This window comes from Streptacidiphilus sp. MAP5-3 (assembly GCF_041262505.1).
In the GTDB taxonomy this organism is placed as follows: Bacteria; Actinomycetota; Actinomycetes; order Streptomycetales; family Streptomycetaceae; genus Streptacidiphilus.
The window spans coordinates 346029-575751 of the sequence record NZ_JBGCCL010000001.1 but is presented as its reverse complement, the minus strand read 5'-3'; the positions used below and the strand labels follow the sequence as shown (position 1 = coordinate 575751).

At 71.1% G+C, this 229723-nt stretch carries 203 protein-coding genes, 3 tRNA genes, 2 pseudogenes and 1 riboswitch (2 of these 209 only partly in view); of the genes and pseudogenes, 112 read left to right on the top strand and 96 right to left on the bottom strand.

Annotation, left to right across the window (positions count from 1 at the left end; translation table 11 throughout):
- The 4 genes from ABH928_RS02555 to ABH928_RS02540 form a co-directional block, all read left to right on the top strand.
- A protein-coding gene (locus ABH928_RS02555; protein WP_370061423.1) for a hypothetical protein crosses the window boundary here: on the top strand, positions 1-109 show its final stretch. Its footprint begins 851 nt before the window's first position; only the last 109 of its 960 coding nucleotides appear in the window; its start codon lies off the left edge, out of view; it ends in the stop codon at positions 107-109.
- 112 nt (positions 110-221) lie between these two features.
- Positions 222-950 (top strand): SurA N-terminal domain-containing protein, encoded by a 729-nt coding sequence (locus ABH928_RS02550; protein ID WP_370061421.1) that lies wholly within the window; start codon positions 222-224, stop codon positions 948-950.
- A gap of 108 nt (positions 951-1058) precedes the next feature.
- On the top strand, positions 1059-2102 hold the full coding sequence (locus ABH928_RS02545) for a MazG family protein (protein WP_370061419.1): 1044 nt from the start codon (positions 1059-1061) through the stop codon (positions 2100-2102).
- Positions 2103-2160: 58 nt separating this feature from the next.
- A complete protein-coding gene (locus ABH928_RS02540) occupies positions 2161-2874 on the top strand; it encodes an endonuclease V (RefSeq protein WP_370061417.1) in 714 nt (237 codons plus the stop codon).
- Here ABH928_RS02540 and ABH928_RS02535 read toward each other — a convergent pair.
- Together ABH928_RS02535 and ABH928_RS02530 are read right to left on the bottom strand one after the other, a co-directional pair.
- Positions 2861-3532, bottom strand: a complete 672-nt coding sequence (locus ABH928_RS02535) for a hypothetical protein (RefSeq protein WP_370061415.1) — start codon at positions 3530-3532, stop codon at positions 2861-2863. The genes ABH928_RS02540 and ABH928_RS02535 overlap by 14 nt on opposite strands.
- A 107-nt stretch (positions 3533-3639) precedes the next feature.
- On the bottom strand, positions 3640-4470 hold the full coding sequence (locus ABH928_RS02530; protein WP_370061413.1) for a hypothetical protein: 831 nt from the start codon (positions 4468-4470) through the stop codon (positions 3640-3642).
- Positions 4471-4516: 46 nt separating this feature from the next.
- Between ABH928_RS02530 and ABH928_RS02525 the strand changes: the two genes are divergently transcribed.
- Entirely contained in the window at positions 4517-5518 is a 1002-nt protein-coding gene (locus ABH928_RS02525) for an LLM class F420-dependent oxidoreductase (RefSeq protein WP_370061411.1), read from the top strand.
- A gap of 179 nt (positions 5519-5697) precedes the next feature.
- Here ABH928_RS02525 and ABH928_RS02520 read toward each other — a convergent pair whose 3' ends face one another.
- Positions 5698-6492, bottom strand: coding sequence for an SDR family oxidoreductase (locus ABH928_RS02520; RefSeq protein ID WP_370061409.1), 795 nt, complete (start codon positions 6490-6492; stop codon positions 5698-5700).
- Between the two features lie 134 nt (positions 6493-6626).
- Between ABH928_RS02520 and ABH928_RS02515 the strand changes: the two genes are divergently transcribed.
- On the top strand, positions 6627-7886 hold the full coding sequence (locus ABH928_RS02515) for a cytochrome P450 (protein ID WP_370061407.1): 1260 nt from the start codon (positions 6627-6629) through the stop codon (positions 7884-7886).
- A 33-nt stretch (positions 7887-7919) separates the two neighbouring features.
- Here ABH928_RS02515 and ABH928_RS02510 read toward each other — a convergent pair whose 3' ends face one another.
- Positions 7920-8135 (bottom strand): hypothetical protein, encoded by a 216-nt coding sequence (locus ABH928_RS02510; RefSeq protein ID WP_370061405.1) that lies wholly within the window; start codon positions 8133-8135, stop codon positions 7920-7922.
- A gap of 137 nt (positions 8136-8272) precedes the next feature.
- On the opposite strand from ABH928_RS02510, the gene ABH928_RS02505 reads away from it, so the two are divergent.
- The 7 genes from ABH928_RS02505 to ABH928_RS02475 all read left to right on the top strand — a co-directional run bounded on the left by ABH928_RS02505 (position 8273) and on the right by ABH928_RS02475 (position 15727).
- A complete protein-coding gene (locus tag ABH928_RS02505; protein ID WP_370061403.1) occupies positions 8273-9196 on the top strand; it encodes a GntR family transcriptional regulator in 924 nt (307 codons plus the stop codon).
- A gap of 289 nt (positions 9197-9485) precedes the next feature.
- A riboswitch (cyclic di-AMP (ydaO/yuaA leader) is annotated at positions 9486-9643 on the top strand.
- A gap of 3 nt (positions 9644-9646) precedes the next feature.
- The gene (locus ABH928_RS02500) at positions 9647-10375 is read left to right on the top strand and encodes a transglycosylase family protein (RefSeq protein ID WP_370061401.1); all 729 of its coding nucleotides are present in this window, start codon (positions 9647-9649) and stop codon (positions 10373-10375) included.
- Positions 10376-10569: 194 nt separating this feature from the next.
- Positions 10570-11850 (top strand): phosphopyruvate hydratase, encoded by a 1281-nt coding sequence (eno, locus tag ABH928_RS02495; protein WP_370061399.1) that lies wholly within the window; start codon positions 10570-10572, stop codon positions 11848-11850.
- Between the two features lie 101 nt (positions 11851-11951).
- Positions 11952-12398 (top strand): septum formation initiator family protein, encoded by a 447-nt coding sequence (locus tag ABH928_RS02490; RefSeq protein ID WP_370061397.1) that lies wholly within the window; start codon positions 11952-11954, stop codon positions 12396-12398.
- A 73-nt stretch (positions 12399-12471) separates the two neighbouring features.
- Entirely contained in the window at positions 12472-13074 is a 603-nt protein-coding gene (locus ABH928_RS02485) for a DUF501 domain-containing protein (RefSeq protein ID WP_370061877.1), read from the top strand.
- Between the two features lie 2 nt (positions 13075-13076).
- Positions 13077-13976: an exopolyphosphatase gene (locus tag ABH928_RS02480; protein WP_370061875.1), complete on the top strand. Its 900-nt coding sequence runs from the start codon at positions 13077-13079 to the stop codon at positions 13974-13976.
- Between the two features lie 383 nt (positions 13977-14359).
- Complete coding sequence (locus ABH928_RS02475) at positions 14360-15727, top strand: NAD(P)/FAD-dependent oxidoreductase (protein ID WP_370061395.1); 1368 nt, start codon at positions 14360-14362, stop codon at positions 15725-15727.
- Between the two features lie 175 nt (positions 15728-15902).
- Here ABH928_RS02475 and ABH928_RS02470 read toward each other — a convergent pair whose 3' ends face one another.
- Both ABH928_RS02470 and ABH928_RS02465 read right to left on the bottom strand, forming a co-directional pair.
- On the bottom strand, positions 15903-18455 hold the full coding sequence (locus ABH928_RS02470) for an ABC transporter permease (protein WP_370061393.1): 2553 nt from the start codon (positions 18453-18455) through the stop codon (positions 15903-15905).
- Between the two features lie 35 nt (positions 18456-18490).
- Positions 18491-19249: an ABC transporter ATP-binding protein gene (locus ABH928_RS02465; protein WP_370061391.1), complete on the bottom strand. Its 759-nt coding sequence runs from the start codon at positions 19247-19249 to the stop codon at positions 18491-18493.
- Positions 19250-19581: 332 nt separating this feature from the next.
- Here ABH928_RS02465 and ABH928_RS02460 point away from each other — a divergent pair.
- A tRNA-Leu gene (locus tag ABH928_RS02460) sits at positions 19582-19663 on the top strand.
- A 65-nt stretch (positions 19664-19728) separates the two neighbouring features.
- Here the strand turns inward: ABH928_RS02460 and ABH928_RS02455 are convergent.
- Positions 19729-19953, bottom strand: a complete 225-nt coding sequence (locus ABH928_RS02455) for a DUF4287 domain-containing protein (protein WP_370061873.1) — start codon at positions 19951-19953, stop codon at positions 19729-19731.
- A 257-nt stretch (positions 19954-20210) separates the two neighbouring features.
- Between ABH928_RS02455 and ABH928_RS02450 the strand changes: the two genes are divergently transcribed.
- Positions 20211-20390, top strand: a complete 180-nt coding sequence (locus tag ABH928_RS02450; RefSeq protein ID WP_370061389.1) for a hypothetical protein — start codon at positions 20211-20213, stop codon at positions 20388-20390.
- Positions 20391-20555: 165 nt separating this feature from the next.
- On the opposite strand, the gene ABH928_RS02445 is transcribed toward ABH928_RS02450, so the two are convergent.
- From ABH928_RS02445 to ABH928_RS02435, 3 genes are all read right to left on the bottom strand, one after another.
- Positions 20556-21272 (bottom strand): hypothetical protein, encoded by a 717-nt coding sequence (locus ABH928_RS02445; RefSeq protein ID WP_370061387.1) that lies wholly within the window; start codon positions 21270-21272, stop codon positions 20556-20558.
- 360 nt (positions 21273-21632) lie between these two features.
- The gene (locus ABH928_RS02440) at positions 21633-22853 is read right to left on the bottom strand and encodes an acetyl-CoA C-acetyltransferase (RefSeq protein WP_370061385.1); all 1221 of its coding nucleotides are present in this window, start codon (positions 22851-22853) and stop codon (positions 21633-21635) included.
- Positions 22854-22930: 77 nt separating this feature from the next.
- Entirely contained in the window at positions 22931-23986 is a 1056-nt protein-coding gene (locus ABH928_RS02435; RefSeq protein WP_370061383.1) for an SGNH/GDSL hydrolase family protein, read from the bottom strand.
- Positions 23987-24299: 313 nt separating this feature from the next.
- On the opposite strand from ABH928_RS02435, the gene ABH928_RS02430 reads away from it, so the two are divergent.
- Positions 24300-25691, top strand: a complete 1392-nt coding sequence (locus ABH928_RS02430; protein WP_370061381.1) for a cystathionine beta-synthase — start codon at positions 24300-24302, stop codon at positions 25689-25691.
- A 418-nt stretch (positions 25692-26109) separates the two neighbouring features.
- On the opposite strand, the gene ABH928_RS02425 is transcribed toward ABH928_RS02430, so the two are convergent.
- A complete protein-coding gene (locus ABH928_RS02425) occupies positions 26110-26355 on the bottom strand; it encodes a hypothetical protein (RefSeq protein ID WP_370061379.1) in 246 nt (81 codons plus the stop codon).
- Positions 26356-26469: 114 nt separating this feature from the next.
- Between ABH928_RS02425 and ABH928_RS02420 the strand changes: the two genes are divergently transcribed.
- Both ABH928_RS02420 and ABH928_RS02415 read left to right on the top strand, forming a co-directional pair.
- Positions 26470-26814, top strand: coding sequence for a hypothetical protein (locus ABH928_RS02420; protein ID WP_370061377.1), 345 nt, complete (start codon positions 26470-26472; stop codon positions 26812-26814).
- A 251-nt stretch (positions 26815-27065) separates the two neighbouring features.
- Positions 27066-28271 (top strand): Ig-like domain-containing protein, encoded by a 1206-nt coding sequence (locus tag ABH928_RS02415; RefSeq protein ID WP_370061376.1) that lies wholly within the window; start codon positions 27066-27068, stop codon positions 28269-28271.
- 91 nt (positions 28272-28362) lie between these two features.
- On the opposite strand, the gene ABH928_RS02410 is transcribed toward ABH928_RS02415, so the two are convergent.
- Both ABH928_RS02410 and ABH928_RS02405 read right to left on the bottom strand, forming a co-directional pair.
- The gene (locus tag ABH928_RS02410; protein ID WP_370061374.1) at positions 28363-29388 is read right to left on the bottom strand and encodes a septum formation family protein; all 1026 of its coding nucleotides are present in this window, start codon (positions 29386-29388) and stop codon (positions 28363-28365) included.
- Between the two features lie 9 nt (positions 29389-29397).
- Positions 29398-29688 carry a hypothetical protein gene (locus ABH928_RS02405; RefSeq protein ID WP_370061372.1) on the bottom strand — a complete coding sequence of 97 codons (291 nt, stop codon included), beginning with the start codon at positions 29686-29688 and terminating at the stop codon, positions 29398-29400.
- A gap of 116 nt (positions 29689-29804) precedes the next feature.
- Between ABH928_RS02405 and ABH928_RS02400 the strand changes: the two genes are divergently transcribed.
- Together ABH928_RS02400 and ABH928_RS02395 are read left to right on the top strand one after the other, a co-directional pair.
- Positions 29805-30548, top strand: a complete 744-nt coding sequence (locus ABH928_RS02400; RefSeq protein WP_370061370.1) for a phosphotransferase — start codon at positions 29805-29807, stop codon at positions 30546-30548.
- A 66-nt stretch (positions 30549-30614) separates the two neighbouring features.
- Complete coding sequence (locus tag ABH928_RS02395) at positions 30615-31778, top strand: cystathionine gamma-synthase (RefSeq protein ID WP_370061368.1); 1164 nt, start codon at positions 30615-30617, stop codon at positions 31776-31778.
- Between the two features lie 58 nt (positions 31779-31836).
- On the opposite strand, the gene ABH928_RS02390 is transcribed toward ABH928_RS02395, so the two are convergent.
- Positions 31837-32337: a MarR family winged helix-turn-helix transcriptional regulator gene (locus ABH928_RS02390; RefSeq protein WP_370061366.1), complete on the bottom strand. Its 501-nt coding sequence runs from the start codon at positions 32335-32337 to the stop codon at positions 31837-31839.
- Positions 32338-32419: 82 nt separating this feature from the next.
- On the opposite strand from ABH928_RS02390, the gene ilvA reads away from it, so the two are divergent.
- The 3 genes from ilvA to ABH928_RS02375 all read left to right on the top strand — a co-directional run bounded on the left by ilvA (position 32420) and on the right by ABH928_RS02375 (position 35735).
- A complete protein-coding gene (gene ilvA / locus ABH928_RS02385; protein ID WP_370061364.1) occupies positions 32420-33637 on the top strand; it encodes a threonine ammonia-lyase in 1218 nt (405 codons plus the stop codon).
- A 158-nt stretch (positions 33638-33795) separates the two neighbouring features.
- Positions 33796-34872 (top strand): ATP-binding cassette domain-containing protein, encoded by a 1077-nt coding sequence (locus ABH928_RS02380; protein ID WP_370061362.1) that lies wholly within the window; start codon positions 33796-33798, stop codon positions 34870-34872.
- Positions 34869-35735, top strand: a complete 867-nt coding sequence (locus ABH928_RS02375; protein ID WP_370061359.1) for an ABC transporter permease — start codon at positions 34869-34871, stop codon at positions 35733-35735. Before ABH928_RS02380 ends, ABH928_RS02375 begins: the two co-directional genes overlap by 4 nt.
- Before the next feature lie 70 nt (positions 35736-35805).
- Here ABH928_RS02375 and greA read toward each other — a convergent pair whose 3' ends face one another.
- Together greA and ABH928_RS02365 are read right to left on the bottom strand one after the other, a co-directional pair.
- Positions 35806-36303 carry a transcription elongation factor GreA gene (gene greA, locus ABH928_RS02370; RefSeq protein WP_370061357.1) on the bottom strand — a complete coding sequence of 166 codons (498 nt, stop codon included), beginning with the start codon at positions 36301-36303 and terminating at the stop codon, positions 35806-35808.
- A 119-nt stretch (positions 36304-36422) separates the two neighbouring features.
- A complete protein-coding gene (locus ABH928_RS02365) occupies positions 36423-36908 on the bottom strand; it encodes a DUF4307 domain-containing protein (RefSeq protein WP_370061355.1) in 486 nt (161 codons plus the stop codon).
- A 107-nt stretch (positions 36909-37015) separates the two neighbouring features.
- Between ABH928_RS02365 and mca the strand changes: the two genes are divergently transcribed.
- From mca to ABH928_RS02350, 3 genes are all read left to right on the top strand, one after another.
- The gene (gene mca / locus ABH928_RS02360; RefSeq protein ID WP_370061353.1) at positions 37016-37903 is read left to right on the top strand and encodes a mycothiol conjugate amidase Mca; all 888 of its coding nucleotides are present in this window, start codon (positions 37016-37018) and stop codon (positions 37901-37903) included.
- Positions 37904-37915: 12 nt separating this feature from the next.
- Complete coding sequence (locus ABH928_RS02355; protein ID WP_370061351.1) at positions 37916-38131, top strand: hypothetical protein; 216 nt, start codon at positions 37916-37918, stop codon at positions 38129-38131.
- Between the two features lie 133 nt (positions 38132-38264).
- Positions 38265-39371, top strand: coding sequence for a HoxN/HupN/NixA family nickel/cobalt transporter (locus tag ABH928_RS02350; protein ID WP_370061349.1), 1107 nt, complete (start codon positions 38265-38267; stop codon positions 39369-39371).
- A 7-nt stretch (positions 39372-39378) separates the two neighbouring features.
- Here ABH928_RS02350 and ABH928_RS02345 read toward each other — a convergent pair whose 3' ends face one another.
- The gene (locus ABH928_RS02345) at positions 39379-40785 is read right to left on the bottom strand and encodes a glutamate decarboxylase (RefSeq protein WP_370061347.1); all 1407 of its coding nucleotides are present in this window, start codon (positions 40783-40785) and stop codon (positions 39379-39381) included.
- A 246-nt stretch (positions 40786-41031) separates the two neighbouring features.
- Between ABH928_RS02345 and ABH928_RS02340 the strand changes: the two genes are divergently transcribed.
- The 5 genes from ABH928_RS02340 to ABH928_RS02320 all read left to right on the top strand — a co-directional run bounded on the left by ABH928_RS02340 (position 41032) and on the right by ABH928_RS02320 (position 49406).
- Entirely contained in the window at positions 41032-42660 is a 1629-nt protein-coding gene (locus ABH928_RS02340; protein WP_370061345.1) for a peptidoglycan-binding protein, read from the top strand.
- An 87-nt stretch (positions 42661-42747) separates the two neighbouring features.
- Positions 42748-43764: an aldo/keto reductase gene (locus ABH928_RS02335; RefSeq protein WP_370061343.1), complete on the top strand. Its 1017-nt coding sequence runs from the start codon at positions 42748-42750 to the stop codon at positions 43762-43764.
- 180 nt (positions 43765-43944) lie between these two features.
- The gene (locus ABH928_RS02330; protein ID WP_370061341.1) at positions 43945-45498 is read left to right on the top strand and encodes a flavin-containing monooxygenase; all 1554 of its coding nucleotides are present in this window, start codon (positions 43945-43947) and stop codon (positions 45496-45498) included.
- 226 nt (positions 45499-45724) lie between these two features.
- Positions 45725-47356 (top strand): hypothetical protein, encoded by a 1632-nt coding sequence (locus ABH928_RS02325; protein ID WP_370061339.1) that lies wholly within the window; start codon positions 45725-45727, stop codon positions 47354-47356.
- A 46-nt stretch (positions 47357-47402) separates the two neighbouring features.
- Positions 47403-49406, top strand: coding sequence for a thioredoxin domain-containing protein (locus ABH928_RS02320; protein ID WP_370061336.1), 2004 nt, complete (start codon positions 47403-47405; stop codon positions 49404-49406).
- Positions 49407-49591: 185 nt separating this feature from the next.
- Here ABH928_RS02320 and ABH928_RS02315 read toward each other — a convergent pair whose 3' ends face one another.
- From ABH928_RS02315 to ABH928_RS02305, 3 genes are all read right to left on the bottom strand, one after another.
- Positions 49592-50227, bottom strand: coding sequence for a TetR family transcriptional regulator (locus ABH928_RS02315; RefSeq protein ID WP_370061334.1), 636 nt, complete (start codon positions 50225-50227; stop codon positions 49592-49594).
- Entirely contained in the window at positions 50224-51858 is a 1635-nt protein-coding gene (locus ABH928_RS02310) for an MFS transporter (RefSeq protein ID WP_370061332.1), read from the bottom strand. The genes ABH928_RS02315 and ABH928_RS02310 overlap by 4 nt, the downstream gene beginning before the upstream one ends.
- A gap of 89 nt (positions 51859-51947) precedes the next feature.
- A complete protein-coding gene (locus ABH928_RS02305) occupies positions 51948-52610 on the bottom strand; it encodes a hemolysin III family protein (RefSeq protein WP_370061330.1) in 663 nt (220 codons plus the stop codon).
- A gap of 200 nt (positions 52611-52810) precedes the next feature.
- Between ABH928_RS02305 and ABH928_RS02300 the strand changes: the two genes are divergently transcribed.
- On the top strand, positions 52811-54628 hold the full coding sequence (locus ABH928_RS02300; RefSeq protein ID WP_370061328.1) for a phosphoenolpyruvate carboxykinase (GTP): 1818 nt from the start codon (positions 52811-52813) through the stop codon (positions 54626-54628).
- A gap of 91 nt (positions 54629-54719) precedes the next feature.
- Here ABH928_RS02300 and ABH928_RS02295 read toward each other — a convergent pair whose 3' ends face one another.
- From ABH928_RS02295 to ABH928_RS02285, 3 genes are all read right to left on the bottom strand, one after another.
- Entirely contained in the window at positions 54720-55067 is a 348-nt protein-coding gene (locus tag ABH928_RS02295) for a hypothetical protein (protein WP_370061326.1), read from the bottom strand.
- Between the two features lie 159 nt (positions 55068-55226).
- The gene (locus tag ABH928_RS02290; protein WP_370061871.1) at positions 55227-56444 is read right to left on the bottom strand and encodes a pyridoxal phosphate-dependent aminotransferase; all 1218 of its coding nucleotides are present in this window, start codon (positions 56442-56444) and stop codon (positions 55227-55229) included.
- 25 nt (positions 56445-56469) lie between these two features.
- Positions 56470-57108, bottom strand: coding sequence for a hypothetical protein (locus ABH928_RS02285; RefSeq protein ID WP_370061324.1), 639 nt, complete (start codon positions 57106-57108; stop codon positions 56470-56472).
- Positions 57109-57244: 136 nt separating this feature from the next.
- Here ABH928_RS02285 and ABH928_RS02280 point away from each other — a divergent pair, with 136 nt between their 5' ends.
- Positions 57245-58645 (top strand): cellulase family glycosylhydrolase, encoded by a 1401-nt coding sequence (locus tag ABH928_RS02280; RefSeq protein ID WP_370061322.1) that lies wholly within the window; start codon positions 57245-57247, stop codon positions 58643-58645.
- 3 nt (positions 58646-58648) lie between these two features.
- On the opposite strand, the gene ABH928_RS02275 is transcribed toward ABH928_RS02280, so the two are convergent.
- Positions 58649-60283: an amidohydrolase family protein gene (locus ABH928_RS02275; protein ID WP_370061320.1), complete on the bottom strand. Its 1635-nt coding sequence runs from the start codon at positions 60281-60283 to the stop codon at positions 58649-58651.
- 17 nt (positions 60284-60300) lie between these two features.
- Positions 60301-61566, bottom strand: coding sequence for an alanine racemase (locus ABH928_RS02270; protein ID WP_370061869.1), 1266 nt, complete (start codon positions 61564-61566; stop codon positions 60301-60303).
- Positions 61567-61683: 117 nt separating this feature from the next.
- On the opposite strand from ABH928_RS02270, the gene ABH928_RS02265 reads away from it, so the two are divergent.
- On the top strand, positions 61684-62082 hold the full coding sequence (locus ABH928_RS02265; protein WP_370061318.1) for a RidA family protein: 399 nt from the start codon (positions 61684-61686) through the stop codon (positions 62080-62082).
- A gap of 75 nt (positions 62083-62157) precedes the next feature.
- Here ABH928_RS02265 and ABH928_RS02260 read toward each other — a convergent pair whose 3' ends face one another.
- Both ABH928_RS02260 and mgrA read right to left on the bottom strand, forming a co-directional pair.
- Positions 62158-63711, bottom strand: a complete 1554-nt coding sequence (locus tag ABH928_RS02260; RefSeq protein WP_370061316.1) for a chitinase — start codon at positions 63709-63711, stop codon at positions 62158-62160.
- Positions 63712-63970: 259 nt separating this feature from the next.
- Entirely contained in the window at positions 63971-65011 is a 1041-nt protein-coding gene (gene mgrA, locus ABH928_RS02255) for an L-glyceraldehyde 3-phosphate reductase (protein WP_370061314.1), read from the bottom strand.
- A gap of 92 nt (positions 65012-65103) precedes the next feature.
- Between mgrA and ABH928_RS02250 the strand changes: the two genes are divergently transcribed.
- The 4 genes from ABH928_RS02250 to ABH928_RS02235 all read left to right on the top strand — a co-directional run bounded on the left by ABH928_RS02250 (position 65104) and on the right by ABH928_RS02235 (position 70374).
- A complete protein-coding gene (locus ABH928_RS02250) occupies positions 65104-65895 on the top strand; it encodes an isoprenyl transferase (RefSeq protein WP_370061312.1) in 792 nt (263 codons plus the stop codon).
- Between the two features lie 221 nt (positions 65896-66116).
- Positions 66117-67439 carry a PhoH family protein gene (locus tag ABH928_RS02245; protein WP_370061310.1) on the top strand — a complete coding sequence of 441 codons (1323 nt, stop codon included), beginning with the start codon at positions 66117-66119 and terminating at the stop codon, positions 67437-67439.
- A gap of 492 nt (positions 67440-67931) precedes the next feature.
- Complete coding sequence (locus ABH928_RS02240; protein ID WP_370061308.1) at positions 67932-68588, top strand: lytic transglycosylase domain-containing protein; 657 nt, start codon at positions 67932-67934, stop codon at positions 68586-68588.
- Positions 68589-68931: 343 nt separating this feature from the next.
- On the top strand, positions 68932-70374 hold the full coding sequence (locus tag ABH928_RS02235) for an AI-2E family transporter (protein ID WP_370061306.1): 1443 nt from the start codon (positions 68932-68934) through the stop codon (positions 70372-70374).
- A 159-nt stretch (positions 70375-70533) separates the two neighbouring features.
- Here the strand turns inward: ABH928_RS02235 and ABH928_RS02230 are convergent, their stop codons facing one another.
- Positions 70534-71064, bottom strand: coding sequence for an alkyl hydroperoxide reductase (locus ABH928_RS02230; RefSeq protein WP_370061304.1), 531 nt, complete (start codon positions 71062-71064; stop codon positions 70534-70536).
- Between the two features lie 11 nt (positions 71065-71075).
- Positions 71076-71630 (bottom strand): peroxiredoxin, encoded by a 555-nt coding sequence (locus ABH928_RS02225; RefSeq protein ID WP_370061302.1) that lies wholly within the window; start codon positions 71628-71630, stop codon positions 71076-71078.
- A gap of 122 nt (positions 71631-71752) precedes the next feature.
- Here ABH928_RS02225 and ABH928_RS02220 point away from each other — a divergent pair, with 122 nt between their 5' ends.
- Complete coding sequence (locus tag ABH928_RS02220) at positions 71753-72655, top strand: LysR substrate-binding domain-containing protein (RefSeq protein ID WP_370061300.1); 903 nt, start codon at positions 71753-71755, stop codon at positions 72653-72655.
- 65 nt (positions 72656-72720) lie between these two features.
- Positions 72721-73689: a pirin family protein gene (locus ABH928_RS02215; RefSeq protein ID WP_370061298.1), complete on the top strand. Its 969-nt coding sequence runs from the start codon at positions 72721-72723 to the stop codon at positions 73687-73689.
- Positions 73690-73702: 13 nt separating this feature from the next.
- Here ABH928_RS02215 and ABH928_RS02210 read toward each other — a convergent pair whose 3' ends face one another.
- The gene (locus tag ABH928_RS02210; protein ID WP_370061296.1) at positions 73703-74947 is read right to left on the bottom strand and encodes an MFS transporter; all 1245 of its coding nucleotides are present in this window, start codon (positions 74945-74947) and stop codon (positions 73703-73705) included.
- A 138-nt stretch (positions 74948-75085) separates the two neighbouring features.
- On the opposite strand from ABH928_RS02210, the gene ABH928_RS02205 reads away from it, so the two are divergent.
- Positions 75086-76042 carry a LysR family transcriptional regulator gene (locus tag ABH928_RS02205; protein WP_370061294.1) on the top strand — a complete coding sequence of 319 codons (957 nt, stop codon included), beginning with the start codon at positions 75086-75088 and terminating at the stop codon, positions 76040-76042.
- 73 nt (positions 76043-76115) lie between these two features.
- On the opposite strand, the gene ABH928_RS02200 is transcribed toward ABH928_RS02205, so the two are convergent.
- The 3 genes from ABH928_RS02200 to ABH928_RS02190 form a co-directional block, all read right to left on the bottom strand.
- Positions 76116-77624, bottom strand: a complete 1509-nt coding sequence (locus ABH928_RS02200; protein ID WP_370061292.1) for a cytosine permease — start codon at positions 77622-77624, stop codon at positions 76116-76118.
- Positions 77625-77843: 219 nt separating this feature from the next.
- Positions 77844-79283, bottom strand: coding sequence for a hypothetical protein (locus ABH928_RS02195; protein WP_370061290.1), 1440 nt, complete (start codon positions 79281-79283; stop codon positions 77844-77846).
- Positions 79284-79626: 343 nt separating this feature from the next.
- Positions 79627-80658: an isopenicillin N synthase family dioxygenase gene (locus ABH928_RS02190; protein WP_370061288.1), complete on the bottom strand. Its 1032-nt coding sequence runs from the start codon at positions 80656-80658 to the stop codon at positions 79627-79629.
- Between the two features lie 257 nt (positions 80659-80915).
- Here ABH928_RS02190 and ABH928_RS02185 point away from each other — a divergent pair, with 257 nt between their 5' ends.
- Positions 80916-81254, top strand: a complete 339-nt coding sequence (locus ABH928_RS02185; RefSeq protein ID WP_370061286.1) for a tetratricopeptide repeat protein — start codon at positions 80916-80918, stop codon at positions 81252-81254.
- A 151-nt stretch (positions 81255-81405) separates the two neighbouring features.
- Entirely contained in the window at positions 81406-83424 is a 2019-nt protein-coding gene (locus tag ABH928_RS02180) for a glycosyl hydrolase family 18 protein (RefSeq protein WP_370061284.1), read from the top strand.
- 12 nt (positions 83425-83436) lie between these two features.
- Here the strand turns inward: ABH928_RS02180 and ABH928_RS02175 are convergent, their stop codons facing one another.
- The 4 genes from ABH928_RS02175 to ABH928_RS02160 all read right to left on the bottom strand — a co-directional run bounded on the left by ABH928_RS02175 (position 83437) and on the right by ABH928_RS02160 (position 87404).
- Entirely contained in the window at positions 83437-84822 is a 1386-nt protein-coding gene (locus tag ABH928_RS02175) for a class II fumarate hydratase (RefSeq protein WP_370061282.1), read from the bottom strand.
- Between the two features lie 57 nt (positions 84823-84879).
- Entirely contained in the window at positions 84880-85470 is a 591-nt protein-coding gene (locus ABH928_RS02170) for a Uma2 family endonuclease (RefSeq protein WP_370061280.1), read from the bottom strand.
- Between the two features lie 98 nt (positions 85471-85568).
- Complete coding sequence (locus tag ABH928_RS02165) at positions 85569-85700, bottom strand: hypothetical protein (RefSeq protein WP_370061278.1); 132 nt, start codon at positions 85698-85700, stop codon at positions 85569-85571.
- Between the two features lie 48 nt (positions 85701-85748).
- Positions 85749-87404, bottom strand: a complete 1656-nt coding sequence (locus ABH928_RS02160) for a fumarate hydratase (RefSeq protein WP_370061276.1) — start codon at positions 87402-87404, stop codon at positions 85749-85751.
- A 159-nt stretch (positions 87405-87563) separates the two neighbouring features.
- Here ABH928_RS02160 and ABH928_RS02155 point away from each other — a divergent pair, with 159 nt between their 5' ends.
- The 3 genes from ABH928_RS02155 (at position 87564) to ABH928_RS02145 (ending at position 90264) form a co-directional block, all read left to right on the top strand.
- Positions 87564-88319 carry a DUF1707 domain-containing protein gene (locus ABH928_RS02155; protein WP_370061274.1) on the top strand — a complete coding sequence of 252 codons (756 nt, stop codon included), beginning with the start codon at positions 87564-87566 and terminating at the stop codon, positions 88317-88319.
- Positions 88320-88459: 140 nt separating this feature from the next.
- Entirely contained in the window at positions 88460-89695 is a 1236-nt protein-coding gene (locus ABH928_RS02150; RefSeq protein WP_370061272.1) for a serine hydrolase domain-containing protein, read from the top strand.
- 215 nt (positions 89696-89910) lie between these two features.
- On the top strand, positions 89911-90264 hold the full coding sequence (locus ABH928_RS02145) for a WhiB family transcriptional regulator (protein WP_370061269.1): 354 nt from the start codon (positions 89911-89913) through the stop codon (positions 90262-90264).
- Between the two features lie 187 nt (positions 90265-90451).
- On the opposite strand, the gene glpX is transcribed toward ABH928_RS02145, so the two are convergent.
- Positions 90452-91492, bottom strand: coding sequence for a class II fructose-bisphosphatase (gene glpX / locus ABH928_RS02140; RefSeq protein WP_370061267.1), 1041 nt, complete (start codon positions 91490-91492; stop codon positions 90452-90454).
- A 207-nt stretch (positions 91493-91699) separates the two neighbouring features.
- Here glpX and ABH928_RS02135 point away from each other — a divergent pair, with 207 nt between their 5' ends.
- Positions 91700-92248 carry a DUF4245 domain-containing protein gene (locus ABH928_RS02135; protein WP_370061265.1) on the top strand — a complete coding sequence of 183 codons (549 nt, stop codon included), beginning with the start codon at positions 91700-91702 and terminating at the stop codon, positions 92246-92248.
- Positions 92249-92357: 109 nt separating this feature from the next.
- Here the strand turns inward: ABH928_RS02135 and ABH928_RS02130 are convergent, their stop codons facing one another.
- From ABH928_RS02130 to ABH928_RS02115, 4 genes are all read right to left on the bottom strand, one after another.
- A complete protein-coding gene (locus tag ABH928_RS02130) occupies positions 92358-92960 on the bottom strand; it encodes a malonic semialdehyde reductase (RefSeq protein WP_370061263.1) in 603 nt (200 codons plus the stop codon).
- A gap of 144 nt (positions 92961-93104) precedes the next feature.
- Positions 93105-93386: an exodeoxyribonuclease VII small subunit gene (locus ABH928_RS02125; RefSeq protein WP_370061261.1), complete on the bottom strand. Its 282-nt coding sequence runs from the start codon at positions 93384-93386 to the stop codon at positions 93105-93107.
- Between the two features lie 75 nt (positions 93387-93461).
- Complete coding sequence (gene xseA / locus ABH928_RS02120; protein WP_370061258.1) at positions 93462-94682, bottom strand: exodeoxyribonuclease VII large subunit; 1221 nt, start codon at positions 94680-94682, stop codon at positions 93462-93464.
- Positions 94683-94736: 54 nt separating this feature from the next.
- A complete protein-coding gene (locus ABH928_RS02115; protein ID WP_370061255.1) occupies positions 94737-96128 on the bottom strand; it encodes an APC family permease in 1392 nt (463 codons plus the stop codon).
- Positions 96129-96276: 148 nt separating this feature from the next.
- Here ABH928_RS02115 and ABH928_RS02110 point away from each other — a divergent pair, with 148 nt between their 5' ends.
- Positions 96277-97254 (top strand): 4-hydroxy-3-methylbut-2-enyl diphosphate reductase, encoded by a 978-nt coding sequence (locus tag ABH928_RS02110; protein WP_370061253.1) that lies wholly within the window; start codon positions 96277-96279, stop codon positions 97252-97254.
- A 37-nt stretch (positions 97255-97291) separates the two neighbouring features.
- Positions 97292-98038 (top strand): polyphosphate--glucose phosphotransferase, encoded by a 747-nt coding sequence (gene ppgK, locus ABH928_RS02105; RefSeq protein ID WP_370061251.1) that lies wholly within the window; start codon positions 97292-97294, stop codon positions 98036-98038.
- 26 nt (positions 98039-98064) lie between these two features.
- On the opposite strand, the gene ABH928_RS02100 is transcribed toward ppgK, so the two are convergent.
- The gene (locus ABH928_RS02100; protein WP_370061249.1) at positions 98065-98574 is read right to left on the bottom strand and encodes a DUF6542 domain-containing protein; all 510 of its coding nucleotides are present in this window, start codon (positions 98572-98574) and stop codon (positions 98065-98067) included.
- A gap of 153 nt (positions 98575-98727) precedes the next feature.
- On the opposite strand from ABH928_RS02100, the gene ychF reads away from it, so the two are divergent.
- The gene (gene ychF, locus ABH928_RS02095; protein WP_370061246.1) at positions 98728-99801 is read left to right on the top strand and encodes a redox-regulated ATPase YchF; all 1074 of its coding nucleotides are present in this window, start codon (positions 98728-98730) and stop codon (positions 99799-99801) included.
- 169 nt (positions 99802-99970) lie between these two features.
- On the opposite strand, the gene ABH928_RS02090 is transcribed toward ychF, so the two are convergent.
- Together ABH928_RS02090 and ABH928_RS02085 are read right to left on the bottom strand one after the other, a co-directional pair.
- Positions 99971-105067, bottom strand: a complete 5097-nt coding sequence (locus ABH928_RS02090; protein WP_370061244.1) for a tetratricopeptide repeat protein — start codon at positions 105065-105067, stop codon at positions 99971-99973.
- A 140-nt stretch (positions 105068-105207) separates the two neighbouring features.
- The gene (locus ABH928_RS02085; RefSeq protein ID WP_370061242.1) at positions 105208-105975 is read right to left on the bottom strand and encodes a hypothetical protein; all 768 of its coding nucleotides are present in this window, start codon (positions 105973-105975) and stop codon (positions 105208-105210) included.
- A 293-nt stretch (positions 105976-106268) separates the two neighbouring features.
- Here ABH928_RS02085 and ABH928_RS02080 point away from each other — a divergent pair, with 293 nt between their 5' ends.
- From ABH928_RS02080 to ABH928_RS02070, 3 genes are all read left to right on the top strand, one after another.
- Complete coding sequence (locus tag ABH928_RS02080) at positions 106269-106811, top strand: Pycsar system effector family protein (protein ID WP_370061240.1); 543 nt, start codon at positions 106269-106271, stop codon at positions 106809-106811.
- Between the two features lie 172 nt (positions 106812-106983).
- Positions 106984-107244: a type II toxin-antitoxin system Phd/YefM family antitoxin gene (locus tag ABH928_RS02075; protein ID WP_370061237.1), complete on the top strand. Its 261-nt coding sequence runs from the start codon at positions 106984-106986 to the stop codon at positions 107242-107244.
- Positions 107241-107510, top strand: a complete 270-nt coding sequence (locus tag ABH928_RS02070) for a Txe/YoeB family addiction module toxin (RefSeq protein ID WP_370061235.1) — start codon at positions 107241-107243, stop codon at positions 107508-107510. The genes ABH928_RS02075 and ABH928_RS02070 overlap by 4 nt, the downstream gene beginning before the upstream one ends.
- Positions 107511-107745: 235 nt before the next feature.
- Here ABH928_RS02070 and ABH928_RS02065 read toward each other — a convergent pair whose 3' ends face one another.
- A complete protein-coding gene (locus ABH928_RS02065) occupies positions 107746-108105 on the bottom strand; it encodes a hypothetical protein (protein ID WP_370061232.1) in 360 nt (119 codons plus the stop codon).
- Positions 108106-108463: 358 nt separating this feature from the next.
- On the opposite strand from ABH928_RS02065, the gene ABH928_RS02060 reads away from it, so the two are divergent.
- The 7 genes and pseudogenes from ABH928_RS02060 to ABH928_RS02030 all read left to right on the top strand — a co-directional run bounded on the left by ABH928_RS02060 (position 108464) and on the right by ABH928_RS02030 (position 118659).
- The gene (locus tag ABH928_RS02060) at positions 108464-109465 is read left to right on the top strand and encodes a LamG domain-containing protein (RefSeq protein ID WP_370061230.1); all 1002 of its coding nucleotides are present in this window, start codon (positions 108464-108466) and stop codon (positions 109463-109465) included.
- 138 nt (positions 109466-109603) lie between these two features.
- Positions 109604-110035 (top strand): annotated as a pseudogene (locus ABH928_RS02055) (RpiB/LacA/LacB family sugar-phosphate isomerase); the annotation flags it as partial.
- Between the two features lie 326 nt (positions 110036-110361).
- Complete coding sequence (locus ABH928_RS02050; RefSeq protein ID WP_370061227.1) at positions 110362-111000, top strand: RNA polymerase sigma factor; 639 nt, start codon at positions 110362-110364, stop codon at positions 110998-111000.
- Positions 111001-111790: 790 nt separating this feature from the next.
- Positions 111791-112366, top strand: a complete 576-nt coding sequence (locus ABH928_RS02045; protein WP_370061225.1) for a winged helix-turn-helix domain-containing protein — start codon at positions 111791-111793, stop codon at positions 112364-112366.
- Between the two features lie 28 nt (positions 112367-112394).
- Positions 112395-112868: a (deoxy)nucleoside triphosphate pyrophosphohydrolase gene (locus ABH928_RS02040; RefSeq protein ID WP_370061223.1), complete on the top strand. Its 474-nt coding sequence runs from the start codon at positions 112395-112397 to the stop codon at positions 112866-112868.
- Positions 112869-113123: 255 nt separating this feature from the next.
- Entirely contained in the window at positions 113124-115826 is a 2703-nt protein-coding gene (locus ABH928_RS02035; RefSeq protein WP_370061221.1) for a SpoIIE family protein phosphatase, read from the top strand.
- A 364-nt stretch (positions 115827-116190) separates the two neighbouring features.
- The gene (locus ABH928_RS02030; protein WP_370061867.1) at positions 116191-118659 is read left to right on the top strand and encodes a SpoIIE family protein phosphatase; all 2469 of its coding nucleotides are present in this window, start codon (positions 116191-116193) and stop codon (positions 118657-118659) included.
- A 115-nt stretch (positions 118660-118774) separates the two neighbouring features.
- Here the strand turns inward: ABH928_RS02030 and ABH928_RS02025 are convergent, their stop codons facing one another.
- The 4 genes from ABH928_RS02025 to ABH928_RS02010 form a co-directional block, all read right to left on the bottom strand.
- Positions 118775-119539, bottom strand: coding sequence for a succinate dehydrogenase/fumarate reductase iron-sulfur subunit (locus tag ABH928_RS02025; protein WP_370061218.1), 765 nt, complete (start codon positions 119537-119539; stop codon positions 118775-118777).
- On the bottom strand, positions 119536-121509 hold the full coding sequence (locus ABH928_RS02020) for a fumarate reductase/succinate dehydrogenase flavoprotein subunit (RefSeq protein WP_370061216.1): 1974 nt from the start codon (positions 121507-121509) through the stop codon (positions 119536-119538). The genes ABH928_RS02025 and ABH928_RS02020 overlap by 4 nt, the downstream gene beginning before the upstream one ends.
- A gap of 49 nt (positions 121510-121558) precedes the next feature.
- Positions 121559-122395, bottom strand: a complete 837-nt coding sequence (locus ABH928_RS02015) for a hypothetical protein (RefSeq protein ID WP_370061214.1) — start codon at positions 122393-122395, stop codon at positions 121559-121561.
- A 98-nt stretch (positions 122396-122493) separates the two neighbouring features.
- Positions 122494-122778, bottom strand: coding sequence for a hypothetical protein (locus tag ABH928_RS02010; RefSeq protein ID WP_370061212.1), 285 nt, complete (start codon positions 122776-122778; stop codon positions 122494-122496).
- Between the two features lie 237 nt (positions 122779-123015).
- Between ABH928_RS02010 and ABH928_RS02005 the strand changes: the two genes are divergently transcribed.
- The 7 genes from ABH928_RS02005 (at position 123016) to ABH928_RS01975 (ending at position 133326) form a co-directional block, all read left to right on the top strand.
- On the top strand, positions 123016-124758 hold the full coding sequence (locus ABH928_RS02005) for an ABC transporter family substrate-binding protein (RefSeq protein ID WP_370061210.1): 1743 nt from the start codon (positions 123016-123018) through the stop codon (positions 124756-124758).
- Positions 124759-125116: 358 nt separating this feature from the next.
- Positions 125117-127021, top strand: coding sequence for a translational GTPase TypA (gene typA, locus ABH928_RS02000; RefSeq protein WP_370061208.1), 1905 nt, complete (start codon positions 125117-125119; stop codon positions 127019-127021).
- Positions 127022-127464: 443 nt separating this feature from the next.
- Positions 127465-129111 carry an ABC transporter substrate-binding protein gene (locus ABH928_RS01995; protein ID WP_370061206.1) on the top strand — a complete coding sequence of 549 codons (1647 nt, stop codon included), beginning with the start codon at positions 127465-127467 and terminating at the stop codon, positions 129109-129111.
- Positions 129112-129207: 96 nt separating this feature from the next.
- A complete protein-coding gene (locus ABH928_RS01990) occupies positions 129208-130131 on the top strand; it encodes an ABC transporter permease (RefSeq protein WP_370061204.1) in 924 nt (307 codons plus the stop codon).
- On the top strand, positions 130124-131152 hold the full coding sequence (locus ABH928_RS01985; protein ID WP_370061202.1) for an ABC transporter permease: 1029 nt from the start codon (positions 130124-130126) through the stop codon (positions 131150-131152). Before ABH928_RS01990 ends, ABH928_RS01985 begins: the two co-directional genes overlap by 8 nt.
- A 19-nt stretch (positions 131153-131171) precedes the next feature.
- Complete coding sequence (locus tag ABH928_RS01980) at positions 131172-132230, top strand: ABC transporter ATP-binding protein (RefSeq protein WP_370061865.1); 1059 nt, start codon at positions 131172-131174, stop codon at positions 132228-132230.
- Entirely contained in the window at positions 132223-133326 is a 1104-nt protein-coding gene (locus ABH928_RS01975; RefSeq protein WP_370061199.1) for an ABC transporter ATP-binding protein, read from the top strand. Before ABH928_RS01980 ends, ABH928_RS01975 begins: the two co-directional genes overlap by 8 nt.
- A gap of 237 nt (positions 133327-133563) precedes the next feature.
- Here ABH928_RS01975 and ABH928_RS01970 read toward each other — a convergent pair whose 3' ends face one another.
- The 8 genes from ABH928_RS01970 to ABH928_RS01935 all read right to left on the bottom strand — a co-directional run bounded on the left by ABH928_RS01970 (position 133564) and on the right by ABH928_RS01935 (position 144754).
- The gene (locus ABH928_RS01970) at positions 133564-136068 is read right to left on the bottom strand and encodes a dipeptide ABC transporter ATP-binding protein (RefSeq protein ID WP_370061863.1); all 2505 of its coding nucleotides are present in this window, start codon (positions 136066-136068) and stop codon (positions 133564-133566) included.
- Positions 136037-136957, bottom strand: a complete 921-nt coding sequence (locus ABH928_RS01965; RefSeq protein ID WP_370061197.1) for an ABC transporter permease — start codon at positions 136955-136957, stop codon at positions 136037-136039. Before ABH928_RS01965 ends, ABH928_RS01970 begins: the two co-directional genes overlap by 32 nt.
- A 3-nt stretch (positions 136958-136960) precedes the next feature.
- Positions 136961-137908, bottom strand: a complete 948-nt coding sequence (locus tag ABH928_RS01960; RefSeq protein WP_370061195.1) for an ABC transporter permease — start codon at positions 137906-137908, stop codon at positions 136961-136963.
- A gap of 165 nt (positions 137909-138073) precedes the next feature.
- On the bottom strand, positions 138074-139954 hold the full coding sequence (locus tag ABH928_RS01955) for an ABC transporter substrate-binding protein (RefSeq protein ID WP_370061192.1): 1881 nt from the start codon (positions 139952-139954) through the stop codon (positions 138074-138076).
- 515 nt (positions 139955-140469) lie between these two features.
- A complete protein-coding gene (locus ABH928_RS01950; RefSeq protein WP_370061190.1) occupies positions 140470-142887 on the bottom strand; it encodes a hypothetical protein in 2418 nt (805 codons plus the stop codon).
- Between the two features lie 147 nt (positions 142888-143034).
- Complete coding sequence (locus ABH928_RS01945; protein ID WP_370061188.1) at positions 143035-143574, bottom strand: DUF6113 family protein; 540 nt, start codon at positions 143572-143574, stop codon at positions 143035-143037.
- The gene (gene mshB, locus ABH928_RS01940; protein ID WP_370061186.1) at positions 143571-144485 is read right to left on the bottom strand and encodes an N-acetyl-1-D-myo-inositol-2-amino-2-deoxy-alpha-D-glucopyranoside deacetylase; all 915 of its coding nucleotides are present in this window, start codon (positions 144483-144485) and stop codon (positions 143571-143573) included. The genes ABH928_RS01945 and mshB overlap by 4 nt, the downstream gene beginning before the upstream one ends.
- Positions 144486-144559: 74 nt before the next feature.
- Positions 144560-144754, bottom strand: coding sequence for a hypothetical protein (locus ABH928_RS01935; protein ID WP_196192814.1), 195 nt, complete (start codon positions 144752-144754; stop codon positions 144560-144562).
- A 522-nt stretch (positions 144755-145276) separates the two neighbouring features.
- Between ABH928_RS01935 and ABH928_RS01930 the strand changes: the two genes are divergently transcribed.
- The 4 genes from ABH928_RS01930 to ABH928_RS01915 all read left to right on the top strand — a co-directional run bounded on the left by ABH928_RS01930 (position 145277) and on the right by ABH928_RS01915 (position 148929).
- Complete coding sequence (locus ABH928_RS01930) at positions 145277-146263, top strand: ABC transporter ATP-binding protein (RefSeq protein ID WP_370061183.1); 987 nt, start codon at positions 145277-145279, stop codon at positions 146261-146263.
- Between the two features lie 2 nt (positions 146264-146265).
- Positions 146266-146982 (top strand): ABC transporter permease, encoded by a 717-nt coding sequence (locus tag ABH928_RS01925; protein ID WP_370061181.1) that lies wholly within the window; start codon positions 146266-146268, stop codon positions 146980-146982.
- Positions 146983-147091: 109 nt separating this feature from the next.
- Complete coding sequence (locus ABH928_RS01920; protein ID WP_370061178.1) at positions 147092-148327, top strand: sensor histidine kinase; 1236 nt, start codon at positions 147092-147094, stop codon at positions 148325-148327.
- On the top strand, positions 148324-148929 hold the full coding sequence (locus tag ABH928_RS01915) for a response regulator (protein WP_370061176.1): 606 nt from the start codon (positions 148324-148326) through the stop codon (positions 148927-148929). Before ABH928_RS01920 ends, ABH928_RS01915 begins: the two co-directional genes overlap by 4 nt.
- Before the next feature lie 15 nt (positions 148930-148944).
- Here the strand turns inward: ABH928_RS01915 and ABH928_RS01910 are convergent, their stop codons facing one another.
- From ABH928_RS01910 to ABH928_RS01895, 4 genes are all read right to left on the bottom strand, one after another.
- Complete coding sequence (locus tag ABH928_RS01910; protein WP_370061174.1) at positions 148945-149625, bottom strand: VC0807 family protein; 681 nt, start codon at positions 149623-149625, stop codon at positions 148945-148947.
- Positions 149622-150269, bottom strand: coding sequence for a TetR/AcrR family transcriptional regulator (locus ABH928_RS01905; RefSeq protein ID WP_370061172.1), 648 nt, complete (start codon positions 150267-150269; stop codon positions 149622-149624). The genes ABH928_RS01910 and ABH928_RS01905 overlap by 4 nt, the downstream gene beginning before the upstream one ends.
- 66 nt (positions 150270-150335) lie before the next feature.
- On the bottom strand, positions 150336-151184 hold the full coding sequence (locus ABH928_RS01900) for a transglutaminase family protein (protein WP_370061170.1): 849 nt from the start codon (positions 151182-151184) through the stop codon (positions 150336-150338).
- An 86-nt stretch (positions 151185-151270) separates the two neighbouring features.
- On the bottom strand, positions 151271-152161 hold the full coding sequence (locus ABH928_RS01895) for a GNAT family N-acetyltransferase (RefSeq protein ID WP_370061168.1): 891 nt from the start codon (positions 152159-152161) through the stop codon (positions 151271-151273).
- 244 nt (positions 152162-152405) lie between these two features.
- Here ABH928_RS01895 and fdxA point away from each other — a divergent pair, with 244 nt between their 5' ends.
- The gene (gene fdxA, locus ABH928_RS01890) at positions 152406-152732 is read left to right on the top strand and encodes a ferredoxin (protein WP_196192807.1); all 327 of its coding nucleotides are present in this window, start codon (positions 152406-152408) and stop codon (positions 152730-152732) included.
- Between the two features lie 27 nt (positions 152733-152759).
- On the top strand, positions 152760-153908 hold the full coding sequence (gene dapC, locus ABH928_RS01885; RefSeq protein ID WP_370061165.1) for a succinyldiaminopimelate transaminase: 1149 nt from the start codon (positions 152760-152762) through the stop codon (positions 153906-153908).
- A gap of 239 nt (positions 153909-154147) precedes the next feature.
- Here the strand turns inward: dapC and ABH928_RS01880 are convergent, their stop codons facing one another.
- Together ABH928_RS01880 and ABH928_RS01875 are read right to left on the bottom strand one after the other, a co-directional pair.
- Positions 154148-154837, bottom strand: coding sequence for an ATP-binding protein (locus ABH928_RS01880; RefSeq protein WP_370061163.1), 690 nt, complete (start codon positions 154835-154837; stop codon positions 154148-154150).
- A 334-nt stretch (positions 154838-155171) separates the two neighbouring features.
- Entirely contained in the window at positions 155172-156194 is a 1023-nt protein-coding gene (locus tag ABH928_RS01875; protein ID WP_370061161.1) for a heavy metal transporter, read from the bottom strand.
- Between the two features lie 237 nt (positions 156195-156431).
- Here ABH928_RS01875 and dapE point away from each other — a divergent pair, with 237 nt between their 5' ends.
- Complete coding sequence (gene dapE / locus ABH928_RS01870) at positions 156432-157532, top strand: succinyl-diaminopimelate desuccinylase (protein ID WP_370061159.1); 1101 nt, start codon at positions 156432-156434, stop codon at positions 157530-157532.
- A gap of 90 nt (positions 157533-157622) precedes the next feature.
- Positions 157623-158447, top strand: a complete 825-nt coding sequence (locus ABH928_RS01865) for a TIGR00730 family Rossman fold protein (RefSeq protein WP_370061157.1) — start codon at positions 157623-157625, stop codon at positions 158445-158447.
- Between the two features lie 28 nt (positions 158448-158475).
- On the opposite strand, the gene folP is transcribed toward ABH928_RS01865, so the two are convergent.
- Complete coding sequence (gene folP / locus ABH928_RS01860; protein WP_370061155.1) at positions 158476-159351, bottom strand: dihydropteroate synthase; 876 nt, start codon at positions 159349-159351, stop codon at positions 158476-158478.
- Between the two features lie 86 nt (positions 159352-159437).
- Between folP and ABH928_RS01855 the strand changes: the two genes are divergently transcribed.
- Positions 159438-159929 carry a DivIVA domain-containing protein gene (locus ABH928_RS01855; RefSeq protein ID WP_370061153.1) on the top strand — a complete coding sequence of 164 codons (492 nt, stop codon included), beginning with the start codon at positions 159438-159440 and terminating at the stop codon, positions 159927-159929.
- On the top strand, positions 159926-160495 hold the full coding sequence (locus ABH928_RS01850; RefSeq protein ID WP_370061151.1) for a DNA-3-methyladenine glycosylase I: 570 nt from the start codon (positions 159926-159928) through the stop codon (positions 160493-160495). Before ABH928_RS01855 ends, ABH928_RS01850 begins: the two co-directional genes overlap by 4 nt.
- A gap of 30 nt (positions 160496-160525) precedes the next feature.
- Here ABH928_RS01850 and ABH928_RS01845 read toward each other — a convergent pair whose 3' ends face one another.
- A complete protein-coding gene (locus tag ABH928_RS01845; RefSeq protein ID WP_370061149.1) occupies positions 160526-161326 on the bottom strand; it encodes an enoyl-CoA hydratase-related protein in 801 nt (266 codons plus the stop codon).
- Between the two features lie 356 nt (positions 161327-161682).
- On the opposite strand from ABH928_RS01845, the gene ABH928_RS01840 reads away from it, so the two are divergent.
- The gene (locus tag ABH928_RS01840) at positions 161683-161850 is read left to right on the top strand and encodes a DUF3117 domain-containing protein (RefSeq protein WP_370061147.1); all 168 of its coding nucleotides are present in this window, start codon (positions 161683-161685) and stop codon (positions 161848-161850) included.
- A gap of 129 nt (positions 161851-161979) precedes the next feature.
- Here the strand turns inward: ABH928_RS01840 and ABH928_RS01835 are convergent, their stop codons facing one another.
- The gene (locus ABH928_RS01835; RefSeq protein WP_370061861.1) at positions 161980-162582 is read right to left on the bottom strand and encodes an O-methyltransferase; all 603 of its coding nucleotides are present in this window, start codon (positions 162580-162582) and stop codon (positions 161980-161982) included.
- A 348-nt stretch (positions 162583-162930) separates the two neighbouring features.
- Here ABH928_RS01835 and sigE point away from each other — a divergent pair, with 348 nt between their 5' ends.
- The 5 genes from sigE (at position 162931) to ABH928_RS01810 (ending at position 167714) form a co-directional block, all read left to right on the top strand.
- Positions 162931-163653 carry an RNA polymerase sigma factor SigE gene (gene sigE / locus ABH928_RS01830; protein ID WP_370061145.1) on the top strand — a complete coding sequence of 241 codons (723 nt, stop codon included), beginning with the start codon at positions 162931-162933 and terminating at the stop codon, positions 163651-163653.
- Positions 163650-164642: an anti-sigma factor gene (locus ABH928_RS01825; protein WP_370061142.1), complete on the top strand. Its 993-nt coding sequence runs from the start codon at positions 163650-163652 to the stop codon at positions 164640-164642. Before sigE ends, ABH928_RS01825 begins: the two co-directional genes overlap by 4 nt.
- A gap of 244 nt (positions 164643-164886) precedes the next feature.
- Positions 164887-166263 (top strand): S1C family serine protease, encoded by a 1377-nt coding sequence (locus ABH928_RS01820; protein ID WP_370061140.1) that lies wholly within the window; start codon positions 164887-164889, stop codon positions 166261-166263.
- Positions 166264-166404: 141 nt separating this feature from the next.
- Positions 166405-166869 carry a sec-independent translocase gene (locus ABH928_RS01815; protein ID WP_370061138.1) on the top strand — a complete coding sequence of 155 codons (465 nt, stop codon included), beginning with the start codon at positions 166405-166407 and terminating at the stop codon, positions 166867-166869.
- A 155-nt stretch (positions 166870-167024) separates the two neighbouring features.
- Positions 167025-167714: a hypothetical protein gene (locus ABH928_RS01810; RefSeq protein WP_370061136.1), complete on the top strand. Its 690-nt coding sequence runs from the start codon at positions 167025-167027 to the stop codon at positions 167712-167714.
- 131 nt (positions 167715-167845) lie between these two features.
- Here the strand turns inward: ABH928_RS01810 and ABH928_RS01805 are convergent, their stop codons facing one another.
- From ABH928_RS01805 to ABH928_RS01790, 4 genes are all read right to left on the bottom strand, one after another.
- Positions 167846-169000 (bottom strand): Mrp/NBP35 family ATP-binding protein, encoded by a 1155-nt coding sequence (locus tag ABH928_RS01805; RefSeq protein ID WP_370061134.1) that lies wholly within the window; start codon positions 168998-169000, stop codon positions 167846-167848.
- Between the two features lie 115 nt (positions 169001-169115).
- Positions 169116-169637 carry a DUF1003 domain-containing protein gene (locus ABH928_RS01800; protein ID WP_370061132.1) on the bottom strand — a complete coding sequence of 174 codons (522 nt, stop codon included), beginning with the start codon at positions 169635-169637 and terminating at the stop codon, positions 169116-169118.
- Entirely contained in the window at positions 169621-171012 is a 1392-nt protein-coding gene (locus ABH928_RS01795; protein WP_370061130.1) for a magnesium transporter MgtE N-terminal domain-containing protein, read from the bottom strand. Before ABH928_RS01795 ends, ABH928_RS01800 begins: the two co-directional genes overlap by 17 nt.
- A 158-nt stretch (positions 171013-171170) precedes the next feature.
- The gene (locus tag ABH928_RS01790) at positions 171171-171698 is read right to left on the bottom strand and encodes a hypothetical protein (RefSeq protein WP_370061128.1); all 528 of its coding nucleotides are present in this window, start codon (positions 171696-171698) and stop codon (positions 171171-171173) included.
- A gap of 132 nt (positions 171699-171830) precedes the next feature.
- Between ABH928_RS01790 and ABH928_RS01785 the strand changes: the two genes are divergently transcribed.
- Entirely contained in the window at positions 171831-172781 is a 951-nt protein-coding gene (locus ABH928_RS01785; RefSeq protein ID WP_370061126.1) for a DMT family transporter, read from the top strand.
- Positions 172782-172854: 73 nt separating this feature from the next.
- On the top strand, positions 172855-173469 hold the full coding sequence (locus ABH928_RS01780; protein WP_370061124.1) for a suppressor of fused domain protein: 615 nt from the start codon (positions 172855-172857) through the stop codon (positions 173467-173469).
- A gap of 56 nt (positions 173470-173525) precedes the next feature.
- Here ABH928_RS01780 and ABH928_RS01775 read toward each other — a convergent pair whose 3' ends face one another.
- The 6 genes from ABH928_RS01775 to ABH928_RS01750 all read right to left on the bottom strand — a co-directional run bounded on the left by ABH928_RS01775 (position 173526) and on the right by ABH928_RS01750 (position 180255).
- Complete coding sequence (locus ABH928_RS01775; protein ID WP_370061122.1) at positions 173526-174002, bottom strand: hypothetical protein; 477 nt, start codon at positions 174000-174002, stop codon at positions 173526-173528.
- A 108-nt stretch (positions 174003-174110) separates the two neighbouring features.
- Positions 174111-174968: a PHP domain-containing protein gene (locus ABH928_RS01770; protein WP_370061120.1), complete on the bottom strand. Its 858-nt coding sequence runs from the start codon at positions 174966-174968 to the stop codon at positions 174111-174113.
- Between the two features lie 96 nt (positions 174969-175064).
- Positions 175065-175703, bottom strand: a complete 639-nt coding sequence (locus ABH928_RS01765; RefSeq protein WP_370061118.1) for a DUF6758 family protein — start codon at positions 175701-175703, stop codon at positions 175065-175067.
- 84 nt (positions 175704-175787) lie between these two features.
- Entirely contained in the window at positions 175788-175976 is a 189-nt protein-coding gene (locus tag ABH928_RS01760; protein ID WP_370061116.1) for a hypothetical protein, read from the bottom strand.
- A 187-nt stretch (positions 175977-176163) separates the two neighbouring features.
- The gene (locus tag ABH928_RS01755) at positions 176164-177048 is read right to left on the bottom strand and encodes an alpha/beta fold hydrolase (protein ID WP_370061114.1); all 885 of its coding nucleotides are present in this window, start codon (positions 177046-177048) and stop codon (positions 176164-176166) included.
- 246 nt (positions 177049-177294) lie between these two features.
- The gene (locus ABH928_RS01750) at positions 177295-180255 is read right to left on the bottom strand and encodes a DEAD/DEAH box helicase (protein ID WP_370061112.1); all 2961 of its coding nucleotides are present in this window, start codon (positions 180253-180255) and stop codon (positions 177295-177297) included.
- 522 nt (positions 180256-180777) lie between these two features.
- Between ABH928_RS01750 and ABH928_RS01745 the strand changes: the two genes are divergently transcribed.
- Positions 180778-181548, top strand: a complete 771-nt coding sequence (locus ABH928_RS01745) for a ferritin-like fold-containing protein (protein ID WP_370061110.1) — start codon at positions 180778-180780, stop codon at positions 181546-181548.
- A 175-nt stretch (positions 181549-181723) separates the two neighbouring features.
- On the opposite strand, the gene ABH928_RS01740 is transcribed toward ABH928_RS01745, so the two are convergent.
- From ABH928_RS01740 to ABH928_RS01725, 4 genes are all read right to left on the bottom strand, one after another.
- The gene (locus ABH928_RS01740; RefSeq protein WP_370061108.1) at positions 181724-181996 is read right to left on the bottom strand and encodes a hypothetical protein; all 273 of its coding nucleotides are present in this window, start codon (positions 181994-181996) and stop codon (positions 181724-181726) included.
- A 161-nt stretch (positions 181997-182157) separates the two neighbouring features.
- Entirely contained in the window at positions 182158-182385 is a 228-nt protein-coding gene (locus ABH928_RS01735; RefSeq protein WP_370061106.1) for a DUF3107 domain-containing protein, read from the bottom strand.
- 152 nt (positions 182386-182537) lie between these two features.
- Positions 182538-183179 (bottom strand): TetR/AcrR family transcriptional regulator, encoded by a 642-nt coding sequence (locus tag ABH928_RS01730; protein ID WP_370061104.1) that lies wholly within the window; start codon positions 183177-183179, stop codon positions 182538-182540.
- Positions 183180-183333: 154 nt separating this feature from the next.
- Positions 183334-183546: a hypothetical protein gene (locus tag ABH928_RS01725; RefSeq protein ID WP_370061101.1), complete on the bottom strand. Its 213-nt coding sequence runs from the start codon at positions 183544-183546 to the stop codon at positions 183334-183336.
- Between the two features lie 122 nt (positions 183547-183668).
- Between ABH928_RS01725 and ABH928_RS01720 the strand changes: the two genes are divergently transcribed.
- The 5 genes from ABH928_RS01720 to moeZ all read left to right on the top strand — a co-directional run bounded on the left by ABH928_RS01720 (position 183669) and on the right by moeZ (position 190106).
- On the top strand, positions 183669-184592 hold the full coding sequence (locus ABH928_RS01720) for an alpha/beta fold hydrolase (protein WP_370061859.1): 924 nt from the start codon (positions 183669-183671) through the stop codon (positions 184590-184592).
- Positions 184593-184890: 298 nt separating this feature from the next.
- Positions 184891-186390, top strand: coding sequence for a glycosyltransferase (locus tag ABH928_RS01715; protein WP_370061099.1), 1500 nt, complete (start codon positions 184891-184893; stop codon positions 186388-186390).
- A 233-nt stretch (positions 186391-186623) separates the two neighbouring features.
- Positions 186624-187745: a hypothetical protein gene (locus tag ABH928_RS01710; RefSeq protein ID WP_370061097.1), complete on the top strand. Its 1122-nt coding sequence runs from the start codon at positions 186624-186626 to the stop codon at positions 187743-187745.
- Positions 187746-187894: 149 nt separating this feature from the next.
- Complete coding sequence (locus ABH928_RS01705) at positions 187895-188806, top strand: NAD-dependent epimerase/dehydratase family protein (RefSeq protein ID WP_370061095.1); 912 nt, start codon at positions 187895-187897, stop codon at positions 188804-188806.
- Between the two features lie 121 nt (positions 188807-188927).
- A complete protein-coding gene (gene moeZ / locus ABH928_RS01700; protein WP_370061093.1) occupies positions 188928-190106 on the top strand; it encodes an adenylyltransferase/sulfurtransferase MoeZ in 1179 nt (392 codons plus the stop codon).
- Between the two features lie 141 nt (positions 190107-190247).
- On the opposite strand, the gene ABH928_RS01695 is transcribed toward moeZ, so the two are convergent.
- Positions 190248-193037, bottom strand: a complete 2790-nt coding sequence (locus ABH928_RS01695) for a flippase-like domain-containing protein (RefSeq protein WP_370061091.1) — start codon at positions 193035-193037, stop codon at positions 190248-190250.
- Between the two features lie 269 nt (positions 193038-193306).
- Between ABH928_RS01695 and ABH928_RS01690 the strand changes: the two genes are divergently transcribed.
- From ABH928_RS01690 to ABH928_RS01675, 4 genes are all read left to right on the top strand, one after another.
- The gene (locus ABH928_RS01690) at positions 193307-193645 is read left to right on the top strand and encodes an MGMT family protein (protein WP_370061089.1); all 339 of its coding nucleotides are present in this window, start codon (positions 193307-193309) and stop codon (positions 193643-193645) included.
- Positions 193646-193872: 227 nt separating this feature from the next.
- Entirely contained in the window at positions 193873-197283 is a 3411-nt protein-coding gene (locus tag ABH928_RS01685; protein ID WP_370061087.1) for an ATP-dependent helicase, read from the top strand.
- A gap of 147 nt (positions 197284-197430) precedes the next feature.
- A complete protein-coding gene (locus ABH928_RS01680) occupies positions 197431-200814 on the top strand; it encodes an ATP-dependent helicase (RefSeq protein WP_370061085.1) in 3384 nt (1127 codons plus the stop codon).
- Positions 200815-200977: 163 nt separating this feature from the next.
- The gene (locus ABH928_RS01675; protein ID WP_370061083.1) at positions 200978-202165 is read left to right on the top strand and encodes a PP2C family protein-serine/threonine phosphatase; all 1188 of its coding nucleotides are present in this window, start codon (positions 200978-200980) and stop codon (positions 202163-202165) included.
- A 42-nt stretch (positions 202166-202207) separates the two neighbouring features.
- On the opposite strand, the gene ABH928_RS01670 is transcribed toward ABH928_RS01675, so the two are convergent.
- Entirely contained in the window at positions 202208-203164 is a 957-nt protein-coding gene (locus ABH928_RS01670; RefSeq protein WP_370061080.1) for an endonuclease/exonuclease/phosphatase family protein, read from the bottom strand.
- A gap of 194 nt (positions 203165-203358) precedes the next feature.
- On the opposite strand from ABH928_RS01670, the gene ABH928_RS01665 reads away from it, so the two are divergent.
- Together ABH928_RS01665 and nudC are read left to right on the top strand one after the other, a co-directional pair.
- Positions 203359-204783 carry a dipeptidase gene (locus ABH928_RS01665; protein WP_370061078.1) on the top strand — a complete coding sequence of 475 codons (1425 nt, stop codon included), beginning with the start codon at positions 203359-203361 and terminating at the stop codon, positions 204781-204783.
- Between the two features lie 15 nt (positions 204784-204798).
- Positions 204799-205773, top strand: a complete 975-nt coding sequence (nudC, locus tag ABH928_RS01660; RefSeq protein ID WP_370061076.1) for an NAD(+) diphosphatase — start codon at positions 204799-204801, stop codon at positions 205771-205773.
- Positions 205774-205878: 105 nt separating this feature from the next.
- Here nudC and ABH928_RS01655 read toward each other — a convergent pair whose 3' ends face one another.
- Positions 205879-206340, bottom strand: a complete 462-nt coding sequence (locus tag ABH928_RS01655; RefSeq protein ID WP_370061074.1) for an ATP-binding protein — start codon at positions 206338-206340, stop codon at positions 205879-205881.
- On the opposite strand from ABH928_RS01655, the pseudogene ABH928_RS01650 reads away from it, so the two are divergent.
- Positions 206261-206677 (top strand): annotated as a pseudogene (locus ABH928_RS01650) (GntR family transcriptional regulator); the annotation flags it as partial. The gene ABH928_RS01655 and the pseudogene ABH928_RS01650 sit on opposite strands and share 80 nt — an antisense overlap.
- A gap of 162 nt (positions 206678-206839) precedes the next feature.
- Positions 206840-207319, top strand: coding sequence for a UTRA domain-containing protein (locus ABH928_RS01645; protein WP_370061857.1), 480 nt, complete (start codon positions 206840-206842; stop codon positions 207317-207319).
- Between the two features lie 67 nt (positions 207320-207386).
- On the opposite strand, the gene ABH928_RS01640 is transcribed toward ABH928_RS01645, so the two are convergent.
- Positions 207387-207638: a mycoredoxin gene (locus tag ABH928_RS01640; protein ID WP_370061072.1), complete on the bottom strand. Its 252-nt coding sequence runs from the start codon at positions 207636-207638 to the stop codon at positions 207387-207389.
- Between the two features lie 155 nt (positions 207639-207793).
- Between ABH928_RS01640 and ABH928_RS01635 the strand changes: the two genes are divergently transcribed.
- From ABH928_RS01635 to ABH928_RS01620, 4 genes are all read left to right on the top strand, one after another.
- Positions 207794-210085, top strand: a complete 2292-nt coding sequence (locus ABH928_RS01635) for an ATP-dependent DNA helicase UvrD2 (RefSeq protein WP_370061070.1) — start codon at positions 207794-207796, stop codon at positions 210083-210085.
- A 210-nt stretch (positions 210086-210295) separates the two neighbouring features.
- Positions 210296-210754: a hypothetical protein gene (locus tag ABH928_RS01630; protein ID WP_370061068.1), complete on the top strand. Its 459-nt coding sequence runs from the start codon at positions 210296-210298 to the stop codon at positions 210752-210754.
- A 148-nt stretch (positions 210755-210902) separates the two neighbouring features.
- Positions 210903-211253, top strand: a complete 351-nt coding sequence (locus tag ABH928_RS01625) for a WhiB family transcriptional regulator (protein ID WP_370061066.1) — start codon at positions 210903-210905, stop codon at positions 211251-211253.
- A complete protein-coding gene (locus ABH928_RS01620) occupies positions 211250-211582 on the top strand; it encodes a hypothetical protein (protein ID WP_370061064.1) in 333 nt (110 codons plus the stop codon). The genes ABH928_RS01625 and ABH928_RS01620 overlap by 4 nt, the downstream gene beginning before the upstream one ends.
- 118 nt (positions 211583-211700) lie before the next feature.
- Here the strand turns inward: ABH928_RS01620 and ABH928_RS01615 are convergent, their stop codons facing one another.
- Positions 211701-213056, bottom strand: a complete 1356-nt coding sequence (locus ABH928_RS01615; RefSeq protein ID WP_370061062.1) for an ABC1 kinase family protein — start codon at positions 213054-213056, stop codon at positions 211701-211703.
- 61 nt (positions 213057-213117) lie between these two features.
- Entirely contained in the window at positions 213118-214179 is a 1062-nt protein-coding gene (locus tag ABH928_RS01610) for a ThiF family adenylyltransferase (protein WP_370061060.1), read from the bottom strand.
- A 304-nt stretch (positions 214180-214483) separates the two neighbouring features.
- On the opposite strand from ABH928_RS01610, the gene ABH928_RS01605 reads away from it, so the two are divergent.
- Positions 214484-215050, top strand: a complete 567-nt coding sequence (locus tag ABH928_RS01605; RefSeq protein WP_370061057.1) for a M48 family metallopeptidase — start codon at positions 214484-214486, stop codon at positions 215048-215050.
- Between the two features lie 14 nt (positions 215051-215064).
- Here the strand turns inward: ABH928_RS01605 and ABH928_RS01600 are convergent, their stop codons facing one another.
- Together ABH928_RS01600 and ABH928_RS01595 are read right to left on the bottom strand one after the other, a co-directional pair.
- A complete protein-coding gene (locus ABH928_RS01600) occupies positions 215065-215598 on the bottom strand; it encodes an NUDIX hydrolase (protein WP_370061055.1) in 534 nt (177 codons plus the stop codon).
- 50 nt (positions 215599-215648) lie between these two features.
- Positions 215649-217232 (bottom strand): zinc-dependent metalloprotease, encoded by a 1584-nt coding sequence (locus ABH928_RS01595; RefSeq protein WP_370061053.1) that lies wholly within the window; start codon positions 217230-217232, stop codon positions 215649-215651.
- Positions 217233-217366: 134 nt separating this feature from the next.
- On the opposite strand from ABH928_RS01595, the gene ABH928_RS01590 reads away from it, so the two are divergent.
- From ABH928_RS01590 to ABH928_RS01575, 4 genes are all read left to right on the top strand, one after another.
- Positions 217367-218722, top strand: coding sequence for an NAD-dependent epimerase/dehydratase family protein (locus tag ABH928_RS01590; protein ID WP_370061051.1), 1356 nt, complete (start codon positions 217367-217369; stop codon positions 218720-218722).
- A gap of 77 nt (positions 218723-218799) precedes the next feature.
- Positions 218800-219243, top strand: a complete 444-nt coding sequence (locus ABH928_RS01585; RefSeq protein ID WP_370061049.1) for a molybdenum cofactor biosynthesis protein MoaE — start codon at positions 218800-218802, stop codon at positions 219241-219243.
- 149 nt (positions 219244-219392) lie between these two features.
- The gene (locus ABH928_RS01580; protein WP_370061046.1) at positions 219393-219578 is read left to right on the top strand and encodes a hypothetical protein; all 186 of its coding nucleotides are present in this window, start codon (positions 219393-219395) and stop codon (positions 219576-219578) included.
- Positions 219579-219620: 42 nt separating this feature from the next.
- Entirely contained in the window at positions 219621-220712 is a 1092-nt protein-coding gene (locus ABH928_RS01575) for a PDZ domain-containing protein (RefSeq protein WP_370061044.1), read from the top strand.
- A gap of 259 nt (positions 220713-220971) precedes the next feature.
- On the opposite strand, the gene ABH928_RS01570 is transcribed toward ABH928_RS01575, so the two are convergent.
- Entirely contained in the window at positions 220972-221511 is a 540-nt protein-coding gene (locus ABH928_RS01570; RefSeq protein ID WP_370061042.1) for a PPA1309 family protein, read from the bottom strand.
- 141 nt (positions 221512-221652) lie between these two features.
- On the opposite strand from ABH928_RS01570, the gene ABH928_RS01565 reads away from it, so the two are divergent.
- The 4 genes from ABH928_RS01565 to ABH928_RS01550 all read left to right on the top strand — a co-directional run bounded on the left by ABH928_RS01565 (position 221653) and on the right by ABH928_RS01550 (position 225346).
- A complete protein-coding gene (locus ABH928_RS01565) occupies positions 221653-222516 on the top strand; it encodes a UPF0182 family protein (protein ID WP_370061040.1) in 864 nt (287 codons plus the stop codon).
- A 72-nt stretch (positions 222517-222588) separates the two neighbouring features.
- A tRNA-Met gene (locus tag ABH928_RS01560) sits at positions 222589-222665 on the top strand.
- 196 nt (positions 222666-222861) lie between these two features.
- Positions 222862-222935: transfer RNA gene (locus ABH928_RS01555), tRNA-Met, on the top strand.
- Between the two features lie 407 nt (positions 222936-223342).
- Positions 223343-225346 (top strand): tetratricopeptide repeat protein, encoded by a 2004-nt coding sequence (locus ABH928_RS01550; protein ID WP_370061037.1) that lies wholly within the window; start codon positions 223343-223345, stop codon positions 225344-225346.
- 22 nt (positions 225347-225368) lie between these two features.
- Here ABH928_RS01550 and ABH928_RS01545 read toward each other — a convergent pair whose 3' ends face one another.
- From ABH928_RS01545 to aroA, 6 genes are all read right to left on the bottom strand, one after another.
- Positions 225369-225788 carry a Fur family transcriptional regulator gene (locus ABH928_RS01545; protein WP_370061035.1) on the bottom strand — a complete coding sequence of 140 codons (420 nt, stop codon included), beginning with the start codon at positions 225786-225788 and terminating at the stop codon, positions 225369-225371.
- Between the two features lie 100 nt (positions 225789-225888).
- A complete protein-coding gene (locus tag ABH928_RS01540; protein WP_370061033.1) occupies positions 225889-226551 on the bottom strand; it encodes a DedA family protein in 663 nt (220 codons plus the stop codon).
- A gap of 106 nt (positions 226552-226657) precedes the next feature.
- Positions 226658-227452 carry a histidinol-phosphatase gene (hisN, locus tag ABH928_RS01535; protein ID WP_370061031.1) on the bottom strand — a complete coding sequence of 265 codons (795 nt, stop codon included), beginning with the start codon at positions 227450-227452 and terminating at the stop codon, positions 226658-226660.
- A 77-nt stretch (positions 227453-227529) separates the two neighbouring features.
- Positions 227530-227853, bottom strand: a complete 324-nt coding sequence (locus ABH928_RS01530; protein ID WP_370061029.1) for a multidrug efflux SMR transporter — start codon at positions 227851-227853, stop codon at positions 227530-227532.
- Between the two features lie 125 nt (positions 227854-227978).
- Entirely contained in the window at positions 227979-229010 is a 1032-nt protein-coding gene (gene rsgA, locus ABH928_RS01525; RefSeq protein WP_370061027.1) for a ribosome small subunit-dependent GTPase A, read from the bottom strand.
- Between the two features lie 10 nt (positions 229011-229020).
- On the bottom strand, positions 229021-229723 hold the 3' portion of the coding sequence (gene aroA, locus ABH928_RS01520) for a 3-phosphoshikimate 1-carboxyvinyltransferase (protein ID WP_370061025.1). 617 nt of this gene lie beyond the right edge of the window; only the last 703 of its 1320 coding nucleotides appear in the window; its start codon lies off the right edge, out of view; it ends in the stop codon at positions 229021-229023.

Genomic DNA, 229723 nt, shown 5'->3' with positions numbered 1-229723 from the left:
AGAGGCGCCCCTCGACGGCCGGACCAGCCCGACCAGCCCCTCCGTCGCCCCGGACAGCCACGGCCCGGTCGGCGCAACCCGCGCCCGGGTGGAGCACCAGCACCACTGAGGCGAGCGACGCGCGCGAGGCATCCGGTCGACGCTCTGGTGCGCGGGGCGTGCGCGTGGCACGGTGATCTCCGGCACGTGCATCGGACGGATCGTCAGTCGCAGGAGGCCCTGTGAACCTCGTGAGCAACGCCGTGAGCACCGCAGAGCGCGTGAATTCTGCGGTTGCGCCGCCCCGGGCGCGCCCTCGGCGCGCGAGTCGCGCGGCGGTCGCTGCTCTGCTCGCGGTCACCGCGATGGCCGGGCTCTCCGCGTGTTCCGGCGGATCGGCGGACGGTGGGACCGCTCACACCGGTTCGGCGGCAGTCGTCGGGGGCCAGCGGATCAGCGTGGCCACGGTCCAGGACCAGGTGAACGCGTTCCGCGCGGCGGCGCCCGCGCAGGGGCAGCCGGCGACGGCGGGGCAGGGGCAGGTGTACGGGCAGGACTCGCCCGGTGTGCCGACCGCCGTGCTGCAGTTCCTGATCCAGTCGCAGGTGGTCCAGTCGGCGCTGAACGCGAAGGGGCTCTCGGTCTCGGCCAGTGAGGTGACCGCCGTGGAGTCGCAGAACGCCGCCCAGCTCGGCGGGTCGGCCCAGCTGTCGTCCGCGTTCGTCGCCGGGACCGGGCTGCCGCCGAGCGACCTCGACGCGTACTTCCGGACGGTGGTCGGCGAGACGAAGCTGGTCCAGGCGACCGGCGTGAGCCAGGCGACCAAGCAGGAGTACGACGCCGACGTGGCCAAGGCGCTCGACGCGCAGGTGGCGAAGATCGGTTTGGACGTGAACCCCCGCTACGGCAGTTGGGATGCCGCGACGGGCGGTCTGGGCGCGGTCGCGCGCCCGTGGCTCAAGGCCACCTGAGGACACGAGGAGTTGCCCGAGAAGTTGCCCGGGAAGTTCTCCGAGAAGTTGTCCACAGGCGAGGAAGCGGGTAGCCGAGCTGTCGGTCCGGCGAGGTAGGTTCGGGGCGTGGCACAGAACGAGACCCATGCCCCTGACGTCCCCGCCCCTGACCTCCCCGCCGCGCCGGGCCGGTTGATCCTGCTCGGCAGCACCCACCGGGTCGCTCCCGGCCTGCTGTCCTGGCCCGCCTGGCAGGCGCTGCACGCGGCCGACCGGGTCCTGGTCGGCGACGCGGCGCATCCACAGCTCGCGCCGCTGGCGCAGGCCGGTGTCACGGCGGAGGTGCTCGACGTCCCCTCGTACGCGCTGGCCCGCACGCTGGCCGTGGCGGCGGCTGGGGCCGTGGTGGTCTGGGTGGTCGGGCCGGACGGCGATCCCGGGCTGACCGACTCGCTCGCGCGGCTGGCCGTCGAGGGCGCGCAGACGCCCGGCGTGGTCGTTCCGGAGCTGGAGCTGTTGCCCGGCTCCTACGACTTGCCCGGCGCGCGGCTGCTCGATCTGGCCTGGGTGATGGACCGGCTCCGCTCGCCCGGCGGCTGTCCCTGGGACGCCGAGCAGACGCACGAGTCGCTGGTGAAGTACCTGGTCGAGGAGGCCTACGAGCTGGTCGAGGCGATCGAGGAGGACGACCGCACGATGCTCCGCGAGGAGCTCGGCGACGTGCTGCTCCAGGTCTTTTTCCACGCCCGGATCGCGCAGGAGCACGAGACGGAGCCGTTCTCGATCGACGACGTGGCCGGCGGCATCGTCGAGAAGCTGATGTACCGTCACCCGCACGTCTTCGGCGATGCCGACGCCACCACGTCCGAGCAGGTCGAGGCCAACTGGGAGGAGCTCAAGGCCGCCGAGAAGCAGCGCGATTCGGCGGTGGACGGTGTCCCGCTGGCCCAGCCCGCGCTGGCCCTGGCCGCCAAGCTGCACTCCCGCGCCACCAAGGCGGGCGTCTCCGCTGCTCTGCTGGACCAGGGAGCGGGCGCCGGCGACTTCGGTGCCCGGCTGCTCCGGCTCGCCGTCGAGGCGCAGGAGGCCGGGGTCGACCCGGAGGCCGCGCTGCGCGCCGCCGCGCGCGTCTACCGGGACGCGATCCGCGCGGCCGAGTCCGACGCCTGATCCTGCCCGAAGCCCGCCCTTGACCGAAGCCCGCGAACTCGCGGATCACGGAGGACAGATGGAGATCCGGCCGCTGCACGCCTGGCCGACGACGCAGGACGCGGCGCTGGCGGTCCAGGCCGAGCTGCGCCCGCTGGTGCGTGCCGTCCCGCTCGGCCCGCGTCCGCGCACGCTCGCCGGGCTGGATGTCGCATACGCGGGTGCGCACGGCGGCGCGGACGACGAGGTGGCCGCGGCCGTCGTAGTCCTGGACGCGGAGACGCTGGAACCGGTCGAGCAGGCCACGGCGGTCGGGCGGGCCGGATTCCCGTACCTGCCCGGCCTGTTCGCCTTCCGCGAGCTGCCGGTGCTGCTCCGGGCACTGGAGCAGTTGACCGTCACCCCGGACGTCTTCCTCTGCGACGGCCAGGGTCTGGCCCACCCACGCCGCTTCGGCCTCGCCTGCCACCTCGGCGTGCTGACCGGCCGCCCGACGCTCGGCGTCGCCAAGACGCCGCTGCTGGGGGAGTGGTCGGAGCCGGCCGCCGAGCGCGGGTCCACGTCGGAGGTCACGGACGGCGGGGAGGTCGTCGCCCGCGTCGTGCGCACCCAGACCGGCGTCAAGCCGGTGACGGTCTCGATCGGCCACCTGATCGACCTCGACGGCGCGACCGACCTGGTGCTGCAGGCCGCGCCGCGCTACCGCCTGCCCGAGACGACGCGCCTCGCCGACCGGCTCTGCCGCGTCGCCCTGCAGGAGTCCGGAGCCGGCACAGGCGTCAGTAGCGAATGAAGAGTTTGGCGACGAAGCCGACCACGCCGGCGATGAGGCTGAGCGGAAGCGTGACGATCACCAGCACGAAGCCGATGGCGCCGATCTGCCACCAGGGCGATGGGCTCTGCGACTTCGGCTTCTCGTCGGTGCCGGGGGCGCGATGGTTGCCGTGGGGGGCGGTCCTGTTCTTCCCGGCGCCGACGCCGACACCGACGGAGCTCGGCCACCCACCGATCACCGCCAGGGCGCAGCCCAGGCAGACCAGGATCAGCAGGCACAGCGCCACGTCCATCGCCGCGTTGTCGAGGCCGGGTTGGGCGTAGTCGGTGCCGTCGGCCTCACGTCGGACAGTGAGGGAGTGGCCCACGGATGCCCGGGTGTCCTCCAGCTGGAGATCCCGCACCACGACCGAGCCGTCGGTCGAGGTGAAGGTGCCGTCGCAGAAGTTGTGCGAGCTCTTCCCGCCGCCGGTGGTCCAGCACTTGGTGGCGGTGAAGCTGCCCGGGGTCCCGGCGTGGCCGACGTCGTAGGGCAGGTTCGCCAACGGGCCGACCAGCATCACCCACCCCGCGAACGCCACGGCGACCGCTGCTGCCAGCAGGCCGAACGCCGTGGTCGTCAAGGAGGGCGCGGGGCGCGCATCGGTCGTGAGCTGGCTGGGCTGGGTGTTCGTCATCTGCTTCCCCCGTGTGCGATTTGCCCCACCATGCTGCCATCGCCGCTGATCCGCGCCGTCACCCGCCCCTCCCGCGCGGCCCGGGGACTGTGTCGCGTGGCAGGAGGTCAGTTGCCACTGACGACCTCGGCGATCACGCCGACCGCGCCCACCAGGAGGGCGAAGGGCAACGACAACGCGATCAGCCACAGGCCGGCATTGGCGATCTGCCGCCACGGTGTCGGGCGCGTCGAGGCCAGGGAGCGCTTCTCGGGCTTCTGCCCGGGCACCTGGTCCTTGCCCAGGATCACGTTCCTCACAGCTGCTTGATCGATCGGCTGCTTACGTCTCTCCAGCCGCCGCTGCTGCCGCAGTTGCTGTTGACGTCGCCGCTCTGCGGCGTTGACGTACCGGCGTCCGACGCCGATCCGGAACAGCACGAGGCCCAGAACGGTCAGGGCCGCGAGGCCCACGGCGATGTCGATCGTGGCGTTGGCGAAGCCGGGTTGGGCGTATTCGGCGCCGTCCGTCTCGCGTCGGAGGGTGACGGGGTGGCCGACGGAGGCACGGGTGTTCTTCAGCTGGAGATCACGCACCACCACGGAGCCGTCGGTCGAGGTGAAGGTGCCCTGACAGTAGATGCTGTAACTCCTGGCGGAGCCGACCTTCTGACAACTGGTCGCCGTGTAGGTGCCAGGCGTCCCGGCCAGCCCGGCGTCGTAGGCGAAGTTGCTCCCGGCGCCGGTCACCAGGAAGAACACGGTGAACGCGGCGGCCAGCAGTGCCACCACCACGGCGAGCACGGGATGCTGCCGTGCGGACGTCGGCTCGGGCGCCCGCGGCCAACCGGGCGGGGGATACGCGCCGGGCGGCGGAGGCGGGTAGGCACCCTGCGGTGGCGGGCCCCACCCCGGTCGGGCCTGGCCCTGCTCGAAATCGTCCGACTGGGTGCCCTTCATGATTCCCCCTCTTGTCCGCCGCCCAGGGACATGGTGGCATCGCCCCATGACAGTGACGCCACCCTCCCCCTCGCGCTGGGGCCTCACCTTCCCGCTGGACGGGATCCCCCTGGGCGCGCAGCGCGCGCTCGTCGAATCGCTGCCGGATCTCGGGTTCACCGACCTCTGGTCGATGGAGACCGCCGGAGCCGACGCTTTCACGCCCCTGGCGCTGGCGTCCGTCTGGGCCCCGACGCTCAACCTCGGCACGGCGATCGTCCCCGTGCACACGCGCGGTCCGGCGCTGCTGGCGATGCAGGCCGCGGCACTGGCGGAGGCGGCGCCGGGACGGTTCGCGCTCGGTCTCGGGTCGTCGTCGCCGGTGATCGTGCAGGACTGGAACGCGGTGCCCTTCGAGCAGCCGTTCCAGCGCAGCCGCGACGTACTGCGGTTCCTGCGTGCGGCGTTCACCGGTCAGCCGGTGACGGAGGAGTACGAGACCTTCGCCGTCCGGCGCTTCCGGCTGGACCGCGTGCCCGCGCAGGTGCCGCCGGTGCTGCTGGCCGCGCTGCGCTCCGGCATGCTGCGGCTCGCGGGCCGCGAGGCGGACGGCGTGATCCTCAACTGGCTCTCCCCGGACGACGTTCGTACCGCACGCGCGGAGTTCGACGCCGCGGCGGGCCCGGACCACGGCAAGGACGTCGTCGCGCGGGTCTTCGTCTGTCCGACCGAGGACGCGGAGTACGCCCGCGCCCTGGGCCGCCGTCTGATCGCGGCGTACCTGACGGTCCCGGCCTACGCCGAGTTCCACCGCTGGCTCGGCCGCGGGGACGCTCTCAAGCCGCTGTGGGAGAACTGGGCCGCGGGCGAGCGCAAGGCCGCGGCCGCGTCGGTTCCGGACGAGGTGGTCGACGACCTGATCGTCCACGGCCCCGCCGAGCGGGTCCGCGAGCGACTCCACGAGTACGTCGCCAACGGTGTTACCGTCCCGGTCCCGGCGCTGCTGCCCGTGCCCGAGCAGGGCGCGAACGCCTTGGCGGCGGCCATCAAGGCCGTCAGCCCGGCCTGAGCCCTTCTGCAGACGGGATGTTGCACCTACCTGGGGGCGCGGGCAACTGCGCGAACAACCACTGACGAGCGGATGGCCCTGCTCGTTCGGCCTGCCACGTGTGTGGGTGGCTCATCGCGCAGTTCCCCGCGCCCCCGGAGGTTGCAACGACCTCATCGGCAGAACGGCGAACGGCGTCCCTACGCGCCCAACTGCGGGAGCGAGGCGACCGCCTTGCGCATACCGGAGAGCCAGCCGTCCCGGTCGGAGACGCGCTGCTGTTCGTAGGTGGCGACCTCCTCGTGGGGGAGGATCAGGAACCGCTCCTCCGCCAGGCCGCGGACGACCGACTCCGCCACGTCCTCCGGCTCCAGCAGCGGGCCGAACGCCGTCAGGACCGCGCGGACGTCCTCGCGCGCGGTCATCGCCGTGCGGACGCCCTGCGGGCACAGCGCGCTGACGCGGATGCCCTGCGCGCCGTAGGTGACGGAGAGCCATTCCGCGAAGGCGACCGCCGCGTGCTTGGTCGCCGTGTACGCCGCGTCGCCGGGCATCTGCAGCAGGCCCGCCGCGCTCGCGGTGTTGAGCAGGTAGCCGTGGCCGCGCTTCAGCATCCCGGGCAGGACCGCACGCGCCGCGTAGACGTGGGACATGACGTTGATGTCCCAGTTGGCCTGCCACAGCTCGTTGGACGCGTCGATGCCCGCGCCGCTGCCGATACCCGCGTTGCTGCAGAACAGGTCGACCGGGCCGAGGTGCTTCTCGGCCGTGTCGACCAGCGCCCGCACGTCGCTCTCGCGGCTGACGTCGCTGGCCACGCCGACGGTGTGGCAGCCGTGGCGGTCCAGCTCCTGGGCGAGGTCCTCGACCTTCGACCCGTCCAGGTCGGCCAACAGCAGGCCCCGCGCGCCCTCTGCGGCGAACCGCCGCGCCAGTGCCGTGCCGATGCCCCCGGCCGCGCCCGTGACGACGACTACCGCGCCTTCCAGCTCCATGCCCGAACCCCTTTGTCCGCACTCGACGGATCGGACCCCCGCACGGCCCGATCGCTGCGGGCGATCGTAAGCTCACTACCCGTTGGTACGACAGTGTGTCTCTGCCCACCTTTCCGAACCGTTAACGTCGAGACGTGCCCGATCTCGTCCAGCCCCCGCTCTTCTCGCCCGCGTTCGCAGCCGATCCCTACCCGGCGTACGCCTGGCTGCGCGACCATGCGCCGGTCCACTGGACCACCCTGCCGAGCGGGGTCGACGCGTGGTTGGTGACCCGGTACGCCGACGCGCGCCAGGCGCTGGCGGACGCCAGGCTGAGCAAGAACCCCGCCCGCCACAGCGGGCAGGCGCACCGCAGCGGCCGGGTCGGCATCCCGGGCGAGCGCAACGCGGACCTGATGACGCACCTGCTCAACATCGACCCGCCGGACCACACCAGGCTGCGCAGTCTGGTGTCGAAGGCGTTCACCCCGCGCCGGGTCGCGGCCTTCGAGCCGCGTGTGCGCGAGATCACGGACCGGCTGATCGACGCCTTCGCGGAGCGCGGGCACGCGGACCTGATCCACGAGTTCGCCTTCCCGCTGCCCATCTACGCGATCTGCGACCTGCTCGGCGTCCCGCCGGAGGACCAGGACGACTTCCGCGACTGGGCGGGGATGATGATCCACATGGGCCAGGCGCCGCGCGGCGGCGTCGGGCGGGCGGTGAAGAAGATGCGCGGCTATCTGGCCGAGCTGATCCACCGCAAGCGCGCCGACCTCGGCGACGACCTGATCTCCGGCCTGATCCGCGCCAGTGACCACGGTGAGCACCTGACCGAGAACGAGGCCGCGGCGATGGCCTTCATCCTGCTCTTCGCCGGCTTCGAGACCACGGTCAACCTGATCGGCAACGGCATGTACGCGCTGCTGACCCACCCCGAGCAGCGGGCGCTGCTCCAGGCCTCGCTCGACCGGGGTGAGACCGCGCTGCTGGAGTCCGCCGTCGAGGAACTGCTGCGCTACGACGGGCCGGTGGAGATCGCCACCTGGCGGTTCGCGACCGAGCCGCTGACCGTCGGCGGCCAGGAGATCGCCCCGGGCGACCCGGTCCTCGTCGTGCTCGCCGCCGCCGACCGCGACCCCTCCCGCTTCGCGGACCCGGACCTGCTCGACCTGGCCCGGCGGGACAACCCGCACATCGCCTTCGGTCTCGGCGTCCACTACTGCATCGGCGCGCCGCTGGCCCGCCTCGAAGCCCAGTACGCGATCGGCGAGCTGCTGCGCAGGCTCCCTGACATCACGTTGGCCGCCGACCCAGCGGAACTGCGCTGGCGCGGCGGCCTCATCATGCGGGGGTTGCGGCAACTGCCGGTGGAGTTCGAGCCTGTCGGTGGCGCTTCGGGGGTGCAGGCGTAGGGGGAAAGGGCCCGGCCCGGCCGGTGTTGCGGCTCAGGCCGCGCGCTCGCCCGGCAGGGTGATCCGGAGCACCAGGTGGCCTCCGAAGAACATCACCATGCCGATGGCCAGGATCACGCTGCTGACCGAGCGCCGGTCGCGCGGGACGAGCAGCGCGACGAGCGCGACCAGGACCAACGACGTCTGCACGCCGACGTTCTGGAAGAGCAGGCCTGTCAGCCACTCGAACAGCCTGTCTCGTATCTCCATCTATCCACCTCCTGTGTATGTACAAGATGATTTCCAGGTAATGGAGGATGGGAACCTGTAAAACTGACGGGTAGACAAGTTCCGTCCGCAGCACGGGAGTACGCTGCGGGTCGGTCGGCGGAGGGGGTGGTGCTCCGATGGTCTCGAAGCGCGTGCAGGAGCAGTTGGAGCAGCGGATCGCCGAGGGCACGTGGCAGCCCGGCGAGTCCCTGCCCTCGGCGCAGCAGCTCGCCGAGGACCTCAAGGTGTCCCGGCTCACGGTGCAGAAGGCGCTGACCGCGCTCGCGCGCGACGGCCTGATCGTCACCCGGGCCGGCAAGCCCGCCGTCCTCACCGGCGCCCGCCCGCGCCGACCCGCAGCCGACGCGGACGCCGGCACGGAGGAGGAGACGAACGGGCCCGCGGACGGATACGCGGGCGGACCCTCCGACGGCGCGGTCGATGTGGTCGATGTCCTGGAGCGTCGGCTCGGTCGTGCGCTGCGCAGCCGCAGGCTCCGGGTGGACGTGCTCTCCGCGACCTCCGAGTCCTTCGTCGCGGCCCTCCAGCAGCAGTTGCTCGGGCTGCGTGCCCGTCGCGGGCCGGTGCTGGAGGAGTTCCGGGTACGTCTGCTCTTCTGCGACTTCAGCGGGCTGCCGACCTTCCCCCGAGTGCTGGGTGATCCGGACGACCACCGGCCGATCGCCCGGCTGCGGCGGATCGGACAGGACCAGGTGACCATGCTGCGCTCCGCCGCGAACTCGCTGCAGACCTTCCGACTGGTCGAGAACGAGCCGCTGATCGAGGCGCGGACGCTGCCGTTCCCGCCGATGGCCCAGCTCTACCTGGTCAACGACGACGAGGTGCTGGAGGGTTGGTACGAACTGCGGGAGCGTCAGGTGGAGGTCGGCGGTCACCGGCGCAGGCTGGCCGACCTGACCGGGTTGAGCACTCCGCTCTTCGTCAGGACCCGCCACTCGCTGCCCAATCACGTCGACTCCGCGTATGTCGACGCCGCCCAGGTCTTCTTCGACTCGTGGTGGTCCCAGGGCGAGCCGTACGGCGTTTCCCTGCATCGCTGACCCGTGTCAGTCCGTACCGACGCGCTGACCTGCGACGTCGTCAGGTCTGTCGGAAAGTCAAATAACAGCGGGGTAACGGACCTCACACGGGCTCCCCATCCGGCCCGATTCGACGTCACGGCGGCCGTGAAGCGGCTGGTCAGCGTCGAGCGAGCCGCCGTAGGAACGGGTGGTTCGCCAACATACGTCCCGGTGTCGGAGGTTGAGATTCGTATGAAGATCTGCCTAGCCTCCCTGTCGTCCGCGTAAGCGGACACCGCCGCGCGGGACGCCGAGTCCTGTCCACCGCGAGGCGGCAACGTCGAGTTGACGACCGGACAGGAGCGGGGGACCCAGGTAAGTCGCCGTGAACTCGGTTCACGGCTAGGGGTGAAGGCGCGAGAGCGCCCGGGCTACCTCACGGCCCGAACCCGACAGCTCACCTCGCAGGCGTCGGAGAGGAACATTTGCATGGGGTTCTCCGGCACCGGCCGTCATCGCCGCATCCGTGTCAACAAGGCCAAGGCCATCGTCGCCACCACCGGCGTGGCAGGCGCGGCCGTCGCGCTCCCGATCCTCGGCGCTTCGAGCGCCCACGCCGCCTCGGTCTCCATCTGGGACAAGGTCGCCCAGTGCGAGAGCGGCGGCGACTGGTCCATCAACACCGGCAACGGCTACTACGGCGGCCTGCAGTTCTCCGCGAGCACCTGGCGTGCCTACGGCGGTGGGGCCTATGCGTCGACCGCCGACCAGGCGAGCGAGGGCGCGCAGATATCCGTCGCCGAGAAGGTGCTGGCCAGTCAGGGGCCTGGCGCCTGGCCTGTCTGCGGCCCGCAGGCCGGTCTGAGCCAGGGCGGCCCGGCCCCCGCGACCAACACCTCCTCGTCCTCGTCGTCGCACTCTTCGAGCTCGGACTCGTCCTACACGTCGTCCTCGTCCTCGTCCTCGGGCGGCACGTCGAGCACCCACCACACGACGCACCACCGCAGTGCGCCGACGAGCGATACGCCGCAGTACGCCCCGAGCCACACGTCCGGTGGCGGCACGGGCGACTACACCGTCAAGCCGGGCGACACCCTCTCCGGCATCGCCGCGTCCCATGACATCCAGGGCGGCTGGCACGCGCTCTACGCGAAGAACCGCGCCACGGTCGGCGGCAATCCGAACCTGATCCTCGTCGGCGAGAGGCTCTCGTTCTGAAGCACCTTGTTCTGAGGCGCCACTTGAGCGGTGGACGGAGCTCCTACCGGCGGGTAGGGGCTCCGTCCGTATTGCCCGCCCGTTTTGTCCTTGGTGTTCGTCAGTCAAGACGGTGCAAAGGTCCTGAGTGGTTCGCACGGACAATGCGGCTAGGCTCAGTGCGTAACAACCCGCATCCCCCTGAGGAGACAGTTGTGCCCTCCATCGACGTCGTCGTAGCCCGGGAGATCCTCGACTCACGAGGCAACCCCACGGTCGAGGTCGAGGTCGGCCTCGACGACGGCAGCACCGGTCGTGCGGCCGTGCCGTCCGGCGCCTCCACCGGCGCGTTCGAGGCTCTGGAACTGCGTGACGGTGACAAGTCCCGTTACGGCGGCAAGGGTGTGGAGAAGGCGGTGCTCGCCGTCATCGAGCAGATCGGCCCGGAGCTGGTCGGCTACGACGCCACCGAGCAGCGGCTGATCGACCAGGCGATGCTGGACCTGGACGCCACCGCCGACAAGTCCTCGCTCGGCGCCAACGCGATCCTGGGCGTCTCCCTGGCCGTCGCGCACGCCGCCTCCGAGGCCAGCGACCTGCCGCTCTTCCGCTACCTGGGCGGCCCGAACGCCCACGTGCTGCCGGTCCCGATGATGAACATCCTCAACGGCGGTTCGCACGCGGACTCCAACGTCGACATCCAGGAGTTCATGATCGCTCCGATCGGCGCGGAGTCCTTCTCCGAGGCGCTGCGCTGGGGCGTCGAGGTCTACCACACGCTCAAGGCCGTGCTGAAGGCCCGTGGCCTTTCCACCGGTCTGGGCGACGAGGGCGGCTTCGCGCCGAACCTCGACTCCAACCGTGAGGCCCTGGACCTGATCCTCGAGGCGATCAAGGAGGCCGGCTACACCCCCGGCCGCGACATCGCCCTGGCCCTGGACTGCGCCGCGTCCGAGTTCTACAAGGACGGCGCCTACGAGTTCGAGGGCAAGTCCCGCACCGCCGCCGAGATGACGGCCTACTACGCCGAGCTCGTCGCCGCGTACCCGCTGGTCTCCATCGAGGACCCGCTGTTCGAGGACGACTGGGAGGGCTGGAAGACCATCACCGCCGAGCTGGGCGACAAGGTCCAGCTGGTCGGTGACGACCTGTTCGTCACCAACCCGGAGCGTCTGGCCCGCGGCATCAAGGAGGGCGCCGCCAACGCCCTGCTGGTGAAGGTCAACCAGATCGGCTCGCTGACCGAGACCCTGGACGCCGTCGAGATGGCCCAGCGCAACGGCTTCCGCTGCATGATGTCGCACCGCTCCGGCGAGACCGAGGACGTCACCATCGCCGACCTGGCCGTCGCCACCAACTGCGGCCAGATCAAGACCGGTGCCCCGGCCCGCTCCGAGCGCGTCGCCAAGTACAACCAGCTGCTGCGCATCGAGGAGATCCTCGACGACGCCGCCGAGTACGCCGGCCGCGGCGCCTTCCCGCGCTTCAACGGCTGACCGAAGCTCACCCGGTTCCTCCGACGCCCCGCTGTCTTCACCCTCTAGGGTGGGGGCGGTGGGGCGTCTGAGCGCCCGACAGCCAGGGAGGGACGACGAGGGTGGCGGTGGCCAAGCAGCGGCAGGCCGAGCACAAGCAGGACGGGCAGAAGCAGGCACGGCGGCGGCCGAAGCTGACCGGCCGTGCGGCGGTGCTCGCGCTCGTGGTCTGCGCCCTGGTCGCGGCGTTGGCGTATCCGATGCGGCAGTTCATCGCCCAGCGCTCGCAGATCGACCAGCAGCGCGCCGCCCAGCAGCAGGCGCAGCAGCAGGTCGACGAGCTGCGCCGGGAGCGGGCCCGCTGGGAGGACCCGGCGTATGTCGAGGCCCAGGCGCGGCAGCGGCTGCACTACGGCTTCCCCGGCGACACCCCGTTCAGCTCCGTGCTGCCCACCCCGACCGCGACCGCCTCGCCCTCGGCGCAGCAGCAGGCGGCGGCGCAGCCCTGGTACCAGAGCCTGCTCGGCTCGCTCGACTCCGCCGACCGGACCACGCAGCCGGGACGCTGAGGAACCCCGACAAACATTGAAGAATAGAGACATGTCGCACGACCCTCAGAGTCCCGCCCAGTCCACCTCCGCAATGCCGGCCGAGCCCGTCGCACCCGTGTCGGAGGCCGACCGCGCCGCCGTCGAGGCCCAGCTCGGCCGAGTGCCGCGCGGCCTCCGCGCCGTCGCCCACCGCTGCCCCTGCGGCCTGCCGGACGTCGTCGAGACGGCCCCACGGCTGGAGGACGGCACGCCGTTCCCGACGCTCTACTACCTGACCTGCCCCCGGGCCGCCTCGCTGATCGGCACCCTGGAGGCGGACGGGATGATGAAGGAGCAGACCGCCCGGCTCGCCGAGGACCCGGAGCTCGCCGACGGCTACCGCAGGGCCCACGAGGACTACATCGCCCGCCGCGACGCCATCGAGGTGCTGGAGGGCTTCCCGAGCGCCGGCGGCATGCCGGACCGGGTCAAGTGCCTGCACGTGCTGGTCGGCCACTCGCTGGCGGCCGGTCCGGGCGTGAACCCGCTGGGCGACGAGGCGTTGGCCGCGCTGCCGGAGTGGTGGCGCAAGGGCCCGTGCGTCTGCGTGGACGGGGCCGAGAACGGGGCCGAGAACGTGGACGGGGCCGAGAACGTGGGCGGGGCCCAGGACACCGAGAACGCTGAGACCGAGGAAGCGGGGGAGACCGCGTGAGCCTGACCCGAGTCGCCGGCGTCGACTGCGGCACCAACTCTATCCGTCTGCTCGTCGCGGACCTCGACCCGGCCACGGGCGAGCTGCACGAGCTGGACCGGCGGATGACCATCGTCCGGCTCGGCCAGGGCGTCGACCGCACCGGCCGCCTGGCCCCGGAGGCGCTGGAGCGCACCTTCGCCGCCTGCCGCGACTACGCGACGGTGATCCGCGAGCTGGGCGCCGCCCGGCTCCGCTTCGTCGCCACCAGCGCCTCCCGGGACGCGGAGAACCGGGACGAGTTCACCGCCGGGGTCCGCGAGATCCTCGGCGTGGACCCGGAGGTCATCAGCGGCGACGAGGAGGCCCAGCTCTCCTTCACCGGCGCGACCAAGGAGCTGAGCGGGGAGCACGGCCCCTACCTGGTCTTCGACCTGGGCGGCGGCTCGACCGAGTTCGTGCTGGGCACCGACCGGGTCGAGGCGGCCCGCTCGGTCGACATCGGCTGCGTGCGGATGACCGAGCGGCACGGCGACGACTTCGTGTCGATGCGCGCCGACATCAAGAAGGCGCTGGACCAGGCGGCCGAGGTCGTCCCGCTCGACACAGGAGCGACTCTGGTCGGCCTGGCCGGAACGGTCACCACGGTGGCGGCCATCGCGCTGGGCCTGCCCGCCTACGACCGTGAGGCGGTGCACCACTCCCGGATCCCGCTGGCCGACGTCCGGGCCGTCACCGAGCGGCTGTTGGGGTCCACTCACGAGCAGCGGGCGGCGATCCCGGTGATGCACCCGGGGCGCGTCGACGTGATCACGGCGGGGGCGCTGGTGCTGCTCGCGATCATGGAGCGGACCGGCGCGGCAGAGGTGGTCGTCAGCGAGCACGACATCCTCGACGGCATCGCTTGGAGCACGGTGCTCTGAGGGGCTCTGACGGTTCGGCAGGCCCACATCAGGGCTACATCAGGGCCTGTCGGACCGGTCGGGTTCGTGTCGCGCGGAAATGTTCGTGAATTTCTTCACATGGAGTTCCCGTCCCAGGGATGACCTCTCGGGGCACTTCGTCCGAATTGTGGGACTGAAGGCGCTCCGGCGGGCTGACCAGCCCGATCCCAGGTCGCGCGTCCCAGTCGCACACACAATCGCAATGTGGCCGTCGAGCTGCGGATTCTCACGGTTGCCGGGTGGGGTGCGTGAGGAGGGGCATCGGCCGCGCACGTGGGGGCGCGAAGTGTAGCAGGTGCTGTCCAGACCCCTGTGAGTAGGCCGACAAATGCCAGGCAAGGAGGGGGTGGATACTTTCGGATATGAGCACCACGGAGCGTCCTCGCATCCTGATTGTCGGCGGTGGCTACGTCGGCCTGTATGCCGCGATGCGCATCCTCAAGAAGATGCGCTACGGAGAGGCGACCGTCACGGTCGTCGACCCGCGGTCGTACATGACGTACCTGCCCTTCCTCCCCGAGGCGGCCGGCGGCAACGTCGCGCCCCGCAACCTCGTCGCCCCGCTGCGCCGCGTCCTGAAGAAGGCCGAGGTCCTCACGGGTCACGTCACCACGGTCGACCAGGACCGCAAGGTGGCCACCGTGCAGCCCGCAGCCGGCGACTCCTACGAGATCCCCTTCGACTACCTCGTCGTCGCGATGGGCTCGGTGTCCCGCACCTTCCCGATCCCGGGTCTGGCGGAGCACGGCATCGGCATGAAGTCGGTCGAGGAGGCCATCAGCCTCCGGAACCACGTCGTGGCCCAGCTCGACATGGCCGAGTCCACCACGGACGAGGCCGTGCGCAAGCAGGCGCTGACCTTCGTGGTCATCGGTGGCGGCTTCGCCGGTATCGAGACCATCGCCGAGGTCGAGGACATGGCCCGCGACTCGGCGAAGATCTACCACAACGTGAAGCGCGAGGACATGCGCTTCATCGTGGTCGAGGCAGCCAACCGCATCCTCCCCGAGATGGGCCCGGACCTCGGTCTGTGGACCAAGGAGAAGCTCGAGGAGCGCGGGATCGAGATCTACATCGAGACCTCGATGGAGTCCTGCGTCGACAAGCACGTCGTCCTGAAGAACGGTGTCGAGGTCGACGCCTCCACCATCGTGTGGACGGCGGGCGTCAAGCCGAACCCGGCGCTGGCCAACTTCGGCCTCCCGCTGGGCCCGCGCGGCCACGTCGACACCGCGCCGACCCTGCAGGTCCAGGGCTTCGACAACGTCTGGTCCGCGGGCGACAACGCCCAGGTGCCGGACCTCGCCGTCGGTGAGGGCGCCTGGTGCCCGCCGAACGCGCAGCACGCCGTGCGTCAGGCCCTCGTGCTGGGTGACAACGTCATCTCCGGCATGCGGGGCTTCCCGCAGAAGGAGTACAAGCACAAGAACCTGGGTGCGGTCGCCGGTCTCGGCCTGCACAAGGGTGTGGCGATCCTCTTCGGCAAGTACAAGCTGAAGGGCCGCCCCGCCTGGTGGTTCCACCGCCTGTACCACGGCAGCCGCGTGCCCACCATGAACCGCAAGGTGCGCGTGTTCGCCGACTGGACGCTGGCCATGTTCCTCAAGCGTGAGACCGTCTCCCTGGTGGAGATGGAGAAGCCGCGCGAGGTGTTCGTCGAGGCGGCTGGTCCCGCGAAGACGCTCCCCGCGGCGCCGGCTGCGCCCGCCAAGGAAACCGTCTCCGCCTGACGCCGGCCGACCCCTCACGGGTCAGCTGCTCCCCAAGCCCGGCAGCGTCGCCGGACCACAGCCCGTGGTGCTCATAACCGGCACCGCTGCCGTAAAAAGAAGTGCCCCTGCCCGTCATCGACGGGCAGGGGCACTGGCATTTTCACTTCCAGGGGCGAGGCATCCGCAACGTCCCTCAGTCGGTCTTGATCGCCCCGAGGATGTCGAGCCTCGCCGCCCGACGCGCGGGCCAGAGCGCGGCCAGCAGGCCGACGCTCGCGCCGATGCCGATGAAGAGGACGAACTGGCCCCACGGCAGGACCGTGGTGAGCCCGGACAGGTCCGCCGCGAGGAGACGGTTCGCCGCCCACGCGAGGAACGTGCCGATGGCGACGCCCATCGCCGCGCCGAAGACGGCGATCACCACCGACTCCAGCCGGACCATCCGCTTGACGCCGCGGCGGTCCAAGCCGATGGCCCGCAGCATGCCCAGCTCGCGCTTGCGCTCGAAGACCGACATCGCCAGCGTGTTGACCACGCCGAGGACGGCGATCAGGACCGCCATGCCCAGCAGCGCGTAGAGGATGGTGAGCATCATCGAGATGGTCGAGCTGAACTGGTCGATCATCTGCTGCTGCGACTCGACCTTGACCAGCGGGTTGCGGCCGGTCGCGTCCCGCAGGGCCTGCTCGTTGGCGGTGGTGGCGCCGCCGTCGGACTTCACCAGGACGGCGTTGTAGAGCGGCGCCGTGGTGTGCGGGGCGAGTGCCTGCTCGCCGAGGATCGCCGGGCCGAGCAGACCGCTCTTCTGGTAGACGCCGCCGACGGTGACCGTGCCGCTGGTGCCGTTCGGGTACTGCACCTGCATCGTGCTGCCGACGCCGAGGTGACGCGTGCTCGCCTCGTCGGCGGAGAGCAGTATCTGACCCTGACTCAGCGAGGTCGCGGAGCCCGTGGTCATCACCGGTGCGACCAGCTGGTCGAACGTGGTCTCGTCGAAGCCGTTGACGGAGAGCGCTCCACCGGCGGTCTGCAGGTACTGGCTGTCCATCACGCTGCTGGCCGTGACGCCGTGGGCGCTCCGGAGCTCGTCGGCCAGCGTGGGGGAGACCGGGAAGCCCATCTGCATCTCGACCGCGTAGTCCGCCTTCATGTTGGCGGTGACCTGGCCCGCCACGGCCGAGTTGACCGAGGAGCCGATGACGGTCAGCGCCGAGATCAGCGTGACGCCGATGGTCAGCGCGGACGCGGTCGCCGCCGTGCGACGCGGGTTGCGGATCGCGTTCTGCTTGGCCAGCTTGCCGCTGACGCCGAACAGGCCGCGGAAGACCGGGCCGGTGGCCGCGATGATCGGGCGGGAGAGCAGCGGCGTCAGCACGAAGACGCCGAGCACCAGCAGCGCCGCGCCGAGTCCGACCGGCAGCCGGCCGTTGCTGCCGCCCTGGTTCACGCCCATCAGCACCGCGGCGATGCCGAGACCGGCGAGCACGCCGCCGAGGCTGTTCCGGATCACCAGGCTGCGCTGCGAGGACGGCTGTTCGTTGCTGCTCATCGCCGCGACCGGGGCGACCCGGGAGGCGCGCAGCGCGGGGAAGAGCGCCGCCAGCGAGGTGACCACCGTGCCGACCAGCAGCGTGGTCACGACGGTGGAGGCGCTGACCGTCAGGCCGCCGCCCGGCAGGTTGCCGCTGGTCCCGGCCCAGGCCTTGAGCGCCGCGCCGATCCCGACCCCGGCGCCGAGGCCGACCACAGAGGCGGTGAACCCGACCAGCAGTGCCTCGATCAGCACCGAGCGCCGCACCTGACGCCGGCTCGCCCCGAGCGCGCGCAACAGTGCCAGCTCACGGGTGCGTTGGGCGATCAGCATGGTGAAGGTGTTGGAGATCAGGAACACGCCGACGAAGAGCGCGATCCCGGCGAAGAACAGCAGCGCCGTCTTCATGGTGGACGTGCCGTTCTCGACCATCGTCTTGGCGTCGGCGGTCAGCTGCGCGCCGGTGTGCACGGTGATGTTGGCGCTGCGCGGGACCACCTGCTCGATCTCGCTCGCCAGCGCGTCCTGGCTGGTGCCGGGCCTGGCGGTGGCGTCGATGGTGCCGAACTGCCCGGCCTTGGCGTAGAGCTGCTGCGCCAGCGGGGTGTCGAAGAGCACCAGCGAGCCGCCCGAGGTGACCTGCGGGTCGGTGGTGGTGAAGATGCCGGTGACCGTCAGCCGCATGACCGGGCCGTTGACGGCGATCCGGATCGTGTCACCGACCTTGTCGCCGTTCTTGGCGGCGGTCTTCTGGTCGACGGCGACCTGGCCCGCGGTGGCCGGGCCGGTGCCCTGGACCATCGGGTAGCGCGGGTCGCTACCGCCGCTGCCCGGGCTCCAGTTGGCGCCGTTGGTGCTGCCAGCGTCGCCGACCAGGTTGCCGTTCGCGTCGGCGATCCCGGCGAAGCCGCTGACCGTGCCCACGGCCGAGGCCGTGCCGGGCAGAGCCTGTATCCGGTGCAGCGTCTGCGCGGTGAGCGGATCGGCGGCGCTGTTGTTGTTCTTCTCGCTCCGCTCGATACCGGTGGCCTGGTTGTCCACCCGGACGGAGACGTTGTCGTAGTCGTGGGAAAGGCTGTTCTTCAGCGCGGTGCTGACCGAGTCGGAGAAGACCAGGGTCCCGGCCACGAAGGCGGTCCCCAGGACGACGGCGAGCATCGTCATCAGCAGGCGTCCCTTGTGGGACAGCACGTTGCGCAGTGCGGTCTTGAACATGGGTGATGGGCTCTCGTCTCGCGGCGTCTCGCGCCTCAGCTGGTCCGGCCCTTGGCGTCGAACCGGCGCATCCGGTCCAGCACGCCGTCGGCGGTGGGGCCGTGCAGCTCGTCGACGATGCGGCCGTCGGCGAGGAAGACCACCCGGTCCGCGTACGAGGCGGCGACCGGGTCGTGGGTGACCATCACGATGGTCTGGCCGAGGTCGCGCACGGACGAGCGCAGGAAGCCCAGGATCTCCGCGCCGGAGCGGGAGTCGAGGTTGCCGGTGGGCTCGTCGGCGAAGATGATCTCCGGCTTGGAGGCCAGGGCGCGGGCGCAGGCCACACGCTGCTGCTGGCCGCCGGAGAGTTGGCTGGGCCGGTGACCGAGGCGGTCGGCCAGGCCGACGGCCGCGATGACCTGCTGCATCCACGCCTGGTCGGGCTTGCGACCGGCGATGTCCATCGGCAGCGTGATGTTCTCCAGCGCCGTCAGCGTCGGCAACAGGTTGAACGCCTGGAAGACGAAGCCGATCTGATCCCGGCGCAGCTTGGTCAGCTGCTTGTCCTTCAGCCCGCCCAACTCGACCTCGCCGATCCGGGCCGAGCCGGAACTGACCGAGTCGAGGCCGGCCAGGCAGTGCATCAGGGTGGACTTGCCGGAGCCCGAGGGGCCCATGATGGCGGTGAACTCGCCTCGGTAGAACTCCACCGAGACGTGGTCCAGTGCGGTGACGCGGGTGTCGCCCGTGCCGTAGACCTTCGACAGGTCCGTGGCCCGGGCTGCGGCGGTGCGCAGAGCGGTGGTCGTCACGGTGGAATCTCCGAGGTTCGGGACAACAGAGGGAAGGCGGCTTCTCACCGCTTCTTCATCCTCGTGGTCCCGACCGCCCCGGAAGTCGCTCCGAGGACCTGACCGATGCTCCTTCTCCGGGATGACCCCGACTCCGTCTCCTCGGGGATCCCCTCAGGGCCGGACGCCGGCGTGGGTCAGGGTGTGGGTCAGCGTCGAACGCGCTGACCCGCACCGCTCCAGACCCTCGTTCAGGCCTGACGATTTGTCAGAGTCCAGCAAATCAAGTCAACTTCCACCCATGCGGGAGCAAGGTCAGGCTTGCTCCGGATAGGCTCTCCCCGTGGGGTTGCGCCCGGATGGTGGAACGCAGACACGGCGAGCTTAAACCTCGCTGGCCGCCAGGCCGTGCCGGTTCGAATCCGGCTCCGGGCACGTGTGCACACCATGGCCTGACATGGTCAGGCCATGGTGCTGCGCGGCCGGCTGGCGGAGCAGGCTCAGTGCGTCATCCGCGCGGCGGCCCGGCGCAGGTCGAACTCGTGGATGATCGCCTTGGCGTAGCCGTACGAGAGCTCGTACTCGCGGCGGAGCCATTCGATCTTTTCCTCACAGCGGATGAGGGAGGGGCCGTCGGCGACGACGTGGAGCCAGTCGTCCATGGTGCGGCCGGTCACGCCGGGGATGCGGGAGATCAGGTTCTGGTGGGTCTCTGCGGAGTACATGAGGGTCACAAGGCGCCTCCGATGGAGCGGTCCGTTTCACGACTGTGCCGCAGGGTGGGGGCGATGGCAACAGTCTGCGTCGAGGCTTGCGTACCCAGGGGCGCGTGGCTCCATCCCTGATGCGCGGATACGCTCGCTCCATGCTCGATCCGACTCCACTTGTCGCTGCCGCTGAGCGTTTGGCGGACCGTTTCCGCTCGCTCCCCCAGAGTAGGCTCGCGCGCACCGCGCCCGCCGGGCTCGCGCTGGCCCGCGCGATGGCTTCGGCAGCCGGCGCGCCGACGGAGGTGCCGGACGCGGGGGCGTTCGTGGTGGGGGATCAGATCGCGGCGACGGCCCACGATCTGGCGCTCGCGCTGGCCGCGGGCGCGGTGCCGGACGCGGAGCGGGTGCTGGCCGACACGTTGGCTGAGATAGCCGAGGTCGCCGCACTGTAGGCAGTTCGGTGCGTTGCAGCACCTCAGGGGCGCGGGGAACTGCGCGAACAACCATCGATGAGCGGATGGCCCTGTTCGTTCGGGGCCCTACCTGACCGGGTGGCTTGTCGCGCAGTTCCCCGCGCCCCTGGATAGTGCACCTTCCCCTGTGCTGGAGAACTCCTGCTACAGGCTCGCGACGACGCGGTCCGCCAGGACGTAGACCGTCTCCGTGTCCGAGAGGGCGAAGGTCAGGGCGTGCGCGCCGGGGAGGCGCGAGGTGCCGAGGAGGCGGACGTCGGTGCCGTCGGCGACGGCCTCGCGGATGCGACGGCCTGTCGCCTGATCACCAGGCGCGATACAGAGCGTGGTCTCGTCCTCGAAGACGTACACGTCGAGCGTGCCCATCGGACCGGGGCGGACGTCCTTCAGCGTGGTGCCGACCTCGACCAGCTCCAGCAGGCGCAGGTCGGTCCACTCGGGGGTGGGGGTGGGCTGCGGGACGAAGCCGGGCTGCGCGGGGTGGGCGGGGAGCGGGGCGCGGTCGCCCTCGGAGATCATCTCCTCCAGCGCGGAGCGCAGTGCGTCGGCGAACTCCGGGTCCATTTCACCGGTCTCGTCGACGAATCCGCGCGGGGCGGGCAGGAACATGGTGTTCTCCGCCATCAGCGTGTCCACGGACACCGGGTCCATGTCCACGGAATCCTCCGCGGCGCGGGCCTCCTGCTCGGCCCAGAACGTGCGGGCCTCGGCTATTTCCCTTTCCCGGTCCTCGGCGAGCGCGATGCCGACCGCGCGACGGACGGTCGACTCCAGGCGCCGGGACATGGCGCGCGCAGAAAGCAGCGCGGCAGCGGCGAGGGCGGCAACCAGCGCGAGCAGAACGAGAAGGGCGACGATCACGGGAGGCACCCCTTGCGAGGAGTCGTACGAGCGGTCACGACAACAGTGCCCCACCGAGGCCAATCCTGGCAGTGCGTAATGTCCTTTTAATTTGTGACGTCCGACATTGCAGGAATTGCCCGGAACGCAGAAGTCGACGGAATGCAGTCGCTCGGTTGCACTCTGTCGATCGGTTGTGAGCGTTGTATAAAGAAAACGGGTTGGGCCGCGTCGGAACGTGACCCAACCCTTACCCACGTGCTATTGGCCCAAACGGGTCATTATGAGAGAAATCTGAGAAGCCTCGGACGCTGCGCTGCGCCTCAGCTCAGTCGCTCGATGCTGGTGCGCGCTTCCGCTTCGGCTCCGCTGCGCTACGCCTCAGCTCAGTCGCTCGATGACCATCGCCATGCCCTGCCCGCCACCCACGCACATGGTCTCCAGGCCGAACTGCTTGTCGTGCCACTGCAGGGAGTTGATCAGCGTCGTGGTGATGCGGGCGCCGGTCATGCCGAAGGGGTGGCCGACCGCGATCGCGCCGCCGTTGACGTTCAGGCGGTCCAGGTCGATGCCGAGGTCGCGGTAGGAGGGGATCACCTGGGCCGCGAAGGCCTCGTTGATCTCGACCAGGTCGATGTCCGAGATCGACAGACCGGCGCGCTTGAGGGCCTGCTTGGAGGCCTCGACCGGGCCGAGGCCCATGATCTCGGGGGAGAGGCCGGAGACACCGGTGGAGACGATCCGGGCCAGCGGGGTCAGGCCGAGCTGCTTCGCCTTGGTGTCGGACATGATCACCAGCGCCGCCGCACCGTCGTTCAGCGGGCAGCAGTTGCCCGCGGTCACCAGGCCGTCGGGGCGGAAGACCGGCTTGAGGCCCTCGACGCCCTCCAGGGTGACGCCCGCACGCGGGCCGTCGTCCTTGCTGACGACCGTGCCGTCCGGCGTCGTCACCGGGGTGATCTCGCGGGCCCAGAAGCCGTCGGCGATGGCCTTTTCGGCCAGGTTCTGGCTGCGGACGCCGAACTCGTCCATGTCGCGGCGGGTGACGCCCTTGACCTGGGCGAGGTTCTCCGCGGTCTGGCCCATGGCGATGTAGACGTCAGGCAGCTCGCCGTCCTCGCGCGGGTCGCGCCAGATCGGCGCGCCGGCCCCGGCGCGGGTCACGGTCCGCTCCTCGGCGGAGGCGAAGAGCGGGTTCTTGGTGTCCGGCAGGCCGTCCGAGCTGCCCTTGACGTAGCGCGAGACGGTCTCGACACCGGCCGAGATGAAAACGTCGCCCTCGCCCGCCTTGATCGCGTGCAGCGCCATCCGGCTCGTCTGCAGCGAGGAGGAGCAGTAGCGGGTGATGGTGCAGCCGGGCAGGTGGTCCATGCCCAGCTGCACCGCGACCACGCGGCCCAGGTTGTGTCCGGCCTCGCCGCCGGGCAGGCCGCAGCCCAGCATCAGGTCGTCGATGTCACGCGGGTCGAGCTGCGGCACCTTGGCGAGTGCGGCGGCGACGATCTGCGCGGTCAGGTCGTCCGGGCGAATGTCCTTCAGGGAGCCCTTTCCCGCCCGGCCGATCGGCGAACGGGCGGCGCTGACGATTACGGCTTCGGGCATCGTTGCTCCTGAGCTGCTGGGGGAGTGAACGTGTGGGTGGAGCCGCCGGGCAGGCAGACCACCTGAGAAAGCTACTCTCAGGTAGCCGCCGCGTCAGCGCTGCCCACGTGTGAGGTGTCTGACGTAGACACGCCCGGCGCGGGAGCGGTCCCCTCCACGTGGGCCCCGTTGGCGCCGGTCGCGTTCAGCGGACGTCGGGCCCGGCGCAGCAGCTGCGCCCAGTGGCCGGCGGGGGCGACCTCCGTGCCGCCGTGACCTGCGGCGACGGCCGCCGCCTTGGCGAGTGTGTGCAGGCCCTCGGTCCGGGCCTTGACCGGGAGCTCGGGCCAGATCCCCAGCGCCGCGCAGAGCGTGGGCAGCATGGCCATCGCCGCCGTCGCGTAGCCGCGCGCGGAGGGGTGGTAGCGGTCGGAGGCGAACATCTCGTGCCGCCCGCGGAACTCCCGACCCAGCAGGTCACCGAGGGAGACACTGCGCGCGCCCGCCTCGACCACCGTGATCGACTGGGCCGCCGCCAGCTGACGGCTGGCCCGCCGCGCCAGCCAGCGCAGCGGCGGGCGTACCGGCTCGATGGTGCCGAGATCCGGGCAGGTGCCCACCACCACCTCGGTGCCGTTGGCCCGCAGCCGCTTGAGCGCGTCGCCGAGCAACCGGACCGAGGCGGCGGGCTTCACCATCTGGGTCACGTCGTTGGCGCCGATCATGATCAGCGCGACCTCCGGACCGTCCGGGCCGAAGGCTTCGAGGACCGTGTCGACCTGGCGGGCCAGGTCCTGCGAGGTCACCCCGTTGGCGGCGGTGACCATCAGGTCCACCGGCCGCTCGGCGACCGAGGCGATCGCCTGGGCCAGCAGGGCGCCCGGCGTCTCGCGGCCCCGGTCGACGCCGAAGCCGGCCGCCGTGGAGTCGCCGAGCACCGCGAAGCGCAGCGGTTCGGCGTCCTGCGCCGCGAAGGCGGTGCCGTACCGGCCGTCGGCATGCGGCGGCTCACCCTTGAGGGAGTCCAGTGTGTGTTCGGCGATCTTCGCCTCGGCCAGCAGCAGCCCGACGAATCCCACGCCGAGCAGGCCGATACCTCCTCCGCCGTAGGCCGCCGCTGCGGCGATCCGTCGGGCGACTCGTTCACGAGACATGACCACCCCCATGTGGGTCGGTCCGGATCGTTCGGCCGCGGGTGGTGCCGGTCCCGCACGGCCGGGCGACCCGGTATCAGTGCATCACTGCGTCAATACCCGGTAACGTGCACGGACTCGCTCGGGTTTCGGCCCGGACGTACCGGTGTCCGTCCGGTGCCGTTCGTTCAGTGTCGTTCGTCCGGTGCCGTTCGTCCGATGTCCAGGCCCTTGCTCCTCCGCCTGACCGAGTCTCCCCCACTACGCTGGCTCTCGCGGGGTCGACAAACCGACTGGTCCCGCGTATTTCCGTCATGCATCCGCGGAGGACCCCGTGCGGTACCACGACTCGATCATCGACCTGGTCGGGAACACCCCCCTGGTCAAGCTGAACAAGGTGGCCGAAGGCATTTCCGCCACGGTCCTGGCCAAGGTGGAGTACTTCAACCCCGGCGGCTCCGTGAAGGACCGCATCGCCATGAAGATGATCGAGGCCGCCGAGGCCTCGGGCGCGCTCAAGCCGGGCGGCACCATCGTCGAGCCGACCAGCGGCAACACCGGTGTCGGCCTGGCCATCGTGGCCCAGCAGAAGGGCTACAAGTGCATCTTCGTCTGCCCGGACAAGGTGTCCACTGACAAGATCAACGTCCTGCGCGCCTACGGCGCCGAGGTCGTGGTCTGCCCGACCGCGGTCGCGCCGGAGCACCCGGACTCCTACTACAACGTCTCCGACCGCCTGGTCCGGGAGACGCCGGGTGCCTGGAAGCCGGACCAGTACTCCAACCCGAACAACCCGGCCTCGCACTACGAGTCCACCGGCCCCGAGCTGTGGGAGCAGACCGACGGCCGGATCACGCACTTCGTCGCGGGCGTCGGCACCGGCGGCACCATCTCCGGCACCGGCCGGTACCTGAAGGACATCTCCGACGGCAAGGTCACGGTCGTCGGCGCGGACCCGGAGGGCTCCGTCTACTCCGGCGGCACCGGCCGTCCGTACCTGGTCGAGGGCGTCGGCGAGGACTTCTGGCCGACCGCCTACGACCGCACGGTCGCGGACGAGATCGTGGCGGTCTCCGACAAGGACTCCTTCCAGATGACCCGCCGCCTGGCCAAGGAGGAGGGCCTGCTGGTCGGCGGCTCCTGCGGCATGGCCGTCGTGGCCGCGCTGGAGGTGGCCAAGCGCCTCGGTCCGGACGACGTCGTCGTGGTGCTGCTGCCGGACTCCGGGCGCGGCTACCTGAGCAAGATCTTCAACGACGACTGGATGCAGGACTACGGCTTCCTGGAGGAGGGCGGCGACGAGGCCGTCGCCGGCGACGTGCTGGTCCGCAAGGACGCGCTGGAGCACGGCGGCATCCCGCAGTTCGTCCACGTCCACCCGAACGAGACGGTCGGCGAGGCGGTTCAGATCCTGCGCGAGTACGGCGTCTCGCAGATGCCGGTCGTCTCCCAGGGCGCCGGTCACCCGGACGTCATGGCGGGCGAGGTCATCGGCTCCATCGTGGAGCGCGACCTGCTGGAGGGTCTGTTCGCCAAGTCCTTCGGTCTGGACGACCCGCTGGGCGCCCACATGTCCGCGCCTCTGCCGGTGGTCGGCTCCGGAGAGTCCGTCACCAGCCTGATGGCGGTGCTGGGTCATGCGGACGCCGCGGTGGTCCTGGTCGAGGGCAAGCCGCAGGGCATCGTGACCCGCCAGGACCTGTTGACGTTCATGTCGGAGAAGTGAGCTCGGCAAAGTGAGCTCGGAGACCTGAGCCCGCCGACGTGAGCCGGACGCAGGATCGAGAAATAAGTTCAAACGGTACGTAGGCGTCATGTTCCGGCAGCACGTGGTTAACAAGGCTCCGGCATTGTTCTTCTCGACGGCAAGAAAGCCGAGCGTGGTGGCGGCGAAGGTCCGGAGCGGCTCCCGGATCCCGCGGCCACCAGGACGCGTCGGACGGCCCTGACCCGGCCGGCCGCGTCCGCCCGCGGGGAACGCCGTCGTCCCGCCCCTGTCGGTTACGCCGACGGGGTGCGGCGGCCCCGCGGCACCAGCTCCGCATTCCCGGGTGGGGGATGGACGGAGACAGCAGGGCCGGCCCATCGGGCCGGCCCTGCTGGTGCTTTCTGCAGCTGGTGCTGTTCGAACGCCCGACGCCGCGTCAGGTGTTGCGGCGGACCAGGATCAGGCCCGCACCGGCCAGCAGGAAGCCCGCCGCTCCGCCGATGTAGGGGACGGCGTCCGGCGCCCGGGTCGCCCCTTGGACGGCCGCTGCCGTCGTCACGGCCTGTACGTGGGTGGGGTTGTCGCCCTGCGCGGCGGCGGAGGCGAAGGGGATGAGCGCCACCGAGGCGGCGATGCCGATTCCCGCGGCTACCGCGGTGGTGGTGAGGTGACGGCCGCCCACGGGCGCTCCCGTTCCTTGAGGTGCGTCGTACGTCGCTGTGCTCCTGCACTGACCATGCCAGTACCGACGCGAACGATGCTAATCAGCGTCGTCGGGTTTGGATAGGCTCGGGCCATGACTACTGAGAGCAGCGCGGCCGGTCTGCCGGACGAGGGCGGACCGCGGTACATCCGCCTCCAGATCGAGCTGATCGTGGAGATCGTGGATGAGAAGGCGCTGCAGGCAGCGGCGCTTGAGCAGGTCGAGAAGGACGGGTACCTCGAGGACGACGAGCGCGCGGAGGCGGTCGAGGCGATCAACGTCGACCCCAGCGGCGCGATCGCCCACTTCATCGACCCGGTGGCGATGTTGGAGGCCATCCCCGGCGTCGAGCTCGCCGAGGCGGGCTGGGAGACCCAGCCGGTCGACTACGACGAGGAGAACGAGGACTGGGAGCTGCTCGGCGAGGACGACGAGTAAGCCGCGAGTAGGGCTCGATCAGGGCCCGAGCAGGGCCAGGAGGAGGGCCTTGAGTGGGCCCTCCTCCTGGCTGTTGGCGGGCGGGTGGTTGGTGACGCTCCGTCGAATCATCCGTTCGCCTGTTGCCGCTTGCTGCCGGATCCGTTGTGCTTGGCCTGGAAAGTCCGGATTGGGCTTCTTTCAATTGTCCGTTTTAGGGTGATGTGCCGAGAGGCGAAAGAAGCGACGGTCGAGGGCAGGAGTGAGGCGGCATGACGACGGCGGCACAGTGGACCCGGCGTTCGGTGGTGGCCGGGATGGTGGGGACTCCGGTGCTGCTGCTCGCGGCATGCACCGGCGGAGGTTCCGGCTCCGGATCGGGGTCCGGCGGCAGTTCACCCAAGGCCTCCCAGGCCTCGGTGACCATCACCCCGAAGGACGGCACGACCGGTGCGGACATGACCGTCCCGGTCACCGTGAGGGTTGCTCAGGGCACCCTGGAGTCGGTCACACTGACCGGCCCCGACGGCAGGCGGATACCCGGTCAGCTCAACGCCGAACGGACCGCGTGGACGAGCCACGCCCCGCTGTCGTCGCTGACCTCGTACAAGGTCTCCGCCCTTGCCAAGGACAGCTCCGGGACCAGCGGCACGACGGCCGCCGGTTTCACCACCGGCAAGCCGGCCAAGACCTTCGTCGGCACCTACACGCCGGACGACAAGGCCACGGTGGGCGTGGGGATGCCGGTCTCGATCCGCTTCGACAACCCCATATCCGACCGCAAGGCGGTGCAGCGGGCCATCACGGTCACCTCGCAGCCGCCCGTCGAGATCGTCGGCCACTGGTTCGGCGACAACCGTATCGACTTCCGCCCGCAGGAGTTCTGGAAGCCCGGCACCAGGGTCACCGTGAAGATCGCGCTCAAGGACGTCCAGGGCGCACCGGACCGCTTCGGCACCCAGACCCGCACGGCCACCTTCACGATCGGCCGCAGCCAGACCAGCGTCGCCGACCTGTCCAGCCATCAGCTCACGGTCACCCGCGACGGCAAGGTCACCCAGACCTTCCCGATATCCGGCGGCAGTCCCCAGCACACCACCTGGGCGGGCACGATGGTGATATCCGAGAAGCTGCTGCAGACCCGGATGGACTCACGCACCGTCAACCTCGGCGGCGAGTACGACATCCCCGACGTCCCCCACGCCCAGCGGCTGACCAATTCGGGCACGTTCATCCACGGCAACTACTGGTCCTCCGGGATCTTCGGCGTCGTCAACACCAGCCACGGCTGCGTCGGCCTCCACGACGTCCGGGGCGCGGGCGACCCGGAGACGGCCGCGGCGCAGTTCTACAACAGCTCGATGGTGGGCGACGTGGTCGTGGTCCGTAACTCCGGCGACCGCACGGTCGACCCGTCCAACGGCCTCAACGGCTGGAACGTGGACTGGGCCAGCTGGAAGGCCGGCAGCGCGGTCTAGCTGCACGGGCGGGGGAGTCGCAACCGTGCGGGGCGCGGGCCCCGACGGTTGCAACTCCCCTCTCGGCAAAGGGTTGCTCAGTCCGGATTGCTCAGTCCGGGTCGCTGAGCCCGAGGCCGGTGCGCAGATCCGCGTATGCGTTCTCCGCGGCCTGGTCCGTCGCGGTGCGGGCGTTCGAGATCCGCTGCCACGCCGCCGCGCTCGTCGTCGCCGTCGCGTTCGCGCTCGCGTGCCCGGCTTCGGTCGACTCAGCCTCGGCCAGCGCGGCGAGGAGCGACGGAAGGCCGTCCGCGTTCGCGCCGCCAGGGGACTGGGCCGCGAGGCCCTGCAGCGCCGGCGCTTCGCTGCGGTCGACCGCAGCCAGGCGGGACTCCAGGGCTGCGGCGATCTGCCAGTGCGCGCTGGGGAGGTAGTCGAGCTTCATCCGCAGCAGCACCGACTCCGCGGTGAGCGCCAGCACCTGCTTCTGCTGCGCCGTCAGCCTGCTTCCGTCGCGCGCGTCGCCGGTCAGCGCGCTGCCGTCGGCGTTGCTGAGCACGCAGGTGGCCGAGCGGATGCCGGAGTCCCAAGCCGCCTGCGACGGCGGGAAGTAGACGTTGAGCCGGGCCGCGGTGCCGAACCCGCCGGGGTCGGCGACGACCTGGGCCGCGGTCCGGACGCAGCCGAGTGCGGACTGCACCTCGGACGCCGAGGCGCCGGGGAAGCTGCCGCCCAGGCCGTAGACGCCCACGATCTCGCCGTCGTGGGGCTTGCCGCAGGCGTCGACGTCGACCCCGGAGTTGGCGTCGACGCCGTCGCTGTAGCTGAAGCAGGTGCCGGTCGAGAAGGTCTCCACCGGTCCGGACTGCGACCCGACGTAGGCCGCCGTGCCGATGATCCCGATCATGGCCAGCGCGGTCCACGCCGCGCTGAACGACAGTGCGACGACCGCGAGCCGCTTGCCGCGCAGTCCCCGGCGCTGGGTCCGGAAGAGCGCGACGATCCCCAGCACGACAGCCACCGGGACCAGGGCCAGGACCCCGGCGATCAGGGCGATGACGGCGGCGGCGCTGGTCCTGGGGCGTTCGACCGGAACGGTCGGCTGCCCGGCGGCCGGCGGAGCGGGAGTCAGGGTCACCGCGTGAGACTAGCCGATGGCTCGGCGTCGCATCGAACACTCGGCGCACGTCGCCCGGGCGGTGCCCGGCCGAGCGGTGCTCGCCCCGAAGGGGATCAGCTGCTCCAGGCGGCCTCCGGCCTCGCCGCCGAAGTTGCGGCGCAGGGTCTCGCCGTTGGGGGAGCCGCCCAGGGCGGTGGAGATGCGGTCCCAGGACCAGTCCGCAGCGCGGGCCTCGCGGACGGCCAGGGCGATCGCCGTCTGGGCGACGCGACGGGTGTCGACCGCGTTCTGCATGGGTTCTTCGATCGATGTGGCCATACCTCATAGCGGGGCACATTCTGTGGCACGAGTCGAGGGGTCGGCGCCCGCCGGATCCTGGGGTGGCGGCGGAAATACGGTGGCTTGCCGACGGGCCGTGCGGGCACGATGCGCAGATGACCGTCTCCTCGGGACTGCCCGTCACCCCCGTCGCCGTCCCCGCGCCCGTCGCGGCGCTCGCCGGGGACCTGCCGGTCACGCCGGTCTGGGTCAACCTGGCCGGGGGAGTGGCCTTCCAACTGGGCGAGGGGGAGGCGCGGACCTTCGTGAAGTGGGCACCGACCGGCTCCGGCCTGAGCCTCGACGCGGAGGCCGTGCGCCTGCGCTGGGCCGCCCGGTACGTGACCGTGCCGAAGGTGCTCGATGCGGGCGCGAACGCCGACGGCGCGTGGCTCGTCACCGCCGGACTGCCGGGGGAGAGCGCGGTCGCGCCGCGCTGGACGGCCGACCCGGCCACCGCCGTCCGCGCCATCGGAGTCGGGCTGCGCGCGCTGCACGACCGGCTGCCGGTGGACGACTGCCCGTTCTCCTGGTCCGTCGCGGACCGCCTGGCCGACGCGGGCGTCGACCCGGCCGCCCACCCGGAGCTTGCCGACCCGCCGCCGGTCGACGGGCTGGTGGTCTGCCACGGTGACCCGTGTTCGCCCAACACCCTCATCCACCCCGACGGCAGCTTCTCCGCACACGTCGACCTGGACCGGTTGGGTGTCGCCAACCGCTGGGCCGATCTGGCCGTGGCGACCTGGAGCCTGGAGTGGAACTACGGCCCCGGGTGGGACGCGCTGCTGCTCGACGCCTACGGCGTCGACCCCGATCCGGTGCGCACGGCGTTCTACCGCCGGGTCTGGGAGTTGACCTAGGCCGAAGTTTGTGGAGTCGCCCCAGATCAGGCGTCACGCGACCAACCCGGACTACGCTCAGGCCTCATGAGCGAGCACAGCGAGCACCAGCAGCACTACGCCTTCGAGACCCTGGCCATCCATGCCGGTCAGGAGGCGGACCCGCAGACCGGGGCGGTGGTCACCCCCATCTACCAGGTCTCCACCTACAAGCAGGACGGCGTCGGCGGACTTCGCGGCGGCTACGAGTACAGCCGCTCCGCCAACCCCACCCGCACCGCGCTGGAGGAGAACCTCGCCGCGCTGGACGGCGGCCGGAGAGGCCTCGCCTTCGCGTCCGGACTGGCGGCCGAGGACACCCTGCTCCGCACGGTCACCAAGCCCGGCGACCACATCGTCATCCCCAACGACGCCTACGGCGGCACCTTCCGGCTCTTCGCCAAGGTGCTGAGCCGCTGGGGCGTCGAGTGGTCCGTCGCCAACACCCACGACCCGGCCAGCGTGCGCGCCGCGATCCGTCCGAACACCAAGGTGATCTGGACCGAGACGCCCAGCAACCCGCTGCTCGGCATCGCCGACATCGCCGCGCTCGCCCACATCGCGCACGAGACCGGCGCGCTGCTGGTGGTCGACAACACCTTCGCGAGCCCCTACCTGCAGCAGCCGCTGGCGCTCGGCGCGGACGTGGTCGTCTACTCGACCACCAAGTACATGGGCGGCCACTCCGACGTGGTCGGCGGCGCCCTGGTCACCGACGACGCCGCGCTCGGCGAGGAGCTGACCTACCACCAGAACGCGATGGGCGCCGTCGCCGGGCCGTTCGACGCCTGGCTGGTGATGCGCGGCATCAAGACGCTGGGCGTCCGGATGGACCGTCACAGCGCCAACGCCGCCCGCGTCGCGGAGTTCCTGACCGGCCACCCGAAGGTCGCCCAGGTGCTCTACCCGGGTCTGCCGGAGCACCCCGGCCACGAGATCGCCGCCAAGCAGATGCGCGCCTTCGGCGGCATGGTGTCGTTCCGGCACCGGGACGGCGAGGAGGCGGCGGTCGAGGTCTGCAACCGTGCCCAGCTCTTCACCCTCGGCGAGTCGCTGGGCGGCGTCGAGTCGCTGATCGAGCACCCGGGTCGGATGACGCACGCCTCCGCCGCGGGCTCGGCGCTGGAGGTCCCCGCCGACCTGGTCCGTCTCTCCGTCGGCATCGAGTCGGTCGACGACCTGCTGGGCGACCTGCAGCGCGCGTTGGGCTGACGCGCGCCTTCGTACGACATCCGGCGTGCCGCCGGACGTCAGGGCTGGTCAGGGCTGGTCAGGACGTCCGGTGATGCGCCTTGATCGCGAGGTTGAACCGCGTCAGCAGGGTGCAGAAGGCCTGCTGGTCCTCCTCGGACCAGTCGTCCGTCAGCATCCGCATCAGCTCCCGGCGCGAGGCCCGGACCTCCTCCAGCCGGGCGCGGCCCTGCTCGGAGAGCTCCAGCAGCACCGCGCGGCCGTCGTCCGGGTTGGGGACGCGCTCCACCAGGCCGCAGTCGACGAGCGGCGCAACCTGCCGGGTGACCGTCGACGAGTCGATGCCCATCGCCTGCGCCAGCGCCTTGACGCCCACCGGGCCGCTCCAGTTGAGCCGGTTGAGCAGCAGGAACGCCGCCCGGTCCATCGAGTTGCGCTGCTCGCCCAGGCCGCCGATGCGTGCCTGCTCGACCCGGCGGGCGAAGATGGCCACCTGGTACTGCAACTGGTCGTGCAGATCCGCAGGGGTGCCGGGATCGGCGGGCCCCTCCGCGGGGTCGAGGCGGTCGTTCTCGGGCATCGGCGTTGGCATCGGAGAATCGCGATCTCTCGTTCGACTGAGCTTTCCGAGCCTAGCCCCGCCAGGCCCTAGGCTGAACCCTATGAGCGTCTGGCCCATCACCCTTGACGACGTCCGCGGCGCACACAAGATGCTCGCCGGGGTCGCTCGGGTCACTCCGATGGAGAGCAGCCGCCATCTCTCCGAGTTGATCGGGTCGCCCGTTCAGCTGAAGTGCGAGAACCTCCAGCGCACCGGCTCGTTCAAGCTGCGTGGCGCGTACGTCCGGATCGCCGGGCTGTCGCCGGTCGAGCGGGCGGCGGGCGTGGTCGCGGCCAGCGCGGGCAACCACGCGCAGGGCGTGGCGCTGGCGGCGAGCACCCTGGGCGTCCGCTCGACGGTCTTCATGCCGGTCGTCGCACCGCTCCCGAAGGTCGCCGCGACCCGCGACTACGGCGCGGACGTCCGGTTGGTCGGCGAGAACTTCGACGCGACGCTGGCCGCCGCGCTGGAGTACGCGGAGACGACCGGCGCGGTCTTCATCCACCCCTTCGACCACCCGGACATCATCGCCGGGCAGGGCACGGTCGGCCTGGAGATCCTGGAGCAGTGCCCCGAGGTGCGGACCATCCTGGTCGGCACCGGAGGAGGCGGCCTGCTGGCCGGGATCGCTGCGGCGGTCAAGTCCGTGCGGCCGGACGTGCGGGTGATCGGCGTCCAGGCGGAGGGCGCGGCGGCCTACCCGCCGTCGCTGCGCGCCGGACGGCCGGTGACGCTGGACCGGTTCGCGACCATGGCCGACGGCATCCAGGTCGGCCGCCCGGGCGACGTGCCCTTCGAGATCATCAACCAGCTCGCCGACGGGGTGCTGACGGTCAGTGAGGACGCGCTGGCACGGGCGCTGCTGCTCTGCCTGGAGCGGGCCAAACTGGTGGTCGAACCGGCGGGCGCGAGCACGGTCGCGGCACTGCTGGAGCACGGCGACGAGATCGAGGGCCCGGTCGTCGCGGTGCTCTCCGGCGGCAACATCGACCCGCTGCTGATGCAGCGGGTGCTGCGCCACGGCATGGCTGCGGCGGGCCGCTACATGTCGCTGCGGCTGCGGATCAACGACCGCCCCGGCGTCCTGGCCGGGCTGCTGGAGGTGCTCTCCCGCACCGACGCCAACGTGGTCGACGTGGCGCACGTGCGCACCGACCCGAAGCTCGGCCTCGGCGAGGCGGACGTCGACCTGCGGCTGGAGACCAAGGGCCCGGAGCACTGCGCGGCGGTCGTCGCTGAGCTGCGCGCCGAGGGCTATCGGGTGCTGAGCCAGGCGTAGTGCCGCACCTGCGGAAAAGCCCGCCGGATTGTCAGTGCTGTGCCGTAGGTTGTGAGCAGCCTGTCCGGGAGTGATCCACACACCGTCCGAGGTGCCAAAGGATCGCAAACGGGTGAGGCTGGGAGAACCTGTGACGATCCCGGCGGGAGGCGAGGCCGATGACAGGGGCGATCACGGCCGAGGGTCTGGTGAAGACCTTCGGTGACGTCCGAGCGCTCGACGGCGTGGACCTGGACGTGCCGGAGGGCACCGTGCTCGGGCTGCTGGGCCCGAACGGCGCGGGAAAGACCACCACCGTCCGCGTGTTGACGACGTTGCTCAAGCCCGACGCGGGGCGGGCCACGGTCGCCGGCGTCGACGTGCTGAAACATCCGAACGAGGTACGCAGCCTGATGGGCCTCTCCGGCCAGTACGCCGCCGTGGACGAGTACCTGACCGGCCAGGAGAACCTCCAGATGGTCGGCGAGCTCTACCAGATGTCCGCGCGCGACGCGAAGGCCCGCGCCAAGGAGCTGCTGGAGTGGTTCAACCTCACCGACGCGGCCGGGCGCATCGCCAAGACGTACTCCGGCGGCATGCGCCGCCGCCTCGACCTGGCAGCCGCGCTGGTGGTGCGGCCCCCGGTGATGTTCATGGACGAGCCCACCACCGGCCTCGACCCGCGCAACCGGATGGCGCTGTGGGAGGTCATCGAGACGCTGGTCGCCGAGGGCACCACGCTGCTGCTGACGACGCAGTACCTGGAGGAGGCCGACCGTCTCGCCCACGACATCGCCGTGGTCGACCACGGCAAGGTGATCGCGCGTGGCACGGCCGACCAGCTCAAGGCGCAGATCGGCGGTGAGCGCGTCGAGGTCGTGGTGAACGATCCGGCGGTGCTGACGGTGGCGATGGACGCGCTGGCGCCGTTCGCCATCGGCGAGGCGACGCTGGAGCCGCACACCCGGCGGATCACCGTCCCGGTCAGCGGCGGCGCGCGGGTGCTGGCCGACGTGATCCGGGAGCTGGACGCGCGGGACATCGTCATCCACGACATCGGCCTGCGCCGCCCGACGCTGGACGACGTCTTCCTCTCGCTGACCGGTCACGCCACCTTCAGCGAGGACGACGACTCCGGCACGGGCTCCGGGGCGGGCGCAGGCGACGGCTCCGGCGACCGCTCCGCCGACGGCGAGCGCCCGTCCGGGGACGGGGACGAGGGCGCCGACGCGCGCAGGAAGAAGGCCCGGGTATGACCGTGACCACCTCCGCCCTCGCCACGGGCGCGCTGCCGCGTCCCGCCAAGGGCGGCCTCGGGCAGATGGCGCACGACTCCTGGGTCGTGGCCAAGCGCAACCTGCGGCGGATGACCCGGATCCCCGAGATCGTGGTCTTCGGGCTGATGCAGCCGGTCATGTTCGTGCTGCTCTTCACCTACGTGATGGGCGGCGCGATCGCGGTGCCCGGCATGAGCGGGGCGGCCGGGGCCGACGCCTACAAGCAGTACCTGATGGCGGGCATCTTCGCGCAGACGGTCACCTTCGCGGTGGCCGGGGCCTCGGCCGGGCTCGCGGAGGACATGACCAAGGGCCTGGTCGACCGGTTCCGCTCGCTGCCGATGACCCGCTCGTCGGTGCTGGTCGGCCGTACCTGGGCGGACCTGGTGCAGACCGGGTTCACCGTGCTGGTGCTGGCCGTGGTCGCGTTCATCGTCGGCTGGCGGATCAACAACGGCGTCCCCAAGGCCCTGGCCGCGTTCGGGCTGCTCCTGTTGCTCGGCTACGCCTTCTCCTGGATCGGCGCGCTGATCGGGCTCTCGGTGCGCAGCCCCGAGGCGGCCACCTCGGCCGGGCTGATCTGGCTTTTCCCGCTGACCTTCGTCTCCAACGCCTTCGTGCCGGTCGCGGGCATGCCGGGCTGGCTCCAGGCGATCGCCTACTGGAACCCGTTCAGCGCCACCGTGCAGGCCTGCCGTGAGCTCTTCGGCAACCCGACGGGAGCCCCGGCCAAGGTCTGGCCGATGGAGCACGCGGTCTGGGTGTCCATAGGCTGGTCGCTGCTGATCATGGCCGTCTTCTCGTGGCTGGCCGTACGCAGGTACCGCTCCGCCACCGGCTGACTTCGGGTGGTCTGCCGGGGGTCGGCGTGGGGTGCGGAGCGGTACCTGGAACGATGCGGCGAGGCGGACGTCAGCCGGTGTAGGGCTTGGCCTCGATGATGGTGACGTTCGCCTTGCGGCCGTTCGGCAGCTCGTAGGTCACGTCGTCGCCGACCTTGCGGCCGTCGATGGCGCGGCCCAGGGGCGACTGCGGGGAGTAGGTCTCCAGGTCGCCTGAGGCCGCCTCGCGCGAGCCGAGCAGGAAGTTCATGGTGTCGTCCTTGTCGCCGTCGAAGGCGACGGTGACGACCATGCCGGGGCCGACCACGCCGTTGTCCGCAGGGGCCTCGCCGACCTTGGCGCGCTCGAGCAGCTGGGTCAGCTGGCGGATACGCAGCTCCATCTTGCCCTGCTCTTCGCGGGCGGCGTGGTAGCCGGCGTTCTCCTTGAGGTCGCCTTCCTCGCGGGCCTGCTCGATCTTCTGGGCGATCTCGGTGCGTGCGGGACCCGACAGGTGCTCCAGCTCGGCACGGAGCTGGTCGTACGCCTCCTGGGTGAGCCAGGTGACGTTGTCGCTGGTCTGGGTCACTGGTGCTCCTCGTAGGTACTGGGGATACAAATCATCGCCCGTCCGGTGGGAACGGGCGAAACCCCAACCCTAACAATTCCGACGCCAGGAGTCAGGAGTCCGACCCCTCGGGCGTGGACTCAGGAGCAGCCGACGAGCTCGCCGGTGGTGCCGCGGGAGGTGGTCTTCAGCAGCACTGTGGCGAGCTGCTCGCCGCCGCTCGCTGGGATGGCGACGGTGACCCGGCCGACCTCGCTGCCGTTCTCGTCGCGGGAGCGGACGGTGCAGCTGGCGGCCTGGCCGCTGGGCTTGCTCACATCCAGGGTGATCCGCACCTCGTGGGCGGAGACCACCTGGAAGGTCTGCACCTCGCCGCTGACGGAGGAGCCGGAGATGTACTTGTAGGCGATGGCGGCAACCAGCGCGAGCGCCAGGCTGACGGTCAGGTAGTAGATGCGCTTGCCGCGGCGACGCGCCTTCGCCACGTCCCGGGTGCCGTAGCGGCCGGCCGGGGGGCGCAGCGGGGTGCCGGGCCGGCCGGCGGACTGCTCGGCGGGCTGCCCGTCGGCAGGTCGGTCGTCGGCAGGCTGCTCGGCGGGGCGTACGCCCTGGGTTGTATCCGCCATCGGACTTTGGCCTCCTTCAGGGGCAACGGGGGCTCCTCGCGGAATCAACCGCACACCCTCGTCCGTCACTATAGGAGTCGGTACCGAAGACGAAGGGCACAGGGGCAGTGACTGAGCAGTTGCGACTGATGGCAGTGCACGCGCATCCGGACGACGAGTCCAGCAAGGGTGCGGCGACCATGGCGATGTACGTGTCGCGTGGCGTCGACGTGCTGGTCGCCACCTGTACGGGGGGCGAGCGGGGGTCGGTGCTGAACCCGAAGCTCCAGGGCGACGCATGGATCGAGGAGAACATCCACGAGGTCCGCGCCAAGGAGATGGACGCCGCGCGGGAGATCCTCGGCGTCAAGCAGGCCTGGCTGGGGTTCGTCGACTCGGGGCTGCCGGAGGGCGACCCGCTGCCGCCGCTCCCCGAGGGCTGCTTCGCGCTGAAGACGGTCGAGGAGGCCGCGGAGCCGCTGGTCCGGCTGATCCGCGAGTTCCGTCCGCACGTGATCACCACGTACGACGAGAACGGCGGGTACCCGCACCCGGACCACATCATGACCCACAAGATCAGCATGGCCGCCTTCGACGCCGCCGGTGATCCGGACGCGTACCCGGAGTCCGGCGAGCCGTGGCAGCCGCTCAAGCTCTACTACAACCAGGGCATCTCGCTGGCGCGGATCAAGGCCCTGGACGCGGCGATGAACGAGCGCGGCATGGAGTCCCCCTACAAGGAGTGGATCGCCCGCTGGGAGGAGTCCGACCGCACCCCGCGCGAGATCACCACCCACGTTCCCTGCGGTGACTTCTTCGAGATCAGGGACAAGGCGCTGCTCGCCCACGCCACCCAGATCGACCCGGACGGCCCGTGGTTCCGGGTGCCGCTGGAGCTCCAGCGCGAGGTCTGGCCGACCGAGGACTACGAGCTGGCGCGCTCCCTGGTCGACTCCTCGCTGCCCGAGGACGACCTCTTCGAGGGGATCGCCGCCAAGATCCCGAACGCCTCCTGAGACGATGGACGAGTGAACACTGCGATGCACCCCGCTGCCACGGTTCTGCTGGCCCTCGACGAGAACAAGGTCACCCCGGGCATCCTCGGCTTCCTGATCTTCGCCGCGCTCGGCGCGGGCACCTGGTGGATCTTGAAGGCGATGAACCGCTCCCTGGGCAAGGTCGACTTCGCCGAGGAGCCGGAGGCCGGTGAGGCGGCAGTAGCGAGCGTCTCGGCGGAGAAGTAACCCCTCCGCCGAAGCGAGGCCGATCCTTCTGCGGCAAGGTTCCTGCCTTTCACTCGTTATTGCGAACGACTTGCAACTAAATATGACCAGCCCCTACCTTGGATCGGCAGTACGGATCCAGGAGGGGTGTCGCATGGGGACGATCGCGCGTATCAGGGGAGCTCTGACCCGAGGCGAGTGGGCCCGGCTCGGTGGCATGGCGGCGTTTGTGGCCGCCCTGCACATCGTCGGCTGGGGGGTGCTCCTCCTGATCGTCGCCCCGCGCCACTACAACGTGAACGGGCAGTTCTTCGGCCTCGGCATGGGACTGACCGCGTACACGCTGGGGATGCGCCATGCCTTCGACGCCGACCACATCGCGGCGATCGACAACACCACGCGCAAGTTGATGAGCCAGAAGCAGCGACCGCTTTCGGTCGGCTTCTGGTTCTCGCTCGGCCACTCGTCCGTGGTCTTCGGTCTCTGCCTGCTGCTCTCCTTCGGCGTCCGCGCGCTGGCAGGCCAGGTGCAGAACGGCAGCTCCACGCTGCAGACCGTCGCCGGCACCGTCGGGACCACCGTCTCCGGGGTCTTCCTGATGCTGATCGCCGTGATCAACGCGGTGGTGCTGGTCGGCATCGTCAAGGTGTTCCGGAGGATGAAGTCCGGCAGCTACAGCGAGGCGGAGCTCGAGGAGCACCTCAGCAAGCGCGGCTTCATGAACCGCATTCTCGGCCGGGTCACCAAGGCCGTGGACAAGCCGTGGCACATGTACCCGGTGGGCTTCCTCTTCGGCCTCGGCTTCGACACCGCGACGGAGGTCTCGCTGCTGGTCCTGGCGGGCGGCGCGTCGGCCTTCTCGCTGCCCTGGTACGCGATCCTGACGCTGCCGATCCTCTTCGCGGCGGGCATGTCGCTGCTGGACACCATCGACGGCTCGTTCATGAACTTCGCCTACGAGTGGGCCTTTTCGCGGCCGGTCCGCAAGGTCTACTACAACATCACCATCACCGGCCTGTCGGTCGCGGTGGCCGTGCTCATCGGCGGCATCGAGCTGGTGGGCCTGCTGGCACAGAAGTTGAACATCACGGGCGGCGTGATCGGCTGGATCGCCGGGCTCAACCTCAACAACGTCGGCTTCGTGATCGTCGGCCTGTTCGTGGTCACCTGGGCCGTCTCACTGCTGATCTGGCGCTTCGCCCGTGTCGAGGAGAAGTGGACGCCCTCGACCGCGACGGTGCCCGTCGCGGTCGAGGACTAGTCACAACTCAGTGGTGGAAGCCGGTCCGCGGCTGGATGCCGATGTTGCTGGCCGGGGCCGGTTGGGACTGGAGCTCCGGGAGGAGCCTGCAGAGGTCCTCCAGGAGGAGGTTGGCGAGGTCCAGGGAGAAGCCGTTGCGGCAGACGATGCGCAGCACCGCCAGATCGGTCCGGTTCTCCGGGAAGGTGTACGCCGGGACGAGCCAACCGCGTTCCCGCAGGCGGCGGGAGACGTCGAAGACGTCGAAGTTCGTCACGTCGTCCTTGAGGGTGAACGCGAAGACCGGCAGTTCGTCGCCGCGCGTCAGCAGCCGGAACGGGCCGATCTCCTCGATGCCGTCGGCGAGCCGACGGGCCACGTCACGCGTCGCCTGCTGCACAGCGGTGTAGCCGGCGCGGCCGAGCCGCAGGAACGCGTAGTACTGGGCGATGACCTGCGCGCCGGGGCGTGAGAAGTTGAGCGCGAAGGTCGGCATGTCGCCGCCCAGGTAGTTGACCCGGAAGACCAGCTCCTCCGGCAGCGCCTCCGCGTCCCGCCACAGCGCCCAGCCGACGCCCGGGTAGACCAGGCCGTACTTGTGGCCGGAGGTGTTGATCGAGGCGACGCGCGGGAGCCGGAAGTCCCAGACCAGGTCGGGGTCGAGGAACGGGGCGATCATGCCGCCGGACGCACCGTCCACGTGCACGGGGATGTCGAGTCCGGTCCGCTGCTGCAGGTCGTCCAGCGCCGAGCAGATCTCCGCGACCGGCTCGTAGCTGCCGTCGAAGGTCGAGCCGAGGACGCCGACCACGCCGATGGTGTTCTCGTCGACCAGGGCCAGCGCCGACTCGGCGTCCAGGTGGTAGCGGTCGCCCTCCATCGGGGCGAGTCGGCACTCGACCTCCCAGAAGTTGCAGAACTTCTCCCAACAGACCTGGACGTTGGCGCCCATCACCAGGTTGGGCTTCGCGCCCGCCGCGTAGCGGTCCTTGTTGCGGATCATCCAGCGGCGCTTGAGGGCGAGCCCGGCGAGCATGCAGGCCTCGCTGGAGCCGGTGGTGGAGCAGCCGACGGCCTTGGACACATCGGGCGCGTGCCACAGGTCGGCCAGGATCGACACGCAGCGGCGCTCGACCTCGGCCGTCTGCGGGTACTCGTCCTTGTCGATCATGTTCTTGTCGAGGCACTCCGCGATCAACTCCTGGGCCTGCGGCTCCATCCAGGTGGTCACGAAGGTGGCGAGGTTGAGCCGGGCGTTGCCGTCGAGCATCAGCTCGTCGCGGATCAGGCGCTGGGCGACCGTGGGCGGCAGCGGCATCTCGCCGAGGTGGCCCTTGGGGACGAGCTGCTCCATCGCGCCCAGTATGTCGGGATCGCCGACGAGCGGCGGAAGGTGCAGCTTGTGGTGTCCGTTGCGTCCCTGATGCAGTGGCATGCCGGTTCTCCTTGCGGGCCGTTGATAGCCGGTGACGGGCCGTTGATGGCTGGTGGCGGGCCGGTGGCGGTCGATGGGGCCGTTGACTGTCCGCCAAGACCCTACGGGTCCGGCCCTTGCCGCCGTGCACCGGACACGTGAGTCCATGTGACAAGTGCGGGACATCCACGCAGGCTGTGCATGAAGTGCCACCGAACGTGGTAAAGAAGCTTTACTTGCTTGTGGGTGCTTGACAGGATCCGCCTTGTGAACATCCGTCACCGGCGCCGCGCCAGGCGCCTCACCCTCGTCTCCGCAGCCGCCGCGCTCGCGGCGGGCGGCATCGCACTCGCGGTCTCCGACGCCGAGGCCGGCACCTCGGTCGAGCCTCAGGCGTCCACGGCAGGTGCCGCCGCAAGCACGGCGACCGGCGCGGCGAGCACGGCCGCCGGAGCCACGGCGACCGGCGCCACGACCGCCTGGCTGAGCTACAGCGGCGGCAAGCTCGCGTACGGGCACGACGCACAGGGCAACCGGGTTCCCGACTACTCCCACGCCGGCTACGAGGGCGGCGGTGTCCCGCTGCCGACCGCGGCCGTCCGTGACCGCGTCGCCAAGCCCAGCGGCGGCGACGACACCACGCAGATCCAGGCCGCTATCGACGCGGTGTCCAAGCTGCCGGCCAACTCCCAGGGCCTGCGCGGCGCGGTGCTGCTCGGCCCGGGCTCGTACCGGATGGCCGGATCGCTGCACATCGACGCCTCCGGCGTGGTGCTGCGCGGCAGCGGCAGCGGTACGAACGGCACCCGGCTGGTCGCCGAGGGCGCCACGGCCCGGACCGTCCTGACCATCGGCGGCAGCTCCTCCTACCGCGCGCTGACCACGCCCACCAAGGTGACGGACCGTTATGTCCCGGTCGGCGGCACCACGGTGGATGTCGCCTCCACGTCCGGGCTGGGCGTCGGTTCGTCCGTGGTGGTGCAGCGTCCGACCACGCAGGCGTGGCTCGACGCCATCGGAATGCAGAGCCTGTGGAAGCCCAACTGGAGCCTCTACTCCGAGCGAACCGTCACAGCGATCCACGGCAGGCAGCTCACCCTGGACGCGCCGCTGACCACCGCGTTGGAGGCGCAGTACACGCAGGCCACGGTCTTCAGGGACAGCTTCCCGCGGATCGACCACGTCGGCATCGAGTCGCTGAGCACGGACGGCCAGGCCATGGCGGCCGACCCGAAGTACGCCTCCGACTTCTACAACTCGACGTTCTCCTCGTTCGACGCCGTGCAGGACTCCTGGGTCCGTGACGTGGTCTCGTACGACTACGGCCAGGACGGCGTCACCCGCCTCGGCGGGCAGAGCCGCCGGATCACCGTGCTGCACACCGCCACGCTGGACATGATCACCAACACCGCCACCTCCGCCCGCTCCGACGGCTACACGCTGATGGGGCAGGAGAACCTGATCCAGGACTGCAAGGTGACAGCGGACAAGATCCACGCCTTCACCACCGAGGCCCGCCAGTCCGGCCCGAACGTCTACTCCGACTGCAGCGCCGTGCTGTTGCAGACCCCGTACGACTCGGGTGGTCACCAGCGGTGGGGCAGCGGCACGTTGTACGACAACGTGTCCGTCGACGGCACGCTGCTGATGGTGAACAACGGCAGTCGCGGCACCGGCCACGGTTGGTCCGACGCCAACAGCACCGCGTGGAACTGCGTGACCACCGGCGGCTACGAGGTGCAGAACCCGCCGACCGCGCACAACTGGGCGTTCGGCTGTACCGGCAAGCTGCTGAGCGGCTCCGACGGCGAGGTCACCGGCTCGGGCAAGCCGCAGCTGCCGCAGAGCCTCTACGCCGAGCAACTGCGCGAGCGCGGCTTCACGCCGCTGAGCTGACGGCCGGGTGTTGACAGCATCAGGACCTGTGGTCCGGTGCGCTCGGGGCTTGCTTGAAGTGCACTCCAGGCGCGTTGGATGAACGCCATGGAGTACACGCAGCTCGGACGCACCGGACTCAAGGTCAGTCGCCTGGTCCTCGGCACGATGAACTTCGGCGGGCTGGCCGACGAGGCCACCAGCCACGCCCTCATGGACTCCGCGCTCGACGCGGGCGTCAACTTCTTCGACACGGCGAACGTCTACGGCCGCGACGCACACAAGGGCCTGACCGAGGAGGTCATCGGCCGCTGGTTCGCGCAGGGCGGCGACCGGCGCGACAAGGTGGTGCTGGCCACCAAGGTCTATGCCAACGCCACCAACGACGGCCGCTCCCTCTTCGAGTCCTCCTGGCCGAACCACGACCGGCTCTCCGCGGTGAACATCCGCCGCGCCGTCGACGCCAGCCTGCGGCGACTGCAGACGGACCACATCGACGTCTACCAGTTCCACCACGTCGACCGGGCAACGCCGTTCGACGAGATCTGGCAGGCGATGGACGTGCTGATCCAGCAGGGCAAGGTCCTCTACGTCGGCTCGTCCAACTTCCCCGGCTACAAGATCGCCCAGGCCAACGAGACTGCGACGCGCGGCGGACGCGTCGGGCTCGGGCTGGTCAGCGAGCAGTGCCTCTACAACCTGTTCGAGCGCCGGGCCGAGATGGAGGTGATGCCGGCGGCGCAGGAGTACGGGCTCGGCGTCATCCCGTGGTCGCCGCTGCACCAGGGCCTGCTCGGCGGCGCGCTGCGCAAGGAGGCGGAGGGCTCGGGTGCGCGCACGAAGATGGGCCGCTCGGCGACAGGGCTGGCCGACCCGGAGATACGTGCCAAGGTGCAGGCATACGAGGACCTGCTGGAGAAGCACGGGCTGGAGCCCGGCGAGGTCGCCCTGGGCTGGCTGCTGACGCGGCCCGGCGTCACCGGCCCGATCGTCGGCCCCCGCACCCAGGAGCAGCTCGACTCCGCGCTTCGGGCGCTGGACCTGACGCTCTCGGCCGAGCTGCTGGCCTCCCTCGACGAGATCTTCCCCGGCCCGGGTCCGGCGCCGGAGGCGTTCGCCTGGTGAGGGAAGCCTGATCGTCCGGGTGGGACGTTGCGCCAGACTGTCTGCGTTCCCGCCGAGCTCGGCGACGGTGGCGCGGAAGCCGCGCAGTGCCGCGGAACGGATCACCGGCATGTCGCCCAGGGGCACATACCTGTCGTCCAGAGTCAAGGCGTATCGGACGCCTGCCCGCACACTGGAGCAATGACGCAGCAGGAACAGGCAGCCGCAGGGGACCACGGCCGGACCGAGCACCTCGACGTGATCGTGGTCGGCGCCGGCCTGTCCGGCATCGACGCGGGCTACCGGCTGCAGACCGAGTGCCCCGGCCGCTCCTACGCGATCCTGGAAGCCAGGGACGCGCTCGGCGGCACCTGGGACCTCTTCCGCTACCCCGGCATCCGCTCGGACTCCGACATGTTCACCCTCGGCTTCCCGTTCCGGCCCTGGGACGGCGAGAAGTCGATCGCGGACGGCTCCTCGATCCTGCGCTACCTGCAGCGGACGGCGGCCGAGTACGGCATCGACCGCAAGATCCGCTACGGCACCAGGGTGGTCGCCGCCGACTGGTCCTCCGCCGAGGCGCGGTGGACCCTGACCGTCCGCCGCGGCGACCAACTCTCCACGCTGACCTGCGACTTCCTCTACACCTGCGCGGGCTACTACGACTACGACCAGGGCCACGCCCCGGACTTCCCCGGCGTCGAGTCGTTCACGGAGAACGGCGGCCGGATGGTGCATCCGCAGTTCTGGCCCGAGGGCCTGGACTGGACCGGCAAGCGCGTCGTGGTCATCGGCAGCGGCGCCACGGCGGTGACCCTGGTCCCCTCGATGGCGGACCGCGCCGCGCACGTCACCATGCTCCAGCGCACGCCGAGCTGGATCGGCGCGGTGCCCGGCCGGGACAAGGTCGCGGACGTGCTCCGCTCGGTGCTGCCCGCTCGGACCGCGTACAAACTGGCGCGGACCAAGAACATCCTCTTCGCGGTCGGCTTCTACCAGTTCTGCCGCCGACGCCCGGAGGCCGCGCGCAAGCTGCTGACCGGCCTCAGCACCCGGATCCTCGGCGACGCGGACGCGGTGCGCGAGCATCTGACGCCCAGTTACAACCCTTGGGACCAGCGGCTCTGCGCGGTGCCGGACGCGGACCTGTTCAAGACGATGCGGTCCGGCCGGGCGTCGATCGTCACCGACCACATCGACACCTTCGTGCCGGAGGGCGTCCGGCTGAAGTCCGGCAAGCTGGTGGAAGCGGACATCGTCGTAAGCGCCACCGGCCTGCGACTGCTCGCCTTCGGCGGCATCCACCCGTCCGTGGACGGCGAAGCGGTGGACCTGACCCGGCAGTTCGTCTGGAACGGCGCGATGCTGACCGGGCTGCCCAACTTCGCGATCTGCATCGGCTACACCAACGCCTCCTGGACGCTGCGCGCGGATCTGACGTCCCGTCTGGTCTGCAAGGTGCTCAACCACATGGAGAGGCGCGACTACGCGGCGGTCGTTCCGCGCCCGGACGGCCCGCTCGGCGAGCATCCGCTGTTGGACCTGGCGGCCGGCTACGTCCAGCGGTCCATCTCGGCCTTCCCGAAGCAAGGTGACCGGCGTCCCTGGCAGGTCCGGCAGAACTACATCCTCGACGCGGCCACCACCATGCGCACCCGGCTCGACCGCACCCTCGCCCCGACCCCGCGCAGCGCACTCCGCCGGGCGAGGGCGGCGGACACGGCCGAGTCGGGGGAGGCGCGCGCGACCGCCTGACGGACGCCCTCCAACGCCCCTGGCGGCATGGGGTGTTAAGAGCGCGTTGCCCCCTTAGCGAAACATTGATCCCTTTCCCCGAGGGAATGCCTTGCCCCCGGTGGAGCGCGAAAGGAGGATCGGGGCATCGGCCGCGAAGGGCGCGCGGCGCGTCGTCTTGGAGGGCAGCGTGCGCGGGCGTCTGGAACGGGACGAACCCTTACGTCGTGGGGGCAGCGCGTCGGCCGTGCGCAGGAGCACCACACCGACGCGCCGGTTGAGCGGCGGTGGCGGCCTGTCGGCAGCCGACGTCATCTCCATGCAGCGGACGGCGGGGAACACCGCCGTGACGGCCGCACTCCGGTCGGCACCCGGCAGCGCCGGCGCGGGTGCCGGCGCGGACGTTGACGCCGACGCCCATGCCGGCGTCCATGCCGACGTCAGCGTTCAGCGGGAGACCGAGGACGGCGAGACCACGACCGGCAGGCTGAAGGACACCCTCGACAACGCCGCACAGAACGTGGCGGCCGGGACCGCGCCGACGGTGGGAGCACAGTACGTCGACCCCAGCGTCAGCACGCCCGCCTCCTATGCGGGCGGCATGGTGGGTCCGTTCAGCTCCGTCCTTACCGCCGGGGCCGGGATCGTCACCGGGGCGATGGCGATGCACCATGCGGAGCACGAGCTGTCCGAGCACGCGGAGGGCAGCGCACCGCACCGGGAGGCCGCCCGCGAGCAGAGCAGTGCCCGCGCGGAGGTCGGCCAGGGCGTCTCCGGGCTGGCCGGCAACGTGATCAGCGGGGCCGGCGGCGTGATGAACTACCTCGGCTATCCGACCCCGGTCTACAACGCCATGTTCTCCGCCGGCGGTGCGGTCGCGCTCCCTGCGACCCTGGTGCAGACGGCCCGCTACGCACGCAAGGCGGCCAAGGCGCAGACCCGCGTCGAGGCGCTGCGCGCGCTGATGAGCACCGAGGACGATCAGCCGAAGCAGGCGCTGGAAGCCGCCGCGGGCGAGGTCGCCGCCTGCCGTGAACTGGCCGCCGCGCTCACCGAGTTGGTCGCGTCCAAGAGCGCGACGTACCAGGCACACCTCGCGGAGATGGGCCGCTCGCCCCTCGACCGCCCGCTCGGAACCGACCTCGGGAGCCTGAAGGAGGCCCGGCTGGAGGTCCACGAATGGTCGCGCCGGCTCGACGCGGCCCAGGAGGGACTGACGCAGGCCCTGGCGAGGCAGCAGCAACGTGAGGACGTGCGGCGGGCCATGGACCACGCGCTCGCGGAGGCCGCCGAGGAGGTCAACCAGCACACGTCAGGTGCGCCCCGGCAGATCTCGCTGCGGATGATCCAGGCCTACGCGGTGCGCAAGAACCAGCGTGGCCGGATCAAGAAGATCATCGCCGCGACAGGCGGGGCGCTGGGGGCGAGCGGCAGCGTCGCCGCCCTCGTCACCTCGATCGCGGTCGCGGCGGGAACGGCCGCCGGTGCAGGCCTCTTCGTCGCCTCCCCGATCGGCTGGGCGCTCGCCGGAGCCGCCGCCCTCGTCGGGTTGGGCCTCGCCTCGTACAAGGCCTGGAAGTTCTTCGCCAAGCGCTGGGACCAGACCGCCGAACCCGACGCCGAGGGCAAACCCACCCGGGCCGTCCGCGACCGGCTCGGCAGCACGCTCGCCTTCTGGAAGCGGACCGGACCGAGCAAGCGTCAGGAGTACGCCGCCGCCCTGTACGGGATGGCCCAGAACAGCCCCGACGCCGACCCCGTCAGGACGAGGGAGGCCCGCGACACCATCGCCGCCCTCGGCCTGGACTGGGACGAGTTGGCGATGAGCGACGAACCCGAGAGCGCGAAGAAGCTGATCGCCGCGAAGCTCGCGTCCTAGGCCCTGTCGTCCCGCTTCCGTCGGGCGGATGCGCAAGGATGGGACCATGGCGAACCGACTCGCGCAGGCCACCTCCCCGTACCTGCTCCAGCACGCCGACAACCCGGTCGACTGGTGGCCCTGGTCGCCGGAGGCCTTCGAGGAGGCGCGGCGACGGGATGTCCCCGTCCTGCTGTCCGTCGGGTACGCGGCGTGTCACTGGTGCCACGTGATGGCGCACGAGAGCTTCGAGGACGAGGAGACGGCGCGCGTCGTCAACGAGAACTTCGTGGCGATCAAGGTCGACCGCGAGGAGCGGCCCGACGTGGACGCCGTCTACATGGAGGCGGTGCAGGCCGCGACCGGCCAGGGCGGTTGGCCGATGACGGTGTTCCTGACCCCGGAGCGGGATCCGTTCTACTTCGGCACCTACTTCCCGCCCGAGCCGCGGCACGGCATGCCGTCGTTCCGGCAGGTGCTGGGCGGCGTGGCCGACGCCTGGAGCGGGCGGCGTGACGAGGTCGCCGAGGTCGCGGGGCGGATCGTGGCCGAGCTGACCCAACGCGGCGGTGTCTACGCCGGGCTGGCCGGTGCCGAGACGCCCGGACCGGACGCGCTGCGCCACGCGGTGGCCGCGCTGGCCCGCGAGTACGACGGCAGCCGTGGTGGGTTCGGCGGCGCGCCCAAGTTCCCGCCCTCGATGGTGCTGGAGTTCCTGCTCCGCCACCACGCCGCGACCGGCAGCGACCCGGCGCTGGAGATGGCCGTCCACGCCTGCGAGGCGATGGCCCGCGGCGGCATCTACGACCAACTCGGTGGCGGCTTCGCCCGCTACTCGGTCGACGCGGCGTGGGTCGTGCCGCACTTCGAGAAGATGCTCTACGACAACGCGCTGCTGCTCCGCGTCTACACCCACCTGTGGCGGGCCACCGGCAGTGCGCTCGCCCGCCGGGTGGCGGTGGAGACCGGCGAGTTCCTGCTGCGTGAACTGCGCACCGCCGAGGGCGGGTTCGCCTCCGCGCTGGACGCGGACAGCGCCGACGCGGAGGGCCACAGCCGCGAGGGCGCGTTCTACGTCTGGACGCCGGAACAGCTTGTCGACGCGCTCGGCGCTGAGGACGGTGCGCGGGCGGCCGGGCTGTTCGGCGTGACGGCGGAGGGCACCTTCGAGGAGGGCGCCTCCGTCCTGCAACTCCCCGGCGACGAGCCGGAACCGGAGCTGCGGGCGCGGCTGTTCGCGACCCGCGAGCTGCGGCCGCGTCCGGCACGGGACGACAAGGTCGTCGCCGCGTGGAACGGCCTCGCCGTCGCGGCGCTGTCCGAGGCCGGGGCTCTGCTGGACCGTCCGGATTTCCTGGACGCGGCGGTGGTCGCCGCGGCGCTGCTGCTCGACGTCCACCGGGACGCGTCCGGCCGCCTGCTGCGCACCTCACGCGACGAGCGTCCGGGCACGAACGTGGGGGTGCTGGAGGACTACGGCGACGTCGCCGAGGGCCTGTTGACGCTGCACAACGTGACCGGCGACCGACGCTGGCTGGACGCCGCCGGCGAGTTGCTGGAGGTCGTGCTGACACAGTTCACCGACGAGACGTCCGGCGCGCTCTTCGACACGGCGGCCGACGCGGAGCAACTGATCCGCCGCCCCCAGGACCCGACCGACAACGCGGCGCCCTCCGGGTGGTCGGCGGCGGCCGGTGCGCTGCTGTCGTATGCGGCGCTCACCGAGTCCGAACGCCACCGCGAGGCCGCGGAGCGGGCGTTGACGGTGGTCACCCCGCTCGCGAGCCGCGCGCCCCGGTTCATCGGCTGGGGCCTGACGGTGGCCCAGGCCCTCTTGGACGGCCCCCGCCGCGTGGCCCTGGCGGGCGAGCCGGACGCGCCGGAGACGCTCGCCCTGCGGGCGGCGGCGCTGGGCGCTACCGCGCCGGGGCTGGTGATCACCCCGGACGAGGAGAAGCCCACGGTGGACGGTAGGCCCACCGCGTACGTCTGCCGCCGCTTCACCTGCGACGCCCCGGTCACCGACCCGGAGTGGCTCCGCGAGGGCCTGAACGCCAGGCCGGGGGAGTAGCTCTCTCTCTTTCCGCAGACGGCGTAGTTGCACTATCAAGGGGCGCGGGGAACTGCGCGACAAGCCACCCAAGCAGGTAGCAGGCCGAACGTTCAGGGCCATCCGCATGGGGTGGTATCTCGCGCAGTTCCCCGCGCCCCCTGGGTAGTGCAACGTCCCCTTTGCGGAGAGCGCTCGCCCTCAAGTCATGGGCCGATGACCACGTCCAGCGCCTGGTCGAGGAGTTCCGTCATGTCGTCCACCCCGCCGCGTTCCGACCAGTAGAGGACCGCCTCGCCCGCGGCGGCGACGATCGTGGTGACCAGGACACGGAGGTGCAGGCCGGCCGGGTCCTCGCCGGTGCGTTCGGCGATCAGTCGACAGAGGCGGGCGGAGGTCTGCTGCTGTTCCGTCATGGCCCGCGCGCGGATCGCCGGGACCTGCCGGTACAGCTCCATCCGGAGCAGCATCTCGTCGCGTTCTGCGGCGAGCACCTGGCGGAGGGGGCCGACCATGGCCGTCCGCAGGGCCTGCCGTAGCGGCTCGTCCTTCGGGCGGGCCCGGAACGCGGCCTCCAGCAGCGGGTCGTAGTCGTCGCTGATGACCAGGTCTTCCTTGGTCGGGAAGTAGCGGAAGAAGGTGCTCGGGGAGACCTCCGCCACCGCCGCGATCTGGTCGACGGTGGTCGCCTCGTAGCCCTGGTCGGCGAAAAGGCTGAAGGCCGCCGAGCGGATGGCCCGGCGGGTCTTCAGCTTCTTGCGTTCCCGCAGGCCGAGCGGAGCCTCCAGCATGTGTTCCAGCTCGGTGCTTGCAGGACGGGGAGGAGGGGCGGCGGCACTCATGTCAGGAATTGTCCCGCACCGCCCGTCCCGGCTGCCCCGGCCACCTCCTCCGTACCCGCCGTGTCCGTACCCGCCGTGTCCGTACCCACCTCCTCCTCCGTCCTCGCCGCAGGTCGCACGCCCGGCATCCGCAGGGCCAGCAGCGCGGCGGAGAGCGCCGAGCCGATGCCGCAGGCCAGCAGCACCAGGTCCATGCCGTGGACGAACGCCGCGTGCGCGCTCGCGGCCAGCGCGGTGTCGTGGAGCTGGGTGGCGACGGCCTGGGCCGCCGAGACGGAGCCCTGGGCGGTCTTCGCGAGCGCCGCCGGGAGGTGGCCCGTGTCCAGCCGGGCGGTGTACGCGCCGGCCAGCAGGCTGCCGAGCAGGGCGACGCCGATGGCGCTGGCGGACTGACGCAGCGTCTGGAGCAGACCGGAGCCGACGCCGGCCCGGTCGTCCGGCAGCGCGGCCATCGCCGCGCCCATCGCGGGGACCATGGTGAAGCCCATGCCGAAGCCGAGCAGCGAGAGCCACGTCGCGGTGAGCCCGTAGCCGTCGCTGACGCCCGTGGTCGCGCCGAGCAGCAGCGCGCCCGCCACGATCAGCATCCCGACCGAGACCACCCACCGCACCGACAGCTTCTCCACCAGCTTCTCGGCGGCCCGCGCCGCCACCAGCAGGCCGCCCATCAGCGGCATCAGCCGGATCCCGGTGCCCAACGCGTCGTTGCCGAGGACCGACTGGAGGTACTGCGGCAGCACGAACAGCGCGCCCATCAGCGAGAACGAGACGAGCACGGAGGCGATCGTGCTCCACCGGTAGACCCGGTCGGCCAGCAAGGCGAAGTCGACCATCGGGTGCGGCTGGCTGCGCTCACGCCAGACCAGACCGCCGAGCAGCAGGACCGCGGCGACCAGCGAGCCGCCCACGGTCGCCGAGCCCCAACCGTCCGTCGGGCCCTGGATGATGCCGAAGGTCAGCGCGGCCAGACCGACGACGCCGATCGCCGCGCTCAGCATGTCGACCCTCGGGACGGAGGGGTCGCGGGACTCGGGGACCAGCCAGAGGCAGGCGACGATGCCCACGACGATCAGCGGCACGTTGATCAGGAAGATCGAGCCCCACCAGAAGTGGTTGAGCAGCAGTCCGCCCAGCATCGGGCCGAGCGGCATGCCGACGGCCATGCCCGCCGTCATCACGGCGACCGCGCGCGGCCGTTCGGCCGGGGCGAAGAGGCTCGGCAGGATCGCGATGCCCAGCGGCATGATGAACGCCCCGCCGAGACCCATCACGGCGCGGACCGCGATCAGCGTGTCCGCGGAGTGCACCAGCGTGCCGACCAGGGACGCCGCGCCGAACAGGACCAGGCCGCCGACCAGCAGCCTCCGGCGGCCGAAGCGGTCGCCGAGCAGCCCGGCGGGGAGCATCGCGGCGGCGAAGACGACCAGGTAGGCGTCGACGATCCACTGCAACTGGTCGGTGGTCGCGTGCAGTTGGACGGCCAGGTCGGGCAGCGCCACGTTGAGGATGGTGCCGTCGAAGCCGAGCACCAGCACGCTCAGGCAGATGGCAGCCAGTGCCCACCAGCGGCGGCGGTCGACGGGCGGGGAGTCGGGTGGTGCGGTGGTGCTCACGGTCGCGTGCGTGCTCATGGCAGCCCCCTAAGAGTTACTGTCTTCTGACAGTAACTCTCAAAATCTAGGAGCTGTCAATCGCTATCAGCTGCCGGAAGGCGGCTGTGTCACATGGCGACCAGGGACACCCCCACGAACTGGACCGTGAACGCCGCCAGCGTGCAGGCGTGGAAGACCTCGTGGAAGCCGAACCAGCGCGGTGAGGGGTTGGGCCGCTTCAGGCCGTAGATCACGCCGCCGACGCTGTAGAGCAGGCCGCCGACGATGATCAGCACAGTCACCGCGACGCCGCCGGTCCGGAAGAAGTCGGGGAGGAAGAAGACGGCGGCCCACCCGAGGGCGAGGTAGCAGGGGGTGTAGAGCCAGCGCGGCGCGCCGACCCAGAAGACCCGGAAGGCGATCCCGGCCAAAGCGCCTGCCCAGACCAGCCAGAGCAGCACCTGCTGCTGGCCGCCGCGCAACAGCAGGATGGTGACGGGGGTGTAAGTCCCGGCGATGATCAGGAAGATGTTGCTGTGGTCGAGCCGGCGCAGCACCGCCTCGCCGCGCGGACCCCAGGAGAAGCGGTGGTAGAGCGCGCTGATGCCGAACAGCATCCAAGCGCTTGCGGCGTAGATCGCGCACGCGACCCGCGCCGCTGTGGTCGTGGCCAGGCAAATCAGCACGATTCCTGCGGCAACCGTCGCCGGGAACATGCCCGCGTGCAACCAACCGCGCATAGCCGGTTTTTGCAGGGAATTGCGCTCCGTCATTTCCACCCCAGCTGTCATGCTCCGAAGTGTAGCTACGGACCCGTAGGTTACCTACTGGTAGGTCGGTCGAGCTTCTCGTCACTGTGACGCTGACCTGCAGTGTTGTCGGTCTCACAAGGGGGGCGGTATGTCACTTCTCCGACATGCGAGATACCCTGCGAAGACCCTCAACCCCTCACCATCCGTTCAAGGACGATCGGATGTGAAACGGAGCGATCGTGCCGTACGAGAACTCTGCCCAGGTCAACGCTGCCCCGACCCGGCACAAGAAGCTGCTGGCGTGGGTTCAGGAGATCGCAGAGCTCACCCAGCCGGATCGGATCGAGTGGTGCGACGGCTCTGAAGCCGAGTACCAGCGTCTGTGTGACCTGCTTGTCGAGAAGGGCACCTTCCGCAAGCTCAACCCGGAGAAGCGGCCCAACTCCTACTACGCTGCCTCCGACCCGCGCGATGTCGCGCGGGTCGAGGACCGTACGTTCATCTGCTCCGAGGAGGAGAAGGACGCCGGTCCGACGAACCACTGGAAGGCGCCTGCAGAGATGCGGGCGATCTTCGGCGACATCTTCAAGGGCTCCATGAAGGGTCGCACCATGTACGTGGTGCCGTTCTCCATGGGTCCCGTGGGCTCGCCGCTGGCTGCCTACGGTGTCGAGATCACCGACTCCGCCTACGTCGCCGTGTCGATGCGCACCATGACCCGCATGGGGCAGGCCGTGCTCGACTTCCTAGGTGAGGACGGCGAGTTCGTCAAGGCCGTGCACACCCTCGGCGCCCCGCTCGCCGAGGGCGAGGCCGACGTGTCGTGGCCGTGCAACGAGACCAAGTACATCTCGCACTTCCCGGAGTCCAAGGAGATCTGGTCGTACGGCTCCGGCTACGGCGGCAACGCGTTGCTCGGCAAGAAGTGCTACGCGCTGCGCATCGCCTCGACCATGGCCCGTGACGAGGGTTGGCTGGCCGAGCACATGCTCGTCCTCAAGCTCACCCCGCCGTCGGGCGAGGCCAAGTACGTCGCCGCCGCGTTCCCCAGCGCGTGCGGCAAGACCAACCTGGCCATGCTCCAGCCGACCATCCCGGGCTGGAAGGTCGAGACGATCGGCGACGACATCGCCTGGATGCGGTTCGGTGCGGACGGCCGCCTCTACGCGATCAACCCGGAGGCCGGCTTCTTCGGCGTCGCCCCCGGCACCGGTCGCGACACCAACGCCAACGCCATCGACTCGATGTACGCCAACACGGTCTTCACCAACGTGGCGCTCACCGACGACGGTGACGTCTGGTGGGAGGGCATGACCGACGAGAAGCCCGCCCACCTGATCGACTGGAAGGGCAACGACTGGACCCCCGAGTCGGAGACCCCGGCGGCGCACCCCAACGCCCGGTTCACCGTCCCGGCCGCCCAGTGCCCGACCATCGCCCCGGAGTGGGAGGACCAGGCGGGTGTGCCGATCTCGGCCATCCTCTTCGGCGGTCGCCGCGCCAGCGCGGTTCCGCTGGTGACCGAGTCCTTCGACTGGCAGCACGGCGTCTTCCTGGGCGCCAACGTCGCCTCGGAGCAGACGGCCGCCGCCGAGGGCACCGTCGGCAAGCTGCGTCGCGACCCGTTCGCGATGCTGCCCTTCTGCGGCTACAACATGGGTGACTACTTCGGCCACTGGCTGGAGGTCGGCGAGAACGCCGACGCCGCCAAGCTGCCGAAGATCTACTACGTCAACTGGTTCCGCAAGAACGCCGACGGCAAGTTCGTCTGGCCGGGCTTCGGCGAGAACAGCCGCGTGCTGAAGTGGATCGTCGAGCGCCTTGCGGGCACCGCCGAGGGTGTCGAGTCGCCGATCGGCGTCCTGCCCACCCAGGACGCGCTGGACCTGGACGGTCTGACCATCGACCAGGCCGACCTGGACCTGCTGCTCACCGTCGACCGCGACATCTGGAAGCAGGAGGCCGCGCTCATCCCCGAGCACCTGGAGCTGTTCGGCGAGCACACGCCGAAGGCGCTGTGGGACGAGTACAACAAGCTCACCGAGCGACTGAGCTGAGGCGAAGCGCAGCGGAGCCGAAGCGGAAGTCGCGCAACAGCGCCGAGCGACTGAGCTGAGCTTGTTGCTGAGCTGCTGAGCCCCTATGGGGCTACGAGGCAACCGACTCCCGTGCCGCCGTGTGGACATCCATGCGGCGGCACGCGAGTACTGCCGTCCGGGTGTCCTGCTGGGCGGCGGCGACCACCAGCACCCGGCCCGCCAGGTCGAAGGCCTGGGCGTGCAGGGTGGCGAGGTCGTCCGGGTACGCGGTGGCGGCGCGCTGAGGCAGGCCCGCGCCGATCTCCGCTATCCGCGCCGTGAGTGCGGCGACGGCGCTCTCCAGCGCCGAGTCGCCGGTCCGGCGGTGCAGTTCGCTGGTGACGTCGAGCAGCGCCGACAGATGACCGGCCAGCTGTCCGGCCCGTCCGCTCTGCGGGCGCACGGGAGCGTTCGACATCTGGCTCACGCGGACGCGGCGCGGCGCAGGATGAGTCCTCGGCTGCTCGTACATGGAGAACAGCCTAACTTGGACTCTGTCTAAAACAAGCGCCTGTCTCGCGTGTCGGTCGGCGCCCTGCTCGGGCTACGGCTGGACTGCGGCTGGACCACGGCCGCACTACGGCTGGCTGTAGTCGCTCAGGAAGACGCCGATCCGCTCGATGGCCTCGGTCAGATCCTCCGCGTGCGGCAGGGTGACCAGGCGGAAGTGGTCCGGGTCGGGCCAGTTGAAGCCGGTGCCCTGGACCACGTAGATGTGCTGCTGCTTGAGCAGGTCCAGCACCATCTGGGCGTCGTCCTTGATCTTGAAGACCTTCGGGTCGAGCCGCGGGAAGGCGTAGAGCGCGCCCTTCGGCTTCACGCAGGAGACGCCCGGGATGTCGTTGAGCATCTTCCAGGCGATGTCCCGCTGTTCGCGCAGTCGTCCGCCCGGAAGGATCAGGTCCTTGATCGACTGACGTCCGCCGAGCGCCGCCGCGATCGCGTGCTGCGAGGGCATGTTGGCGCACAGACGCATCGTGGCCAGCGTGGTCAGGCCCTCGATGTAGCTGCGGGCGTCCTCCTTGGGGCCGGAGATGGTCATCCAGCCGGAGCGGAAGCCGGCCACCCGGTAGGCCTTGGACATGCCGTTGAAGGTCAGGCAGAGCAGGTCCGGGGCGAGCGACGCGGTGGAGGTGTGGACGGCGTCGTCGTAGAGGATCTTGTCGTAGATCTCGTCCGAGTAGATGATCAGGCCGTGCCGGCGGGCGATCTCGACCATGCCCTCCAGCAACTCCACCGGGTAGACCGCGCCGGTCGGGTTGTTCGGGTTGATGATCACGATGCCGCGGGTGCGGTCGGTGATCTTCGCCTCGATGTCGGCCAGGTCCGGGAACCACTCGGCCTGCTCGTCGCAGCGGTAGTGCACCGCGGTGCCGCCGGACAGGCTGATCGAGGCCGTCCACAGCGGGTAGTCGGGGGCAGGGACGAGCACCTCGTCGCCGTTGTCGAGCAGCGCCTGCATCGCCATCTGGATCAGCTCGGAGACGCCGTTGCCGATGTAGACGTCGTCCACGCTCAGGCCGGGCAGCCCGCGCTCCTCGTAGTGCATGACCACCGCGCGGCGGGCGGAGAGCAGGCCCTTGGAGTCGCCGTAGCCGTGGGCGCCGGCGAGGTTGCGCACGATGTCCTGGAGGATCTCCGGCGGTGCGTCGAAACCGAAGGGTGCCGGGTTGCCGGTGTTCAGCTTCAGGATCCGGTGGCCCTCATCCTCGAGGCGCATCGCCTCGTCGAGGATCGGGCCGCGGATGTCGTAACAGACGTTGGCGAGCTTGGAGGACTGAAGCACCGGCTGCATACTCATGCACCTTAGTGCCTGGCGATCAGGGACGCCGGGTGATTTCCGCCATCCTGACCCCCGCCCGTCTGCCGCCCACACCGCCCAGGCGCACCACCCCGCGCGCGATCCGGCGCAGCGTCGCGCCGCGCGAGACCGCCGCGACGGTCACGCCGACGGTCCAGCCCAGCGCGACACCCCAGAGTGCTCCGGCGACCGCCCCGGTGACCGGGTACCCGGTCCAGCCGATCGGGCCGTCGCCCGTCATCCGCGCCTCGACCAGCCCCCGGAAGAGGCCCGCCACCGCGCCGCCGAGCACCACCGCTCCCCAGCCGGTGATCAGCCGGTGCAGCCGGGACGCGTACGGGTGCCGCAGCACGTGCCGCCGCAGCACCAGCGCGACCGCGCCGACCAACAGCAGCGCCGCGAAGTCCTCGCACCACAGGTAGGCCCAGGTGGTGTCGCCGCGCGGGTCCGGGCGCAGGCCGGGCAGGAAGAGCGGCAGCCCGAGCGCGGCGGGCCGAAGCAGTCGCCCGCCGTACGCATCGGTCAGCGCCAGCCAGACGGTGTCCGTGCCCAGCGCGAGCACCAGCAGCAGGGCGGTCGCGACGCCTGCGGTCAGCACCAGGCGAGGGCGGTCCAGTTGTGGATGCGGGGAGCGCGTGGTGTGCGGCAACGCGGACATGGCCGGACTGTAGCGCGGGTGTTCATGCGTGCGGGCGACAAGGCGATGTTGATACCCGATCAGTACCCCTCTCCCTGTGGGCGCCCAGGAACGCGATCTAGGATCACTGCAGTTGCCTGGTCCGGGGGGAGGCGTCATGCGGAGGCGGAGACGTGGTCGGCTGCTCCGACTGCTGGTGACGCTGGTCGTGATCGCGTGCGCGGCCGGGTTGCTGGTGCACGTCGGTACGCCCGCGGCGCAGGGAGTGTCCATAGCGCCGCCATTTCTGACGGATAGTCAGGGGCGTGCGCTGATCCTCGACGGCCTGGACGCCGACGGCGGCAGCGCGGTGAGCTCCGGGCAGGCCGCGGCGGCCGAGTACAACGCGCTCGGCGACGACTACGCCCGCATCATGCTGAGTTGGAGCAGGGTCGAGCCCCGGCCCGGCCGGTACGACGACGCCTACCTGGCCGGGATCGTCCAGCGCATCGGCTGGTACGCGGCCCAGGGCGACCACGTCGTGCTGGCCATGGAGCAGGACGCCTACGGCCTGCCACCGGGCACGCCCGTCGCGCCCGCGACCGTCGACGCCGCGTCCACGCAGGCGGCCGACGAGTTCTGGGGCACCCGCGGCGACCGGCCCGACCTGCAGCAGCGCTACGCCGCCGCCTGGGTGCACATCGCCGACTACCTCGACCAGCGCGGGATGAAGGGCGTCGACCCGATCCTCGGCTTCGACCTGATCGACCGTCCCTGGGGCGGCTCCGTCCAGGGCGCGGCGTTCGAGTCCGGACCGCTGGCGCACTTCTACCAGCGCGTCATCGACGACATCCGTGCGGTCGACTCCGAGCGCTGGCTCTTCGTCGAGCCCGAGGCGGTCGCCACGGACTGGGGCCTGCCGAGCGCGCTGCCCGCGCTCACCGACCCCCGGTCGGGGGGCGCGCGGATCGGCTACGCGCCGCAGTTCTACCCGGCTCCGCTGGACCCGTCCGGCTCGTACAGCGGCACCAGCGCCTTCATGACGGACCGGGCGGCGGCGTCCTGGCAGATCCAGGTGGCCAGGACCGCGGCCCGGCTGGACGCGCCGGTGCTGGTCGGCGGCTGGACGGTGAACAGCAACGCCGTCGGCGCGCACCTCTACGTCGACCACACGCAGGCGCTGTTCGACCAGATGATGGTCGGCTCCGCGTACTGGAGCGCCGCGCCCGGCCCGTGGTCGCCCTGGGCCGCGCCCGGCAGGCAGGCGGACCTGGCGGGTGTGCTGCAGACCGCCTATCCCCGTGCGGTGGCCGGGGTGCCGGTGGAGTTCGACTACGACAAGGGCACGCTGGTCTTCACCCTCCAGTTCCGCGACGCGGCCGGGGTGACCGGCTCCACCGACGTCTACCTGCCGCCGTCGGACTTCCCGAACGGGCCGCAGATCGAGTTCGACGCCGCGTGCAGCTACACCTGGGACCCGGTGCGGCACATCCTGTCGCTCACCGAGAAGAAGCCCGTCCCCGGCACCCTGCACACGCTCCAACTGACCCCGTCGACGCCGACGCAGAACGTGGGTTGAGGTCTACCGCATGACGGACCGCCGCACCGAGCGGCCCGGCAGGGCGGCGGTGCGCCGCCCGTCGTCCAGCACCGCGACGCCGTCGACGAAGACGTACGGGATGCCGCGCGGCAGCCGCCGGGGCTGGTCGTAGGTGGCCTCGTCCGCGACCTCCGTCGGGTCGAAGAGGACCAGGTCGGCCCGCCACCCCTCGCGGACCTGCCCGCGGTCGTGCAGGCCCAGCCGCCGCGCCGGGGTCGCGGCCAGGTGCCGGACGCACTCCGCCAGCCCGAGCACGCCCAACTCGCCTACGTAGTGGCCGAGATAGCGTGGGAACGTGCCGTGGGCGCGGGGATGCGGCCGGTCGCCGACCAGCAGGCCGTCGCTGCCGCCGCAGTGCACCGGATGCCGCATGATCGCGCGCACGTTCGCCTCGTCGCCGACATGCTGGAGGATCGTCGTACCGAGGCCGTCCTCGACCAGCAGGCGCGTGAACGCCGCGAACGGCTCGACGCCGTCCCGCGCCGCAAGTTGACTGACCGTCAGGGAGACGCAGGAGCGCAGCGAGGCCGTGCGGACGCCGCTGACCTGCACGGTGTCCCAGTCGGCGACGACGCCGTGGCAGCCGTCCGAACCGTGCACCTCCAGGTCGGCGCGGATCCGGGTCAGTGCCGCCGGATCGCCGAGCCGGCGCAGGGTCTGCTCCGGTCCGCCCGCGGTCGCCCAACCGGGCAACAGCGCGGCCAGGGTGGTGGACCCCGGGAGGTAGGGGTAGCTGTCGAGAGTCAGGTCCACGCCGTTCGCGAGCGCCGCGTCGACCAGCGTCAGCAGCTCGCCCGCGCGGCCCCGGTTGACCTCGAAGTTCATGGTGGCGTGGGCCAGGTGCAGCGCGCAGCCGGAGGCGCCGGCCACCGCGACCATCTCCGCGTAGGCGTCGAGCGCGCCCGCGCCGTAGGAGCGGTGGTGCGGGCAGTAGTAGCCGCCGTACGCGGCCACCACCTCGCAGAGCGTGGTGAGTTCGGCGGTGTCGGCGTACATCCCCGGGGTGTAGGTCAGCCCGGACGACATGCCGACCGCGCCCTCGGTCAGCCCCTGCGCGAGCAGCCCGCGCATCCGCTGCAGCTCGGCGGCCGTCGCGGGGCGGTCCTCCCAGCCCAGGACGAGGGCGCGGAGCGTGCCCTGCGGGACGAGGTAGGCGGCGTTGACGGCGATGCCCTGGTCGAGCCGGTCCAGGTACTCGCCGACGGTGCGCCAGTTCCAGTCCAGATCGGCGGGGTCCGGATCGCCGTTCCAGCCGGCCAGCTGGCGGCGCAGCCCGGCCAGCGTCGTGTCGTCCACGGGTGCGTAGGAGAGGCCGTCCTGGCCCAGCACCTCCAGCGTCACGCCCTGGGCGACCTTGGCCTCGTGCCCGGGATCGGTGAGCAGTGCCAGATCGGAGTGCGCGTGCATGTCGACGAAGCCGGGCGCGAGCGCGAGTCCGTCCGCGTCGATCACCCGACCGTTGCCCGGTGCCGCGCCCGGCCGGGGACCGGGCGCGCCCTCGCGGTGCAGCCGGGCGATCTGGCCGCCCTCGGGGCCGTCGTCGAGGACGGCGTCGGCGCGGTAGGGCGCGCCGCCGCTGCCGTCGACGACGAGCGCGCCGCGCAGGACCGTTCGCATGGGGTGGGTGGCCGGGCTCAGAAGAAGGTGCGGATGTAGTCGACGACCGTCTGTCCGTCGGCGGAGACCTCGGGGATCAACTGCCACTTCTCGAAGGCCGTGCAGGGGTGGGACAACCCGAGAGCGAGCCAGTCGCCGACCTCCAGCGGGGCCGCGTCCGGGGCGAGTTCGACGAAGGCGTGCTGGTCGGACAGCTTGGTCACGGTCAGGCCGTCGGCCTTGCGCAGCAGCCCTGTCGGCGTGCGGATCTGCAGCGGGACCGGGAGGCCGAGGTCGTACGGCACGTCCCGCTTGCCCGCGTTCACCAGTGCGAGCCCCGGCTCGGGGCGGGAGACGACCTGCGCCCAGAGCTTCAGGGCGGGGAGGAAGTGCTCCGACTCGTCGGTGAGCGGGGTGATCCGGGCGTAGTGGAGGTGGTCGTGCGTGACGTACGCGCCGGAGCGCAACAGGCGCAGCACCGGACGGGAGAGTGTCAGCGCTTCCTCGGTCAGCGCGGCGGCGACCAGGTCGAAGTGCTCGCTGCCGCCCGCACTGACGACGATCTCGTCGGCGTCGGCGAAGTGCCTTGCCGCGTCGAAGCGGTGGGCCGTCGCCACCAGGTTCGCCATCCAGGCGGCCACGACCGTCCGGGCCGCGTCCACGTCGGGCAGCGTGCCCTCGTAGCCCGCGACGCCGACCAGCCGCAGCCGGCGCGAGGCGCGGACCGCCTGCGCCACCTCGTCCGCCTCCGCCGCCGTCCGCACGCCGGTGCGCGAGCCGGTCGCGCCCAGCTCGACCACCACGTCCATGCGGTGGCTGAGCGCCGCGTCCATCAGCTCGACGCCGCGCACCGAGTCGACGTAGCAGACGAACCGGAACTCCGGGTCCGCCGCCAGCTCGTCGCTCAGCCAGCGCAGCGCGGGCGCGTCGACCAGCTCGTTGCCGAGGAAGATCCGCTGGACGCCGAAGTGCCGGTACATCCGGACGTGCGAGGGCGTGGCCGCGGTGATGCCCCAGGCGCCGAGCTCCAGCTGACGCTGCATCAGCTGCGGGGCCAGCGGCGTCTTGCCGTGCGGAGCGTGGGCCAGGCCGTGGCGTGCTGCCCAGGAGGCCATCAGCTCCAGGTTGTGGGCCAGCGCCGTCGACTCAAGCGTGAGCAGGGGAGTGACGAAACCGTCCTCGAAGAGGTTCAGCTTGGCGTCCCGCATCCGGTCGACGGTCGTCGTCGACGTGCCCAGCGGCATGCCCTTGAAGCGCCAGTCGACAGCGGTCTCGCCCAGCGTGTCGAGCGCGGCCTGGTCCATGCCCATGAAGCGACTCCCTCGGATGCCGATGTGGTTGCACCGTGTGCAACATCCGTTGCATATCCTGCCTGACAGCAGTCCGTCGGAGTACCCCCAGAGCGCCGAGGAGCAAGCCGCATGAGCAGCAAGCGAGTGATCCGGACCGAGCACGCCCCGACCCCGGTCGCCAGTTTCTCGCAGGGCGTGGCCAAGGGCGGTCTGTTGCAGGTCGCCGGGCAGGTCGGCGCCGATCCCGCCACCGGCGCCCCCGTCGGCCCCGGCCTCACCGAGCAGGTCGAGCAGACGCTGCGCAACATCGGAGCCGTGCTCAGCGAGGGCGGCGCGAGCTGGGGCGACCTGGTGATGATGCGCGTCTACCTCACCGACACCGCGCACTTCGCCGAGCTCAACGCCGTGTACGACGCGTGGTTCGCCAAGGAGCTGCCGGACGGCGACGTCCCGGCCCGCACCACGGTCTACGTGGGCCTCCCGGCCGGTCTGCTGGTCGAGATCGACGCCCTGGCCGTGACCGACTGAGCGCGCGACTGCCCGCCGCGCTTCGTGAAGCACGGCGGGCAGGCTACGGCGGGCAGTCCTCCGTCCTGTGCCGCGTTACGGCATCGCGTGGACGAACGCGCCCTCGTTGGTGGCGAACTGGTTGCCGTTGCTGGCGTCCCAGGCGGTCGACCAGGTCATCACGCCGCCGATGGTCGGCCACGTGGTGCTGGGCTTGAAGGTGCCGCAGCCGGTGCCCTTGGCCAGGCAGTTCAGGGCGTTCTCGACCACGCTCGGCGCGACGTAACCGCTGCCCGCCGCGCTGCTCGACGCGGGGACGCCGATGCCGACCTGGTTCGGGCTCAGGCCCGCCTGGATCGCGGTGCAGGCGAGCGAGGTGATGAAGTCGACGCTGCCCTCGGAGTAGACGCCGCCGTCACAGCCGTTCATGGAACCCGAGTTGTAGTACTGGGTGTTCATGATCGTCAGGATGTCCTTCACCTGCAGCGCGGTGGCCAGGTAGTCGGACGAGGAGTTCAGCACGTCGATCGTCTGCGGGGCCATGGTCAGGATGAAGCCCGACCCCACCTTTGCTGCCAGCTGGTGCAGTGCCGAGGACATGTAGGTCGGGTTGAGCCCGTTCTCCAGGTCGATGTCCACGCCGTTGAAGCCGTACTGCTGGATGATCGAGTACGCGCTGTCCGCGAAGGCGGTGGCCTGCGCGGCGCTGGTGATAGAGATGGTGCCGTTCTGGCCGCCCACCGAGAGGATCACCTTGTCGCCGGCCGCCTGCTTGGCGGCGATGTCCGCCTTGAACTGCGCGTCGGTGTAGCCGCCGAGCTTGCTCTGCAGCGTCGGGTCGAGCGCGAAGGTGATGCCGCCGTCCCCGGCCGAGTCCGCGTTGGCGAAGGCCACCGCGATCAGGTTGTACTCCGGGTTGACGTCGGCGATCGTCTGGTCGGTCGCGCCGTTGTCGAAGTCCTGCCAGTAGCCGGTCACCCAGTGCTTCGGGTTGCCCCCGCCACCGCTGCCGGTCGCCGTGGACGTGGGGGTCGGCGTCGTGGCCGTGGCCGTCGGCGTCGGAGAGGAACTCGGGCTCGACGATGGGGACGCGCTGGCGCTCGGCGACGGGCTGCCGCTCTGCGTCGGGCTCGGGCTGGGACCGGCCGCGCCGCTCAGCACCACGTCGTCCGCGTAGTACGTCGACTCCCCGTACCAGCCGTGCAGGTAGATGGTGACGCTGCTGGTGGACGCCCCGGTGGTGAAGCTGGTGCTCAGCTGGTTCCAGGAGTTGGTGTTCGACCAGGTGCTGACGTCCGTGGTGCCGTCGCCCTGGGTGCCGAGGTAGGCGTACGGCCCGTTGACCCACGCGCTCAGCGTGTAGGACGAGTTGGGCTGGACGCTGATGGTCTGCGTGCACTGGGCGTCGTCGGAGGCGGTGGGGGTCGCCGCCAGCGCGTGGGAGCCGGAGTGGACGGTGGTCGTGGTGACCGCGGCGGTGCCGGGGTCACAGGTCCAGTTGGCCAGGGTCCCGGTCTCGAAACCGGGATTGACCACGAGGTTGGCGGTGGCGGCGGAGGCGCCGCCGCTCAGCGCGACCAGGCCGGTGAGGCCGAGTCCCAGCGCGGCCACGGAGGCCAGCGCGGCGTTCACAGTACGGGGGGATGGCATGGCGGTCTGTCCTCAACTGTGGGGGAAGCGGGGGAAGACAGGAAGTGAAACCCGCCACACAAGTTGGACTAGACCAGTTCTCCTGTCAAGAGGTCAGAAACGCGCTTAAGGCGTGGTTAAGGTCGCGGTGCGTAAGGAAATTGGCTGTTCAGTGCGGGTGACTGGGCCGCCGACCCGCATACATATGGTCCAGACCACAACTGGAGCGTTCGCTTCAGTCGGGGCCTGGACCAGTGGCGTGCAGAAATGCCCTCGCGACTCAGTCCTCGCTGGACTTCGCCCAGAGGTTGAGGTCCGCGTCGGTCGCGTAGCGATCGATTTCGGCCAATTCCTCGTCGCTCAGCGGAGCGCCCTGCACCGCGGCGACGTTCGACTCCAGCTGGGCCACCGAGGAGGCTCCGATCAGCGCCGAGGTCATCCGCGGGTCGCGCAGCAGCCAGCTCAGCGCCAGCTGGGCCAGCGACTGGCCGCGTCCGGCCGCGATCTCGTTGAGGCCGCGCAGCTTGGCGAGCGTCCGCTCGTCGATGGACGCCGGATCCAGCGACTTGCCCTGCGCCGCACGCGAGTCGGCGGGGACGCCGTGCAGATAACGGTCCGTCAGGATGCCCTGGGACAGCGGCGCGAAGCCGATGCAGCCCGCGCCCTCGGCCTCCAGCGTGTCCAGCAGGGAGTCGTCCTCGATCCAGCGGTTCAGCATCGAGTAGGACGGCTGATGGATCAGCAGCGGGACGCCCAGGTCGCGCAGGATCGCGGCGGCCTCGCGGGTCTTCTCGGCGCTGTAGGAGGAGATGCCGACATAGAGCGCCTTGCCCTGCCGGACGGCGGACGCCAGCGCGCCCATCGTCTCCTCCAGTGGCGTCTCCGGGTCGAACCGGTGCGAGTAGAAGATGTCGACGTAGTCGAGGCCCATCCGCGTCAGCGACTGGTCCAGGCTGGCGGTCAGGTACTTGCGCGAGCCCCACTCGCCGTACGGGCCGGGCCACATGTCGTAGCCCGCCTTGGTCGAGATCACCAGCTCGTCGCGGAACGGTCGGAAGTCGGCCGCCAGGTGGCGGCCGAAGTTGGCCTCGGCCGAGCCGTACGGCGGGCCGTAGTTGTTGGCCAGGTCGAAGTGGGTCACGCCCAGGTCGAACGCCCGGCGCAGGATGGCACGCTGGGAGGCGAGCGTCCGGTCGTCGCCGAAGTTGTGCCACAGGCCGAGCGAGATCTCGGGCAGCTTGAGGCCGCTGCGGCCGGTCCGGCGGTACTTCATCGAACCGTCGTAGCGGTTCTCGGCAGGCCGGTAGGGAGCGGGGATCATGGGGGCCTCTCCGTGGGTTTTGTCTCCTCACGGAACATTAACCGGTGGGGAGTAGGGTGGCCCCGCACCGGCGAGCACACGGAGGGGCCGACATGGATCTCGGAGGATGGGTCCGGCGTTCCCCGCTGCTCCGGAACGTCGTCTACGGCCTCTACGGATACCGCGTCGAGGCGCATCTGGACCGCAGGCGCGGGCCGCGCCACGTCGGGGTCATGCTCGACGGCAACCGCCGCTGGGCCCGCGCGGCGGGCATGTCGACGGCGGACGGGCACCAGACCGGCGCGGACAAGATCCCGGAGTTCCTCGGTTGGTGCGAGGAGACCGGCGTCGAGGTGGTCACCCTGTGGCTGCTGTCCACGGACAACCTGACCCGGCCGGCCGAGGAGCTGGTGCCGCTGCTCGGCATCATCGAGGAGGCCGTCCGCGGTCTCGCCGCCTCCGGCCGCTGGCGGGTCCACCCGGTCGGCGCGCTGGATCTCCTGCCGGAGTCGACGGCGTCGGTGCTGAAGGCGGCGGACCAGGACACCGCGGACCACAAGGGCCTGCTGGTCAACGTGGCCGTCGGCTACGGCGGTCGGCACGAGATCGCCGAGGCGGTGCGGAAGCTGCTCCAGGAGCAGGCAGCGGCGGGGACGCCGCTGGAGCAGGTCGCCGAGATGATCGACGTCGAGCAGATCGCCCGCCACCTCTACACCAGCGGCCAGCCGGACCCGGACCTGGTCATCCGCACGTCGGGTGAGCAGCGGCTCTCCGGCTTCCTGCTGTGGCAGTCGGCGCACTCGGAGTTCTACTTCTGCGAGGCGTACTGGCCGGCCTTCCGCAAAGTCGACTTCCTCCGCGCCCTCCGCGACTACGCCGCCCGCAACCGCCGCTACGGCGGCTGATTCCCGCTCAGGGCACGTTGGGGACGTCGCACCACGTCGGGGACCCGCGCGACGCGCCCCCGAAGCATGACGGCATGGTGAAGATCCGTCGACAACCGCATGCGTCCTGCATGGAATGAGACGCCTGGGGAATAACCGGAGTCAGACCGTGACCTCGGCCATCGGGGCCGAGGGCGACGGTGAACCGCGGGTGGCAGCGGGCCACTCGCCCGGGAGGCCCTGTGGTCAGTTCGAAGAGCCGCCGGAGTACGCACGACCGGCGCACGTACGTCCTCGACACCAGTGTCCTGCTGGCTGACCCGAGCGCCATGACCAGGTTCGAGGAGCACGAGGTCGTGCTTCCCGTGGTCGTGGTGACCGAGTTGGAAGCCAAGAGGCACCACCCTGAGCTCGGCTACTTCGCCCGGCAGGCGCTGCGTCTGCTGGACGACTACCGGGTCCGCTACGGCCGGTTGGACGCCCCGATCCCGGTGGGCGAACTCGGCGGCACGATCAGGGTCGAGCTGAACCACACCGACCCCGCCGTCCTCCCCGCCGGATACCGGCTGGGAGACGCCGACACCCGGATCCTCGCCGTGGCGAGGAACCTCCAGGCCGAGGGGTTCGACGTCACCGTCGTCTCCAAGGACCTGCCGCTGCGCGTCAAGGCCTCCTCCGTCGGCCTGTTGGCCGAGGAGTACCGCGCGGAGCTGGCCATCACCTCCGGTTGGACCGGAATGTCCGATCTGGCCGTCAGTGCTGAGGAGGTTGACGGCCTGTTCACGGGCGATCCGATCGACATCCCGGCGGCGCGGGAGCTCCCCGTGCACACCGGGTTGGTGATCACCTCCGAGCGCGGGCGCGCGCTGGGACGGGTGACCGCCGACGGTCGGGTCCGGCTGGTGCGCGGTGACCGCGAGGCCTTCGGGCTGCGCGGGCGCAGCGCGGAGCAGCGGGTGGCGCTGGACCTGCTGCTGGACCAGGAGGTGGGGATCGTCTCGCTGGGCGGTCGGGCCGGCACCGGCAAGTCCGCGCTGGCGCTCTGCGCGGGTCTGGAGGCCGTGCTGGAGCGGCGTCAGCACCGCAAGGTGATGGTCTTCCGGCCTCTCTACGCGGTCGGCGGGCAGGAGCTGGGCTACCTCCCGGGCTCCGAGTCGGAGAAGATGAGCCCCTGGGCTCAGGCCGTCTTCGACACCCTCTCCGCGGTGACCACCCCGGACGTGATCGAGGAGGTGCTCTCCCGCGGGATGCTGGAGGTACTGCCGCTCACTCACATCCGCGGGCGCTCGCTGCACGACGCCTACGTCATCGTCGACGAGGCGCAGTCGCTGGAACGCAACGTCCTGCTGACCGTTCTGTCCCGAATCGGGCAGGGTTCGCGGGTCGTGCTCACCCACGACGTCGCGCAGCGCGACAACCTGAGGGTTGGTCGGTACGACGGGGTTGTGGCCGTCGTGGAGAAGCTGAAGGGGCATCCGCTCTTCGCCCACGTGACGCTCAACCGTTCGGAGCGTTCGCCGATCGCCGCACTGGTGACCGAGATGCTGGAGGACATTCAGCCCTAACCACCTGAAGCGCCCGAAGCAGCTGAGGCGGCCTCAAAACCGCCGAACCGCATGTCAGTCGCCCATAACCCCTGTGCCCTCCCGGTTCCGCGCCGGGAGGGCACAGCAGCGTAACGATTCGTCATCTGTCAGGCGAGTGACTGGCGTGAATTGGTGGCTCAATGAGCCATGTGAGCTTCGCCACGCAGAGGGGAATTGCGCTTGCGCGCCGCCGTGCGGCAGTGTGTGGGATCTGTCAGGCCCTGCGTGCGGCACGACTTGCAAGCGGAACATGCACCATCCGCTCGCAATCCACACACAACAACTGAACATCGTGAGGCCGCACGCCGCCCGATTTTGAAACGTGCTCCGGGAAACCGGGGCGCGAGCGGGCCCGCGTCTTCCGTGACCAGTGCACCGGGGAGGCCAGCGTCAAGGGCGGGGTTCGTCCGTTCGGTCACCACGCGGGCGACGCTGGAAGGAAACCATGTGAACCGGATTTCGGTTCGGGGGATGGCCGTGGCCTCCGCCACTGCCGTGACTGCCGTCGGCGCCGTTGTCGGCGTCGCCTCGGGTGAGGCGAAGCCTGCCCAGGTGTCCGACGTCGCAGGCTCGACCCTCCTCTCCGCAATCCCGTCGGGCAACTCGGCTCAGGTCGTCAGTGACAACCTGTACCGCCAGAGTGACGCCCAGCAGGCAGCGGCCACTGTCACCGCACAGAAGGTCGCCGCCCAGGAAGCCCGCCTGCAGGCCGCCAAGACTGCCCACGCCAAGGCGGAAGCGGAGGCCGCAGCGGCTGCTCGTGCCGCCGCCGCGGCAGCGCAGGAGGCCGCCAGCCGCGAGGCTGCGGCGCAGCGTGCCCAACTGGTCTCCTACAGCCCCGGCTCCGTCCAGGCGCTGGCCGCGTCGATCATCGGGAGCACCACCCAGTTCGAGTGCTTCAGCCAGATCGTCACCCGTGAGAGCGGCTGGAACTACCAGGCGACCAACGCGTCATCCGGCGCGTACGGCCTGGTCCAGGCGCTGCCCGGCGACAAGATGGCCTCTGCCGGCGCCGACTGGCAGACGAACCCGGCCACGCAGATACGGTGGGGCCTGAACTACATGAACTCCCGCTACGGCAGCCCCTGCGGCGCGTGGTCCTTCTGGCAGGCCCACAGCTGGTACTGATCCGGTCCAGCCGGCGTTGCCGGTTCCGGCCTGGCGCTGAACGTGTGGAAGCCCCCGATCCCTGTCCGATCGGGGGCTTCCTACTTCTCCCACGGAGAGGCCGCGTGTGCGGGACGGCCTCGTGAACCACCGTCCCCGCGCCCCAGCAGGGCTAAACCTCTTTCTCCTGATTTGTCCGAAAGATTTTGATCTGATCCCCGACATCTCCCTGATGTCTCCCCGATCCACGGGTGCCGTTGCCCCGGTGACCCGCTGCACCCGGTAGCGTTCGAGGCCGTACCGACAGGTGCGACACAGGCATGTGCGACACCGGTACGTGCGACAGGGAGAAGGGGCGGACGGAATGACGGGCGAGGGCGGCGGATGGTCGGCGTTGATCGGGCGTCTCGCCCGTAGGCGCGCCGAGGCCGAGGCGTCCCCGCAGCCGGACCCGGTCGTCCACGTCCCGATCGAGCCGCACCCGATCGAGGTGCGCGCGGCCGAGCCGCATCCGATCCCGGTGCCGGCCGCCTCGGTCGAGGGCACTGCGGACGGATCCGGCGGGCTGCCCGCGGGCGCGGTGAACGGCGCCAACGGCGGCGTGAACGGCGGCGTGACCGGTGGCGTCAACGGCGGCGCGGTGAACGGCGGCGTCAACGGCGGCGTGAACGGCGGCGCGGTGAACGGCCAGCCGCCGTATCCGGCGCGCCCCGCGCACCCCTCCGAGGCCGTCCCGTGGACGCTGCGGGTGGCCGCCGAGGGCATCGCGCGCCTGCTGATCGTCGGCGCGGGCCTGTACTTCCTGTTCCGGATCATCGGCACGCTGCGGATCGTCGCCTTCGCCTTCGTCGCGGCGCTGCTGATCAGCGCGCTGCTGCAGCCGACCGTCTCGTGGTTCCGCCGCCACGGCGTCCCCCGCGGCCTGGCCACCGCGATGACCTTCCTCGGCGGGCTGATCGGCATCGCGCTGGTCGCCTGGTTCGTGGTCTGGCAGGTCAGCACCAACCTCAACCAGGTCACCGACCACGTCCAGACCGGCATCCTGCAGATCAAGCACTGGCTCGAGACCGGGCCGATGCACCTCACCGACAAGCAGATCAACGAGTTCGCCAACCAGCTGACCAAGGTCGTGGGCACCAACAGCGACCAGATCACCTCGTTCGGCTTCTCCACGGTCGGCATCGTGGTGGAGATCGTGACCGGCGTCTTCCTGGCCGCCTTCTGCACGTTCTTCCTGCTCTACGACGGCGAGCGGATCTGGGGCTGGACGCTCCGGTTGCTGCCGCTGCGCTCCCGCATGGCGATGTCGGGCGCGGGCCCGCGCGCGTGGGCGACGCTGACCGCGTACGTGCGCGGCACGGTGATGGTCGCGTTCATCGACGCGGTGTCGATCGGTATCGGGATCTACCTGCTGGGCGTCCCGCTGGCGATGCCGATCGCGGTGATCATCTTCCTCGGCGCGTTCGTCCCGCTGGTGGGCGCGCTGGTGACGGGGACCATCGCGGTCCTGATCGGCCTGGTGACGCACGGGATCGTGACTGCGGGGCTGGTCCTGGCCATCCTGCTGGGTGTCCAGCAGATCGAGGGCCACCTGCTCCAGCCCCTCATCCTCGGCCGCGCGGTCCGGATCCACCCGCTCGCGGTGATCCTCGCAGTGACCTGCGGCTCGATCGTCGGCGGCATCGGCGGGGCGATTGTCGCGGTCCCGCTGGTGGCTGTCACCAACACCACGGTCGGCTACCTCCGCCAGCGCTACCACGTCGACGAGGACATCCGCGCGGCGCTGAGCGCTGCGGCGAGCGAGTAGTTGTTCGCAGAGGGATCGTTGCAAACGTCAGGGGCGCGGGGAACTGCGCGACAAGCCACCCCTGTGTGGTGACTCATCGAACGAACAGGGCCATCCGCATTGGGTGGTTGCTCGCGCAGTTCCTCGCGCCCCTAAGGAAGTTGCAGCTTCCTGTCAGCGTCAGGCCAGGCGGCCTTCGGCCTCCAGCGTCACGCCGACGGCCTGGACGACCGCGGCGATCTTGACTGCGGCCTGGACGACCTCGCGGTCGACGCCCGCGGCGCGCAGCACCTGCTCGTGGGAGTCCAGGCACTGCCCGCAGCCGTTGATCGCCGAGACGGCCAGGGACCAGAGCTCGAAGTCGACCTTCTCCACGCCCGGGTTGCCGATGACGTTCATCCGCAGGCCGGCCCGCATCGTGCTGTACTCCTTGTCGGAGAGCAGATGCAGCGTCCGGTAGTAGACGTTGTTCATCGCCATGATCGCCGCCGCGGCCTTCGCCGCCTCGTACGCCTCAGGCTTGAGGTTGGCGCGGGCCTCCGGCTCCAGCTCGGCCAGCACCCGCTCGCTGCGCGAGGCGATCGCGCAGGCCAGGACCGTGCCCCAGAGCTGCTGCTCGGGCAGGTCCGCGTTGCCGATGACCGAGCCCAGGTTGAGCTTGAGGTCCTTGGCGTAGTCCGGGAGGGCTGCCTTCAGTTCGTCGAGTGCCATCGACTACCTGCTCACTCGGCCGCGAGCAGCGCGCCCGCGTCCAGGGTCTGCTCGCCCTTGTTCCAGTTGCACGGGCACAGCTCGTCGGTCTGCAGCGCGTCGAGGACCCGGAGGACCTCCTTGGGGTTGCGGCCCACAGAACCTGCGGTGACCATCACGAACTGGATCTCGTTGTTCGGGTCGACGATGAAGACCGCGCGCTGGGCGGTGCCGTCCGCGCCCTCGACGCCGCAGTCGCGCATCAGCTCGTGCTTGATGTCGGCCAGCATCGGGAAGGGCAGGTCGCGCAGGTCCTTGTGGTCCTTGCGCCAGGCGTGGTGCACGAACTCGGAGTCGCCGGAGACGCCGAGGATCTGGGCGTCGCGGTCGGCGAACTCGTCGTTCAGCTTGCCGAAGGCGGCGATCTCGGTCGGGCAGACGAAGGTGAAGTCCATCGGCCAGAAGAACACCACGCGCCACTTGCCCTCGTAGGACTTGTGGTTGATGGCCTCGAACTCATTGCCGGACTCGATCGAGACGCAGGCAGTGAGGTCGTACTCGGGGAACTTGTCGCCGATGGTCAGCACGGAGGGGTCTCCTCAGGGGGTTGCGTGACGTACCCCGCCAACCTCGCACAACCGGCTTTGATCAGGGAAATAGCTACAATCGAACCCGTTGATCGGAGGAAGCTATCAGTAAGACCCCCAGCGTGGCCCAGCTGCGCGCGTTCGTGGCGGTGGCCGAGCTCCGGCACTTCCGCGAGGCGGCGGCCTCGCTGCGGATGAGCCAGCCGGCGTTGTCCGGAGCCGTCGCGGCGCTCGAAGAGGCGCTCGGCGTCCAGCTGGTGGAGCGCACCACCCGCAAGGTCATCATCACACCCGTCGGCGAGCGTGTCGCCGTCCGGGCGCGGTGCGTGCTCGGCGAGCTCAACGCGCTGACGGAGGAGGTCGACGCCGCACGACGCCCGTTCACCGGGCCGCTGCACCTCGGCGTGATCCCGACGATAGCGCCCTACCTGCTGCCCACCGTGCTGCGGCTGGCCCGCGACCACTACCCGGACCTGGACCTGCACGTCCACGAGGAGCGCACCCACCAGCTGGTCGACGGGCTGCAGTCCGGTCGGCTCGACCTGCTGCTGCTCGCGCTGCCCGGTGGCGCGGGGCTGGTCGACATCCCCCTCTACGACGAAGACTTCGTGCTGGTCACCCCGCCCGACCACGAGCTCGCCGGACGCGTGGACGTGCCGCGCGACGTGCTGCTCGACCTCGACGTGCTGCTGCTGGAGGAGGGCCACTGCCTGCGGGACCAGGCGCTCGACCTCTGCCGTGAGGTCGGTGCGGAGCCGGGCGCGACGCGGGCGGCGGGGCTGTCGACGCTGGTGCAACTGGTCGCGGGCGGCCTCGGGGTGACGCTGCTCCCGGCCACGGCGGTGCAGGTGGAGACCGGACGCGCGTCGGGGCTGGCCGCGACCCGGTTCAGTGATCCTCCGCCGGGGCGGCGAATCGGCCTGTCGCACCGCAACTCGTCGCCGCGCACGGCCGAGTACGAGCGCTTCGCCGAGTCGTTGCGTGTCGCGGTGCGCGAACTCCCGGTCCGGATCATCGAGCCGTAGGCTGCCGGGCAGACAGCGATGCGGCGGCAGCGATGTGGAGGCAGCGATGATCTGGAGGAACCGGCATGAGCAACCTCGACGTTAAGCCCCAGCCCACGCTCTGCGGCGGACGTGAGGACGTCTCCGCGCAGCCCGTCCGGGAGCTGCTGACCGGCAAGCCGGTCCAGCTCGGCGAGAGCACGGTGGTCCGCCGGCTGCTGCCGAACCTGGGTCGGCGCATGATCGGTGCGTGGTGCTTCGTCGACCACTACGGTCCCGACGACATCGAGCACGAGTCCGGCATGCGGGTCGCACCGCACCCGCACATGGGCCTGCAGACGGTCAGTTGGCTGCACGAGGGATTCGTCGAGCACCGCGACAGCCTCGGGTCCGTGCAGACCGTGCACCCGCGCGAGCTGGGCCTGATGACGGCGGGTCACGCCGTCTCCCACTCCGAGAGCTCGCCCAAGGCGCACGGAAAGTGGCTGCACGGAGCGCAGTTGTGGGTGGCGCTGCCGGACGGCGACCGTTTCACCGAGCCGAGCTTCGACCACCATCCGCAGCTGCCCCGGGTCCAGGGCCAGGGCGTGGACGCCACGGTGATCCTCGGCAGCCTGGACGGCGCGACCTCCCCGGGCCGGACCTTCACGCCGCTGCTGGGTGCCGACCTCACCATCGCCGCCGGCGCGGAGGCCCGACTCCCGCTCCAACCCGACTTCGAGTACGCGGCCCTGGCCATGTCCGGAGCCGCCGAGGTCGACGGCGTCCGGATCGAGCCCGGCTCGCTGCTCTACCTCGGCTGCGGTCGCCGCTCCCTCCCGCTGCGCGCGGACGACGGTCCGGCGAGCGTGATGCTGCTGGGCGGTGAGCCCTTCGCCGAGAAGCTGGTCATGTGGTGGAACTTTGTCGGCCGCTCGCACGAGGAGATCGCCGCCGCCCGCCAGGACTGGATGGCCGGCGACCGCTTCGGCGAGGTCCACGGCTACGACGGCCACCCGATCCCGGCCCCCGAACTCCCGTCCCTCCGCCTCAAGCCGCGCGGCCGCGAGCGCTGACCGACGAGGTGGGTCACGAGTTGCTGCGGACCAGCACCGGTTCGTGCTGCGCCGTGTGGACGTCGCGGGGAAGCAGCAGCGGGGTGGCCAGGATGAGCAGTCCTGCGACCGTGAGAGCGGTGCGTGGGCTGGTGGCGTCGGCGAGCAGCCCGGCGAGCGCGGTGAGGACGGCGATGCACGCCTGCTGGCCGATGGACCAGGCGGACAGGGTGCGGGCGACGAGGTGCTTGGGGGTGTGTTCGAGCCGGTAGGTGGCGACGACCGGGGCGTACAGGCTCATGTTGATGATGATGGCCAGTTCGACCGCCATCACGGTGACCAGGCCGACGATGCCGGGACGGATGAACGCCAGGCCGATCAGCCAGACGCAGCGCAGGGTGCCGACGGTGCGGAACACCGCCTGCTCTCCGTAGCGGGCCACCACGCGGCGGGCGAGTCGCGAGCCGATGAGTCCGCCGACGCACGGGACGGCGAAGGCGAGCCCGTACTGCCATGGCGGGAACCCGAGTTGGCGAAGGAGGAGCACGGACAGCAACGGCTCGGTGGCCATGATCAGACCGCCGACGAGCATGTTGTTGAGGTAGAGCGCCCGCAAGCCGGGATGGCCCAGGATGTGTCGCCAGCCGTCGAGCAGCGCGCCCGCCCGGGTCGGGCTCTTGCCCGTCGGTTGTGGCGCTTCCTCCCGGCCGCGAATCGCGGTGATGCCCAGCGCGGAGAACAGGTAGCTGAGCGCGTCGGCCACCACGGTGGTGACCGGCCCGAACAGCCCGATCGCCGCTCCGCCCAGCGGTGGCCCGATCGCGATGGAGCTCCAGTTCGTCGACTCGAAGCGCGCGTTGGCCACCAGCAGGTCGTCCGGCCGGACGAGGGCCTTGAGGTAGGAGCCGCTGGCCGCGTTGAAGGCGATCTTGGCGCTGGCGACGACGGCCGAGACCACGAGCAGCTGGACGAAGCTGAGCAGACCGAACGCGTAGGCGACCGGGATCGTCATCATGGCCGCGAACCGGGTCAGGTCCATCGCGATCATGACCGGGCGCTTGCGCCGGAACTCCACCCACGGCGCGAGCGGCAGCGCGATCAGCGCGCCCACGGCGGGCCCCACCGCGGACAGCGCGGACACCTCGGCGGGGCCGGCGTGCAACGCCAGCACGGCGATCAGCGGGAACGCGCCGAATCCCAGCCCGGACCCGTAGGCGCTGACCGCGTACGCCGCCCACAGCCAGCCGAACTGCCGGCCCAACGCTCGCCTGCGCAGCATGCCCAGCGCCCCCCTTGATGCCCCACTCGAACAGACGGAAGTTGACCGGTGAGAGCTAACCGAGCAACGCGCCAGCGGGTCAAACAACGATTCTGCCAGCGAGTCACAACCGTCCGTTGTCCACTAGGGTGGCTCGGCGTGGATCTCGAAGCCGTACGCACCTTCGTCGCCGCCGCGGAAGCCGGTCAGTTCCAGGAAGCCGCCGCCGGCCTGTCGATCACCCAGCAGGCCGTCTCCAAGCGCATCGCCGGGCTGGAGAAGGACCTGGATGTGCGCCTGTTCATCCGCACGGCCCGGGGCGCCCGGCTCACCATCGACGGCCAGGCGTTCCTGCCCCATGCCCGTGAACTTCTCCGGGTGGCGGAGCGGGCCGACGCGTCTGTCCGTCCCGGCCGCCGCGCCCTACGCGTCGACGTCGTCAACCGGCGGATCGCCACAGCGGGGCTGGTCCAGGACTTCTACCGCGCGCATCCCGAGATCGAACTGGACGTCGTGACGCTGGACGCCGACCTCGACGGCGCGATCGCCGCTGTCGAAGCCGGGACGATCGACGCCACCTTCCACGCGGTTCCCCCGCAGCGTCTCGTGCCGGACGCGATCAACACGGCCCGAGTGATCGACGACCGGCACCAACTGCTCGTCGGACCGCGCCACCCGCTCGCCAACGCCCGTACGGTCACGCCGGGACAACTCGCCGGACACCGCATCTGGATGCCGGGCCTGGACGCCCGCGGCGAAGTGGCCGTCTACTACTACGAACTCGCTGACGCCTTCGACCTCACCATCGACATGGTCGGCCCCGTCTTCGGGAACGAGGCACTGCTGGACGAGATCGCCGACTCGAAGGACCTGGCGACGCTGGTCGGCGAAGGCTCTCGATACCTGTGGCCGGACAGCTACGACCTGCGGCGCATCCCGATCAGTGACCCGGCGCCGGTCTATCCGATGTCACTGATCTGGCGCGACGACAACCCTCATCCCGCACTCCGCGAACTTCGCGGCTTCCTCACCTCCAGGCGAACCGCTTCGACCGACGCCGACGTCTGGACACCGACCTGGGCCCGGAAGGATCCGCCGGACAGGCCCAGGCCCTGAGGGCGATCCTCCGCCTTGCAGCTGACCGCGCCAGCCGACCCGGGCTGATCCGACGGGAATAGTCAGACAGGGCCTAGTCCACCACGCGGGTGAGCGGCGCCGTGGTTCCCATCGTGCGGGCCGAGCCGCCCGGGAGGTGGCCGGCGCGGCCACGGGCGCCGCGGGAGAGCAGCAGGTAGAGGCCTGCGGCGAAGGCGCCGGAGAGCAGGAAGCTGATGTCGATGCCGCCCGTGTACGGGAGCAGCGGGCCCTGGTAGACGGGGGTGTCGACGGCGCAGAGGCCGAGGGCGCTGCCGCCCGCCCAGGCGACGGTCGCGGCCGTGTTCCAGCCCGCGCGGTACCAGTAGATGCCGCCGCGGGTGCGCTGGTTGAGCACCTGGAGCGAGTGCTGGTCGTAGTCGCCGCGGCAGCGGAAGTGACCGATCAGGGTGATCACGGCCCAGGGGGTGCCGATCGCGGTGAGGATCAGCACGAACGAGGTGACCGCGTCCTGCGCGTTCCAGACGAAGTGGCCGAGGAAGACCAGCACGGTCGCCATCGCGGCGACCACGTAGGTGGCCTGGAGCCGGGTCGCGCGCGGCAGGATGGCGTCGAGGTCGAGGCCCATGCTGTAGAGCATCAGGCCGGTGTTACCCGCGCTGCCCATCAGGCCGTTGACCAGCAACGGCAGCAGGAACCACGCCGGGGAGCCGAGGATCAGGCTGTGTACGTAGCTGTTCCCGGCATGCGTCGCCACGGCCGTGAACGTGCCGAACAGCTGCGGGATCAGCAGGCCGAGGAAGAGCCCGAGACCGGTGGACCACAGCACCCGTCCCCGCGCGTGGCGGGTGGGCGAGACGTAGCGGGTGTAGTCGCCGAGCAGGGTGATGAACGCGATCGGCCCGCTCAGACCGGCCGCGACGACCGAGAGCAGCCAGGTCGGCCAGAAGCCGCCGAGCAGGTAGCTGCCGTGCGTCGACGGGTCGAAGTGCGGTGCGAAGGCGAAGAGTCCGGCGATCAGCAGCACGCCCATCGCCCACATCAGCAGCCGCTCCAGCTTGAGCAGCATCCGGTAGCCGAAGACGGCCGCGGTCGCGCTGAGCACGGCCAGCACCGAGTAGGTGACGATGTAGGCGGGCCCGTCGGCGGGCAGTCCCAGCATCCGGTTGAGCGAGCCGACCACGACGTCGCCGCCGACCCAGAGCGCCAGCGCGGTGTAGCCGAGCGAGAGCAGCAGACCGACCAGCGAGCCGATCAACCGCCCGCGCACCCCGAAGAACGCTCCGGAGCTGGTCGAGAGGTTGGTCGCGGTCCGCAGCGAGACCAGCGCGAGCGGCGCGGTCAGCACGATGCCCAGCGCCGTGCCGAGCACCAGCGAGGTCATGCTGCCCCAGAAGGACAGGCCGAAGGAGACCGGCAGCCAGCCGAAGACGACCACGCCGAAGGCGAGGTTGGAGCCGACCAGGATGTGGACGATGTCCTTGGGCGAGCTGGTCCGCTCGGCGTCCGGGATGGTGTCGACGCCGTACTGCTCGATCGGGCTGTGGCCGGCTTGGGCTGCTCCGTTGCCGCCCGCTCCGTCGGCGGTCGAGGTGTGCTGCATGCGAGTGCCTCTGCGCTGGGACATCCGGGGCACAGGCGACGCAGGCCCCGATAAAGGTCCTGGACATCTTTGGCGGATGAATACGCCCTGACCATGGTGAAATCAGACGAAGAACGCGTTTCGATTACTCCACTTCGGCCCAAGACGTCCGAGGCACCGGCATGTCACCCGCGTGTGGCCCGGGTGTCCGCGCCCTCGTCGGCACCCCCCTCGGCCGGTTCAGCCTCGGGTGATCCGCAGCACACCCGTCTCGGTGCCCTGGTAGAGGGTGCCGTCGGGTGCGGTCGTGCCGGTCATCTGCAGCGGGTTGTAGAGCAGGCCCAGGCCGATCGGAGTGCTGGACAGCTGGGCGCCGGTCGCGGGGTCGATCACCGCGTAGGAGTAGCGGGCGAAGGTGTCGCTGCCGACCAGGCCGGTCGGGCCGCTGACCGCGACCGTGTAGATCCGGTCGTCGGCGAGCGAGAGGCGGGGGAGTGCCGCGGAGCGGACGTCGCTGTTCCAGACCGGATGGCAGCCGTTGCCGTCGGCGTCCAGGTCCACCCGGCTCAGGCCGCCCGCGAAGTCGGCCGAGGACGGCAGGCTCGCGGGAGCGCCGGCGGGCAGGGCCGGGTACGGGTAGCCGTAGGTGTCGGTGACGAAGACGCTGTGTCCGGAGGCGATGACCGCGTCCTCGGTGCCGCTCTCCGGGAACTGCGTCAGCACCGGCGTGGTGCAGACCGGCGTCGGCCCGGCGGAGACCTTCCAGACCAGCAGGTTCTCGTGCGGGGCCGCGTTGTCGGTGATGGTCACGTAGGCGGTGCCGTCGCCGGGCCCGAAGAAGCTGGGGGTCGCTCCGGTGCCCCGACTGAGCTGGCCGGGCTTGCGACCGGGCCCCCGGTCGTAGGGGGCGCGCCACTGGATCCGAGGGGTGCCGTCCGGGGCCTCGCCGAGCAGGTAGAGGGCGTGGTCGGTGGCGACGGCGGTGTGGCCGGGGACGGTGGAGATGCTGTTCTCCACGCCCTCGCCGGTGCTGATGGTCCGCACCGCGCCCGTCGTCGTGTCGGCGGTCCCGATCACGCCGCCGGCGGTCGCGAACCAGATCCGGCCGTCCCACCCGGGGCTGAGGCCGACGATGCTGTCACCGGCCGGGATCGCGCCCGCCAGCGACGTGGACTGGTCGACCGTGAGCGTCCAGCCGCCTCCCGCCGACCGGTGGTGGCCGATGCGCAGCAGGTTGTCGTCGCCGTCGACGACCACCAGCGCGTCGGTGTTGTCCAGGTAGGCGTACACGCCGCCGAAGAGACTGCCCTTCGGCAGCGCGAGTGAGGCGAGGTCGCCCCCGGTGGACGGGTCGAGCAGGTGCACCGTCGGCGTCCGCCCGAAGATCGTGGTGCAGAGCGCGACGGGCATGCGGTCGCTGCCGATCACCACGGTCGGGCAGGCGGAGGCGAGCGCGGTCCGGGTCCAGCTGATCGGACCGATCCCGGGGCCCGGGTACGGGGTGGTGTCGCTGGAGGCGCTGTCGCCGTGCATCGTCGCGGTGCCGTCGGCCGCGGTGGCCGGGTTCTGTGGCGGCAGCGGCCCGAATCCGGTCGGGGACGACGGCGTTGCCGCGAAGGCGTTTCCGACCGCGAGGCAGAGCGCGGCGGCGGTGAAGGTGAGAGAGGTGCGCAGGCGCATGGCAGGTCCTGTTCCGTGGCTCGGCGGAAGGAAGGGACGCCAGGCGGCCGGTCGCGCAGCAGCGGACGCGGACCCGCACGCGGACCGGGGGGTCGGCGGTGGGTCGGCGGGTGGACATGCGTGAGGGCCGCTCGGCTCGGAAGGTGAGCGGCCCTCGAAGGGAGAGTGAGGTGGCGGGCCGCGTCAGCTGACGCGGCGACAACTCGTGGTGGTGGCCAGGCCATGGTCCACATGGCGGCGGCTCACCAGCAGGGTCATGCCGACACCGTAGCGGCGCGGCCGACGGCGGGACAGGGCCTGTCCGCCTGGTGGGCAGGGCCCGTGGTGCGGTCCCGCGCGATGGTCAGGCGGCCGTGCCGGGGTCCGCAGCAGACAGCAGCTCGGGGTGCTGGCGGGCGGTGACCTCCGGGTGGGCACGCACCCAGCCCTTGAGCTCGTTCCAGCCGAACTCGGCAAAGAGCGGGTTGTCCGGGTCCTCCGTCACGCCGGTGGCCTTCGCGGCGTGCGGGAAGGGGAGCGGCTCGATCCGGGCGTCCAGGCGCGGGTTGTAGAAGAACGGCGCGGAGAAGCGCTCACGCGCTCCCGGCGGGCTCACCACACGGTGGTTGGTGGCCTTGAGGTAGCCGTTGGTCGCCACCTCAAGCAGCTCGCCCAGGTTCACCACGAACGCGCCGGGGATGTGCGGCACGTCGATGAAGCCGGCCTCGGGCCCCTCCGGCGACTCCACCTGCAGCCCGCCGACGCCGTCGGTGAGCAGCAGCGTCAGGAAGCCGTAGTCCTTGTGCACGCCCACGCCCTGGTCGTCGCCGACGGGGGCGCGGCCGGGATAGCGGATCAGCTTGAGATGGCTGCGCGGATGACCGGCGAACGCCGCGTCGTAGAAGTCCGGCGGCGCGCCGATCGAGGCGAGCAGCTCGTGCAGCAGATGGTCGGCGACCGCGCTCAGCCGGGCGATCCAGCGCTGGGTGACCTCGCGCAGCTCCGGCTGTGCGCCGGGCCACTGGTTCGGGCCCTCCAGCCACCAGTACGCGGGCTCGCCCTCGGCGGGGACGTGCGGCGGCAACTCCTCGCCGATGTCCAGCTGGTCACGCCAGTCGCGGGTGCCGCGGGTCAGCTCCTTGCCGATCCGCGTGTAACCGCGGAAGTGCGGGGAGTTGCGGTTGTCCAGGGCCACCCGGTCGGCCTCGGGCAGTTCGAAGAAGGTGCGGGAGACGCGCAGCAGTTCGTCGCTCTCCTCGGGACCGATGCCGTGGCCGACGAGCTGGAAGAAGCCGACGTCGCGGGCCGCCCGGTGGAGCGCCTCGCGGTCCAGGTCGGAGAGGTCGACGACGGGGAGGTCGGTGCGGGAGAGGGAGGGGCGAGCGGTGGCGGTCATGACGGTCCTCGGGGAGTGCGCGCAGGAGGGGAGGGGACGCTGGGGTCAGGCCTCGGCACGACAGGACATGCTCGTGACGCGGACGTAGTCCACGTGGCGTCGGGAGACGAGCAGAGTCATGGAACGAGCGTAACGCCGAGCGCTTCCGCTTCCCGCTGTGGCGGAGGTGAGGAAGCCGACACTTCTCAGGGAATGTGCGGGATGCTCCCCGGTGTTCTACGGCCGACACGCCAGAACGGCATCGAAATCGAAAGGGGATGCCCGTGAATATCAACCACACACTTGCCGAGGAGTACGCCCGCGCGCAGCTCTTCTTCGACTCCAAGGCGTACAGCGACGCCGCGTTGATCCTGGCCCCGATCGTGGCCGCCGAGCCGACGCACGCCGCCGCGCGGATGCTGCTGGCCCGGTCCTACTACCACTCCGCGCAGCTGCGCCGCGCGGAGGAGGTGCTTGCGCAGGTGGTCGAGCGCGACCCGGTGGACGGCTACGCCCGTCTGTTGCTCGGCCGCACCCTGGAGCGCCAGGGCGGCCGTGCCGAGGAGGCAGCGACCCAGCTGCGCCTCGCCGAGTCGCTCGGCCAGTCGCTGATCTGAGTCCTCGTCCGTCTTCGCTCTGGGCGGACGATCCGTGCCACCACGGACTTTGACGATCTGTCAGTCCAAATTGGTCCAGACCCTTGACGCTCCTATTGGTACGTACCAATCTGATGCGGTGTCGGGTACACGACCATGCGGAGGATGCGTCATGCCACGCTCCAGACGGATCGGACTCACACTCGCGGGGGCGGCCACGGCCTTGCTCGGCCTGGCCGCCTCCCTGCTCGGCAGTCCCGCAGGCGCGGCTGCCGCGACGAACACCACCAAGGCGGCGGCCACCAGCGGCGGCATCAAGGTCGCCTACTACGACCAGTGGTCGATCTACCAGAACGCCTTCTACCCCAAGAACCTCGACACCGAAGGGATCGCGGGCAAGGTCGACTACCTCATCTACGACTTCGAGAACATCGACCCCACCAACCTGACCTGCTTCGAGAACACCAAGGCCACCGACCCGGACCCGGGTGGCGAGAGCGACCCCAACGCCGGTGACGGCGCCGAGGACGCCTTCGCCGACTACGGGAAGTCCTACGACTCCAGCATCAGCGTCGACGGCACGTCCGACGTCTACAACCAGCCGATCGTGGGCAACTTCCACCAGCTCCAGGAGCTGAAGAAGAAGTACCCGAACCTCAAGATCCTGCTGTCGATCGGCGGTTGGACCTACTCGAAGTACTTCTCCGACGTGGCCGCCACCGCGGCCTCCCGGCAGAAGTTCGTCTCGTCCTGCATCGACATGTTCATCAAGGGCAACCTGCCCGTCGAGAACGGCTACGGCGGCACCGGCACCGCGGCCGGCATCTTCAGCGGCTTCGACATCGACTGGGAGTACCCGGCCTCCAGCGGCGGCCACCTCGGCAACCACTACTCGCCGAACGACACCGCCGACTACACCGCGCTGCTGGCCGAGTTCCGCAACGAGCTGAACGCCCAGGGTGCCGCCGACGGCCACACTTACGCGCTCTCGGCCGCGCTGCCGTCCGGTCAGGACAAGATCAGCCTGATCCAGACCAACCAGATCGCCCAGTACCTGACCTTCGGCGACGTCATGTCGTACGACATGTACGGCGCGTGGAACGCCACCGGGCCGACGGACGAGCAGGACCCGCTCTACGCCAACCCCAACTCGCCCGAGTCCAAGGTCGCCCCCGGCAACGAGACGTACAGCGTCGACAACGCCATCAAGGCCTGGACCGTCGGGGATTCGCAGTACGGGATACCAGGCGGCTTCCCGGCGAACAAACTCACTATCGGCCTGCCGTTCTACTATCGCGGCTGGACCGGGGTACCGGCGGGGAGCAACCACGGTCTCTATCAGACCGCGACGGGCGCGTCGGCGGGGCAGACCGACTCCGGCAACGTGCCAGGCGTGGCCATGTACAAGGAGTTGACCGGGACGGTCGACAATCCGGCCGACACCTACTGGGATCCCGTCACCGACTCCGCGTACTTCTACGACGGGACCAACTTCTACGGCGGTGAGTCCGCGCAGTCGATCCAGACCAGGGCCGACTACGCGCACTGCAACGGCCTCGCCGGCTTCATGATGTTCTCGCTCTACGACCTCGATCCCGCGACCACGCTCTTCAACGACGCGGTCAACGACATCAACGGGTCGGCGAGCACCTGCCCGACGCCGCCCACGGGCAGCCCGACTGCCTCGGTGTCGTCCAGCGCGAGCGGCTCGCCGTCCGCGTCCCCCTCCACTTCTCCCTCGACCTCGACCTCGCCGTCGACGTCACCGTCCACCTCGCCCTCGTCCAGCCCGACCGGGTCCGGCGGCTCGGGTGCGCTGGTCAACGGCGGGTTCGAGAGCGGCAGCCTGAGCCCGTGGACCTGCCAGTCCGGCAGCAAGGTGGTGACCACACCCACACACAGCGGCTCGCACGCGCTCCAGGTGACGCCCAGCTCGTCGACCACGGGTGAGTGCGACCAGACGGTCACCCTCCAGCCCGACACCAGCTACACGCTGTCCGGCTGGGTCCAGGGGAACTACGCGTACGTCGGCGTGAGCGGGGGCGCGACGGCCAGCACCTGGTCCAGCAACAGCGGCTGGAACCAGCTGAACGTGCCGTTCACCACCGGCTCCAGCGGCACGGTGACGGTCTACGTCCACGGCTGGTACGGCCAGGGCAACGTCTTCGCCGACGACCTCGCCCTGAGCTGAGCCGTCGACCTCTCAGGGGTGGGTCATCCGCAGCACGTCCAGGGCCTCGTCCAACTGCTGCTCGGTGATCCGCCCCTCCGCCACATGGCCGCGTTCGAGCACGACCTGACGGATCGTCTTGCGCTCCGCCAGGGCCTGCTTGGCGATCTTCGCGGCCTCCTCGTAACCGAGGTAGCGGTTGAGCGGCGTCACCACCGAGGGCGAGGACTCCGCGTACTCGCGGAGCCGCTCGGTGTTGGCGGTGATGCCGTCGACCGTCCGGTCAGCCAGCAGTCGGGCGACGGCGGCCAGCAGCCGCACCGACTCCAGCACGTTGCGGGCGATCACCGGCAGCATCACGTTCAGCTCGAAACTGCCGCTCGCGCCCGCGATCGCGACGGTGGTGTCGTTGCCGGCCACCTGGGCGGCGACCATCAGCGTCGCCTCCGGGATCACCGGGTTGACCTTGCCCGGCATGATCGACGAACCCGGCTGGAGGTCGGGCAGGTTGATCTCACCCAGCCCCGTACGCGGCCCGGAACCCATCCAGCGCAGGTCGTTGGAGATCTTCGTGAACCCGACGGCGATGGTCCGAAGCTGACCGCTCAGCTCCACCAGCCCGTCCCGGGCGCCCTGCGCCTCGAAGTGGTCCCGCGCCTCGGTCAGCGGCAGCCCGGTGGCGCGCGCCACCTCCTCGATCACGGCGGCGGAGAAGCCGGGCGGGGTGTTGATGCCCGTCCCGACCGCGGTCCCGCCGAGCGGCAGCTCGGCCACCCGCGGCAGCGTCGCCCGCAGCCGCTCCACCCCGTACCGGACCTGGGCGGCGTAACCGCCGAACTCCTGGCCGAGGGTGACCGGCGTGGCGTCCATCAGGTGCGTCCGGCCCGACTTCACCGTCACCGCGAACTCCTCCGCCTTGCGCGCGAGCGCGTCGGCGAGGTGGTTGAGCGCGGGGATCAGCTCGTGGGCGACCGCCGCGGTGGCGGCGATGTGGATCGAGCTGGGGAAGACGTCGTTGGACGACTGACTGGCGTTGACCTGGTCGTTGGGGTGGACCGGACGTCCCAGCCGCTCGCTCGCGAGCGTCGCGATCACCTCGTTGGCGTTCATGTTCGACGACGTCCCGGACCCGGTCTGGAAGACATCGATCGGGAACTCCGCGTCCCAGCGCCCCTCCTCGACCTCCTCGGCCGCCGCGCGGATCGCCTCCGCGGTCTCCGCGTCCAGCACCCCGAGCTTCGCGTTCACCGCCGCGGCCGCAGCCTTGATCTGCGCCAGCGCCGCAATGTGCGCCCGCTCCAGCCGCTGCCCGGAGATCGGGAAGTTCTCCACCGCCCGCTGCGTCTGCGCCCGCCACTTCGCCTCGGCGGGAACGCGCACCTCGCCCATCGAGTCGTGCTCGATCCGGAAGTCGTCCATATCCCGCTCAGCGTCCCAGCACGGGACGTTGTTCCCGCCCCGGACACGCCGCTGCGGTCAGCGAACCCAGTCCTTGAGCGGCTCGGTGTCGAGCTCGAACCCCACGGGCTCAGGGAGATCGACCCGCTTGCCGAACGGGCGGCGGTGGACGGTCTCGTAGCGGGTGCCGTCCGGGTCGGAATGGACGACGACCTCGCAGCTGTCCCGGTCGATCAGCAGGTAGACGGGGATGCGCGCCTCGGCGTAGGCACGGGGTTTCTCGATGCGGTCGCGCCGGTCCGTGTCCGTGTCGTAGGACGTCACCTCGGCGACGAGAAGCACCCCGTCGGTGGCGGCCCACTCGCCCTGACCCGCGATGGACGGAGCAAGGACGCCGTCGGGCCGGGCGAAGCCGTTCCGATGGCCTCGGATGCGCAGCCCCTGCTCAGGGAAGAGATAAAGCTCGGGTCGCGCTTGGATGCAGATCCGAAGCAGCCACTGGATGATCATGGCATGGTCGCCGTCGGGCACGGGCTTCTCGCACAGCCTGCCGTCGATGAACTCAAGACTGACGTCCTCGCGGGCCGCGACGCGCGCGATCTCCTCGAAGGCGTCGACGGGCAGCCGTGAGGCAGCATGGTCCGACTCGCGCTCGTGCAGGACGGTCATCCGCCAACCTCCTTCGCCACCAGAAACGCTACCGCAGCGGTACGACAGAAGGCCCCCGCAGTGTGCGAGGGCCTCCTGACGAGTGAACAGCCTGGCCGTCAGGCCTTCGGTCCGACCGGGATGTTGGTGATCAGCGGCTGGACCGGGCCCGGGTCGGTGAAGAAGTCGTTGCCCTTGACACCTGTGCCGATGGCCGGTCTCGCATTGCTCGGCCCCTGGGGGCCTCTCAAGCTTCGACCGGCTGCGCCGGACTCCGTCCGTCGGCCTGCCTGGTGGCTCTAGGCACCCGCGCGGACCTGGATGGAGGTGAAGGTCGGCGTCGGTTCCGGCGAAGCAAAGAAGTCGTTCCCCTTGTCATCGACCACGATGAACGCCGGGAAGTCCTCGACCTCGATGCGCCAGACGGCCTCCATGCCGAGCTCGGCGTACTCCAGGACCTCGACCTTCTTGATGCAGTCCTGGGCGAGGCGCGCCGCCGGGCCGCCGATGGAGCCGAGGTAGAAGCCGCCGTGCTTGGCGCAGGCGTCGGTGACCTGCTGGGAGCGGTTGCCCTTGGCCAGCATGACCATGGAGCCGCCCGCCGCCTGGAACTGGTCGACGTAGGAGTCCATCCGGCCGGCCGTGGTCGGGCCGAACGAGCCGGAGGCGTAGCCCTCGGGGGTCTTGGCCGGGCCCGCGTAGTAGACCGGGTGGTTCTTCAGGTACTCCGGCATGCCGTCGCCGGCGTCCAGGCGCTCCTTGAGCTTGGCGTGCGCGATGTCGCGCGCCACGACCAGGGTGCCGGTCAGCGACAGGCGGGTCTTGACCGGGTGCTTGCTCAGCTCGGTGCGGATGTCGGCCATCGGCCGGTTGAGGTCGATCTTCACCACGTCGTCGGACAGGTGCTCGTCCGTGGTGTCCGGCAGGAAGCGGGCCGGGTCGCGCTCCAGCTGCTCCAGGAAGACGCCCTCGGCGGTGATCTTCGCCTGCGCCTGGCGGTCGGCCGAGCAGGAGACCGCGATGGCCACCGGGCAGGACGCGCCGTGACGCGGCAGCCGGACCACGCGCACGTCGTGGCAGAAGTACTTGCCGCCGAACTGCGCGCCGATGCCCAGCTTCTGGGTCAGCTCGAAGACCTTCTGCTCCAGCTCGACGTCACGGAAGCCGTGGCCGGTCGCTGAGCCCTCGGTCGGGAGCGTGTCCAGGTAGTGCGCGGAGGCGTACTTCGCGGTCTTCAGCGCGTACTCGGCGCTGGTGCCGCCGACGACGATGGCCAGGTGGTACGGCGGGCAGGCGGCCGTGCCGAGGGAGCGAATCTTCTGCTCCAGGAAGGCCATCATCGAGGCCTCGTTCAGGACCGCCTTGGTCTCCTGGAAGAGGAACGACTTGTTGGCCGAGCCGCCGCCCTTGGCCATGAAGAGGAACTTGTACGCGTCGCCGTCGGTCGCGTAGAGCTCGATCTGCGCCGGCAGGTTGGAGCCCGTGTTCTTCTCGTCCCACATGGTCAGCGGGGCCATCTGCGAGTAGCGCAGGTTCAGCTTGGTGTACGCGTCGTACACGCCGCGCGACAGCGCCTCCTCGTCACCGCCCTCCGTCAGGACGCCCTGGCCGCGCTTGCCCATGACGATCGCCGTGCCGGTGTCCTGGCACATCGGCAGCACGCCGGCCGCGGCGATGTTGGCGTTCTTCAGCAGGTCCAGCGCGACGAACTTGTCGTTCGGGCTGGCCTCCGGGTCGTCCAGGATCCGGCGCAGCTGGGCCAGGTGGGCCGGGCGCAGGTAGTGGGAGATGTCGTGCATGGCCTCGGCGGCCAGCAGCCGCAGGGCCTCCGGCTCGACCTGGAGGAAGGTGCGCCCGTTCGCCTCGAAGGTGCTGACGCCCTCGGAGGTGATCAGGCGGTAGGGGGTCTCGTCCTTCCCCAACGGCAGCAGGTCGGTGTAGGCGAACTCGGGCATCAGCGGACAATCCTCACGGTCAGGCGTCGTCGTCGGCGCGCCCTCCAGGGTATCGAGCGGTGCGCGGAAGCCGTCGGGCGGTGCGGGGGAGGTGCCCCGGATCACAGCAGAGGGCCGAGTCACTGGTCCCGGTCCGCGTCCGCTGACTATTCTCGGCGCGTGGACAACTCCTCGTCTTCGTCGTCCCATCAGCCGCCCGAGTCGGGATCGGAGCGCCTGCCGCAGGCGAAGCCGTCCTTCGACAAGCCGCAGCCCGTGGCCAAGCCCGCCGCCAGGCCGTACGCCGACCCCGCCGGGCCGGACGACCTGCGCGCCTCCGACGCCGACCGCGAGCGCGTCGCCGAGGCGCTGCGCGACGCGTACGCCGAGGGCCGTCTCGACGCGGAGGAGCACGCGGAGCGGCTGGAGGCCGCCTACGCGGCGAAGACCATGGGCGAGCTGGTCCCGCTCACCAAGGACCTCCCGGTCTCCGGTCGGCCGACCCCGACCCCGGCTCCCGCTCCGGCCCAGCCGCAGCCCGAGCCGTTCGTGGGGACGACGACGGACCACGCGATCGCGGTCTTCGGCGGCGCCCAGCGCAAGGGCCGCTTCCGCACGCGTGGGCTGCTCACGGCGGTCGCCGTCTTCGGCGGCGTGGAGATCGATCTCTCGGACGCGGTCATCGAGGGCCCCGAGCTGGTGATCAACGCCTGGACGGTCTTCGGCGGCATCGACATCACCGTCCCGGCCACCGCGAGCGTCCGCGGCGGGGGAGTGGCCGTCTTCGGCGGCTTCGACGTCCAGGAGGAGGAGTCGCAGACCCCCGGCGGGCCGGTGGTGACGATCCGCGGCGGCGCGATCTTCGGCGGGGTCTCCGCACGGCACAAGAAGCCCAAGCTGAAGGACCGGCTGCGGAAGCAACTGGGATCGGACTGATCCGGCGAGGGCGCTGACACGGCCAGGGCGCTGACCCGACGGGAGTCGCGGGTGCCAACGGCCTACGGACGGTCCCCCGTCGGGGTGGCTGCGCGGGTGTCCTGCGCGGGTTTCCGTCGAGGGCGCGCAGACCGTGGGCTATGACGCATACCCGTACCCGGACCGCGCTGCTCTGCGCCTCCACCCTGATCCTCGCCCAGGCCCCGCTCCTCGCGGGGGCCGCCGCGCCCGCCACCGCCGTCGACCGCGCCGGGTCCGACCGCGCCGGTCACTGCGTCTCCTCGCCCGGCCCCGTTCGGGGCCGGGCCCGCGCCGTCCTCGACCTCGTCCGGCAGCAGCGGCGCGCCCTGGATCTCCGTGCCGTCGTCGTCCGGGTGACCGATCACGGGCGGGACGTGTGGACCGGCGCGCTCGGGCCGTCGATGACCGAGGTGCCGGCCCGCCCGGACATGCGCTTCCGGACAGGTTCCGTGGGCATCGCCTACATGGGCACGATCCTGCTCCAGCTGGTGGACGAGAAGAAGGTCGGCCTGGACGACCCCATCGCGCGCTGGCTCCCGGACGTCCCGTACGCGAAGCAGATCACGCTGCGGCAGCTCGCCGACAGCACCACCGGCTTCCGCGACTACGTGACCGACCCGACGTTCCTGGCCGAGCTGGAGGCCCACCCGTTCAAGCAGTGGACGCCCGCCGAGCTCGCGGCCTTCCCGTTCCGCTTCCGCGACAAGCTGCTCTACAAGCCCGGGACCGACTTCAGCTACTCGCACCTCAATTTCGTGCTGATGGGCGCCGCGTTGGAGCGGATCACCCACACCCGCCTCGACCGGCTGCTGGAACAGCGGATCTACCGCCCCTTCAAGCTGCACGCGACCTCGAACAGCTACACCCCGGACATCCCGACGCCGGTGCTGCACGCGTTCACCTCGGAGCGCGGCAAGTACGAGGAGTCGACGTTCTGGAACCCCTCGTGGACCACCGCGCCGGGCGCCGTGATCACCCAGGACATCTGCGACCTGGCCCGCTCGGCCGTCGGGATCGGTTCGGGACAGACGCTGTCCGCCCGCGGCTACAAGACGCTCCTCAACCCGGGCACGGTCGGCCTCGGCAAGCCGACCAAGAAGTGCCCGGCGACGGTCTGCATGCCGCAGACCGAGGCCATCCACTTCGGGCTGTCCACGCTGGTGGTGAACGGATGGGTGCTGTCGAACCCGTCGTTCTCCGGTTATGCGGCGATCCAGGCCTACCTGCCGAACAAGGGGATCGCGATCGCGGTGTCGGTCACCAACTCGCCGAAGACGAACCAGAACGTGAACCAGGCGGACACGATCGCCACCGCACTCTCCCACCTGCTGGTTCCCAACCAGCCGCTGGCCTGATCGCGTCCGTGCTTGAGCGGACAGGAATATGACGCGACGTCATGGTTCGTGGGAATTCTGGTCAGCTTCCGGTGAGTACGACGATCCGGCGATCGGATTGTGTGGCGGGTGCATGAATCGGTTCGCACCGGGGTAGATCCCGGTGCACATCGGCTCGCCGCGATTGACGACAGGCGAGCGCGTACCCTCCCCCGGCCCGTCGTCAGGAGTGCGCTGTGCTGCATCCGATCGAAGCCAGTCAGGTGGGCCTCCGCCCCCGTGTCCCCGCACAGCGTGGCGGTCCGGATGCGGAGGACAACCCCTGGCACACGGGTGCCGCCTGCCGACGTGACGAGGCGGGTCTGTTCTTCGCCCCCTCCAAGGAGCCGACCGCCGCGCGGCTCGCACGCGAGGAGCAGGCGAAGCGCGTCTGCGCCCGCTGCCCGGTGCTGCTGGCGTGCCGGGACCACGCGCTGCTGCTGCCCGAGCCCTACGGCGTCTGGGGCGGCCTGACCGCGGCGGAGCGCCGCGTCGTCCTGGCCCGCCGTCGCCGCCACGACCAGGAGCAGGACCTGCGGATCGCGGGCTGAGCCGACCGGACTCGTGGGACCCAACGGTCGACGGAACGGTCGACGCGACGGCCGACTGAACGGTCGACGGAACGGCTGAGGGGCGCGAGGAACGGCGTCGGCGTTTCGCCTCGTTCCTCGCGCCCCTCGGGCGCTTCGGTCGGCCTTCGGCAGGCGGCCCTGGCGGGCAGCCCTCAACCGATGGCCTTCAGTTGGCGCGGTCGAAGTCCACCGCGCTGTAGGCCCGCAGCTTCGACAGCTTGTGCTCGCTGTCGATCTGGCGGATCGTGCCGCTCTTCGAACGCATGACCAGCGAGCTGGTCGTGGCCGTCTCGGAGCGGTAGCGCACGCCGCGGAGCAGCTCGCCGTCGGTGATTCCGGTCGCGACGAAGAACACGTTGTCGCCGCTGACCAGGTCGTCCGTCGACAGCACACGGTCCAGGTCGTGCCCGGCGTCCAGCGCCTTCTGCCGCTCGGCCTCGTCCTTCGGCCAGAGCTTGCCCTGGATCACGCCGCCCAGGCACTTTATGGCGCAGGCGGTGATGATGCCCTCGGGCGTCCCGCCGACGCCGAGCAGCAGGTCGACGCCGGTGCCCTCGCGGACAGCCATGATCGCGCCTGCGACGTCGCCGTCGGAGATGAACTTGATCCGGGCGCCCGCTTCGCGGATCTCCTGCGCCAGCTTCTCGTGGCGCGGGCGGTCCAGCAGGACGACGGTGACGTCCTCCGGGGCGGTGCCCTTGGCGCGGGCGACCGCCTGGATGTTGTGCGCGACCGGGGCGTTGATGTCGACCAGGCCCGCCGCTTCCGGACCCGCGACGAGCTTGTCCATGTAGAAGACGGCGCTCGGGTCGAACATCGTGCCGCGGTCCGCGACAGCGAGCACTGCGATGGCGTTGGGCATGCCCTTCGCCGTCAGGGTGGTCCCGTCGATCGGGTCCACGGCGACGTCGCACTCCGCACCGGTGCCGTCGCCGATCCGCTCGCCGTTGAAGAGCATGGGAGCCTCGTCCTTCTCCCCTTCACCGATGACGACGACGCCGTTCATCGAGACGGTGTGGACGAGGGTGCGCATGGCACGGACGGCGGCGCCGTCCGCTCCGTTCTTGTCGCCCTTGCCGACCCAGCGACCGGCAGCCATGGCGGCTGCTTCGGTGACGCGGACCAGTTCAAGGGCGAGGTTGCGGTCGGGTGCCTCGGGGGCAACCTCCAGAGACGAGGGCAGGCGATGCGAATGCTGATCGGTCATCGATGTTTTCGTACCTCTCTGTACGCCGACGGCCGGAATGAGGGTGCTGCGATCGTATCTTCGACCTGGGCGAATGTCTGTGGCGCCCGGCACGTGCGCCTGCCAGTGCAGCCTCGCACAGCCCCTCCATCCTCCCCCACCGGCCCGCGCCGCGCGGAACCCGCCCCCACCGACAGTGATCCACAGGCCATGGGCCACCATGGATGCGTGGCAACCGAGACAGTGACTGTGCGCAAGCGGCCGGGGATGGCCGCCAAATCCGTCCGCGACATGGTGTTGTCGCTGGCCGCGGTGCTGGCGGCGGGCATAGTGATCTATCTGTTCATCCCGCACAGCGGCGGCAACGGGGTGCACCCGGTGCAGTACGAGGACTCGGTGCCCTCTGCCCGCCGTGCGGCTCCGTACCCGCTGCTCGCCCCGGCCCCGGGCAGCCTGCCGTCCGGCTGGAACGCGACCTCGGTGAACTACGACGGTACGAACGCGGACACCTGGACGCTGGGCTTCATCGACCCGTCCACCCAGTACGTGGCCCTGGAGCAGAGCAACGCGCCGCTCAACACCGTGGTGCAGAACGCCACCGTCGACGCCGTCAAGCAGTCGGCCACAACCATGGTGAACGGCGTCGCGTGGACCCACTACCAGGGCAGCCGCTACCAGGCGCTGGTCCTGCCGGGCGCCAGGGGCACCACCGTCGTCTTCGGCACCGAGACCTTCGCCAAGCTCGGCGACTTCGCCGCCAGGCTCAGCGACCACTGAGCTGCGGAAGACGCAGAAGGCCCCGACCGGGCGGTGCTCGGTCGGGGCCTTCTGGTTCCGGGGAACCGGTGTGCGGTCCTGATCAGACGGATCAGACGGTGGTGACGACTCAGACGGTGGTGACGACCTCGTCGTAGGAGAGGCGCGGGCTGCGCGGGAACCAGGCGTTCTCGCCCGGCTTGCCGATGTTGACCACGGCCAGCACGGAATGCTCACCGTCGGTGAAGAACTCCTTGTTGATCGCCTCGGCGTCGAAGCCCGTCATCGGACCGGCGGCCAGACCGGCGGCGCGGACGCCGATGATGAAGTAGCCGACCTGGAGCGAGGCGTTGAAGGAGCCGGCCGCCTCACGCACCGGGCGCTCGGCGAAGACGGTGTCCTTCGCCTGCGGGAAGTGCGGGAACTGGGTCGGCATCTCCTCGTGGAACTCGTGGTCGGTGGCCAGGATGGCGACCAGCGGGGCGCCGGCGGTCTTCTCCTTGTTGCCGTCCATCATGTGCGACACCAGGCGCTCGCGAGCCTCGGCTGAGCGGACCAGGACGACACGCAGCGGCTGCATGTTCATCGAGGTCGGGCCGTACTTGACCAGGTCGTAGATGGCCTGGACCTGCTCGTCGGTGACCGGCTCGTCGGAGAACGTGTTCGCCGTGCGGCCCTCACGGAAGAGCAGGTCCTGGGCGGCGGAGTCGAGGACGAGAGCGTCGGCAGTCATGAGTCACACCTCTGGGAGATCTGGAAGGAAGGCGGCTCGGGGCGCGCCGTCTTCGAGATCCAACATAGATGATGCTTCAACTATTTCCAAAGCAGAGGTTGAAGATGTGACGTCCGTTACTCCTCCTCGGATGCTCCTGCGCCGTTACTCCTCCTCGTCCTCTGCCTGGTCGCCGTCCGCTTCGTCCGTCGCCTCGGCGTCCTCCTCCGCGGCGAGGGCGGCGTCGAGGCGGGCCCGGGCGCCGTTCAGCCAGCGCTCGCAGACCTTGGCCAGCTGCTCGCCGCGCTCCCAGAGCGCCAGCGACTCCTCCAGGGTGCCGCCGCCCGTCTCCAACCTGCGCACCACGTCGAGCAGTTCGTCCCTGGCCTGCTCGTAGCCCATCGCGTTGTCCGCGGAGAGGTCCTGCTTCGCCTGCTTGGTCGCCATGCGACCAGCTTAGGAAATCCAACCGACAGCGCGTGCGGAACCGGCCTGCCGGCAGCCCGCCGGCAGGCCGCCGGATCAGCCCTGCTCGTCCGCGACCGTCACGGTGAACTCGCCCTCGGCGACGCGGGCCCGCAGCGTGTCGCCTGCGGTGACGTCGCCCGGGGCGCGGACCACCGCGCCGTCCGCCGTCCGTTGCAGGACCGCGTACCCGCGCTCCAGCGTCGCCGCGGGGGAGAGCGCCACCACCCGGGCCAGGGTGTGGTGCAGCTCGGTCTCCGCGCGGTCGAGCCGGTGGCCCAGCGTGCGGCGGGCACGGTCGACCAGCGCGCCGACCTCGTGTGCGCGCTCGTCGACCAGCCGGTGCGGCGCGGCCAGCACGGGTCGGCTGCGGACGTTCGCCAGCCCGGCGAACTCGTGCCGCAGCCGGGACTCGATCGTCAGCCGCGCCCGGTCCCGCAGGGCGTGGACGCGCGCCAACTCCTCGCGCACGTCGGGGACGACGCGCTTGGCCGCGTCCGTCGGGGTCGAGGCGCGCAGGTCGGCGACGAAGTCGAGCAGGGGCTGGTCCGGCTCGTGGCCGATGGCGCTGACGACGGGCGTGCGCGCCTCGGCCACCGCCCGGATCAGGGCCTCGTCCGAGAAGGGGAGCAGGTCCTCCACGCTGCCGCCGCCACGGGCGACGATGATCACGTCCACCTCGGGATGCTCGTCGAGGTCCTTGATCGCGGCGACCACCTCCGGCACCGCCCGCACGCCCTGTACCGGCACGTTGCGCACCTCGAACCGCACCGCCGGCCAGCGGCGGCGCGCGTTCTGCAGCACGTCCCGCTCGGCCGCGCTGGCCCGGCCCGTGACCAGGCCGACGCAGTGCGGCAGGAACGGCAGCGGACGCTTGCGCTCGGCGGCGAAGAGGCCTTCGGCGGCGAGGCTCCGCTTGAGCAGCTCCAGCCGGGCCAGCAGGTCGCCGAGGCCGACCAGCCGGATCTCCGTCGCCCGCAGCGACAACGTGCCACGCGGCGCGTACCACTCGGGTTTGGCCTGGACGACGACGCGCGAACCCTCCTGGACGAGGTCGGCGACCGCGTCGAAGACCGAGCGATAGCAGGTGACCGAGAGCGAGACGTCCGCCGACGGGTCACGGAGCGTCAGAAAGACGACACCGGCACCCGGTCGACGGCTCAGCTGGGTGATCTGGCCCTCGACCCACACCGCGCCGAGGCGGCTGACCCAGCCGCCGATCAGCTGGGAGACGCGACTGACCGGGATCGGGGCGTCGGGCGAGGTCTCGAGAGGCATGGACCGAGCCTACGGGCAGCCGCCGACAGTCCACCCTCACCGCCGCCGCATTGCTCAACGCTGTCGCGATGCTGAACGCCCTCGCGCCCGCGCCCGCTCCGTGAACAGCACGCCGAGGCCGACCGCCAGCCAGACCGCGCCGACGATCTGGGCCGTGTGCGTCGCGGCGACCAGCACCCACACGATCACCGCCGCGCCGAGCAGCGGCAGCACCAGGTGCACGACCCACCTCCGGCTGTCGTTGCGCAGCACGTACCAGGCGATCACCGACGCGTGCAGCAGGAAGAACGCCGTCAGCGCGCCGACGTTCACCACCGAGGTGAGCTGGTCCAGCCCGTCCGAGCGGGACGCCGACCAGACCGCCGCGATCAGTGTGATCGTCGCGGTGACCAGCAGCGCGGCGCGCGGTACGCCGCTGCGCGGGTCGACCTTGCCCAGCGGGCGCGGCAGGCGGCCGTCCCTGGCCATCGCGAAGACCAGCCGTCCGGCCGCCGCCTGCCCGGCCAGCGCCGCGAACGCCGCGCCGATCGCCTTGCTGACCGCGACCAGCAGATGCAGCCAGTGCCCGATCGCCGACTCGACGGTGTCGTAGAAGGCGCTGCCCTGGGCGCCCGGGTTGGCCGCCAGGTACTGCGGCGAGTCCGGTTCCAGCAGCGCGGCGAGGTAGGACTGCGCGATGAAGAGGACGCCAGCGAGCGCGAGGCAGAACAGCACCGCCTTGCCCACCTTGGCCGAGGGCCCCGCGTGCTCCTCGGCGAACGAGGCGATGGCGTCGAACCCGAGGAAGGAGAGCACCGCGACCGAGACGGCCGACATCACCGCGCCGAGCGAGAAGCCGCCGACCCCGGTGAACGGCGAGCCGAGCGGCCGGTGCGGGCTGCCGGTGACCAGTGCCTCGGTCGCGGCGGCGACAAAGACCACCAGCACCACCAGCTCGAAGAGCAGTACGACCGTCCCCACCTGCGCGGCCATCCGCACGCCGGAGAGGTTGAGCGCGGTGGTCACCACCACGGCGATCGCCGTCCAGATCCACTGGTCGACGGAGGGGACGAGCGAGTGCAGCGCGATCCCGGAGAAGACGTAGGCGACGGCGGGGATCAACAGGTAGTCCAGCATCGCCATCCACCCGGCGGCGAACCCCGCCCCGCTGCCGAGCCCGGCCCGGGCGTAGGCGTAGACCGAGCCCGCCTGCGGCACGACGCGCAGCATCCACGCGTACGAGAGCGCGGTGAACGCCATCGCCACGGTCGCCACGAGGTAGACGGTGGCCACCGCGCCGTGGCTCTTGGCGTCCAGCACGCCGAAGATCCCGACGGGGGCCATCGGCGCCATGAAGAGCATCCCGAAGACCACGAGCTCGCGGAAGCCGAGCGTGCGGCGGAGCCGGGTGTCGTCGGCGTTCGGGTACGGCTGTTCCGGCTCGACGGCGGGCCTGACGGAGTCCATGGTCCGATCATCGGTGCGGAGAGCGCGTCCGCGCAGGGGACGCGCCAGAGCTGGTGCCGCTGGGTGCCGCTGAAGCAGTGCGACCACCGGTCTCGGCATCCGCCCTCCACGCCGTGTCGCGCAGCGCCCTGCCGGTAGGCTGGTGCACATGTCTGCAACTGCTGCACGCCGTGTCCTGCTCGCCTCTCCGCGCGGCTACTGCGCGGGCGTCGACCGTGCCGTCATCGCCGTCGAGAAGGCCCTTGAGCAGTACGGGGCGCCGATCTACGTCCGCAAGCAGATCGTCCACAACACGTACGTGGTGCAGACCCTGGAGAAGAAGGGCGCGATCTTCGTCGACGAGACGGAGGAGGTGCCCGAGGGCAACATCGTCGTCTTCTCCGCGCACGGAGTCGCCCCGTCCGTCCACGACGAGGCCAAGGCCGGCAGGTTGGCGACCATCGACGCCACCTGCCCGCTGGTGACCAAGGTCCACAAGGAGGCCGTGCGGTTCGCCGAGGAGGACTACGACATCCTCCTGATCGGCCACGAGGGCCACGAGGAGGTCGTCGGCACCATGGGTGAGGCGCCCGAGCGCACCCACCTGGTCGACGGTGCCGAGGACGCGGCCAAGGTCAAGGTCAAGGACGAGTCCAAGGTCGTCTGGCTGTCGCAGACCACCCTCTCCGTCGACGAGACGATGCAGACCGTCGACGCCCTCAAGCAGCGCTTCCCGCTGCTGACCAGCCCGCCGAGCGACGACATCTGCTACGCCACGCAGAACCGTCAGGTGATCATCAAGCAGATCGCGGCCGAGTCCGACCTGGTCATCGTCGTCGGCTCGAAGAACTCCTCCAACTCGGTGCGCCTGGTCGAGGTCTCGCTGGAGGCCGGTGCCAAGGACGCCCACCTGGTCGACTTCGCCGACGAGATCGACGAGGCGTGGCTCGCGGGCGTGTCCACCGTCGGTGTCACCAGCGGCGCGTCCGTGCCGGAGATCCTGGTCACCGGCGTGCTGGAGTGGCTGGCCGAGCGCGGGTTCGGCGACGTCGAGACGGTCCACTCGGTCGAGGAGCACCTGCAGTTCTCGCTCCCCAAGGAGCTGCGCCGCGACCTGCGCGCGGAGGCGGGCAGTCTGCCCGAGTAACGGGCGGGCGGGGAGCGCCCGTCGTAGCGTGGGTCGCGTGAATGTCTTCGGAGTGGACATCGGTGGTTCCGGCATCAAGGGCGCTCCCGCGGATCTCGACCGCGGCGCGTTGGTGAGCGAGCGGCACAAGGTGCTGACGCCGCAGCCTTCCGAACCGGCGGCGGTGGTCGAGTCGGTGCGCGAGGTGGTGCAGCACTTCGAGTGGAAGGGCCCGGTCGGGCTCACCTTCCCGGGTGTCGTCGTCGACGGAAGGACCCTCACCGCGGCCAACGTCGACAAGGGTTGGATCGACGCGGACGCGGCCTCCCTCTTTCGCGACGGGCTCGGCGGCCTGCCGGTCGCCGTCCTCAACGACGCCGACGCGGCGGGCCTGGCGGAGGTCCGCTACGGCGCCGGACGCGGGCGCGACGGCGTGGTGCTGATGCTGACGCTGGGTACCGGGATCGGCAGCGCGCTCTTCGTCGACGGCGCACTGGTGCCGAACACCGAGCTCGGCCACCTGGAGCTCAACGGCAAGGACGCGGAGAAGCACACAAGTTCGGCGGCCCGCGAGAGGCACGACTGGACCTGGGCGCAGTGGGCCGAGCGGCTGGACGAGTACTTCGCGATGGTGGAGATGCTCTTCCATCCGAAGCTGATCATCATCGGCGGCGGAGTGAGCCGGAAGGCGGACAAGTTCCTGCCGCTGCTCAAGCCGCTGCGCGCCGAGGTGGTGCCGGCGCAGTTGCAGAACGACGCGGGGATCATCGGCGCGGCGATGCAGGCGGCGCAGCACTCCGCCTGACTCGCCCGTGAGGTGCGGGGGAGCGCCTACTGCGCTCCCTTGCGCCGGGCGCGGGTCAGCGAGAAGTGCCGGGCCACGGCGATCACGACGCTGAGCGCCGTCCCGGCGAAGAGCCACCCCGCGTCGAGGGCCAGCGACTCGGCCAGGCCGATCACATGGCCGCTCCAGCCGTCACCGGCGGCCCTGCCGAAGAAGAACAGCGCGATCGCGAAGCAGATCGGTCCGCTGATCGGCGCCGCCGCCAGGTCGGTGGAACGCACGCGCACCGACGCGTGGAAGCAGACCGCCACGTAGGCCAACCCGAGCAGCCACCCGGAGCTGCCGAAGAGAAGCGAGTCCAGGGCCCCGGCGGTCAGTGTCACGGCGAGGACCAGCACGCCGCAGCCCACCGCCGTCAACCGCTGCGGGCTTCGCCCACCGCCGCTCGGCGCCGGGAAGCGCGGCTGGCGCGAGCGTGAGGCAGCTTCGGGCGAGCGCGCGGGCTTGGGCACGGCCACGTTCCGCTCCGGCTGGGTGCTGCTGCGTCGGTACTCCACGTCACCAACGTAAGGTCGGATTAATGCCACATAAGTGCACGGACACGCCGGTAATTCCGTGGGGTCACCCGATTGAGCCGTTCGGGGGTGTTCCCGGCGAACCGTAGACTGGGGGGCTGTACGCTCACCCCTCTGGACCCGGGACTCCGCCACATGTCGCTCTCGATCGGAATCGTCGGCCTGCCGAATGTCGGTAAGTCGACCCTGTTCAACGCCCTGACCAAGAACGACGTCCTGGCGGCGAACTACCCGTTCGCCACCATCGAGCCCAATGTCGGCGTCGTCGGCGTCCCCGACCCGCGCCTGAACAAGCTGACCGAGATCTTCGAGTCCCAGCGCACCCTCCCGGCGACCGTCGACTTCGTCGACATCGCGGGCATCGTGCGCGGTGCGAGCGAGGGCGAGGGGCTGGGCAACAAGTTCCTGGCCAACATCCGTGAGGCCGACGCGATCTGCCAGGTCATCCGCGCCTTCAGCGACCCGGACGTGGTCCACGTCGACGGCAAGGTGTCGCCCGCGAGCGACATCGAGACCATCAACACCGAGCTGATCCTGGCCGACCTGCAGACCATCGAGAAGGTCCTGCCGCGCCTGCAGAAGGAGGCGCGCCTGAAGAAGGACACCGCCACGGTGCTGGCCGCCGTCGAGGAGGCGCAGAAGGTCCTGGAGTCCGGCCAGACCGTCTTCGCCGCCCGCCTCGACCCGGCCCCGCTGCGCGAGCTGCACCTGCTGACGGCCAAGCCGTTCCTCTACGTCTTCAACGTGGATGAGGCGGAGCTGGCGGACGAGGACTTCAAGGACGCCCAGCGCGCGCTGGTCGCCCCGGCGGAGGCCATCTTCCTCAACGCCAAGATCGAGTTCGAGCTGATCGAGCTGGAGGACGACGAGGCCCTCGAACTGCTCCAATCCATGGGCCAGAACGAGCCCGGCCTGGCCACCCTCGCCCGCGTCGGCTTCGAGACCCTCGGCCTCCAGACCTACCTCACGGCCGGCCCCAAGGAGGCCCGCGCCTGGACGATCAAGAAGGGCGCCACCGCCCCGGAGGCGGCCGGCGTGATCCACACCGACTTCCAGCGCGGCTTCATCAAGGCCGAGGTCGTCTCCTTCGAGGACCTCGTCGAGTACGGCTCCATCGCCGACGCCCGCGCCAAGGGCCGCGCCCGCATGGAGGGCAAGGACTACGTCATGCAGGACGGCGACGTGGTGGAGTTCCGCTTCAACGTCTGAACTGTTCGAACGAGGACCCCTCTGGCTTGTGTTTGCACAGGTCGGAGGGGTTTTTGGTGTTCGGAAGTGGTGGAATTCTGCTGGAATGTTCGACGGGACTTTCGGATGCTTGCCGTGGCTGATGCGTGAGACGGTACTCGGCGAAGCCCGTCCTTGCTGAGACATGGGGTCAGGGCAGGCGGTGATCGCCTCGTCGCAGGCCGCGCTCGGCCTTCTTCAGTTGGCTCAGGGCCAGTTCCAAGGCAGCGGAGTTGCCTGTCGCGCGGCAGAACTCGGCGGCCCGCCGGTTGGCGGGGACAGCCTTCGCGTAGTGCCCGGCGTCCACCAGGGCGCCGGCCCACAGGACCAGGCCCCAGGCCTCCTTCACCGGATCCCCGCTTTCCGCGTAGGACTCATGGAGGCGCCGAAACAGGGGGAGGGTGTATTCGGCTCGTCCTGCTTGCACGATGTCGACGCCGATCTGGAACAGGACCTGCTGTTCGAGATCGGGTCTGCGCATCCCGCGGTACACGTCGGCGCAGCTCAAGGCGACCGCGGAGGCCTGCTCGTCCCGGCCCGTCGTGGCCAGCGCCTTGCCGAGGTCGAGCAGCGCCGCGCCCCGTCGGCCGTAGTCGCCGGCTTCGGCGAATGCGGGGGCGGCCCGGGTGAGGGGGGTGATGGCCTCTTCCGGCCGGTTCAGGGCCAGTTGAGCGCGGGCGAGGTCGAGCAGCGCGGACGCCTCCGCGGCGGGGAATCCGAGGCGCCCCAGGATGTCGGCGGCTCGCCGCAGGGCGGGGACGGCCGCGTCGTGGCGTGCTGCCGTGAACAGGGCTTGGCCGAAGCCGTACTGGCTGATGGCCTCCTCTCGCTCGTCCCCCGCCGCCTGGCAGCAGGCCACTGACTCCTGCCAGGCGGCGAAGGACTCGTCGGCCTGCCCCAGCGACTGCATGCAATCGGCCAGGAGGCGCAGGGCCTTGCCCCGGCCCACGTGGTCCCCGGCCTGGCGGAAGGCATCCGCAGCCTGCGAGAAGCAGGAGGCCGCCTCCTCGTGGTGCTGCTCGTGCTCCAGGCCGATGCCCGCGTTGCTCCAGGCCCGGCCCTCCCTCGGGAGGTCCCCGAGGTGCCGGTGGAGTCCGGCTTCGCGCACATGGACGGCGGTGGACTCCGCGTGTCGGCCCATCGTGCGCAGGTCGGCGCCGAGGTGGGTGGACGTTGCGGCTTCGCCGCCGGCATCACCCGCGTCGCGGTACGCCGCTACGGCCTGTCGGCGGGCGGCGATGGCCTCGCCGGTACGTTCCAGCTGCGAGAGTTCGGTGCCGAGGCCCGACCATGCGGACGCCTCTCCGCCCCGGTCGCCGGCTTCGCGGTAGACACCGATGGCCTGCTGCCAGACCAGGACGGCCTGCTCGGGTCGCTTGAGGTACGAGAGTGTCACGCCGACGCCGAGGAGCGCCGCACCCTCGGCCTCACGATCGCCGGTCTCCCGGCGGACCTCGCTCTCCCGCTCGTACGCCTTGTTGGCCTGCTCGTAGCGGCGCAGTGCGAGGTGGCTGCCGCCCAGTCTGTGCAGCATGAGGCATTCGCGTGAGCGGTTGCCCACGGCGCGGTAGAGGGCGGCGGTCTGCTCACAGACCGGGATGGCCTCCTCGTAGCGTTCGGCGCTCATCAGGGCCTCGCTGCGGTTGGACAGCGCGTCGGCTTCGTGAGCCTGATCGCCCTCCTCGCGGAAGAGGGCCGCGGCCCTCCCGCATGCGGCGGCGGCGTCCGCGAACAGGCCCAAGTGGGCGCAGACGCCGCCCAGGTTGACCAGGGCCGCGGCTTCGCCCCTGCGGAAGCCGGCCCCCCGCAGGAGGGCGACGGCCCGTCGGCAGACAGCGATGGCCTCCTCGTCCCGCTGCAGACGCGCGAGAACGCCGCCCAGCTGGCCGAGTACCTCGCCTTCCTCAGGGCGGTCGCCCGTCTCGCGCAGGAGAGCCGCGGCCCGCTCGTAGGCGGTGGCCGACTCCTCGTGCTGCTCGAGGTTGTACAGGGCGAAACCCAGCCTGCTCAGGGAGTCCGCCTCACGGGCGTGACTCTCCCTGTCCCGGTAGATGTCGGCGGCCTGCCGCAAGGGAGCCAGGGACTCCTCGAACCGCCCCAGTTTCAAGAAGGCATGGCCGAGGTTGTGCCACGGAGGGCCCGATGAGGCGCCATGAGAGGGGCCGTTCTCCTCCAGGAGGGCGAGGGCTCGTCGGCTGATGGTGACGACTTCCTCGTGCCGGTCTGCCGCAGTCAGCGCGTAGCTCTGGTTGACCAGGGCCGCGGCTTCGAGGGTCCGGTCGCCCATTTCCCGGTAGGAGGCAGCCGCCCGCCCGGAGGCGTCGGCCGCCTCGTCGGCTCGGTCGAGGCGGGACAGGGTGCGGCTGAGATTGGTCAGTGCCATGGCCTCCAGGTGGTGCTCGCCGGTCTCTTGGAAGAGGGTGGCGGCACGTTCGCCCACCGTGGCCGCCTCCGTGAGCCGGCCTGCCCCCTCCAAGGTGTTGGCAAGGTTGTTGAGCAGGTTCGCGGCGCTGCTCCGGTCGCCTGCCTCGAGCCGGACGGCTGCGGCTCGCCGGAAAGCAGTGACGGCTTCCTTGAACTTCCCGAGTGCGACCAGGGATTCGGCGGCCTGGGACAGTTCCGTGACCAGCCCGGGGAGGAGGTCGGTGCCGGGGCCCGCGTCAGCCAGGCGGCGGTGCAGATCGGCGACCCGCTCCGTCGCCGCCAGGATCTCCTCGGGCGGTGCCGGCGGGGCGAAGGCCCTGCGGGTCAGGGCCACCGCGCTCTCGGGAAGCTCGAGGGAGGGATGAGCGACCATCAACTGTCGGTACAGCTCGGCGGCTTGCCGGTACGTGGTCCGGGCTTGCTCCTGGCGGTCCAGATCGGCGAGTCGGTCGCCGAGCAGGTGCAACGACCGGGCGAGGTCGAAGTGATGGGCGCCGAAGTCCGTCTCGGCCAGCTGCCGTTGTATGGCCACGGCCTCCTCAGCACACCCCAGCGCCTCCTGAGTGCGCCCCACCTGTGCGAGGCTCAGGGTGAGGTTGTGCAGGGCGAGCGCCAGGCCGGGCTGGTGGGCTGCTGGATTCGCGGCGGCCAGGTCGCGGTAGAGGCCGACGGCCTCCCGGGTGACCGTCAAGGCCTCCTCAGTGCGGTCCGCCGCCGACAGTGCGCCCCCAAGGTTGCCCAGCGCGATGGCCAGGCCGGGGGTTTCGGCTCCGGGGTTCGTTGCGGCCAGTTCACGGGCGAGGCCGACGGCCTCCCGGTTGGCGGCCAGCGCCTCCTCGCCATGGTTCATCTCCAGCAGCCTCGCGCCGAGGTTGCCCAGTTGGGCCGCGAGCCCGCCGCGTCGGCTGACCGGGATGCCGGCGGCCAGGTCGCGGTAGAGGGAGAGGGCCTCCTGGGTGGTGGCCGCCGCTTCCTCGGTGCGGCCGTGCCCGGAGAGCCGGTGGCTGAGGTCGGTCAGGGACCTCAGCAGGGTGGGAAGGTGGTTGGCTGGGTCGCTGGCGACCAGTCGGCGGCAGATCGTCACGGACTCCTCGGAGAGGAACAGTGCCTCCTCCGTGCGACCCACAGCGGACAGCGTCCCGGCGAGGTCGTCCAGCGCGACCGCCAACTGGCGTAGGAGGTCGAGGTGTTCGGGGTCCTCCGGACGGTCGGGGGCAGCCTTGACGAGCTGTCGGCGCAGCCGGACGGCCTCCTCGCCCGGCGCGATCGCGTCCTGGTGTCGGCCCGCGTTGCCGCGGCGCCACGACAGCGTCGCGTACAGCCCCGCCCGGTCGCCGGGGTCGGTCGTCAGGGACAGGCGGTGGGCGATCAGAACCTCCATAACCGCGAGGGCGCCGATGTCCAGGTCGACGTCGCTGCCCTCGGGCAGCCGGGCCTCGACCGCCTCCAGTACGGCCAGCAGGTCCGGGTCGAGACCGCCGTCTCCGTCGTCGCCAGCGTCGTCCGGGTCGGCGAGGGCAGCCAGCGCGGTCAGGGCGGAACTGCCGGCGGCGATCGCGAGACCGGGATCGCAGCGCAGCAGCGGGTACAGGACGTCCTTGCCGAGATGCGCCCACCGGCTGGCGGCCGAGGCCAGGAAGGTCACGGTACGGGGAGCGATGACCGCCCGGAGATCCTCTTCGGCGGACGTCCCGGAGGGCTGCGCGATCAGCAGTGCGGGGGCGTCGTTCGCCCAGGGGTCGGGTTCGTACGAGCTGATGTCGTGCCCGGGAGTGAGCAGACCGAGGAAGTCCTCCGCGAGCCGGTCGGGATACAGGGGCTCCAGGACCGTGGCACGGTCGGCGGGCGGATAGCAGAAGCGGTGATCGTCCAGCAGGTGGTCGTGCGGCTCCGGCAGCTCCAGTCTGCGCAGGGCCCGCCTTCCGGTCCGGTGGCCCACCGCCCCGGTGAGGACGGCGGTGAACACGGTCTTGGCCATGACGGACTGCCCGGTGCGGTAATCCTGCCCGTGCCGCCCGGCGTCGACGAGCCGCTGCCACGCCAGGCGTTCGCGGTCCAGCAGATATGCCGACAGCTGGTGCGGCTCGTAGCGGGACGGCGTCGTGCCGTGCTTGCGGGCGTCGACCGCGACCAGCGCGGCCATCTGCAGGTTCAGGGGCAGGCCGAAGTCGCTCTCGCCGAGGGAGGCGGGCGGCCGGATGCTCGCGGCATCGGTCACGCCGTACAGGTCGCTCGCGGCGTAGCGGTCGCGGGCGGAGGTGAACATCCGCAGCCGGTCTCCAGCCAGCGAGGGCAGGAGCAGGTCGTCGGCAGCGGCGCGGCGCTCGCCGAGTTCCGCGCGCAGGGCGGCGAACCAGCGGACGGTGCGGCCGATCAGTAGTACCCGCGTGGGCCGCGACTGGGTCAGGACGGTGGTGGACAGCAGGCGGGTCAACTCGCTGTGCGCCCACCGGTCGGCGTAGTCGACGACGAGGAGCACTCCGGCGGTGTCGCCCGGCGCGGCGGCGCCGTTGCCCTGCGGGAAGGGCCCCGGGGAGGCGCCCTGGAAACCCGCGTGCAGGACCTGCCACGGCCGCGCGGCAGGCGCGTCCGAACCGGCCCGGCCACGGGAGCGCTCGGCGAACTCCAGGGCGAGCCGGGTCTTGCCCTGTCCACCGGGAGCGTGCAGCAGCAGGACCGACAGCGCCGGTGCGTCGGCGTCCCGCCATTGCCGCAGCTGTTCCAGTTCGGCCTCCCGGCCCACGAACGGCACGATCTGGCTGCGGGCGTCCAGCAGTCGGCTGGGCTGCCTCATCAGCCAGGCTGGGTCGGGGGCGGCCGGCACGGGAAGATCCTCGACGGCGGGCAAGCGCGAGCCGTACACGTTGATCGTCGCACTCTGGCTCTGGACGCCCCAGCCCTTGGGCCCCACGTTCTGAACGAACGTCTGCGGATCCGGTGTCCGAGGGCTCCCGGGAACCCCGGTCACTGCTGATCACCCACGGTTCCCGGGTGCTGCGTGATGGTCACCGTGGCGTTCTCCGACTGAATGCCCGTACCGCCGGTGATGTTCTGCACGAACCGGGCGGCCGGCTGCGGCTGCACCGCGTCGCCCGGCGGGGGCACCTCCGGGGCCGGCCGTCCGGCACCGGCCCCCGCCACCCAGATCCATGCCTCTCCCCGGTACTCCTTCTCCGTGACGGACACCCGCCGAAACTCCGCCTCCCGGAAGGTGGTGTGTGCGGCTTTCACCACGTCGTGGAAGACGACTGCCGACACGCCTACGGCAAGAGCGGCCTCCGGGGACTCGGCGAGGGCCGCACGCAGGGCCGCGCTGTCGAGGATCCGGCCGATCTCCACGGGGGCCGGGCCGACGAAACCGTTGGCGCCCGGCGCCGCGGGGCCGAAGTGGACGGCTGCCCGCAGTCTGAGCCGTGCCTGGGGGATCCGGTTCTGGTTGAACACCCGCAGACCGGCGTCCAGTTCACGCATGAAGGGGTCGATCAGAGCCGGCTCGTATGCTGATTCGGGCAGGACGGCGAACACCGAGTCGCCGCCCTCCTGGGTGAGCCACCCCGCGCGGTCGAGGCGGGCGGTGTCAGCGGCCAGATCGAGCAACCGCCGGATCTCGTCCTGGAACTGATGCTGTGTCACCACATCGTGGCCGCCGTAGCCCTGTGCATCGACCGCCAGCAGCAGCCGGCGCCCGAACTCCGCCGGGCCGCCCCGTACTTCCTCATGGTTCGCAGTCATGACACCTCTCGGCCCGCGTACTTCAAGGCGCAGATCCCCTTGTCGTCCTGATCTGCCATGACCGGCAGAGTTGTTCCGCGTCAGATCGGCGCCCGCTTCCCCTTCCGCAGGCACCGACACTGCTGTCGTACACCCGCGGCCCCGAAGTAAACCCGGTGGAAGTACGGAATGCCGTCGATCCTGACGCATGCGTGATGCCGAGAACCCTCAGAAGTGACTGGTTCGAGTCGGGAGGTCGGTGCCTAATTGCCCTACCGGACGGAACGCGCCGTCACCGAACGAAGGAGGTCTCCATGGGCTCCGCGCGACACGATGCCCGGAGGGAAACCGAACGGGGAAGCGCTGACCGCCCCGCGCAGTACATGTTCACCGCGCTGCACGCCACGCACCAGCACGCGGACACGAAGGCCGGTATTCTGGCAGCAGCGCAGGCGGCGCTAGCCGGTACGGCGGGGGCATGGAGTCAGCGGGCCGCGGTCGCCTGGGAACGGGGCGGCGCCGCCGGGGTGTTCGCCGGTGTACTCCTCGCCCTGTTCGTCTGCGGGCTGGTCGGCGGCGTGGTGAGCCTGGCGGCTGCCTTGAGCCCGCGGTTGCTGCGGGATCCCGACCTCAACCGCTACAGCTTCGTCCAGCTCGCGGCGGGGCTCGACGTGCTGCCTGCCGACGGGGTGCAGCCGGACGAGTCCGCGGACCGGCGGGAGCTGTCGCACACTGTACGGTTTCTCGCGCGCGTGGCCGTACGCAAGCACCGCTGGCTGAGGGTGGCGGTGGTGTGCACGGCGGTCATGGGCGCGACCGGGGGACTGGGAGTGGTGCTCTTGCGGGTGATGGTCTGACGACACCGGCACCGGGCGGACGCGGCGTCAACCGCGTGCGGAACGCCTGGGTGTTGTCCGTCGGCTTGCTGCCTCACGGCTCGTCTCGTCGTGAGGTACCGAATTCGGTACCGGGAGTGTACTGTTTTAGGTACAAGGCGTGGGAGCGATTGGCGCGAGAGGGGCGACACTCATGACGATCACTGGAACCGAGGCGCGGCGGGACTTCTTTCCGTTGCTCAAGAAGGTCAACGACGATCACGCGCCGGTGCGGATCGCTTCCAAGCAGGGGAACGCCGTCCTCATGGCGGAGTCGGACTATGAGGCGTGGATAGAGACCATGTATCTGCTCAGCAATGCGCGCACCGCGGCTGAGCTGATGGAGTCCGTTGCCGAGCTGGATGCCGGGCGCGGGACGATGCGCGACCTGATCGACCCGGAGGCGACGGAGTGAAGGTCATGTTCTCCACCCGCGCGTGGGAGCAGTATGCGCAGTGGGCCATGACCGACCGGCGCACGCTCAAGCGCGTGAACCTCCTGATCGCGGACATCCAGCGGAACCCGGACGATGGCAACGGCCTCGGAAAGCCCGAGCTGCTGAAGGGCGCACTGAAGGGCTGGTGCTCGCGGCGCATCACGGAGGAACACCGGCTCGTGTATCGGGTGAACGGCGACGTACTGGAGATCGCCCGGGTCTACGGCCACTACGCCGACCGTTGAGGCGTGACGCTGGCGCAGGAAATCGGCGTCGGCTTGGGGAACGGGTGTGCAGCACGTCTGTGTCCCGACCAGCCTCGCGAACGCGCCGACGGTGCTGGCTCCGTGCTGGATACAGCGGCCTCTTTTGGTTCCGTCGGGGCTTTGGTCGTCCTGAAATGGGGAGTCGCACGGCTGCGACACTCGGCGCTCGTCCGGTTCGGTGTGGCGCGGGCACGGCTCCGACTTTGATGATCCGTCAGCTCCGCTGCCGCAGGGCGGTCAGAGTGCGGCGGAGTTCGCGGTAGCCGCGGGGGGTGTGGGCGGAGACGCCGTCGCGGTTGCGTACCAGCTCGACGCGGTAGGGGACTTGCCCGGTGAGCCGCAGCAGTGCTGCGAACGGCGTCAGCAGGAGTCGGATCAGCCACTCGGTCAGCCAGAGGGGGAGCAGTGCGACGAGAACCAGCATTCCGGGCAGGGCGAGGATCATCGAGATCGGATCGTCCGTCGGCCCGCCGGGCATCAGGTCGAAGGCCCACTCGGGCTTGATGCGTCGTTGTCCGGCCAGGCGGTGACGGCGTATCCGCCACCGGACTCCGTTCTTGTCGGTCCATCGCATGGTGCCCCCCGTGTTCTCGATCGTGGATGTCTGGTCGGCGCTGTTCGGAGGACTTCGGCACAGCGGTCGGCCGCTCCGGCCAGCCCGGCAACTCGTTCAAGGCTGTCAGAGCTCCGGTAAGCAGAACAACGCGATCTGTGTGCAGAGCACGGAGGTTGTGTGAAGTCTCGGCGCATGCGAAAAGGTGCAGATCGTCGAACAGCCGGACTTGGCGCGCCGCGCCGCAGGGCTGCCGCCCCGGTGGCGATCCACGGGTGCGGAGGGCCTGCCTCACCTTCCGGTCCGGGGAGGACCCCTGAGGGGTCGGCCGCCTATAGTGCGGCGGGCAGGTGCAAGGCGAGGGGAAACGGGGACGGGCGTGAGCGGGGACTGGGGCGGGCAGGGCGGTTGGGGTGGCCAGCAGGGCGGGTGGGACCCGGGGAGGCCGGCGACGTCGCCTCGTCCCGCGCCGCAGCCGGACTGGGCCACGCTGGCCGATGAGCACGACCGAGCGGTGCGGCGGAAGTCGATGCTGCGCATCGTGGCCGGCGCGGTGGGCGTGCTCGTCGTCGTGGGAGGGGTCGCTGCCGGGCTGGTCCTGCGGGGGCCGGGAAACAGCAAGGCCGTTGCCGACCCGCAGCCGTCCGTGACGAGCGGTTCGCCTTCGGCCACCGCTTCACCGACCGCGTCGACTGCTCCGGTCTCGCCGTCGCCGTCCGTGCCCAGCAGCATCTCGCCGACGGCCGGTCTCCTCCTCGGCCCGGCGGCCACGGTGGGCGTTCAGGCCGGACACACCGGCCCGGCAATGGCGTTGGCCGGTAAGGACACCAGCTACGCCCAAGCGGTGACGGCGACGGTCGACACGGCCGCAGGCTTCACCGTCGCGTCGGTCGTCCGCGGTGACGGGCCCGCGAAGTCCGAGGCGGCCGTCTCGCAGGGCAACGGGGCGTTCTACTCCTTCTTCCTGGGCCGCGAGAACTCCACGGGCGCCGCCCACAACTGCTGGGTCTTCAAGGTGCAGACCGCGGCGGCTGCCGGGAAGACGGTCATGGCTCTCTCCAAGAGCCAGGTGGCGACCGGCCGTTGGACCACCTTGGCCGGCGTCTTCGACGCCAAGGCGCACACCATCGCCCTCTACGTCGACGGCGTCCAGGCGGCCACGGCACGCGTGCCGGGCATGATCGCCTCACGCACCCCGGTGGAGCTAGGCCGCGCCCGCTACTCGAACCAGTGGGCCGACGACTGGCAGGGCGCGCTGGCCGACATCCAGGTCTGGCCGCGGACGCTCTCCCCGGCCGAGGTCGCCGCGCAGGCGCAGGCCGACACGGCCGGTACCCCGGCCCCGGTCCCCGCGACGGCAGGATGGCTCACCGCCGCGTAGCCCTCCGGCGCCACGGTGGTCGGCGGGTCCCGGACCTGTGGCCCGGACCTGCGAGCCGCCGGCTTGTGGCCCGGACTTGCGAGCCGTCGGCTTGCGGCCCGGACTTGCGGGCCGCCGACCGATCGCTACGCTGCCGCCATGCGGATCTCCGTCTCCTCGGACATGGACGAAGGCATCGCCCGGCAGTTGGTGAGCGAGCTGCGCCGGCGCGGGCACGTGGTGACGCCTCACGGCGCGCTGCAGCCGGACGAGAAGGACGACTGGGCGTACTGCACCGAGGTCGCCGCGCTCGACGTCGTCGAGGGGCGCGCGGACCAGGCCGTCGTCTGCTGCTGGACCGGCACCGGCGCGTCCATCGCGGCCAACAAGGTGCCCGGCGTCCGGGCCGCGCTCTGCACGGACGCCTACACCGCGGGCGGCGCGCGGCGCTGGAACGACGCCAACGTGCTGGCGCTGAGCCTCCGGCTGACCTCGCCCGCCGTGCTGGCGGAGATTCTCGACGCATGGTTCGACGGGACGCCGAGCGAGGAGCCGGACGACCAGGAGAACATCCGCCACCTCGGCCAGATCGGGCAGGACCACGCGGACGAGTGGGTGCTGATGCGGCAGGACGACAACGGCAACCGCTACGTCGTCGCCCGCCATGCCGACCGCGCGCAGGCCGAGGCCGACGCGGCGGTGTTCGAGGCGCGCGGGCACAAGCAGCTGTACTGGGTCGAACGCGACGGGCAGGCGCGCGCGGAGGAGCAGGCGTAGCCCACGTCCCGAGACGGCGACGTCGAGGGGTGCCCAGTGCGCCGACTCCTGGGCTACAGTCGTGATCTGATGCCTGATCAGCAGCGTTGCGTGCGACGGCCGTCGGGGAGAAGTCCGCGCAGGGGGGACCGTGATGCGTCGTGGACCTGGCCTCGGCACTGGACGGCGCCCGGCACGGTGACGAACAGGCGTTCCGCGTCCTCTACCGCGCCGTGCACCCACCGCTGCTGCGCTACCTGCGGGTGCTGGTCGGAGAGGACGCCGAGGACGTCGCGTCCGAGACGTGGCTGCAGATCGTGCGGGACCTGCCGCGCTTCCGGGGCGACGGGGAGCGGTTACAGGCCTGGTGCCTGACCGTCGCCCGGCACCGCGCGCTGGACCACCTCCGCACCTGCCGCCGCAGGCCGCTGACAGTGGCGGGGCCCGAGGCGTTGATCCAGTGGCCCGGTCCGGACGACACCGCCGGATCCGCACTGGACGCGCTGGCCACGACGAGCGCACTGGAGCTGATCGCGTGCCTCCCGGCCGACCAGGCGGAGGCCGTCTACCTGCGGGTGGTCCTCGGCCTCGACGCCCGGCACGCGGCGCGGGTCCTGGGCAAGCGGCCGGGCGCGGTGCGGACCGCGGCGCACCGGGGGCTGCGTCGCCTCGCCACGCTGCTCGATCCGGCGCCGGGCGGCGCTCAGGCCGGGCCCGCAGCACGTGCCCTTTCGGCTGTGCAGGTGGTGCGATCGGTGCCGAGTGACGTTTTTCGGGCCGGTGGCGCTGAAAGAGAGTGACATGGACGACGACAGCATGCTGGCCCGACTGCTCGCCGCAGCAGCCGCACCAGCACACCAGGACGAGCTCGACGGCGAGGATGCGGCCCTCGCAGCCTTCCTCGCTGCTTCCCGGCAGCAGTCGGCGGCACGGAACCCGGCCGGTCCGTGGCGGTCTTCGTCCGAGCGCGAGCACGGGCATGGGCAGGGCTATGGGCATGGGCGCGAGCGAGGGGCGTGGCGATGGTCGCGCGTGATCCCGGCCTCGGCGGCGGTCGCCGTGATCGCGGCGGGCGTGGGTCTGCTCGGCACGCAACTCGTGGGCGCTGCACGGACGTCGCGGCACCCGGGCGTCTCGGTGACGGCCCCGACGTCGCTGCCGGCGGGCCGGTCACAACCACCCCAGCGGCCCACCACCGCCCCGTCGGGACCACGGTCGACCCGGTCGACCCGATCGACGCGGTCGCCCGGGTCCGCAGCAGGGTCGACGCCGTCGGCCTCATCGCAGCAGCGGTCCGGTGCGTCGAGCGCGGCGGGAAGGAACGCGTCTCACGGACCGGGCGCGAACTCCGGGAAGCACACGGGTGTCCATGGGGCGCACGGGGGAGGCGGCCGGAAAAGCGGTCGGAAGAGCGGCGGGAACGGCAACCAGAGGCAGCAGGGGCAAGGTCAGGGTCAGGGTCAGCAGGGCTGAGCGTTCCGGCCCGGCCTATCGGAAGGGCGGTGCGAGATGAGGATCTCTGAGCGGTCGAGGCGGGCGCGGGCCGAGTCGCGGTCTCCGTTCGCCGCACTGGTTCCCGTCCTGGATCCGGTGGGCCGGCCACAGAAGCCGACCGCGCCGGACCTGGCGTCCGCAGCGCCGCCGCTGGTCGGCGTCCTGATGCTCATACCGGCCGACCAGCTCCCGGCGGAACTGCTGGACCGGTTGCGGTCAGGGGAGTTGATCGGTCTGACGGACCGGTCGGGCCTTCCCGCCGAGCTCGTGCGCTCCGCGCTCTTGCCTTCGCTGAGCCCCACCTCGCCCGCGACCTCGCCGACGACCAGGACCAGGACCACGACCACGACCTCCGCTAGGGATTCGGCACGGCCGTCGCTGCGGATCCGGCTCGACCCCGACCACCGCTCCGTCGTGCTCGACGGCCGGAGCCAGCCGCTGACCTTCCTCGAATTCGAGCTGCTGGCCCATCTGATGGCCTATCCCCACCAGGTCCAGAGCCGCGAGTTGCTGATCGAGACGGTGTGGGACTTCGAGCCGATCGGCTCCGGCCGCGCGGTCGACGTGCTGGTCGCCCGGCTGCGGCGGAAACTCGGCCCCACCCACCGCGGCGTGATCGAGACGGTCCGCCGCTCGGGCTACCGCTTCGTCCCGTCCGAGGCAGGGAGCTGACCAGAGCGGCGCACTAGACTCCGCTGTCGTGACCCTTTCCGACCGGCCCGCGCGCGGCCCGCAGACCCCGGACGCCGCCGTGCCGCGGGTCGTCGTCGGCGCCGCGCTGCTGGACGGGCGCGGGCGGGTGCTGGCCGCGCGGCGGTCCGCGCCGGAGGCGCTGGCGGGCCGGTGGGAGTTCCCCGGCGGGAAGGTCGAGCCGGGTGAGACGGTTCCCGCCGCGCTGGAGCGGGAGCTGCGCGAGGAACTGGGCGTCGAGGCGCGGGCGCTCTCCCGGCTGCCCGGCGCCTGGGAGGTCCGGCCGGGGCTGGAACTGCACATCTGGTCCGCCCGGCTGGTCGGCGGCGAGCCGGAGCCGCTGCAGGACCACGACGAACTGCGCTGGGTGACGGCGGACGAGCTCGACACGGTCGACTGGCTCCGACAGGACCGCTTCGCCCTGCCACACGTCCGAAGCCTGCTCGGGAGCGGACCCGCGATCAGCCACGAGGGAGCGCCCTGAGAGAGTGCTCTGGGCGGGTGCTCCGAAGAAGTTCTCCGAGAGAGTTCTCCGAAAGAGTCAGAGACAGACCGAACGCCCAGGTCACGCCCCCTCTGCAGAGCCCCGAACGAACCCCGACCGAGCCCAGCGCGAAGCCCATCACCCCATGATCGTTTTTCTTCCCCAAGTTGACCCGTACGGCGGGGTACGGCGAGGTTTGGCTGGGTATGTCAGTATCCGGCCGCCTTCCCGAGTAGGCGGCCGGGACGGGGAGACGTGAGGCAAGCTGACGCGCGTGCGCGCCTGCGCCGCAGGCCGGCGACGGGCGGCGGGGGCCGGCCGGTCGCGGGCGGGGCAGGCTCGCGCGGCCAGGGGCCCGCACCGTTCCCGGACCCGCTCGCGGTCGGCCGGGAGGCCGACGCGGCGCAGCAGCGCGCCCGCCGCGGCAGCCTGCTGGACGTGGTGCGGGTCGCCATCGCGCTGCTGGACGAGCAGGGCCGGGTGATGCTCTGGAGCCAGGCAGCCGAGGAGCTGGTCGGCTGGCCCAGCGACGCCCTGGTCGGTCGCGGCCTGGACATTCTCTTCGACGACGACGCGGAGCTGACCAAACAGGTCCACGAGGCGATCGCGGGCGTCCTGCGGGACGGGGAGTCCTGGGTCGGGACGGTCGTGCTGCGGCACCACGACGGGCACGGCGTCCGGCTGGAGTGCCGGCTCTCACTGCTGGAGAACGGCGACGGAGTCCCCTACCTGCTCTGCCGTCTCGCCGACGCCGCCGCGCTGGGCGACGTCGAGCAGGGACTCGCGGTCCAGGACGCGCTCTTCGAGCAGTCCCCGCTCGGGCTGGCGATCTTCGACCGGGAGCTGCGCTACGTCCGGGTCAACGAGACGCTGGCCCGGATGAACGGCCTCCCCGTGGCGGACCATCTCGGCCGGACCACAGGGGAGACGCTGCCACAACTGGCCGCCGACGAGGTGATGGCCATCCAGCGTCAGGTGCTGGCGACGGGGGAGCCGGTGATCGACCTGACCGTCACCAGCGCCGACCCGTCGGAGCCCGGCTACCGCTCGGCGTCCTACTCGCGGCTGCAGGACCGGGCCGGGAACGTCCTCGGGCTGACCGGCATGGTCATGGACGTCACGGACCGGTACCGCGCCGTGGCCAGGGTCGAACGCGCCCGGCAGCGGCTGGCGCTGCTCAACGAGGTCGGCTCGCGGATCGGCGACCTGCTCGACGGCGAGCTGATCGCCCAGGAGCTGGCCGAGGCCCTGGTGCCGCGACTGGCCGACCACGCCGGTGTGGCGCTGCTGGAGGCGGTCGTCGACGGCGCGGACCTGCCCCGCCACCGGCAGACCCGGCTTGCCCGGCTGGTCATGTCGGGCACCGCGGCGATCGACCCCGGCCCGGACGCCGAGACCATGCAGACACCCGGCGGCCAGATCACCATGACCGAGGGCTCGCTCTTCGCCCGCGTCATGCAGAGCGGCCTGCCGGAGCAGTTGGACGCCTCGGCGCAGCTGGACGACACGGCCGCGCAGGGCGATCCACGCGTCCGCGCCGCGTACCGGCTCGGCGTGCACTCGTTGCTGGTGGTGCCGCTCCGGGCCCGCGGCATCGTGCTCGGACTGCTGGTCCTGGACCGGGCAGGGCGGCGCGAGGGCTTCGACCAGGACGACGTCGCCTTCGCGTCGGAGCTGGCCGACCGCGCGGGTGCGTCGCTGGACAACGCCCGGCTCTACGCCCGTGAGCGCGCTGCCGCGCTGATGCTGCAGCGCAGCCTGCTGCCGCAGTCGCTGGCCCAGCCGCCGGGCATGGAGGTCGGCTACCGCTATGTCCCGGGCAGCAGTGGCACGGAGGTTGGCGGCGACTGGTTCGACGTCATCCCGCTGCCGCAGGGGCGGACCGCGCTGGTGGTCGGCGACGTGATGGGCCACGGGCTGCGCGCCGCCGCGACCATGGGACGGCTGCGCACGGCCGTGCGCACGCTGGCCGGACTCGACCTGCCACCGGACCGGCTGCTCCAGCACGTTCACGACCTGGCCGACGACCTTGCCCAGGGGCCGGAGGAGGCGCTCATCGCCACCTGCGTCTACGCCGTCTACGATCCGGCGACCCGCGCCCTGCACCTGGCCAAGGCCGGTCACACCGAGCCGCTGCTGATCACCCCGGCGGAAGCCGCGGCCCCGGCCGAAACCGCTGCCCCACGCGGGGACGCGGCCCGGAGCGGGGACGCGCGGAAGACCGATGACGCGCGGAAGACCGACGGCGGGCGCATGGCGCTGACGGGCGGGACGGCGCACGTGCTGGCGTTGCCGTCCGGCGCTCCGCTCGGCGTGGGCGGGGTGCCGTTCGAACTGACCGAACTGACCGTGCCGGAGGGGTCGCTGCTCGCGCTCTACACCGACGGCCTGGTCGAGTCGCGCACGGAGGACATCGACGTGGGCACGCGCCGACTGAGCGCCGTCCTTGAGCTTCCGCACGCCTCCGTCGAGGACGCGTGCGAAGCGGTGGTACGGACGCTCGACCAGGGACAGGAGCCGGACGACGTGGCACTGCTGCTGGCGCGCCTGGGCGGCGTACCCGGACCGGCCGCCGAGCGGCAGGTCGAGTGGACGCTGTGCGCCGAACCGTCCGCACCCGCGCTGGCCCGCCGCCGGGTCCGCGCCACGCTGCGCGAGTGGGGCCTCGAACCGCTGCTGGACACGGCGGAACTGCTGGTCAGTGAGCTGGTGACGAATGCCGTCCGATACGCGAGCGCCCCGATCGGGCTGCGGTTGCTGCTGGGCACGACACTGGTCGTCGAGGTCGCGGACCCGCTGCCGGACCCGCCGCGCGAGCGTGAGGCGGCCGGTACCGACGAGGGCGGTCGCGGCCTCCAGCTGGTCCACCGGCTGGCGTACCGGTGGGGCACGCGCGCCGAGGGCGGCGGCAAGGTCGTCTGGTTCGAGCAGACGCTGCCGGACGGTCCGGGCCGCTGACGACTGCTGTCACCCCCGAACGTGGCACCCGATACACCCGCTAGTTGATCAACAACCCTCCCGTTGCTCACCGGCGAGGCGTAAGGTTCCGGTGCCGGGCGGTCGTATGAACACCCGTGCAGCCAGCACGTGTGACGCATCGTCGCTCGAATTGATGTTGGGTGCGCTCGGGGCGTATGCGGCGCCGCCGGGATGATGAATACTCGGAACGCGACACCCACGCGCCGATCGCCGGAGGAGTCGGTAGTTGAGCGACACGCCGTCACGCGAGGCAGACCAGGCCCGCACAGCACCCGACGCAGCGGTGGCTGACGCGTTCGCGCCGAGGCCCGTCACCGCGCCGGCGCCGGACGCCGCTTCGGGGATCCCGCACCCTGCCGGTGAGGCGCCCGTTGGTTCCGCGGTGTCCGCCCAGTGGGGACACGACGAACTCGGGACGATCTACGACTACATACGGATCGCCGCGTTCTCGCTCGACGAGGACGGCCTGATCAGCCAGTGGAGCTCCCGGGCCGAGCAGTTCTTCGGCCTCTCGGCCGAGGACGCCATCGGCTGCGACCCGGTGACCACCTTCGCCCCGCGCGAGCAGTGGCGGCAGGGGCGCGAGCGGATGACGGAGGTCCTGGCCGGCAAGGAGTGGGTCGGCACCGCGCCCTACCGCGACAGTGACGGCGAGGAGCGTCTCGCCGAGCTCTACCTGATGCCTTCCCAGGGCGCCGACGGCCGGTCCGGTGTCGTCTGCATGGCCGTCGACCTGCGCAAGCTGCGAACCCTGGAGACCGAGATCGCCGCCTCGGAGGCGATCTTCGGCCAGGCCCCGACCGGCTTCGTCCTCTTCGACCAGGACGGCCGGGTCCAGCGCGTCAACGACAGCTTCGCCGCCGCACTCGGCGTGGACCCGGGGACGCTCGCCGGCATGACGGTCCAGGAGCTGATGCCCGCCAAGGACGCCGCCCGGATCGCCCGCGCCCTGACCGAGGTGCTGCGGACCGGCGACCCGGTGGTCGACCTCAGCTTCACCGGCGAACTGCCGAGCCGTCCCGGCCGCCGTCGCTGGTCCATCTCGCTCTACCGGCTGCTCAGCGCCGCCGACCGGCCGATGGGCGTGGCCGGTCAGATCGTCGACGTCACCGGCCGAGCCAGGGCCGAGCGCGAGGCGGCCAGCGCCCGGCGCAGCCTCGCCCTGCTCAACGAGGCCAGCGCCCACATCGGTTCGACCCTGGACCTGGAGATCACCGCTCGCGAACTGCTCGACATCGCTGTCCCCGCCTTCTGCGACGTCGCCACCGTCGACCTCTACAACGGTGTGCTGACCGCCGACGCCGAGGGCCGTCGGGTGGACGACGGAGACGGTACCGGCGACCTGCGCCGGGTCGCCTCCGCCAGCACCGTCCACCACGAGGCCGCGGTCACGCCCGCGCCGGAGGTCGGCGGAACGTTCTGCTACCCGCCGCGCTCGCCGTACGCCAAGGCGCTGCGCACCGGTCGGAGCCTCACCCTCTCCGGTCCGGGCAACCCGGACCCCAACCCGCTGATCCACAGCGCCATCGTGATCCCGATCGTCGCCCGCGAGAAGGTCCTCGGCCTGGTCCAGCTCTCCCGGGCCAAGGGCAGCGAGACCTTCGACACCCGTGACGTGGCGATCGCGACCGAGCTGGTCGCCCGCGCCGCCGTCTGCATCGACAACGCCCGGCTCTACCGCCGCGAGCACGAGCGCGCGCTGATCCTGCAGCGGTCGCTGCTGCCGCCCGGCAACCCGGCCGCGTCCGGTCTGGAGATCGCCTGCCGCTACCGCCCCGCGGGCAGCGGCACGCAGGTCGGCGGCGACTGGTTCGACGTCATCCCGCTGCCCGGCAACCGCACCGCGCTGGTCGTCGGCGACGTGATGGGCCGTGGCCTGCGCGCGGCCGTCGCGATGGGCCAACTCCGCACGGCGGTAAGAACCCTGGCCATGCTGGACCTCGACCCGGCCGAGGTGCTCACCCAGCTCGACGAGATCGCCCGCGGCCTGAGCGCCGACCCGGACTCCGACGACGGCGAGTCCGCCGAGCTCTACCTCGCCACCTGCGTCTACGCGGTCTACGACGCGGTCACCATGCGCTGCACCATCGCCAACGCGGGTCACCTCCCCCCGGTCGTGGTCGACCCCACGGCGGGCGGCCCGACCCCGGCGCTGATGCTGGACGTCCCCGAGGGCGTCCCGCTCGGCGTGGGCGGCGAGCCGTTCGAGGAGGTCGTCGTCGAACTCCCGGACGGCGCGCTGATCGGCCTCTACACGGACGGCCTGGTCGAGTCCCGCAAGCACCACCTGGAGGAGGGCCTCACCGCCCTCCGCACCGCGCTCGGCAGCGCGGACCGCCCGCTGGAGGAACTCTGCGACCAGCTCCTGACGGAGCTCGACCCCCACTACGGCGAGGACGACATCGCCCTGCTGATGGCACGGGTCTTCGCGCTGCCGGGCAACTCGGTGGGCGACTGGGTCCTGCCCTCGGAGCCGACGTCGGTGGCCCGCGCCCGCGAACTCGCCTGCGGCTGGCTGCTCGAGTGCGGCCTGGACGACTTGGTCGACACGGTCGAACTGCTGGTCAGCGAGCTGGCGACGAACGCGCTGCGGCACGGCCGCGGGGACATCCGGCTCCGCCTGCTGCGGGACTCCGTCCTGGTCTGCGAGGTCTGGGACAACGGCTACGCGCAACCGCGGCAGCGGCGGGCTCGCGACACGGACGAGGGCGGGCGCGGGCTGCAGCTGGTCAGCCTGCTCGCCGACCGGTGGGGGAGCAGGAGGACTCCCAACGGCAAGGCGGTCTGGTTCGAACTCGCGGTGCCGTCCTAGTGCTTGGGGTGCTCGGCGAAGTTACAGCCTGTGCAAGCGGGAAGTTGCACCACTCAGGGGCGCAGTTCCCCGCGCCCCTGAGTGGTGCAACTTCCGCTTGCTTCTGTGTTCCCCGCTACTTCCTTCGGGAGATCTTCGACCCCAGCCAGACCAGCGGGTCGTACTTCCGGTCAACCGCCCGTTCCTTCAAGGGAATCAGCGCGTTGTCCGTGATCTTGATGCCCTCCGGGCAGACCTCCGTGCAGCACTTGGTGATGTTGCAGTAGCCCAGCCCGTGCTCCTCCTGGGCCGTGGCCTTCCGGTCGAGGCCGGACTCCGACGCCGCGTCCAGCGGGTGCATGTCCAGCTCCGCGACCCGCATCAGAAAGCGCGGCCCCGCGAAGGCGGGCTTGTTCTCCTCGTGGTCGCGGACCACGTGGCAGGTGTTCTGGCAGAGGAAGCACTCGATGCACTTCCGGAACTCCTGCGAGCGGTTCACATCCTCCTGCTGCATCCGGTACTCGCCCGGACCGACCCCCTGCGGTGGGACGAACGACGGGATCTCGCGTGCCTTCTGGTAGTTGAAGCCCACGTCCGTCACCAGGTCCCGCAGCACCGGGAAGGTGCGCATCGGGGTGATGGTGACCGTCTCGTCCGCCGGGAGGGTGGACATCCGGGTCATGCACATCAGCCGTGGGCGGCCGTTGATCTCCGCGCTGCAGGAGCCGCACTTGCCGGCCTTGCAGTTCCAGCGGACCGCGAGGTCCGGAGCCTGGGTGGCCTGGATGCGGTGGACCACGTCGAGGACGACCTCGCCGTCGTTGACCTCGACGGCGAAGTCCGTCAGCTCGCCGCCCTCGGCGTCGCCGCGCCAGACACGGAACTTGGCCTCGTAGCTCACTGTTCCGCTCCGTTCTCGGTCTTCTTCTCGGTCTCCGCGCGCTGTGGCGGCAGCCCCGTGGCCGGCATCTCGTCCTCGGTCAGGTACTTCTTCAGCTCGTCGGCGGCGAACAGCGCCAGCAGGTCCTCGCGGATCGGCGGGTTCGCCTTGCGCTGCACGGTGATCGCACCGTCCGGGCCGGGCTTCTCGGCCAGTGAGCAGATCAGGTTGACGCGCCGCCAGTCGGCGTCCATCTCGGGGTGGTCCTCGCGGGTGTGGCCGCCCCGGCTCTCCGTGCGCTCCAGCGCCGCGCGCGCGACGCACTCGCTGACCAGGAGCATGTTGCGGAGGTCGAGCGAGAGGTGCCAGCCGGGGTTGAACTGCCGGTGGCCCTCGACCCCGGCGTTCTCGGCGCGCTCCCGCAGCCCGGAGAGCCGGTGCAGCGCCTCGGCCATCTCACCCTCTCGCCGGATGATGCCGACCAGGTCGTTCATCGACTGCTGCAGCTCCTGGTGGAGCGCGTACGGGTTCTCCGCACCGTCGGTGCCGTTGCCCTCGAAGGGCGCCAGCGCCTCGGCCGCCGCCGCGTCGATCTGCTCCTGGTCCACCACCGGACGGTTCGCCGTGTGCTCCTCGGCGAACTCGGCCGCGTGCAGACCGGCCCGGCGGCCGAAGACCAGCAGGTCGGACAGGGAGTTGCCGCCCAGGCGGTTGGAGCCGTGCATCCCGCCCGCAACCTCACCGGCCGCGTAGAGGCCGGGTACGGACGAGGACGCGGTGTCCGGGTCGACCTCGACGCCGCCCATGACGTAGTGGCAGGTCGGACCGACCTCCATCGGCTCGGCGGTGATGTCGACGTCGGCCAGCTCCTTGAACTGGTGGTGCATCGACGGCAGCCGCCGCTTGATCTCCTCCGCGGGCAGCCGGGTGGAGACGTCCAGGAAGACGCCGCCGTGCGGGGTGCCGCGACCGGCCTTGACCTCGCTGTTGATGGCGCGGGCCACCTCGTCGCGCGGCAGCAGCTCCGGGGGACGGCGGTTGTTGGCCTGGTCCTGGTACCAGCGGTCGCCCTCCTCCTCCGTCTCCGCGTACTTCTCCCGGAAGACGTCGGGGATGTAGTCGAACATGAACCGCTTGCCGTCGCTGTTGCGCAGCACGCCGCCGTCGCCGCGGACCGACTCGGTGACCAGGATGCCCTTCACGGACGGCGGCCAGACCATACCGGTGGGGTGGAACTGGACGAACTCCATGTTGAGCAGAGTCGCCCCGGCCAGCAGCGCCAGCGCGTGGCCGTCGCCGGTGTACTCCCAGGAGTTGGAGGTCACCTTGAACGACTTGCCGATACCGCCGGTCGCCAGCACCACCGCGGGCGCCTCGATGACGAAGAAGCGGCCCGACTCGCGCTGGTAGCCGAAGACGCCGCTGACCCGCTCCCCGTCCTTGAGGCTGCGCTCCTTCAGGATGCGGGTGATGGTGTGCTCCTGGAAGACCTTGATCTTCGACTCGTAGTCGCCGGTCTCCTTGAAGTCCTCCTGCTGCAGGCTGACGATCTTCTGCTGCAGGGTGCGGATCAGCTCCAGGCCGGTCCGGTCGCCGACGTGCGCCAGGCGCGGGTACTCGTGGCCGCCGAAGTTGCGCTGCGAGATCCGGCCGTCCTTGGTGCGGTCGAAGAGCGCGCCCCAGGTCTCCAGCTCCCAGACCCGCTCGGGCGCCTCCTTGGCGTGCAGCTCGGCCATCCGCCAGTGGTTGAGGAACTTGCCGCCGCGCATCGTGTCGCGGAAGTGGACCTGCCAGTTGTCCTGGTCGTTGACGTTGCCCATGCTGGCGGCGATGCCGCCCTCGGCCATCACCGTGTGGGCCTTGCCGAACAGCGACTTGCAGATGATCGCCGTCCGCTTGCCCTGGGCGCGGGCCTCGATGGCCGCCCGCAGCCCTGCGCCGCCGGCGCCCACCACCACCACGTCGTAGACGTGGCGCTCCACCTCGGTCATTGCGTAAGTCCTTCGGAGGTCTTCGGGATCTCAGTCTTCGGGATCTCGGTCAGAAGAAGCGGGGATCGGTGAACGCGCCGCTGGCCAGCAGGTACACGTACAGGTCCGCGACGCCCACGCTGATCAGCGAGGCCCAGGCGAGCTGCATGTGACGGGCGTTCAGCTTGCCGACCCAGGTCCACAGCCGGTAGCGCACGGGGTGCTTGGAGAAGTGCCGCAGGCGTCCGCCGACGATGTGCCGGCAGGAGTGGCAGGAGGCCGTGTACGCCCAGATCAGCACGATGTTGGCGAGCAGCACCAGCGTGCCGAGGCCCATGTGGCCCCAGTGCCCCTGGGCGTCACGGAACCCGAGCACCGCGTCGTAGGTCAGGATCCCGGCGACCACGATCGCGAAGTAGAAGAAGTAGCGGTGGATGTTCTGCAGGATCAGCGGGAACTTCGTCTCACCGCTGTACTTCGCGTGCGGCTCGGCCACCGCGCAGGCCGGCGGCGAGTTCCAGAACGAGCGGTAGTAGGCCTTGCGGTAGTAGTAGCAGGTGAGCCGGAAGCCCAGCGGGAAGATCAGCACGATCAGCGCCGGCGACAGCCGCCACCAGCTCCCGAACAGCGCCCAGTCCGCGCCGCCGTTCATGGCCGGGCAGTTGGCGGCCAGGCAGGGGGAGTAGAACGGCGAGACGTAGGGAGCGGCGTAGGCGGTGTGCACGCCGAAGAACGCCCGCCAGGTCGAGTAGCCGATGAACGCCAGCAGACCCAGGGCCGTCGCCAGCTGCGGAACCCACCAGCGGTCGATCCGCAGATGCCGTTGCTCGATCGTCGCGCGCCCAGGGGAGTGGACCCCCCGGCCGGCTTTATCGGCGGCCTCGGGGGGCCTGATCTCCGTGGTCACTGCTCTTCTACGTCCTCTCCTGGGCGGCGGCTGCCTGACGGCAGGCTGCGGTGGGGCTCCGGTGCCGGGGTGGCGTCGGCCGGGCCGGTCGGCCGGGGTCAGCGGCGGTGGCCGCCGATGCCTTCGTCCTCCGCGTCCCACCACATGGCCGGGTCGTACGGGGTGTCGGAGACCTCGACCGGACGGAGCTCCTGCCTGCTCGGGCACGGCGACGGGAGGCAGGCGCGCAGCTGCGCCAGTGCCTGCCGGGTCGCGTCCACGGCGCGGTCCAGTTCGTCCAGGCGCCGGTGCGCCTCCGTGAGCGCGACCGGTCCGGTGGCGCCTGCGCTGTCGGTTCCGGTGGTGCCAGTGGTTCCGGTCGTGCCGGTGATGTCCGAGGGCATGCCTGTGCTCCCTCCGCGCGATGGAAGATCGATTCCTGATGTCGTGTCAGGAATGCGCGCAAGCGAGTGTGGCCCTCATCACCGTCGGTTGGAAAGGCCTGGTTCACGATTGGCGGATTAGGTGATCCGGCTGCGCGCCCCCGGGCGGCGCAATCCGCTGCCCCGATCGAGTGGCTCGCGCGGTGTTTTCCGACGTGTCGTCAGTCATCGTGGGGCCAACGGCTCTTGAGTGGGGCCGTGGTGTACCGCAATCGGCTCTTCCCCGCTTCCTCCGTGCCGCACCGCGAGACCGTCGCCGCCGTCCTGGCCGCGGCCGTCGCTGTCGCGGTGGCGGCCTGCTCAGGCGGCGCGCAGTCCGTCCGCGCCGACGACCTGATCCGTGCCGACCGCGCCTCCGTCAGCGACGGCGGCTCCCTGCGCTGGGCGGTGGACGCCGTCCCGTCCACTCTCAACGTGTTCCAGTCCGACGCGAACGCCACCAGCCAACTGGTCGCGAGCGCGGTCCTGCCGACCCTGTTCACGGTCGACGCGCAGGGGAAGGCGAACACCGACCCCGACTACCTGGTCTCGGCCGACCAGACCGTCACCTCGCCGCAGACCGTCGTCTACCGGCTCAACCCCAAGGCGGTCTGGAGTGACGGCAAGCACCTCGGCCTCGCCGACTTCGTCGGCCAGTGGCAGGCGCTGAGCGGACGCGACCCCGCGTTCGCGGCGGCCGGGACCGCCCGCACCGACGGCTACGACAGCATCGCCTCGGTCACCGCGGGCGGAGCGCCGGACTCGGTCAAGGTCGTCTTCGCCAAGCCCTACGCGCCCTGGCGGAGCCTGTTCACCCCTCTCTACCCGGCCGCGGCGACGGCCACCCCGCAGAGCTTCAGCCAGAGCCAGCGCACCGCGCTCACCGCCGACGCGGGCCCGTTCACCTTCAAGAACGAGAACACGCAGGCTCTCACCGTCGTCCGCAACCCGCACTGGTGGGGCGACCGGGCCAAGCTCGACGCCGTCGCCTTCACCGTCGTCGCCCCGGACACCGCCGCGTCCGCACTCGCCGCGCACCGGGTCGACATCGCCGACCTCAGTCAGGCCGCCGACGACACCGGCTACTCGCCCGAGGCGACCTCCGGCACCCAGATCCTCCGCGCCGCCGGTCCCGACGACCTCCAGCTCGCCTTCAACGGAGCCAACGGACTGCTCGCCGACCCCGACGTGCGCCGCGCCGTCGCGGACGCGATCGACCGGCAGGCGATCGCGAACGCGGTCCTCAAGCCGCTGCGGCTGCCCGCCGTCCCGCTCGGCAATCACCTGCTCCTCGCCGACCAGCCCGGCTACCAGGACGACGCCGCGGCGCTCGGAGCGGGCGCGGACGCGGCGACGAAGCTGCTGGACGCGGCGGGCTGGAAGCTGGCCCCCCACGGTGACGCGGCCAACGCCGCGGCGTCGCCCGTCCGGGCCAAGGACACCCGCACGCTGAGCCTGACCCTGCTCACCCGCGCCGGTTCGGCCCGGGATGCGACGATCGCCCGGCTGCTTGCGTCCCAGCTGGGACAGATCGGGATCACCCTGACCACGAAGCCCGTTCCGGCGTCGGCCTTCTTTACCCAGCACGTCGCCTCCGGAGACTTCGACCTGGCCCTGGTGACCTGGCCGGCCTCCCGCTTCCCGATCGCGGACGAGTCCGCGCTCTACGAGAAGCCCCAGGTCAACCCGGACGGCTCGCTCAACGTGGGCCAGAACCTGTCCGGCACGGGCACCGACGAGATCGACGGCCTACTGAGTAAGGCGGTGGCCAGCACGGACACGGCGGACGCCACCCGGCTGGCCAACGAGGCGGACATCCGCATCTGGCAGGCGGCGCCGTCCGTCCCCCTCTTCCAGACCCCGGAACTGGTCGGCACCCGTCTCAACCTCGTCAACATCGGTGCGTTCGGCCTTGCCAGCCCGAGGTGGCAGGACATCGGCTACCAGGGGCAGCCGCACTAGCCTTCGGCACGGACGCTCATTTTTCGGCAGACGGGCAAGCTCCACCATCAGGGGCGCGGGGAACTGCGCGAGAGGCCACTGACATGCGGATGGCCCTGCGCGTTCGGGGTTCTACCCGCGTGGGTGGCCTGTCGCGCAGTTCCCCGCGCCCCTGGGTTGTGCAATTTCCGCTGCGCTCGACCGTGCAGCGAGAGGGCTCTTCATCGGGCGTTCGCCAGCCAGCGCGCGAGCGTCAGCGCGCAACCACGTACCATAGGACAAAGCCGTGGCATGTTCAGATGCCCGGTGGGTGGACCGGCGGCACGGAGCGTGCTCGGCGGGTGCCACGCCCAGTCGATTCGGGAGAACTGTACTCCGTATGCCCACGCGCAATGACATCCGGAACGTCGCCATCGTCGCGCACGTCGACCACGGCAAGACCACGCTGGTCGACGCGATGCTGAAGCAGGCCGGCGCCTTCGCCGCCCACCAGCATCTGGACGACCGCATGATGGACTCCAACGACCTGGAGCGCGAGAAGGGCATCACCATTCTCGCGAAGAACACCGCGGTCAAGTACCACCCCAAGGGTGGTGGCGACCCGATCACGATCAACATCATCGACACCCCCGGCCACGCCGACTTCGGTGGCGAGGTGGAGCGCGGTCTGTCGATGGTCGACGCGGTCGTGCTCCTCGTGGACGCCTCCGAGGGCCCCCTGCCGCAGACCCGCTTCGTGCTGCGCAAGGCGCTGCAGGCCAAGCTGCCGGTCATCCTCTGCATCAACAAGACCGACCGTCCGGACTCCCGGATCGACGAGGTCGTCAACGAGGCCTACGACCTCTTCCTCGACCTGGACGCGGACGAGGAGCAGATCGAGTTCCCGATCGTCTACGCCTGCGCGCGTGACGGCATCGCCTCGCTGACCAAGCCGGAGGACGGCACCGTCCCGGCCGACAGCGACAGCCTGGAGCCGTTCTTCTCCACCATTCTGGAGTCCGTCCCGGCCCCGACCTACGACGAGGACGCGCCGCTCCAGGCCCACGTCACCAACCTGGACGCCGACAACTTCCTCGGCCGTATCGCTCTGCTCCGCGTCGAGCAGGGCTACCTGAAGAAGGGCCAGACCGTCGCGTGGATCAAGCGCGACGGCACGATCCAGAACGTCCGCATCAGCGAGCTGCTGATGACCGAGGCGCTCACCCGCAAGCCGGCCGAGCAGGCCGGTCCGGGCGACATCTGCGCCGTCTCCGGCATCGGCGACATCATGATCGGCGAGACCCTGGCCGACCCGGAGAACCCGATCGCGCTGCCGCTGATCACGGTCGACGAGCCGGCCATCTCGATGACCATCGGTACCAACACCTCGCCGCTGGTCGGCAAGGGCGGCACCGGCAAGGGCGCGGACGCCAAGTCCGCGGCCAAGGTGGACCGCAAGGTCACCGCCCGTCAGGTCAAGGACCGCCTGGACCGCGAGCTGATCGGTAACGTCTCGCTCCGCGTCCTGGAGACCGAGCGTCCGGACGCCTGGGAGGTGCAGGGTCGTGGCGAGCTGGCGCTGGCCATCCTCATCGAGACCATGCGTCGCGAGGGCTTCGAGCTGACCGTCGGCAAGCCGCAGGTCGTCACCCGCGAGGTCAACGGCAAGACCCACGAGCCGGTCGAGCGCCTGACGGTCGACGTGCCCGAGGAGCACATGGGCGCCGTCACCCAGCTCATGGGCGTCCGCAAGGGCCGGATGGACAACATGTCGAACCACGGCTCCGGCTGGGTCCGCATGGAGTTCGTCGTCCCGTCGCGTGGCCTGATCGGCTTCCGCACGGAGTTCCTCACCTCGACCCGCGGCACCGGTATCGCGCACTCGATCCACGAGGGCTACGAGCCCTGGTTCGGCGTGCTGACCACCCGTAACAACGGCTCCCTGGTCGCCGACCGCGCAGGTGCCGTCACCGCCTTCGCGATGACCAACCTGCAGGAGCGCGGCGTGCTCTTCACCGACCCCGGCACCGAGGTGTACGAGGGCATGATCGTCGGCGAGAACTCCCGCGCCGACGACATGGACGTGAACATCACCAAGGAGAAGAAGCTCACCAACATGCGGTCCTCGACCGCCGACGTGACCGAGTCGATCGTCCCGCCGCGCAAGCTCTCGCTGGAGCAGTCGCTGGAGTTCTGCCGCGAGGACGAGTGCATCGAGGTGACGCCGGAGTCGGTCCGCATCCGCAAGGTGATCCTGGACGCGCAGACCCGCGCCCGCACCCGCGGCCGCGCCGCCAAGGGCTGAGCCGTCGACAGTTGAGCCGCCAAGGCCCGAGCTGACAGCAGGACCGAGCCGCCGGAAGCACTGCTTCCGGCGGCTTTTCCGTGCCGTTCGGCTGTCACTCATTGTGATGACGGTCCGGCCGAGTGTCAGTGCCGGAGTGTACGAATATCGGTGTCAGTATTACTTCTGGCGGTGTTTCATGTCCGATTCGACAGCTGTTGCACCCACCTGGTGACGTCCAAGTTGCGAGACCCAGCTCACGGGCGTGTGATCAAACCGAAATGTCATTTGGTCATAACCATCGCCGACAGTGACGGATAGTAGAGACCACGACGCTCGGGTCACCCAGGCGGCGGCCGAACCCGGCCGCCGACTCGCGAGCTCAGGCAGCGCTGCCCAGGGGTGGGCGGCTGCTGCCACGAACGACGGCAACCAGCACGTCGCACGTCTGAGGAGGCACGTCCATGCGTGGAGCCACGCAAGCGAAGTTCGCCGCCGGGGCCATCGCCATCGCCCTGGCTGCCACGGCATGCAGCAGCAGCTCCGGCAGCTCCAGCGGGTCCAGCTCCGGCAGCAACGCCAGCGGCGTCGTGTCTGCGTGGTGGGGTGACCCCCAGAACCCGCTCGTCCCGACCGACACCAACGAGGTGAACGGCGGAGCGGTCCTGAACATGATCTTCGAGGGCCTGCAGCACTACAACCCGACCACGGGTGCCGCTGAGCTGGCCAACGCCCAGTCGATCACGACCACCGACCAGCAGCACTTCACCATCACGCTGAAGTCGGGCTGGAAGTTCAGCGACGGCACCCCGGTGACCGCCAGCTCCTACGTGGACGCCTGGAACTGGGGCGCGTACCTGCCGCACGCGCAGAACAACACCGACCCGTTCTTCACCTCCATCCAGGGCTACAGCGCCGTCCACCCGGCCACCGGCAGCCCGACCGCGACGACCATGTCCGGTCTGAAGGTCGTCAACGACACCACCTTCACCGTCGCGCTGACCCAGAAGTTCTCGCTGTGGCCGGACACCCTCGGCTACTCGGCCTTCTACCCGCTGCCGCAGTCGTTCTTCACGAACCCCACCGCGTGGGAGGCCAAGCCGGTCGGCAACGGCCCGTACGTCATCCAGTCCTGGACCAAGGGCACGGGCATGCAGTTGCGCCCGAACTCGCTCTACTCCGGCGCCTACAAGCCGAAGAACGGCGGCATCAACCTCAAGGTCTACACCGACCCGAACGCCGCCTACGCGGACCTGCAGGCGGGCAACCTGGACATCGACAACGGTCTGTCCAACACCGCACTGCAGACGGTCCAGTCCGACCTGAACGGCCGTTACCTCAACCAGCCGGCCGGCATCAACCAGACGATCTCCTTCCCGCTGAACCAGCCGCAGTGGAACACCGCAGGCGCCAAGCTGGTCCGTGAGGGCATCTCGATGGCCATCGACCGCCCGACCATCACCAAGGTGATCTTCCAGAACACCCGCACCCCGGCCACGGACTGGACCTCCCCGGTGCTCGGTGCCGCGGGCGGCTACAGCAGCACGCTCTGCGGTTCCGTCTGCACGTACAACCCGACCAAGGCCAAGCAGCTGATCCAGCAGGGCGGCGGCATCCCCGGCGGCCAGCTGACCATCAGCTACAACGCCGACGGCCCGCACAAGGAGTGGGTCGACGCGGTCTGCAACAGCATCAACAACGCGCTGGGCAACACCAACGCCTGTGTCGGCAAGCCGATCGGCACCTTCGCGGACTTCCGCAACCAGATCCAGAACAAGCAGATGACCTCCGCCTTCCGCACCGGCTGGCAGATGGACTACCCGCTGATTCAGGACTTCCTGCAGCCGCTCTTCTACACCAACGCGGCGTCGAACGACTCGCACTACAGCAACCCGCAGTTCGACAGCCTGGTCAACCAGGCCAACGCGGCCAGCAACAAGGCCACGGCCGTCTCGACCTTCCAGCAGGCCGAGAAGCTGCTGGTCACCGACCTGCCGTCGATCCCGCTGTGGTACCAGAACGGCACCGTCGGCTGGTCCTCGAACGTTTCGAACGTGATGCTCGACCCGTTCAGCGTCCCGGTCTACACGAACATCACCGTCAACAAGTAAGTCGTCGGTCCGCCGGCCGACCGCCGCGCGAGCCGGACGGCGGCCGGGAATCGACAGGATTCCCGGCCGCCGCCGCGACGAATCCCTGGAGGTTCCATGGGGCGCTACGTCATCCGACGACTGCTCCAGATGATCCCGGTGTTCATCGGGACAACGTTCATCATCTTCGCGATGGTGCACGCTCTCGGTGACCCGGTTGCCGCACTCTTCGGCGACAAGGCTCCCGACCCCGCCGTTGCCGCGCAGATCCGGCAGCAGCTCGGGCTCAACGATCCGCTCATCGTCCAGTACGGCCACTACATGAAGGGGATCTTCACCGGGGATCTCGGGACCACCTTCAGCGGTCAGGCCGTCACGGACCTGTTGAAGATCGCCTACCCGACCACCCTGAAGCTCGCCCTGGTGGCCTTCGTCTTCGAGGTGGTCATCGGCATCGGACTCGGCGTCATCAGCGGCATCCGCCGCGGCCACCTCGCCGACACCGGCGTGATGGTGATGACGCTGATCGTCATCTCGATCCCGACCTTCGTGATCGGTTACGTGCTGCAGTACCTGTTCGGAGTGAAGTGGGGCATCGCTGACGCGACCGTGCCGGAGGGTGCGCCCATCCAGTCACTGCTCCTACCGGGCTTCGTGCTCGCCTCGGTCTCCCTCGCCTACGTAGCCCGCCTGACCCGCACCACCATCGCGGAGAACAGCAAGGCCGACTACGTGCGCACGGCCGTCGCCAAGGGCCTGCCGCGCCGCCGGGTGGTCACCCACCACCTGCTGCGCAACTCGCTGATCCCGGTCATCACCTTCCTCGGCACCGACCTCGGCGCCCTGATGGGTGGCGCGCTGGTCACCGAGCGCATCTTCAACATCCACGGCGTGGGCTACTACCTGTACCAGGGCATCCTGCGTCAGAACACGCCGACCGTCGTCGGCTTCGTGACCGTCCTGGTGATCGTCTTCCTCCTCGCCAACCTGCTCGTCGACCTGCTCTACGCGGTCCTGGACCCGAGGATCCGTTATGCCTGACCACCAGCCGGACAAGCCGAACGGCGTCCCCGACGACGCGAACACCGAGCTGTCCAGTGCCTTCGCCCAGACCCCCACCCTGGGTGCCATGGAGGTGGAGGACATGCTCGAGAAGGAAGACCTCACCCACGCGCCGGAGCAGTCCAGCGAGTCGGTGGGCGTCACCGACCGCGAGGTGCCCCGCAGCCTGTGGCAGGACGCCTGGCGTGAGCTGCGACGCAACCCGATCTTCATCATCTCGGGCATCCTGATCATCTTCCTGGTCGTCGTCGCGATCTTCCCGGGTCTGTTCGACTCGACCAGCCCGCTCCAGTGCGACCTGTCGAAGTCCCAGCAGGGGCCGACCTCCGGACACCCCTTCGGCTTCGACACGCAGGGCTGCGACGTGTACGCGCGCACCATCTACGGCGCCCGCGCGTCCATCACCGTCGGCGTCTTCGCCACCCTCGGTACCGCGCTGCTCGGCACGCTCCTGGGCGGCCTGGCCGGCTTCTTCGGCGGCTGGCTGGACGCGGTCGTCTCCCGCATCGCGGACATCTTCTTCGGCATCCCGATCCTGCTCGGCGGCCTGGTCTTCCTCTCGGTCATCCCGAGCCGATCGGTCTGGATCGTTGTCGCGTTCATCGTGGTGCTGGGCTGGCCGCAGCTCGCGCGTATCGCCCGTGGCGCGGTGATCACCGCCCGGCAGCAGGACTACGTCACCGCGGCGCGGGCCCTCGGAGCGGGCAACGTGCGGCTGATGCTGCGTCACATCCTGCCGAACTCCCTGGCGCCGATCATCGTCGTGGCGACGATCGCCCTTGGCACGTACATCTCGTTGGAGGCGACGCTCTCCTACCTGGGTGTGGGTCTGAAGCCGCCGACCGTCTCGTGGGGCATCGACATCTCGGCCGCCGCGGACACCTTCCGCAACGCGCCGCACATGCTGCTCTTCCCGGCCGGTGCGCTCTGCATCACCATCCTGGCGTTCATCATGCTCGGCGACGCGGTCCGCGACGCTCTCGACCCCAAGCTGCGCTGAGAGAGGCGGAACCGTGAGTATTCATGCAACCGAAGTCACCGCCACCAGCGGGCGCGGCCGCACCGCAGACAGCGAGGACGCCCCGCTGCTCCAAGTGAAGAACCTCCAGGTGGAGTTCCGCACCCGCGACGGTCTCGCCAAGGCCGTCAACGGCGTGAACTACAGCGTCCGCGCCGGTGAGACCCTCGCCATCCTGGGCGAGTCGGGCTCCGGCAAGTCGGTCTCCTCGCAGGCCGTCATGGGCATCCTGGACAGCCCGCCCGGCTTCGTCACCGGCGGCGAGATCCTCTTCAAGGGCCAGGACCTGCTCAAGCTCTCGAAGGAGCAGCGCCGCAAGATCCGTGGCACCCAGATGGCCATGATCTTCCAGGACGCGCTCTCCTCGCTGAACCCGGTGCACACCGTGGGGACGCAGCTTGCCGAGATGTTCCGGGTCCACCGCGGCACCTCCAGGGGCGACGCCAAGAAGAAGGCCGTCGAGCTGATGGAGCGCGTCGGCATCCCCGCCGCCAGGGAGCGGGTCAACCAGTACCCGCACCAGTTCTCCGGGGGTATGCGCCAGCGCATCATGATCGCCATGGCGCTGGCCCTGGAGCCGGACCTGATCATCGCCGACGAGCCCACCACCGCCCTGGACGTCACCGTCCAGGCCCAGGTGATGGAGCTGCTCGCCGATCTCCAGCGCGAGTACAACATGGGCCTGATCCTGATCACCCACGACCTCGGCGTGGTCGCCGACGTCGCGGACAAGATCGCGGTCATGTACGCCGGGCGGATCGTCGAGACCGCCCCGGTGCACGAGCTCTACAAGCGCCCGGCCCACCCCTACACCCGCGGTCTGCTGGACTCGATCCCGCGCCTGGACCAGAAGGGCCAGGAGCTCTACGCGATCAAGGGCCTGCCGCCCAACCTGCTGCGCATCCCCTCCGGTTGTGCGTTCAACCCGCGCTGCCCGATGGCCCAGGAGATCTGCCGCTCGGAGATCCCGCCGCTGCACGCGGTGACCGAGGCCGACGGCACGCCGCTCGAGGGCCGTGGCAGCGCCTGCCACTTCTGGAAGGAGACCATCCATGGCTGAGGCGCAGGAGGCAGCCGAGGTCGCAGCCATCGAGGCCGTGCTGGACAAGCAGGTCGACCGGGGTGAGCCGCTTCTCCAGGTCCGCGACCTGGAGAAGCACTTCCCGCTGACCCAGGGCATCCTGATCAAGAAGCAGGTCGGCGCGGTCAAGGCCGTCGACGGCGTCTCCTTCGACCTGCACCAGGGCGAGACCCTGGGCATTGTCGGCGAGTCCGGCTGCGGCAAGTCGACGCTGGCCAAGGTGCTGATGAGCCTGGAGCCGGCCACCGGCGGCCAGGTGCTGTACAAGGGCGAGGACATCTCCAAGGTCTCCGGCCGGGCGCTCAAGGCGATCCGCCGGAACATCCAGATGGTCTTCCAGGACCCGTACACCTCGCTCAACCCGCGTATGACGGTCGGCGACATCATCGGCGAGCCCTTCGAGATCCACCCCGAGGTGGCTCCCAAGGGCGACCGCCGCAAGGCCGTCCAGGACCTGTTGGACGTCGTCGGCCTCAACCCGGAGTACATCAACCGGTACCCGCACCAGTTCTCCGGCGGTCAGCGCCAGCGCATCGGCATCGCGCGCGGCCTGGCGCTCAAGCCCGAGGTCATCATCTGTGACGAGCCCGTCTCGGCGCTGGACGTCTCGGTGCAGGCGCAGGTGATCAACCTGCTGGAGCAGCTGCAGCAGGAGTTCAACCTCTCCTACATGTTCATCGCCCACGACCTGTCGATCGTGCGTCACATCTCCGACCGCGTCGGCGTGATGTACCTCGGCAAGATGGTCGAGATCGGCACGGACGAGCAGATCTACGAGCACCCGACTCACCCGTACACCCAGGCGCTGCTCTCCGCCGTGCCGGTGCCCAACCCGGAGGGTCGCGAGGGCCGCGAGCGGATCATCCTGCAGGGCGACATCCCCTCCCCGGCCAACCCGCCGTCCGGCTGCCGCTTCCGCACGCGCTGCTTCAAGGCGCAGGAGAAGTGCGCGGTCGAGGTCCCGCTGCTGGCGATCCCCGAGGTCTTCCGCGGCAAGGACACCCCGGCGGCGCACGAGTCCGCGTGCCACTTCGCCGAGGACATCGACGTGGTCGGTACGGCGGGAGCGGAGTAACGTTCGGCGCTGAACACACGCGCGAGAAAGGGCCGCCCTTCGGGGCGGCCCTTTCACATGGCTCATGGGCGGGTTCGGCAGGTGAAACGTTCCGCCGTACGCGGCTACCGCTTGGTGACGGCGAAGAGGACGAAGCCGTAGCCGGTCCGGACGTCCGTTTCTGCTCGGAAAGCCGAGGGCCCGTCCGGTCGAGGTCGACCGGACGGGCCCTGTGCTACAGCTAGACCTGACGCAGCGTCACTCCGCCGTGCCGGCAGGCGTGGCGACGGTCACCGGAGTGTCCGAGACCGGCGTCTGCAGCGGGAAGTGGCAGGCGGCGGCGTGGCCGTCGCCGAAGAGGCGCATCGCCGGCTCCTCGACCGCGCAGCGGTCCTGGGCGAGGGGGCAGCGGGTGCGGAAGCGGCAGCCGGACGGCGGGGCGACCGGGCTGGGCAGCTCGCCCTTGATGCCGCCGCCGCGCTTGGCCCGCTCGACCTCCGGCACGGGGACCGGGATGGCCTCCAGCAGACCGGCGGTGTACGGGTGCGCCGCACGCTCGTAGATGTCCTGGCCGGAGCCGACCTCGACCATCTTGCCGAGGTACATCACGCCGATCCGGTCGGCGAGGTACTTGACCACCGCCAGGTCGTGCGAGATGACCACGTAGGACAGGTCGTGCGAGGCCTGCAGACGCTTCATCAGGTTGAGCACCTGGGCACGGATCGAGACGTCGAGCGCGGAGACCGGCTCGTCGGCGACGATCACCTTCGGGTGCAGCGCCAGAGCGCGGGCCAGGCCGATGCGCTGACGCTGACCGCCGGAGAACTCGTGCGGGAAACGCTCCAGCGCCGACTTGGGCAGACCGACCTCGTCCAGCAGCTCGCTGACCCGGGCCAGCTGCTCCTGCGCGCTGCCGATGCCCTGGATCTGCAGCGGCTCACGCAGGATCGCGCTGACGCGCATACGCGGGTCGAGCGAGGCGTACGGGTCCTGGAACATCATCTGCAGGTCGCGGCGGTGGCGGCGCAGCTCCTTGCCGCGCAGCGAGCCGACCTCGGTGCCGTCCAGGGTCACCTTGCCGGAGTTGGGCTTCTCCAGACCGACGATCATGCGGCCCAGCGTGGTCTTGCCACAGCCGGACTCGCCGACCAGACCGAAGGTCTCGCCGTAGCCGAGCGACAGCGAGACGCCGGAAACGGCGTGCACGACGGCCTTGTTGCGGCTGAACGCGCCCCCGCCGACCGGGAACTCCTTGACCAGGTCGACGACTTCGAGCAACGGACGCGAGGCCTTGGCCGCCGGAGCGGCCTTCGGCTCCTCGCGCGGTGTGGCGATGGTGGCGGCCACGGCCCCGGCCTCGGCGGCCTCGACCACGGCGGTGGCCTTGGCGACCACCGCGGCCTCCGCCTCCGACTCCGCCTCGGCGTCGGCCTCGGTCTTCGCCTCGTCCCTCGCGTCGCTCTTGGTCTCGGCCTCGTCGGCGGTCTCCGACGTCTCGGCCTCGGCCTCAGCGGTGGCGTCCGAGGCCTCGGCCTCGCCGTCCTCACCATTCTCGGCGGACTCGGCCGGCTCAGCGGACTCGGTGTCCGCGGCGGGCTCGGCCTCGTCGGTGGCCTTGGTCAGCTCGGTCTTCTCCGCCTTCTCCTCCGCCTCCGCGGCCACGGCCGCAGCCTCCTCCGCCGTGACCGGCGGCACGGCGAGGAGGTTCAGGTCGAGCGGGCCGGAGACCGGGTGGAAGCACGCGAAGACGTGGCCCTCCGGGCCCTTCAGCTCCGGGTCCTGGTCGCGGCACTGGTCGGTGACGTAGCGGCAGCGCGCGGCGAAGCGGCAGCCGGTCGGCGGGTTCGACAGGTCCGGCGGCAGGCCGGGCACGGTGAACAGCTTCTGCGTGTTGTCCTGGGCCAGGCGCGGGATGGAGGCCAGCAGACCCTGGGTGTAGGGGTGACGCATGCCGTCGAAGAGCTTGACCGTCTCGGTGCTCTCGACGATCCGGCCGGCGTACATGACGTTGATCCGGTCCGAGTGCCCGGCCACCACGCCCATGTCGTGGGTGACCAGGATGATCGCCATCCCCAGCCGCTCCTTGAGGTCGTTCAGGAGGGTCAGGATCTGGGCCTGGATGGTGACGTCGAGCGCGGTGGTCGGCTCGTCGGCGATCAGCACCTTGGGCTCGCACGCGAGCGCCATGGCGATCATCACGCGCTGACGCAGACCGCCGGAGAGCTGGTGCGGGTAGTCCTTCAGCCGCTCCTTGGGCTTGGGCAGACCGACCAGCCCGAGCACCTCGGCGGCGCGGTCCATCGCCTCGGCCTTGGTGACCTTGCGGTGCAGCAGCACCGGCTCGGCGACCTGGTAGCCGATCGTCTTGGTCGGGTCCAGGGAGCTCATCGGGTCCTGGAAGACCATGGCGATCTCGTTGCCGCGGATCTTGCGCAGCTCGCCGTCGGACAGGCCGACCAGCTCACGGCCGGCGAGCTGGACGGAGGAGTTGTTGACCAGACGACCGCCCGGGGGCAGCAGGCCCATCAGCGAGAGGCCGGTCATGGACTTGCCGCAGCCGGACTCGCCCACCAGGCCGAGGGTCTCCCCGGCCTCCAGGTGGAACGAGACGCCGTCCACGGCCTGCACGACGCCGCGGCTGATCTGGATGTGAGTGGTGAGGTCGTTGACCTCAAGGAGGTGAGCCATCGTGTTCCTCGATTTCGTCGCTGTCGTCTTTGCTGCGGCGGCGTCAGCGCTTGCGCAGGCGGACGTCGACGGCATCGCGAAGGCCGTCACCGATCAGGTTGAAGGCCATGACCACCAGCACCAGGGCGATGCCGACCGGGTAGACCTCCCACCAGTAACCGTTCAGCAGAGCGGTCTGGGCGTCGGAGATCTGCGAACCCCAGTCGGTGTTGGGGTACTGGATGCCGAAGCCGAGGAAGCCGAGGGCGGCCAGGGCGAGGATGGCGTCGGCGATCTGGAAGGTGATGTTGACGATCACCGTCCCCATCGCGTTGGGGATCAGGTGACGGAAGATCAGCCGGGTCCGGCTGCCACCCATGACGCGGGCCGCGGAGACGAAGTCGCGAACGCGGAGCGTGAGCGTCTCGCCGCGGACCAGACGGGCCGGGATCAGCCAGGAGAAGACACCGAGGATCAGGCTCAGGTTCCAGGTGTTGGAGCCGTAGCGGTGCGCGACGATCAGCACGACCAGCAGGAACGGGATGGCCAGCAGGATGTCGACGACACGCATCATCACCGCGTCGACGATGCCGCCGATCAGACCGGCCACGGCGCCCCACAGGGTGCCGATGACGGTGGCGATCAGGGCGGCCAGGAAGCCGATCTCGAGGGAGGTCTGACCGCCGAGCATCAGGCGGCCGAGGACGTCGAAGCCCCTGCTGTCGGTGCCGAGCGGCGCTCCGGAACCCGGGCCCTGGTCGGTGCTGAGCAGGTTGGTGTTGGTCTGGTCCGAGTGGTAGATCATCGGGCCCAGGAAGGCGAAAAGCACGAAGAAGATGAGGATCAGCATGCCGGCCACGGCCAGCTTGTTCTGCAGGAACTCACGCAGCGTCAGCTTCCAGCCGGACGCGGAGGGGGCGGCGCTGAGGTCGCCGGCATCGCTGGCACGCGGCTCAGCGGCGGGAGCGGTGGTCGTCTGAGTCATGTCTCACACCAACTTGATGCGCGGGTCGGAAACGGAGAGCAGGATGTCCGCGATCAGGTTCCCCACGACGGTGAGGATGGCCGTCAGCAGCGTGTATGCCATCAGGACGTTGTAGTCGTCGTTCTGCAGCGCGTTGATGAACATCAGGCCCAGGCCGTTGATGTTGAACGCGTACTCGATCAGCACGTTGCCGCCGATGACGATGGGCAGCGAGAGACCGATCAGCGTGATCATCGGCAGTGCCGAGTTGCGCACCAGGTGGCGCGTGTGGACCAGACGCTCCGGCAGACCCTTGGCGCGCGCGACCTTGATGTAGTCCTGCGCGAGCACGTCGAGGGCGGCGGACCGCTGGTAGCGCGAGAACGAGGCGACCTGGGTGATCGACAGCGAGACGATCGGCAGGATCAGGTCCTGCCACTGCCCGAGCGCACCGCTCAGCGACTGGTTCTGCGAGACGTTCGGGTCGACCCAGCCGAGGTTCAGGGCGAAGAGCTGGATCAGCAGCAGCGCCACCATGAAGGTGGGCATGGAGTAGAAGACGAACGCCAGCGTGGTGGCGGTGACGTCACCGGCGGTGTTGCGCTTGATGGCCTGGTAGATGCCGAGGGGCAGCGCGACCAGGATGGCGACCACGACGGAGGAGATCGACAGGAAGGCGCTCAGCGGCGTCTTCTCGGCGAACATCGAGTTCACCGTCTGGTTGTTCTTGTACGACCAGCCGAAGTCCCCGTGCAGCAGGTTGCTGATGTACGTCCAGAACTGGTCGTACCAGGGCCGGTCGAAGCCGTTCGCGTGGTTCCACGCCTTGATGGCCGTGGGGGTCGCCTTCTGGCCGAGGACGTCTGTGGCAGGTGACGGCGAGATGATGTGCAGCATCAGGAACGTCACCAGGGCGATGCCGAGGACGACGATGATCGCCGTGCCCAGGCGTCGGATGAGATAGCCCGCCATGTCCGGGGTCTCCTCCTCAGTAGTGGTTCGCGGGGGGAGGGGGGTGGGCCCCCTGCGAAATGTGCGGGGGCCGGGTACTGCTCAGCCCACTCGGCGCTCGGCAGGAGTGGGCTGGGCAAACGCCGGATGTCGGGGCGGCCGGGTGGGGCCGCCCCGACGGTCGGACTAGTTGGTGAAGTACATGTCCTCAGGGTTGAACATGTACTGCGTGGTGGCGCCGAAGGCGTCGGTGCTGCCGGAGACGTTCGGGGCCCAGGCCATGACCAGGTCCGGGACGGGCTGCCAGATGACCGGCTCCTGCGCGGAGACGTCCGTCAGCTCCTTCTGGATCGCCATCGGGTCGGCCGAGTTCATCGAGTTGTTGATGTCGGCGTCGACGGTCGGGTCGGAGAAGCCGCCCGCGTTGTACGAGCCACCCGTGTTGAGCAGGTTGTCCGTGCTCGGGTAGATGTTGTTGGTGTTGCCGCCGAAGTCGGCCATGCCCCAGCTGTTGTCGTTCTTCGGGCTGGAGACCGTGGACTCGTTCTGCAGCACGTTGTTGAACGTGTCGGGCTTCAGCGTGACGTTGATGCCGAGCGTCTTGAGGTTACCGGCGAACGCGGTGTCCTCCTTGCTCAGGGCGTCGGGCTGGGTGCTGTAGTACAGCGAGAAGTCGAGGTTCTGGCCCTTGGTGACGCCCGCGCCGCACTGGTTGGCGGCGGTGCCCGGGCTGGTGCAGGTGGTCTCGCCGTTCGGGACCACGGACCAGCCGTGCGAGGTCAGCAGCTGCTTGGCCTTGGTGGGCGAGAACGGGTACGGGTTGTTCAGCACGCTTGACGGGGCGTACGGCGACTTCGGCGCGGCCGGGACGGAGCCGTAGGCCGGGGCGCCGGCGCCGTCGAAGGCACCCTTGATCTCCGCGCTCTGGTCCTGCAGGTACGCGAAGGCCTGACGGATGTACAGCTGGGAGACGGCCTTGTCCCAGTTGTTGGTGGTGTTCTTGAAGTTGATGAAGATCTCGTTGTTGCCGAAGTCCGGCAGGCCGTAGACGTTGTACTTCTTCGCCTTCAGCTTGCTGGCCTGCGGCAGCACCGAGTAGTCGACCGGGCCCATGTCCAGCTTGCCGCTGAGCAGGTCGTTGAAGATCGCGGTGTACGAGGTGTACGCGAGCTCGTCGACCTCGGTGAAGTTCGGCTTGCCCTCACCGGTGTAGGCGGTGTTGGCCGCGAAGTCGGCCGCGCCGGTGGAGGTGTTGTAGCTCTTGATCTTGTACGCGCCGTCGACGACCTGCCACAGCGGGTTCGTGCCGTAGCTGGCGAGGTCCTTGGACTGCGAGGCCAGGAAGTCGTAGATCGCCTTGGCGTTGGCCGGCTTGCTCGGGTCCAGGATCGGGCCGTTGGCCGAGGACTTGGCCCAGGCGTGCTCCGGGAGCGGGATCAGCTGGGCGAAGTCCGTGGACAGGACGAAGTCCGGGTTGTAGGCCTTGTTGAAGGTGAAGGTCACCGTCTGCGCGTCCGGCGCGGACACCGAGGTGACGTTGTCCGGGAACTGACCCGGCGAGTAGTTGCCCGCGTTGGCAGGGTTCTCGCCGACCGCGGCCTTGTAGAGGTAGTAGAAGAACAGCACGTCCTGGGAGGTCAGCTTCTGACCGTCAGACCAGGTGTACTTGCCGTTCAGCTTGATGGTGAAGGTCTTGCCGTCGGCCGACACGGTGGGCTTGCCGTCGGTCATCGAGCGGGAGTAGTCCCAGTCCGGGGTGGAACCCTTCGGCGACCAGAACAGCGTCCGCCAGCTCAGGTACTGGAACTCGTACGCGGTGAACACCGAGGAGTTGGCGGCAGGGGTGACCGGGAAGATCCAGTTCGGGGCCCCACCGGGCGACTCGGCGTACGTGAAGGTGCCGCCGGCCTTGACGGAGGTGCTCGCCGCCGGGATCGACCCGTAGGAGTAGTCGGTCGCCAGCTTGGTGCCGCTGCTGCTTCCGCTGCTGCTGCACGCCGTGAGGGCCATGGCGCCGACCGCCACGAGGGCGGCTCCCTGCAGGACCCGAAGGTTCCTTCTGCTCATCTTCCCACTCCCTAGGAACAGTCAAGGTGACATAGCCGCTCGCAGATGTTCAGCCGAAACCACCATCAACGCAGCTTGACGCTCATCCTGATGGGCAATTGGTGCACCTGTCGACGGTAGACGGATCAAAGATTGATAACGCTATGAGCTGCGGTAATGCCCAATTTTGGCTATGGCCATTACCGTGCCACCCCGGAAGCGGGTGGCAGGCATCTCTGGAGAGAGCAGCGCACCTGGGGTCAAGCGTCCGATAATCGAACAGTATTGATGACGTAACGTCCATAACGGACAAAGGCCACCAGGCGAGGGCAAGACGTGATCGATCCGAAGAAAACTATCGGAGAAATTCAGCACACGGACGGCTCACTGCCGGGTAATTGTCGATTGCAAAAACCCGCGTAGACCGGTATTGCAATCCGCCGTTAGTCGGAGCATTCCCGGGCATGCGCGAGGCCCCGGACGCGCGCTCGGTGGCGCTTGTCCGGGGCCTCGGGTCGGGCCTTGCGGCCGGTGGCTCAGATGCTGGTCGAGGTGGCCCCGCCCGGCGAGCTGAGCAGGGACGTCAGTGCTGCGGCGACGGCCTCGGGGGTGACCGGCTGTCCGTTCTTGAGGTTGACGCCGACGAAGGCCGTGCCGTAGGCGTTGGCCAGCTCGGTCAGGTTGAACACCGGCGTGAACTGACCGGAGGCGTTGGGACGCAGGGTGAGCGCATGGCTGAACGTGTTCTTGCCGAAGAGCACCGGCGAGCCACCCGCAACCACCTTGAACGACTGCTTCATGGCCCAGGCCCCGAGCGTCTGCGCAGCCTGCTGCGCCGCCGCAGGGTCGCCGCTGGACGCTCCCGTGGTCGTCGGCAGGGCGACCACCTGGTCCGGGTGGCCCGCGGCCCGGCTCCGGAACGCCTGCTCGACCAGTGGGACAGCGGCGTTGACGTCCAGCGCGCTGCCGCTTGCCTTCGGCAGGGAGACCTCCACCTTGCCGCTGGACGAGAAGTGGACGTACGGCTGCGCGCCGACGGCGCCGGAACCGCCGAGCTGCTGCAGGGCGGAGCGCAGCTTGTCCTCGTCGATGACGACGACGGGGGCGACCGCCTTGCTGCCGCTCCAGATCGACTCGACCACGGTGACCGGGTTGTAGCTGTGCTGCGCCACGTTCTGTACGGTCGCACCGGTGTCGATGGTGAGGCCCGCGACGGAGGGGTTGAGCGTGGTGGCCCTGCCGCCGATCGTGACCTGGATCGGCTGTGCGGCCAGCTTGCCGAGGCTGCCGTCCAGCGCGGTGACCGCCTGGTCGCGGGTGTCGCCGCCGATCGACTGGCCGAGCACCGTGGTGCCCTTCGGCACGTCGGTCTGATTGAGCATCAGGCCCGCGCCGTAGGCCACGGCACCCAACACCACGACGGCGCCGATGCCGGTCCCGGCCAGCTTGCGGACCTTGCCGCCGCCGCGCTTCTTGGCGGGCGCGGCGGCCTTGGCGGAGGAGCCCGCCTTGGGTGACGCGGAGCCGGTGGCGGCACCGCCGGAGCCGTCCGCCGAGGGCTCCGGGCGCGGCGGCGCACCGGCGCCGCCCGTACCGCCCGCGAAGCCGTCGCCGGACGGACGGCCGCCCGCGTCGGTCACTGGACGGAAGGCCGGCATGGCCGCGGTCTGCTCGGCGGCACTCTGGCCGCCCGGGCCGCCCTGGGGGTTCTGGCCGGTCTGGCTGTTCTGTCCGCCGCGCTTCTGCTTGCGCTGCTTGGACGGCTTGGGCTGCGCGTCCGGCTGGGCCGGAGCGGGCGCACCCGGACCGACGGGGGGTGCCACCGCGCCGAAACCGGCGGGGGCCTGCGGGTCCGTCAGGCTGGGGAACTGCAGGGTCCGCGGGATCCCGCCTTCCGCGCCGCCGACGACGCCGGGGCGATCAGCTGACGGGCCGGCGCCTATCGGCCCGCTCATGGGGCCGGGCTCGCCGCCGATGCCGCTGCCGGTGCCGAAGCCCTGGGAGCCGCGCGGGCGCCCGGCGTTCGGGACCGGTCGGGGCGGAAGCGTCTGCGATCCCGTCGACGCCTGGGCGGGGCCCTGACCGGAACCCTGTCCCGGTCCTTGGCCCGGGCCCTGGGCCCACGGCGTGGAGGACTGCGTGTCGTAGCCCAGCGGCGACTGCTGTTGCAGATCCGCGGTCGGGAACTGCAGGGTGCGTGCGGGCTGCTGCGGCTGCTGCTTCCCCTTCGACGGCCGCTGGGGGAGTGGCTGCTCCCCGGTCTGCTGCGGGTTCGGCAGCGGGCCGGCCGGTGCGGTCGGCAGCGGGCCCTGCGCCGTGGTCTGCGAGGGGCTCTGCGTCTGCTGAGGCGGCGCCTGGAACTCCTGGGTCTGCCATGGCGGCGCGGGAGGCGCCGGCGGCCCGGACTGGGCGGGCGGCGCAGGCGCGGCCGGAGCAGCGGGCGGCGGAGGCGGGGAGGACTTCTTGCGCGGAGCGAACCACTCACTGGTGCTCTGCGACTGGCTGTCCTGGGCCGGTGCCGCCTGGTCCGGGGTGCGCCACTCGGCGGGGAGATCCGGCGGAGGCGCGGTGCCCTGGCCGGAGTCCATCACGCCGAGGACCGGCGAGCCGGAGCTGTCGGCGCGGTGTCGGCGCGGCACGGCCTGCTCGTCCGTGTCCTCCGCGCGGTGACGGCGCGGTGCGGGCTGCTCGCCCGTGTCCTCGCTGATCGGGCTGCGCACGACGACCGGCGGGATCGGGCGGGATCCCGGAATGTTGATCTTGATACGGGTGGTGAGCGTGGTTTCCGTGCGCGGTTCTTCGCCACTCGGCGCGGGCTGACCCGACCCGGCATGCCCCGGCTGGCCGGACTGCCCGGCCCCAGGAGTCTGGCCCGCTCGCGAGAACGGGTCGCCCGGCACGCCGTACGGAGGCGTGCCCGAAGGGTAGGAGTCGCCGCCCTGACGAGGCGACATCGGATTGTCAGATTCTCGACTCACTGCTGCTCCGGTTCGCGCCCCGCCGGCAGGGCGAGGGGCGGTTGTGGATCGTTGTTCCCCGCGTCCCGTGGGGCTGCGGTTGCGGTGTGTGGAACCGCGGTCTCCAGCGTTGCGGGGACCACCTTACTGGGAGCGGTCGTGGCGCGGTCCTGCCGGAGGGAGTGAGGTAAGAGGTGAGAGGGACGGACGTGCGATGCAGAGCACGGATCCGAGCAGGCCGAGGAAGAGCAGGGCCACTCCCGTCGCACTGCCGTCCAGGAGTTGACTGCCCACCGGTGTGGTGAGGCTGGCCAGCAGCAGCGTGACCAGCCACGTCAGCGTCGGCAGCGCCGCGCCCGTCTTCGTGCCCGTCAGAACGCTGCCGCCGTAGGTGAGTGCGAGCACTCCGGCCGCGCCGAGGACCAGACCGCCGCCGCTCCACAGGTCGACGATCAGCGCACCGGCCAGGCCGATGACGACGCCGAGCACGGCCAGGCCGACATAGCTGACCATCCGGGCGCCGCGACCGATCGGGCAGCGGCGCCCGGGCGGCAGCGAGGTACCGCTGCGCGGCGCGGGCACGCTCGGCTTGCCGGTCGCCCGGCCCCGGGCGGGCTGGCCCTTCCGTGCGTCCTTGCCGTCGTCGTCCCGGCCGTTGTTGTCAGGATTCTGAGGCCGGCTCACTCGGTCACCCCGGCGAAGAGGTCGAGCTCCCAGCCCGACGCGGCGTCACGCGGGCCCGCGTCGCCGCGGACCAGGCGGTAGTACTCGACCGCGGGCAGCGGCTGGCCCAGGTCGTTGGAGAGCGCGAAGAACGGTCCGTCGACCGAGATCTGGGTGGCGTGCGCGCGCATCGCGGCGGCCTTGGCCGCAGCAAAGGCGCTGCCGTCGACGGCGGCCGTCACCTCGGCGTCGTCGACCACGCCGGGGATGTCGTCGGCGGAGGCGATGCCGGGGAACGGCGACTCCTTGCCCGCGGCCCGCAGCGCGGCGAAGCCCGCCTCGACCACGGAACGCGGGATGACGTTCCAGTAGACCTTGGCGATGTGGTGCGGCGTGCCGAGCTCCGGCCGGAAGGCCGGGTCGGCGGCGAGCTCGGCGCCGCGCATGGCCACCCGGTGCGCCTGGATGTGGTCGGGGTGGCCGTAGCCGCCGTTGGGGTCGTAGGTGACCAGGACCTGGGGGCGGACCTCGCGGATCACCGGGACCAGCTCGGCCGCGGCCTCGTCCGGATCGGCCTGCCAGAACGCCTCGGGATGGCCGTTGCTGGCCACGCCCATCATCCCCGAGTCGCGCCAGCGGCCCGGCCCGCCGAGGAAGCGGTGGTCGGTGACGCCGAGCTCGCCCATCGCGTCGGCCAGCTCGGTGATCCGGTGCGGGCCGAGCGCGTCCTCGCGGTGCGCGGCGAGGTGGGCCAGCTCGTCGCCGATGACCTCGCCCTCCTCGCCGAGGGTGCAGGTGACCAGCGTGACGCCGACCCCCTCGGCGGCGTAGCGGGCCATCGTCGCGCCGTTGCCGATCGACTCGTCGTCGGGGTGGGCGTGGACGAGAAGCAGGCGCCGGTCGGCGCGAGCTGCCGAGGGTGAATCCGTCATGGGGTCAGCGTAGGCGGTGGCTCCGACAGCGACGGACACGGCACCGCCGCGCCACAGCGGGGGCCGAACCGGCCCTACAGCTTGAGGCCGGTCAGCATGCCCGCGACGCTGGTGGTCACGGTCTTGATCGACGGGGCGATCGAGCTGGACGCCAGATAGAAACCGAGCAGGGTGCAGGCGAAGGCGTGCCAGCCCTTCAGCCCGGAACGCCTCATCAGTACCACCACGATGATCAGCAACAGCACCGCTGCGGAAATGGGCAGAACCATCGCGTGTCACACCTCTCGGTCGTGCGGTTGAGGACGGCGGGGACTGCCGCCCCGTGCGACGAACGCACCCGGGTGTTGCCCGTTGGGTGACGATCGAGTCACTTTCCGTCATCATGCAAGGCCGGTCGTGCCGATGCACGGCCCCGGCGCGCGGGTGGCGCGCGGACGCGGGGGTGGCGGACAGCCGTACGAGGGCCGAACGAGTGGCTGGTGGGTGTGCCGGGTTTGCGCGAAGAGCCCGCGCGTTCGTCCGCCTGTTCGGTGCGGCGCACGGTCCGGAGCGGCCTCGCACCCCCGCTGACGTCGTCGGACGCGGTTCCGGCGGGGGCTCACTGCGGCCGAACGAGCGAACCTGTCGTTCGTGCTCGACCGTTCGAACGACGCTGCGCCGAACGGTTGACGTGAGCGCGGGCGTCGCGGGCGTCCGGACCGGTGGTCACGGCAGCGACCGTGACATCCGTCATGAGCGGCAGAGGAGCGGAGACACTGACGTCGGCCCTCGGGATCGGCGAGTCTTCTTCCATGACAACTTCCACCGAGCAGTACACGGGGGCGGACCGGAAGGTCGCCGCGGGCTCCGACCGCGGTGGGCGCGCCGACGGGTCCGCCGAGGTCGCCGCGTTCCGCGGCGTCAGCAAGAGCTTCGGCAGCGTCAAGGCCGTCCGTGACAGTTCCTTCACGCTGCACCGCGGCGAGACCGTCGCCTTCCTCGGCCCGAACGGGGCCGGGAAGTCGACCAGCATCGACATGCTGCTGGGCCTCAAGGACCCGAGCGCCGGGCAGGTCAGCCTCTTCGGCGGCACGCCCCGCCAGGCGATCGTCGACGGCCGGGTCGGCGTCATGCTGCAGAGCGGCGGGCTGCTGCCCGAGGTGACCGTGCGTGAGCTGGTCACCTTCGCCTGCAAGGTCCACCCGCGCGGTTACGACGTCGACGCGGTGCTCACCACCGCGCAGATCCTGGACATCGCCGACCGCAAGGTCGACAAGCTCTCCGGCGGTCAGGAGCAGCGGGTCCGCTTCGCCCTTGCCACGGCGGGCGACAGCGACCTGATCGTCCTCGACGAGCCGACCACCGGCATGGACGTCACCGCCCGCCAGGCCTTCTGGTCGGTGATGAAGTCCCAGGCCGACGCCGGCCGGACCATCCTCTTCGCCACGCACTACCTGGAGGAGGCCGACGCGATCGCCGACCGCGTCCTGGTGATGCACAAGGGCCGCCTGATCGCCGACGGCACCGCCGCCGAGATCAAGGCCCGGGCCGGTCAGCGCCGGATCTCCTTCGACCTGCACCCGCAGGACGGCACCGCCGACACCTCCCTGCTCCACACCCTGCCGGGCGTCACCACGCTGGACCTCAGCGGCCAGACGGTCCGCATCTCCACCGCCGACGCCGACGCCACCATGGCCGCGGTCTACCGGGCCGGCTTCTACCCGCGCGGCCTGGAGGTCTCCGGGGTCGGCCTGGAGCAGGCGTTCATCACCATCACCGCAGCGGCCGAGGAGAACTGACGATGTCCCAGCTGGTGAAGCTCGAGATCCTGCGGGTGCTGCGGAACAAGCGCTACCTGTTCTTCACCGTGGTCTTCCCGGTGATGATGTTCCTGCTGTACTCGTCGCAGTTCAAGAACGAGACCTTCGACGGCATCTCGTACCGGACCTACTACATGGTCTCGATGGCGACCTTCGGCACCCTCGGGGCCGCGCTCAACACCGGGATGCGGATCTCGCTGGAGCGCAAGAGCGGTTGGACGCGCCAACTGCGCCTGACCGCGCTGCCGGGCTGGGGCTACCTGCTCTCCAAGGTCGCCGCGGCGGGTGCGCTGACGCTGCCGTCGGTGCTGGCCGTCTTCGCACTGGGCGCGGTCCAGGGCGTCCACTTCGCCCCGCTGACCTGGGTCGGCATGGGCCTCGCGGTCTGGGGCGGCGGCTTCGTCTTCGCCGCGGCCGGTGTCGCGCTGGGCTACGCGGCCGCGCCGGACGCGGTGCAGCCGATCACCATGATCGCCTATATGGGCATGGCGTTCCTCGGCGGCTCCTGGTTCCCGATCACCGGCGGCCTGAAGTCGATCGGGCAGTACACCCCGGTCTACCTGTACAACGAGATCGCCAAGTACCCCGTCAACGGGGTGAGCGTGAGCGTCTCCCAGGTCGCCGGACTGCTCGCCTACCTGGCCGTCTTCGGCGCCCTGGCAGCATGGCTCTACCAGCGGGACCGCAAGGCCCTCTGAGGACAAGGCAGGACAGCAGTGCGGAGAGTGCGGCGGGTGGACAGGACGGCCGGGGGCCGCCTTGTCCACCGCGGCCGCATCCAGGCACGGACGGGGGTAAGAAGGCGATATGAGCGAGTGCGAGTCGGGGCCGCCGAACCCGGTGAGGGTCGGAGTGCCTCCCGACAACCGGCGGCAGATGTTCATCAAGCTGTGCTGGATGCTGCTCTGGCTGGTCTACCTGGCCTATCCGGTCACGGACCTGCTCAACGGCGACCACACGGCGGCCGGCGACGTCTACGGCTGGGTGATGCTCGCCGCCTTCCTCGCCTGCTACGTGACGCTGATCATGCGCCGCCAGGCGCGGCTCGACCCCTGGCAGCCGTGGCACGGCTGGGTGCTGGCCGCCATGCTGGCGATCGCCGTGACCACGACCCTGTCGCTCGACAGCGCCTGGCTCGCGCTCTTCGCCTACACGGCCGTCTCGTCCGGTGCCGTGCTGCCGTCGCCGTACGGGTTCTACGGCGTGGTCGGGGTCTCCGGGCTGCTGGTCACGTTGGGCCTGGTGACGCACGCGGACGGTGGTGCGCTGGTCGGCATCACCCTGGGCGGGCTGCTCGGTGGCCTGGCCATGACCAGCCTCATGCAGCTGGTCGCCACCATGCGTGAACTGCGCGAGGCACGACAGGCGGTAGCCGCACTCGCCGCCTCCGACGAGCGGCTGCGCCTCGCCCGCGACCTGCACGACCTGCTCGGCCACTCGCTGTCGCTGATCACCCTCAAGACCGAGCTGACCGCCCGTTTCCTCGACCAGGAGCGCTACGAGGAGGCGCGGGCCCAGGTCGGCGACATCGAGAAGGTCTCCCGGCAGGCCCTGGTCGACGTCCGCGAGGCGATCGGCGGGTATCGGCGGCCCAAGCTGGCCGTGGAGCTGGCCGCGGCGCGCACCGCGCTCAGCGCGGCGGACATCCAGATCGACGCGCCGCTCGACCTGGCCGATCCACGTCCCGGGCTGGGCCTGGAACAGGAGGGGGCGCTCGGCTGGGCGCTGCGCGAGGCGGTCACCAACGTCGTCCGGCACAGTGGCGCCGCGCTCTGCCGGATCCGCCTGATCGAGGACTTCGCGCCGGAGGGCGCGGTCGGCCGGGTGCTGACGCTGGAGGTCGCCGACAACGGTTCGAGCGGCAAGCACAGCACTCCGGGCAACGGGTTGACCGGCCTCGGCGAGCGGCTCGCGCTGGCCGACGGATCGCTCGACGCCGGGCCGGCCAAGCGCGGCAAGGGGTTCACCCTCCGCGCGACCGTGCCGCTGCGTCACCCGATCGATGCCGATCACGAGCCGGTGGCCGGTACCGTGCAGGAGTGATCAAAGTTCTGCTCGCCGAGGACCAGGGCATGGTCCGCGAGGCGTTGGCCGCTCTGCTCGGCCTCGAGGGCGACATCGACGTCGCGGTCCAGGTGGCGCGCGGCGACGAGGTGGTCGCCGCGGCCAAGGCCCACGACGTCGACGTGGCACTGCTGGACATCGAGATGCCCGGCCTCACCGGGATCGAGGCGGCGGCCCAACTCCGGCGCGCCTGCCCGGGAGTGAAGATCGTGGTGCTGACCACCTTCGGTCGCCCCGGCTACCTGCGCCGCGCCATGGAGTCGGGTGCGGACGCCTTCCTGGTCAAGGACGCCCCGGCGGCCCAACTCGCCGAGGCGGTCCGCCGGGTGCTCCGCGGCGAGCGGGTCATCGACCCGACCCTCGCCGCCGCGGCGTTGGCCGAGGGCGCCAACCCGCTCACCTCCCGCGAACGCGACGTGCTGGCCGCGGCGGCCGACGGCTCCGCCAACGCGGAGATCAGCCGCCACCTGCACCTGTCCGAGGGGACAGTGCGCAACTACCTGTCGGCGGCGATCCAGAAGACCGGCGCGCGCAACCGCACGGAGGCCGTGCGGATAGCGCTGGAGAAGGGCTGGCTCTAGGGCCTGCTTCCGGCCCTATGCCTGCTGGCGTTGGGGTTGTGGCAGCAGTCCCGCCTCGCGGAGGGGGTCGTAGAGGCGGGAGCCGCTGTAGTAGAGCCCGGAGACGACGTAGTAGATGTTGGTGATCACGATGAGCACCACCGACGTGACCACGTAGAGCAGGGTGCCGAGCCCGGGGACGGAGTCGACCGGCAGCGTGTAGGCCATGATCACCCGCACCGCGGAGTCGCCGAGCAGGGCGATCCCCCAGAGCACGCTGCCGACCTTCCAGACCCGTCGGAACCGGGGGAGTCGCTCCCACAACTCGTCCCAGTCACCGGGGATGTCGGCCATGCGGCGGCGTCCCTCCAGTATCGGCCGGGTGTACAGGAAGGCCAGCGGCCGGGTCGCCCACACCGATGCGATGAACCAGGCCCCGGTGACCCCGGTCAGCCACCCCTCGCGGGCCAGCAGGAACCTCGGGCTGCCACTGATCAGCGAGACCAGCGCGCTGAGCACCAGCATCGAGAGCATGTAGAGCGCCAACCCGTCGGTCTCGCGCGACCGCAGCCACCGTACGACCGCGAAGCCGGCGGGCAGGACGGCCGAGAGGACCAGCGTCAGGTAGAGGCCGACTCCGGCCGCCCGCAGCACGTAGAACATGGCGGTCGGCGCGGCGAAGTCGCCCACGAAACGCATGATCTGACGTGCCTTCATGACAGCTTCGCCCCCTGTGCGGTGGTGACCGCGGCAGCCGTGCCGAGGCCGAAGAGCATCACCAACTCCTCGGCGTAGGCGTCGAGATCGAGGTCCGGCGCGGTACGCAGCAGGTACGGCAGCCCGTCCAGCGAGCGCTGGATCGTCGCGGCCAGCACGAAGCTGTCGAATGTCCGGAAGTCGCCGCTCTGCTGGCCGGATTCGAGGATCTGCTGAAGCGGCGAGAAGACCCTCCGCTCGCCGTCCCCGTCGTGGCCCCCGTCGTCGACCTCGGCTCCCACGCCGAGGAAGACGGACATCAGCGCGTCCATCTGCTTCCGGTGCGTCGCGACGAACGCCACCACCCCACGGATGTACGCGGCGAGCGCGCTCGGCGGATCCGTGGCGTCACGCATCCGCTCGGCCATGAAGGCGCTGATCTCGCCGTAGACCTGGGCCATGACGGCCTCGATCAGCTCGTCCTTGCCGGCGAAGTGGTACGAGATGAGCCGCGTACTGCTGAGCTGCGCCCGCTCCGCGATCCGCGCGAAGGAGGCCTGGCCGTAGCCGAGTTCGGCGATGGTCTCGATCGTCGCCGCAATGATCTGCGCGCGCCGCGCGGTGGCGGCGACGGAGCGAGTACGACTGGCGTCGTTTACTGGCATGAGTAAAAAGTACGTCGACTGAGTAACGAAAACAAGAGGGGACGGTGCAACGTCCCGGTCGAGGGATCAGTTCAGCCGGTGCCGGGCGGCCTTCGCTTCGAGGCGGACCCGCGCCGCCGACTCCGGGTCGAAGGCGTCCAGGATGGTCGCGTACTCGTCCATCTGCTCGGCGCCCTCCAGGAAGTGGCCCGTCTTGACCAGGAGTTCCGCGCGTTCCAGGCGCAACTGCGCCGGGTGGCGGGGGAGCAGCAGGGCCAGCTCCGTGGCCCACAGCTGGGTGCGCGCGTGTTCGGGCCTCGCCGAGGCCCAGTTGCGGATGTTGGCGAGGATGCGGAGCACGATCTCGTGCGGCTCCGCAGGTCGCAGCAGGTCGGGGGTCAGCCGGTAGCCCGCCTCGCGGGCCAGGTCGGAGGCGTCGTCGGGGGTGAGCAGTTGACCGCCGTGGAACGGGTCGACCAGGACGTGCTCGCCCTGCGGATCGCCCACGCCGACCACGAAGTGCCCCGGCAGGCCGAGCCCGTAGACCGGGAGCCCGGTCCGCGCGCCGACCGCGATCCAGACCGCGCTGACCGTGATCGGCAGCCCTCGCCCGCGCCGCAGCACCTCGTGCAGCAGCGAGGACTCCAGCCGGTTGTAGACGCCCTGGCCGCCGCGCAGATCGGCGGAGCCGGCCAGGACGCCCGCCAGCAGCGCGGCGGTCTCCGCCGCCGAGCCTGGCGGCGCCTCCCGGACGGCCGAGGCGACCGACGCCGCCAGGCGATCCAGAGCGCGCAGCGCCGGGGCGAGGGCCTCCTCGATGCCGCCCGGTTCGGCGACCAGATCCACCTCGAAGCCCATGAGCAGGCACAGTTGTGCGAGGTCCGGCCGTTCCGCGCGGGCCTCTTCGGCGAACCGCGCTCTGCTCTCCTCGCTCACGGGCGAGGATTCTATGCGCGCTGCGTGTGACGAACCTGCATCGTCGACGGATCGAACGGGCGGGCGCGTTGCCCGAAGGCCCTGGATCAGGACCCGAGTCGGGCGTAGCGGTACCGGTAGACGACGTCGAAGCCGAGCTTGTCGTACAGCGCCTGCGCGCCCTCGTTCTCGGCCTCGACCTGCAGATACGCGGCCGTGGCGCCCTCCTCCGCCGCCCGCGCCGCCAGCACGGACATCAGCGCCGTGGCCAGGCCGCGCCGCCGCGCCTCCGGCGCTACCTCTATGGCGGCCATCCCGACCCACGCGCCGTCCACCACGGCGCGGCCGATCGCGGCCGGCCCGCCGCTGATCTCCGGCAGCGAGACCGAGGCGAACCACACCGAGGGCCCGCTGTGCAGCAGTGACGTTGCTGCCTTCACCTTCGCCGGGTCCCCGCCCACCCGCTGGTAGCGGGCCAGCCACTCCGGACCGGCCGTGCGGAACAGCCGCACGTCCGCGTCGGCGTGGCGGGTGGCCCGGACCAGGTCGGCCAGCGGCGCGGTCCGGACCAGCGTCTCCGCCTCCGACGCGCCCCGCTCCGCCAGCGCCGCGCCCAGCCCCTCGGGGGAGCCCGGCTCGGTGACCTCGACGTAGCCGGGCAGACCGCGCTCCGCGTACCAGGCCTGGACGTGGGTAAGCGCCTCCGGCAGCGGCAGGCCCGGATCCCCGAGCGTCTGCGCGGAGTTGCCGCGCCGGGTGAAGCCGGAGGACGCCCGCAGCATCCACTCGCCCAGCGGCTCCTGCTCCAGCGCGGCCCAGCCGCGGGCGGCGATCCGCTGCAGTTCGGCCGGGGCCGGCGACTCGGGCGCGCTCGAGGACCGGCGCACCGGCGCGGGCGGGACGGGCTTGCCCGCCACGACCTCGGCCACGGGAACCGCGACCGCCTCACCGGCCCGGTTCACGACGGTCAGTACCCCGTTGTCCCAGGATGTGAACACACCGAGCACATCCGTGAACAGCGGGCGACCTTCCCGGAACCCGGCAACACGCCGGATCATCACGCGTCGTCCCAGGTCAGACGGGTTGAGTCGGACTCCAGCGCCCGCGTGTCCGATACCTTGGGACGTCATGACCGCCACCTCCGTTACATCCAGTGCCTTCGACCGGCGATACTAGGGGCGGGCATCGACGACGCCGCGCTTCCCTTGCGCGTATGTAGCCCCTACGAGGAGGAATGACAGCGTGACCTACGTCATCGCGCAGCCTTGTGTCGACGTGAAGGACAAGGCGTGCATCGAAGAGTGCCCGGTCGACTGCATCTACGAGGGCAAGCGGTCCTTGTACATCCACCCGGACGAGTGCGTCGACTGCGGCGCGTGTGAGCCGGTCTGCCCGGTCGAGGCGATCTTCTACGAGGACGACACTCCGGACGAGTGGAAGGACTACTACAAGGCGAACGTCGACTTCTTCGACGACCTCGGTTCGCCCGGTGGTGCCTCCAAGCTCGGTGTGATCGACAAGGACCACCCGTTCATCGCCGCGCTGCCGCCGCAGAACCAGGACCACTAGGACCACGGACCACTGGGGACCACTCAAGTGACCTCGTCGCACGACAGCACCGCCGCGCCGTCCCTCCTCGGAGGGGCGGCGCGCCGCGTCTCAGCACTTCTTCCGGCGTTCCCCTGGGACCGCCTGGAGCCGTACAAGGCCACCGCCTCGGCCCACGCCGACGGCCTGGTCGACCTCTCGGTCGGCACACCGGTCGACCCGGTCCCGCAGCTGGTGCAGGACGCACTGGCCGCGGCGTCGGACAGTCCGGGTTATCCGACGGTCTGGGGCACCACGGCCCTGAAGGACGCCCTGGTCGGCTGGGTCGAGGGCCGCCTCGGCGCGGAGGGCGTCACGCACCACAACGTCCTGCCGCTGGTCGGCTCCAAGGAGCTCGTCGCCCTGCTGCCGTGGCAGCTCGGCCTCGGCGCAGGCGACCGGGTCGCCCTCCCGCGGCTCGCGTACCCGACGTACGAGGTGGGCGCCCGCCTGGCCCGCGCGGACTACGTCGTCTACGACGACCCGACCGAGCTGGACCCGGAGGGTCTGCGGCTGCTCTGGCTCAACTCGCCCTCCAACCCGACCGGTCGGGTGCTCGGCGTGGACGAGCTGCGCCGGACCGTGGCCTGGGCGCGGCAGCACGGCGTGCTCGTCGTCAGCGACGAGTGCTACCTGGAGCTGGGCTGGGAGGCGGAGCCGGTCTCGGTGCTGCACCCGGACGTCTGCGGCGGGTCGATGGCCGGTCTGGTCGCGATCCACTCGCTGTCGAAGCGGTCCAACCTCGCCGGTTACCGCTCGGCGTTCGCCGCGGGCGACGCGGACGTCCTGGGCGAGCTGCTGGAGGTGCGCAAGCACAGCGGCTTCATGGTCCCGGCCCCCGTCCAGGCCGCGACCGTCGCCGCCCTGGGCGACGCGGCCCACGTGGCGGAGCAGCGCGAGCGCTATGCCGCGCGGCGCGCGTCGCTGCGTACGGCGCTTACGGCCTACGGCTTCCGGATCGAGCACTCCGAGGCGAGCCTCTACCTGTGGGCGACCCGGGACGAGCCGTGCTGGGACACCATCGCCGACCTCGCCAAGCACGGCATCCTGGCCGCGCCGGGCGAGTTCTACGGCGAGGCGGGCGCGAACTTCGTCCGCGTGGCCTTCACGGCGACGGACGAGAGGGTCGCGGCCGCGGTCGCCCGTTTGCGGGCGTAACCCTTACTGCCTCGGGACGTTGCCAACGTCCAGGGGCGCGAGGCTCTGCTGAGCAGGTAGTTGCACAGCCGGGGGCGCGAGGAACTGCGCGACAAGCCATTGTGAGTGGTGTGTCGCCGAACGAGCAGGGCCATCCGGACAGGGTGGTTGCTCGTGCAGTTCCTCGCGCCCCTTCTTGCATGGTTGCTCGCCTGCCCAGCCGCTCCCGTCCCGGGGACTGACGCTGCGCAGGAGCCGTGCTACCCCAGCGGGAGGCCGCCGACGCCCGGGAGGACGTTGGTGACCGTGCTCAGCGGGGAGTTGGCCGCGCCGCCCAGGCCGGGGAGGCTGCCGAGACGCTGGGCCGGGGCCTCGCGGGTGACGCCGCCGAGCGCGCCCTGAGCTGCCGTCAGCGGGGTGTTGACGGGCAGGCTCTGGAGCGGCAGCGCACCGAGCGGACCCGAGGCGGGGGCCGGAGCCGCCGCCGGGGCCTGAATCGGCGCCGACAGGGGCGCCCCGGCCGGCGCGGCCGCCGTGCCGTCGGTCGCAGCCGCGGGCATCGCCCGGGTGCCGGTCAGCGCGCCCGTGCCGTGGGTCGCGGTGACGGCCTGGCCGGCCAGGCCGACGACCTGGAGGGCGGACTCGCCCAGCGAGCGGTTGGCGATCGGGACGGCCTGGCCCGCCGTGCTGCCGGCCGCGTCGGCGACCACCGGGACACCGTCGCTGACGGCCCGGCCCGCGCCCGTGCCGGCCAGCTCGCCGGTCTGGTGCGTGGCGCTCTGGAGCTGGCTGCCCAGACCCGCCGTGTCCAGGCTGCTGACACCGCCCAGGTCGGGCACCGTCGGCAGTGCAGGGGCGGCCTGCGCCGCACCCGCAGCGATCACCGGGGCCGCACCGGCCGCGACGACGAGGGCGGCCTGGACGATCCGACGCGAGAGGGGGAGAGACATGGTGCTCCTAGTGATGGGACGACAGGACCCGTCCGCCGGGCGGACGTGGTGATTACCGCCCCAGGAGCAAGAAGGTTGCGGCCGTTCCGGGTAAAGAGTTCCCCAACGACATCGATGCAATGTCCGTATTTGTCTACATATAAGAAGCGCCGTCAGGCCTTCGGCTGAAAGGTTTCCTCACAGTCCCCGCACGGGTTTTCTGTTCGGTCGCGAGAGATTTCGGCGGAGCCGACCCGAATGGCCCAATTCGTCAACCTGTGGCGGTTCGGTTAACTCTCCTGGGGAGCCCTGTGGGCTCCGAAGTTGCCGCCCCGTCCGGAGATCTGAGGCTCCGTCAGGACGAGGCGACGGTCAGCCGGACGTCGGTCGGCGAGCTCGACGACACGTCGGACGCCGGGGCGGCGGACGCCGACGCGGAGCCGTCGGCCGCGACCCAGCCCTTGTCGGAGGCGTCGGCCGTCCACGCCTTGCCCGCGTACGTGACGCCGGTGATGTGCAGGTCCTTGGCGTGCGCGACCGCCCACTGCGCCACCGCCCAGCCGTGCTCCGTCGGATACGCGCCGCCGTGCACCTGGACGTCGAGCCGGTCCTGGGTCGGGCCGGACGGGGACGCGCCGGAGGAGTCGGACGAGGAGGCGCCCGCCGCGCCCAGCGGCGTGGTGCTGACCACGTGGCCGAAGTCCTTGGACAGTGCCGCCGACACGTCGGACGTGCCGGTCCCGGCGCTCGCGGCGCCGACGCCGTCGACCGTGCAGCTGAGCCCCGCCTGGACGCGGCCCGTCAGCGCGCCGGACAGCGTGGTCGCGTCCGCCTCGTGCTGGGCGTAGGCGTCCGGGTAGGCGCTGTGCTGAACGTCCTGCGCGGCCTGGGTGAGCGGGAGTTGGGCGTAGCCCGGGATCTGGACCAGCTTGTCGAGGAACCTGTTGGTCGCGTAGACCGGGTCCGCGATCTGCTGCGGTGTGCCCCAGCCCTGCGAAGGACGCTGCTGGAACAGGCCGATGGAGTCGCGGTCGCCGCCGTTGAGGTTGACCAGCTGCGACTCCTGCATCGCCGTGGCCAGCGAGATGGTGACCGCGCGCTCCGGCAGGTTGCGCGCGGTGGCGACGGCGGCGATGGTGCTGGCGTTCTCCATCTGGTCCAGGTCGAGTTGGACGATGCCGTCCGGGGTGTCCGCCTGGCAGCCCTCGGAGAGCGGGCCGGGCAGCAGGCCACGGCCCTTGCCGATGAGCACCACCACGACCACCGCGAGCACCGCCAGGATGGCCAGCGCAGGAAGGCAGGCCAACCAGCGTCGGCGTCGACGTCGCGGCGGACGGGCCTCCTCGTGCCCCGCGCTCATCATCTCGCTCAGACTCACCCCGCCGTCCCTTCCCCGGTGTCGCTACCGCCGGCCTCGGCCGGTCCCTGCCCGGTGCTCGTCACTCAGCGCTCGTCGACAACCGTCGATCCGTTCGACTCGCCCCAATTAGGCCGACTGGCACCCTACCGACTGGGACGGTGCTGTTGGGACTACGGTTCGCCTGCGTACCTGTGAGCTGCGCCGCTCAGCAGGCCTCGGGTAACCGGCAGGCAAAGCCACGTAGGCTGGCTGTCCATGAGTCGCCATGTCGCTTCCGCGCCCGCCGCGCCCGCCGTGCCCGAGCTGGATCTGAGTCTGACCGGGGCGGAGCTCACCGCCCGCCTGGTCGACATCCCCTCCGTGAGCGGTTCGGAGCAGCAGATCGCCGACGCCGTAGAGGTCGCCCTGCGGAAGCTCCCGCACCTGACCGTGGAGCGGGACGGTGACGCGATCGTGGCCCGGACCGACCTCGGCCGCTCGGAGCGGGTCATCCTGGCCGGTCACCTGGACACTGTGCCGATCGCCGACAACCTGCCCTCGCGCGTGGAGGGCGACCTGCTCTGGGGCTGCGGCACCTCGGACATGAAGTCCGGCGTAGCCGTCCAGCTGCGCATCGCGGCCACCGTGCCCGAGCCCAACCGGGACCTGACCTTCGTCTTCTACGACCACGAGGAGGTCGAGGCGAGCCGCAACGGCCTCGGCCGCCTGGCCCGCAACCACCCGGAGTGGCTGACGGGCGACTTCGCGGTGCTGATGGAACCGAGCAGCGCCCAGGTCGAGGGCGGCTGCCAGGGCACCCTGCGCGCCGAGATCCGCACCAAGGGCACCCGCGCACACTCCGCCCGCAGCTGGCTGGGCGAGAACGCGATCCACAAGGCCTCGCCGATCCTTACCCGCCTGGCCGCCTACGAGGCTGCGCGGGTCGAGATCGACGGCCTGGAGTACCACGAGGGCCTGAACGCGGTCCGGATCGAGGGCGGCGTCGCCAACAACGTGATCCCGGACGAGTGCCTGGTCGTGGTCAACTTCCGCTACGCCCCCAACCGCACGCCGGAGGAGGCGACGGCGCACGTCCGCGAGGTCTTCGCGGGCTTCGACGTCGTGGTCACCGACTTCGCCGCCGGAGCGCTGCCCGGCCTGTCGGCCCCGGCCGCCGCGGCATTCGTCGAGGCGACCGCGACCACCCCGACGGCCAAGTTCGGCTGGACCGACGTGGCGCGCTTCTCCGAGCTGGGCATCCCGGCGGTCAACTACGGTCCGGGCGACCCGAACTACGCCCACAAGCGGGACGAGCACTGCTCGCTCTCCGCGATCGAGGAGTGCGAGAAGCGGGTCCGCGCCTGGCTGACCGCCTGACCGGAGCCCATGCGGCTGACGTGAGGCCGGTGGCGGACGGCCAACGGAAATCCACCCGCGCGTTGATCTCCCGACGTACGCTGCGGAGGTATGACAGACGACCGCAGCCACCAGCCAAACGATCACGTCAACGGCCCCGAGCAGGTCCGCCTGCGCGGCAAGGTGCGCGTCAAGCACCGAGGGCCGGTGCTGCTGCGCGGGGACCAGGTCGACTCCAGTACCACCGACCAGCGTCTGCTGGACTCCGCCGGTCCGTCCGACTGGCTGCACACCGACCCGTGGCGGGTCATGCGGATCCAGTCCGAGTTCGTCGAGGGCTTCGGCGCCCTCGCCGAACTCGGACCGGCGGTCAGCGTCTTCGGCTCGGCCCGGACGCCCGTCGACTCCGTCGAGTACAAGGCCGGGGTCCGGATCGGCCGCGCGCTGGTCGAGGCCGGCTACGCGGTGATCACCGGCGGCGGGCCGGGCGCGATGGAGTCTGCCAACCGCGGCGCGTTCGAGGCGGGCGGCACCTCCGTCGGCCTCGGCATCGAGCTGCCCTTCGAGCAGGGCCTCAACGACTACATCCACCTCGGGCTGAACTTCCGGTACTTCTTCGTCCGGAAGACCATGTTCGTCAAGTACAGCCAGGGCTTCATCGTGCTGCCGGGTGGCTTCGGCACGCTGGACGAGCTGTTCGAGGCGCTCACACTGGTCCAGACGCACAAGGTAACCAGGTTCCCGGTGATCCTCTTCGGCACCGCGTACTGGTCCGGCCTGCTGGACTGGATCAGGAACACCCTCATCGCCGAGGGCAAGGCCTCCGCGGGCGATCTGGAGCTGGTCCAGTGCACCGACTCCGTCGAGGAGGCCGTCAAGATCCTGGAGGCCAGCCGCACCAACGGCCACCCGCAGCCCGCCCACAACCCGGAGTAGGGGTCGGCGGCAGCGCGCGGGAGGTCGCTCAGGCCAGCCCCCGGCGGGCGACCGCCGGGGGACGGGTGCCACGGATCGAGGCGACCATGTCGAGCACCTGCCGGGTCTCGGCGACCTGGTGGACCCGGTACACCTGGGCCCCCAGCCAGGCCGAGACCGCCGTGGTCGCGAGGGTGCCGAGCAGCCGCTCACCGACCGGCTTGTCCAGCGTCTCGCCGACGAAGTCCTTGTTGGAGAGCGAGACCAACACCGGCCAGCCGGTCTCGGTCATCTCCGGCAGGCGGCGGGTCGCCTCCAGCGAGTGGCGGGTGTTCTTGCCGAAGTCGTGGCCCGGATCGATCAGGATGCCCTCGCGCGGGACGCCCAGCGCCAGCGCCCGCTCCGCCTCACCGGCGACCGTGCGCTCCATGATGTCCGCCATGACGTCCGCGTACTCGACCCGGTGCGGACGCGTCCGCGGCTCCGTACCTCCGGCGTGGGTGCAGACCAGGCCGACCCGGTGCTTCGCGGCGACCTCGGCCAGCAGCGGATCGACGCCGCCCCAGGCGTCGTTGATCAGGTCCGCGCCCACCTCGCAGACGGCCTCGCCGACCTCGTGCCGCCAGGTGTCCACGCTGAGCACCACGTCCGGATGCCGCTCCCGCAGTGCGGCGACGAAGGGGACGGTGCGGCGCAGCTCCTCCTCGACCGTGACCTCGTCCCCGGGCCCGGCCTTGACGCCGCCGATGTCGAGGATGGCCGCGCCCTCGGCCACCGCCTTGTCGGCTGCGGCGAAGGCGGCCTCGTCGGTGAAGGTCGCGCCCCGGTCGAAGAACGAGTCCGGGGTGCGGTTGACGATGGCCATGATCACGAGCTCGTCCGGAGCGAAACTGCGGGTGCCGAGCTTCAAGGGCCTGCGGGCCATGCGTCCTCCCAGGCTGGTACGCCATGATGGCTGTCAAACGTTTGGGGCTCGTCCATGATCCCCCACCGGCAGCCTGGAGTGGGCCCGTGTTCTGGTTGATCCTCGTCCTGATGGTGCTGGTCGTCGGCGCGGCCGCGCTGGCCGCGCTCGGCGCGGGCGGTTCCCTCCCGGACGCCGAGCGGGACCGGCTGGCGGCCGGCCTGCCCAAGGACCGGTCCGTGGCCCACGACGACATCGACGAACTGCGCTTCCCGATGGCGCTGCGCGGCTACCGGATGGACGAGGTGGACGACACCCTGGACCGCCTGGCCGCGGAGCTCTCCCAGCGCGACCACCGCGTCGCGGAGCTGGAGCACGCGCTCTCCGCCGCGCTGGCACCCGCGCGTGGCGCGAGCGCGGGCGCGGGCGCGACTCCGGAGGCGGTGGCCGAGGGGTACCAGCCGACGATCCAGCTCGGGAAGGTCGAGATACCGACCGGGCCGGAAGAGAAGGCCGAGACCGAGAAGGCCGCGACGGAGAAGGCCGAAGACGGTGCAGGCGACCACGAGCCCGACGAGCCGGAGGACGAGCAGCGATGAGTGAGGCGGTTCGGGGCGAGGACGGTCTGCTCCGGTGTCCCTGGGGTCTGTCGGCTCCGGACTACGTCGAGTACCACGACAGCGAGTGGGGAAAGCCGGTCCACGGCGACTCCGCGCTGTACGAGCGGCTCTGCCTGGAGGCGTTCCAGTCGGGCCTGTCCTGGATCACCATCCTGCGCCGCAGGGAGGGCTTCCGGCGGGCCTTCGACGGGTTCGACCCGGCCAAGGTCGCGGCCTACGACGACGCGAACGTCGAGCGCCTGCTCGCGGACGAGGGGATCATCCGCAACCGCGCGAAGATCCTGGCGACCATCGCCAACGCCCGTGCCCTGCTGGAGCTGGACGGCACCTCGTTGGACGCCCTGATCTGGGGCTTCGCCCCGGACCCCGCTCCGAAGGCACCCACCTCCCTCGTGGAGGTCCCGGCGGTGACGCCGGAGTCGACGGCCCTGGCCAAGGAGCTGAAGCGGAAGGGTTTCCGCTTCGTCGGCCCCACGACGGCCTACGCGATGATGCAGGCCTGCGGCCTCGTCAACGACCACCTTGCGGACTGCTTCGCGAGGTAGTTGCCCTGTCCGGCGTCACCGAACGCCGGATCAGGCTCCGGTGAATCGCGGCTTCTCCTTGGCCAGGAAGGCCTGGACCGCGATCCAGTGGTCCGCCGACGCGCCGGCGAGGGTCTGGAGTTCGTCCTCCTTCGCCAGCGTCTCCACCAGCGAGTGGGACGAGCCGTACGCCAGCGAGGACTTGATCGCGCCGTAGGCGACCGTCGGGCCGTCGGCCAAGGTGCGGGCGAACGCCCGTGCCTCCGTGGCGAGTTCCGCGCTCGGGACCACGCGGTTGGTCAGGCCGAGGGTCAACGCCTGCTCGGCCTTGATGGTCTGAGGGAACATCAGCAACTCGGTGGCCTTGGCGTGGCCGACCAGGCGCGGCAGGGTCCACGACGCGCCGGAGTCCGCCGTCAGGGCGACCCCGGCGAAGGACGTGTTGAACCCGCCGTGCTCGGCGAGCAGCCGGAAGTCGCAGGCCCAGGCCAGCGCCGCGCCCGCGCCCGCCGCCACGCCGTTGATCGCGGCGACGACCGGCTTGCGCATCGTCGTGAGCGCGGTGACCAGCGGGTTGTAGTGCTCGTGGACCGTCGAGAGCGCCGAGCCGCCCGACTCCCTGGCAGCGCTCAGGTTGCCGACGTGCTCCTTGAGGTCCTGGCCCACGCAGAACGCGCGGTCGCCCGCGCCGGTCAGCAGGACCGCGCGGACCGAGGCGTTCTCCGCGGCGTCCTGCGCGGCGTCGCGCAGGGCCACCTTGGTCGCGGTGTCGAGCGCGTTCATCGCCTCGGGGCGGTTGATGGTGAGGGTCGCGAGCCCGTCCTCGATCTCGTACAGCACGCTGTCGGCCACGTCCGGCTCCTCCTGGTCGTCACTGGTCGTCCCAGATGTCCCTGGTCAGCATGACGGATGCCACCTACCGGCGTAGATGTGACGTAGCCCACTTTCCCTCGGTTTCCACGAGCGGAACAGGGGCACCTCACACGGCGGCAGCCTGCCCGCGAGAGAGGGGAACTGAGGTGCGGTCGGAAGGCGTGTTCGAGTGCAGTCGGAGGTGCACCGAGAGGCCGCTGGGGCTGGGGTGATGCGTGACGTTGGTCATCGGACGGTCAGATGCGGGATACTGGTACTCCGATCAGTGCGTTCGAAACCGGCGGTGGACGGGCCGTGGGGTTCGGCTAGGACCAGGTGCAGGAAGGGGAACGAGCATGGCGGCCATGAAGCCGCGGACGGGCGACGGCCCGCTCGAGGTGACCAAGGAGGGGCGGGGCATCGTCATGCGAGTTCCGCTCGAAGGCGGCGGACGGCTCGTGGTCGAGCTGACGCCCGACGAGGCGCAGGCGCTCGGCGACGCCCTGAAGGACGTGTGCGGCTGACCGCACACCCTCAGCTCCACGAGCTCCAGGAGCTCCACGACGAAGGCCCTGTCCCGTTCGGGACAGGGCCTTCGCCCGTCAGCGCTTCCTCAACCGGGGCGCCGCCGACTGCTTCGTCGCGTCACCGCGTCACCGCTTCACCGCGGCGAGCAGTCCGTCGCCGACCGGCAGCAGCGCCGGGACCAGGTCCGGATGCTCGCGGACGGTCCGCACCAGCTCTCTGACCGCGAGCGCACCCACGCCCAGCGCGCCCTCGAAGCAGACCGTTCCCCCAGGTCGGAGCAGGCGCAACGATTCAGCAAGGTAGCCCGTCGACTCCGCCGGATCGCCGTCGCAGAAGACGAGGTCGTACTGGCTGTCCGCCAGCCGTGGCAGCACGTCCAGCGCCGGGCCCGGGATCAGCCGTGCGCGGCTGGAGGCGAAGCCCGCCGCCGCGAACCCCTCGCGGGCCTGGCGTTGCAGGCCGGGGTGGATGTCGACGGTGGTCAGTACCCCGTCCGGGCGCATTCCGCGCAGCAGGCAGATGCCCGACACGCCGGTGCCGGTCCCGATCTCGGCCACCGCGCGGGCGGCCGTCGCCGCCGCCAGCAGACGCAGCGCCGCGCCGCTGCCGGGGGAGACCGGACGGACCGTGGCCGCGAGCGACAGCTCACGGGCGCGTTCGAGCACCGCGTCCTCGACGGCATAGGCGTCGGCGAGGGCGGCGTCCGCCTGTTCCCCGTAGCCGCTGATGCCTTCCTCCTGTGCCCCGAGTGTGCCCGAGTGTGCCCGACGCCTGAACTGTGTCGATTTCTGGCCACAGGTTAGTGGAGTGGAGCGGAACCGGGATCAAGGCCCGGCCGTTGGAAACAGATGAACGCCGCGTGCGAGCGCGGCGGAACGAGAACGGCGCACCGGGCGTATACACAACGCCCCAGGTGGGTCGTATGGTGATTGGCTTTTTATCCGGTGCTAACGGGTGGTGCGGATATGGTGGTGGCCCTGCTAGGCAGAAGAGCCGATCGAGGAGGTGTGGCTGAGGGGGGCGCTCGATCGCGGCACTTTCGCGGCCCCGCGCCGATCCGTACGCCAAAGCCCGTGATGAGTGAGTCGCAGCCCGAGTACGCGCCCGTCGACGAGACGGCTTCGAACGGCCAGCCCGGTGAGACCGTGTCCGACGGTCAGACCGCCACCTTCGACGACCAGAGCGCCACGGCTGCATGGACTCCGCCCAGTTGGGAGGAGATCGTCCAGACCCACAGCGCCCGGGTGTACCGCCTCGCCTACCGCCTGACCGGCAACCAGCACGACGCCGAGGACCTCACCCAGGAGGTCTTCGTCCGGGTGTTCCGTTCGCTGTCCACGTACACGCCCGGCACCTTCGAGGGCTGGCTGCACCGGATCACCACCAACCTCTTCCTGGACATGGTCCGCCGCAAGCAGCGGATCCGCTTCGACGCGCTGGCCGAGGACGCCGCCGAGCGGCTGCCCAGCCGTGAGCCGTCGCCCGCGCAGCAGTTCCACGACACCCACTTCGACGCCGACGTGCAGCAGGCCCTGGACACCCTTGCCCCGGAGTTCCGCGCCGCCGTCGTGCTCTGTGACATCGAGGGCCTCTCCTACGAGGAGATCGCCGCCACCCTGGGCGTCAAGCTCGGCACCGTGCGCAGCCGCATCCACCGTGGCCGGGCGCACCTGCGCGCCGCCCTGCAGCACCGCGCCCCCGGCGCGAGCGAGGGCCGTGAGCGCAGGGCCGGTGTGGACGTCGATGCCGAGGCACAGCTGTTGGCCGCCGAGGCGTTGGACGGGAGGCGGTCCTCGTGAGCGAGCGGCCCCGCCGCGCCGCGCGGTCGGAGGCAGCAGAGCTGCGGGTGACCCCGGTCTCCGTGGCCGTGCCCGCGTCTCCTGCGCAGGAGCACCACCTGGGCGACCGCCTGGCCGCCTTCATCGACGGCGAGCTGGACCACGGCGCCCGCGAGCGCGTCCAGGCCCACCTGGCCACCTGTCCCACCTGTCTGGCCGAGGCCGAGGAGGCCCGGCAGCTCAAGTCGCGCCTGCGCGAGGTGCTCCCTCCGGACCCCAGCCCGGTCTTCATGACCCGGTTGCTCTCCATCGCCGCGCCCGGGGCGGGCGACGACGGCGAGGGGCCGTCGTCGGGTCAGCCGGTCGCCGGTGCCGCGCGCGGCGTGCGGTCGTTGTTCGGCGGCTCGGGTTCGGGCTTCGGCTCCGCCGGCGGCCTGGGCGGTGGCGGTCTGCGGGGCAGCAGCTTCGGCTCCGGCGCGTTGGGCGCCGACCATCCGGTGCCCGGCGTGGACCCGCGCGCCCGCCGTGAGCGCTCCTCCCGCGCCCTGCGCGAGGTACGCGAGCCGCGGGATTCCGGCGGCCACGCAGGCAACGACGGTGGGAGCGAGGGCTCCCGACGCGAGGAGCCCCGTCCGATAGCCGCCCGGCTCCGCGCCGGGGTCGGGGGCGGGCTGATGCCGAGCCAGCCACTGTCCGGCGTGCTGGCCGCGGCGGCGGCGCCCATGGGCACGCAGCGTGGCCGACGTCTGGTCTTCGCCGCGGCGGGCGCCTTCTCGGTCGCGGCGGTGACCCTGAGCACCGCGTTGACGGGCGTCTCCGCCTCCTCCGACGCCCCCGCGGACGTCTCCCCGCTGTCCGGCACGGGCAACTACGCCCCCGCCGGGAGTCAGCTGGCGCTGGAGAACCTCCACGGCAACGACAGCGCCGCGCAGGAGGTCATGCACCGCACCACGGCGTTCCACCCGATGTCGGATCCCTCGGTGGTCCCGGCCCGTCGGCTGCTGCCCTGACCTCTGCACTCCCCGGCAGGAACGCTGACGGATCTCGGCAGGATCTCGCAGCAACCCTGCGCTGAACCCTCTGCGTGCGGGCGGGTCGGACTCCGGTCCGGCCCGCCCGCGGCGTTGCTTCCGATGCTCACGCGTGGCCGAACAGCAACTGTTCGCTGACTGAGAATGTGCGCGAACGGTAGCCCCGAGCCGTCGGTTCCTGTTTCAATCGCCATGGCAGCAAGGCGTTGAGGAGCAGTTCGGCATGGCAGCGGAGCAGCAGGTGGAGGAATCCCCGACTCCCCGGCAGAGCCGCCGATGCGCGCCCGCGTGGTGGAGTCACCCCGACGGGCCGGGCCCCGGCCGGGAGCCGATCTTCAGGCGGCGCGAGGAGCCGCGGGATGGCGACGCCGTGCGCGGACGCGCCCGTGGCCTGCGGCGACTGCTGCACATCCCGGCCCAGCGCGCGGCCCGCGGCTCGGTGTCGCGGCGCTCGCGGACGCTGCGGCCCCAGCGGACCGCGCGGACCAAGCGCCGGACCCCGCCGTTCGGTCCGAGGCTGGCCTCGCCGCGCGGGATCCTGATCGTCACCGTGGTCGTGGTCGTCGCCAGCCTGATCGGCGGCGGTCTCGGCGTCGCCGTCGAGGGTGCCCGGCAGGGCGGTCGGCTGACGCTGTCGAAGGCGCCCGCCACGTCCAAGACGCCCAGCCACACGGCCGAGGTGCTGCACGCGGTCCTGCCCGGCATCGTCTACCTGCAGGTGGTGGCGGACGGCCAGCAGACGACGGGCACCGGCGTGCTGCTCGACGCCGACGGCCACATCCTGACCAACAGCCATGTCGTCGCCCCCGACGGCACCCCCGGCACGGTCACTGTGACCTTCAACACAGGCCAGCGCCACCCGGCCACCCTGGTCGGGCGTGACGTCGGCACCGATCTGGCGGTGCTGCGGGTCACCGGCGTCTCCGGGCTGACCCCGGCGGTCCTCGGTGACTCGGACGACATCCAGGTGGGCGACCCGGTGATGGCTGTCGGCGACCCCTACGGCCTGCGCGGCACGGTCACCTCCGGCATCGTGAGCGCGCTGGACCGCCCGATCGTCTCCGGCCCCGGCATGCCCGGCGGTCCTTCGTACCTGGACGCCGTGCAGACCGACGCCGCGATCAACCCCGGCAACTCCGGCGGCCCGCTGCTGGACGCCAGCGGCACCGTGATCGGCATCAACACGGTGATCCGCTCCGCCGACCCGGACAGCACGGACCCCTACGGCAACAGCAGCGACAGCGGCAGCATCGGCCTCGGTTTCGCCATCCCGATCGACCAGGCCGCCGCCGTCGCCGCCCAGCTGATCGGCACCGGACACGCCGATCCGCCGATGATCGGGGTGACCCTGGACCGCTCCTTCCAGGGCGGGGCGAAGATCACCGCAGTGGCCCAGCGGAAGTCGCCGCTGCACGTCGGCGACATCGTCACGGCGGACGACGGCATCGCGGTCACCGACGCGGACGACCTGATCGCGCTGGTCCGCGGCCGCAAGCAGAACGCGGAGACGGTCCTCACCGTGCTGCGCGACGGCGACAGCCTGCCGGTGGTGGTCCACCTCACCTCGGGCCCGTCCGACTCGACGTCCACCCGGGCCTGACCGCTCCGGACATGCCGGACATGACCGCTCCGACGCGGCCGGAGGGAGGATTCACACCTGCGGTTCCGCGGGCGCTGGTCCGTCCCGCGCCTCGGGCGATTAGTCTGGAGCCGTCACCACGTCATCAGGGGAGCCCACGACATGTTCTTCGACATAAGCCCACTCGAGATGGTGGTGCTCGTGGTCCTTGCCGTGGTCATCTTCGGCCCGGACAAGCTGCCGAAGATCGTCCAGGACGTGATGGGCTTCATCCGCAAGGTGCGCGAGTTCTCGGACAGCGCCAAGCAGGACATCCGCAACGAGCTCGGCCCCGAGTACCAGGACTTCGAGTTCCAGGACCTGCACCCGAAGAACTTCGTGCGGAAGCAGCTGACCAAGCACGGCGACGAGTTCGGCCTGGACGAGCTCCAGGAGCTGAAGAACGGCTTCACCCGCGACGCTGCCGACGCCAGTGCCGCCGTGCGGGCGGTCCGCGCCGACCCGCTGGCCAAGGTCGCCCCGGGCGAGTCCGGCTCCGCCACGCCGTCGTCGACCTCCGGCAACCGCCCCGCGCAGCCGCCGCTGACCAGCGACGAGAGCGCGCCGTACGACCTCGACGCCACCTGATCTCCCGCACGGCGGGGTCTGACCCGGCCTGCTCGAACGGACCAGCGGGCCCGCCCTTCGGCGACCCGGTGGGCGCGTAGCCGCCTGCGGTACACGATCGCCTCCCTCCTCCCCGGTATGGTTCTGCCGGGGTGGACCAGGAAGAGGAGGCCGGTATGGACGCCACGAGCCACGCCGTGGGAGACGCCGTCATGGGGGAGAACGCCGCAGCGGCGTCGGGCGGTACTGCCGGTGCGACGGCTGGTGCCACGGCCATCGCGCCGGGCTTCCCGGACGCGGAGTTCCCCTGGTACGGCCTGGACGACGCCTGGACCGGCCGCCGCTGGTTCGGCACGGTCGGCACCTCGCCGGACGGCAGGGTCGTGGATTACGGCTCGCTGGGCCACGGCGAGGAGCCCGTCCGCTCGTACCTCTCCCAGGATCCGTCCGAGGGCCGACGCTTCGCCGTCGTGGTGACGGTCGCCGGCCGTACGGCCCGTCGCCTGGACGACGGCACCGGCATGCTGGAGGCCACCTCCATCGCCTCCGCCGCCTGGCTGGCCGGCTCGGGACTCCTGGCCGCCACCGAGCACGCCCCGATGGAGCGGACGCTCCGTCAGGACTGGCTCGACCAGCAGACCGCCCTCGCCTGGGACCTCGCCGACGACATCGACGGCCCGGCCTGGTCCTCGCTCACCCTCCCGGTCAACGGAACCCCGCAGGCGTTCCGCTACCGCGAGTCCGAGTACGGCTGGGTCCTCGCCGGGGACGCCCCCGGCGTCCACCTCGGCGCCTACGGCCGCGGCGTCAGCGCCTACGGCCTCGGCTTCACCACGGTCACCGACCTCGGGTCGTACGGGCAGTAGCCCTCGCGACAGCCCTCGCGACCGCCCTCGCGACGCGTCTGACGATGAACGCCGACCGTTCCCCCGCAGGTCAGGGGAGCGGTCGGCGTTGTGAGTGGCGGCGTGGCGGGTCGGGGAAACGACCCGGCCGGTCAGAACTTGTTCTTGGGCGTCAGTCCGAGCGACATGCCCGAGAGGCCGCGCTGGCGGTTGCCCAGCTTCGTGGCGATCGCGCGGAGCGCCGCGCCCGCCGGGGAGTCCGGGTCGGAGAGGACGACGGGCTTGCCCTCGTCGCCGCCCTGGCGGAGCTGGATGTCGATCGGGATGTTGCCGAGGACCGGGACCTTCGCGCCGGTCGCGCGGGTGAGCGCGTCCGCGACGGTCTGGCCGCCGCCGGTGCCGAAGACGTCGACCATCTCGCCGCAGTGCGGGCACGGCATGCCCGACATGTTCTCGATGACGCCGACGATGGTCTGGTGCGTCTGCAGCGCAATCGTGCCGGCCCGCTCCGCCACCTCCGCCGCGGCCTGCTGCGGGGTGGTGACCAGCAGGATCTCCGCGTTCGGGACCAGCTGGGCCACCGAGATGGCGATGTCGCCGGTGCCGGGCGGCAGGTCGAGCAGCAGCACGTCCAGGTCGCCCCAGTAGACGTCGGCCAGGAACTGCTGCAGCGCGCGGTGCAGCATCGGGCCGCGCCAGACGACCGGGGCGTTGCCCGGGGTGAACATGCCGATCGAGATGACCTTCACGCCGTTCGCCGACGGCGGCATGATCATGTTCTCGACCTGGGTCGGGCGGCCCTCCGCGCCCAGCATGCGCGGCACGCTGTGGCCGTAGATGTCGGCGTCGACCACGGCGACCTTGAGGCCCTGGTCGGCCAGCGCCGCGGCCAGGTTGACCGTCACCGAGGACTTGCCGACGCCGCCCTTGCCGGACGCGACCGCGTAGACGCGGGTCAGCGAGCCGGGCTTGGCGAAGGGGATCTCCTTCTCGGCCTGGCCACCACGGAGCGACGTTGCCAGCTCCTTGCGCTGCTCGGCGCTCATCACGTCGAGCTCGACCTCGACCGAGGAGATGCCGGGCACGCGACCGACCGCGTCGCTGACCCGGTTGGTGATGGTCTCCCGCATCGGGCAGCCGGACACCGTGAGGTAGACGGCGACCTTGGCCGCGCCCGCCTCGTCGACGGCGACCGATTTCACCATCCCGAGCTCGGTGATGGGCCGGTTGATCTCTGGGTCCTGCACAGTCGCCAGGGCGGCGTGCACGGACTCCTCGATGGGGGTCGCCTGTGTGTCGGAAGCCATAACGGAATGGTACGGCGGCGGGGCGGGCCCGCTGACCCGTCAGTAGCGTGCAGCGGGTCACATCGGCAGGTCAGCCCGGCCGCAGGTCTGTGGCCACAGTTTCGCGGCCGCAGGTTCAGACGAGTTCCTCGTCGCGCTCCTCGTACGGGCGGCGGCCGTTGTCCAGCTCCTTGAGCAGCTGCTGCAGCTCCGAGCGGAGGAAGTCGCGGGTGGCGACCTCGCCGAGGCCCTGGCGCAGTGCGGCGACCTCGCGGGTGAGGTACTCGGTGTCGGCGACGGTGCGGTTGGACCGGTCGCGGTCCTGTTCCATGTTGACCCGGTCGCGGTCGTCCTGCCGGTTCTGCGCGAGCAGGATCAGCGGGGCCGCGTAGGAGGCCTGGAGCGAGAGGACCAGGGTCAGGAAGATGAAGGGGTACTCGTCGAACCGCACCGACGGCGGGGCGAAGACGTTCCAGGCGACCCAGATCAGGATGAGCACGGTCATCCAGACCAGGAACCGTCCCGTGCCCATGAACCGGGCGAACCGCTCCGACAACCGGCCGAAGGCGTCGGGGTCGGGCTGAGGCAGTGTCACCAGGGCGCGACGACGCCGCGGTTGGTCCAGCCGTGGACGCTTGCTCTCAACGGACGCGGCCATGAGCGCCCACCACCCTCTCCTGGTCGTCCTGTTCGTCCTGGTCTGCCGCGTCGTCCTGCTCTGCGGCGTCGTCCTGGACTGCCGTGTCGTTCCGGCGGTTCCAGTCGTCGCCCGCGTGCAGCACGCCCTCGCGCCAGTCGTCGGGCAGCAGGTGGTCGAGGACGTCGTCGACGGTCACCGAGCCGAGCAGGTTGCCCAGTTCGTCGACCACCGGCACACAGACCATGTTGTAGGTGGCCAGCCAGCTGGTGATCCGCGGCAGCTCGGTGTCCGGCGCGAGCGGGTCCAGGTCGTGGTCGACCAGCCCGCCGAGCAGCGTGTACGGGGGCTCGCGCAGCAGCCGCTGGAAGTGGACCAGCCCCAGGTACTTGCCGGTCGGCGTGTCCAGCGGCGGGCGGCACACGTAGACGACGGAGGCCTGCGCGGGCTTGAGGTCCTCGTTGCGGACCTTCGCCAACGCCTCGGCGACGGTGGCGTTCGGGGGCAGCACGACGGGTTCGGTGGTCATCAGACCACCGGCGGTGTGCTCCTCGTAGCTGAGCAGGCGGCGCAGCGGGGCGGCCTCTTCGGGCTCCATCAGCTGGAGCAGGTTCTCGGCCTCGTCACCGGGGAGTTCGGAGAGCAGGTCGGCGGCGTCGTCCGGGTCCATCGCCTCCAGGACGTCGGCGGCGCGCTCCTGGTGCAGGCCCGCGAGGATGGCCACCTGGTCGTCCTCGGGCAGCTCCTCCATGACGTCGGCGAGGCGCTCGTCGTCCAGCGCGGCGGCGACCTCACCACGACGCTTGGGGGAGAGGTGGTGCAGCACGCTGGCCAGGTCGGCAGCGCGCAGCTGGTCGAAGGTGGCGAGCAGGTTGGCCGCGCCCTGGTCCTCCTCGCGGAGCGCGAAACCGGTGACCGCCGACCACTCGACCGTCAGCGCCTCGCCCCGCCGCCGCAGCCGCCCGGCCTTGCCCTTCTCGACGAAGACCTTGTCGATCTCCCACTCGCGCCCGCGCACCCGGACCATGCCGACGTCCAGCACGGTGACCGTCTCACCGGCCTCGCCGTAGGGGGTGCCGGGATTGAGCGCGACGCGGCGGTCGAGCAGTTCGGCGAGGCAGAGCGTCTCGGTCGGGCGCTGCTCGAAGCGGCGCAGGTTGATCACGCCGGTCATCAGCACCTGGCCGGACTCGACGCTGGTGACGCGGTTCGTCGCCAGGAAGACGCGCCGCTTGCCCACGACCTCGACCACGAAGCCGAGCACCCGTGGCGGTTGGCTGCGCAGGCGCAGCGACACAACCACGTCGCGCACCCGGCCGACCTGGTCGCCGTTCGGGTCGAACACCGCCACGCCCGACAGGTGCGAGACGAACACGCGAGAGGTGCTCCCGCTCACCCACTGACCTCCCGACTTCTCCCGACTTGCTCCCGCGCCCGACGGACACGACCACCGAGGCCACGGTCTTAGCGGATCCCATACGCAGGCTCAGGCGTTCAGGCTACCTGGCGAGCTGTGGCGTGGACCGAGGGTTCAGCTCAGCCCCGGCTGCGGAGCTACTTCCGACGGAAGAGCAGTCGCGGCAGCGCCTTGGGGATCGGCCGCCGCGTCGTCGCGCTCGTCGGCACGGGGGCGGCGGTGTGCGCGGAGTCGGGCATCGCGCCCGGCCGCTCGACGCTGAACCCCTGCGGGACCAGCCGCAGCACACGGCTCTCCGTGGCCCAGCGGTCGGTGACACCGTCGTGGTCGAGGGCGTTCAGGCGCTTGGACTTCAGCTCCTCGACGGCGGCCTCCCACGCGTCGCCGCGCGGGCTCATCGTCTCGACCCGCGCGGTGAAGGCCACCAGGCGACCCCACTTGTCCTTGCTGCGCAGCGTCACGACCACCTCGGCGCCGTCCTGCAGCTGGGGCGGGAGCGGCTGCTCGCCGCCGTCGCCGACCACGACGACGGCGCCGTCCACCCACGCGTGCCACAGCGCGCGGTCGCGGCCGTCGCCCTGGCGCACCCAGAGCAGGCCGGACTTCTTGGCGGCCTCCTCCACCAGGGCGCGGTCCAGCAGCGAGGCACTCGGCTCAGCAGTCATGGACACAGGGTATGGCGTTCCGGCGAGGTCCCAGAGGGTGGACGGTCATGGCTCCGGAACGGGTCATTCCCGTACCATCACTACGCCCCTTACCCTGCTCGGGTCCTCAGGGGCACACCTTGAGGAGAGCACGTGACGAGCACCGCCGAGACCGCGCCCGCGTCGGGGACGGCCTCCGCAACGGTTTCCGCGACGCCGGACCTCGCCGCCGTGCCGAGGATCGACTTCCTGCTGCTCGCCCTCGCGGTCAGCGGCGTCGCCTTCTCCGCGCCGCTGATCAGCGCCATCGCCGCGCCCGCCGTGGCGATCGCGTTCTGGCGCAACTGCATCGCCACCGGCGTCCTCGCCCCGATCGCCCTGCTCCGCCATCGCGCCGAACTCCGGGCGATGACGCGGCGTACGGTGCTGCTCTCGCTCGCGGCGGGCGCGTTCCTCGCGCTGCACTTCGCGCTCTGGCTGCCGAGTCTCCGGCTGACCGACGTCGCGACGTCCACCGCGCTCTGCACCGCCACGCCGCTGTGGACCACGCTCTACCTGCGGCTGCGTGGCCACCGGCCGCCGCGGATCGTCTGGGTCGGGATCAGCCTCGCCTTCGCGGGCGTCGTGCTGCTGACCGGCTTCGACCTGACGCTGAGCTCCCGCGCCGTGCTCGGCGACGTCCTCGCGCTGGGCGCGGGCATGGCGGCCTCCGCCTACTTCCTGCTCGGCAGCGAGGTCCGACGCACCGTCAGCACCACGGCGTACACCTTTGTCTGCTACGCCACCACGGCCGCGCTGCTGCTGGTCGCCTGCCTGCTCTCCGGGCAGTCGCTGACCGGCTACAGCGCCACGGCGTGGTGGCAGATCGTGCTGCTGACCGGGTGCGCGCAGTTCCTCGGGCACTCGCTGAGCAACCGGGTGGTGCGGACCCTCGGCCCGTCCTTCGTCTCGACCGCGATCCTGCTGGAGACCCCTGGCGCCACCCTGATCGCCGCGGTCTGGCTGGGCCAACTGCCGCCCGTCGCGGTCTATCCGGCGGTGGCGATGATCCTGGCGGGCCTGCTCCTGATCGTCCGCGCCGGACGCAGGGCGGGAGCCTCCTGATCCCGACGGGCTGCGGGGCCGACGGGCCGCAGGGCGGACCGGGCGCGCCGGACACGGCATTAGGCTCTGATCCATGTCACTGCCGCACGCCTTCGGAACCGACCAGCCGGACGCCGTCCTCGCCGCCGTCGAAGCCCGCCTGATCAGCACCTTCGGCGAGCCGGACGGCCGCGCCTCGGTCACCTTCCTGGGCACCGAGCGGATCGAGGTGCTGCGCTTCCCGCAGGCCGAGGGCCTCTACCGCTACGCCACGCTCGGCATGTCCACCGCGCCGATGGCCGATCCGACCAGTGCCGTCGCCGACCCCGTCAGCGGTCCGCGCGCGGAGCTGGTGGTCACCGTGCGCGGAGGCCGCGACGAACTGCTCCGCCCGCTGGCCACGTTGGCGGCATCGCCGCAGGTGGAGGGATTGGTGGTAGCCCCCGGCGCGTCGCTCGACCTGGGTGATCCGCTGTGGCCGGGCGCGCCGTTCACCGGCTTCCTGGTGGCCGAGCCCGGCGGCCTGGTCGAGGACCTGGACCTGCCCGAGCCGGCTGACCCGGTCCGCTTCCTGCCGCTGCTCCCGATGACGCCGAACGAGGCCGCGTACAAGCGCGTGCACGGCGCCGCCGAGCTCCAGGAACGCTGGCTCCGGCACGGTACGGACCTCCGGGACCCCGCCCGCACGTCCGTACCGCTCACCGACTGACCGCTCACCGACTGACCGGCGCCGACTGGCCGGCGCCGAGGGGCTTGGGCCTGTCCCTAGTACTGGGCCTGGTTCGGCATCTGCGCCGGCTGGCCCTGACCCGGGATCTGGGCCTGCGGCAGCACCGCCAGCAGCTGGTCCATCTCGGACCGCCAGTAACGGTGGATGTTGAGCCGGGTCGGCTTGCTGCCCGGGTTGAGCTGGACGTACATCGAGCTCCATACCGACGCCCGCTTTATGTTGCTCACCGGGAACGCCTCGCGCGGGAACGCCATGACGACCTCGCCCGGCCGGTTGGTCCACCGGCTGGCCGAGTTGACCACGATCGAGGTGTTGGTCAGCGTCAGGAAGTAGAACTTCCGCGTGAACGCGACGATCAGGCCGAGAAGCGGGATCTCGTCGAAGACGGCGTTGAGCCACGGGCTCGGCCCGGTTTCCACGTGCACACAGGCGATGAAGGTCTCACCGGCCGGAGCCACCTGCGACAGCTTCTCTATGACCTGCTGCTTCTGCTTTGCGCGACGGATTGCCACGAACTGTCCACCCCAGAAAGAACGCGAGCGCGTCTCGTGGCGCTCGCAGAGAAGCCCAGAGGCTAGCAGTCCGCCTGCGGCTCCGGGGAGCCGCCTGCATGCCCGACTTCAGCGGTCCTTGCCCGAGACCGGCGCCGCGCCCGTCGCCTGGGCGACCAGGGCCTCGTAGACGGTCGGATCGGTCGTGTCCGCACCGAGCCTGACGGTCTTTCGGGAGCCGTGGTAGTCCGACGAACCGGTGACCAGCAGCCCCAGCTCCGCCGCCAGCCCGCGCAGATGCATGCGGGTCTCGTCGTCGTGGTCCATGTGGTCGACCTCGAGCCCGGCGAGCCCGGCGGCGGCCAACTTGGCGATGGTCGCGTCCGACACCGTCCGCCCGCGCTTGGACGCACCCGGGTGCGCGAACACCGGCACCCCGCCGGCCGCGCGGACCAGGCGGATCGCCTCGACCGGATCGGTCTCCCGCTTCGGCACGTCGGCCCGGCCGCCGTTCGCCAGCCAGTCGGCGGTGAACGCCTGGTCCACGCTGTCCACCACGCCCGCCTCGACCAGCGCGGAGGCGATGTGCGGCCGTCCGACCGCGCCGTGACCGGCGATCCGGCGCACCTGCTCCCACGTGATGGGTGCGCCGAGCTCCGCGCACCGCTCGATGACCGCCTGCGCGCGCCGCACCCGGTCCGTGCGGACCAGCTCGCGTTCGTGCGCGAACTCGGGCTCCTCCGGGTCGAAGAGGTACGCCAGCATGTGCATCGAGATCCCCTCGACCCGGCAGGACAGCTCCGCCCCGGGCACCAGCGTCAGCGCGGTGCCGCGCACGGCGTCGAACGCCTCCGCGTAACCGCCGGTGGTGTCGTGATCGGTCAGCGCGACCACGTCGAGCCCGGCGAGGACGGCGTTCCGCACCAGCTCGGCGGGGGAGTCGGTCCCGTCGGAGGCGTTGCTGTGTGCGTGCAGATCGATGCGCACGGGCGGGAACTCCTGGCACGAGGGGGACGGTCTTCAACGCCAGGGTACGGGAGCACGTTTGCTACCTGGGAAGCTGCGCCCCCAGGCGCGTTGCACCTACTTCAGGAGCCGGGGCGACAGCGCCCCGCAGGGCAACAGGTCCAGCTCCGCGCCCGCGTCCCGGAGGTCCGTCAGGACCAGCTCGTCGTACATCAGCAGGCCCGACCGCTCCGGCCAGATCACGGCCCAGAGCCAGAGCCCGCGTGCCTCGCCCACGAAGACCGCGCGGTCGTCCGGCGCGTCCGGGACGTGCCAGAGCGGGGTCGGCCGACCGGCCGCGTGCACCTTGGCGTGTGGTGCGCGATGGACGGCGATCGCCTCGCCCGGGTCCGGGCCGGAGAGCCCCGCGTAGCGCGCGCCCAAGCCCACGCCGAGCTCCTCGGCGATCAGCAGCAGCTCGCCCGGCCCGCCGAGCGGGCCCGGGCCTGAGCAGGCGACAGCGGTTGCCCGCGTGCCGGAGACGTCGTTGCCCGCGTGGGCGATCCCGGTGAACAGCCAGCCGACAGGCAGCGGCCAGGGCAGCCAGACGGGAACCTCGGCTCGCGCCACCGCCGCGCCCAGTGCCTCGACGCTGGGAGGCACGATGGGCTGCAAGGGATAGACGGTGCCGTGGGCGTCGCACTGCCAGGTGTCCGTGAACAACCCCGGGGCGCGGACTCGGCCCCCGCACCTAGGGCAACTGGGCTCGCCCCTCATAGACGACCACGGTCCTCCCTCGGACCCGCCTCGTCAAGGACGATCACCCGCCCGAGGGACGGCGCATTGAAGCCCGCGCGGGCCTCACGCGCCGGGCAGCGCCGCCGACGTCGTGGCCGGGGTCTCCAGCGGGCGTACGTGCGGGCGGATGTAGAGGCGTGCGCCGCTGGCGGCGGCGCGGTCGATGATGTCGCGGACCGCGCTCGCCTCGGCGATCACGGAATTCTGGGCGCGGCCGTCGGTCTCGTTCAGGCGGAGGATTTCGAAGTGCACGGGCGTCTCCCTTCCTCTTCGGACAACCAGACTCGGTCCGGCCTGCTTCGTCGCGGTCACCGGGCCGTTAAAGGTCGGTGACGAAGCTCCCCGCACGCCGCGCGAGTCTGTCCGTCCAGAAGGAACGAAGGGAGGGGCGCGCCTATTCCCCTGTTCCCACGTGAAGTGCGGTATCCCTGACGAAACGTCAGCTGACGTTCGACCAGAACGCCGACAGCGACACCGCCGTGCCCTCCGGGCGTTCCGCGTTCGGCGAGTGCCCCGCGCCGGGAACGACGATGTGCTCGGCGGAGAGCCGCAGCGCCATCTGCGCCTGGAGCTCCACCGGCCACGCGTAGTCGCGCTCGCCCGACAGGACGAGTTTGGGCAGTGCGACCTTGGCGAGTCCGTCCACGCGGTCCGGTTCGGCGATCAACTGCCGGGCCATCGCCGTCATCGAGGAAGGGACGTTGGACACCCAACGCCGGTGCAGGAACTCCGCGACCTCCGGAGCGATCAGCTCGGGCGTCGCTCCGGAGGCCTCCTCCATGTCCTTCATCGCACGCCAGATCTCCTCCAGCGACATCGTCGGCAGTGCTGCGAGCAGCAGCTTCGCCCGCTCGGTCTCCGCGTCCTCCAGTGCGGCCGGTCCGGTGCTGAGCAGCGTCAACGATGCCCAGGGAAGGGGGGATCCGGTCGCCCGCAGGACCGCGTCGCGGACGACGTACCCCGCGAAGGAGTGGCCGAGCAGGTGCAGCGGGCGTTCCGGAGCCGCGCTCTTCAGCTCGGCGGTCACCCCCAGCAGGTCCAGGCCGAGCTCCTCCAGCGCGTACGCGTCGACGTCGTCCGGTCCGCCCGTCTCGTACTGGCCGCGCTGGTCGACGGCGAGGACCTCCACGCCCTCCTGGGCGAGCGGTTCGAGCAGCGCGATGAAGTCCTCCTTGCTGCCGGTGAATCCGGGAACCAGCAGCGCGGTCGCAGCAGGGGGACGTCCCTGCGGCACCGCATGGAGCGCGGCGAACGAGCCACGGGCCGTCTCCAGGCGGACGGCGCGGGCGCAGCCGGGCAGGGTCAGGAACGGCGGGGTGCTCATCGGTCGGGTCCTCCTGGCGGTGCGGGTGCGGTTGCTGCCCTCACTCCGAGCCTAACCAGCACGGCTGACGACGACGTGGCGCACGGGGCGCGTCCCGGCAGCGCCAAGGAGCAAGCGGGAGCAAGAAGGAGCAAACAGGATCGGGTGCCGCGCACGCAGAAAAGCGCGGCGGCGCGCCGCAAGCCCTGGGGCCTGCGACGCGCCGCCGCGCCTGATGTGTTCGCCGGGTCGGCTACTGACGCGGTGTCACGCGCGCGCCTTGCGACCCGTGGCCGCCGCCTCGGCGGCCGCGGTGGCAGCGGCGGCCTCGGCGAGGCGGACGCTGCGACGCTTGCGCTTGGGCGGCTCCGCCTCGTCCACCGAGCCCGCTGCGGCCTTGGCCGGCGCGGACGCGCGCTGCGACGGGACGTCCCCGGTGCTCGCAGGCTCGGTGACGACCTGACGGGCCTTCGCGGACGCGTCCGTCACCGCGGAGGTCGCCCGGCGACGCTTGCGCGGCGCGGGTACGGACGTGGTCTCCGGCTCGGGCTCCGGCTCGGCGACGGGCTGCGGCGCGTCCTGCCCAGCGGCCTTGGCCGCCGCGTCCGTCACCGCGGAGGTCGCCCGGCGACGCTTGCGCGGCGCGACGGCCGACGCGGTGGCGACGGGCTGCGCGACCTCGGGCTGCGTGACCTGGGGCTCGGCCGTCGCGACCGGGGCCTCGACGGCCACGGCCACGGTCTCCGCCACCGGAGCGGCAGCGGCCTTCTTGGCCCGGGACCGGCGGCGCGGCGCGGGGGCCTCTTCCGCCTCCGCAGCCTCGACGACGACGGTCTCCGCGACCGGGGCCGCTGCGACCGGGGCGGCAGTGGCCTTGGCAGCGCGGGCACGGCGACGCGGGGCCGGAGCCTCCTCGACCTGCGGGGTCTCGATCTGCTCCGTCTCGGCAACCGGAGCGGTCGCCTGCTTCGCCCGAGCACGGCGCGGCGCGGGAGCCTCGACGGCCTCCCCCGCCACGGGCGCGCTGACCTCGACGGCCTCGGCAACCTCAGTCGCAGAGACCTTCGTGGCGCGGGTGCGGCGGCGCGGGGCCGGAGCCTCCGCCTCGGGCTGCGGCGTCTCGACCGGAGCAGCTTCGACCGGAGCCTCGACCACAGCGGTGTCCGCCACCGGGGCGGCGACCTTCTTGGCCCGGGTGCGGCGGCTCGGCGCGGGGGCGTCCGCTGCCTCCGCAGCCGTCGGCGCCTCGACCACAGCGGCAACGGCCTTCTTCGCACGGGTGCGACGCGGTGCGGGGGCCTCGACGGCCTCCTCCACCACGGGCGCAGCGACCTCGACGGCCTCAGCCACGGCCTCGGCGACCGGCGTGGCGGTGGCCTTGGCAGCGCGGGTGCGGCGACGCGGGGTCGGAGCCTCGGCGGGCTCCTCGGTCGCGACCGGCTGCTCGGCAACCTCCACCTCGGGGGTCGCAGCGGCCTTCTTTGCGCGGGTGCGACGCGGTGCGGGGGCCTCGACGGCCTCCTCCATCACGGGCGCAGCGACCTCGACGGCCTCAGTCACGGCCTCGGCGACCGGAGTGGCGGTGGCCTTCGCTGCGCGGGTGCGGCGACGCGGGGCCGGCGCCTCGGTGGCCTCCGCAGCCACCGTCGGTGCCTCGGCCTGGGCCTCGACCTCGACGGCCTCGACGACCGGTGCCTCGGGCGTCGCGGTGGCCGCGGCCTGGACCGCGTCCGCCGGGCCGTCCGCGCTGTTGCGGGTGCGGCGACGACGACGCTTGGGCGCGCTGTCCACGGCCTCGCCGCCCTCGACGGCGGCTGCGGGCTCGACGGTCGTGGCCTGCGCCTGCGTCTCGACCTCGGCGCCGGAGGTCGCACCACCACGGGTGCGACGACGGCTCCGCTCGCGGCGACCGGCCGGACGGTCCTCGTCCCGGTCCTTCTCGCGATCCCGGTCCTTCTCGCGATCCCGGTCCTTCTCGCGGTCACGGTCACGACCGCGTCCGCCCGCGTCGCGGGCGGGACGGCGACGGCCGCCGCCCGGCTCGCCGAGGTCCTCGATCTCCTCCGCGTCCAGACCGGCGCGGGTGCGCTCGGCGCGCGGCAGGATGCCCTTGGTCCCGGCGGGGATGTGCAACTGCTCGTAGAAGTGCGCGGAGGACGAGTAGGTCTCCTCCGGGTCGTTGAACGACAGCTCGAGCGCCTTGTTGATCAGCTGCCAGCGCGGGATGTCGTCCCAGTCGACCAGCGTGACCGCGGTGCCCGACGCGCCCGCGCGGCCGGTGCGGCCGATGCGGTGCAGGTAGGTCTTCTCGTCCTCGGGGCACTGGTAGTTCACCACGTGGGTGACGCCCTCGACGTCGATGCCACGCGCGGCCACGTCGGTGCAGACCAGCACGTCGACCTTGCCGTTGCGGAACGCGCGCAGCGCCTGCTCGCGCGCGCCCTGGCCCAGGTCACCGTGGACCGCGCCGGCCGCGAAGCCGCGCTTGGTCAGCTGCTCGGCGACGTCGGCGGTGGTGCGCTTGGTCCGGCAGAAGACCATCGCCAGGTTGCGGCCCTCGGCCTGCAGGAGGCGGGCGACCATCTCGACCTTGTCGAGCGAGTGGGCGCGGTAGATGTGCTGCGAGGTGTTTGCGACCGTCGCGCCCTGGTCGTCCGGCGCGGTGGCGCGGATGTGCGTCGGGCGGTTCATGTAGCGGCGGGCCAGGCTGATGACCGCGCCCGGCATGGTCGCCGAGAACAGCATGGTCTGGCGCTGCGTCGGCAGCATGTCGATGATCTTCTCGACGTCGGGCAGGAAGCCCAGGTCGAGCATCTCGTCGGCCTCGTCCAGCACCAGGGTGCGGACGGCCGAGAGGTTCAGCTTGCGCTGACGGGCCAGGTCGAGCAGACGGCCCGGCGTGCCGACGATCACGTCGATGCCGCGCTCCAGCGCCTCGATCTGGGTCTCGTAGCCGCGTCCGCCGTAGATGGACAGCACGCGCACGTTGCGCACCTTGCCGGCGACCAGCAGGTCGTTGGTGACCTGGGTGCAGAGCTCGCGGGTCGGGACGACGACGAGCGCCTGCGGCGCGGTCGGGACCTCGGCGGCGGTGATGCGGCCGGCGTCCACGTCGGCGGCGACGCGGACGGAGTCGATGATGGGAAGCCCGAAGCCCAGGGTCTTGCCGGTGCCGGTCTTGGCCTGGCCGATGACGTCGTGGCCGGTCATGGCCACGGGCAGGGTCATCTCCTGGATCGGGAAGGGAGTGATGATACCGACGGCCTCGAGGGCCTCTGCGGTCTCGGAAAGGATTCCGAGTTCACGGAACGTAGTCAGGGCTGTGCCTCTTCCGGAAGTGGTGCGGCCGATCGCGGGGGCGGCCGGGCACCCGTCCTGGACGGGGGCGCTGACCACTACCGGCTACCTCATGGCTTTTCCACGCGCTGCGGCGTCGCTGCATCCCCTGGGGAGAGCGGACGCGACGGAGCACAGTGGAAGGCGTTGATGGAGGCCCGGCGCGGGACCGCGACTGCGCGGTCTGCGGCGGCCCTCGCTCGGCCACTGCGGGGTCGGTCGGAGCCGATCGTGCGACCGACCGGGCATCCGCGTACGTGAGGCCGGCGCGCATCCAGATGATGCATTACGCCGAACTTCACTACCACCATACCGTCAAGGCGAAGATCGAACATGTGACGCGGACGACATCGGACGTGTTCCTGCCCGCTTCCGTGCATTCCGAGGTCGTCCACGGCCACTAAGGTGCGGCGTATGGAGACGCCTGAAGCCCCCAAGGACCAGTCCACCGACACCTCCACCGGCAGCGCCGGCGCCCAGGCCGAGACGTACCCGTCGATCGGCGACTGGGCGAGTTGCTCGGCCGATCCGGAGTACCGCGCGGCCGTGGTCGACCTGCTCGGTGCGCTGGCCTACGGCGAGCTGAGCGCGTTCGAGCGCCTTGCGGAGGACGCGAAGCTGGCCCCCGGCCTGGAGGACAAGGCCGCGCTGGCGGGTATGGCCGCCGCGGAGTTCGGGCACTACCGCCGCCTGCGCGACCGGCTCGCCGAGATCGGCGAGGACCCGACGGCGGCGATGACGCCGTTCGCCGAGCCGCTGGACTCCTTCCACCGGATGACCGCTCCGGCGGACTGGGCGGAGGGCCTGGTCAAGGCGTACGTCGGCGACTCGATCGCGGCGGACTTCTACCGCGAGGTGGCGGTCCGCCTGGACGACGACACCCGCGAGTTGGTCCTCGGCGTGATGGCCGACACGGGCCATGCGGAGTTCGCGGTGGAGAAGGTCCGCGAGGCGATCGCAGCGGAGCCGCGGATCGGTGGCCGGCTGGCCCTGTGGGGCCGCCGCCTGATGGGCGAGGCGCTCAGCCAGGCCCAGCGGGTCGTCGCGGAGCGGGACGCACTCAGCAACCTGCTGATCGGCGGGGTCGAGGTCCGCGGGTTCGACCTCGTGGAGGTCGGCAAGATGTTCAACCGCATCACCGAGGCCCACACCCGCCGCATGGCTGCGCTGGGCCTGGCGTCGTAGTTCTGCGGCATGGGGCTTTCGCTCCCGCAGGTGGTTGCCCGACCCAGGGGCGCGAGGAACTGCGTGACAAGCCACTCTGAGAGGTAGAGCCCCGAACGTTCGGGGCCATTCGCTCGTCAGTGGTTCCCACGCAGCGCTTCGCGCCCCTGCGTCGTGCAACGTCCCTCGGTGGGGATCAGGCGTGGCGCGGGTGGTGGGTTGAGCGCTTGTCGGGGCGGGCGAGGACGGAGACGAGGAGGCCGGAGCCGATCGCCGCGCAGGCGACCGTCTCGACGGGGTGGCCCGCCCCGAACGCGGTGTGGGCGATCCCGCCCAACAGCAGGGCCGAGCACAGTCCGGTCAGGATTGTCACGATCTTCGGCGCCGGGAAGAGATCCGCGAGCGGTACCGCCGCGCCCACGCCGATCGCCAGGCCGACCAGAGTGAAGGCGATCAACTCGACGACCATCCCGGGCCTCCTCCGCGCTGCCTGTCCGAACCCTGTGCTGCTGCAGAAGCCCTACCCAGAACCCGTCCGCGCCATACCCCCAACCTGCCCGGACACGCAGAACGCCCCGGTTTCCTCCCTGAGGAGGAGACCGGGGCGTCTCACGTCATCCCGACGGCGGGTCAGAGCGTGCCGAAGCCGACCTTCCGCGGCGCCTGCTCGCCGATCTCGACGTACGCCAGGCGCTCGGCCGGGACCAGGACCTTGCGGCCGTGCTCGTCGGACAGCTTCAGCAGCTTCTCGGTGCCACTCAGCGCCGCGGCGACCGCGCTCTCGACCTCGTCGGCAGACTGCGCGCTCTCGAGAACGATCTCCCGAGCCGCGTTCTGCACGCCGATCTTGACCTCCACGGCTTCGTCCCTCCGGCCCCATCAACAGGCGTTCGTCGTTCACACGCGGTCGGCCAACCCGGCCGCGTGCCGTACCGGGCCAACGATACGGCTTGCGCGATCATTCCGAGGGCGCTCGCCCCCAGCTCACGACCTGCGCTGCGGCGCGACCCTCAGTGCGCGCCGTCGCCCCCGTGCATCGGGAAGCCCTTGAGGCCGCGCCAGGAGAGGCTGGAGACCAGGCGGACCGCCTCGTCCTGCGGGATGGTGCTGCCCTGGGCGAGCCAGAAGCGGGCGGTGATCTGGCAGAGGCCGCAGACGCCGACGGCGAGCAGCATGGCCTCCTCCTCGGGGAGGTCGGTGTCCTCCGCGATCACCTTGCTGACCAGCGTCGCGGTGTCGCGCGTGACGCGCTCGACGCGCTCGCGCACGGCCTCCTCGTTCGTCAGGTCGGACTCGAAGACCAACCGGAACGCGCCCGACTCCGAGGCGACATAGGCGAAGTACGCCTCGGTCGTGGCCAGGACTCGGTTCTTGTTGACGGTGGTCGACTCCAGCGCGTCGCGGATCGCGTCGACCAGCGCGTCGCAGTGCTTGTCGAGCAGCGCCAGGTAGAGCTCCAGCTTTCCGGGGAAGTGCTGGTAGAGCACGGGCTTGCTGACGCCGGCGCGCTCCGCGATGTCGTCCATCGCCGCCGCGTGGTACCCCTGGGCGACGAAGACCTCCTGGGCGGCGCCCAGCAGCTGGTTGCGGCGGGCACTGCGCGGCAGGCGAGTGCCGCGGGGGCGCTCAGCCGTGTCCTGGATGGCCGTCACGGTGCTCCTCACTGGGCGATACGTGGCTCCGGGGCGGACCCGGGCCGTGCTGGAACTCTTTGATCGCCATCCTACTTGTGGGTAATCCCCAGCGCCGCAGGTCGCGACCAGAAAGTACGGTCTCCGGCTTGTGAGGATTCCACAAGAGGTGGGGTCACCGGAACTCGTCGGGGTATTCGTCGTCCCCGATCGGTACACCGACCTTCTGCTCGACGGAGTCGGCCTCGGGCGACTCGAGGGCGAGATCGTCTTCCTCGAAGCTCGTGCTCTGCTCTGTCTCGTTCTCTTCCACGGGCGTGAGCCCCTCCGAATCGTCCGATTCGATCACGGCGAGGGAGTCGAGCGCGGCCTCGTTGAGTTCGGACATGCTGCCTCCCCGGCGTGGGTCTCGATGCTGTAACGGCGCTGCCTCCTAGCATCGTCCTCATGAGTGGACTGCGCGAGACGTTCGAGGCCGAGACCGCCGCCGGCAGCGACGGGTTGTACGAGCTGCGGGTCGCCGGGAGTCCGCTCTTCGCCGAGGCGCAGCCGCCGCGCCGCGCGGACCTGCCTCCCGCGCTCTTCGTGCACGGCCTGGGCGGCTCCACCCGCAACTGGGAACTGCTGATGGCCGGGCTGGCCGACACGGTCGACGGGCAGGCGGTCGACCTGCCCGGCTTCGGCCAGTCCCCGCCGCCGGACGACGCCGACCTCTCTCTCGGCGCGCACGTGCGCGCGGTGGGCGACTTCATCGAGCTCACCGGGCGCGGCCCGGTGCACCTGTTCGGCAACTCCCTCGGCGGCGCGGTGGCGACCCGCCTGGCCGCGCTCCGGCCCGACCTGGTCCGGACGCTGACGCTGATCTCGCCCGCCCTGCCGGAGCTGCCGCCGCAGCGGACCGCCCTGCCCACCACCCTGCTGGCGATGCCCGGAGCCGCGGGTCTGATCCGCCGGGCCTCGCGCGGTCGGGCGGTCGAGCACCAGACCCGGGCGCTGCTGGAGCTCTGCTACGGCGACCCGGGACGGATCCCGCCGGAGCGCCGGGCGCTGATGGTCGCGGAGTACCGGCGCCGTGCGCAGCTTCCGTACGCGCTGGACGTGCTCTCGCGCAGCGCCCGCGGCATCGTCCGCGCGTACACCGAGCGCGGCGAGCAGGCGCTGTGGCGGCAGGCGGAGCGGGTGACCGCGCCGACGCTGCTGGTCTACGGGCTGCGGGACAAGCTGGTCGGCTACCGGATGGCGCGGCGTGCCTCGCTTGCCTTCGGCGACTCCCGGCTGCTGGTGCTGCCGCAGGCCGGTCACGTCGCGATGATGGAGTACCCGGAGCTGGTCGCCGACCGCTTCGTGGAGTTCCTGACCGAGATCAATACGAAGATCAATACGAAGATCGGCACGGGGATCGACGGGCAGCCGCAGAGCGCGCGTGGTGAGTGAGCCCGTGCGGACCGGCGGCTGAGACCCGTTGCTGGAGGGGGTTCGGCGGCAGTTCGGGACGGAGTGTGGTCGCGCTTCACTCCTTCGGGTGGTAGCGCCCGGGAAGGCCGACGCTCTGTCAGCGGCGGGACGTAGTTTCTTGGCGTTGGCCGAACACGCGTCCCCCGAGCAGGGGTTCTGCGCGGTGGCCGCACGCGTGGTGGGGGAGTCTGCGGTCGGGCTGGTCGACCGGGTGAGGCCTCTCCGTCTGCTCTCTCCCGCACGCTGACGTCGTCCATCCTTTCGGGCCGGAGGTCCCATGCGCATCGCACTGGTCACAGAGAGTGCCGCCACGGATGCATGGGGCGAGCGCCTGGTCGGCTCCCTGGCGGAGCACGAGTTCCTCCGGCTCTCGACCGCCGACGCAGTCCGCGTAGGGGAGAGGAGGCGAGCCACGCCTCCCTGGGGTGGCCGGAGAGGGCGGGCCCTCGCCGCGTACGGCGAGTTGGTCCGCACGCTGGTCGACACCAACCCCGCTCGCGCGGCAGCCGGGTTCGGGCCCGCGCTGTACGCCCTCGCGGAGGCCGGGCGCGGGGGCGGGCTCGCCGCCCTGCTGCGGTCCGGCGCTGCCGTCCGATCGCTGGAGCACGCGTGGCTGGGGTCAGGCGCGGTGATAGCGGCCGGGGCCGGTGACGCCGGTGTCCCACTGCTCCACGACGTCCTGGTCGCCGCCGATCTGCTCGAACGGGCGCTGCGTCCGCTCTCCCTGCCCTGGTACCAGGGGCGGGCCGGGAGGGCCGCGCTGGCCGGAGCTGACGTCTGCCATGTCGTGGGCGGGTCGGCCGCCGCACTCCCCGCCCTGGTGGCGAAGCGTCAGCTCGGGTTGCCCTTCCTGCTGACCGAGCACAGTCTGCATCTGCGCGAGCGTTACCGCGGATACCGCGCCTCGCGCTACCGCCACCCGGTGCGGGCGCTGATGCTCGCCTTTCATCGCCTTCTCGCGGGCGAGGGCTACGCCCAGGCCGGGGTGATCACCCCGGGCAGCGCCTTCGACCAGCGCTGGCAGGAGCACTGCGGGGCCCAGCGGGAGCGGATCCGAGTCGTCTACGAGGCCACGCCGTTGGCCGATCGGCCGCCCGTCGGCGCCGAGCCGGAGCGTCCCACCCTCGCCTGGCTCGGAGCGATGGAGCCGTGCGGTGGGCTGGAGCCGATGCTCCGCGCCTTCGCGCTGGTGCGCGAGGAGCAGCCGGAGGCCGAGCTCCGGGTGTACGGCCGGACAGCACCGTCCGGTGCCGCCGCCTACCAGGAGCACTGCCGCGAGCTGGCCCACGACCTGTTCGGCGACGCCGTCACCGAGGCGGTCTCCTTCGACGGCTTCGACAGCACGTCCCAGCGCCTGCGTACGGTCCACGAGGACGCCACCGTCCTGGTCTTCGCGGGCACCGAGGGCGTCCGTCCACACCTGCTCGCCGAGTCGCAGCTCAGTGGCCGTCCAGTGGTCGCCACCGACGTCGGCGCGGCACGCGAGCTGCTCGGTCCGACGGGGCTGCTGGTCCCGCCCGGCGATCCCATCGCGCTCGCTGCCGCCTGCTCCGCGCTGCTCGGCGACGAGGAGCGTCGCGTCCGGCTGGGAAACGCCGGTCGGCAACGCGCCCAGGAGCTCTACGCCGTCGAGCCGGCCATAGACGCGTTCCGCACGCTCTACCTGGAGCTGGCCGCGGAGGTCCCGCAGAGCGCGCCCGAACCGGTCGCCCAGCCGTTCAGCCGCCCCGCCGAGTACTGGGTCGGCGCCATCCCGAAGGGGGTGCCCGCACAGTGACACGTCGTCATGCCGCCCACGGAGGCGGCCAGAGCCCGGGCGGGCGCGGGCGCGGCGCCCAGGGACGCGGGGCACAGGAGCGCGGCGCCAACGGCGCGTCACGCGGTGCCCAGGGTGGTCACGCGTCCCGGCGCGCTGCGCAGGGCGGCGCGCGAGGTGACGCAGGGGGCGGGCCGGCGGCTGTGGCCCCCGGCGGCTCCGCAGCCCGTCCGGGGCCTGCGCGTCACGCCGCATTGCAGCGACCGTCTCCGCGTCCGGCCGCGCCGCCGCGTCCGCGCGGGGTGGCCGACCCGGTGCACGCGCTGATGGAGCGTCACCGATCTTTCTACGCCGACGCGGTGGACCCGCTCGACATCGCCGTGGAGCTGGAACGCGACGGCGTGGGGCCCAGCACGGCCGGGCGCTACCGCCACTCCGACGTCTTCTCGCTCGCCGAGGAGCTGTACGCCCGGGTGCCGCGCCATGCGCTGGCACCCGAGCAGGACGAGGCCCCGACGCAGCGCCGACTGCTTCCCGCAGCCGCAGCCGGATTGCTGTTCCTGCTGCCCGCGCTGCTGCTCCGGGTTGTCGCCGGGCTGGGCCTGCCACTGCCGCTGGTCGTGCCGATCGTTGTCTACACGGCAGCGGTTGCCTTCGTGCCCGCGTTCGGCGGCGCTGCCCGCCGGGGTTCCTGGGCGACGCGCGGCGCCCTCGCGCTGGGTGTCGGAGCGCTGCTCGCCCTGGCCCAACCGGTCGGCGCGGCCCAGATCGCGCTGGCTCTCGGCGTTGGTGTGGCGGAGGGGTGCGCCCGCTGGTTCCGCCATATCGGCGGCAGTCACCTCCAGGCCCGCTCGACGCGCGAGTTCCGGTCGCGGATGCGGCCGGTGCTGCCGATCACGGTCCTGTGCTTCCTCGGCCTGCTCGCCGGTCTCACCGCCACCGCCTCGGTGCTGGAGTCCGTTTACGTCGGGCACGGCGGGCACGGGCAGGCGGCGCAGCTGGCGCAGACCGGGGCGTGGGGGCTCACCTCCGCGTCGTGGCTGGCCCAGGGGCTGGCCGGGGTGGCGCTGCTGTTCGCGTTCCTCCTCCGACGCTGTGGCCGGAGCCCCTCCGGCTTCGGTGTGCTGGCCCTGGCCTGTGTCGGGGCTGCGACCGCCCGGGCGATATCGGGGCACGCGGGCCTCGTCGCCTGGGCCTGCGGGCTCGCCATCGCGGTGGTGGCTTCCTGCGCCTGGACCACCCTGCTCAGCCCCGTCTCCCACCGCCCTGTCTCCCACCGCGCGCCCGACGGTCCCGTCGGCACCGTCCGACCCGAGCACCGGACCGCGCGTCCGGACGGGTGGCGACCCCAGCGCCGGGCAGGGCATCGGGCCTGAGCGCACCTGTCACGGACCGGTGGGGCCGAGCAGGGCGGCGTGAGCCGTCCCCGTGCCCGCGCCGACCCTCCGCTTCGGACCCGCCCCTGCTTCGGGCGTGCCCGATCCCAACCACCGAGCATCAACCTGCACAACGGAAGGACCACCTGATGAGGGTGCTGCTGCTGGGCGCCGACGGCTTCATCGGCCGCCGCGTCGCCGACCGACTCTTCGCCGACCCGGAGCTCCAGGTCACCGTCCTCGGCCGGCGTGACTCCGCGGACATCCGCTTCGACCTGGCTGCCGGGAGCCCCGGCGCGCTGGCCCGGTTCCTCGACGCGGTGATGCCGCGCGTGGTGGTCAACTGCGCCGGAGCCACCTACGGCTCCCCGCGCGATCTGGTCCGGGCCAACACCCAGGCGGTCGCCACCGTCTGCGAGGCGATCCGGCGGAGCCACGATCCGGCGCGGCTCGTCCACGTCGGCTCGGCGGCCGAGTACGGCCCGGTCCCGATCGGCACGGCGACGGCGGAGACCGCCGAGCCCCGGCCGGTCGGCCCCTACGGCGTCACCAAGCTCGCGGGCACGGAGCTCGCACTCTCCTCCGGCCTGGACGCCGTGGTCCTGCGGATCTTCGACGTGGTCGGCCCGGGCGTCCCAGCGGGCTCCCTCTTCGGTCGCCTGTCCGAGGGCCTGCGCCGGGCGCTGGAACGCGGCGAGCCGCACATCCGTACCGCGGACCTGTCCGCATTCCGAGATTTCGTCGACGTCAGGGACGTGGCGCGGGCGGTCCAGTCGGCCGCGGTCTCGGCGGCGACGGGCGTGATCAACATCGGCGGCGGCTCGGGCGTACGGATGCGCGACGCGGCTGCGCTGCTGGTCCGGGCCTCGGGCTTCGAGGGGCGCCTGATGGAGGAGAGCCGCGGCCCGATCCCGGGCGCGGACGCGGCGGACCGCCCGCTCGAAGTCCTGTGGCGCCAGGCCGACATCCGTACCGCCCGGGAGCGTCTGGGCTGGCGCCCGCGGGTCCCCCTGGAGGAGTCGCTGGCCGACATCTGGATGGAGACCGCCTGTCGGGTCTGACGGCGGGGCGTGATCCGTCTCACGCGGTGTCTCGCACGCTGGACCAGAGGCTCTGGAATAGGCCCGCGCGTGGCACTGTTGGTCGAGAGACCACACCGTCTGACCACCACCGGAGTCCCCCGTGTCGCTGCCACCCCTGGTTGAGCCCGCTGCTGAGCTCAGCGTGGACGAGGTCCGCAGGTACTCCCGCCACCTGATCATCCCGGATGTCGGGATGGACGGGCAGAAGCGGTTGAAGAACAGCAAGGTGCTCTGTGTGGGCGCCGGCGGTCTGGGCTCGCCCACCCTGATGTACCTGGCCGCCGCCGGTGTCGGCACGCTGGGCATCGTGGAGTTCGACACCGTCGACGAGTCGAACCTGCAGCGCCAGATCATCCACGGCCAGTCCGACGTGGGCCGCTCCAAGGCCGAGTCCGCCCGGGACTCGGTCAAGGAGATCAACCCCTACGTGGACGTGATCCTCCACGAGGAGCGCCTGGACGTCGACAACGTCAAGGAGATCTTCGCCCAGTACGACCTGATCGTGGACGGCACGGACAACTTCGCGACTCGTTACCTGGTCAACGACGCGGCCGTGCTGCTGGGCAAGCCCTACGTGTGGGGCTCGATCTACCGCTTCGACGGTCAGGCGTCGGTGTTCTGGGCCGAGCACGGCCCGTGCTACCGCTGCCTGTACCCGGAGGCCCCGCCGCCCGGCATGGTCCCCTCCTGCGCCGAGGGCGGCGTGCTGGGCGTGCTGTGCGCCTCGATCGGTTCGATCCAGGTCAACGAGGCCATCAAGCTCCTCGCAGGCATCGGGGAGCCGCTGGTCGGCCGCCTGATGATCTACGACGCCCTGGAGATGCAGTACCGCACGGTCAAGGTCCGCAAGGACCCGAACTGCGCGCTCTGCGGCGAGAACCCGACGGTCACCGACCTGATCGACTACGAGGCGTTCTGCGGTGTCGTCTCGGAGGAGGCGCAGGCGGCGGCGGTGGGCAACACGATCACCCCGAAGCAGCTGAAGGAGTGGCAGGACACCGACGAGGACATCTTCCTCGTCGACGTGCGTGAGCCGGCCGAGTACGAGATCGTCAGCATCCCGGGCGCGACGCTGATCCCGAAGAACGAGTTCCTGATGGGGAACGCGCTGGAGAAGATGCCGCAGGACAAGAAGATCGTCCTGCACTGCAAGACCGGCGTCCGCTCGGCCGAGGTCCTCGCCGTCCTGCACTCCGCGGGCTTTGCCGACGCGGTCCACGTCGGTGGCGGCGTCATCGGCTGGGTCAACCAGATCGAGCCCGAGAAGCCGACCTACTAAGCCTGAACCTCTCAGGGGCGCGGGGAACTGCGCGAGCAACCACCGACATGCGGATGGCCCTGCTCGTTCGGCGAGTCACCACACAGGATGGCTTGTCGCGCAGTTCCCCGCGCCCCTGGACGTTTGCAACGTCCCCTCTGCCTACAGGGCACCCTTGCGCTGCAGATAGCTGAAGCAGAGCCACCCCGGCAGGACGGGGAACCAGAACGTCAGGATGCGGAACATCAGCACCGCCGGTCCGGCGATCAGCGCCGGGACGCCCGCTGCGCTGGTGAGCAGCAGGATCAGGGCGGTGTCGATGGTTCCGATGCCGCCGGGCACCGGCACCGCCGAGCCCGCCGCGTTGCCCGCGAGGTAGACGACGGCGATGGCCGCGAAGCCCGCCGAGCCGCCGAACGCCATGACGCAGGCGTCCAGGCAGGCGATGAACGCGATCGACACCAGGATGATCCCGCCGAAGCCCGTCGCCAGCTTGGAGGGGGTGCGGAGCAGGTCGAGCATGCGCGGGATGACGCCGATGAAGAGCGTGCGCAGCTGCAGCACGACCCAGCGCCGCAGCCGCGGGATCGCGGCGACGATCAGCACCACCACGGCCGCGATCAGCAGCACGGTGATCACCGTGCGCGCCGACGGCACGTCTGAGCTGTTGGCCGTACCCGCGATGAAGCCGAAGCCCAGCAGCAACAGGATGTGCATGCCCAGGCCGACCAGCTGTGAGGCGCCGACGGAGGCCACGGCCTGGCCCGGGCGGACACCCTCCCGTTGCAGGAACCGGGCGTTGAGCGCCACGCCGCCGACCGCCGCCGGAGCCACCAGCTTCACGAAGGAGCCGGCCACCTGGGCGGCGAAGGTGCGCCCGAAGGGCAGCCGTTCGGGGACGAAGCCGGAGAGGCTCATCGTCGCGCCGACGTAGCTGGCCACCGAGGCGCCGACGGCCACCGCGATCCAGCCCCACTGCGCGTGGGCGACCTTGGCCAGCGGGTTGTTGGTCAGCTGGCCGACCAGCAGGTAGGCGGCGAACGCACCGGCGATCAGACTGATCAGCGTCTTCGGCCGCAGCCGTTCCAGCTTGGCCGGCTCGACCGGGGCCTGCGGCACCAGCTGGAGGATCTCCTCGCGGATCTGGGAGAGCAGGTCGGTCGGGTCCGGGTGGACCTCCAGCGCCTCCTCCAGCTTCGCACCGGAGGCGATGTGCGCGTCCCGGGCGGCCTGGACCTCCGCCTTGCGCTGGCGGTGGTAGGCGCCCAGGTCCTGCCGGGTCGACCGGCTCAGGCCGACCGGTTGGAGCATCGGCAGCGCAGCGGCGGTCCGGCTGGTGCCCAGCACCTCGGTCGCCGAGGTGACCGCGCGTTCGGCGCCGACCCGTAGCGCGAAGGTGGTCAGCAGCTGGGCGACGTCCATGCGCAGCGCCAGGTCACCGGCCGCGATGTCGCCACCGGCCAGGTTGACCAGGCAGGTGCTGCCGTCCTCGGTGACCAGCAGCGCCTTGGAGGTCAGCTGGCGGTGCGCGATCCGGCGGTCGTGGAGGGTGCGGACGGAGGTCCAGGTGTCGCGCAGGATCTTGTCGGTGATCCCGTCGTCCGGGATGTCCGCGAAGCCGCGGCCCTCGATCCGCTCGTAGACCAGGATCATCGCGTCCGGGCCCAGCTCCGAGGTCGCGATCAGGTGCGGCGAGTGGGCGCCTGCGGCGTTGGCCGCGTAGGCGATCAGCGCCTCCTGCTCCAGCGCCTGGCGCAGCGACTGCGGGCTGGACCGGGTGGCCACGGCGCGCAGCCGCAGTCGACGCCACATCCGGTAGAAGAAGCCGGAGGCCTGCTGCTCCCGGTCGATGACGTGGACGTCCAGCGGCGGGCCGACCTGCTGGACGACCAGGTAGCGCCGGGTGCCCTCGGGGCCGTCGGGGGAGCGGTGGGCGCTGATCGGGTCGAAGCCGACCTTGCGCAGACCTGCCAGCAGGTGCTCGCCGGTCGGCCGGACGTTGGGGCTGCCGACCGCGTAGAGGGTGCCGTAGGCGACGGTCAGGCCGAGCAGGATGGTGATCGCGATGGAGAGCGGGGTGGTGGACCCGCCGACCAGTTGGGAGACGCTGTCCAGCAGCACGACCGTCCACAGCGCGACCCGCCATCGTGGTCGGCTGGCCATGCCGACCGCGGTCATGTAGGCGATGACGGGCGTCAGATAGCCGTGGACGGCGTCGGTCTGGTTGTTGATGGTCAGCGCGTCGCGGATCTGCGAGGGCGCCGCATGCATCACCCAGACGTCCATGCCGAGCGAGAGCCCGTGGGCCAGTACGGCGGCGAGCACGCCGTCGGCGACGCGCAGGCCGTCCCGTTTGATCAGCCGTTCGACCGCGAAGGCGACGGGCACGACCAGGACGGCCGCAGTGGAGAAGAAGCTGGTCAGCGTGACCAGGACGCTGGGGAGCTTGGTCGCGCCCGAGGTGATGTCGCTGGTCAGACCGGTCGTGGTGGATTTGGCGACGCTGGTCAGCACCAGCACGGCGGCGATGCCCAGCAGGCCGAGCAGGAACCGGATCAGGTCCGAGGGACGGTGGGCGCGCGCCGAGAGCAGTGGCTCGTCGATGGCGACGCTGCCCTGCTCGGACCCGTGCGGGGCCTCGTGGCGGGCGCCGCGGTGCACGAGGTGGTGCCCGCCCTTCCCGCGCGCGCTCGGGGTGACCGCTGTCGCCGTGGCGGAACGCTTCACCAGGTCGACACCGGCCGACGTGGGAGCGGGCGTCGCGGGCGCGACAGGGGCGACCGGCTCGGAGGGCGGCTCCGTGGGCACCGGGTCGTCGGTGACCGGCTCCTGCAGCACGGAGGGTCGCGCGGGCGTGCTGGACTGACCCGGCTCGGTCGGCGGTGCCCCGAATCCGGGCGTGCCGCTGGTCGCGCCGGCGCCTTGATCCGCGCTCGCGCTCGATCCGGTCATCTCTACCTGTATGCCTTCTGTCCGTCCGCCCGCCATCGTCCCCTCAGGGTCCCCTCAGGTCATTCAAGGGTGGCATGGTCGGATCGAGCGCGCGGCGGTGAGGTGTCCCCGTGCCGACCCCAGCCGGATGCTACATTCCCCCGGCCGGGTGAGCGAGGACGTTCCCTTGTGCTGCCACTCGTCAGTGTCGCCGTTCGCACCGTGTTCCCACGTACCGTTCTCACGTTCCGCTCTCGTCGCTGTCAGAGGCATGCGCCAGAATGCCGGGTGTGAACGAAGAGGAGCCTGGGGCCGGGATTCCGCCGTATGCGGAGCGTGTGCTGGAGGCGGCGGAACTCATTCCGGCCGGACGGGTGATGACCTACGGCGACGTGGCCGAATTCGTCGGTGAGGGGGGCCCTCGTCAGGTGGGACGGGTCATGGCGCTCTACGGCGGAGCGGTCCCGTGGTGGCGGGTGATCCGTGCGGACGGGCGGCTGCTGCCGGGGCACGAGCTGCGCGCACTGGAGCAGTACAGAGTGGAGGGCACACCGCTGCGTCACGCCGGCGCGGACCACATGCCGCGCGTCGATCTGCGGCAGGCCCGCTGGGACGGCCGTTCCCGCTGAGGCGAGCGGGGCACGGCGCCGCATCCGGAGCCGCATACCGAGCTGGGTGGCACCGGTGGGGCTGCGGTGGCACCGGTGGGGCTGATCGATCCCGCGAAGCGGGGGACAAAGGTGGGGTTGTCGGGGCAGGATCGTAGGCTCGTCACCGGACGGAGTGCCTGAGGCGCGCGCCGTCCCGGTGTACGCCGTTCGTCGCACCGCCCGCTGTTCTCCCCTGGATCACGCCCATGACCACCTCTGTCCCCGCAGGCGCGTACCGCCTGGTGCGCGAGTCCGTCGCGCCCGTGGTGCCGCCTGTCCTGGACCGCTACCAGCAGGCCGTGGTGGACCACCGGGGCGGTCCGCTGCTGGTGCTGGCCGGTCCGGGCACGGGCAAGACGACGACCCTGGTCGAGGCGGTAGCGACCCGGATCGCCGAGGGCGTCCCGGCTGAGGAGATCCTGGTCCTGACCTTCAGCCGCAAGGCCGCGGTCGAGCTGCGGGACCGGATCACCGCGCGGGTCGGCGGCGCGGTCGCCCCGCAGGCGACGACCTTCCACTCCTTCTGCTACGCCCTGCTCCGCGCGCACCAGGAGCCCGACCTCTATGCCGAGCCGCTGCGGCTGCTCTCCGGCCCGGAGCAGGACGTCATGGTGCGCGAGCTGCTGGCCGGCGGCGCGGAGGACGCCCGCAGCGGACGCGCGGGCGGTCCGGCCTGGCCTACCGAGCTGCGTGCGGCGCTGACCACGCGCGGCTTCGCCGACGAGGTCCGTGCGGTGCTGGCCCGTGCCCGCGAGCTGGGCCTGAACGACACGGCGCTGGAGCGCTTCGCGGCCCAGGTCGGTCGCCCGGACTGGCAGGCGGCGTCGTCGTTCCTCGGCGAGTACCTGGACGTCCTGGACGGCCAGGGCCTGCTCGACTACGCCGAGCTGGTTCACCGCGCCGTGCTGCTGGCCGAGGAACAGCAGGTGGGCGCGGAGCTGCGGCGCACCTTCCGGGTGGTCTTCGTCGACGAGTACCAGGACACCGACCCCTCGCAGGTGCGGTTGCTGCGGGCTCTCGCGGGTGAGGGGCGGGAGCTGGTCGCGGTCGGTGACCCGGACCAGTCGATCTACGCCTTCCGAGGCGCGGACGTCAACGGCATCCTCGACTTCCCGCACGCGTTCCCGCAGGCCGACGGTTCGCCGGCGCCGGTCGAGGTGCTGCGCGTCTCGCGGCGCGCCGGCTCGCGACTGCTCGCGTCGAGCCGGGTGCTGGCGGAGCGGCTGCCGACGGGCCGACTGCCCGCCGCAGCGCTCGCGGAGCACCGTGGGCTGCTGCCCTCCCGCGAGGGCGGGACGGTCGAGATTCTCACCTTCCCCACTCCCGGCGCCGAACTGGACAACATCGCCGACCTGCTCCGCCGCGCGCATCTGGAGCAGGGCATGCCGTGGAGCGACATGGCGGTGCTGGTCCGCGCGGGCGCCCGCTCGCTCCCGTCGCTGCGCCGGGCCCTGACCTCGGCGGGCGTCCCGGTCGACATCGACGGCGACGACCTGCCACTGCACGCCGAGCCCGCCGTGGTCCCGCTGCTCGCCGCGCTGCGCGTCTGCGCGGTCGGCGCGGTCCGCGCCCGCCGACGCGCGGCCGGGCTGCCGCTGCCTGAGGACGTGCTTGCGGAAGCCCCCGAGGCTCCGGACGACGACCCGTCGGGCGAGGCTCCGGCGCGTCCGGTGCCGGTGGATGACGACCCCTTGACTCCGGAGGTCGCCCGGAACCTGCTCACCGGCCCGCTCGGCGGGCTGGACGGCGCCGACCTGCGGCGGCTGGGCCGACTGCTGCGCGAGGAGGAGCGCACCGAGCTCCGCGCGCTCCCGCCGGAGCGCCAACACGCCGTCCGCGGCGCGGAGCTGCTGATCCGCGAGGCGCTGGCCGAGCCCGAGCGTCTGGTGCTGCTCGCCGGTCAGCCCGCCCGCCGCGCGCGCGAGCTGGGTCTGCTGCTGCGCAAGGTGCGCGAGCTGCTCCTCAGCGGTGTGAGCGCCGAGGAAGCGCTCTGGGCGCTCTGGGAGGCGAGTTCCTCCTGGCGGGAACGCCTGGAACGTGGGGCGCTGCGCGGTGGCGCCGCCGGACGCAACGCCGACCGGGACCTGGACGCGCTCTGCGCACTGTTCGAGACGGCCGCACGCGCCGAGTCCCACGCCGAGGGCCCGCGCGGCGCGTTGAACTTCCTCGCCGAGCTGGAGCAGCAGGACATCGCCGCGGACACCCTCTCCGGCCGTCTGGTTCGCCCCGATGCCGTCCGGCTGATGACCGCGCACCGCTCCAAGGGCCTGGAGTGGTCGTTGGTCGTCGTCGCCGGAGTGCAGCAGGGCCTCTGGCCGGACCTGCGCCGTCGCGGCTCGCTGCTGGAGGCCGACCGGATCGGGCAGGACGGACTGGCCGAGCCGATGCCGTCCACGGCGCTTCTCGCCGAGGAGCGACGCCTCTTCTATGTCGCCGTCACCCGTGCCAAGGAGTGGCTGGTGGTCACGGCGGTGCAGGCCCCGGCCGAGGACGGGGACGAGCCGTCCCGCTTCCTGCGCGAGCTGTACCGGCAGCGTGCGGACGGCAGTCGCCACCCGGAGGTCCGGGTCGACGACATCGGTCACCGGCCGCGCCGTCCGCTGGCCGTCGCCGCGCTGGTCGCCGAGCTGCGGGCCACCACCGTCGACGCGGATGCCTCGCCGAGGCTGCGCGAGGCCGCGGCCGAGCGGCTGGCCAGGCTGGCCTCGCTGACCGACGACGACGGGTTTCCGCTGGTCCCGGCCGCCGACCCGCACCGTTGGTGGGGCATGGCCGACCCGACCGAGAACGAGGTGCCGGTCCGCGATCCCGAGCGTGCGGTGGAACTGTCCGGCAGCGCGCTGGAGTCCGTCGACGCGTGCGCGCTGCAGTGGTTCCTCGGCCGCGAGGTCCGGGCGCAGGAGGCGTCCAGCGGGGCGCAGGGCTTCGGCAACGTCGTCCACGTGCTCGCCGAGGAGGTCGGCGCCGGCCGGACCCCGGCCGACCTGGACGTGCTGATGGCCCGGCTGGACCGGGTCTGGGACGCGCTCGCCTTCGACGCGCCGTGGAAGTCCGAGCAGGAGAAGGGCGAGGCGCGCGCCGCGCTGGAGCGGTTCCTGACCTGGCATGTCGCCGAGCGGGGCCGGGTCCCGGTGGCCACCGAGCAGCCCTTCGACGTCGAGCTCAAGGCAGGCCCGTACGCGGTCCGCATCCGCGGCACCATGGACCGGGTCGAGCAGGAGGCGTCGACCGGCGCGGCGTACGTGGTCGACTTCAAGACCGGCCGCAGGACGGTGACCGCGGCGCAGGTGGGGGCCCATCCGCAGCTGGGTGTCTATCAACTCGCGGTTCGGGAGGGCGCGGTGGACGACGTCTTCGAGGGTGACCGACCGGGTCCCGGCGGCGCGGAGCTGGTCCAGCTGCGTCAGCAGGCGTCCCGTACCGCTCCGGACGCGCCCAAGGTGCAGAGCCAGGCCTCGCTGACCGAGGGCGGCGAGTGGATCGAGGGCCTGCTGGTCGAGGCGGCCGACCGGATCGTCAACGAGCGGTTCGTGCCGACGACCGGTGACCAGTGCGGCCACTGTTCCTTCCACGGCAGCTGCTCGGCCCGGCCGGAGGGCCGCCAGGTGGTGGAGTAGCCAGGCGATGGAGTAGCCGGGCGAGGAGCGACTGGCGTCCGGCCGGGGCCCACCCCGGCTACGAGCCCGGACGACGTGAGTGGGATGTGAGAGAGTTCCCTTCCGTTTCTTCGGGATCTGTCAGTCGTCCCCGCTAGCGTGGACCGCATGCCTGGACCCCTCTCCGGTCCCGAGGAGCTCAAGGAGCTGCTCGGGATCCCTTTCACCGCCGAGCAGCTGCGCGCGATCACCGCGCCGCTCGCCCCGGCGGTGATCGTCGCGGGCGCGGGTTCGGGCAAGACGACGGTGATGGCGGCGCGTGTCGTCTGGCTGGTCGGCACCGGGCAGGTCCGGCCGGACCAGGTGCTCGGGCTGACCTTCACCAACAAGGCCGCCGCCGAGCTCTCCGAGCGCGTCCGCAAGGCGCTGGCCCTGGCCGGGATCGGTGCCTCCGCCGAGCCGGCCGAGGCTCTGCACGGGCCGGGCGGCCACCCCGGCGACGATCCCGGCGAGCCCGAGATCTCCACCTACCACGCCTTCGCCGGGCGGCTGCTGACCGACCACGGCCTGCGCATCGGCCTCGAGCCGGACGTCCGGCTACTCGCCGACGCGACCAGGTTCCAGCTCGCCGCGCGGGTGTTGCGCCAGGCGCCGGGCCCGTTCCCGGCGCTGACCGACGGCGTCTCCTCGTTGGTGGCCAAGCTCGTCAAGCTCGACGGTGAGCTCGCCGAGCACCTCGTCGAACCCGAGCGGCTGGTCGGGTTCGACACGGCGCTGCTCGACGAGCTCGCCTCGGTGAAGCTCAGCAACGAGGAGCTGCGCAAGGTCCCCGCCGCGGCCATGGCCCGGCGCGAGTTGACCGAGCTGGTCACCCGCTACCGCGCTCGCAAGCGCGAGGCCCGGCTGATGGACTTCGGCGACCAGATCGCCGCCTGTGCCCGGCTCGCGCAGACCCGGCCCGAGGTCGGCGCGCTGCTGCGCGAGCAGTACCGGGTTGTCCTGCTCGACGAGTACCAGGACACCTCCGTCGCCCAGCGGTTGCTGCTCTCCGGCCTCTTCGGTGACGGCACCGGACACGCCGTCACCGCGGTGGGCGACCCCTGTCAGGCCATCTACGGCTGGCGTGGCGCGTCCGTCGCCAACCTGGACGAGTTCCCGCGCCACTTCCGCCATGCCGACGACACCTCCGCCGCGCGCTACGCACTCAGCGAGAACCGTCGCTCGGGCGGGCGGCTGCTGGCCTTCGCCAACGAGCTGGCGTCGCCGTTGCGGGCCATGCACGAGGGCGTCGAGGCGCTGCGCCCCGCTCCCGGCGAGGAGCAGGCCGGGGGGCTGCGCGGCGCGTTGCTGGAGTCGCACGAGGCGGAGGTCGCCTGGGTCGCCGACTCCGTCGCGCACCTGGTCCGCACGGGCACGTCGCCCGGACGGATCGCCGTGCTCTGCCGCGGCGGGCGGGAGCTCTTCCCCGACGTGCACGCCGCGTTGGTGGCGCGCGACGTCCCGGTCGAGGTGGTGGGTCTGTCCGGGCTGCTCCACCTGCCGGAGGTCGCCGACCTGGTCGCCACCTGTGAGGTGCTCCAGGACCCGACGGCCAACGCGGCGCTGGTGCGGCTGCTGATCGGTCCGCGCTGGCGGATCGGTCCGCGTGACCTGGCCCTGCTCGGCCGCCGCGCCCGGGACTTGGTCCGCGTCGCGTCCGCAGCGCCGGGGGAGCGGGACAAGCTCAGCGAAGCCGTGGCCGAGGCGGACCCGACGGAGATCGTCTCCCTGGCCGATGCGCTGGAGTCCTTCCTCTACCCGGGCCAGGCCGGGGAGCCGGAGCTGCCCTTCTCGGAGCAGGCCGCGCTGCGCTTCGAGCGGTTCGCGGCGGAGATCCGCGAGTTGCGCCGGGTGCTGGCCGAGCCGCTGATGGACGTGCTGCACCGGGTGCTCGCGGTCACCGGCCTGGAGGTCGAACTCTCCGCCTCCCCGCACGCGCTGGCCGCCCGCCGCCGCGAGACGCTCTCGGCCTTCCTCGACATCGCCGCCGGCTTCGCCGACCTGGACGGCGACCCGTCGCTCGGCGCGTTCCTCGGCTTCCTACGCACGGCCCAGGAGTACGACCGGGGCCTCGACAACACGCTTCCGGGCGGCGAGGACACCGTGAAGGTGCTCACCGCGCACAAGTCCAAGGGCCTGGAGTGGGACGTCGTCTTCGTCCCCGGCCTGGTCAAGGGTGCCTTCCCGAGCAACACCGGGCGGGAGAAGTGGACTTCGCGCCCCGAGGTGCTGCCGCACGCTCTGCGCGGCGACGCGGCCTCGCTGGCCGCCGACCCACCGTGGACGGGCAAGGGACTGACCGCCTTCGACACCGAGATGAAGCACCACGCCGCCACGGAGGAGCTGCGCCTCGGCTATGTCGCCTTCACCCGCCCGCGTGGGCAGCTCTACGCCTCCGGCCACTGGTGGGGCCCGACGCAGAAGCGCCCGCGCGGACCGTCCGCGTTCCTGACCGCGCTGCGCGAGTTCGGCGAGCAGCGTCCCGGGTCCGGTGTCGAGATCGAGGCCTGGGCCGAGGCACCGGCTCCCGGCGCGGCCAACCCCGCGCTGGACACGGACGTCGAGCACGCCTGGCCGCTGCCGCTGGACCTCCCGGCCCAGCGGGCGCGCCGCGCGGCGGGCGAACGGGTACTGGCCGGGCCGCGCTGGGCCTGGTCCCCGAGCGGCGCCGTCGCGGGTGAACCCGCAACCGGGAACGGGCCCGCCGCCGGACCAGGCCTCTCACCTGGACCGGCGACCGGACCGTTGACCGGAGCGGCGGGCGAACTGCCGCCGGAGCCCCCGCTGGAGACACCGGAGGAGCGACGTCTGGTCGCCTCCTGGGACCGGGATCTGGAGCTGCTCGCCGGGGAGCTGCGCCGCTCCCGCAGCCGGGTGCGCGACGTGCCGCTGCCGCGCTCGCTCTCCGCCTCCCAACTGCTGCGCGTCGCCGCCGATCCGGCGGGTTTCGCCCGCGAGCTGGCCCGCCCGATGCCGCGTCCGCCGCAGCCCGCCGCGCGGCGCGGCACGCGGTTCCACGCCTGGGTGGAGTCCCGGCTCGCGGTCGAGCCGCTGCTGCTCCTGGGCGAGGACGAACTGCCGGGCGCGGACGACTCGGGGATCGCCGACGAACGCGATCTCGCCCAGCTCAAGGAGGCCTTCCTGCGCAGCGAGTACGCCTCGCGCACCCCTGTCACGGTCGAGGCGCCGTTCCAGTTGATGCTGGCGGGGCGGGTGATCCGTGGACGTATCGACGCGGTCTACGCGACCGATGACGGTGGTTTCGAGGTCGTCGACTGGAAGACCAACCAGCGCGAGACGGCCGATCCGCTGCAGTTGGCGGTCTACCGGTTGGCCTGGGCCGAGCAGCAGGGCGTTCCTCTTGATCGCGTCGGCGCCGCATTTCTGTATGTTCGAAGCGGCACTGTGGTACGTCCTGATTCGTTTCCGGACCGCAAGGGCTTGGCCGCCTTGATCGGCGCCGTCGCCCCGAGCGAGGACGGAGTCGCTGACGTGACCACCGGGGATTCGTGAAAGGACGGTGCGGTCTGTCCAATTCGCGCCTAATGTGGGGTCATTAACCAGTCAACTTCGATCCAACTTTGAACTAATTCGGCCGCGGGAGGGGGCACCCGTCCTCGGGCTGCCCGACTCGACACCCATCCTTCGTTGCACAGCGCCCGCAGGAGAGACGACGTTGACTGCCGCCGGAAGGTTCCGCCTCCACAGCCGCTGGGGTCGTGCGATTCTGCTGCTGCCGTTCGTCGGGGTGATCCTGGTCTTCATCCTCGACCGCGCCAGCAACAACCCCAACGTCACCTTCGAGCCCGCGCTGACCGCAGGCCCGGCGCTCGCGGCCGTGGTCAGCAACAGCATCTGGTTCCCGCTGGCCGTCGGCGCGGTCACGGTGGGCGAGGCCTTCGGCATCGCCGCCGAGGACCGGACGCTGTCGCAGTCGGTCCACACGGCGTCGGTGCTGGCGATCATCCTGATCAGCGCGATCGGCGCGACCAGCGTGCTGCTGCGGAACCGCCAGGAGCGCGCCCTCGCGGACGCCCGGCTGGTCTCCGAGGTCGCCCAGCGGATCCTGCTCCGCTCCATCCCCGAGCGGATCGGCCCGGTCCGGGCCGCCGTCCACTACGCCGCAGCCGCCGCCCACGCCCGGATCGGCGGGGATCTCTATGAAGTGGTGCAGACCCGCTACGGGGTGCGCGCGGTCATCGGCGACGTCCGCGGCAAGGGCCTGGCGGCGGTCGAGACGGCGGCGGCCATCCTGGGCGCGTTCCGCGAAGCCGCGCACCAGGAGCAGGCGTTGGACCGGGTCGCCTCCTGGCTCGCCGACAGCCTCGGCCGCGCGCTACACGAGAACGGTGACGAGCACGAGGGAAGCGAGGAGGAGTTCGTGACCCTGGTGCTGATCGGACTCCGCGCCGACTCGGTGGTGGAGATCGTCAACTGCGGTCACCCCGCGCCGCTGCTGCTCCGCAGAGGTGCCCCGGTGCGCTTCCTCGACCCGCCCGCCAACGTCCCGCCGCTGGGCGTCCTGGAACCCGAGGACGTCGCCCCGCCGATCCTGCAGCTCCCGTTGCAGGCCGAGGACCGGCTGCTGCTCTACACCGACGGGGTCATCGAGGCGCGCAACAGCTGGGGTGTCTTCTACCCGCTGGCGGAGCGGGTCCCGGACTGCGCCAGTTCGGACGTTCCGTCCGAGGTGCTGGACCGCATCCACGAGGACGTCCGCAGGCACGTCGGCCACCAACTCGGCGACGACGCGGCAATGCTGCTGCTCCAGTACGCGCCCGTGCCCACCGCGGGCGCCGCGGTGGCGGCCCGCTCGGTGGTCCACCCGCGTGTGGTCAACGACCGGGCGACGCCGCAGGGGTGAGGTCCGGGCCCGGAAAGTCCCGCCGGACAGGCCCTGACGCGGTTAGTGCCCCGCCCAGTCACCGCCGAGGCGGAGGTCCACCACCAGCGGCCGGTGGTCCGACACCCCCGTCGTCGGGGTCCGCACCGACGCCACCGCGCTGCGCGGCACGCCCACCGCGAGCACGTGGTCGAACTGCACCGCGGGTCGGTGCGCCGGATACGTGGGCGTCCGGGCCAGATCGCGCCAGCCCTGGAGCCTGCGGTGCGGGCTGGTCGTCGGGCGGTGGGTCCGCCGCCGCACCCGGAGCCGGCTGCGGTCGACCACCGACGCCCCGCCCAGCACGGTGCGCGGTACCGGCCCGATCAGGTTGAAGTCGCCGAGCAGGAGGTAGGGCGCGGGCAGGTCGGAGATCCAGCGCCGCATCCCGGCCAGCTGGCCCATGTTCCATCCAGGCACGAAGGACAGGTGCGCCGCCAGCACGGTGATCGGCCCGTTCGGTCCGTCCAGCACCGCCGCCAGCGCGGCACGCGGCTCGTCCGGCACGGGAGTCAGCCCGCGTCGCCCGGCCACCCGCAGCGGCAGTCCGAAGGGCGCGGCCGGAAAACGCCGGGCACGCCAGTGCAGCACCGGCAGCCGGGTGACCAGCGCGGTGCCGTAGGCGGGTTGGTCGGTGTCCCGGGCAGTGTCGTCGGGGCCGTAGACGCGCAGCGACGCCCCGCCCGGTGCGTGGACCCAGCCGGCCACCGGTGCGGGACGCCCCACCACCGCGGCGGCGAAGCGGAAGTCCTGCGCGGCCATCGCCTTCGCCGCGACCGCGGCCTGGTCCACCAGGCCCGAGCGGGGCTGGTACCGGTCGACCTCCTGCAGCGCGAGCACGTCCGCGTCGAGTCCGGCGACGGCCTCCGCCAGCGGGGCGCCGGGGTCGGCTCCGGAGACGAGGTCGGGGAGCGGCCTCCCGTCCGGGGTCATGGCTTGGCCGTGCAGCAGGTTGAAGGTCGCGACGCGCAGCTGGCTCACGGGTCGAACCTACGCCAGCGGGGCACCCCGCCGCGCTCACCTCGTCGAACCCGCCTGGACGCCCGCCAGGACGCCCGCTTGGACGCCCGCCCAGGCGGACACCCGCCCCGACGCCCGTCCGGGCACACGGACGGGCAGGTCTCAGCCGTCGGGCGGTTCCCGGAGCGTGCAGGCTTCGAACTAGGGTGGGTGCCATGAGCACCACCGAAGCCCCGGACAGCGTCGTCCGTGCGTACATCGCCCAGCACAGTGCCGCCTTCCGCGACGATCTCGCGGACTGGCTGCGCATCCCCTCGGTCTCGGCCGACCCGGACCGCGAGGGCGAGGTCCGCCGGTCGGCGGACTGGCTCACGGCCAAGCTCAGGGAGACCGGCTTCCCGGTCGCCGAGGTATGGGAGACAGCCGATGGTGGCCTCCCCACCGTCTTCGCGGAGTGGCCGTCGGGGGACGCCGCCGCGCCGACCGTGCTCGTCTACGGCCACCACGACGTCCAGCCCGCCGCGCGTGAGGACGGCTGGGACACCGACCCGTTCGAGCCGACCGTCGTCGACGGCCGGATGTACGCACGCGGCGCCGCCGACGACAAGGGCCAGGTCTTCTTCCACACCCTCGGTGTCCGGGCCCACCTGGCCGCGACCGGCCGGACCGCCCCCGCCGTCAACCTCAAGCTGCTGATCGAGGGCGAGGAGGAGTCGGGCTCGCCCAACTTCGGCGACCTGATCCGCCGTCACGCGGACCGGTTGGCTGCCGACGTCGTCATCATCTCGGACACCGGCATGTGGGCCGCGGACACCCCGAGCGTCTGCACCGGCATGCGCGGCCTCGCCGACGCGGAGATCAGCCTCTACGGCCCGGACACCGACATCCACTCCGGCTCTTTCGGTGGCGCCGTGCCCAACCCCGCCGACGAGGCGGCCCGCCTGGTCGCCGCACTGCACGACGCGGACCGCAGGGTCGACATCCCCGGTTTCTACGACGGCGTGATCGAGCTGACCGAGCGTGAGCGGGAGCTCTTCGCCGAGCTGCCCTTCGACGAGGACGTCTGGCTGGGCGTCGCCAAGTCCCGTGCCACCCAGGGGGAGGAGGGCTTCACCACGCTGGAGCGGATCTGGGCCCGCCCGACGGCCGAGGTCAACGGCATCTGGGGCGGCTACACCGGCCCCGGCGGCAAGACCATCGTCCCCGCCGAGGCGCACCTCAAGCTCTCCTTCCGCATGGTCGCCGGCCAGGACGCCGACAAGGTCCGTCAGGCGGTCACCGACTGGGTCGCCGGGCAGGTCACGCCGGGCATCCGGTACGAGATCGAGTTCCGCGGCAGCACCCGTCCCTGCCTGACGCCGCTGGACCATCCGGCGCTGCAGTCGCTGGCCCGTTCGATGGGTCGCGCGTTCGAGCAGGAGATCCGCTTCACCCGTGAGGGTGGATCCGGACCTGCGGCCGATCTGCAGGACGTGCTCGGGGCGCCGGTGCTCTTCCTCGGCATCTCCATCCCGTCCGACGGATGGCACTCCATCAACGAGAAGGTCGAGCTGGCCCTGCTCGACAAGGGCGTGGAGGCCTCTGCCTATCTGTGGGCCGACCTCGCCGCGCACTGGACCACCAGCAACGCCGCCAACTGACCAGGGGGACGAACCGTGACGGTTCAGCAGCAGAAGCAGGATCCGCAGCAGAAGCAGCAGCACCTCGACCGCCCGCTCGCGCTGTCGCGCGCCGGCGTGGACCGCGCAGCCGAGCACCGGCTGGACGAGCCGTGGCTCGCCGCCGCCTGGAGCCACCCCAGCACCCGGGTGCTGGCGATAAGCGAGGGTAAGGCCTTCGTCGCCGACACGGAGCAGGGCACCGAACTGGTACTGCTGTCGACCTTCGACGCACCCGACGAGGGCGAGCGCTACTTCCTCGGCTGCGACGAGGTCGGCGCGGCGTACTTCGCCGTCGCCTGCGCCCAGTTGCCCGGCCGCCTGGACGGCCCCGAGCGGCCGGCCGGCCTGCGCGAGGTCGGGGGCGTGCTGGGCGACCGCGACTCCGGCCTGCTGGTGCACGCGGTGGCGCTGGAGAACTGGCACCAGGCCAACCGCTTCTGCGCGCAGTGCGGGCACGCGACGGACGTCGCTGCGGCGGGCCACGTGCGGCGCTGCACGTCCTGCGCCCGTGAGCACTACCCGCGCACCGACCCCGCGGTGATCATGCTGGTCACCGACGACCAGGACCGCGCGCTGCTGGGCCGCCAGGCGCTCTGGCCCGAGGGTCGGTACTCGACCCTGGCCGGATTCGTGGAGCCGGGCGAGTCCCTGGAACAGGCGGTGGCCCGCGAGGTCTCCGAGGAGGCCGGCGTCCGCGTGGACCTCGACTCCGTGGAGTACGTGGCCTCGCAGCCCTGGCCCTTCCCCTCCAGCCTGATGCTGGGCTTCATGGCCCGCGCGGACATGCGCGACGGCGGCGCGGAGATCCGCGTCGACGGCGAGGAGTTGGACGAGGCCCGCTGGTTCACCCGCGAGGAGCTGCTGACCGGTATGCAGAACGGGACGACGCTCCCGCCCTCGGGCATCTCCATCGCCCGCCGCCTGGTCGAACTCTGGTACGGCGGCGCGCTCCCGGACGTCAGCTGGTAGGGCCTTCGGCAGACGGGAAGTTGCGCCACCCCCAGTGGGGCGGGCGGGGAGGTTCCTCGCGCCCCTGGCGTGTTGCAACTTCCCTCCCCGCGCCCCCGCTTCGCTTCACGCGCTGGCTTCACTCGAAGGGTGGAACGCTGTCACGGGTTCCACGTGCGCCAGACGCTGGTGTGGATCGCACTGGTCGAGCTCCAGCACACAGGTGACCGTCTTACCGGTCAGGCGGACGATCACCTCCCAGCTCTTCGCCAGCAGTTCGACGATGTGGAGCCCACGGCCACCCTGGGCGTCCGGCTCGGCGTCGCGGGTCGTGGGAAGCGACGTGCCCTCGTCGGTGACGGAGATCCGGAGGCCCGCCTCCGTCAGCGCGAGCGTCAGATCGACCGGGCCGCTGCCGTACCGCAGGGCGTTGGTGACCAGCTCGGAGACCACCATCTCGGCGCTGTCGACCAGTTCGCTCGCACCCCAGGCGGCCAGCGCGGTCCTGGTGATCCGGCGGGCATGCCGCACGTTCCGCGGGTGCGGCGGGAAGGAGGCGATAGCCGCCCAGGCTCTCCGGTCGTTCATCGTTCGTGCCTCCGGGGCAGGATCGTGGTGCGGCGCAAGTAGTTGGGATTATCCGGATCGAGCCAGCCTTGACCGATGTTGGCTCGTTTCCCCGAGGCCGCGCAAGTGGAATGGCTACATTCTCAGGGTGAACATTTCCCGAGGGCCAGGGCAGGCCCCCAAATATCAGCGACTCGCTGCCGATCTACGGCGGCGGATCATGGGTGGGGAGTGGCAGGGCGGTACGCCGCTCCCGGTGGAAAGCGAGTTGGAGAACCAGTACGGGGTTGCTCGTAATACTGTCCGACTTGCCGTTGATGTTCTGGTCAATGAGGGTCTGCTGGTTCGGGTGCAAGGAAAAGGCACCTATCTCAAGGACCACCCTGTGCTGGATCATCACGCCTATCGTGCACCGGGTGATCCCGAACTCGGAAGCCCTGGAACCCCCCTTCGGTCCGCCTTTGCAGCCTATGCCGAAGAAGCTGCCGCAGCCGGTCGGAAATTGACATCCGACTTTCAGATGCTGATCGTACGGGCCACCACTGACATCACCGATCGCCTACGGATCGAACCGGGTGAGGCCGTGGTGCTGCGTCGGATGCTTCGCTACATGGACGGCGAACCGTGGTCCGTCGAGGAGAGTCACTATCCGGTCGGGCTGGCCGCCAGCACCGCGTTGATGGCCCCCGACCCGGTGGTCGGCGGGGACGAGGTCGCGCTTGCGGACGCCGGGCACGTGGAGACCGGCTGCGTGGACGAGTTGTGCGCGCGGATGCCCAACCCGGAGGAGGCGCAGTGGTTCCAGGCCGGTCCCGGGGTGCCGCTGCTGGTCCAACTCCGCACCGGGTACACCGAGTCGGGCCCGGTCCGGGTGACCGAGACGCGCTACTCCGCGGACCGCAACCGGCTGATCTACTCGCTCGGTTCGCTCAGCGGCCTGGACGGTTCGCTCGCATCTCTCGGCGGGATCGGGAACCTGGGCGCGCCCGCGGAAATCTGAAGGGCCCTCGGCTGCGCGGTACGCGGCCGAGGGCCCTGCGGCGGCGCTGAGCGCCTGCCGGACGGTCTCAGGCGAGGGCAGCCTTGACCTGGGCGAGGGACGGGTTGGTCATCACCGTCTGCTCACCCGTGGACGAGATCGCCAGCACGGTCGGGACCGTCTGGTTGCCGTTGTTGACCTTCTCGACGAAGTTCGCGGACTCCGGGTCCTGCTCGATGTTGATCTCGTTGAACGCGATGCCCTCGCGCTTCAGCTGCGACTTGAGGCGCTGGCAGTAGCCGCACCAGGTGGTGCTGTACATGGTGACTGTCGCGGACATCGCTTTCGCTCCTTCGGTCTGAGGCTGCTGCCGCAGGATCCAACGTCGTGCGACCGCTCGGGATTCCCTGGCCTTCGGGCGCTGGTCGTATCAGCACACCGGGCCTGTGGACAACGTGGCCCGGGTTGTCGCTGCGGCTTGAGAGGATGGGCGGCATGCAGGCAGAGCTCCCGGGCGCATCGCCCTTCCCCACCGCACCGCGCGACGCCGAGGCCGTCCTCGACGGGCTCGATCCGGAGCAGCGGGCCGTCGCCACGGCGCTGCAGGGGCCCGTCTGCGTGCTCGCGGGTGCGGGCACGGGCAAGACCCGCGCCATCACCCACCGGATCGCCTACGGCGTCCGCAGCGGGGTGATGCAGCCGCAGCGGGTGCTCGCGGTCACCTTCACCGCCCGCGCGGCGGGGGAGATGCGCGGGCGGCTCCGCCAGCTCGGCGTCGAGGGCGTCCAGGCACGCACCTTCCACGCCGCCGCCCTGCGCCAGCTCCAGTACTTCTGGCCGCGCGTGATCGGCGGGGAGCTGCCCCGGCTGATCGAGCGCAAGGTCCAGCTGGTCGCCGAGGCCGCCGGGCGCTGCCGGCTCCGGCTGGAGCGCACCGAGCTGCGCGACCTCACCGGTGAGATCGAGTGGGCCAAGGTCACCCAGACGGTTCCCGAGGACTACCCGGCCGCGGCGGTGAAGGCCGGTCGGGAGACCCCGCGCGACCCGGCCGAGATCCGCCAGGTCTACAAGGTCTACGAGGAGCTCAAGCGCGACCGCGGGGTGATCGACTTCGAGGACGTGCTGCTGCTCGCGGTGGGTGTGCTCGACGAGCGGCCGGAGGTCGCCGAGCAGGTCCGGTCGCAGTACCAGCACTTCGTCGTGGACGAGTACCAGGACGTCTCGCCGCTCCAGCAGCGGCTGCTCGACCTCTGGCTCGGCCCGCGCTCCAGCATCTGCGTGGTCGGCGACGCCAGCCAGACGATCTACTCCTTCACCGGCGCCACCCCGGACTACCTGCTGGGCTTCCGGGCCCGGCATCCCGACGCCGAGGTGATCAAGCTGGTCCGCGACTACCGGTCCAGCCCCCAGGTGGTGCATCTCGCCAACGGGCTGCTCTCCCAGGCCCGCGGCCAGGCCGCCCAGCACCGGCTGGAGCTGGTCTCCCAGCGTGACCCGGGTCCCGAGCTGGCCTACGTCGAGTACCCGGACGAGCCCGCCGAGGCCGAGGGCACGGCCAAGCGCATCCGCGCGCTGCTGGATTCCGGCGTGCGGGCGAGCGAGGTCGCGGTGCTGTTCCGGGTCAACGCCCAGTCCGAGGTCTACGAGCAGGCCCTGGCCGACCAGGGCATCGCCTACCAGCTGCGCGGCGCCGAGCGGTTCTTCGAACGGCCCGAGGTGCGCGAGGCGGGCATGCTGCTGCGCGGCGCGGCCCGGGCCGGGGGCGGCGCGGTCGACCCGCTGCTGGAGGAGACGCCGGAGCGGCTGGCCGACCAGGTCCGCGCCGTCCTCTCCTCGCGCGGCTTCACCCCGCAGCCGCCGTCGGGGTCGGGCGCGGTGCGCGAGCGCTGGGAGTCGCTGGCCGCGCTGGTCCGGCTGGCCGAGGACTTCGAGACCGCCCGGCACGCGGCGCAGCAGCCCGCCGACCTCGCCGAGTACGTCGCCGAGCTGGACGCCCGTGCGGCGGCCCAGCACGCCCCGGCGGTGGAGGGCGTCACTCTCGCCTCGCTGCACTCGGCCAAGGGCCTGGAGTGGGATGCGGTGTTCCTGGTCGGTCTGACCGAGGGGATGATGCCGATCACCTACGCCAAGACCGACGAGCAGGTCGAGGAGGAGCGCCGCCTCCTCTACGTCGGTGTCACCCGGGCCCGGGAGCACCTCGGGCTCTCCTGGGCACTGGCCCGTTCACCCGGCGGGCGCGCCTCGCGCAACCCCTCGCGGTTCCTGGACGGCCTGCGTCCGGGATCGGCCACGCGCGGCGGCGCTCGGGGCACGGGGCGCGCGGGTGCGGCAGGCGCGGCGGGGGCCGGACGCGAGGGGCGCGCGTCCCGGTCCAGGTCGCCGATCAAGTGCCGTGTCTGCGGACGGGTGCTGACCGAGGCGGTGGAGCGCAAGCTGCGCCGCTGCGAGGAGTGCCCGTCGAGCCTGGACGAGGCCCTGTACGAGCGCCTGCGCGACTGGCGCAGCCGGGAGGCGCGCGAGCAGGGGCTGCCCGCGTACTGCGTCTTCACCGACGCCACGCTGATCGCGATCGCCGAGCAGCCGCCCGGCTCGGCTGGGGAGCTCGGCCAGATCTCCGGTGTCGGCCGCGCGAAGCTGGACAAGTACGGGGACGCCGTGCTGTCGTTGTGCGGGGGAGTCGACCCGGCGGCCACACCGTCGGAACGGCCCGATCAGGGGGACATCTCGGACCTGTGGGACGAGAACGGCACCTCTGAAGGATCACCTGAAGACTCGCCTGAAAAATAGTTTGCGCGCGCAGTGCGGAGCCTACTAGCGTGCCAGCAAGGTCAAGGAAACGAGACCTGGCCCACTCAGGTCCCACCTGTAGCGGGCATCTCTGCTGCACCAGCAGTCGTGGCAGCACGACTGACTGCGCACAGCAGGACGAAGGAAGTTGACCACCAGCGGGTCTGCGACGCCAGCAGACCCCGAGCACGTCGAAGGGAGGCGGACATTGTGAAGACCATGATCACCAAACTGACTGGGCGGACCCTGGCCGCCGAAGCCCTCGGCATGCCCTGCCTCGACGCCACCGCTGTCGATGCTCGTGGTTCCGAAGCTCTCGGCTTCGAGGCTCTCGGTTTCGAGGGTCTGGGCTTCGAGGGTCTGGGTCTGTCCTCCGTCGGTGCTGGTGCCGACGCCACCCGTGTGCGCCCGGCCGCTGCCCTTGTCGGCAATGGCTCCGGAGCCTGGGATGCGCGCCGTGACGAGCGACCGACCGAGGCATCCGTAGCACTGCTGGCCGCCTTCCCCGGCGGTTATGGCGACGTCGCGGGTGCCGGAGCCGGCTCGATCAAGCACCAGCAGTCCTTTGCCAGCCAGAAGCACACGCAGCACCTGCAGCACCAGATCGCCGCACAGGCGATCACGATGCGGGCCTTCCGCGGCCCACGTCCCTGGATAGAGCGAACCTGAACCTGCATCAGGTCGGCACTTCCAGGGCCGCGGAATCCCGAATCGGGATCCGCGGCCCTTCTGTTTGCTCCGGGCAGACCAGTCCGAACGCAACAGCCAGTCAGAGCACATCGACTCACAAGAGGAAGACGACGCGAACGTGTCATCGGTGACCAGCCCACACGCCCCGTCCGCAGCCCCTGCCGACCACTTCGACGACTCCCACCCCCCGGAGGTATCCCTGATGCAGCTCACCGCTTTCGAGGAGGCCGAGACGCTCGGCGTCCCGATCCCCTGCCGGACCCTCGACCCCGAGGTCTTCTTCGCCGAGACCCCGGCCGATGTCGAGTACGCCAAGACCCTCTGCGGCGCCTGCCCGGTGAAGGCCGCCTGCCTCGCCGGTGCGCTGGAGCGGCGTGAGCCGTGGGGCGTCTGGGGTGGGGAGCTCTTCGTCCAGGGCGTGGTGGTGGCCCGGAAGCGGCCGCGTGGCCGTCCGCGCAAGAACGAGGCTCTGGTGTGACCGCGGCAAGCGCGCTGCGCGACTCCATTCGCGAGATCGCCGATCCGTCCGGAGATCTTCGCAACCACCCCGTCCCTACCACCGACAAGCAGGTCCCTTCGATGAACCGTCCCGCCGATCAGCGCCCCCGCAGCACAAGCCGCGTCGAGAACACCCAGAACAGGACCCTCGCAATGCAACTCATGCCCGAAGCCCTGGCTCGAGTCCAACACCAAGAACGCCTGGACGTCGCGGACCGCGAACGAATTGTCCGCGCGCTCCGACTCAAGCGAAGGGCCGAGCGCGCCACGCTCCGTGCGCGGCGCGCTCTGGCCGGCGCTCTTCTCTGAGCAGTAAGCAGTAGCTGCAACAACTGAGTTCAGAAGTACACAGCAGACATCGATCGGGCCCGCTCCCGCAACGGGGGCGGGCCCGAGGGCTTTCCGGCCGCGATCGGCGAACGGTGACTCAGGGACTGTCCTGGTCGGCGTCCGGCTCTCCGGCGAAGCCGGGGAGCCAGTCGAGGAGTTCGTCGCGGAACGGCGCGGTCGCGTCCAGCTGGCACAGCACGCCGATGGTGCTCAGGGTGACCCGGTGGATGAGCAGGTAGGACGGAGGCAGGTTGAGCTGCCGACCCAGCGCGTAGGCGGGGGAGCGCGGATCACCGATCCGGGCCGCCTGGGCGCGCATCCAGCTGCGCGTGAAGCGGAACTCCGGCACCGCGGCCGGCTCGATGATCGGCAGCACGTAGTCCAGCACCGCGTCCGGGTCCAGGTCGATGGTGGGCTTGACGAAGCCCTCCTGGCGCAGCATCTCCAGAACCCCGGAGGCGTCGCCCGCCAGCGCCATCCGCAACGCGGCCCCTATGGGCACCGGCAGGCCCTCCGGCAGCCGGTCGACCGTGCCGAAGTCCAGGACGCCGAGCTGCCAGCCCTCCGCAGGGCCGTCGTCGACGACCAGCCGGAAGTTCCCCGGGTGCGGGTCGGCGTGGAGCAGGCCGGTGCGCGCGGGACCGGCGAAGAGGAACCGGGCCAGCAACTTGCCCGCGCGGTCGCGCTGCTCCTGGCTGCCGGAGGCGATGATCTCCGACAGCGGGATGCCTTCGAGCCACTCGGTGACCAGCACCTGGTCGGCATGGTGGACCACGGCCGGGACCCGGATCTCCGGGTCGTCGGCGAACTCCTCGGCGTGGATCTGCTGGGACTCGGCCTCCAGGGCGTAGTCCAGCTCCTCGGCGATCCGGTTGCGCAGCTCGGCGATCAGCGGCTTGACGTCCAGACCGGGGATCAGCGGACCGATCAGCCGCGCGACCCGGCCGAGTTGGGTCAGGTCGGAGAGGAGCGCGTCGCCCGCGCCCGGGTACTGCACCTTGACCGCGACCTCGCGGCCGTCGTGCCAGACCGCCCGGTGCACCTGGCCGATGGATGCGGCGGCGGCCGGCTTGTCCTCGAACGAGGAGAACAACTCCCGCCAGTCGGGCCCGATCCGCTCGGTCAGGGCGGCGTGCACGGAGGCCGCAGGCATCGGCGGGGCCGCCTCCTGAAGCTTCGTCAGGGCGGCCCGGTAGGGGCTGGCGACCTCCTCCGGGAGGGCGGCCTCGAAGACGGACAGGGCCTGGCCGAACTTCATGGCCCCGCCCTTCAACTCGCCCAGGACCTTGAACAGCTGGTCGGCCGTGCGCTGTTGGAGCTCGGCGGCGACGACGTCGGCGGGACGCCCGCCGATCCGCTTGCCCAGGCCGAGGGTTGCGCGTCCGGCTATCCCCAGCGGCAGGGCAGCGAGCTTGGCGGTGCGGGTCACTGCCTTCCGCGGAAGATCGCTCACGGATGCCTCCCAGCCTCAAGGGCGGTTGCCGACGCCCTGCCGGCGTCGCGCCTGGTCCTCGTCATTCTGCCCCCGCATGCCAGCAACAGCCGCAATCGGGGTGGGGATCGAGCGGGCGACGGCGCATAGAGCCGTCGACCATCGAGATGTCGACCCACCCGCCAAGGCTAGGCGGTGTGCCACCGTCCAGGAAGATCAGCGCGTGCATGGCGGCGGTTGCCGCGACCGTGGCGGCCAGCGTGGCGTCACAGGCGGCACCCGGGCCGCTGCCCAGCCCGCTCCGGCTGCTGCAGTGCTGGGCCAGCAGCAGCGGCCAGCTCGGGTCGGCGTCCGAACGGTGGCAGGACCGGCACCGCCCGCAGGGGCTCACCCCGGGGAGCACCAGTGGGCCCACCGAACCGACCGTCTCCACGACCCCGGCGTAGAGATGCGGCAGTGCCGCCTGTTGCAGCGCCTGGCCGAGCTCCGGATCGGGCAGGCCGCGCGGTGCGACCACGACCAGATCGGGCGGGCGCTGGGCGCCGGCCGTCTCGTCGGGCTGGCCGGGCGCGGCCCGGCGTACGGCGGCCCGGGCCGCATCGGTGCGCAGCCGCCCGGCGTCATGGGGACGCAACCCGGCGGGGGAGGCGTCCTCGGGCAGCGCCCGACCGCTGTCCCGGACGCGGACCCTCCCCACCCCGGCCGCGGCGAGGAGCGATGCCACGGCCGCTCCGACGCGGCCGGCGCCGCGCACCTCGACCCGCGCCCTCCGTCGCGCCAGCAGCGCCGCAGGGGCCGCGCCCGGGCCGGGTCTGGCGAGGGAGAGGGCGGCCAGATCCGGGGCGAGCCTGGCCCGCTCACCGGGTGGCAGCGAGAGCAGTGGGCGGTGTGTCGTGCTGTCGTCCAGGGCGTCGCACGCGCGCAGCCCGCTCAGCAGCTCGTCCACCCGATCCTGACTGATCCCGATCCGCGCCGCCTCGGCCACGAGCGCGGGGAACTCGCGGGTGCCGTCGAGGAGGTCGAGGAACTCGGCCTCCTCGGGGCAGGCGGCGAGCACGCCGCCGTGCCCCGGACCGACACCGAACTGGAGGGTCTCGCGGTCGCGCCAGGCTCGGCGCAGGGCGGGCTTGAGGCAGGGGCGCATCGTTGGCTCCGTTCCCTCGCGTGAGGTCTCCGGCGTCGGGCCGCCGGGAGGTGGGAGCAGCATCGTCGCGCGGGGATGCGACAAGCGCGAAAAGTTATCCACAGGGCTGTGGATATTGTCCGATGATCGACGATCATGGGGTGCTGTGCGGCGCCACTTGGTCCGGTTTTGCTCGGAGTTAGGCATATTCCCGATGTGGTGATGACCACCCGATAGGAGATTTTCGGCCAGCAGGTCGGGACATTTGTCAGCATCGGCAGGTAGCGTCTCCGACGTGGCTGCGGGTTCGGAAGAACGTCCTGCTGTGCCGCGCAGGTCTGTTCTGGCAGCAGCCAAGAGCCGGTCCGCGGCGCAGGCCGTCGAGGTGCGCAGGAGTACTCGGCGAAGCCGCACCGTGTCCGCCTACCGCGAGGACGGACGCACCGTCATCCTCATCCCGGCGCGGATGTCGGAGGCGGAGGAGAAGCGCTGGGTGGCCCAGATGCTGGACCGCCTGGACGCCAGGGAGAGCAAGCAGCAGCCGCGCGGTGACGACGAGCTGGCCGAGCGCGCTGGCGAGCTGTCCCGGAAGTACCTCGGCGGCCGGGCCAGGCCGCGAACCGTCCGCTGGGTGACGAACCAGAACACGCGCTGGGGTTCCTGCACCCCCTCCGACGGCACGATACGGCTCTCGCACCGCCTGCAGGGGATGCCGGAGTACGTCGTCGACTACGTCCTGCTGCACGAGTTGGCCCACCTGCTGGTGCCCGATCACGGGCGCCGCTTCTGGGCCCTGCTGGACGCGTACCCGCGGACCGAACGGGCCCGCGGGTACCTCGAGGGCGTCGTCGCCGCCCGCCTCCCCGCTCCGCGGGAAGGCTGCGACCACTAGGCCTGTCTTATGGATCAGGCCAGCGCCAACTGTGCCCGGCGGGCGAGGGCGCGGACGGAGTCGTCCGTCGGGTCGGGGAGCTCGGAGAGGTCGAACCAACGGAGATCCAGGGATTCGTCGCTGATCTCGGCGACGGCTCCCGTCGGGGCCAGGACGAGGTACTGCACGTCGAGGTGAGTGTTCTCCGGGGCGTCCTTGCCCGCGCAGCGCACCGCGTGGCGGTCGAGCTTGACCGGACCGTCGCCGAGCAGGGTCAGGCCGGTGTCGATGCCCGACTCCTCGCGGGCCTCGCGGAGCGCCGCCTCCGCGAGGGTGCTGTCCTCCGGTTCGCAGTGGCCGCCGAGTTGGAGCCAGCGCCCGACCTTGGGGTGCAGGGTGAGCAGCGCCCGGCCGCGCTCGGCGTCGACGACCAGCGCGCTGGCCGTGATGTGCGCCGGACGGCAGCTGCGCCAGACGCCGTCCGCGCGGGCGGCCAGGTGGTCCAGATAGTCGTGGCGGAGCAGGTCCTGCTCCGCGTCAGGCGCGTCCCAGTCGGTCAGGACGCGCACCGCGTCCGTGTGAAGAGTCGAGTCACCGAGAGTCACGTGAAGGGAGGAACTCACTTGTCCCCGTCCGACTTCTTGTCGTCGCCATCCACGTCGTCCCCGCTGTCTTTGCCGTCCGTTTCGCTGTCGGCGTCTTCCGGCTGCTGCTTGGGCCGGCCGCCAGCGGCCTCGTTGAGCAACTCGTCCAGCTTGGTGAAGTCGATGCCGCCCTCGGACAGCTCCGGGGCGTCGCCGCCGTGCACGAAGCCGTCCGGGTCGTCCAGGTCGGCTGCGGTCGGGAGCATGTCCGGGTGCTCCCAGAGGTCGTCGCGGCCGTCGGTGCCGCGGGCGTCGGCCAGCGAGGCCCACAGGCGGGAGGCGTCGCGGAGCCGGCGCGGACGCAGCTCCAGGCCGACCAGCGTGGCGAAGGTCTGTTCCGCCGGGCCGCCGGAGGCGCGACGGCGGCGCAGCGTCTCGCGCAGCGCGGCGGCGTGCGGCAGGTGCGGTGAGGCGGCGGCGTGGACGACCGCGTCGACCCAGCCCTCGACCAGTGCCAGCGCCGTCTCCAGTCGGGCCAGTGCGGCCTTCTGCTCGGGGGTGTCCTCGGGCTGGAAGAGACCGCCGCTCATCGCCTCCTGCAGTGACTCGGGGTTCGTCGGGTCGATCTGGCCGACCAGATCCTCGAGGCGGGAGGTGTCGACCTTGATGCCGCGCGCGTACGCGTCGACCGCGCCGAACAGGTGCTGGCGCAGCCACGGCACGTGCATGAAGAGGCGCTGGTGCGCGGCCTCGCGCAGGGCCAGGTACAGCCGCACCTCGTCGGCCGGGACGGAGAGGCCGTCGCCGAAGGTCTCGATGTTCTGGGGCAGCAGCGCCGCCTTGCCGACCGGGGCCAACGGCAGGCCGATGTCGGTCGAGCTCAGCACCTCGGCGGCGAGCGCGCCGAGCGCCTGGCCGATCTGGGTGCCGAACATGGCGCCGCCCATGGAGCGCATCACGCCGAGCAGCGGGCCGGCCATGGCCTGCATCTCCTCGGGCACGACGCCGCCCATGGCCGCGCCGACGCGCTCGGCGACGGGGTCGACCAGCTCCTGCCAGACGGGCTGGGTAGCCTCGATCCACTCGGCGCGGCTCCAGGCCGTGGCCGAGGTGGCGCCCGTCGGGAACGCCGTGGCGGAGTCGAGCCAGAGCTCGGCCAGACGCATCGCCTCGGCGACGGCGGTCTGCTCCGACTGCGAGACGGAGCGGTCCTTGGACCCCTCCTCGCCGGTGCCCTGGACGACCGCCTGGCGGGCGATGTTCTTGGCCAGCTCCCAGTTGACGGGGCCGCCGTCGAAGGAGAGCATCTGGCCGAGCTGCTGGAAGGCAGCGCCGATGTCGCCGGGGTTCATGCCGCCGAACAGTGCCGCGAAGGGATTGTCGCCGGACCCGCCCGCGCCGCCGGGACCGCCGGGCAGGCCGGGCATGCCTGGGAAACCGGGAAGGCCGAAGCCGAACGGGTTGTCACCGCCGGGGTTGTCGCCGCCAGGCTTGTCGCCCTTGCCGGACTCCTGGGAGCCACCAGTGTCGCCAGAGCCGCCGGAGCCGCCCTGCTTCCCCCCCTTGCCCTCCTCGGGCTCCTCAGGGGGAAGGCCGAAGCCGAAGGGGTTGTCGCTCACGAGTCGCCTCGATCTGATAGGCCGCGCCGGAAACACAGCGGGTGCCTGGTGCACCGCCATGCCCTGGGCTCGGGCAGGATGGACCGGTACGTGACACTTACGTACGCATCAAAACTAACCGTGGAGGGTAGCCGGTGAGTTCCCCAGCTTCGCACTTTCGCTCTGGGCTGACCGGCGACCGGGGCGGCCCGGCGGGCGCGGACGGGACCGAACCGGCCGCCGAGTACGAGGACGCCACGGCGGCCGCGCCGGAAGCCGCCGAGGAACTCCAGGACGGCATGGCGGAGGACGCGGCGAAGGACGTGCCGCTGGATGCGCCGGACGCCGTGCAGTGGGAAGCGCAGGACGCTGTCCCGGACTCGGTCGCGGGCGCGTCGGCCGTCGTGGTGGCCCCGCGTCCCGAGCCGGAGATCGAAAGCCCCGCCTACGACGGTCCGTCGTTGGTCGTCGCCGTGACCGGCGCGGCCTCGGGCATGGGCGAGCGCCTGGTCCGACGCCTGGCCGAGTCCCAGGGCGTCCGTCGGGTGCTGGCGATCGACGAACGCCGTGGCGAGACCAAGGGCGTCCAGTGGCGGGTGCTGGACGTGCGCGACCCGGCCGTCGCCGAGCGGCTGGCCGGAGTCGACGTGGTGGTGCACCTCGCGTTGGACCTCGGCATGGAGTCCGATCCCAAGGCGCGGTCGGCCTACAACGTGCGCGGCACCCAGACGGTGATCACCGCCGCCGCTGCGGCGGGTGTGCACCGGGTGGTGCTCTGCACTTCGGCGATGGTCTACGGCGCGCTCGCCGACAACGAGGTCCCGCTGGCGGAGGACGCGCCGCTGCGCGCCACCGAGGAGGCCACGTTGGTCGGGGACCTGCTGGAGATCGAGCGCCTGGCCGCCCGCGCACCCCACGTCCATCCCGGCCTCTCGGTGACCGTGCTGCGCCCGGCCGTGGTGGTCGGCCCCGGCGTGGACACCGTGCTGACCCGGCACTTCGAGGCACCACGACTGCTGGTGGTGGCGGGATCCCGGCCGTGCTGGCAGTTCTGCCATGTCGACGACCTCACCGCGGCGCTGGAGTACGCGGTGTTGGGCCTGGTCGAGGGGGAGGTCACGGTCGGCTGCGACGGCTGGCTGGAGCAGGAGGAGGTGGAGCAGATCACCGGCATCCGACGGATGGAGCTGCCCGCCACCCTCGCCCTCGGCACGGCCGCCCGGCTGCACCGCCTCGGCCTGACCCCGGCCCCCGCGGGCGACCTGGCCTACACGATGTACCCGTGGGTGGTCTCCGGCAGTCGGCTGCACGAGGCAGGCTGGCGTCCCCGTTACGGCAACGACCAGGTCCTGGCCGAGTTGCTGACCCAGGTCTCCGGCAACCACGCGGTCGCCGGGCGTCGGCTCAGTGGCAAGGACGCGGCGACCAGCCTGGGTGCCGCGGGTGCGACGGTCGCACTGGTCGGCACCGCGGCGTTGGTCCGGCGGGCCCGGAAGCGGCGACGCGGCTGAGTGCGGAGCCGAATTCGCGGAAGTCCAGTGTCACGATGCGGAATCAGGGGGTTGAACCCGGCGGCCGATCCGCCATCATGGACGGCATGAGCACCAACGACGACCCGATCCGTCTGCTCGCGCTGCGCGACACCCCTCTCTCGCTCGACGAGGTGTACGCGGCCGTCGAGCACGACGCCGCGGGTGGCACCGACATCTTCGTCGGCACCGTGCGGGACCACGACGGGGGCAAGGGCGTCACCGCCCTGGAGTACAGCGCTCACCCGACCGCGGAGGACGAGCTGCGGCGGATCGCGGAGAAGATCTGCGCCGACCACCAGGTGCTCGCGCTCGCCGCCGTGCACCGCGTCGGGCTGCTGGAGATCAACGACGTCGCGGTGATCGTGGCCGTCTCCTGCGCCCATCGGGGTGAGGCCTTCGAGGCCTGCCGCAGGCTGATCGACACGCTCAAGCACGACGTGCCGATCTGGAAGCACCAGCGCTTCGCCGACGGCACCGACGAGTGGGTCGCAGCCTGCTGAGTCGCGGGGCCGGGCCCGCAGGCGCGATCATGTCGGACGAGCCGGTGAGAAGGCGATGAGAACCTGCCGGCTCGGACGAAGTCGTCGCGCGTGACCGGGGCTGTTCGCTGATCGTTGTGCGTATCAACGGCTAGTCTGCTGATACCACGATGAGCTGGGAGAACGACATGAGTGTGCTCGCCTGGTGGATCATCCCGTTGGTGGGCGGGGTCCTGGCCGCGCTCTGGGTGACCTGGTCGTCCCGGACCCGTACTACGGGCGACTACGACTCGCTGCAGGGCTACGAGCGCTTCCGCGAGGCGATGGAACGCAAGGCTGACGGGCCGGAAGCGTAGTCCAGGGGGCGCGACGGCGATCGCGTCCCGTACTGTCGTGCCATGCCACGCCGTTCCGCGACGATGCTCGCCTCCACGCTGCTGCTGATAGCGCTGTTCTGCGTCGCCCTGCTCGTCCCCGCGCCCTACGCGGAGATGAGTCCCGGGCCGACGTACAACACGCTCGGCGACCAGAACGGCAAGCCGGTCATCGTGATCAACGGTCAGAAGACCTACCCGACGTCGGGCAACCTCAACATGACCACGGTCGAGGTCAGCAGCGCGGACTACCAGCCGAACCTGATCTCGGCACTCGCCGGCTGGTTCGACAGCAGCATGGCGATCGTCCCGCACGACACCCTCTACCCCGAAGGCCAGACCGAGCAGCAGGCCCAGCAGCAGAATGCCGAGGAGTTCTCCTCCTCGCAGGACAGCGCGAGGACCGCTGCGCTGACCCAACTCGGCTACAAGGTCGAGGCGGAGGTCGTGGTCGCGGCCGTGGTCGAGGACAGCCCCTCCATCGGCAAGCTGCACGCGGGCGACGTGATCGTCGCGGTGGACGGCACGCCGGTCACCGACCCGAACCAGGTCGGCGCGCTGGTCACCAAGCACCAGCCCGGGCAGAACGTGGTCTTCACGGTGATCCCGGTGCAGAAGAGCTCGGACGTCACCGAGACGGCGGCGCAGCGTGCGGCGGTGGAGCAGCAGGTCACCGTCACCACGGCGGAGAACCCGAGCACCAAGAAGGCGATGGTCGGTATCCAGCCGGACGTCGAGCACACCTTCCCGTTCGACGTGGAGATCAACCTGGGCGACGTCGGTGGCCCGAGCGCCGGGCTCATGTTCGCCCTGGGCATCATCGACAAGCTCCAGCCGACGAACCTCACCGACGGGAAGTTCGTCGCCGGGACCGGGACGATCGACGACCAGGGCAATGTCGGGCCGATCGGCGGCATCAGCATGAAGATGATCGCTGCGCGCAACGCCGGGGCGCAGTACTTCATGACTCCGGCGGACAACTGTGCGGAGGCGGCGTCGGCGACGCCGTCGGGCCTGACGCTCGTCAAGGAGACGACGCTCAAGGGCGCGCTCGCCGCGCTCGCGGACATCCGCACCGGGGACACGGCGGCGCTGCCGAGCTGTAGCAGCAAGTAGCAGCAAGTAGCTCTGACGCGCTCAGCGGTTCAGATTCTGCAAGCGAGGTAGCTGCAACACCTCAGGGGCGCGGGGCTCTGCTGCGCTGCGGCTCCGCCGCGTGGGCGCCGACAATCCCCCTGCCTTCGGCGGGGGGACCCCCATCCCACGCAGGTGGAGCACCGAACGTTCAGGGCCATCCGCACAGGGTGGTGTCTCGCGCCCCGCAGCGGAGCCGCATATCGGCAGAGCCCCGCGCCCCTGGTGGCGCCGGAGGCGGTCAGCTGAACGTCGTCAGGAGGGCGTCGGCGAGGCCGGGGACGAGGGCGGGGCCGGTGAGGACCTCGCGGGGGGAGTCCTTCTCGCGGAGGCGGAGTGCCGTCTCGCGGGTGCCGTCGCGGAGGACCGCGACGGTCATGCGGACCTCCTGCCGTTCCGGATGCTGGGCGACGAACGCCGACAGCTCCTTCTCGCTCTTGCCCTTGGGCATGCTCGACTCCGCCGACGGCGGCAGGAACAGGCGCTCGACGACCAGCGCGCAGCCCGCGACCGCGTCCGGCCAGGCGATCGTGCCGAGGAACTCGTCCAGCTTCGCGCCGCGCGGCAGCTCCTCCTGTTCGATCGGGGTGAGCTCGCCCTCCGCGCCCGGCTCCAGGCCGAGCTGGCGGGCCAGGGCCGGCTCGTCGGCCAGCAGGTGCGAGGTGTCCACCAGCGCGAAGAGGCGGGCGGGCTGGTCCCAGCCCAGGCCTGCGACGTACTCGTCGATCTCGAGCGCGGCGCGGGTCAGCGGGCGGGCGGCGGGGGGAGTGGCGTCGGACATGGAACCTATCCTCACACGTCGCCGGGAACTCAAATAATCGTCGTCGGAGTTGGACATACCGACCGCTGTACCGCTCTGCCCGCACCGAACCGCTCCGAACGCCCCGCCCGCACCGAACGACGACGAGCCCGAGGATCCGCCGTGGTTTTCCAGATGCCGACGCCAGGCCCGACCCGGCGTCGACCCCGGGTGCTGCCGCTGGCCTCGGCGATCTCGGGCGGCGTGGTGCTTGCGGCGCTGGTCGTGCTGGTGGCCCCCACCTGGGGACAGCTGTTCCTGTTCCTGGTGTTCGGTTCGGTGATGGCGGTCATGGTCGGGGTGAACTGCTGGCTGGCGCACCGGTTGCGGCAGCCGCTCAGTGTGATGTCACCCGAGCAGGTGAGCCTGGACCCGTGTAGGCAGCTGGTCGTCGGGCGCAAGCCGATGCTGCTGGCCACGGTCGCCGGGGTGCCCGGCGTCCTGGCGGGCGCGGCGGCGGCGACGCATGCCGAGCTGTGGCAGGAGACGGTGCACCAGGTCCCTTGGGGGGCGCGGGATCCGTACTTCCACCTGGACTACAGCTTCTACCTGACGACCGTGCCCTGGTACCGGTTCCTGGTGGACTTCGGCTTCGCCGCCGCCTTCGCCTCGCTGGTGGCCTCGGGGGCGGTGCACTACCTCTACGGCGGGCTCCAGCTCCAGGATCGGCGAAGACGGAGTACGGACGCGGCGCGGGTGCAGATGTCGCTGCTGCTGGCGCTGCTGCTCGCACTCAAGGCCGTCGCGTACTGGCTCGATCGCTTCGACGTGGTCGGGCGTGCCGCGGAGCTCGGTCCGCGTGAGCTGACCGCCTGGCTGCAGGCCAAGTCGCTGCTCTGCGTCGTGGCGCTGATCTGTGCGGCGCTGTTCCTGGCCGTGCCGGTGCGCCGCCGCTGGCTGCCGGCGGTGACCGGGCTGCTGCTGTTGGGGCTGTGCGAGGTGCTGGTCGACGGGCTGTATCCGACGCTGGTCGGCTATCTCGGTTGAGCGGCCGCCGAGTGGCGCTGCGGGGCTGGTCAGGGGCGACGCCGGGCCCGTGCTATGGTTAAGACACAACGACGCGGGGTGGAGCAGCTCGGTAGCTCGCTGGGCTCATAACCCAGAGGTCGCAGGTTCAAATCCTGTCCCCGCTACCAAAAAGAAGGCCCGGTGCCCATGGCACCGGGCCTTCTTGCATGCCCGACCCCCGCATGCCCGACCCCCGCATGCCCGATTCCCGCCCATCCGGCTCCTGCATGCCCGGCTCTCCCGTGCGGGGATCCTGCCGTTCACCTCGGGGCTATAGCGATTTGCTCTGATCACCCTGGATGTCGTACGGTTAAGACACAACGACGCGGGGTGGAGCAGCTCGGTAGCTCGCTGGGCTCATAACCCAGAGGTCGCAGGTTCAAATCCTGTCCCCGCTACGAAGAAGAAGGCCCGGTGCAAGCACCGGGCCTTCTTCGTGCGCCCGTCCGGGCGAGGCCCGTGTGGCCTGCTCGTCCGAACGGGTACGGAATCTGACGCGCAGTCTTATGCCGTCCGCGGTGGGGAAGGTGGGGGCTCACCGGACGTTGTGGGACGTCATGGGGCCGAGGGCGTCAGGGTCTCGCACGAATGTTTCACAGTAGACGTGTCGCGAAATCGACAAAGCGCTGAAGTAGCCTCGCAAGCTGCGGTATACCAGGTGTACGCGGGTTGCGGATGGTGCCACGATGAGCTCGATGGGGGAGATTGCGTACCGGGGGCGCCCGCAGCCCCGGCGGACGCGGGAGTCGACATGTCGGTAAAGGCGGGAGGCCCAGTAGGGGCCGAGCAAGCGGGGCAGCTGCCGATGCAGCGAGCGGACGAGGCCCAGCCGGACGAGGACGAGGCGTCGGCCCCCGACCTCGCCGCGCCCGTCGTCGCCCAGTCGACGTCCTCCGTCTGGTCCTCCGTCAGGTTTCGCCTGACGGCCCTGACAGAGCCTTCCGGCCCGGGCCGTGCGACCGACCTCGCCGATCCCACCGACCTCGCCGACGCTTCCGGTCCCGCCGCGCCTACCCATCCTGGCGAGGCGGACGCCGCCGACTCGGCGCCGGGCCCGCTCCACCGGATCGGTCGGTTCGACGACCAGCCCGCGTGCGAGCCGCCGACAGCCGTGGGGAGCTTCGAGTCCGTCCTCGCCGCGCAGGAGGAGAGCGCGCTGGAGGCCCGCTACCGCAAGGCCGCCGACGAGGGCGATGCCGCCGCGGCCAGCCTGCTCGGTGCGCTGCTGCTGAGACGCGGGGACCTGGACGCGGCCGAGTCCCACCTCCGTCGCGCGGCGGCGGCCGGGCTGCGGGCGGGAGCCAACAACCTCGGGGTGCTGCTGCACCAGCGCGGCCACCGCGAGGAGGCCGGACAGTGGTGGCGAGCCGCCGCGGTGGCCGGCAGCGCGCCCGCGGCGCACGCGCTCGGCCTGCACCTGCGCGACCACGGTGACGAGCCCGGCGCGGAGTACTGGCTGCTCCAGGCCGCCGAGCAGGGCCACACCGGCGGTGCCTACGCCCTGGGGGACCTGCTCGAACACCGTCGCGACTCCGTCCGGGCCGAGAAGTGGTTCCGCGTGGCGGCCGAGGTCGGCCATCGCGAGGCCGCCTACCGGCTGGGCCGTCTGCGCGAGACGGTGAAGGACCCCTCCGGCGCGGAGCCGTGGTACCGACAGGCGGCGGCGCGCAGCCATGCCGCAGCCGCGTTGCGGCTGGGCAGCCTGCTGGAGGCGCGCGGCGACCGGGAGGAGGCCGCCCGCTGGTACCGCCAGGCCGCCCAGGCGGGGGAGACCCGCGCGGCCTGCGCCATGGGCTTCCTGCTCCGGGACCAGGGCGACGCCGTCGGCGCGGCCGACTGGTGGCGCGAGGCCGCGGAGACGGGTGACGGCAACGCCGCCAACGCGCTGGGCGCGCTCCACGACGAGTGGGGCGAGACCGAGATGGCCGAGCAGTGGTACCGCACCGCGTTGGAGGCCGGGGACCACAACGGCGCGTTCAACCTCGGACTGATGGCCGCCGCGCAGGGCAAGGAGGCCACGGCGGAGCAGTGGTACCGCCGGGCCGCCTACGCAGGGCACCGGGAGGCCAGCAACGCGCTGGCCGTGATGCTGCTCCAGCGCGGCGACACCCCCGGCGCGGAGCCGTGGTTCTCCAAGGCCGCCGAGGCCGGCTCGGTCGATGCCGCCTACAACCTCGGCATCCTCCACTCCGAGCGCGGCGAGCTCCACTCGGCCCAGGCGTGGTACGCCCGCGCGGCGGCCGAGGGCCATGCGGCGGCGGCGCTGCAGCTCGGCGTCGCCAAGGAGCGGCGTGGTGACTTCGGCACCGCGATCGTCCGCTACCGGCAGGCTGCTGACGGAGGTTCGGCGGAGGGCGCGTTCCGGCTGGCGGTGCTGCTGGAGCGACGCGAGGACGAGACCGGGCTGCGCGGCGAGGACGTGGAGCAGTGGTATCGACGGGCGGCGGAGGCGGGCCACGGCCGGGCGGCCGTCCGGATCGGTGTGCGCGCGGCGGAGCGTGGTGAGGTCCGTGAGGCTGAGCACTGGTACCGGCGGGCGGCCGAGGGCGGCAGCCGCAGCGGCGCGTTCAACCTCGGCCTGCTGCTGGCGCGCGAGGGCGGCGAGTCCGAGGCGATGCGGTGGTACGCGGCGGCGGCGGAGGCCGGACACGGACGCGCGGCGCTCCGGTTGGCGCTGATCGCGGCACGCCGCGGTGAGCTGCGGGAGGCGCGCGGTTGGTGCGTGCGCGCGGCGGAGCTGGGCCCGGAGGCGGTGACGGAGCGCGCGGAGCGGCTGCTTGCGGCACTCCGTGCGGAGCTGTCGGCGTAAGGCTCGGGCCTGTCCGGCGACGTCAGGCCTTGGCGGCGCAGTCCGGGCAGAGGCCGCGGTAGGTGACCTCGACGCCGGAGATCGCGAAGCCGAAGCGCTCGGCCGTCGGCAGCGCGCCGAGCGGGTCACCCAAGGGATGGACGTCGCGGATGGTCCCGCAGGACTGGCAGACCAGGTGCTGGTGGGCGTGGTGCGCGTTCGGGTCGTAGCGCTTGGCCCGGCCGTCCGTGCTGACTTCGAGGACCTCGCCGAGGCCGACCATCTCGCCGAGCGTGTTGTAGACGGTGGCCCGGCTGATCTCCGGCAGCAGCTCGACGGCGCGCGCGTGCACCTCGTCCGCGGTGAAGTGGACGTGGTCACCGTCCAGGACCTGCGCGACGACCCGCCGCTGCGCGGTCAGCCGCCAGCCGCGGGTACGAAGACGTTCCAGCAGGTCACTCATGCGATGAGGGTATCAAGGGGTTGGATGCCGTACGGAGATGGCCCGAATCGTGAAATGGACCACGTCCAGGCCGCGCAGAGCGGCTGCTGAGCGGGACGGCTCAGACGGTGGACTGCTCGGCCTCGGTCGCCTTCGGGGTGTCCAGCCACTGCTCCGCCTTCTTCTCAGCGCGGCGCTTGAGCAGGATCAGCCCGGCCAGGGCGACGACGATCACGCCGACGAAGATCCAGCTCGCCACCGAGGCGTAGTGCTCCACCTGGTGCCAGCCCGCGCCCGCGAAGTAGCCGAGCAGCGAGAAGCCGGTCGCCCAGAGCGCGCCGCCGAGCATGTTCCAGGTCAGGAACGTCCGGTACGGCATCTCGGAGACTCCGCACAGCCCCGGGACCAGGGCCCGCAGGGCGGCGGCGAAGCGACCGGCGAAGACGGCCTTGCCGCCGAGACGCTGGATCAGCTCCTTGCTCTGCCGGACGCTGGACGGCTTGATCACCTTGGCCGGCAGACGTCCCAGGAGGGTGTCGCCCCAGCGCTTGCCGACCGCGTAGCCGATGCTGTCGCCGATCACCGCGCCGAGGATCGCCGCGACCAGTACCTCCCACAGCGCCGTCCGCCCGTTGAAGGCCGTCACGCCGCCGATCACGACGGCGGTCTCGCCCGGGATGACGAAGCCGAGGAAGACGCTCGACTCCAGCGCGGGCAGCAGGAACACGGCGATCAGCACCAGCGTGGCGTTGAGCCCCATCAGGTGGTCGCTGATCCAGGACACAGGCAGTCCTCAGGCAGGAGGGCAAGAACGGACGTTCGTACCGTACCGTCCCCAGGGGTAAGGAGTGGATCAGCCGTCACCCGACGGTGCGTCACCCGACGGTGCGTCAGCCGAGGCGGCTCAGTGCCTCGCCGTGCAGCAGGCCGTTGCTCGCGACGGCGTTGCCGCTGCGGACACCCGGGATGCCGTCCAGGCCGGTGAAACGGCCGCCGGCCTCCTCGACGATGACGCAGTTGGCGGCCATGTCCCAGAGGCTGAGCTCGGGCTCGGCGGCGATGTCGACCGCGCCCTCGGCGACCATCATGTAGGACCAGAAGTCGCCGTAGGCGCGGGTGCGCCAGCAGGCGCGGGTGAGGTCGAGGAAGTCGTCGAGCTTGCCGCGCTCCTCCCAGCCGCTGAGGGAGGAGTAGGAGAACGAGGCGTCCTCGAGACGGGACACCTCGGAGACCCGGATCCTGGCCGCGCGGGTGAGGCTCCGGCCGGTGAACGCGCCGGTGCCGCGCGCGGCCCACCAACGCCGACCCAGTGCGGGCGCCGACACCAGGCCGACGACGGGCTGCTCGCCGCCGGGGCCCAGCTCCACCAGGGAGATCAGGGTGGCCCAGACCGGGACGCCGCGGATGAAGTTCTTGGTCCCGTCGATCGGGTCGATCACCCAACGGCGCGGGCTCTGGCCGGTCGTGGTGCCGTACTCCTCGCCCAGGACGGAGTCGCGTGGACGGGCCCGGTGCAGGTCGCCGCGGATGAGGTCCTCGACGGCCTTGTCCGCGTCGCTCACCGGGGTGAGGTCCGGCTTGGTCTCCACGGTGAGGTCCAGCGCACGGAAGCGCTCGAGGGTCACCGAGTCGGCGTGGTCAGCCAGAACGTGGGCAAGGCGCAGATCGTCGGAGTAGTCGGCCATGCCCCGAACAGTAACGATCGTGGGGGGTGCGGGGCCAGCGCGTGGCCGCGCGCGGCGCGTGGGAGTTCAGCGGGGGTTCAGTGGCCCGAGCCGCTGAGCTGGAGTCCGATGACGCCGATCAGGACGAGACCGATGGACACCAACTTGAGCGCGGAGACCAGGTCACCGAGCCAGATCATCCCGACCACGGCGGTCCCGGCGGCGCCGATTCCGGTCCAGACGGCGTAGGCGGGGCCGACGTCGAGGGTCTTCAGCGAGAGGGTCAGCAGACCGAAGCTGCCGAGTGCGAAGCAGGCGAACCCGACGGTGGGCCAGACCTTGGAGAATCCGTCGCTGAGCTTGAGGCAGATGGCGAAACCTGTTTCCAGGATCCCGGCGACGACCACGAACACCCAGGCCACGCAGTGCACCTCTCGCTGAGGGAATGATCACTCGGCTTCCATGATCAGCGAGCGGTGCACTTTTGGCATCCGGGGCAGTTGCGCTTACCTCAGGGGCACGGGGCCCCTGGGGGTGGAACTGACTCTCAGTCCCCTTCGCGGGCCTCGCGGGTGGAGAGCAGGCGGCGGAGGGAGTACAGCCGGGCCTGGTCCGCGTGGCCGTCGGCCACCCACGCGTCCAACGCGCAGTCAGGTTCGTCGTGCGAGCACGCACGTGGGCAGCCCTCCGTGCCCGGTTCGAGGTCCGGGAAGGCGTGGATCACGCGGGACGGCTCGATGTGGGAGAGGCCGAAGGACCGGAAGCCCGGGGTGTCGACCACCCAACCCGTCTCCTCGCCCTTCTTCGCCGGCAGCCGCAGCGCCAGCGCCGACGTGGTGGTGTGCCGACCGCGGCCGGTGACCGCGTTGACGTGGCCGGTGAGGCGCTGGTGGTCCGGGACCAGCGCGTTGACCAGGGTCGTCTTGCCGACGCCGCTGTGGCCGATGAAGACCGTGACCAGCCCGCGCAGCAGCTCGCGGACGGCCTCCGCGCCCTCTCCGGCGAGTTCGTCCCGACTGGTCACCACATACCGGACGCCCAGCGGGGCGTAGGTCTCCAGCATCGGTTCCGCCGAAGCGAGATCGGCCTTGGTCAGGACCAGGAGCGGTTCCATGCCCGCGTCGTACGCGGCGACCAGGCAGCGGTCGATCAGGCGTGGGCGCGGTTCGGGGTCGGCGAGGGCGGTGACGATGGCCAGCTGGTCCGCGTTGGCGACGACGATCCGCTCGTACGGGTCGTCGTCGTCCGCGGTGCGGCGCAGCACGGAGGTGCGTTCCTCGACGCGGACGATCCGGGCCAGCGAGCCCGCCTCGCCGGAGAGGTCGCCGACCAGGGCGACCAGGTCGCCCACGACGACGCCCTTGCGGCCCAGTTCGCGGGCCTTCATCGCGGTGATCTCGCGTTCGCGCTTGGTGCCCGCGTCGATCAGGCAGGTGAAGCGCCCCCGGTCGATCGTGAGGATCATGCCTTCGGCGGCGTCCTCGTGGGTCGGGCGGATCCGGGTGCGAGGGCGGGAACCGCGCCGGGAGGGGCGGTTGCGGATGTCGTCCTCGTCGGCGTCCTTGCCGTAGCGGCGCATGGCGGGGCCCCTAGCCCTTCGCTCCGAGCAGGCCTGCCCAGAGATCGGGGAAGTCGGGCAGGGTCTTCGCGGTCGTCGCCACGTTCTCCACCTCCACGCCCGGCACGACCAGGCCGAGCACGGCAGCGGCCGTGGCCAACCGGTGGTCCTCGTAGGTGTGGAAGACACCGCCGCGCAGCGGGCGCGGCTTGATCCGCAGGCCGTCCTCGGTCTCGGTGACGTCGCCGCCGAGCGCGTTCAGCTCGCGGGCCAGGGCGGCCAGGCGGTCGGTCTCGTGCATCCGCAGGTGGGCGATGCCGCTCAGGGTCGACGGCGAGTCGGCCAGCGCGGCGACGGCCGCGACGACGGGGGTGAGCTCGCCGACCGCGTGCAGGTCGGCGTCGATGCCGTGGACGCGGCCGGTTCCGGTGAAGTGGAGGCCCTCCTCGGTCAGCTCGCAGGAGCCACCCATCCGGGTGAAGAGGTCACGGAGCTGGTCACCTGGCTGGCTGGTCCGCTCGGGCCAGTCACGGACGGTGACGGTACCGCCGGTGACCAGGGCGGCGGCCAGGAACGGCGCGGCGTTGGAGAGGTCGGGCTCGACCACCACGTCGCGGCCGAGCAGCGCGCCCGGAGTCACGCGCCAGACGTCCGGCTCACCGCCGTCCTCGGGGGCGTCGACCTGGGCGCCTGCGGCGCGCAGCATCTCGACCGTCATCCGGATGTGCGGCAGC

Bases quoted from the DNA above. Each gene is read 5' to 3' on its own strand.
- ABH928_RS02540 (WP_370061417.1), top strand. From the start codon at position 2,161: ATGGAGATCCGGCCGCTGCACGCCTGGCCGACGACGCAGGACGCGGCG.
- ABH928_RS02535 (WP_370061415.1), bottom strand. From the start codon at position 3,532: ATGACGAACACCCAGCCCAGCCAGCTCACGACCGATGCGCGCCCCGCG.
- ABH928_RS02530 (WP_370061413.1), bottom strand. From the start codon at position 4,470: ATGAAGGGCACCCAGTCGGACGATTTCGAGCAGGGCCAGGCCCGACCG.
- ABH928_RS02525 (WP_370061411.1), top strand. From the start codon at position 4,517: ATGACAGTGACGCCACCCTCCCCCTCGCGCTGGGGCCTCACCTTCCCG.
- ABH928_RS02520 (WP_370061409.1), bottom strand. From the start codon at position 6,492: ATGGAGCTGGAAGGCGCGGTAGTCGTCGTCACGGGCGCGGCCGGGGGC.
- ABH928_RS02510 (WP_370061405.1), bottom strand. From the start codon at position 8,135: ATGGAGATACGAGACAGGCTGTTCGAGTGGCTGACAGGCCTGCTCTTC.
- ABH928_RS02505 (WP_370061403.1), top strand. From the start codon at position 8,273: ATGGTCTCGAAGCGCGTGCAGGAGCAGTTGGAGCAGCGGATCGCCGAG.
- ABH928_RS02500 (WP_370061401.1), top strand. From the start codon at position 9,647: ATGGGGTTCTCCGGCACCGGCCGTCATCGCCGCATCCGTGTCAACAAG.
- ABH928_RS02485 (WP_370061877.1), top strand. From the start codon at position 12,472: ATGCCGGCCGAGCCCGTCGCACCCGTGTCGGAGGCCGACCGCGCCGCC.
- ABH928_RS02475 (WP_370061395.1), top strand. From the start codon at position 14,360: ATGAGCACCACGGAGCGTCCTCGCATCCTGATTGTCGGCGGTGGCTAC.
- ABH928_RS02470 (WP_370061393.1), bottom strand. From the start codon at position 18,455: ATGTTCAAGACCGCACTGCGCAACGTGCTGTCCCACAAGGGACGCCTG.
- ABH928_RS02455 (WP_370061873.1), bottom strand. From the start codon at position 19,953: ATGTACTCCGCAGAGACCCACCAGAACCTGATCTCCCGCATCCCCGGC.
- ABH928_RS02450 (WP_370061389.1), top strand. From the start codon at position 20,211: ATGGCTTCGGCAGCCGGCGCGCCGACGGAGGTGCCGGACGCGGGGGCG.
- ABH928_RS02440 (WP_370061385.1), bottom strand. From the start codon at position 22,853: ATGCCCGAAGCCGTAATCGTCAGCGCCGCCCGTTCGCCGATCGGCCGG.
- ABH928_RS02435 (WP_370061383.1), bottom strand. From the start codon at position 23,986: ATGTCTCGTGAACGAGTCGCCCGACGGATCGCCGCAGCGGCGGCCTAC.
- ABH928_RS02420 (WP_370061377.1), top strand. From the start codon at position 26,470: ATGACTACTGAGAGCAGCGCGGCCGGTCTGCCGGACGAGGGCGGACCG.
- ABH928_RS02415 (WP_370061376.1), top strand. From the start codon at position 27,066: ATGACGACGGCGGCACAGTGGACCCGGCGTTCGGTGGTGGCCGGGATG.
- ABH928_RS02405 (WP_370061372.1), bottom strand. From the start codon at position 29,688: ATGGCCACATCGATCGAAGAACCCATGCAGAACGCGGTCGACACCCGT.
- ABH928_RS02400 (WP_370061370.1), top strand. From the start codon at position 29,805: ATGACCGTCTCCTCGGGACTGCCCGTCACCCCCGTCGCCGTCCCCGCG.
- ABH928_RS02395 (WP_370061368.1), top strand. From the start codon at position 30,615: ATGAGCGAGCACAGCGAGCACCAGCAGCACTACGCCTTCGAGACCCTG.
- ABH928_RS02390 (WP_370061366.1), bottom strand. From the start codon at position 32,337: ATGCCCGAGAACGACCGCCTCGACCCCGCGGAGGGGCCCGCCGATCCC.
- ilvA (WP_370061364.1), top strand. From the start codon at position 32,420: ATGAGCGTCTGGCCCATCACCCTTGACGACGTCCGCGGCGCACACAAG.
- ABH928_RS02380 (WP_370061362.1), top strand. From the start codon at position 33,796: ATGACAGGGGCGATCACGGCCGAGGGTCTGGTGAAGACCTTCGGTGAC.
- ABH928_RS02375 (WP_370061359.1), top strand. From the start codon at position 34,869: ATGACCGTGACCACCTCCGCCCTCGCCACGGGCGCGCTGCCGCGTCCC.
- ABH928_RS02365 (WP_370061355.1), bottom strand. From the start codon at position 36,908: ATGGCGGATACAACCCAGGGCGTACGCCCCGCCGAGCAGCCTGCCGAC.
- ABH928_RS02350 (WP_370061349.1), top strand. From the start codon at position 38,265: ATGGGGACGATCGCGCGTATCAGGGGAGCTCTGACCCGAGGCGAGTGG.
- ABH928_RS02345 (WP_370061347.1), bottom strand. From the start codon at position 40,785: ATGCCACTGCATCAGGGACGCAACGGACACCACAAGCTGCACCTTCCG.
- ABH928_RS02335 (WP_370061343.1), top strand. From the start codon at position 42,748: ATGGAGTACACGCAGCTCGGACGCACCGGACTCAAGGTCAGTCGCCTG.
- ABH928_RS02330 (WP_370061341.1), top strand. From the start codon at position 43,945: ATGACGCAGCAGGAACAGGCAGCCGCAGGGGACCACGGCCGGACCGAG.
- ABH928_RS02320 (WP_370061336.1), top strand. From the start codon at position 47,403: ATGGCGAACCGACTCGCGCAGGCCACCTCCCCGTACCTGCTCCAGCAC.
- ABH928_RS02315 (WP_370061334.1), bottom strand. From the start codon at position 50,227: ATGAGTGCCGCCGCCCCTCCTCCCCGTCCTGCAAGCACCGAGCTGGAA.
- ABH928_RS02310 (WP_370061332.1), bottom strand. From the start codon at position 51,858: ATGAGCACGCACGCGACCGTGAGCACCACCGCACCACCCGACTCCCCG.
- ABH928_RS02305 (WP_370061330.1), bottom strand. From the start codon at position 52,610: ATGACAGCTGGGGTGGAAATGACGGAGCGCAATTCCCTGCAAAAACCG.
- ABH928_RS02295 (WP_370061326.1), bottom strand. From the start codon at position 55,067: ATGTCGAACGCTCCCGTGCGCCCGCAGAGCGGACGGGCCGGACAGCTG.
- ABH928_RS02290 (WP_370061871.1), bottom strand. From the start codon at position 56,444: ATGCAGCCGGTGCTTCAGTCCTCCAAGCTCGCCAACGTCTGTTACGAC.
- ABH928_RS02285 (WP_370061324.1), bottom strand. From the start codon at position 57,108: ATGTCCGCGTTGCCGCACACCACGCGCTCCCCGCATCCACAACTGGAC.
- ABH928_RS02280 (WP_370061322.1), top strand. From the start codon at position 57,245: ATGCGGAGGCGGAGACGTGGTCGGCTGCTCCGACTGCTGGTGACGCTG.
- ABH928_RS02275 (WP_370061320.1), bottom strand. From the start codon at position 60,283: ATGCGAACGGTCCTGCGCGGCGCGCTCGTCGTCGACGGCAGCGGCGGC.
- ABH928_RS02270 (WP_370061869.1), bottom strand. From the start codon at position 61,566: ATGGACCAGGCCGCGCTCGACACGCTGGGCGAGACCGCTGTCGACTGG.
- ABH928_RS02265 (WP_370061318.1), top strand. From the start codon at position 61,684: ATGAGCAGCAAGCGAGTGATCCGGACCGAGCACGCCCCGACCCCGGTC.
- ABH928_RS02260 (WP_370061316.1), bottom strand. From the start codon at position 63,711: ATGCCATCCCCCCGTACTGTGAACGCCGCGCTGGCCTCCGTGGCCGCG.
- mgrA (WP_370061314.1), bottom strand. From the start codon at position 65,011: ATGATCCCCGCTCCCTACCGGCCTGCCGAGAACCGCTACGACGGTTCG.
- ABH928_RS02250 (WP_370061312.1), top strand. From the start codon at position 65,104: ATGGATCTCGGAGGATGGGTCCGGCGTTCCCCGCTGCTCCGGAACGTC.
- ABH928_RS02240 (WP_370061308.1), top strand. From the start codon at position 67,932: ATGGCCGTGGCCTCCGCCACTGCCGTGACTGCCGTCGGCGCCGTTGTC.
- ABH928_RS02235 (WP_370061306.1), top strand. From the start codon at position 68,932: ATGACGGGCGAGGGCGGCGGATGGTCGGCGTTGATCGGGCGTCTCGCC.
- ABH928_RS02230 (WP_370061304.1), bottom strand. From the start codon at position 71,064: ATGGCACTCGACGAACTGAAGGCAGCCCTCCCGGACTACGCCAAGGAC.
- ABH928_RS02215 (WP_370061298.1), top strand. From the start codon at position 72,721: ATGAGCAACCTCGACGTTAAGCCCCAGCCCACGCTCTGCGGCGGACGT.
- ABH928_RS02210 (WP_370061296.1), bottom strand. From the start codon at position 74,947: ATGCTGCGCAGGCGAGCGTTGGGCCGGCAGTTCGGCTGGCTGTGGGCG.
- ABH928_RS02200 (WP_370061292.1), bottom strand. From the start codon at position 77,624: ATGCAGCACACCTCGACCGCCGACGGAGCGGGCGGCAACGGAGCAGCC.
- ABH928_RS02195 (WP_370061290.1), bottom strand. From the start codon at position 79,283: ATGCGCCTGCGCACCTCTCTCACCTTCACCGCCGCCGCGCTCTGCCTC.
- ABH928_RS02190 (WP_370061288.1), bottom strand. From the start codon at position 80,658: ATGACCGCCACCGCTCGCCCCTCCCTCTCCCGCACCGACCTCCCCGTC.
- ABH928_RS02185 (WP_370061286.1), top strand. From the start codon at position 80,916: ATGCCCGTGAATATCAACCACACACTTGCCGAGGAGTACGCCCGCGCG.
- ABH928_RS02180 (WP_370061284.1), top strand. From the start codon at position 81,406: ATGCCACGCTCCAGACGGATCGGACTCACACTCGCGGGGGCGGCCACG.
- ABH928_RS02175 (WP_370061282.1), bottom strand. From the start codon at position 84,822: ATGGACGACTTCCGGATCGAGCACGACTCGATGGGCGAGGTGCGCGTT.
- ABH928_RS02170 (WP_370061280.1), bottom strand. From the start codon at position 85,470: ATGACCGTCCTGCACGAGCGCGAGTCGGACCATGCTGCCTCACGGCTG.
- ABH928_RS02160 (WP_370061276.1), bottom strand. From the start codon at position 87,404: ATGCCCGAGTTCGCCTACACCGACCTGCTGCCGTTGGGGAAGGACGAG.
- ABH928_RS02150 (WP_370061272.1), top strand. From the start codon at position 88,460: ATGACGCATACCCGTACCCGGACCGCGCTGCTCTGCGCCTCCACCCTG.
- glpX (WP_370061267.1), bottom strand. From the start codon at position 91,492: ATGACCGATCAGCATTCGCATCGCCTGCCCTCGTCTCTGGAGGTTGCC.
- ABH928_RS02130 (WP_370061263.1), bottom strand. From the start codon at position 92,960: ATGACTGCCGACGCTCTCGTCCTCGACTCCGCCGCCCAGGACCTGCTC.
- ABH928_RS02125 (WP_370061261.1), bottom strand. From the start codon at position 93,386: ATGGCGACCAAGCAGGCGAAGCAGGACCTCTCCGCGGACAACGCGATG.
- xseA (WP_370061258.1), bottom strand. From the start codon at position 94,682: ATGCCTCTCGAGACCTCGCCCGACGCCCCGATCCCGGTCAGTCGCGTC.
- ABH928_RS02115 (WP_370061255.1), bottom strand. From the start codon at position 96,128: ATGGACTCCGTCAGGCCCGCCGTCGAGCCGGAACAGCCGTACCCGAAC.
- ABH928_RS02110 (WP_370061253.1), top strand. From the start codon at position 96,277: ATGTCTGCAACTGCTGCACGCCGTGTCCTGCTCGCCTCTCCGCGCGGC.
- ychF (WP_370061246.1), top strand. From the start codon at position 98,728: ATGTCGCTCTCGATCGGAATCGTCGGCCTGCCGAATGTCGGTAAGTCG.
- ABH928_RS02085 (WP_370061242.1), bottom strand. From the start codon at position 105,975: ATGACTGCGAACCATGAGGAAGTACGGGGCGGCCCGGCGGAGTTCGGG.
- ABH928_RS02080 (WP_370061240.1), top strand. From the start codon at position 106,269: ATGGGCTCCGCGCGACACGATGCCCGGAGGGAAACCGAACGGGGAAGC.
- ABH928_RS02075 (WP_370061237.1), top strand. From the start codon at position 106,984: ATGACGATCACTGGAACCGAGGCGCGGCGGGACTTCTTTCCGTTGCTC.
- ABH928_RS02065 (WP_370061232.1), bottom strand. From the start codon at position 108,105: ATGCGATGGACCGACAAGAACGGAGTCCGGTGGCGGATACGCCGTCAC.
- ABH928_RS02020 (WP_370061216.1), bottom strand. From the start codon at position 121,509: ATGACCGAGGTGGAGCGCCACGTCTACGACGTGGTGGTGGTGGGCGCC.
- ABH928_RS02010 (WP_370061212.1), bottom strand. From the start codon at position 122,778: ATGCCCTCGGACATCACCGGCACGACCGGAACCACTGGCACCACCGGA.
- typA (WP_370061208.1), top strand. From the start codon at position 125,117: ATGCCCACGCGCAATGACATCCGGAACGTCGCCATCGTCGCGCACGTC.
- ABH928_RS01995 (WP_370061206.1), top strand. From the start codon at position 127,465: ATGCGTGGAGCCACGCAAGCGAAGTTCGCCGCCGGGGCCATCGCCATC.
- ABH928_RS01990 (WP_370061204.1), top strand. From the start codon at position 129,208: ATGGGGCGCTACGTCATCCGACGACTGCTCCAGATGATCCCGGTGTTC.
- ABH928_RS01985 (WP_370061202.1), top strand. From the start codon at position 130,124: ATGCCTGACCACCAGCCGGACAAGCCGAACGGCGTCCCCGACGACGCG.
- ABH928_RS01975 (WP_370061199.1), top strand. From the start codon at position 132,223: ATGGCTGAGGCGCAGGAGGCAGCCGAGGTCGCAGCCATCGAGGCCGTG.
- ABH928_RS01970 (WP_370061863.1), bottom strand. From the start codon at position 136,068: ATGCCGTCGACGTCCGCCTGCGCAAGCGCTGACGCCGCCGCAGCAAAG.
- ABH928_RS01965 (WP_370061197.1), bottom strand. From the start codon at position 136,957: ATGACTCAGACGACCACCGCTCCCGCCGCTGAGCCGCGTGCCAGCGAT.
- ABH928_RS01960 (WP_370061195.1), bottom strand. From the start codon at position 137,908: ATGGCGGGCTATCTCATCCGACGCCTGGGCACGGCGATCATCGTCGTC.
- ABH928_RS01955 (WP_370061192.1), bottom strand. From the start codon at position 139,954: ATGAGCAGAAGGAACCTTCGGGTCCTGCAGGGAGCCGCCCTCGTGGCG.
- ABH928_RS01950 (WP_370061190.1), bottom strand. From the start codon at position 142,887: ATGTCGCCTCGTCAGGGCGGCGACTCCTACCCTTCGGGCACGCCTCCG.
- mshB (WP_370061186.1), bottom strand. From the start codon at position 144,485: ATGACGGATTCACCCTCGGCAGCTCGCGCCGACCGGCGCCTGCTTCTC.
- ABH928_RS01935 (WP_196192814.1), bottom strand. From the start codon at position 144,754: ATGGTTCTGCCCATTTCCGCAGCGGTGCTGTTGCTGATCATCGTGGTG.
- ABH928_RS01930 (WP_370061183.1), top strand. From the start codon at position 145,277: ATGACAACTTCCACCGAGCAGTACACGGGGGCGGACCGGAAGGTCGCC.
- ABH928_RS01925 (WP_370061181.1), top strand. From the start codon at position 146,266: ATGTCCCAGCTGGTGAAGCTCGAGATCCTGCGGGTGCTGCGGAACAAG.
- ABH928_RS01920 (WP_370061178.1), top strand. From the start codon at position 147,092: ATGAGCGAGTGCGAGTCGGGGCCGCCGAACCCGGTGAGGGTCGGAGTG.
- ABH928_RS01910 (WP_370061174.1), bottom strand. From the start codon at position 149,625: ATGAAGGCACGTCAGATCATGCGTTTCGTGGGCGACTTCGCCGCGCCG.
- ABH928_RS01905 (WP_370061172.1), bottom strand. From the start codon at position 150,269: ATGCCAGTAAACGACGCCAGTCGTACTCGCTCCGTCGCCGCCACCGCG.
- ABH928_RS01880 (WP_370061163.1), bottom strand. From the start codon at position 154,837: ATGTCTCTCCCCCTCTCGCGTCGGATCGTCCAGGCCGCCCTCGTCGTC.
- dapE (WP_370061159.1), top strand. From the start codon at position 156,432: ATGAGTCGCCATGTCGCTTCCGCGCCCGCCGCGCCCGCCGTGCCCGAG.
- ABH928_RS01865 (WP_370061157.1), top strand. From the start codon at position 157,623: ATGACAGACGACCGCAGCCACCAGCCAAACGATCACGTCAACGGCCCC.
- folP (WP_370061155.1), bottom strand. From the start codon at position 159,351: ATGGCCCGCAGGCCCTTGAAGCTCGGCACCCGCAGTTTCGCTCCGGAC.
- ABH928_RS01850 (WP_370061151.1), top strand. From the start codon at position 159,926: ATGAGTGAGGCGGTTCGGGGCGAGGACGGTCTGCTCCGGTGTCCCTGG.
- ABH928_RS01840 (WP_370061147.1), top strand. From the start codon at position 161,683: ATGGCGGCCATGAAGCCGCGGACGGGCGACGGCCCGCTCGAGGTGACC.
- sigE (WP_370061145.1), top strand. From the start codon at position 162,931: ATGAGTGAGTCGCAGCCCGAGTACGCGCCCGTCGACGAGACGGCTTCG.
- ABH928_RS01820 (WP_370061140.1), top strand. From the start codon at position 164,887: ATGGCAGCGGAGCAGCAGGTGGAGGAATCCCCGACTCCCCGGCAGAGC.
- ABH928_RS01815 (WP_370061138.1), top strand. From the start codon at position 166,405: ATGTTCTTCGACATAAGCCCACTCGAGATGGTGGTGCTCGTGGTCCTT.
- ABH928_RS01810 (WP_370061136.1), top strand. From the start codon at position 167,025: ATGGACGCCACGAGCCACGCCGTGGGAGACGCCGTCATGGGGGAGAAC.
- ABH928_RS01805 (WP_370061134.1), bottom strand. From the start codon at position 169,000: ATGGCTTCCGACACACAGGCGACCCCCATCGAGGAGTCCGTGCACGCC.
- ABH928_RS01800 (WP_370061132.1), bottom strand. From the start codon at position 169,637: ATGGCCGCGTCCGTTGAGAGCAAGCGTCCACGGCTGGACCAACCGCGG.
- ABH928_RS01790 (WP_370061128.1), bottom strand. From the start codon at position 171,698: ATGACTGCTGAGCCGAGTGCCTCGCTGCTGGACCGCGCCCTGGTGGAG.
- ABH928_RS01780 (WP_370061124.1), top strand. From the start codon at position 172,855: ATGTCACTGCCGCACGCCTTCGGAACCGACCAGCCGGACGCCGTCCTC.
- ABH928_RS01765 (WP_370061118.1), bottom strand. From the start codon at position 175,703: ATGAGGGGCGAGCCCAGTTGCCCTAGGTGCGGGGGCCGAGTCCGCGCC.
- ABH928_RS01755 (WP_370061114.1), bottom strand. From the start codon at position 177,048: ATGAGCACCCCGCCGTTCCTGACCCTGCCCGGCTGCGCCCGCGCCGTC.
- ABH928_RS01750 (WP_370061112.1), bottom strand. From the start codon at position 180,255: ATGACCCTGCCCGTGGCCATGACCGGCCACGACGTCATCGGCCAGGCC.
- ABH928_RS01745 (WP_370061110.1), top strand. From the start codon at position 180,778: ATGGAGACGCCTGAAGCCCCCAAGGACCAGTCCACCGACACCTCCACC.
- ABH928_RS01740 (WP_370061108.1), bottom strand. From the start codon at position 181,996: ATGGTCGTCGAGTTGATCGCCTTCACTCTGGTCGGCCTGGCGATCGGC.
- ABH928_RS01725 (WP_370061101.1), bottom strand. From the start codon at position 183,546: ATGTCCGAACTCAACGAGGCCGCGCTCGACTCCCTCGCCGTGATCGAA.
- ABH928_RS01715 (WP_370061099.1), top strand. From the start codon at position 184,891: ATGCGCATCGCACTGGTCACAGAGAGTGCCGCCACGGATGCATGGGGC.
- ABH928_RS01705 (WP_370061095.1), top strand. From the start codon at position 187,895: ATGAGGGTGCTGCTGCTGGGCGCCGACGGCTTCATCGGCCGCCGCGTC.
- ABH928_RS01695 (WP_370061091.1), bottom strand. From the start codon at position 193,037: ATGACCGGATCGAGCGCGAGCGCGGATCAAGGCGCCGGCGCGACCAGC.
- ABH928_RS01685 (WP_370061087.1), top strand. From the start codon at position 193,873: ATGACCACCTCTGTCCCCGCAGGCGCGTACCGCCTGGTGCGCGAGTCC.
- ABH928_RS01680 (WP_370061085.1), top strand. From the start codon at position 197,431: ATGCCTGGACCCCTCTCCGGTCCCGAGGAGCTCAAGGAGCTGCTCGGG.
- ABH928_RS01665 (WP_370061078.1), top strand. From the start codon at position 203,359: ATGAGCACCACCGAAGCCCCGGACAGCGTCGTCCGTGCGTACATCGCC.
- ABH928_RS01655 (WP_370061074.1), bottom strand. From the start codon at position 206,340: ATGAACGACCGGAGAGCCTGGGCGGCTATCGCCTCCTTCCCGCCGCAC.
- ABH928_RS01645 (WP_370061857.1), top strand. From the start codon at position 206,840: ATGCTGATCGTACGGGCCACCACTGACATCACCGATCGCCTACGGATC.
- ABH928_RS01640 (WP_370061072.1), bottom strand. From the start codon at position 207,638: ATGTCCGCGACAGTCACCATGTACAGCACCACCTGGTGCGGCTACTGC.
- ABH928_RS01635 (WP_370061070.1), top strand. From the start codon at position 207,794: ATGCAGGCAGAGCTCCCGGGCGCATCGCCCTTCCCCACCGCACCGCGC.
- ABH928_RS01610 (WP_370061060.1), bottom strand. From the start codon at position 214,179: ATGCGCCCCTGCCTCAAGCCCGCCCTGCGCCGAGCCTGGCGCGACCGC.
- ABH928_RS01585 (WP_370061049.1), top strand. From the start codon at position 218,800: ATGGACGGCATGAGCACCAACGACGACCCGATCCGTCTGCTCGCGCTG.
- ABH928_RS01580 (WP_370061046.1), top strand. From the start codon at position 219,393: ATGAGCTGGGAGAACGACATGAGTGTGCTCGCCTGGTGGATCATCCCG.
- ABH928_RS01575 (WP_370061044.1), top strand. From the start codon at position 219,621: ATGCCACGCCGTTCCGCGACGATGCTCGCCTCCACGCTGCTGCTGATA.
- ABH928_RS01570 (WP_370061042.1), bottom strand. From the start codon at position 221,511: ATGTCCGACGCCACTCCCCCCGCCGCCCGCCCGCTGACCCGCGCCGCG.
- ABH928_RS01550 (WP_370061037.1), top strand. From the start codon at position 223,343: ATGCAGCGAGCGGACGAGGCCCAGCCGGACGAGGACGAGGCGTCGGCC.
- ABH928_RS01545 (WP_370061035.1), bottom strand. From the start codon at position 225,788: ATGAGTGACCTGCTGGAACGTCTTCGTACCCGCGGCTGGCGGCTGACC.
- hisN (WP_370061031.1), bottom strand. From the start codon at position 227,452: ATGGCCGACTACTCCGACGATCTGCGCCTTGCCCACGTTCTGGCTGAC.
- rsgA (WP_370061027.1), bottom strand. From the start codon at position 229,010: ATGCGCCGCTACGGCAAGGACGCCGACGAGGACGACATCCGCAACCGC.